This is a genomic window from Paenibacillus sp. NMA1017, from assembly GCF_058895805.1.
Map to the genome: position 1 here is coordinate 115,343 of NZ_JBZXYR010000004.1, position 230,686 is coordinate 346,028.

Genomic DNA, 230,686 nt, shown 5'->3' on the forward strand with positions numbered 1-230,686 from the left:
CGGTATGACAGCCGAAATGGCACTTGCTGATGTCAGGACTAAGGAAATGGACAGCAGCGCCGTTTTAAACAAAACTTTGTTTTTTATATTCATTAAGCTCTCACCTCTAGTCTATGTTATTTAGCCTCTAGTTGCATCTGTACTGGAACGTATACTGTCCAGAACCGACCGTAAATGTCATTTCATGATCTCCGCCCCTTTGGAAAATCGCCAGTTCCCCTGTAGAACCTAATTTCCCGGCCAGCTCCTGTGGCACATCAACAGGCGGATACTGAATCGACGGATATTGCATAGCAATGGTTTGCTGTAGTGCATCCGGCTCCATAACGCCCGGAAGTGTAATCTCAGCCGTCGTATTATGTGGCACGTGAACCGTCATCTTCATTTCTTTATTCACGATTTCCCATTGGACTTCAAGCGTGCCATATGGCGTCTCCAGCTTGCCGTGGGCCGAAGTAAGATTGGCAGGCGGTTTAGGAGCTAAACGAGATTTTTTATAGCCCGCTTCAAGCACATCAATTCCGGCAATATTTTGGTACATAAAGTCTCCTACTGAACCGTACGAATAGTGATTGAACGAGTTCATATCGATGCTCCAGAATGAGCCGTCCACTTTAATGCTATCCCAATGCTCCCACATGGTCGTTGCTCCCCGTTCAACCTGATATAGCCATGAAGGATAATCATTTTGAAATAAAATTTTATAAGCGACATCCGTATAGCCATGGTCGGATAAAACCAGGCATAGATAAGGAGTGCCCACAAAGCCGGTATCCAGATGCATATCATTTTTTTCTATGAGCCGTACGAGCTCCTGGATCACTTGCGTTTTATACTTTTCTGGCACCAATCCAAAGTGCAAAGCCACAACCTGTGCAGTCTGGGTATTGGAGGTCAATTTGCCCGCGTCATCGAAGTAGCGGTTCGCAAAAGCCTTTTTAATCCCCTCATGTAAGCCTTTATATGTGTTGTAATCGGTATAACGGTTCAGCAGTTTGGCCGTCTGCGCCAAAATATGAGTCGAATACGCAAAATAAGCAGTGGCCACCAGCGTTCCGTCCGTCGCCCCAAAATAGCTTCCTTCCTCGCTATCCAGCGCCAGCCAGTCTCCCAGCTGCAAACCGGTATCCCAAAGATATTCTTCGCTCCCTTGGGCGCGAATATAATCCACCCATGCTTTCATACTGTCATACTGCTGCACTAAGATTTGCTTATCCCCATAGCATTGATATAGGGTCCACGGACATATAACCGCCGCGTCTCCCCATGCTGCCGTCGTTTTGTCCATATTATCGGCAAAGGTTCCTTTGAGGACATCCGGCACTACAAAAGGCACTGCCCCATTTTCCAGCTGGTTGTAAGCCAAATCCCTAAGCCACTTTCGGAAGAAGGAAGCCGTATTCATATTGAAGCTGGCAGTTCTGGCAAAAATCTGTGCATCGCCGGTCCAGCCTAATCGCTCATCACGCTGCGGACAATCGGTTGGCACATCCAGGAAGTTCCCCTTTTGCCCCCACACAATATTGTGCTGAAGTTGATTCAGCTTTGGATCTGATGTCTCAAACACCCCGATCGTCTCCATGTCCGAATGCAGAACGACACCCGTAAAATCTTCAATTGTAACGCCATCTGGAAAGCCCTCAAGCTTCACATATTGAAAGCCTTGAAAAGTGAAATGTGGCCTAAATATCTCCGTCCCCTTCCCGCTGCAAATGTACGTAATCTGTTGCGCTGCATCACGAATATTATCTCTGTAAAAGTTCCCTTGCTGATCCAAGACTTCACCATGAACCAGATTTAGAACTGTACCTTCGGGGGCTTCCACTTTAAATTCCAGCCAGCCTACCATATTTTGACCCAAGTTAAGCACCAGCTCACCTTTAGGAGTTCGAATGAGTTCAACAGGCTTCAATCGGTTCATCACACGGACAGGCTCGTTCTCCTGAGCAATCAGATGACTTAACGGGAACGAAACGACCTGCATCATTTTCCGTTCGGTTAAGGAGCTATGTTCGGCTACCTGCTTCTCAAGTCGGGCATCATAAATTTCGCCGTTATAAATATCCGACATTAAAATGGCACAGCTCGTTTCCTCCCAAGAAGAATCAGAGCAAATGACTTCAGAATGGCCATCTTCATAACTAATCTTCATTTGAAATAACAATGCATTCGTGTTCCCGTAGGTGTCCTTGCGCTTTTTCCAGCCCAGATAACCGCTGTACCAGCCCTCTCCCACCGTTGCTGTGATGCGATTATGTTGTTCTCGAATCGTAGAAGTCACATCATATGCTTGCACCTGGATACGATCGTTATAATCCGTCCATCCCGGGGTAAAGTAGGCATCGCCCACCTTTTGTCCATTGAACTCCAGTTCATACAACCCCAGGCTTGTAGCATAAATGATTGCTTTTTTCACTTTTCCCTCAACCGAAAAATATTTGGAAGCGGCAAAAGGAGCTCTTGTCTGAAACTGTTCATGGATGCTCCGCTCCTTCACTGTGATCCATTGTGCCTTCCAGTCCTGCTCATGGAGCAACCCCATCTCCCAAAAGCCGGACTCACTCCATTCCGATTCTTCCGGTTCTGTGTCACCTGCTCCCTGAGTCCATACTTTTACCCGATAATAATATCTTTGTCCTGATTCCAGCGGGGGGCCTTCGTAGGGAACCAGAATGGATTGATCCGAATAGGTAAAATGATTCCAGATCAGCGGTTCAAAAGTGGGATGAACGGATACTTGCAATTGAAACCGTTTTTGAGAAACATACATTTTTTCAGATTCGATCTGCCAACTTAACCGCGGTTTTAGACAACCCAATCCAATCGGATTATTTAAATGTTCGCATCTAAGCGCTTTCACTTTTAGCATTCTTATACCCTCCCTGAGGTCTTCTTTTGTGTTTCTATATTCAAATTAAAACGTTTCCATTGATTGTGCGCAATGTTGTATCCATGCATGTTATATGCTTGATTTACAGGTGTTGAAATCCCACCCCTTATATTGAATCTTAAAATGGATCTATTAGAAAAATATGTGCGTTTGCAGAGCAGCTACACTTATTAAAAAAAGCCCGAATCCGTTTGAGATGGATTCAGGCTTAATTCTTGCTAGAAGGTCTATCTATTCTTTTTCAGCTGGATTATGCTTGTCCGGCTAGCGCTTGTTCCGGCGTGGAAGCTGGATACAAGTGACAGGCTACCTGCCGCCCCGGTGCAGCTTCGGCAAAGATGGGCTGTACTTTGCTGCAAATGTCCATGGCTGCCGGGCACCGATTATGAAACGCACAACCACTTGGCGGATTTTCTGGACTGGGCACATCCCCTTTGAGAACAATCCGATCACGTTCCGCTTCCGGATCAGCTACGGGCACCGCAGACATTAACGCCTTTGTATATGGATGCAGCGGCTCTCTGAACACTTCTTGGGTCGGTGCGAGTTCGACCAGCTTGCCCAGGTACATCACACCCACGCGGTCGCTGATAAATTTGACGACCGACAGATCATGAGAAATAAACATATACGTCAGGTCATATTGTTTTTGCAGGTCCTTCATCAGATTGAGCACTTGCGCCTGAATCGACACATCGAGGGCCGAGACTGGCTCGTCACACACGATAAATTTGGGATGAAGCGCCAGTGCCCGTGCGATCCCGATCCGCTGGCGCTGACCACCTGAAAACTCATGCGGATAACGATGTGCATGATAAGGAGACAATCCGACCACTTCGAGCAACTCATTCACCCGCTCTTTGAGCTGCGTTTTGCTTAGCTTTTCATGCGTGATGAGCGGTTCTTCCAGCACCTGCTGTACCGTCCATCTGGGATCAAGCGAAGCAAACGGGTCCTGAAACACCATCTGCATATCCGTTCTAAATTTGCGCAGCTGCTCTGTGTTTAGCTTACGTATATCCGTGCCGTTAAACAGAATCTCTCCATCCGTCGGTTCGATCAATCTGAGAATTGCCCGTCCGGTTGTGGATTTGCCGCAGCCGGATTCCCCTACGATTGCCAAGGTTTCACCCTGCTGCACAGTCAGGTTAATACCATCCACCGCTTTAACTGCCCCCACTTGTTTGGAAAAAAGTCCTTTTTTGATCTGATAGTGTTTTTTCAAATTACGTATTTCAAGCAGTGTGTTCATGATATCCCTCCTGCTGTAGCAAGCAGCGGCTTTTGTGTCCGGGTTCCACTTCTGTAAGCTCCGGAGCCTCTGCCCGGCAAATTTCCTTGGCAAACTGACAACGTGGTGCAAAGCGGCACCCTGTCGGCATATCAAGTGGGTTGGGAACCTGACCCGGAATGGAAGCTAGACGCTCCTGATCACTGTTCAACTGTGGCAGTGAGGCTAGCAAACTTTGTGTATACGGATGCTTGGGTTCTTTAAAAAGCGTTTTTACATCGGTTTCTTCTACCACTTGTCCGGCGTACATAATCACGACCCGATCGCACATTTCAGCAACGACACCAAGATCATGGGTAATCATCAGAATCGAAGTTCCTTCAGATTTCTGTAGCTCACGCATCAAATCAAGAATCTGTGCCTGAATGGTTACATCGAGTGCCGTTGTCGGCTCATCGGCGATCAGCAGCTTCGGATTGCACACCATCGCCATCGCAATCATCACCCGTTGCCGCATCCCGCCCGAGAGTTCATGCGGATAAGAAGCGGCTACTTTTTCTGGGCGTGGAATCCCCACTTTCGTCAGCATTTCCACAGCCATATCTTTTGCTTTATGTTTGCTTACACCGTGGTGGTATCGGGCAGACTCCGCAATTTGCTTGCCGATTTTGAACACAGGATTTAGCGAAGTCATCGGCTCCTGAAAAATCATAGCCATCTCGTTGCCACGAATCGAGCGCATTTTCCGCTCCGAAAAATCCAGCATGTTTTCACCGTTAAACCGTACTTCACCAGCGGCTACTTTCCCAAGTCCCTTGGGGAGGAGCTGCATAATGGAAAGGGAGGTAATGCTCTTGCCGCACCCGGATTCGCCAACGATTCCGAGTGTTTCGCCTTTGCCAACCGATAGATCGACGCCGTCCACAGCCCGGATGGTGCCAGCCGCAGTCTTGAACTCCGTCCGGAGGTTGGTTACTTCAAGCAGTTGTGCCATGCCCTCTTCCTCCTCCTTGTCCATCATTGAATCTTCATGTTCTTTTTATCTTAGGGAATAAGCTTATTCAGACTTCCCCATCGTTTGTAGATGCTTCATGGTACCGTACAATTTAGTAATATGTTGAAACTCCTTTTCCGAATGAAAAGAGCATTGCCCACGTCCGTAAGCTTTGGCTGTTTCTACAGCCAATTTGGCCGCCAGCGCAATATCGCTTTCGTGGCTGGCCCCCGTTGCACTGCCTGGGACAGGAGCAGCGGCCGTGATGGCAACACCAACCACTGGAGCGGAAGTGGCCACCGCTGGCTGCAAAATGCTGTTGATGTGATACAGGTCGTTACCATAAGGTGTGATGTCCTGCGTAGTTACAGCAAACGTGACACACGGTTCGCCAGTAACGGTCTGAACAATATCGACGAGGTCTTCACTAATGCGTAGCACGTAGCCTTCACGTACCGTCGGGGAAATGGCAATACCTTTATGGTTAATGACCCGATTCCCTTTGGTCGTATCAATGGACAGGATCGCTTCCATTTCGGGTGTCACTTCATATTTGTTCATCGTCAAAATATCTACGGGTGAATCCATAAATGGAACCGGATCATGGGGCTGAGTGGGTGCATCTGGACAAATATGTGTACAGATGATCACATCTCCGTCAAGCACATCTCCTTTGGACTGCATGCTCAAAAGTTTAGCTGCCGCCGAAATTGCCGCTGCTGCACCGTCACCATCGGATACAAATCCGATCATCTCTGGCCGTGCCCCTAGTCCACCAAGTCGCCCTACTACACCCAAGGTTGGAGAATCGCCCCCCTGAATGCGACCCGTTTTACCGGCAATGACAATTTTTATAAAATCCGTAGAACCCTTTTCTCCTTGCACGGTGGAGACCGTAATCTCCGCTTGACCCAGTTGTTCCAAATAAGCTTTGACTTCTGCCCCGCTGGCGAACGGGCTATCCAAAAGGTCATAGACTTCAAAAACTTGTTTCATCATACGGCAGATCCCCTTATGCTTCTTTTTGAGTTGTTTTCAGATATTTAAGCGCCGTTAAAGCGTATACTTTCGCAGATTGAATGATCTGCCATACCGGAGCTTTTTCATTAAAATTGTGAATGGTCGACAGTTCGGCAGGCCCGTATTGCAATACCGGGATGTTGTATTTGCGGAATGCACGTGCATCGCTGGTTGCCCATTGCAATACGCCATAGGCCTCTTTACCGCTGACCTCAGCGATAGATTCCACAAGCTCCTGTACAATCGGCTCGGTTGGCGGGGTCCAGTTGGCATTACCATAAAATCCAAATTGTTTGGGTTCCGTGTCAATGCCTACACTTGCAAGCAACTCTTTGGCTTTGGCCAGTACATCCCGGTGGTCTACGCCAAACGGAACACGGGAATCCACTTGCACTGTGCAACGGTCCGCAACCACATTGACTTTAGTGCCCCCCTGGATCGTACCAATGTTCACCGTTACATGATCAAACGCTTGTCCATAGCTTGGGTTCTCCCGTTCGCTTGCATAACGCTTGGAAATTTCAATGATCTCTTGGACTTCTTCCGGGATGTCCGGCTTGATGTCCCACAGTTGTTGCAGCGCTTCAATCCCTTTTGCCGCCTTCAAAATAGCACTTTCACCTGCAATCGGCTGCAAACTGCCATGACCCGGCGTGCCTTCAACGGTAAATTCAAACCAGCAGCTTCCTTTTTGCCCGATGGTCGGGTTTTGCGGGCCTGAAGGCTCTGCGATCACAGCAGCGGTTCCTTCAATCAGTTTTCTTTCCAGCACCCAAGGTACTCCAAGATGACCCCCGGTTTCCTCGTCTGGAACTACAAGCAACGACAACGCACCTTCGAGTGGTACGCCCAATTTGGAGAACAGCGCAACGGTAAATATTAATCCACCCAGTCCGGCTTTCATGTCAGAAGCGCCGCGGCCCAGGAGATAGCCATCACGAATTTCACCACAAAACGGATCAAAATCCCAACGAGTACGATCCCCTGCTGGCACAACGTCCGTATGTCCACAGAAAATCAGTTTTTTTCCGTTCGCCGTTTCAGCGCCATAATTAGAAATGAGATTCCACATATTCGGCCCGGATTCATGCACCGTTGTTTCTATACCTGCTTCTTTAAGATAGTCCATAATGAACTGACTAATTTCGCGTGAGTCACCTGGAGGATTTTCCGAAGGAAATTGAATCAACCGCGAGCATAGCTCAAGCAATTCGTCCTGCCGTTTATCTATTTCATCAAGAACTAACGTTTTCCAATCTGTCATTCCCATTCAGTCCCTTCACGTTTTACATTTAGCCAACTAAACCTTTTACATCCATCGGGATCAGCATCAACTTCAGGTGTAAAATGATAGCCTTCGGCTGTAAAAACCGAAGGCATAAGTAAGATCAAAACTTACTCTTTATTCAATGAATAGAATCGGATAACTTCGTCTGGGTAGTAAACATATCCAGTGACGTCTTTGCTCATGCCAACAACCCGATTGTATTCATACAGGTACGCCCAGGGCGAATCTTGATTTATAAGCTCTTGTGCTTTGCCATACAGCTCTTTACGTTTATTTTCATCTTGTTCTTTGCCTGCTTGTTCCCAAAGCTTATCCACTTCTGCATTAGCGTAATGCATATAATTCGAAGAACCGCCGCTGTACATTAGAAACCCGAGATGGTATCCAGGGTCGTTGACGAAGGAAGTCCATTTGGAAATGTATGCTGTCAGGTTGCCTTCTCGTTGCTGTTCAAGGAACTGTGCACGAGCAACATTAACAACATTCATCTTTACGCCAATCTTGGCAAGTTCAGCTTGAATCAATACAGCATCATCTGCCCAGTCCTGGAAACCGGAACCCAGTGTCAGGTCAAAATTAAACCCATTCGGATAACCCGCTTCTGTAAGCAGCTGTTTTGCTTTGTCCAGGTCGTGCTTATAGCTGTAACCCGCATCGGTGTAGCCAGGCGTGTTACTCGCTACAGAACTCTTCATCTGCTTTGCTTGACCGTACATGACATCGTCAATTAATTGGTCGTAAGGAATAGCATAAGCAATGGCTTGACGCACTTTTGGATCATTAAAAGGTTTGACTTTATTATTCATGGCGAAATACAGAATCCGGTTACTTGCATTGGATTGAACCTTCAGATCAGCGTTAGTTTCCAGCTTCGAAACATCCTTTGCAGGAATCTCAATCGCCATGTCCACATCGCCTTTATCCAGCAGAAGTACACGGTTGGAAGCTTCCTTGGTAAACTTCATCGTTACTTTGCTCAGATTTGGCGCTCCTTGCCAGTAGCTAGCATTAGCATTAAAGACAGCTTCTGTCGCAGGGTCCCATTTTTCAAGCTTGAACGGACCTGAACCTGCCGCATGTGTTTTCAAATAGTCGCCATCGCCATTTTCTTTGACAAGCACATCATCCACAATGGAGAAGTTGTACAATGACAGGATTTGCAGAAACATATGATTGGGTTGGGACAATGTAACGACAACGGTGTGCTCATCTGGCGCTGTAGCGGTTTTAATGGAGCTCATACCATACAGAAAGCTACCGGAATCGGAATTTTTAAGCCGCTCAAAGGAATACAACACAGAATTGGCGGTCAGCGGGTTGCCACTTTGGAATTTAACGTCTTTACGCAGATGGAGCGTATAAGTCATGTTATCAGCGGACACATCCCATTTTTCAGCCAGCATGGGCTTAATGGCTTCCGTATCTGCCACTTCACCGCTCTCAGTAGACTTTTTGCCATAGGTCACAAGCTGATCATAGAGCGCAAGCACAAGGGTATCTGATGTAAGATCACTTGCCTCAGCAGGGTCCATGGTTGACCCTCCCTCTGAGTAAGCAAGTGTAATCGTCTTTGGTGGGGATGAGGCATCTGCGCCTTTCTCTCCAGATGAAGCGGACGGGCTGTTAGCATTGCTCGCACAGCCTGCCGTCCATAGCAATGTAGACAAGACGACAATTAGAGAAAGACTTTTTTTCAACATGGCTTACGTTCTCCCCTTTAATGATCAATTTATTTTTATTTGCTAGAGCGCAGTCTAGGATCAAGAACATCCCGCAAACCGTCTCCAAGCAAATTGAAGCCCAAAATAGCTGTCGCAATTCCAAGACCCGGGAAGGTTACAATCCACCACTCACCGGAAATGATATACGCTCGCCCTTCTGAAATCATTGCGCCCCATTCAGCAATCGGGGGTTTCACACCGAGTCCCAGGAAGCTGAGACTGGCTGAGGTGAGGATGGCAAAGCCCATTCCAAGCGTTGCATTCACAAGCAGTGGGGCAAGTGCATTAGGCAAGATGTGGCGAAACAGGATCGTTCCGTTCGTCACACCAATCGCCCGGCTGGCCTCCACAAATTCCTTCTCCCGAAGAGAGATGGTTTGTCCGTGAATCAGCCTGGCGAATTCGGGTATGCCTACAATGCCCACGGCGATAAGTGCACTCATCAGTCCTGGTCCCATCGCTGCAGCAATAGCCATGGCGAGTACCAGCGACGGGAAAGCCAACAGAATATCCATGCAGCGCATAATAATGCTACCCATTCGACCGCCATAGAAACCTGCGATGGCTCCAAGCGGTACGCCGATGATAAATGAGATTGACACGGCGATCATCCCGGTCCATATGCTGATTCTGGCTCCGTAAATAACACGGCTGAGAATGTCACGTCCGTAATTATCGGTCCCAAACCAATGTTCTGCACTTGGTGGCAGCAGCTTGTTCGCCGGATCGGTTACATAAGGATCATGTGGAACGATCCATGATGAGAGGATGGCAATGAGCGTCCAGCCAACGATAAAAATGAATCCGATTAAAGCGAGTTTATTGCCAAACAGTAATCGCCAAAAGCTCTTGCGTTTCGGTATAGCGGCTGCATTGGGCTGAGGCACAGCCGCTTTTGCCACCAAATCACTTGCAGTGCTCATCCGAGTACCTCCCCCTACTTTTTGTGCTTCATTGTTATCACTCGTACCGGATACGTGGGTCAATCAATCCGTAAACCAAGTCAACTCCAAGATTGATAAAGCTGTAAATCAGCGCACTTACAAGGGTAAATGCTTGAATCGGCGCATAGTCAGCCGCCAAAATAGAGTCCGTCACATAGCTGCCCACTCCTGGCCAGGTAAAAATGGTTTCGGTAATAACCGCTCCACCAATCAGGTAACCGACCTGCAAACCAAGTACGGTAAGTGTTGGGATAAAGGCGTTAATGAGTGCGTGCTTATAAATGACAATTCCTTCGCGCAGACCTTTGGCTCTGGCTGTGCGAACAAAATCCTGACCGATTACTTCCAGCATGCTGGAACGCATCATCCGTGCCACAATCGCCATAGTGCCTGTACTGAGACAGACTGCTGGCAGAACCAAATGGGATAAACTGCTTTTTAAAGCTACAAAATCACCAGTCATCAGACTATCGAGTACATAAAGTCCCGTAACGTGCGTCGGCGGATTGATATCACCGCTAATTCGACCCATCGGCGCAGGAGCGATGCCCCATTTCGCATAAAAAATATAAATGAATAAAAGACCAATCCAGAAAATGGGCATACATGCACCGATCAAGGAAAACACACGTGAAATGTGATCAACAATCGATTCTTTACGGGTTGCCGCCAGGATGCCGATCGGAATTGCCACCAGGATTGCAATAATCAAACTCGCCAGCGCCAACTCAATGGTTGCTGGAAACCGGGTAGCAAAGTCGCTTGCCACGGACTGTCCGGTGTGATAAGCCTGACCCAGATCACCTTGGAACAATCCAACTACATAATGGAAAAATTGAATGTACTTCGGTTGATCCAATCCCATGCTGCTTCGAATATTTTCAATCGTCTCAGGTGTAGCCTGTTCCCCCGCAAGCATCACGGCAGGATCACCTGGAAGCACTCTTGAGATCATGAATGTTATGACGACAATACCAAGTAGTGCCGGAATCATTTGTATCAATCTACGTAGTGTGTATACGGCCACAGCCTGTCCCCCCTTATCCGTAATCCCTCGTCTCTTTGTCACCTTTCTTTTCATCACTTGTTATTTTGATTCATTGTACTAAGGAACAAGAACGGTTTCCACGTCCTGAATAACTAAAAATAATGACGAATTTTGTCGTCCGTGCACTAAAGTTACTTATCATGTTATTTAAATGTCGTGTTTTATTTGATTATAGAAATCAAAATCAGTATGATGCAAAACAGCGATTCCCTTTCAAAAGGAAATCGCTTGTTTTTTGTATATATGGATTGTAGTATTAAGCCGATCAGGAAAGGAGAATTACAATATTGGAAACGAACTACAAAAAGCTGCTGGATCAGATGATGGCACCCTATGATGAAATGCTGCAGAGTCTAATAGGTGATCACGCCGATTATTCAAAGGTTGACTATTTGGAGAAACACAGTGAGAAATATGGAAAAAGTGATGCCAATTATACCAATCGCTTGAAGGTGCTTTTGGCTATGTATAATCGTGAAGATCGAGATGCCCCGCATTACGAACCGATTGTGAGAAGGCTGCTCGTTAATGAGATTATAGACAGGGAGACGAACAGCTTTCAGGGGATTGGCGATGCTCTATATTACGCCGTTTTTTTACTGCAAAAGTATGAGCGTGAGCGGGACCAAATTTTGTTCCAGCAGGCCAAGGAGGCCAATTTCGATACATATGCCGGGTTTGACTCTGAGTTGATTTTGGAAACATATTTATTCAGCAAAGATACAGCTGATCTTGAAGATTGCATCAATATTGCGAGTGAGCTCGGGGAAGATATGTATCTATCATTATTTATCGATTTGTGGATCAAGGATCAGACCGATCTGAATATAGGGATAAAAATAAGTATGAAAAAATAGCTTGTTGGTAACAGACATTGTGGATTCAATAGGCCGTCCGAGCAATTCATTACGATCATAAAACAGCATATCCAATAACGTTTGATTTACCGATTGAATGAAGCCAGAATCCGAGATTGAGAAATATCCACAGGGAGCTTTATCTAATTGAATATCCATTTCATAACTGCCTTTCTTCTGATATTACACACTGGCTAAATACTCTTTAATCAGATCACTTGTTTCTCCAGGTTGACTTAAGTGAGGATAATGCCCCTTTGCCCTCATCTGTTGAAGCTTGCTATTTTTAAGATGAGTATGTAAATAATCCCCTACTTCAATCGGAGCAATGCTATCGTCCGAGCACTGGAGAATCAGTGTAGGAACCGAAGCATGCTGGAGATCGACACGGCAATCCGAAAAAAAAGTCACTTCCGCAAATTGTCGTGCAATATGAGGGTCTCTTGAGCAAAAGGTTTTCTCCAACTCTTCAGTTAATTCCTGTCGTTCAGGATTCTGCATAACAATGGGTGCCAGGTAACTAGCCCAGCCAATAAAGTTCATTTGCATCATATCAAGCAATTCATCGATGTCGCTCTTATCGAAGCCTCCATAATAATGGGGGAGGTCATTCACATAACGAGGAGAGGGACCGAGCATGACGATACGCTCAAAATATTGGGGATTGCGGATAGAAGCAAGCATTCCAATCATACTACTAACAGAATGTCCGACGAATATGACATTTCTTAATTCTAGCGCTTCCATAATATCTAGCACATCTTGGGCATACCCTTGCAAGTCGCTGTATTTTTCTGAATCATAGTACTTAATTTGAGAATCTCCAGAACCTACATAATCAAATAAGACGATTTGGTAGTTGTCGATAAAGCTAGGGACGATATAACGCCACATATCCTGATCGCATCCAAAGCCATGAGCAAATACGATCGTTTGGCTGCCTGAGCCCAGCACTTTTACATTATTACGTACAAGAATGTCAACAGTCATTATAAATCACCTCTCTGAGGTAGTATCTGTTCTACGGGCTTCTTTTCATTATTATATCGGAAAAGATTTGCTTATGGATAATGAATCTCATTCATAAATCCAACGTTCAATGATCCCCTTTACCTTGTGCACATGTTGTTGTAATAAGGAATGACCCAGTTCTCCTTATCCTGATTTTGTACTAAATTTAGAAATACACGCACCCAATAATCCTCTAGTTCTGTGTAACTCTGTTCATTCAACTCATTCAAATTCATACATGTAACCACCCATCTTATACACTGATTGTCTGACGGCTTGCAAGGATTGTTCAATACGTCCTGTTGCTTCCTTGGTGCCCGTAGACATTTTGCGGATTTCTGTAGCGACGACCCCAAAACCTGCTCCTGAGTCACCCACCCGAGCAGCTTAAATCGCAGCATTTAATCCAAGCAGGTAATATGTATCCACTTCCTCAAATTTTGATATCAGTCCTACCCTCTATTTCGACATTTTCATCCCATGTATTTAGTGAAGCAGCGCGTACCGATTAAAATTGGCACGCGCTGATGGTATGACTTTTATGAAACAGGCACTAAGATTTTTAATCCAACTGCTCTCCATTGGTTTCGATCACATTCTTATACCAATAGAAGCTCTTCTTTCTGAATCTGGCAAGTGTCCCCTTGCCTTCATTATCCTTATCGACGTATATAAACCCATAACGCTTTTTCATTTCACCGGTTCCTGCACTTACCAGATCAATACATCCCCAAGGCGTATACCCTATTAGATCCACTCCATCAGCAATCGCTTCTTTCATTTGCTCAATGTGTTGCTTCAGATAATCAATTCGATAATCATCGTGAATGGAACCGTCTTCTTCCACTGTATCTACGGCACCAAGGCCATTTTCAACAACCATTAACGGGATTTCATATCGGTTATAAATGTTATTGAGGGACCATCTCAATCCCTGTGGATCGATCTGCCAATCCCAGGCACTTGCTTTCAAATGAGGATTCTTTAAGCCCATAGATAAATTCCCTCCCACCTTCTCCTGGTTGGGATCGGCACTGACACAAGTAGAGGAATAATAGCTGAAAGTATAGAAATCTACGCAGCCTTCTTTTAAGATGTCCTCATCCTCTTCTTGCATTTTGATCTGAATATTATGATCTCTAAAATAGCGTTTGGCAAATCCCGGATAAGCTCCTCTTACTTGAACATCTGAGCATAGGAAATTACTTAAGTTATCCTTTTGTTGAGCTAGCAGAATATCATCAGGATGGCATGTAAGTGGGTAGGAACACATATAAGCAATCATACAACCGATTTTAAAGTCCTTGTTGATTTCATGACCCAGCTTTACAGCCTTTGCACTGGCAATAAATTGATGATGCAACGCCTGATACAGAACCTGCTCATCCTTCACTGTAGCATGGGCAAGCTCTCCATTCCCCTCCGGCATCATAGCTCCAGCCATGAATGCTCCAAATGACAAGGTTAAAATATTGATTTCATTAAAGGTTAACCAGTATTTCACGACATCTTTGTATCTGTTAAAAAGCACTTCACAATATCTCACATAAAAATCTACGACTCTGCGATCTGACCAACCATTATATTTTTGGGTCAAATGAAACGGTGCTTCATAATGTGAGATCGTAACCAAAGGCTCAATATTGTACTTTTTCAATTCTGCGAATACACGATCATAGAACTGCAAGCCTTGCTCATTCGGCTCTGCATCATCTCCGTTAGGAAATATTCTTGACCACGCAATGGACATTCTAAAGACCTTGAATCCCATCTCTGCAAATAAGCGGATATCTTCTTGATAGCGGTGGAAAAAGTCAATAGCCTCGTGACTCGGATAGTTCACTCCTTCTTCCAGTATAGGTGTAATTCTTCGAGAAGTCGTATGCGTTCCGGCCGTAATCACATCAGCAGTGCTTAAGCCTTTACCTTCCTCATTATATCCACCCTCAAATTGGTTAGCAGCCGTTGCACCTCCCCATAAAAATCCTTGTGGAAATTCCAATTCAGTTGTATTTTTCATTGTTTAATTCCTCCTCAACATTTAATTAGGATTATACTACGACGGTCAATAAATCCTCTTGATACTCAATCGCCTTCTTCTCTGTTTCAATGACATCCAGGTAATTCGAAGTATTGGCAACGATAACAGGTGTGGTCAAAACATAACCAGCCTCTTTTATAGCTTTTATATCAAACTCCATAAGCAGCTGGCCCTTTTTAACAGCATCCCCCTGTTTTACTTTAGGATAAAAATGTTTGCCTTTTAATTTGACCGTATCTTTGCCTACATGGATGAGGACCTCAACACCGTGATCACTTGTAATCCCGATCGCATGGCCTGACGAAAATAATGATGTTAATACACCATCTACAGGTGAAACGACCTTACCTTCAGAAGGTTCAATGGCAATCCCTTTACCCAGAGCACCTGTCGAAAAGGCTTCATCTGTTACTTCAGATAAAGACTTCACTTCACCTTTTAATGGACTCATCACCGTCTCTTGTTTTACTAAAATTTCTCCTTTGGCTGCTCCTGGTGTGCTGTCTTCCTTTTTAGCTTCTTTCACTTCATCATCTTTAAATCCGCCAAAGAACATAAGCAAGAAGCCTAATACAAAGCTTACCAATATACCAATAACAGCTCCATAAAATCCGCTGTCTATTCCCGCAGGACTGATATAGCTCGGGATAGCGAAAATCCCCAATCCGCCAATGATGTAACCTTTAGTTCCCATCATTCCTATAATACCGCCACCTACTGCAGAGGCTATACAGCTTAAAATAAATGGTTTCTTACGTGGTAATGTAATCCCGTAAATCGCTGGTTCTGTCACACCAAAAATCCCGGATATGACAGCTGGAATGGAAAGTGATCTCAGTTTTACATTTTTGGTTTTAAACAAAATCGCCAGTACGACACCTGTCTGAGCAAAGGAAGCTCCCAGCGTAGCCGCAAGAATCGGATCGAATTTAAGCACGGCTAAGTTGTTCATAGCGATAGGGACAAGTCCCCAGTGTAATCCAAAGATAACAAACACTTGCCAGAAAGCGCCCATGATTATGCCTTCAATAATTGGACTTAAGTTATACACAAAGAGGGTTGCTGCCCCAAGCAGTTGACCTGCCCAAGTCGAGAGAGGTCCAATCACAATCAATGCTAAGGGTACAATAACTAACAATGTGAAAAACGGAACCAAAAATGTTCTCACTACGCTAGGGATTACCTTTTTAAAGAAGTTCTCTATTTTTGAGCCTACATAGGTGGATATGATAATCGGAAGAACGGTTGACGCATAGCTCATCAGAATGACCGGAATACCTAAGAAGGTGATATATACCGGTGACTCAAATATAGTGCCGCCAAATAGAGTGTATAGTGGTTTGCCCGAGGCTGTTATCGTGCTAAATGTTGGGTACACAAGCGATGCACCTATAGCCATACCTATAAAAATGTTGGCATTGAACTTTTTAGCCGACGTATACCCCAGGAAAATAGGAAAGAAGTAAAACAAACAATCACCTAAAGCATTGAGAATTTGATACGTACCCGATGTAGTGGCCAGCCAGCCCAGAGCTACAAATAAGGCAGTGAAGCCCTTAATCATACCCGTGGCACTTAAGACACCCAGCGTAGGTGTAAATACACCTGAAATGGTATCAATGAATCTATTGAACAAACTCATTTTTTCACCTGAGGCTTCTTCTGAATCTCCTGTCTGAAAACCGCCTACAGCAGTAACATCAGCATACACCTCAGGAACATGATTACCTATAACAACCTGGTATTGCCCACCACTCTTTACCACAGTGACAATACCATCCATATTTTTCAAAACCTCTGTATTGGCTTTACTTTCATCTTTTAGTTTGAAGCGCAAGCGTGTAATACAATGAGTTAGACTATTCACATTTTCTTTGCCGCCGACATTTCTAATGATGTCTTTTGCTAATGTCTCATACTTCATTGTAATTTCCCCTTTATTTGTATTTATAAAAAAAGGCAAAACCAAAATAGATCAAATTCGATCTAGGTTGGTTTCGCCTGCATTACCAGTAACAATCCAAGAGTTATTCAATTTTGTCTTTGGGTCACACGCTGAATATGAATCGTTATATACAGCTTTTCCTCATCTGACAATACCATATTCAAGTATTTCTCGATCTTCAGCATGCAGCCATAGGCCTTTTTGTACTTCGCTTTCACTTGCCTCCACAAAAAATCGTCTTCCAGTTCTACTTTTTCTTTTTTATTTAATCGCTGAAAGAAGAATCTTAAATGTGTAATAAATCGCTCATAACTGATCGAGTGTTCATCTATGGTGGTATTATAAGAGTATTTAATAATATTCAAGATGTCGTGTATTTTTTGAGTTTGCTGAGCAACATCTGCTACCTTGTTGTAGGAGCTGTTTACTTGAGCATTGATTAAATGAAGAGCAATATTACCTGCTTCATCTTCTGACAATCGTTTGCCTGTTTCGTCTTCAATGAACTCCAGTGCCTTTAAGCCAATAGCAAATTCTTTGGGATAAAATTTTTTGATCTCCCAAATTAACGGATTTGCATTTTTAAACCCTTCATCAAACATTTTAAATGCATTGTTCATGTGATCCGTAAGCGAAACATATATATAATCGCTCAATTGTACTTCTAATATGCTTTTTCCATATTCAATGATGTCATAGCATAACGAAACATATTCTGATGCAACATCCTCTAACAATAACTTGAATTTCTCTGAAGCATCTTTATGTTTAAGCACAAAGACCTTTTCAATTAGATGCTCTTCTACTTGTTCGCCTGCACTCTTTTTGAATGCAATACCACGACCCATAACAACAAATTCATCTCTTTTTTGATCTTTGGCTATTATGGCGTTGTTATTAAATATCTTCGTTATGATCATCTACTGCCCCCCTTATCCCATCAAATTTAAAAAAGGATTTAGATGCTGGGCGAAATTTCAGATAGGTCACAAGACGGTAATAGCCGATCAAACCTTCATCGTAAATCAAATTCAAATGTATTGATTTACAATTCGTGTATTGAAAACGCATTCATAATAAGAGACAAAGCCTTACGTTTTCCCTGAATGATCTTGAGTGCTCCCAAACCGATCTGATATTCCGTTTTGAAAATGGATATAGTCGGTTAACCACGTCCTATGACATCATTTTTCGGATGTCGATTCGTTGGTCGACGTCATTATCTTTGTTGTTCAGCACTTGTAAGGCTTTATATCACTCACCTTTCTGCGTTATGGCTGGCCAGATATTCATATCATGCAGGATATCGTAAAGCTTGTATTCTGAAAAGAAAAGGCAAAACCCAACACATGGAAATCTAATTCCATGCCCCGGGTTTTGCCTTTTCAGTAACAATCCCAAGATCATAATAACATCGAATTTAAGTTTTGCCAACAAAAATGTTTGCGCTTTCTTTTTTGGAGCAACCACATCAAATACAGCACATTCCCATGGTATAAAATGTCAGCCTCCAATGTAGGACATGCTAATCTTTTTTTTGTTGTTGGCTGTCTGCTCCGTACGTTCATCGGAATACCGGTCTGTACGTTGTTCCCATACTGAAGTAATCACATCGAGTAATTCCTGGTCATTCGCTCCATTACGAAGCATCTGGCGTAAATCAAATCCGCCTGAAGCAAACAAACATGTATAAAACTTGCCATCGCACGATAAGCGGGCACGTGTACAAGACGAACAAAACGATTCAGAAACCGAAGTAATAAAACCAATCTGTGCGTCGCTGTCTTTATAACGATAACGCTTTGCTACTTCTCCAAAGTAATCCCGATCCATCGGCTCCAGCTCGTACGCATTCTTAAGTCGTTCAACGATTTCTTTTTTGGTTAGTACCTTTTTGAAGCTCCATCCGTTGTCATTACCTACATCCATAAACTCGATAAAACGAAGGGTTATTCCCTGCTCCTTAAAATAAGCGGCCATCGGCAAAATCTCCGAGTCATTAACGCCTTTTTGAACGACCATATTGACCTTGATTTCAAAGCCGATTTCTCTTGCATATTCGATCTGCTTCAAAATAACATCAGGCTTAATCCCCCGCCCATTCAACCGCCCAAACAGCTCGGGGTCCAGAGCGTCCAGACTGACATTAAGCCGTCGTAGCCCCGCGTCATAGAGAGGCTTAGCCTGCTGTCCTAGCAGCACACCGTTGGTGGTCAAACCGACATCTTCCACTCCGTCAATGGACAGGATTTGGGAGACCAGATCGGGTAGATTCCTGCGCATTAATGGTTCGCCGCCCGTGAGTCTGATCTTTTTTACACCTAGGGATACAAAGAGCTTCGTCAGCCGCTGAATCTCTTCAAACGACAGACATTCATTTTGGGGAAGAAAGGCGTAATCGTCACCGAAAATCTCTTTGGGCATGCAATAGGAACAGCGGAAATTACAGCGGTCCGTAACCGATATACGCAGGTCACGAATCGGCCGCTGCAACTTGTCTTTCAGTGGATGAAAATTCATACGCCCCCTCCTTTCTAGTTGTTTAGCATCGTTATCATTAGCCGCCGCTGACTGGGGGAATGAAGGCTGCAATATCTCCATCCTGTAATACATCCGTAGACAACGCATACTCCTCGTTTATCGCAATTCGCACAGACTTGATCAGCATATCTGGATATTGATCTGTTATCCAATTGGATAAATCGCCTACCGTTTGGCCCGCCAAATCTGCCAATTCTTCTGCTTTTCCCGTCACCTCACGGAGTCCCGCAAAGTAGTACAGCTTAATCATGACTGATCTCCCCCGGCTTTTTCTTTTGATCTCCGACCCACTGCGTTCCATCTTCCCAAATCTCTCGTTTCCAAATAGGAACTATTTCTTTGATTCGCTCGATCGCGTATTCATTCGCCTCATACGCATCCGAACGGTGAGGTGAAGAAACGGCAATGACAACGGCAATATCACCGATTTGAAGCTCGCCAATGCGGTGCGCGATCGCCACTCGCGTTCCTTCCCATTTCTGTTCGATTTCGCGGCCAATCTCTGTGAGTTTTTTTTGGGCCATGGGGACATAGGCCTCATAAGCAAGGTATAAGGTCCGTACGCCTTGAGTCCATTCTCGTACGTGCCCTGTAAAAACAGTCACCGCTCCTGCTTCCGGCCTTAGGACATAATCCGCATAAGCCTGCGGGATAATGGGCTCCGTCACGATTTCAAATACACTCATCTTTTCCACCTTCCAGCCACCGGACAAGCCACTCTCCGGTGACAGACTCTTTTAAATATTTCTGCTTATTGTATCTATATCTCATTTAACCGAACAGCTGATGATATAGTTTTTGACCGTTGGCAACACTCCGTACACCGTGTATGAGAAGCCTTCCGTTTTTGAATAAAATCATTCGGTGCTTAAAAGCATAAAATTCAACGAAATAAGGGGTTCTTTTTACACGATCTGCTATAAGCCTGCCCATTTTCTCTGCATCATCGAGCGTGATCGGACGTTGTGGGTCTGGAAGAACCTGTACCACGTTCCGTCCGCACAGAGCAGCATACGCCGAGCGACGTGATGCTGTCAGTGCAGGAAACGTAGGATGTTCTCCACAGGTTGGACAATCTTGGTTACGGATGCGGGAAATCCCTATGTCCATCTGCGTGTTCTCCCATAGATCAAATAGATGAACCTTGCGGCGCATCTTATCACGTCCGCCGCTCAGCCACTTCATGGCTTCTGCACATTGGAGGGCGGCTGTCACCTGAACTGCGGGTGAGATGATTCCAGCCGTATCGCAGGTCTGATTGATCGCAGGCAGCGATGGCAGAAGGCAGCGTAAACAAGCTGACTCGCCCGGCACGAATGGAAAAACAACGCCTGTGCTTCCAACACAGGCTCCGTAAATCCATGGAATTCCTGCCTTCAGTGCAGCATCGTTGATCAGCAGACGAGTTTCGAAATTGTCCGTAGCATCCATCAGTAATATACTCTTGCTGGCAAGTTCTTGAACAAGCCCGGCATCCAAATTATCGAGATATGTGTGCAAGCGTACGTCTTCTCGTATGGCTTTCAGCCTTTTTTCGGCTGCCATAACCTTGGGCTGCATTTCCGCGGCGTCCTGCTCCGTGAACAGCTGCTGACGTTGCAGATTCGACATCTCTACATAGTCCCTGTCAACAAGATGGAGCTCCCCAACGCCCGCTCTTACCAATGTTTCGGCGATGGCGGAACCCAGTGCCCCGCAACCGATAATGGTGACGACAGCAGCGGATAGATTACGCTGCCCTTCGCCACCAATGGGTCTAAATAAGATCTGTCTGGAATAACGATCATTCATTAGATTGTGTCCCTTGATAATACAGCCATATGACAAGGATCAGGCTAGCCAGCGCCACTTGGGAGAGTAGCATGAATCCAATGGAATAATGGCCAGTAACGGCATGAATCGTCGACAACAAGATCGGAGGGAAAAAGCCACCGAGACCGCCCATCATGGATACAATTCCGTTAACTATACCTGCTTGTTTATTAAAATAAAATGGAACTAGCTTGAAGATGACGCCGTTCCCCACTCCAGCACATACAGCGATCGCCAAGCAGCCTACTGTATACAGGGTAATCCCTGGTGAAAAAGCCAAAAGAATCGCAGCGACCGTATAAACAGAGAACGTGCCTACCAGCAGGAACAGGGGCTGAAACCGATCCGCCAGCCAGCCACCGATGGGGCGGAAGAAAGTGGCAATCGCTATGAAGCCTGCTGTACGCATCCCTGCATCCACTTTGGTCAGTTCAAAATTTGATACCAGGAAATTCGGCAAGTACACCGTGAACGCTACAAATGAGCCAAATGTAATAAAATAAAAGAGCGAGAAAAACCAAAGCTTCTCATTTTTGTAAACCCCTTTAATCTGCTCCATAATGGGCGTCTTTACTTTAGCTTCATGACGGTCCCCTAAGAAGAAATTCAAAACGATAAAAACAAGCAGCAGAATGAGATACAGCTTCACTGTAGGGGCCCAGCCCATTTGGGTAGCCACAATAGGGGCCGAGAAGGTAGTGACGGCTGTTCCCAAATTTCCTATACCATACATTCCATTTACAAACCCATGCTTTTCCTTTGGATAATACTTCGGTAGCGAAGTCACCCCAACCGAGAACACTGCTCCTCCAATTCCAAGGAACAAGCCACCAATAATTAAATCTGTCATCGTAGAAGCTTCACTGATATAGTAGACGGGAAACAAAAGCAAAATAAAGCTAACGAGAAAAACGATTCTTGCTCCGAAGATGTTGGCATAATAACCAAGCGGAATGCGCAGAACCGATCCCAGCACGACCGGAATCGCCGTGACCATGGCCAATTTTCCGGGTGGAATAGCAATATCCTCCGTAATGAACGGCATAAGCGAAGAAATGATAACCCATACCATGAATCCAAGAATCAAGTTCAATGTTTGTAGCGGCAACTGCATTTTTCTAATCATTTAACTCACCTTTTCAACGTTTTTTCTGTCGAATTATTATTTGAATTTTCTGTCCCCATTGTAGCCGCTAGCCGATCCATTCGAATATAGGGGACTCCCCTTTACCTGGCAGGGGACTCCCTGAAAATATAAAAAGCCGCTTCTGTAAGAAGCGACTTGGTCTTTTTAAGAGATAAGTGTATTTAATTTGTCACATAACTTGGTTAGATCATTCCGATTGATCTGTTGCTCTGCCATAGGAAAAAGTACAGTTTCTTCTTTTATAAAATGTACAGTCAGCACTTCAAAGGCCTCTCCCGCGTTCTGGGCTGCCTCCTGAATGTCATCAAGCGTGAGCAAACTCAAATCGCCCTCCGTCTGATGAAGAAAATGATCGATATAGCCCTCTATTTCACGGTGCTCCTCCTGTATACCGACGAGCGGCCCCTGCTCAAAACCAATGTAGGTTCCTAGCATAGAAAAGAAGTGTTCTTCTTCCTTTTCGGTATGTTTCTTGAGGGGTACCCTAAAGTCGATAATCTGCATTCTCAGTTTTTCCAGTTGCTTGCGGCCTTCTTCCAAATCTAGTATTCTGTGCTGCTCAAACCACAATACAATGGCATGCCATTCATCCATCAGATAGGTTAGATATCGATGCTCATTTTCAAGAATACGCATGGCAGGTTTGGAAAAGCGCAGTTTCTCATTTTCCAGCACGCGGATTTCCTCCATTCATCGGCTAAAAATCCAGCATTTTTTTCTTTAATGCATATTGGACCAGTTCAGGCCGGCTTCTTAAATTCAATTTTTCCATGATCTTCGCTTTGTTCGCTTCCACCGTCTTGACAGAGATGAACAGCTTTTCCGCAACTTCCTTGTTACCGTAACCTTTTGCGACCAGAGGCAGAATCTCCAGTTCCCGCTTGGACAGGATCTCATAAGGATCTTCTGATTGTGACGTCGTATCTTTTTTGATAAACTCACGAACGAGAGAAGTAGCCATTTTAGGATGGATATAAGTCCCACCCCCATGAATGGTTCGTATGGCAAGTAATAGCTCCTCATCTGGAGCATTTTTCAAAACATACCCTGAAGCACCATTCTTTAAAATATGAAAAAGATATTCTTCATCATCATGCATGGTCAGAATCAGAATTTTAGTATCAGGGTGGTCTTCTTTAATCTTGCCTGTGGCGATCAATCCACTCTCGCCTGGGGGCATGCTGAGGTCCATGATCAGAATATCTGGACGATATTTAGCTACCATTGTATACGCTTCAATGCCGTCTGCAGCCGTTCCAACAACCTCCATATCCGATTGGAAGTTCAAAATCATGGAAAATCCGCTCCGTACAATTGCATGGTCATCCGCTAACACAATTTTGATCACGTCTTTACTCCTCCTCATGTCCAATCGGAATTTTTAAAAATACTTTGGTTCCTTGACCCACATTCGAAAGGACGCCAAAACTTCCGCCTACCAGCTCTGCTCGCTCCTGCATGCCATATAAACCAAGTCCCGTTCCAATAGGGTTGCTCCCCTTTTCAAAGCCAACCCCATCGTCCTCTACAGTCAAACGAAGCGTATGATCGTGCTCAGACAAAGAAACTTTAACCATATCTACCTGGGCATACTTCAAGGCATTGAGAACAGCCTCCTGGCAGACACGGTAAATGACCGTTTCCTTTTCACTTCCATATCGCTTTTGGGGAAGATCCGACACAAATTCAACGACAAGACCAAAGCTTTGCTCGACCCTCTTGAAATGAGAACGAAAGGCCGCTTCAAGCCCAAAATCATCAAGTGTAGCGGGACGTAGTTCCACAGACAGGTTACGAATATCATCCAGCAACCGCGTCATGGATGCTTCGGTCTGCTTCATGTTTTTGATAAGCTGTTCATCATTCGTCATGTATTTTAACACCCGCAGCTCAACAACCGCGCTCATCAATTCCTGGGCGACGCTGTCGTGCAGTTCCCTGGAAAGCCGTTTACGCTCATTCTCCTGCGCTTCAATGACATGCTTCATCATTTTGTTTTGATACAATTTCTCCTGCGTCTGAAATTGCGGAGTCAAGTCCCTCAACATCAACACCCTTGTTCCATGTTCAGAATCAATGGTGTGAAAAGAAGCGGCATAGGGGATCATTCCGTTGCTCTTTGTTTCCAGATAAACCTGAAAAGAAGCGAAATCCTTGGATTCTGGCATATTGAAATAACAATCAAGGCAGGTACGGGGCTCCGTTTCGCTTGTATAGCCCCTGCATGTTCCACACAAAGCTTTTTCCTTCCCTTCATAGAGTTGAATGAGGACGTCATCGCTCACAATCTCCTCCGCTGCCGGGTTCATAGCTAGGGTGTTCCCTTGCCCATCAAAAAAGAAAATGGCTTCTGTACTGTTCTCAAACAACTTCACCATTAGCGCATTCAAAGAGCCAGTCCCTACAGATAATGTCAATTACATCACTTCCTTCCCGTTCAACTCTCCAAATCCCCTATGCGCCAAAGCTTCCAAATCACGCATCATGGCTGCGGTCATCAGCAGTTCTTCCCGAAATCCACCAAGCAGTACGCCCGCGACGCGAGCATCATTCCATAGGGGAACAGCCCCGAGACTCTTAAGTTTCTCGGATTGAACGATCGGGTAGTTAAACAGGTTGTCTGCCCCCACATATTGATGAACAGATGGAATGAAAACGGATTTCCCAGTTTTGAACACGACTCCTGCTATGCCCTTTCCGGATTGCAGTACAATTCGCTTAAAGCGATCATTTAAATTACCGGCTGCATTTTTCCATTTAATTACGTATTGATATTCGGCCGGTTCAACCAGAGCAAGCGCCATGAAATCATAACCGAAATGTTCGCGTATTCGCTCAAGCTCCCTTTGATAATCCATCCTATTATTCATCGCTCTCTCCTAATAGAATTAGGAAAGAAGGCAGAGCCCGCTTTCCTAATTCGATTTATGTCTTCTGTAAAGGATATAACTTCTGCGCACATAATTCAACGGAACACTCCACACATGTACAAGCCGGGTAAACGGCCAGAATGCAAAAATCGCAAAGGCCATAAGGATATGAAGCTTGAAAGATATTGGTACGTCTCTCATCAGTGTCGGGTCGACACGGAATATAAATAAACCGCGGAACCAGATTGAGATCGTCTCCCGATAATCGAATTCCGGCTGTACCGCATTCGTTACGAGAGTCGCAAACATCCCCATGCATACAATGGCCAAAAGCAATACGTTTACAATCAAATCAGACGCCGAACTTAAATGGCGCACATTGCGTATTGTAAAACGACGAGAGGTGAGAATCAACATACCGAGGAACGTCATCGCTCCAAATATACCACCAATATAAACTGCTCCAATATGATACAGATGATCATTTACACCCAGTGCATGCATCCAGGTTTTCGGTATGCCCAGACCAGACACATGACCCATAATAACCGGGATAATACCCAGGTGGAATAAGAGGCTTCCGATCATCAATTGTTTCTTTTCAATAAATTCACTTGATTTCGCTGTCCAATTAAACTGGTCGTTTCTGTAGCGAAAAATATGGCCTACAATAAAGACGACCACGCACATATAGGGGAAAATGACCCATAAAAACTGCTCTAGCATCATCATAGCGTAGCTGCCTCCTGTTCTACGCAAGCTTTAAGCGTTTCGCGCAGTCCCTTCACCAGATGAAAATACGGGCTTTCCATTTTTTCCAGCGCTTTAAGCAAATGATATGTGCCGTCTTCCAGGATCGCGATTGGCATGCGGAAGTTTTCTGTCGTCTTCGGATCTTGCGCCCATTCGGCGGCATACAGAAATTCACACATGAGCGGAAGGTAATCTGGCAGCTCTCCATCTGGCATTTCAAGACCGTACATCTCATATAGCACCTTTAACTTGACCAACATTTGTCCCCGTTCTTTTGCATCTTCGAATTTAAAGTAAGTCATATATAGTGCACAATTTTTTTGAAAATCAAAGGTTTCTGTATACATCTCCTGAATCTCTTCCATACTGAACTCTTGCATAAGGGACCAGTAGGTGTTCGCATACGTATATGCCGGATGGTTCGGATCAAACGATGCTTCCAGAAAAGCCGGATGAAAATCCAGCTTTTCCGGGTACATGAGTTGCTGAGCGAAAAACCCGAATGATGGCTTGCATTCATACAACTTCGCTACATTAATCACGCCAAATACCCCCGTAGAAGTTTTCTTCGTACATTTCTTTTCCAGTTTTTAAAGGCTCTTCCATCCCCATCGAACTTGCCATACTACAGCCATCACATCCAGAGCCTGAACCCATGTTGCCCATGGTATCGCCGTAACCCGCAGATCCTTGAGCCCGGTACGGATTCGAATATCCTTCTTTATGCGATGTCGGAATGACGAAACGATCCTCATACTTGGCAATCGCCAGAAGTCGATACATCTGCTCGGTCTGCCGCGGTGTCATGCCGATGCGCTCAAGACGGCTTTCATCGAAAGATTGTCCTGTGGACTGTGCACGCATATAGGAGCGCATCATAGCCATTCGTTGCAAGGATTCTTTCACAGTTTGTGTGTCGCCCGCCGTCAGCATATTGGCAAGGTACTGAATAGGGGTACGCATCTCTTCGATAGCCGGAAAGATCATATCGGGATTCTCAATCGAGTCTTTCCCTTCAAAGTAATTCATGATCGGACTGAGTGGTGGCACATACCAGACCATAGGTAATGTGCGATATTCCGGATGAAGCGGGAATGCCAGCTTGTGCTCAATGGCAAGCTTGTAGACCGGCGAGTTCTGCGCTGCTTCAATCCAATCCTCCGAGATACCGTCTTTTCTCGCTTGAGCAATCACTGCCGGATCACTTGGATCCATAAACAGGTCGCACTGCGCTTTATAAAGCTCTTTCTCATCCTGCGTAGAAGCGGCCTCAAGCACTCGATCCGCGTCATACAGCATAACGCCGAGGTAGCGAATTCGTCCTGTACATGTCTCGGAGCAGACCGTCGGCAGGCCAGCTTCCACACGTGGGAAACAGAAGGTACATTTTTCCGCTTTATTCGTCTGCCAGTTAAAGTACACTTTTTTGTAAGGACAGCCCGTCATGCAATACCGCCAGCCACGGCAGGCTTCCTGATCCACGAGCACGATTCCGTCCTCGTCCCGTTTGTACATGGCTCCCGAAGGACAGGACGCGACACAGCTTGGATTTAGGCAATGTTCGCAAAGCCGTGGGAGATAAACCATGAAGGACTTCTCAAAGTTAAATTTAATCTCTTCTTCGATTTTCTGAATATTTGGATCAAGCGGACCGGTTACATGCGCACCCGCCAGGTCATCTTCCCAGTTTGGACCCCACTCCAAATCCATTTTCTCACCGGTTACCGCAGAATGTGCGCGTGCCACAGGTGAATGCTTCTGCTCACCAGCATTGGTCAGCTGCTCGTAATTGTAAGTCCAAGGCTCATAATAATCTTTCATTTCCGGCATGTCTGGATTGTAAAAAATCTTACCCAGCGCTATCTTGGACAGCTTGTTGCCTGACTTCAGCTCCAGTTTCCCTTTGCGCAGCTGCCAGCCGCCTTTATATAGTTCCTGATCCTCCCAACGCTTCGGATAACCGATACCGGGTTTGGTTTCCACATTGTTGAACCACATATATTCCGCACCTTTGCGGTTCGTCCAGGTTGTTTTACATGTCACGCTGCACGTATGGCAGCCAATACATTTATCCAGGTTCATGACCATGGCAATTTGAGCTTTAATCTTCAAGCCAGTTAACCTCCTTCATTTTACGTACCGCAACGTACACATCACGCTGGTTGCCGATTGGACCATAATAGTTGAATCCATAACTAAGCTGAGCATATCCACCGACCATCTGTGTTGGTTTGAGATGAATTCTTGTTGGTGCGTTGTGACTACCGCCGCGTGTATCCGTGATTTCAGAGCCTGGCACTTGAATGTGCTTATCCTGAGCATGGTACATGAACATAGTCCCTCTTGGCATCCGATGGCTGACAACGGCCCGGGCGGTTACGACGCCATTACGGTTGTATACCTCTACCCAGTCATTGTCAGCAAGATCGTGCGCCTCTGCGTCTTCATTGTTGATCCACACGGTAGGACCTCCACGAAACAGCGTAAGCATGTGCTGGTTATCCTGGTAGGTGGAGTGAATATTCCATTTACCGTGCGGTGTCAGATAGCGAAGCACGAGTGAATCTTGTCCGCCTTTTATTTCCCGATCTCGAGGACCGAACACCATCGGTGGCAGCGTCGGTTTGTAGATCGGCAATGATTCTCCAAATTGTTGGAAAATCTCATGATCAATATAGAAATGCTGTCTTCCTGTCAGAGTACGAAACGGAACGAGACGTTCAATATTCGTTGTAAATGGTGAATAGCGGCGTCCCTTCTTGTTCGATCCAGTGAATACTGGTGTCGGTATAACTTCCCGAGGCTGTGCCGTGATACTTTGGAAAGTGATCCTTTCCGCTGCCCGATCGGCCGAGATGTCTTTAAGTTCAACACCGTGAAGCTCTTCTGCCTGCTCATAAGCCTTTTGCGACACCCGTCCATTAGTCGCGGATGAAAGATGAAGAATTGCATTGGCCACTTGGCGAGCTGTCTGGATTTTTGGCAGTCCGTCTTTAATGGACTCATCATAATAAACTCCGTTCAACTTTTTCATTTCCTCATATTCTTCTGCTACGGAGAAGCTGACGCCATGCGCACCTGCTTTCCCAGTAGTCAAATTCGGACCGAGTGAGATAAATTTATCGTGAATTTTAGTATAGTCACGTTCGATGATGCTGAAATTCGGCATGGTTTTACCCGGGGTTGCTTCAATCTCACCCTTCGTCCAATCCTTTACAAGACCCATCGGCTGTGAAATTTCACCCACACTGTCGTGTGCGAGCGGCGCGGTCACAAGGTCTTTATATATACCTGGCAGGTACTCTTTCGCCATATCAGAAAAGACTTCGGAAAGCTGGCGGTAAATATCCCAGTCTGCACGAGATTCCCACAGTGGATTAACGGCCGGATTAAACGGGTGTACGAAAGGATGCATATCGGTTGACGACAAATCCGTTTTCTCGTACCAGGTTGCCGCCGGAAGCACGATGTCCGCGTACAATGGGGTTGTCGTCATCCGGAAATCAAGTGCCACCATCAAATCAAGCTTTCCTTCTACATCTTCTCTCCAGACGATTTCCTCCGGTTTCTGCTCCTCGTTCGGCCGGGCAAGCAGGGCATCAGATGCTCCGAGTAAATGCTTCATGAAATACTCTTGTCCCTTCGCCGAACTGGAAATCAGATTGGATCTCCAAACAAAGAGTGAACGCGGGAAGTTCTCGGCCGCCCCAGGATCTTCTACAGCGAAGCGTGTCTTGCGTGATTTAATCTCTTCCACAGAATGATTAATGATTTCCTCGTTGGACTTCTTGCCTAATTGCGCAGCCTCTTCGGCGAACAGCAGACTATTTTTATTAAACTGTGGATAAGAAGGCAGCCAACCCAGACGCGCTGCGAGCACGTTGTAGTCTGCTGGATGTCTGTAACTGACATCCCCGCCAGTCGGTGACTTCAAGGTGTCTGTTCCACTTTCTTCGTAACGCCACTGCTCTGTTGCAAAGTAGAAAAACGATGTAGCATTTTGCTGTCGAGCCGCCCCTTGCCAGTCTTTTGCAAAAGCAATCGTTGACCAGCCTTCGATTGGGCGGAGCTTTTCTTGGCCAACATAATGCGCCCAGCCTCCACCGTTTACACCTTGCGAAGCAGTCAACACGACAAGATTCAAGATGGACCGATAGATCGTGTCACTGTTGAACCAGTGGTTGATACCCGCACCCATAATAATCATGGAGCGTCCTTTGGTATCGATAGCATTTTGAGCAAATTCCCGAGCAATCTGTACTACAACAGACGCCTTCACACCTGTGATCTTCTCCTGCCAGGCAGGGGTATAATGCGAAGCTTCGTCGTAATAATTCTTGGCGTTATGAGAGCTGTCATTGCGTGCGACACCGTACTGGCTCATCATCAAATCGTACACGGTTGCTACGTAACGTTCCGAGCCATCTGCTAGGCGTACTTTTTTGACCGGAATTACTCGTTTGAATGTTCCATTACCCGCGTTATCAAAATAAGGGAATACGATTTCTTCCCATTGCTCACCATGACCTTCCACAGTGAGTGCGGGCTCAACTTTTGTTCCGTCTTCCCGCTCCAGAATCAGGTTCCATTTCTTATCCTGCTCCCAGCGCTGTCCCATCGTACCGTTCGGAACCAGCATTTCCCCCGCCGCTTCGTCATATATGACCGGCTTCCAGTCCGCATGCTGCGAAACATCCCCAAGGTCACTCGCCCGGAGAAAACGTCCACCTTTCCAGGCTCCTTCGTGCGGATCAAGCAGAATCATAAACGGCATATCTGTATATTGTTTGGCATAGTTAATGAACATCGGTTCTTGGCGCTCTTTGTAAAACTCATCCAAAATAACATGTGTCATAGCCTGGGCTATAGCAGCATCTGTACCCGGATGTGGTGCAAGCCAGTTGTCAGCGAACTTCACATTCTCCGCCAAGTCGGGAGCCACTGATACAACTTTTGTTCCCTTATAACGTACTTCCGTCATAAAATGAGCGTCTGGTGTCCGGGTAAGCGGTACGTTCGATCCCCACATGATCAGGTAACCTGCATTGTACCAATCAGAAGATTCCGGTACATCCGTCTGCTCACCCCAAATTTGAGGAGATGAAGGTGGAAGGTCGGCATACCAGTCATAGAAACTCAACATCTGTCCACCAAGAAGCGAAATGAATCGGGCTCCTGAAGCGTAGCTTATCATTGACATCGCCGGTATTGGCGTAAAGCCCGCGATCCGGTCGGGACCATACTTACGAATGGTATAGATAAGTTGCGCCGAGATCAGACGCAGGACATCGTCCCAAGCGACACGGACATGACCGCCTTTTCCGCGAGCTGCTTTGTAGAGCTTAGCTTTCTCCGGATCTTCCACAATGCTTGCCCAGGCTTCCACGGGATTGGCATGTTCCTGGATGGCAGCCTGCCAAAGTCGTAATAGCTTGCCGCGCATATAAGGGTATTTCACGCGTAATGGACTATATTCATACCAGGAAAATGTAGCGCCACGCGGGCATCCGCGCGGTTCGAATTCTGGCATATCTACACCGCAGGAAGGATAATCGATCTGTTGATTTTCCCAAGTGATGATGCCGTTTTTGACAAAAACCTTCCAACTACAGGAACCGGTGCAGTTCACTCCGTGAGTCGTCCGAACCACTTTGTCGTGAGACCAACGCTGACGGTACACGTTTTCCCATTCTCTATTTTTTTCCTCAAGGATTGACCAATTTCCCGAATAGCTTTCGATCGGTTTAAAAAAGTTGAGGTTGTATTTCTTTTTCATCGATGACCAACACTCCTTTTTAGAATAAATCATCCCAACGCAAGTTCCATGGGAAGGTTCATTCGCTTACTCTCATTATGTAATTCATTCATCGCTGTTCCCATTAGGGAATGTCCTATAGCGCTACAGGAAATCCCTCGTTCTATGGAAAGATATAAAAAAGCCTCCCTCTGCTAAAGGGAAGCTTATATGAAGTGATTAATTGTTCTTTTGGCCTGTTAACAGGAGCATGATAAAAGAAATGAGTATGATAGAGCATGTCCAGGCCCAGGCCATAGGAAGATGACCAGCATCCACCGCAATATAAATGGCCGTCGGAATCGTTTGTGTTTTACCCGGAATATTTCCGGCAATCATCAGCGTAGCACCAAATTCGCCCAGGCCGCGGGCAAAGCCGAGTATAAAGGCAGCTTTAAAAGAAGGGAAAATTAAAGGGAAGGTGATATATCGAAAAACCTGCCATTCACTTGCACCCATCGAACGTCCCGCGTTTTCCAAGTCCCGGTCAACAGAAGACAATCCCATTCTCAGCGTCCGATAGACAAGAGGAAAAGCCACTACCACCGCTGCTACAACCCCAGCCCACCACGAAAATATAATAGGTTCGCCAAACCATTGCTCCACAAAACGTCCGAACCCGCTTTTTCGTCCAAGTAATATTAACAGCAAAAAACCAACAACCGTCGGCGGGAGCACCAAAGGCAGCATAAGCACGGTTTCAACCACCGTTTTCCCTTTAAATAATCCTAACCTCGACATGGACCATGCCACAAGCAAGCCTAATATGATTACTATAACGCTGGATAACAGTGCAACCTGCAACGATAATCGGATAGGAGGCCAATATTCATTCCAATCTATATCTTGCATGCTCACTTCGGTATGGTAAATCCATACTTAGCCATAATATTCAGAGATTCTTGCGATTGTAGGTATGCATAAAAGTCTTCGGCTTCTTGAATGTGCTTGGAGGCTTTGACAATCCCGATTGGATACTCAACAGGTGAATAGGTTGTAGGATCTACCTCAAAGGCGATTTTTGCCTTTTGTGAAGTCAACGCATCTGTTTTATATACAAATCCGACATCAGCATTCCCAGTTTCCACATATTGCAGCACTTGTCTAACGTCTTTTGCTTGAACCAGCTTGCTCTGTAACGTGTCCCAAAGCTTGACGTTCGTTAGTGCTTCCTGTGCATATTTGCCTGCAGGAACACTTTCAGGAATGCCAATTGCCACCTTCTTCACTTCTTGTTGCGTTAAATCCGTCACACCCGCAATGCTCATCGTTCCATCTGCAGGGATAACCGCAACCAATTCGTTCGTCAGCCATGTTTTTTGTTTATTGCTCTCTATTAACTGCTGATCTACAAGAGACTTCATGTTTTTCTTCGAAGCGGACAGAAACAAATCCGACGGCGCTCCTTGCTCAATTTGTTTTTCAAGCGCACCAGAGCCGCCGAAATTAAAATTCAGTTTGAGGCCTGGATGGTTTGATTCGTATAAATGCTGAATTTCTTTGAGCGCATCCGTTAAGCTGGCTGCTGCGGATATGGTAAGCTCAATAGTTTCGGCCTTTTTCGAAGCATCCTGACTGGAGGCCTCATTGTTCTGAGCCGGGCTACTATCATTTGAAGCTGATTGTTGCCCCGCACCGCACCCTGAAAGTAATAAAATGATGGAAATAACCAAAACGAAAACCGTGCTACTTTTAATTAATTTATGCATTTGGTTCGGCTCCTCATGTTAGTTCATCATCAATTAATAGGTTTCGCTACTAGCTGTGCCTGTCTCGTACGTTCAACTAGCGTACAATTCTCAAGAAGAATATGATTAAAAATATCTGCTTCCAGGTCTTCTAACCGCTTCAATACGAGTCGGTGCGTACCACAAGCTTCCTGCATCGGCTCAAAGCCGTTTGTGATCAAACGCATTTCCTTCAGGAATTCCACCACCGTTTGATGTTCGTCTTGCAACTTGGACAAAATTGGATTTAATTCATCTGCTTGTTCCACTGTTGATTCCTGTAAAAATGCTTCAATCATCGGAAACACAAGGTCCTCCTCATATTGAATATGTTCCGATATTTCCTGTTTAAGCAAGGTGAACAGTTCATTAACTCGCTTTAGATGCGGATAACGTTCGCCGTGAACCCGCGTTAGTTTGGTTACATACGGCGTTAACGCCGATAGTTCTTCCCGAAGCTTCGTATGATACTCATTTTGAATATAGGCGATTAGTTCTTTTGGTTCGAGTGAAGGAGGTTGCATTTGCTTATGCTGTGCCTGCTTTTTTTCCACTTCATGTATCTGCGTCAGCAGTTCACCAGCGTGGAGACCTTGATTGGCTGCTGCTTCACGGAGCGATATTTTCCCTCCACAGCAGAAATCAATCCTCAATTTGCGGAACAGATCTCCCGTTTTGGGTACTGCTTTCACAATGTCCGCCACCCATGTTTCTTCCGTTAACTGGCTCATCTTCTATTCCTCCGTCTTACTTCGATTTTATGCTCAACTTTCATTCTACGTCTCCCTTAAAGCTGAACCAATCAGGGGGTTCCCTCTTTCACTCGTGGAAAGAGCCTGATTATAAAAAATCAGAAAGCAACTGTTCAGCCGCTTCTTTCCCTTGAGCGATGCAATCTGGAATTCCAACGCCCCCATAGCCGGCACCACATAGAAAAACACCCGGTAAATCCTGTGCAAAGTCCTGTCTGATCTTCGCCATATGCTCTTTGTGTCCAATCGGATATTGAGGCATTGATCGATCACACCTACTGACTTCGGTGAATTCCGGTTCCGCTTCCAGGCCCATTAAATCTTTCAAATCTTTACGCGCGGCATCCACAAGTTGATCGTCTGTCATCTGGATCCACTCCTGTGCACCTGCATGTCCGATGTAGGTCCGTAAAAGCGTATATCCTTCAGGAGCAGTGTGGCTCCACTTCGTCGAAGACCAAGTGCATGCCGTAATCTTTTTGCCTTCTTTGCGGGGGACTAAAAATCCCGTTCCCTCAAAATCAAGATTAAGATCTGTGTTTTTATAAGCAAGAGCAATATTCGCTACGGAAACATAGTGAATCTTGTGTAACCAGCTAGCGCTTGCAACGCCGGAGAATAATGTAGCTGCTTCAAAAGCTGGAACAGCGCAGATTACCGCATCCGCATCTATTTTTTGTCCGTGTTCTAATATGACCTGATAACCGCTTTCTTTCCTTACTTCAACTACACCTTGCCCCATAACAAAACGTACGGTATCCAGTCTTTCCTTTAGCCGCTCCACGATTGAAGATAATCCTAGCCGATAAGAAAGAAACATACTTTTCTTAGCGATATCCGGCAGTTTGTCTTGTACTGCCGGCTTTCTTCCAGCCCCTTTAGACATACCCTTAATCAGACTTCCATGCTTTTGTTCCATTAGTTTAAATTGAGGGAAGGTTGACATGAGGCTCAGGGAATGTGTATCCCCAGCGTAAATTCCAGACAGCAGAGGTTCCGTAATCTGGTCCAGAACTTCTTTGCCGAGACGCCGTTTGATAAAATCACCTAGAGATTCGTCCGCATCACCTTTCTTTGCCGGAATGATTAAATCCAGGGCTGCCCGTGCTTTTCCCAGCGGAGAAATAAGTCCTGTCCGAATGAAGGGAGTGAGCTTTGTTGGAATGCCCAGAATGAAGCCCATCGGCATCGTATGAAGTTTGCCCTTATGCAAAATGCTAGCAGATTTGGCTTTCGGGTTTGTCGATACCAGTTCTGCTTCCAGCCCCAACTCCATAGTCAGATCCAATATTGCCGTCTTTCTGGCCAAGAAAGCATCCGGTCCTTTTTCGATCATAAAATCGTTTTGGCGAACGGTATGCAGCTTTCCTCCTAGACGTTCACTTTTCTCCACCAGTGTAATCTCCACTTCAAGTTGCCGATCCTCAGCCAGCTTTTTTACATAAAAGGCAGCACTTAAACCGCTTATTCCTCCGCCTAGAATAACGACTTTTTTAGAACTTTTCTTCATGAAAACACTTTTCCTCTCCAACCCCGGGTATATAAGCGCAATAAGGGTCACTCTCCAAATAGTCTCCTGTTACTGCAAAAGCCCTTGCTCTGGAGCCCCCACAGACGGCCTTGAATTCACAGACTCCACATTTACCTTTAAGTAGGGACTTATCTCTAAGATTCATCATGATCGGAGAGTTGCGATAAATATCTGCCAAGCTATCCTTTCGTACATTCCCGCACATAAGAGGCAGGAAACCGCTCGGGTATACTTCGCCGATATGACTAATAAAAACAAATCCATCTCCGTCATTTACGCCTTTAGGAGCACGTCCTAAAACATCTGCCCTCTTTTGTCCGTCTGCTACACTGCTCTCATCTGCGCTGTGCTTTTGCTGCAGTACAACCCTCCGGTAGTGAGGAGCTTCTGTAGCCTTCACACCGTACGGCATCTGTTGCTGTATTTGATACAACCATTTCATTACGGCTTCATGCTCATCAGGTGTAATCATATCTTTCTCCATGCCACGTCCAGTTGGAACAAGGAAAAATAAACTCCATAACACGGCCTGCATTTCCTTTACCCTTTCTGCAATTTGCTCCAGATCATGAAGATTGTACCGGGACACCGTAGTGTTCACTTGAATAGGGATATTCAGTTCCTTTAAATAACCAATTCCTCGCATGGTCGTATTGTAAGAACCCGCTGTACCCCGAAAATGATCGTGAATCTCGGCACATGAACCGTCCAGACTAAATGCCCACCGCGATAATCCAACTTGCTTTGCTTTTTCTACCGCTGTTCGTGTCACTTTAGGAGTGGCACTGGGGGTCATTGAAACCGACAGATTTTTCTCTTCAATTGCATATTGAGCCAGTTCAAACAGATCAGGACGCATTAAAGGATCTCCGCCTGTGAATACAAGCAACGGATGATTCATTTCAGCGATTTGATCTATTAGCTTTTTACCTTCTTCTAGTGTCAGTTGGCGAGGATCAGGTTTGTACTGAGCTTCCGCTCTACAGTGAAGGCACTTTAAAGCACAAGCTCGTGTAACCTCCCAGATGACTATAAACGGGTCAGTATGATAATCACGCGGCGTTTTCAAAGATATCATTGATGTCTCTCCTTTTAGAAATATAAAAACAACACAAAAACATAGAGCATCATTGAAAATCCAATCTCCGCCATGCCAACTTGTTTTGCCTTTAATCCGAGTTTAGGAAGCCAAATGGCTCTTATCAAAAAAATTAAAAAAGGAACAAACAGAAATAACTTTAACCAAGTAGCAAACAACAAAATCACCACATGATAGATAACGGAAGCATAATGGTAACGTATATTTTTTCTTTCACGAATGATCGTTTTGACATACAAAGCAGTTCCGATAAAGTAAAGCACCAAAAGCAAGAATAGCTCTGTTGCTACCCTCCAATCCTCTCCTCCCCCCATATAAATAACAGGATATATAAAAGAACAAAAGAGTAGAATTGCAACAATGTCATTGAGTAAAGCACGTTCATTTTTCGTTCTCGCAAAATAAATATTAGCCATAAAAAAGAGCAATAAAAGAACTCCATACCAGATCAAGGCAGGCTCAAACCATATCAGTGAAATTAATAAAGGAAGTAATATCACTCCGTATACAACGGCGGGTTTGCGGTATCTTTCACTGCTGCCTGTTTTGATCCATTGGAGGACAGGAAAACTGAATAAGTAGATAAAAAACCAGCACACAAATAGGGGTATATGAATGAGATCCCCTCGAGAAGCAGCTAAACCGAATAAAAATGGAAGAATGAGCATGGCCCAGGCTCCATGTTGATTGGGTATGTATCTGCTCATCCCCCTCAAACCCTTGATCCTTTTTTCACAATCTTTTTTATGTCTGTTATTTCGGTTAATCGATTCATCATCCATTCCCCCAAGATTGAGTTTTATCTTCTAACTTCATTCTAAGTATTATATGAAATCAAACCAATTAGGGAGTTCCCTTTTCCTTAGAGGGGAAAATCCTAACCGGAAAAATAACGCTATTTTCTTATGCTATACTGTACTAAAAAAGGGAACAAAGAAAGGATGAACTGTTATGGGAGGACCTTCTTTACGTCAACTACATGCTCATCATGCCATTCATCAAGGCGGGCTATCTGGCGCTCTAGATAAGACGAGAGAAGTAGAGGAATTACTCGAAGCAAAAGAATTCAAGGTGGCGCGCCAGGCTGCCGACCACTTGATCGAATATTGGGAAACCCGCATTCTCAGCCATGCTGATGCAGAAGAGGAAGGATTCTATCAGGAAAAGGTCGCGAACAAACCTGAACTGCAGGAGGCTGTCGTCAAACTAACACGGGATCATGATCTGCTGCGAATCATTGTAAAAGAGCTCAAAGCCGGGATCCGTGAAGAAGGGCTTACGCCTGAAGTTCTTCAGCAGTTCCACGCGCTTCTGGTTGTCAATGCCATTCATAGCCGGGAAGAAGAACGTTTGTTGTTTGAGGAACCGTCATGATCAAGATGTGACATAACGATTCACTTCCTCTATAAAAACGTACCAAAGAAATAGTCCAACGCCTCTTGTGAGTATCCGTCATCTCCTTGCCAAGCTGCTACGGAGTAAAAATCATGATTGCCGTGCTGTCGTTTACGAGGCGTGTCCTGCGGGACCAGCAGTCCGGCATATCCCCACACCTCCATGACCACATCACGCTCGTTTTTGCTGGATGGAAACACATCCTTCCAGCGCTTTTCCAATTGACGCGCACTGCTTTGAGCATCACAGTTCTGAACAACTTCGAGCATGTTATGGAGTATAGCTAGATCCTCATCGGAAACCTGAACATCCTCTTCTTGACTGAACAATTCAAGGTCCATCCAGCAATACAGAAGGTGGTTTAGACGAATACCGCCCCATTTGATTCGTTCAAAATTCAGCACATTCAAATCTTCATTGACATATTCCTTATCGGACATCATTTTATTAAAATTACAATCCCCACAGCTACTGTAATTGGACCGGACGACAGGCCGCTCCCCATAAGTGTGCAGAGGAAGCTTTGCGGTTAATGCCCAGCTCGATAAGGCGCTTCGTAAATGAACCTTTTTCGTGGAAAGACTGTGCAAAAACGCTGCTGCCACTCGCTCTTTTGTAGCCTTTTGCTGGTGCAGCTCATGTAACCTGTTTATAATCTCGTTATGTGTAATGGTGATCGGATCGAACATCAAGCCCTTACTTTTGGCATATTCAAAATCTTCACCCGAAAAAGATCCCCGCTCCTGCTTCCAGCCGCTAGAGGACCAGAATGTGTTCATCAGTATTTTTTTTGCCTTTTTATCCACAACACATCTCCCTTACTCATCCAACACCCTCACCTCCAACACAAAGCGAAGGGTTGTAGTGCATTTTATATAAGATTTCTATTCATCTTTATACTTAAAAGCAATGGCTGTATTTCCTGACCGGGGGTCAAAATAAGAAGAGATTTTCCCCCAATTCAGTTCATATTCCATATAGGGGTAGGGCTTTGTTTGACGATAGCTTGGCTTTACGGACAAATGTTGCTGTAACAAACGATCATGCTCCCTTTGCCGCTTTCTTTCCCCTTCCTCAGACCAATTATCCCACGAAGTTGGAAATTCATCGCCCTGAAGCGAAATCTCAACAACAATTAGGCTTGTATCCTTAAAGCATACAGACACAAAAAAATGCCGACGCAGCAAAGAAACCTGGTCAAAATGATACCAGATATACTCATTCCCTAGCTTTCTTATAGAATGAAAATATTTCGAATACCAATCGGCCTCTAACAATTGATCTTCCGTTAACGATGAGTAAATAGCACGCTCACCATCGACCTGAATGATTCCCGATTCCCAGTCACTCATTGCTCCCCACTCCTTCAGCTATTATGCCAATCTCCTACAGTTGCTCTCTGTCCTCATTTGTCTACATGATTGAAAATGGCCTGCCAGGCCCGATCTAGCACGCGCGTATGTAATTGTTTGGCATAAACATTTCTAACGATGGCAAGAACGATCGGTTCCAGACTGTTCTCTACTTAAGTTGATTAGTAAAAATCAAAGTACCCCCGCCAGACTCCTTCATTCTGATGCTTGGCAAAATAAAAACTGCCCCCATCGACAATATTCAATTTGGCTTTGGCATCTGAAGCAATCTGAAACACAAATTCATAGCCCTCGCCAAAGTCGATGCCCGGTTGAATAAAGCTGGGATAGCCACCGATTTTGTGAACCGCATATATTTCCTCTACGATGTCCTCAAAATAGTCGGGTTCCTCCTCGTCCATTTGGTTAAGGGCATCGCCGTATTCCTCAGGGATGTCATCGCCGTCCCAAACCGGATAATCATTCTCTTTAAGCTCAGGGAATAGCGGGAACGCCTTGATTTGCATAAATGCCGGACCAAAATCTTTTTCGACCAAATCCTCTACCGACGTATACTCTCGAATACACATATATCCCTCCATGTCCTCATGATCCAGTACATCGGGAGACAGGAAGACTGTCAACAGCTTGATGCTACGCATAGCTTCAGGGACAAAGGGCAAGGCAGGCAAATACAATTGCATGATCGGAGCCATAACATTCCCCTGTTCATCAATAGGTTGTTCCTCCGTTGGCAAAGCCACTGTAACTCTACCAATCCAGCTTTGTTCAAGGGAATCCGACGGTCTGCGACCCCCTGTATGAAAAATAGTAGCTTTACGTTTTAGAATCGTTCTTAGCTTCTCAATAGCGTTGCTGGACAACGAAATCACTCCTTTCTAATCTAGAATAGAAACAGAACAACATCCTCGCCTGCTTTAAATCCAAACTCTCTTAATCGATCTTCCATCTCTTGAATCTGGCGCAGATAATCTTCCGGCACAGCTGGCAGACCCTGTTCATTCACTAATGTCCCGCCGAGTCTGGTGCGTGCGTATTCCGCACTTTTCCACATCGCCTCAAACACAGTTTGCGGCTGCACGGTTCGCACCCCATCCATACTGAAAATCAAATCTGCAAAGCGATCCTCTGCGAGTGAACTCAACCAAAAAAAGCCAGGCTCGGTTCCCGTATGTACGCTAAATAGTTCATCATAACCTCCCGGCCCGTGATGGTGTGCATGGAAAATATCCATATCTCCCCACTCCATTCCGAGGCTCAGCATGACATCCCAGATATCCGCTCCACGGCAAAGATGCTAGATACATCCTCACTCCCATGTTCGGGTAAATTCATGAATTTCTCTCCTAACTAGCTGTTTTCACTTTACAGTTTCCTATAATTCTCAATATATATTAAACTATAAATCACCAAGCACAAAATAGTATACAAACGGTGCTGGGTGGTTGAACATAACTTTTTAGAATTTCAAAGCTTCGAAAGGGGAGAACTCATGATGCAAAAACTTTGGCAAAAAGGGAAGGCTCTGTCTCTGCCTATGATGGTATCCGCATCGTTAATATCTGGAGCACTGTCTGTAAGTACACCTGCGGCGAGTGCGGCTGCAACCAAGGAATTACTTCAGCTATCCGGTCAGACGACTTACTATGGAGAGGTTGAGAATGGGCAGCCCAACGGACGTGGTACGATCAAATGGAGCGAATATAAGCAGTATTCGGGTGATTTTGTGAATGGCAAGCGCTCAGGTACCGGAAAATATACAAATCAATACACCGATGCAGATGGACAAAATCATAAAGTCGTATACAACAGCACATGGAACAATGACACGATGAGCGGCAAGGGTGCGCAGACCGAAAAAGTGACGCAAATGGACGGAACCGTACGTTCGAACGAGATCCAAGTAGGTACTTTTCAGAACAATGGATTACAGAACGGCTACCAAGTGATCCACGCTGTAGCCGATCCAGACTACAGCTTCACTTATAAAAATGGAAAAGAAGTGTTAAATATCTTGCACAGTAATCAAGATCTGGTCCAAAGGTGGCAAAAAGGAGAGCTCTTCTCCGTAAATTATAAAAATGGCTCTGTCCAAAAGGAATACTCCATGTTCCCTGAAGAGACTGCTACCAAAGAACGTCAAAGACAAGCGTCCATCAAGTATTTCAAAGGAATTACCGCCAAAGTAACTCCCCATTTGCAGCAGTTTGAAAAGCTATCCAAGCAGATTCCGCTAAAATAAGCTAAAGCGACACGCAAAATATAATAGCCTCTATGCAAAAAGACCTATCTTTCTTATGGAAATCTCCATTTGAACAGAAAGGCTTTTTCATTTTCTTCATTGAAAAATATATAAGAACTTCGGATCATAACACCTCCTACTATTCTCCCTTATGCACCCTCATGAACTCATACAAATGACTTATTTTTCACTAAAATCCCCTCCTTTTTTTGCTAACCCCCACTGGATTCACTAAAATATAAGTAATTATTTTAATCATCCGAGGTGGACATCATGGCTAAAATTATGGTTCCTCCTGAGAAACTAGAAGCGGTTTCCAGGCAGTTCGCACAGGCACGTGAGCTGGGGGCACAAATTTGCGGACAGCTGTCACAGCATATTCAGATGTTGGAAAATAGCTGGGCAGGAACAACACAACAGCGTTTTTATCAGGATTTTCATAAAGCGCGTGGACAAATGGATGCTTTCACTCAAACTGTCGGTTCTGTCAGCACAGAGCTGCGTTCCATTGCAGTAAAATTCAAAGAAACAGACACCCAAGCAGACACGGGTATTACCAAAGGAGATCACAGTGGACAGATCAGCAACAGTGAAGGGTCAACTTCCGGGAAAAAAGGACCCGATCCAGCAGATATAGCCATTAACAGCATTTCAGAAGCCAATAAATGGCGCGGGCAATTGGGATTTGCCGGAACAGCTATCTATAGCGGTCTGGCTTCCACACTTGTACTCACCAAAACAGTAGAATTCAAGAAAAGTCTGAAGAATCCCACTCGAGCGGTTATACATAATGCGGCATGGGTGAAAGGCAAGGGTAACAATGCGTTTATGCGTAATTTGGGCAAAAGCCTAAACCGCCAATTCGCCAAACCCGGTATTGTGATGAAGGGTTTAAAGGGCTTTGATCGCTTAGCGGGAAAGCTTCAAATGGGTAAGCTCGGCCTCGGATTCAACAAAGCCAATAGCTTTCCTCAATGGACGCGGAACGTCATCGCCGGGGTGGAAAAAGGCCGATACGGCATAGCCACCCGCCAAATTCCCGGCATGATTGCCAAAAAGCTCTACCCTATTAATGCCACCATGAATATTGTGGGCGAGGGTATCAGTCTGGCTGGAAAATGGAAAAGCGGGAAACTTACCGGAACGGATGTGGCCGTATCTGCTTCTAACGTAGCGATTAAAACCGCCGCAACTTATGGCGGTGCTGTTGCTTTGGGAGCCGTAGGCGGCGCTATCGGTGGTCCGGTCGGTGCAGCTGTCGGGGCTTACGTCGGAGGTACGGTGGGAAGCTGGGCAGGTGGAAAAGTCGCCAAATTCGCCGAAAAGGGGATACGTTGGGCCAGCAAACTATTTAAATGACATACACACCTAACAGATGGAGAAGGAGCTTGACTATGGACAAACAAACGGTAATTTTAACGCTTGAGGAACTAGGCTTTGCCTTGACCGCACTGGGCGCAGAAGATATGGCTTCTGGTCTGCTCCAATCTTATTACGGGGAACTAACCGAAGATCGCTGGGAACTGCTTTTTCATGCCGCAACGCATAGCCTGATATCCAAGGGTTTGATGGAACAACGGGATGACGAGCAACAACAGCTCGAATTTGATGCGTTCATTGTTGAAATGCTAGCTCATCTGGTACAAAGTCGTCAGATGCTACGTGGCTACAAGGAGCAACAGGATAAGCAAAATACATTAACGATACACCATGGAAATGAACGTTTTCTGTATCATTTTTCCAGTCATAACGAACTCCATTTCTTTCGCTGGTCTTCCCCAGAAGACTGGCATCATGACATTGATCAATTGTTCGGCCTGCTTGCTTCGAACTTCAATGCGCACAGCCGATACGTCGATCTGACCGAAGAACAGTGGAATGTGTTAACCTCATCCAACTTCAGCATGCAGCAAATGACAACGTGGAAGCTTCATGAGTCAGCTCAACAAATGATACAAGACTGGCGAGAGGATTTTGATCGTAATCAGTGTAGTCTAGATAATTTGAGCCAGATGATATACGCGGATACGGATGAAGATGGACCCTCTGTTACAAATCTGCTATTTGTTCTTAAAGGAACGAATGATGTGTGGATTGTAAGAAATACAGAACTGGATATGCAAGCCACTCCATGTCTGCGAATTGAAAGTGTGACCGAAGCTGACTGGAGAGAACGAATAACTTATTTCATTCAGACGTTTGTTCGCGACGAGGCGGCATTCCGTGGATAAAATTGTATATCGAAGATCATTGGCATTTTGGAAAGCCATGGGCAGCTTGATGTTTGTGCTTATTTGTCTGTTTTTGCTGTTGCTCATTTTTATCGACGAAGATATCTCAGTTCTACAAATCTTCTTCTTTATTACGTCCGCCATTGTCGGGCTTCCTTTTTTCGGTAGCTATCTCGTGGTTTGTTTGAGCAGAACGCTTCGTAAGGATAGCTATCTGTTCATCTTTGACGAGGACAGCATTTCAGATGGTTTTCGAACTGTCCCGTGGGCTGCAATCACTAAAGTCGAATTCGAAGGGGCCTCCATCCGCAAATGGTTGCGCCCTCGCTTTCCAGCCTTTATTTTTCATCTGAATGACCACAGCACCTGGGAAGTCAGCACCGATTATGTGTTGAACGATGTTGAGCTGAACCAAGCCGGGAAACAACTTCGAACTCTCATTAACCAGCATGGCAAGCCGAAGAAAAAACGTTCCTGAATAGTGCCATTGAATATATCAAAGCTTGTCTCTATCGTATGCAGCTACAAGAGCCACAACCACTGCTGCCGAGTTGGCCGCGGCCAAGTCAAGATTGGAGTCAAAAGAATCCGCCGCTTCTACACCGGCAAGATCAGACAAAGAACGGACAGCCAAAAATGGAACACCAAACTGGTACGCAGTCTGAACGACCGCGGCCCCTTCCATATCCGTCACTTTCGCTTCAGGAAACTGACTACGGATAAAATGGGCGCGCTCAGCCTGGGAGATGAAAGAGTCCGCCGTCGTAATCAATCCGTTGACGATCTGCCCCTCAATCCTGGTCTCCGCCAGCGCTTCTATCGCAAAAGCAAGCAGCGCTGGATCGACAGGATAACTTGCCGGCATCTGTGGCACCTGCCCGTAGGTATAGCCGAACGCCGTTCCGTCTACATCGCTGTAAGTCAGCTCGGTCGCCACTACGACATCGCCAACATGTAGCACTGGATCAAGCCCACCCGCAGACCCGGTATTAATGACAAGCTCCGGGCTAAATCGCTCAATCAGCAGTGCTGTTGTCGCGGCTGCGTTCGCTTTGCCAATTCCTGATTGCAGCAGAATAACTTCCTTGCCCTCAAGCTGACCTGTATAAAAAATCCCGTTCGCAATCCGGGTCATCTTTATCCCTTCGATCTGCGCTTTCAAATCTGCTATTTCTTCCTCCATGGCTCCGATAATCGCTATACTCAAAGTTCTTTTCCCGCTCCCTCCATGAATTCCTTGTATTCCAGCTTATACTTGAAAAACACCCGTTGCTGCGATGCGCTGCACCGCTTCCAGCAGCCTTTCTTCACTGTTCACCAGACTGACTCGCACATGAGATGCTCCCGCACGACCAAAGCCTTCTCCAGGGGCCACCGCAACATGCGCCTCGTCCAATAAAAAGTCTGCAAAAGAAGCAGATGTATGCCCCTCTGGCACCTTGAACCAGGCAAAAAAAGACCCTTGGGGAGCAGCTACATCCCAGCCAATACCTCGTATAGCTGCAATGAGAACATCACGGCGCCGCTCATATAACGCCGCGAGTTCCCGTACCGGTTCCTGCGTGCCCAGCAACGCCACAGCCCCCGCATCCTGTACCGCTCCAAAAACAGTGCTGTAGGCATGCGTATGATAATGCTTGAGCGCACCAATGATGGACGAATTTCCCACTGCAAAGCCGAAGCGCCATCCAGCCATGTTATACGTTTTGGAAGCCGTATACGTCTCGACGCCATACTCCTTGCCGCCGGGGATTTGCAGTAAACTAATCGGCTTATGTCCGTCAAATCCAAGAGCACCGTAAGCAAAATCATTCATAACCGGAAACTGATACCGAGCGGCATAATCCAGCGTCTTTGTCAGAAAATCTGAAGTAGCTACTGCTCCAGTCGGATTGTTCGGATAATTAATCATGAGCAATTTGACCTGCTCTGCAATTTCTTCCGGTACGGTTGTATAATCAGGCAAGAAACCATGCTTTTCATCCAGTGGGATCGTATGAATATGGGCTCTTGCCAGCGCAGCAGCGGAATAATATTGGGGATATGCCGGATCGGTGGTCAATAACCAATCACCGGGATTCAGCAGCGCCTGTGGAATCCCCATTACGCCTATGGCTGAACCGTTGAATATGGCAACCTCCCGGTCAGGATCCAGCTCCACCTGATACTCCCGTTTATAGAACGCGGCGACAGCCTCCAGCGTGCTTTTTTTTCCATAAAAAGGCGGATAGCCCTGATTGATCGGTTGATCGGCCGCTTCCTTCAAAGCGCTGATAATATGCGTCGGTGTCGGCTGATCCGGGTTGCCGGCTGCCAGATTAATTACATCTATTCCTTTGCTTTTATACAGATTCACTTTGTCATCCATTGCACTAAAATAGTTGTCAGGCAGAGCCTTGACGAGATCAGAGGATGAAAAAATCACGTTCATATCCACCTTCTATTTATAAGATACAGGCTGACAACGTTAGCCCGCAGAAGATAATAGCCCATATTATTTGAAATAGCTTGGCAACTTGTAGCCTCCATAATCAGGATTCGATTGGATGTACTTTTGGAATTCATCTGAATGATATCCTTCAATAATGTCTTTGACGAAGGGCTTATCCTTGTTCTTGCTGTCCACAGCTACCACGTTCGTGAACGGATCTGTCATATTTTCAAGCTTTAATGCCGAGGTCAGCTTTATTCCATTCGATACAGCAAAGTTCCCTTGTATAGCCGCAAAATCAACATCCTCCAGTGCACGTGGCCCCTGTGCTGGGTCGGTAGCAACAAATTGCAGATGATGCGGATTAGAGGTGATATCGTTCACCGAGGTTTGCAATGGATCGATCTTATCCTTTAACGTAATCCAGCCTACTTCCTTCAAAATATTCAGCGCACGCAGCATATTGACTGGCTCGTTAGGCAGGTTGATTTGGGCTCCATCGCTGATTTCGTCAAGGCTGGTATGCTTGCTGGAGTACAATCCCATTGGAGGAGTCGGGACCTGTACAGCACCAATCAGATTAATATTCTCCCGCTTATTCATAGAATCCAGGTAGAGCGAATGTTGGAACACATTAGCATCAATATCCCCATTTGCCACGGCTACATTGGGCTGAACACCGTCTGTAAACTCTTTATATGTAATCTTATAGCCTTTCTTCTCCAAATATGGAGCCACACCATTCTTAAACTGATCGCTATATGGACCGGGATTAAAGCTGATATGCAGTGTTTTCTTTTCTTCACCCGCAGCGTTGCCCGACGTATTCTTGCTGCCGCAGCCTGAAATAAAAAGCACGACTGCTCCCAGCAGCAATATAAATGAAATCCATGGTTTCTTCATTTTGATGTCTCCCCCTGCCCCTTGATGTCATCTACTTTTGGTGAGTTAGAATGTTTACAGTCACCCAAAATACCAAGTAATTTGATGAGTTTTATTGATATTACAGTGATTTTTATTCACTGTCAACAACATTTAATTACGCATCTTCTCCATAACAAAAAAAGGGGCCACAGCAGGCGATCCCCTTGAAGACAAATCAGTTCACAAATTTGTCATATACTCCCGTTTTAAAAATACCCCATAGGGGTATTTTTAAATATGTAATTAAACCCCTAAAGGAGCTGTAAATATGAGAATGCAATGGGCTTTGCTCGCTGGTACAATCATGATTATTTTGAGTGGGTGCGGAAACAGTAACACGCCGAACCAGGAGCACACGACAAACAGCAGTCAACAGCACGACACATCGGATATGAACCATTCCACTTCCAGTGAGCTTCCTACTGGACTTAAAGAAGCTGAAAATCCAGCCTTCAAAGTTGGTAGCCAAGCGACTATTCAAGCTGACCATATGGCAGGCATGAATGGGGCTACTGCCACGATTGTGGGTGCTTATACGACTACTGCTTATACGGTCTCATATACTCCAACCACTGAAGGGGAAAAAGTGAATAATCATAAGTGGGTGATTCATGAAGAGATTAAGGATGCAGGCAGCGAGCTCTATGCACCGGGAACGGAGGTTATCCTTACAGCAGATCATATGAAGGGGATGGATGGGGCTAAGGCTACCATTGATTCCGTCGAGCCAACGACCGTATATATGGTAGACTATACGCCGACTACAGGAGGAGAGCCTGTCAAAAATCATAAATGGGTGACGGAGAGTGAGCTTTCAGCCCATTAGAACTCTTACACAGGCGCTTATGATAGCAAAAGGGAGCCTGCCATCGGCTCCCTTTATACGGCTTTATTTGGGTTTGGACAAACCTACTTTGCTAAATTCAGCTTGGCATCCTTGATATCATACAAAGTCCCTTTGTTGGTATCTACAAGCTTTTTCATTTGTTTGTTGGCTGGTCCATTTGTAGGCACGATTGCATTAAAAATAACACCATTTTTCTGTAATTGCTCGTTGATTTCATCTACTGAAAAACGGGCTTTACCCAGATCTGTATTCTTATCATGAACTGGTGCATCTGTAATGAATATGATTGTTTTGGAATTAGAATTTTTGGGGAATTTACTTATAGCTAACTGAATAGCCTCTAATCCCGATTCCTTCAAATCCCCGCCAGCGGAAGGGCGAAGCATATTCAAATTACCTTTTAACTTGTTTTTATCGGTCGTAAACTCCAAAAATTCTAAATCTTTATCTGCCTTCAGATTGATATCCCGAAATGCAACGACAGCAAATTGGGAACCTGCTGGAACGGAATCAACAAAGCCTTTCACCTTCTGTCTCACATAATCCAGCGTCCCTGTCATACTACTTGTAACATCTATGACGAACACAATATCCGTAGATTTGGAGAAGGTGGTGGATATCTTTTTCAGAATCGTTGGATTGGATTGTGATTCGGAAGCATCTTCATTTTCCTCCATTAATTGTTCACTTTGACTGGTTGTCAAAACCTGCGGTGGAGCAAGGAAAATCACAACGCTCTGAGCTGCAATATTCCACTTCACCTTCGCACCCAGCGCCTCACTTACAAAGCGAATAGGAACCATTACTTTGCCGTTAATGAGTCTCGGCGCCGCATTGAGACGCACTAATTTACCGTTGATATAGGCATCTCTGGAGCCTACAGTTAACTTGATCGTTGTATTTCCTCTGGTTGCAGTAACAGTCTTGGTAGCTCCATCCCATTTCACTTTCGCCCCAAGCGCCTCAAAAACGGCACGAAATGGTACCAGCATACTCCCGCTAATAGAGGTCGCAGGCTGCTCATATTGTTGCAGTTTCCCGTCTATAAACACCTCAACCTGCTGAGCCTTGTTATTATTTATGGGAACAAATTGGGGTACAGACGCTGCCGAATTTCCCGACTGGTCGATCATTTTGATATAAAAGTAGTATCCACCCGTGGATAAATTCAGGTTACTCAAAGGGTAGCTAAACGTTGTTTCCGGATCGAACTGAATCCGTTTAATTAATTGAGCATCTGCATTTTTGACCATAACGTATGAAGTGTACGTGGGTTGAATATTTTTTATTTTCAAACGAACCGAAAATGACGTACCTGAAGAGTTGATTGTAAATGTACCCGGAAAATTTTCTCCAGACGGGATAGACAAAGGGATTTCCGGTGACTCATCAACCGCTTGGCCCACTTTAGGCTCCACGACAGGCTGGGTTACTTGAGGTTCAATTACTCTCGTTTCATCCACAGGTTGAGCCACCTCGGGTTCACTGGGAGTGGGAATCTCTTTTATATTGGTCTCCACCTCAGGCTGCGTTACTTTCGGCTCCTCCGCAAGTGGAGTTACTGTAGATTCATCGACTGACTGCACAGTCCCTTTCATAGTTATAGCTATAGGAAGTTCTATATGATTTTCTGATCCTGGATAAGGTGCTGGTCGTGAATCCGCAATCATAATTGTAGAGTTGGCATAATCGATCGTAAAGTCGCCAGGAGGAATTTCAATATAGTTGCTATACAGACGAATTGGCGTATCAGGCTTAATCGTAAACGGGAGATCGAATTTAAACACTCTGTTTACTCCATTACCATCATCAAGGGTAAGCTTAAGCTTATCTCCATCTCTGAATACCGTCGAATTGGCAGCGTGAACACTTTCTGTACACAAAGTGAACAACCCTACAAATATCGTTAAAAACGAAAGTAGGAACATCATTCTTTTGAGCTTCATTCTTATTTCCCCTTTTGCATCTATTCTTATCGGTAAATCATAGCATAGGGTTAGATGAAGTTCATGCCATATGATTACAGTTATGGATATGCGAACTCACTTTTTCCATCATTAGCGCTCTGTTCATCTGTTCAATGTTCATATGTATCTCCTTGGTCCGCTTCTTCAACGTGGCATACGTAATATAGCCGCCTTCAGTGCTTTAGTCCCTTCTTCGCTTTTCAAATAATCTGACGGTGTTTCGTTGCCGAGTGCGGGGACTTTTCGATCCATCCAAGTCAGCAAATACTCCCCCATATCCGGCAGCAGCACAATCTGAATCTCCTTGGGAATTTTGCTCTTGGCCACTTTTGCTCTTACAGCCGGATCTACCTGATCATATCGCTCCTGATAGAGCAAAACCATGTTGGCCCAGCTCTCCGGCTTAAACTCTTTCAAATATATGTCTCTCATCTATGAACCCTCCTTAGGGCCTCAGACAACGCTTCTCATGCTGGAGCAACCATTCCTTTCTCCATAGCCCTCCTGCATAGCCCGTTAGTTTCTGATTGGAACCGATAATTCGGTGACATGGAATCACAATGCTCAGCTTATTTTTTCCATTAGCACTGCCTACGGCTCGGATCGCTTTTTCATTTCCAATAGCAAGAGCAATATCTTTATAAGCTGTCGTTTTACCGTACCCCACGGACACCAGCGCATTCCATACTTTTTGCTGAAAATCCGTACCTTCAAAGGCATAAGGAAACGTAAACTCAAAGCGCTCACCTTTAAAATACTCGTCAAGCTGGCTAGCGCATTCCGCTAATACTTGGATTGGAGCCTCTTCAATGACGCTCGTTAAGAGCTCATTCCGATTAGAGAACATAATAGAATAGACAGCCTCATTTGTGCCCTGTATCTCTATCTCTCCAATCGGCGATACATACTTCAATACGTATAGTTCGCTCATAAAAGGATACAACCTCCTTCCTTTTCTATTCCTTACTCAACTTCCTATACTCACTAGGAGAACAATGCTTCAAGCTGCGAAACGCCTTATAGAAATGGGAGGGGCTTTGGAAGCCCGTCTCATAGCAAATCTCAAGATTCGTAAGATTTGCACTTTTAAGAAGATAGGCGGCCTTATCCACTCTTATTTTTTCCAAATATGTACGCGGGGTTTCAGCGGTTTCCTGTTTAAATATCCGATCCAAGTAAAAGGAGCTTATTCCGATATGATCCGCAATATCCTGCAATACAAGTTTTTCCTTGTAATGATTGACCAAGAAGGTTACCACATTCTGCACAAGCCTGATATATGGCGAATGTTCTGTATGGGGCTGACATCTTTTGCAAGCACGAAAACCCGCCTTTTCCACTTTGTCCAAATCAAAGTAAAACTCCACATTTATTTTTTTCGGCTTTTTGGATCGACAGGAAGGTCGGCAGTATATTCGGGTTGTTTTCACAGCGGTAAAAAACAACCCGTCATATTTACGATCACATGCTATAATTCTCTCCCACATTTCTTCAAAAGAAAGACTAAGGTTGGCCATGATCGAATATTGTCCTTTCTATAGTTCATATTCATCCAGTTCAGGATTTTGCAAAATTCGATTCCATTCGCTCCAAAGTGCAAGATATAGACGAACTAAACCATTTCGATCTATATCTTGTTCATTGAAAGTCGCTTATAGGATTTTTGTAAATCCTCATATAAATGGGATGTATCTTGAAGCGCTATCAACTGTTCTGCATTCTTTTGCAAGGCAACTATTATCTTATCAGAAAACGCATTTCCAAAGCTAAACCGTTTAACTCCTAACTGCTGAAGCTGGTGGACATTCGTCAGACCCGGCAAGGATAAAACATTAAGCGGAGCATGTATATGAAACACAACTTCCCTGATCTCTTCATCACTCTTTAATCCTGGAACAAAAATTCCGCTCGCACCACTATCCACATACGCTTTGGCCCGCTCTATAGTCTCTGAAAGTGGGGCATCCATCTGTAAATATGTATCCGTTCTTGCGTTTATAAAAAACTCTTGAAACCCACGCGCATCCAATGCTGTTCTTATTTTGGACAACAGGTTACTGTGCAAGCCCACTTCTCGAAGTCCCTTTTGCGTTTTCAACGAATCCTCAATATTAATCCCTGCAACTCCCACATCGGCTACCTTTAAAACATGCTCAACAATCGTTGCCGTATCCTCTCCATATCCTGCTTCAATATCTGCTGACACTGGAATCTGAACTTGCTCAGCAATCGTCCGAATAATGCTTACATGCTGGTCAAAATCAATAAGCTCTCCATCTGAGAATCCAAGCGTATTGGCAATTCCCCAGCTCGTCGTACCTATCGCCTTAAAGCCTGCTTTCTCCAGAGCCACCGCAGAGAGCAAATCCCAGGCGTTCCCTAAAAATAAAAGTTTCTCTGATGTATGAAGTGCATGAAACTGCTGGATTTTGTTCATCAAAATAGCCTCCTGATATGTGATGTAACTCATTTTATCAAGAGGCTATCTTTGTTTCGTCCTCATTCTTGCACTTATGGTCTGTAATATTACTCTTTAGGTTGATAAAGCTATTTAAAAAAAGGATATACGATATAGCTTACAAGCAGGCCTAAAATAAAAGCGACTGAGACATTAAGCCAATTTGACCGAATCTCTGAACCTGAATCCAAAATACCTAATGCACAAACCAGAATAAATACAACGATCTTCCATTTTACATCAAGATAGGGATTCACTAAGCCTGCTATTAAAGCAACAATCCGCATTACCATAACTAACTTTCCTTTCTTTCAACGCTATATTTAAAAATTAAATCTAATTTTAATGAAATATGCCATACGTTTTAAATGTACTTTTTCACAATAAAAAAAATACAGAAGCTCCTTGAAAGGGGCCTCTGTCCAAGAGCACTGCCATCAGATCTTTACGAAGGGCGCGTCCACCAGCCACCATATCATCGGCTGAAAGCAGTTCAGGTCCTGTAACATCATAGTTCGTATTATCTTCACCCTTGCCGAGTAAAGTACAACAGCCATTTTGGCACAATCTTCACGGGAAATAAACGCGCATTTTCCTTCCTCATAATTGAAATCCATTCCCCCTTATCGGGCGTTGTACTATACCCTTGCGCGAATGTAAAACATTGACTTGTCCATTGTTTTGCTTTACTTTTAAAGTATTACTCATATTTTCCAGTTTAATTATACAAAGACTGCTCCAGAAGCCTCAAACTTGCAAGCTTCTGAAACAGTCTTGTAGAAGGTTCACTCATAAAAGATAGGGGACGTTAGATGATTCGATAGCCAGATGGAAGTCTACCGCTGCTGCGGATATTACGGATTTGCTGCAACGTCAAACGTTGATTGGTAGAGATAATAGATTCCACATCATTCCCGCGGATCAGATCATCCAGGTCGGCGATGCTGCGGTTGCCTCTAAACACACGGAAGTTACCTCTAAACCGCGTGCCAGTAAAGAGTACAAGTGTTGCATTGCTGCTGGTAGAAAAGAAACGCAGACTTTCGATGCCGTCGAGAATGTTATCGGTATTACGAATGCCCAGGTTTCCTCTGAATACTCTCCTGGAACCCCGAAAATTTTCTTCGTTGTAGACTGTAAGACGTGGATACGTTTGAGATACATATGCTTTGTTGTCCATGTTGTAATTCCTCCTTTCAACTTTATCTTATGCTTCACCATCCGATTGGCGCGGGCCTCGCCGTATCCATCTAAAAATGGTTATGTGATTGAATAGAGCAGAGGTAGACTTGAAAAAGGAACATATGTTCTGTATAATCTAGCTTAGCAATTTGGAAAATCCTGAACTAACGGAGATGCGGACATGGACGATAAATTTATTGAGGAATTACGTGAAATTGACAGAAACGACAAGCGAAGATCCGAATTTCTTATTAAGGGTATGAAAGAAACACTTCAGGAAAGAAAAGAAAAAAACTTTATCGAAAGATGGATTTGGCGACAAAAGAATAAGAAACGTATAGCGCGGAAGTTTAAATCCTAGTAGATATAACAACGGAATCTTCATAGCATTTTACTTCTCATAGCACTTTACAAGTGCTTAGGTCATAGCTCATTTTCAGGAGGCAGAGTCATGATTGAGCAACTAGCCCCAAACGACGATATATTAAATCAAAATCAATTTTTGGCTGATGAAGTTCGATACCATTTGATCCATCGAATTTGTGAGTCAGAAGGATCAACATGCCTCAAAACGTCTGATAAAAATATGATCTTTGCTCAATCACCCGGACATAAAGCTTGGCTATGGATCTCACAACAAATCACATATAATCATAAATTGACCTATATAGAAGAACTCTTACGTTATTTAAAAGGAACCACCCTATCAGGTGTATGTGGTGATGCCGAAACAGTCGAGAAGTTCGCAAATGCTTACGCACACCGTTATGCTGCTCAGGTACATACCCACATGGTCATGGAATCTTATTTCTGCCCTAAACATAAAAAGCCCTCGGACGTTGAGGGAATGATCCGACAATCCATCCCAGAGGATGTACAATTAGTTGCCCAGTTTCTAGCTGGTTTTTCAGAAGAGGCTTTAGGCAGTTCTGTTGATCCGGTTAGTCAAATATCCGTTGCGGAGAAGACCATCAGGACAGGAAATTTGTACCTTTGGATAGTAAATAACATGCCCGTGTCCATGGCTAATATTGCTCACCGCTCGCCGAGACATGCTCGCATTAATGCTGTGTATACCCCGCCTCATTTGCGAAAGAAAGGTTTTGCCAGCGCAATGGTATCCGTGCTATGTTGCATTTTAGAAAATGAGCATTTAGTGCCCATGCTATATGCAGATTTAAAAAATTCGGTTTCCAATCAAGTTTATAAAAATATCGGCTTTGAGGAAGGCGGCAAAATCACTGATATTGCGTTTGAATAACCTTCCTACTGCATGTGAGCATATTATTGCTCATTCAAATCAAAGAAGGCCCCGCAATGTTTCCTTCATCACTGGGCCTCCTCTTCACTTATCTATAAACTTTACTCCGTAACACCCAATTCCGTGTGGACTGGGGATCTTCGTGAAAGTAAATATACAGCTACAATGGCGATGGCGACACCGGCTGCTCCAAACCAAGTGATGGAAGCCAGCGAAACCTGGCCAACAACCACACCGCCGATCCCAGCTCCGGCCGCCATGGCAAGCTGCATCGTAGACTGATTGAGACTCAGCATCACACCGGAAGACTCAGGCACAAGAGTGACCAAGTTATATTGTTGAGTAGGTCCAGTTGTCCAGGCTGCGAACGACCAAAGGATCAATAAAGCAAATACTGCGATCAGGGAATGAGCAGCAAAAGGAAGTAAGAGTAAGGAAATACCGTGCAACACCATGCCCCCTAATAATGTAAAGGGTATACCCTTTTTATCCGCACTGTATCCACCAATTTTTGATCCGATTAGACTGGCAATTCCGAAGGCGAGCAATACTGAGCTTAGCATATCCTCTCCTACACCTGATACATTCAGCAAATACGGTGAGATGTAAGTATACGCGAGTGAATAACCTCCTAGCCAAAAGAAGGTAATACCTAATCCCAAAGCAACTTCAGGCTTTTTCAGAAGAGCAAACTGTTGGAGTAAGGGGACAGGTTGATCTCCTTTTAAGCGGGGAATTGTCATAGATATAACAATTAGGGCAATAATTCCTGTCAACGCGATGCCGAGAAATACGGTTTTCCAGCCATATGCAGAAGATATCATTCTTCCAAGCGGCACCCCGATAATCAGCGAAGCTGTAAAACCCATAGTGACTGTAGCAATAGAACTGGCCTGCTTGCCGGCTGGGGCAATTTTTGCTGCAATGCTCAGTGCTGTAACCACAACCATCCCCGCCCCGAGGGCCATAAGAATACGTGCGGCGATAAACAATCCAAAACCAGGCAGAACAAAGGAGAGGACATTAGCTACTGCAAATAATCCGAGCGAACTCAAGAGCAGCTTACGTCTGTCCCATTTAGCGGTTACTGCCATCAGAATCGGCGTGCCAATTGCATAAGCAAGAGAAAAGACTGTAATCAGCTGACCCGCTGCGGACACCGTAATCCCCATGGTTGTCGCAATCTGATCCAAAATGCCTGAGATAATGTATTCGGATGTGCCTACCAAAAAACTAACAATTGCCAAAATATACACTTTCCACGTGCTCTGCATTTTTAAATAACGCCTCTTTTCTCTTAATATTTTATATTTTATATTTTTACAAATATCGAAATTAAGACTAAAAAAATTTATGTTATCAGGAACGGGGCATATTTCTGTGCTGCTTCCACATCCAAGCTGTAATAAATAAACGTCCCCTCTTTACGGAACGTGAGCAGTCCAGACTCTGCCATTTGCTTCAGATGGTGCGATAGCGTTGAAATAGCTACACTGTTCAGCTTCTCGCCCAGCACAGAGCAGCATTGGTCACTTTCCTCTTTTAGCAGAAGTGCTATCTTGAGACGAGTCGGTTCTCCAAGTGCTTTATATATTTTTACAGCTTGCTGCATCTCTGTCGTTTCTTTCACCCTGCTCGGCTCCCTTCTGTTCCAGTCTTAATTTCGATGTTTGTCGAAATAAAGTTATCACAAACATTTGTAAAAGTAAACCCGTTTATTATAAAGATACAGCTTTTTTTACACTCTGAGGTGTGAATGATGGTCTTTCTCATCCGATAAATAAGCCCCCATCCATAAAGGATGGAGGAAAAAAATCTGAGTATAGAGGGAGAAACGTCGTGGATGCCATGGCGTTAATTCAGGCTTGCCGTGGGTCTGACAATAATTTCATTAACATCTACATCCGCTGGCTGCTCCATGGCATACAGAATGGAACGGGCTATGGCATCAGGCGAAATCGAAATACGACGATACTCTTTCATTCCTTGCCGGGCCTCTTCATCTGAAATACTGTCAGCAAGCTCAGATTCGGTTACTCCCGGCGATACCAACGTCACGCGAATATCTCCCCCCACCTCCAAGCGCAATCCTTCAGAGATCGCCCGAACCGCATACTTCGTAGCGCAATACACCGCTGCAGTCGGGGTTACACTATACGCGCCAATAGAGGCGATATTGATAAACTGACCAAATCCTTGCTTTTTCATAATCGGAAGCCCTGCCGCAATCCCATGCAGAACGCCTCGTATATTTACATCAATCATGCGATCCCATTCCTCTACCTTCAGGGCCTCTAATTTTGAAAGAGGCATCACTCCCGCATTGTTCAAAATGACATCCACGTGTCCAAATGTTTTTTCCGCATACTTAATGAATGCTTCCATCTGGTCCCTTTTAGTCACATCCAGTTGCTGATAATCAGCCGATCCACCTTTAGAACGAATCTCGGATGTCAGAGCCTCCAGTCGCTCTGTGCGTCTGGCCCCTAATATCACGTGAGCCCCATGGTGAGCAAGTAAACGGGCAGTAGCTTCACCGATCCCACTGCTTGCCCCCGTAATAGCTACAACTTTCCCTTTAATATCCAACATGCTTATTCCTCCTCTAGTTTAAAATGTCACTGAAAAAAGATAAAATAGATTACTTTTTTTCTTTTCTGTAAAAAACCATCCCTGCATGATACAAAACACCATCTTTGAATTCACCATCTGCCGTAAATCCGGTGTCGTCCACATACTCGATATATTCATCTTCTACGATATAGCTGCCTGTATAGGCACTTTGCCTCTGACCACGTGCTTCATCATAACGGCCATTAGGCAAGAGTTCCTGACGGATATTTCCGTCTTCAGTTACCCACATCCCTATATAGGGATGCTGCGAAGCGTGTACACTTTTTTCCGCTTTGTTGCTCCCCATGAATATTCCACTCCTTTGCATTTCTATTTTTTTCTTAATTGCTCATTAGGTGTTGTATCTGCATCTTATTATGAGAGGAATGTCCATCGGGCTGGTAGAAGAATCAGAGCAAATTATTGCCTAATCCTCCAAAGACCCTTAATATGTAATAAACTACCGAAAATGAAAACGGGCTACGTTGCAAAGAAGGGATGTGTCATGATGGAGGCAACCAAAATAGAGGGTTCTACCCTAGAAAAACAAGCCGAATTGGCAAGGCTTATAGAACGATTTTCAAATCAGGACGGAGTTCTCGCTACAGCCATACCTTCGCTTCACTTCGTCCGAAGTTCAAATACAACCGTTCCGATACATCAAGTCCATGAACCTGCCTTATGTATTGTGGCACAAGGCAGAAAAATCGTGACGCTCGCAGAGGAAAGTTACCATTACGGCACATCCGACTACCTTGTTGTGTCAGTGGATTTGCCGATCTCGGGGCAGGTCATCCAAGCGTCAGCAGAAGCTCCTTATTTGTACCTCCGTCTCAATTTTGATCCGCATCAGGTTTTGGACCTGATCAAGGAATCTGCTTTTCCCACAAGCCCCATGCCTGTTTCCAGACGAGGCTTGTATGTAAGCCAAACCAACTCTCTACTGCTGGATGCCGTGGTGAGGCTAGTGCATCTTTTGGAAAGCCCACAGGATGTTCCGGTGCTGGCTCCATTAGTGATTCGTGAGATACTGTATAGGATTTTACAAGGTAATCAGGGGGAATCCTTAAAACAACTGGTCATGACCGGCAGCCATTCAAACCGAATCGCAGAAGTCATAAAGCGGATTAAGCAGGATTATGATAAGCCGTTGCGTATTGAGGAATTGTCCAAACTAGCGAATATGAGTCCTTCGTCACTACATCGTCATTTTAAAGAGGTTACGGCTATGAGCCCCATGCAATATCAAAAACAATTACGTCTACAAGAGTCCCGCCGCCTGTTGTTATCCGAATCAGCGGATGCGGCAGATGTCGGTTTTCAGGTAGGTTACGAGAGCCCCTCACAATTCAGCCGCGAATACGCCCGCTTGTTCGGCCTGCCTCCAATTAGTGATATCAAACGCTTGCGCTCGGATCAGGATCACCCGACCATTTGAACCCGTTGTTAGATGAACATCTGAAATTACTAGTCCTACTAACGCTTATCCCAATTATAAATGCCAGGATGTAAAAACAGCACGAAACAGCCGCTCCTCCGGTAGAGACGCAGCTGTTTAATATATTCCTCTATGCATGTGGTCATCACTATTTGAGCATCAATACGGATTATCCAGCTTGACGAGCAAGGCTCGGATAACATCCTTCTCTGCCGTAGTAAGCTTTTGTCCTGTCTGCCATTGTTGAATCTCTTTCTTGACTTCCTTTGCTTCTCTATAGCTGAGAGCATATCCGATGCTTCCTATACCTTGTGTGCGGTTGGTTTTGTCCATGTTTGCCAATGCACGAGTCATCGCAGTTCTGTCTCTTGTAAACAAATCTCCCATAAGAGCAGCATAGCTTTCGCTTAAAGCTCCATCCAATCCTTCAGAAGCTCGGATCACATTTGGAAAACTTTCCGATGGAATAAAAGCGCGCTGCCTATACAAATATTCGATAATTTCCAGGCTTTGATGTTTATTGATTTCGTTCATCTTTCCCCATTGGATTCCTGCTAGATGGTCCGTCATATGACGTACTTTTGCTTCATCACTGAGGGAAGAATCCTTATAAAAGGACAGCACAAGCTCCTCTTTACTTTGCTGGGTATGCTGCGTATTGGCTGCAGCAGTTTGCTTGGACTCCCCATGGTTTGCTCCGGACGGCGCCGCAGTTTCAGCATCCTGTCCCACTGGATGAGGAGTACACCCTATGGTTACAGCCAGCATTAGTGCAGTACAAGCTGCCGAAACGAACCCATTCCCTTTTAACATGAATTCACTCTCCTATCTGAACAAACGATGGTCGTTATAATTGTCCAAAATCCACTCCTATCTTGCTACGCCTGCAACCGTTCATCCATCTAACAATAGGAAGATTCCATCTAGACTTCTACGCGTCACGCCCTACCGTGGGCTTACGGATCACAGAGACGCTCGATTCCCTCACGATCAGACGAGGCTCGAATTGCACACGCTCATACTCCCCAGGTGTCTGTTCCTGAATCCGCTTGAGCAGCAGCTCCGCAGCCAACCGTGCCACCTCTTCCCCCATGATGGAAACTGAGCTGATCTGAGGGGTCGTTACCATAGCCCACAGATTGTTATCAATACCGACTACAGCAACCTCATCCGGCACTTTTACGCCCAAATCCTTAAATCGATTGACTATCCCTATCGCCACCATATCGTTAACCGCATAAATAGCATCCGGCATATGTTTCAAGCTGTAAAAATAATCGGCAGCACGCAGCCCTGTCTCAAAGGAGAAATCATCTCCAAAATAAACGAGTGAAGGGTCCACATGCTGGAGAGACTGCTCATAAGCAAAGTATCTTTCCTCGATTTTGTCCTTCGCAGCGCCTGCATAGGCAATTCTTGTTCTCCCGATTTTAAGCAAATGCTCCATCACGAGTCTTCCCTCTTGCCGGGCCAGACTGACGATATCCGCTTTGACATCTTCGCCCAGCTTCTTGCCATAGTTAATAATGGACACGGGAACGCTAGCTTTGTTAATCAGATCTACCAACATTTTGGGATACGCCAGCGGCATAATGATGAGCCCGTCGACATGCAGCTTCTTGACCTCACGAACTGTTTCAAGCTCCATTCTGGCATTCCCGGCGGTATTGATTTGCACGACCCGGTAACCATGCTGCTTGGCGGCCTGCTCTACGGACCAAGCGATCTCTGGAATAATTGCGTTACGAATGTCCGGCACGGCTAGCGCAATTTGTCGTGTCTGACGAACTTTCAAGCTCTGAGCCGAGGTGTTAGGCGTAAACCCCATCTCTTCAATCACTTGCAAAATTAAGGCTTTCGTTCTCGGGCTGATGCCCTCACTATCATTAATAGCTCTGGAGACAGTCGCTATACCGACTCCTGCCCGTTTGGCTACATCCTCTATGGTTACTTTCTTTTGATCTGTCACGCCCAAAATCCTTTCAAGAACGGAATCGTTTTCTGACTCTCTAAAATAAAGTCTCAATGTTGATATTATACCACAGATTGAGTGTCTAAAAATTGAAGTCGTTTTCTTCTTGTCTTTGCTTCACCTGAAAAATTAACAAAATCTCTTTGTGTAAAGGTAACCAGCCAAATCTAGCACTGTAGTCACAAGTGATTATATTCACAAAAAAATCAAGTGCTTTTTGCATTAAATCGGTTTGACAATGTGTAAAATTTGTGACATATTATTTTTCGGAAACGTTTCCTAATTCATTCACTTTTATAGAGGCAATGATCATATATTCGTCAAGGAGATGACAGACATGCAAGCATTGAGATGGCATGGAGTAAAAGACTTACGATTGGAAAACATTGAGCAGCCCGCCGCTCTGGCAGGAAAAGTAAAAATCAAAGTAGAATGGTGTGGCATTTGCGGAAGTGATCTTCACGAATATGTTGCAGGACCGATCTTCATTCCCCAAGATGCTCAGCATCCATTGACTGGCGAAAAAGCGCCGATCGTAATGGGACATGAATTCTCTGGACAAGTCGTCGAAATCGGTGAAGGTGTAACCAAGATTCAGGTTGGCGACCGTGTCGTTGTAGAGCCGGTTTTTGCATGTGGAGAATGTGATGCATGTAAACAAGGCAAATATAATCTTTGCGATAAAATGGGCTTCCTCGGTCTGGCCGGCGGCGGCGGTGGATTTTCTGAATATGTCGCAGCTGACGAGCATATGGTTCACAAAATTCCAGAAAGCGTATCTTTCGAACAAGGCGCATTGGTAGAGCCTTCGGCCGTTGCTTTGTATGCTGTTCGTCAAAGCCAACTGAAAGTCGGCGACAAAGCCGTAGTATTTGGCGCTGGTCCTATCGGATTGCTGGTTATTGAAGCGTTGAAAGCTTCGGGCGCATCTGAGATTTATGCAGTAGAGCTTTCTGAGGAGCGTAAAGCTAAAGCTGAAGAGCTGGGTGCCATTGTGCTTGATCCTAAGACTTATGATGTGGTGCAAGAGCTGCACAAACGGACCAACGGTGGCGTGGATGTAGCCTTTGAAGTCACTGGAGTACCTCCTGTGCTGACTCAAGCTATTGAATCTACTAAAATCAGCGGACAAATCATGATCGTCAGCATTTTTGAAAAAGAAGCTCCAATTAAACCGAACAATATTGTCATGAAGGAACGCAATCTGACTGGTATTATCGGCTACCGCGATGTATTCCCGGCTGTTATCAGCCTGATGGAAAAAGGGTATTTCCCTGCCGACAAGCTGGTTACCAAACGCATTAAGCTCGAAGAAGTGATTGAGCAAGGTTTTGAAGGACTCCTGAAAGAGAAAAATCAGGTTAAAATCCTGGTATCTCCGCAAGCTTAATTTAGAAAATAAACCAGATGTCTGCTCTATGCAGGCATCTTTTATTATAAAACCGGATTGCACGGCAAGAGTCCATACAGAATTAAAAAACAAAACAGCGCTCTCCTACTGTGGCCTCTGCCGTTAAGTGAGAATAGCGCTGTTTTATTATAATCTAGTTTATTAAGTTACATTACTGAGCTACATTTTTCAGAACATCGTCAATCATTTGACTGTTTGCAATTGTACCTGTATACAACCAGCTGGAATCCTTACCGAAATCGTATACATGGCCTTCTTTAACAGCTGGAATTCCCGCCCATACAGGATCTTTTACAATATCTTCTTTACTTACGTTTTTGCTGTTCACGATAAAGACATAATCCGCATCTAGCTCGGCCAGTTTTTCCAAGGACAAGTTGCTCCAGTTCGCCTTAGCCGTTTTGGAAATCTCCTGTACGACTTGTGGAATCTTGAATCCCAAATCCTTATACAATACATCGCCGCTGGATAAATTCTGGTTTACGACATATACGTTTTTATCCGTTACCCATAATGCCGCCGCCGTTTTTTGTCCCACCGTCTGACTCAGCTTGGCTTTAGCCTCTGCTGCTTTTTTGTCGTAGTTGCTCAATACCTGCTTCGCTTCATTGCTCTTATTCAGCACCTCACCCACGGTCAGCAGCTCTTGACGCCAATCATTGTTCATATTACTGCCTACCACGTAGGTTGGAGCAATTTTGGAGTATTGATTATATTTGTCGCCCTCCACCATGCTCGCACTGTCCATAATGATCAAATCAGGCTTGAAGTTCAGCACCGCCTCGAACGGAAGATCTGAAGCGATGGTAGGAACATCCTTCAGTTCTTTTTGAAGGTAAGCTTGAACTGAATTTTTGCCTACCGACCATTGGGCTACGGGTTTAACACCTAGGGCAACCAGATGATCCTCCAGATAAGAAGCGAGCACACGCTGAGGCTGAGCCGGAATCTTCACCTCATGCCCAAGTGCATCCTTCAGCACCCTTTCCTGTGATGTTGGTTCCGCTGATGTATTATTAGTCCCTTGGGAAGCGCCGTCAGTTGCCGTAGGACTGGATGTGCCTGAGCACGCGCTGAGCAGCAAGGTAAAACTAAGTAATAAAATAAATGCCATGGAATGCTTTTCGTTTCTATTCATTTGTAAAATCCCTTCATCATGATTTTGATAATGATTATTATCCTCAATAACAGTATGCAGGGCACCATTTATCGAATCAATGGAACATTCGGACATGCTTAATGGATTATTCAGACGGGTATCTCTCACAAAAGCAGATGAATACAGGCTGTCCCAATAATGAACCGGGGATACGCCAGCATATTTTTTGAAGGCCCGGCTAAAGAAATAGACATCCGGGTACCCCACACTGACAGCGATATCCTGCAAAGTGGCATCCGTCTTCCGCAAGAGCTCCTTCGCCTTGTCCATTCGCAGTTGAATCAAGTACATAATCGGGCTACAATCCGTTTCTTTTTTAAATAACCGGGTCAGATGTCTCGGACTGCATTCCAATAATCCGGCCAAACGTTCCAGCGTTACGGACTCCGCGTAATGATCCTGCATAAATCGAATGGCCTGTGTCACGATATCCCGTGCAGAAGTCCGAGCCTTCGGTTCCTGCAATTGCCGCATACATTCATATGCAAAATCATAGAGCCGCCCCTGAGCCTGAATTTTGGATAGCGCCTCTTTATCCTGCCATGCGTACTCCAGTAGTTGCAGCTTTTGATACAGTATAGCCGGATAAAGCGGTACAAAACCATGAGCTATCGAAGGATGATTATACATCGTGTGTCCCGATAGAGAAGTCGCTTTATATAGTACAAGGATATATTCTATCCCGTATTGCGAGGGTTTCATATTCAGTTCAAAGCCTTTGCTGCCATGCAGTACGTACCCTGAATGTGGCGTATCCTTCCAATCACCATCCAAACGCACGCTACCCTGCAATACAAATACAAAAGCCTGCGCTGGAAGACGATACGGTTGAAGCAACTCTTCCGGCTCCAGTCGAATATGCCGGACATCCATGACACGAATCGACGAATGAAGCCATAGGGACAGCAGTTTGTTTAACTCATCAGTTTCATGCCCCTTGCTCATCCTAGTATGGGAACCTGCCTGCTTTTGCCGATCCTGCTTCACGTATCAAAGCCTCCGCTTCATATATATCATACTTTTTTTCCAAACCAACCTTATTATATATCATCTTTTACGGCGTCTACCATGAGACAAATATTCCTGCACGAAACAAGGTGAATATACCATTTCCATGGTACAATTTGTATAAATACAAGATTTAAAATACATAGGGGGTTTGACAGCATGAGTAGTCCCAACATTACATTGAGTACAGGAGCTAATGCACCATTCGGTAAGGAAGATACAGTGCGGATCACCATTACATGGGAGCATGCACCTGCCGAACTGGATGTTAGCTGTTTTATGGTAGGAGCAGACGGAAAGGTTTCCTCAGATGACTATTTCATTTTTTACAATCAACCCGCTGACCCGCACGGCCATGTACGGTTACAGCGTCCGAATGACAGAACCACTGAGTTTACTGTAGAGCTCCAGGAACTGGAACGAACCGGAGTGGAAAAATGCGTGTTTGCGGCCACGCTGGACGGCCCAGGTACTTTTGCCGATGTGGTCGGCTGTTCACTTACTGCTCAAGGCAAGCAATCCCATATCACCTACAGCATCACCGAAGCCACCAGTGAGACATCACTTGTGCTGGCAGAGGTGTATCGTCATACGTCTGGCTTCAAGCTTCGCGCAGTTGGACGTGGTTTCAATGGAGGGCTAAAGCCGCTCGCCGAGGCTCATGGTGTAACCGTGGAGGAAACGGAATCGCCAGCAGCACCGTCCGCTGATAAAGCCAGCGTGAAAGAGCCTTCTCCTGTGAATGGAAGAATTAATCTGCTTAAACAGAAGGTGCAAATTTCACTCCAAAAGAAGCAGATAGACCGTGAAAAAGCACGAGTAGCGATTGTATTAGACGCTTCTGCTTCCATGGCGAAACTGTACTCTAAGGGAACCGTGCAAAAAGCCTTCGAACGTGTTCTGGCTGTATCGGCCTGCATGGATGATGACGGTGAAATGGACGTATGGTTTTTTGCGAACAAGGCCAAACGCGCTCCAAGCGTCACGGAACGGGATTACGAGAATTACGTAAAACGAAATTTCCCAGAAATCGGATACGGAAATATAGGATTTGGTAACAATGAGCCTGAAGTGATAGAGGATATCATTTTAAAATATACAAAAGAGGTACCCAATGAAACAATCCCGACCTACATTATCTTTTTCAGTGACGGTGGCGTATATGAAACGAAAAAAATATCAAAGTTGCTGATCAAGTGCTCGAAAACTCCGATTTTCTGGCAATTTGTTGGTCTTGGTAATGCTGATTTCGGAGTCCTTCAAAAGTTGGATAATCTGCGCGGTCGCGTAGTGGATAATGCAGATTTCTTTGCCTTGGATGACATTGACTCCGTGACAGACGCAGAATTGTACGACCGTCTGCTAAATGAGTTTCCTGGTTGGCTCAAGCAAGTGCGGGCTAAAGGAATATTGCGGAGCTAATCCTTCATCGCAATGCGATACTCCTACATGATCACTTAAATATCCGCCGAGCAGAGCAATAAAGGCACAATGACCGCAGATAGAGCAATCGTCAGCGCCATCATTTTGCCTCTTAACTGCTCTTCTACACCAATTATGAGAATTGAATTAAAAGTGATGTGGGTGACAGCCGCTGCCCACATCACTAACATTGAAGCTGATGATACACGTTTTTCCTCAGTTTATCCTCTTTCCATTTCAGTCTCCCTACCAGATCCTATTTCTTTCATTTCCTAATTGGATATTTTCATGTAGTATAAGTCTAATTGAAGTAACCCTGTTTGGGCTATGCTGAAGCTATACACTATATGAAGGAGGATTTCATATTGAAATCAAATGAAGCAACTTTGCACAAAAAGCTGCTCCCACGGCACATTACCTTTATGGCTATGGGTGGAGTTATCGGAACGGGAATTTTTAAAGGAAGTACCGAGACGATTAGCTTGGCGGGACCTGGAGTTATTTTATCCTATGTCTTTGCCGGACTCTTGCTCTTAGTCGTTATGGGCGCAATTGCCGAGATGGCTACCGTCTACCCCAACATGAATATGAAGGATTTTATTCGCAAAGCTTTTGGAGAACGACTGTCCTTTATTATCGGCTGGTTGTATTGCTTCATGTGGCTGGCCGTCTGTATCATTGAGGTCATTGCCGCGGGAAGCTTCCTACAATATTGGTTGCCAGATGTGCCTCTATGGGTACTTAGTTTAGTGAGTGCGGCTTTCATTATTGTCGTCAACATGCTGAGTGTCGGCGGATTTGGGGAGCTGGAATTTTGGCTTGCGGGTATTAAGATTGCCATGATTATTATCTTCATCGCCTTGGGTGGCTGTATACTGTTCGGGATTATTCCCACTGAAACTCCACCTTATCTAAGCAACTACGCGCAGCACGGCGGATTTCTACCTAATGGCTGGTTGGCTATCTTTTCAGCGCTGCTGGTCGTTACCTTTTCATACGGAGGGTCCGAGCTGATTGGACTGACGTTGACGGAGACAGAAAATCCGGAAAAGGTACTGCCTAGAGTGGTTAAAAGCTTTATTCTTCGCGTTGTTTTGTTCTATACGTTGCCAATTCTCATCATTTGTGGCTTGATTCCCTGGAACCAACTAGATGCGAATACCAGCCCGTTTGTACAGGTATTGTCTTCTGTAGGGCTTCAAGGCTCGGCTCATGTTATGAACTTTATTCTGATCACTGCTGTACTGTCTGCCGCCAATTCGGGGATTTACGGAGCTACACGTATGCTGCATTCGCTGGCTATCAATGGAGAAGGTCCCAAATCACTCGCCCGCTTATCTTCAAACGGGGTTCCGGTAAATAGTCTCAAATTGTGCGCTGTAGTCCTGATTGTCGGTTCCATGGTTGCCTATGTCGCTCAGGACGGGCTGTTCCGTATTTTGATGGCTGTACCTGGCTTCGTCGTGTTGCTCGTCTGGAGCTGCATTTGTCTGTCCCAATTGAAATTGCGCAAATCTTATCCAGTGGAGCCTACTTTCAAGATATGGGGATTCCCTTATGTAACGGCGGTTACAGTGGGATGCCTATGGGTAATTGCGTTCCTATTCTTGCTTGATCCGCAAAATCGCATTAGCATTAGCGTGTGCGTGGCTTTCATGGCATTTCTGGTCATTTGGTCTTTAGTGAAGTTCCGGAGAAAGCAGGCGTAGGCAGCACATGATTCAATCTTACCTGTTTCCTGTTTCATATGCCTTTCTTGCGTTTCCTTTTGCTGCGTTATTGTTTACACTTCCTTTCCTGATCGTGCAATATCGAAGGCATGGCTATATTCACAAGGCTAGAGCATGGCTGCTTTACTTGATGCTTTTATACTTAATGAACGCCTTCTTTCTGGTCATTCTGCCGCTTCCGGCATCGCGTCATAATGCTGCATTAGCCGGGGGAGCATTGCAGTTGATGCCCTTGCAGTTCGTTCACGACATTATAAGAGAAACATCTGTCTCACCCGCCCATCCCTCCAGCTATGTTCATTTGCTAAAAGAGCGTGCTTTTCTGCAAGTCGTTTTTAACGTTGTGATGACTGTGCCTTTCGGTATGTTCTTACGTTATTATTTCCGTGCACGATGGGGATGGTGTCTGATTCTGTCCTTTATTCTCTCCCTCTTCTTTGAGGTGACGCAGCTGACAGGACTGTATGGATTTTTTGACCATGCGTATCGCGTGTTCGATGTGGACGATCTGATGGCTAATACATTGGGTGGTATGCTAGGCTTTCTATTAGGCGAATGGTTTTCACGCTTCCTGCCCCGCTTGGAACATCTGGACAAGCATGTGGACATGGCAACGAAGCGAGTGTCCTATACCCGACGGGGTGTAGCCTTTTTTGTGGATTCTATCATTTGGACCGGGCTACTCGGCATAATGGAGTCTCTGCATGTGCCTGCTGCTTTCTGGATTTCCAGTGGGGTGTATTTTATAGTGGTTCCTTACCTGACGAATGGACGAACTCCAGGAAAATGGCTGGTGCGTATTCATCTTGCAGGGACAGGACAACGGATTTTTCTATGGGAGCTCATAAAGCGTTATAGTCTGTTGTACTGGGTGTATTTTGGACTTAATTACGTACTGGGTGGACTCGTACTGTGGCCTCAAGTCTCTCCATGGGTAAGTGTTCTGATCAGCCTTTTATTGTTGGTGATGAACGGATGGTTCTTTTTTCATTTGGTCAAACGCCTATTCAAGAGAGCCCCGTTATTTTATGAGGAGCTTAGCCATACTTCGCACCAAATTATATGGCCCAAGCATTATCATCATCCTCAAAATGACACCGCTGACCCGGCAGAGACGCCGGGAGCGAATACCGTGAAATGGTAACCGAAAGACTGAGAACGTGATAAGCACCCGCGATCTACGTTGCATCTAAGCAAATAAAAAAACAGGCGAAGCAAAGGGATTTCCTTTGTCCGCCTGTTTTTTATTTTGCGTATAGATGTTAGTTCGTTCCCCTTATTTCCACTGTGCGATTTGATCAATAGGCAAACGTGTGGAAGGATGACCATCGTTGATTCCTTTACCCATGGAAATGAGCATAACAGGGACATAACGATCTTTTTCCAGACCAAAGGCTTCAGCAATTTGATCCTTTTCAAAACCGCCAATAGCGTTAGTATCATAGCCATGAGCGCGCGCTACCAGCATAAGCTGCATGGATACCAAACCCCCGTCAATCAGGACCGTTTCTTTGTTCACAACGGGATCAAGCGCTGCAAAATGAGCTGCCACTTTTTCCTGTTGCATTTCTTTAATGTCTTTTGGCATATAGCCCAGTTCTACAGCTTCTCCGAAAATTTGTTCGAAATTATCAAAGTTGTTCAAATCTCCAAACACAGCGATCACTGCCGAAGACGTTTCTACTTGACGTTGGTTGAAACGGGCCAATGGTGCCAGTGTAGCCTTACCTTCAGGGCTGTCAATGACGAGGAAACGCCAAGGTTGCAGGTTAATGGAAGATGGTGCGCGTGTAGCTTCTGTCAAAATCTCTGTCATTTCCTCGCGGCTGATCTTCACGGACGGATCGTATACTTTTACAGAACGGCGTCCCAGGGCGATTTCTTTAAAATCATTCGTTTTTACAGTACTGGATGTATTCGTATTATTCATTCCAATCTCTCCTTGTCCCTCTGTGGGTATAGTAATGTTAAAAAAATGTTGTCAGTCCATATCGGATATATGACTATTCATCACTTGCAGCATATCAGCTAGTTGGTGTCGCTGGGTCTCGTCAAAGCTCTGTAGCAGCTGAGCTACAAACTGCGAGCGCTCCTGCTTAAAGATGACAATGCGTGCACGCCCATAATCGGTCAGGCTTACCAAGGTAACCCTGTTGTCCTCTGGCTTGGTGCGTCGTGTGACCATTGCTGTCGCTTCCAGTTGTTTCAAATGACGCGTTACCGCTGCAGCATCAATGCCAACCTCTTTTTGCAGCAGAGTTTGACTAATCTCCTCCACTTGATACAACTTGCACAAGAGCTGCAATCTGGATGCGCTGACTCCTGCGCAACGCTCAAACTTGGAGCTAATCTGCTTGTTCAGCAACAACAGCATGTCAAAAATATACTCAGGCTCGGATGGTGTCTGGGTGATATCAATCTCTCCTCCCTTAAGCATATCGCTGGGCTTCACAGATCCGACCTTTGATCCATCAATTATTGATCTATCAAGTAATATACATCCTCTTTAGCAATAAATCAAGTCCCTGAGAAAAATAAAGTGCTCTTTGCAAATAAAAGCTGAGCGACTCGCACAAGAGCCGCTCAGCTTCAATATTGCTTTTATTAGCTAGGTTATTCAATCATTGTACAATAGGGATAAGGAGTTGTGCCGTTGAGTTAGATAATCCCGTGAGACAGCATAGCATCAGCCACACGCACAAATCCTGCGATATTGGCTCCGACAACCAGATTGCCCGGCACACCGTATTCCTCAGCCGCCTTCACGCTGTTAGCATAGATATTTTTCATAATATCATGCAGCTTGGCATCCACTTCCTCAAAGGTCCATGACAGACGCATGCTGTTCTGCGACATTTCGAGCGCCGATACCGCTACTCCGCCTGCATTGGCAGCCTTAGCTGGTCCAAACAGAACCCCATTGCCCAAAAACACTTCAATAGCCTGTAACGAGGATGGCATATTGGCACCTTCGCCTATAGCTTTTACGCCATTGCTTACCAGCAACTGGGCTGCTTGCTCGTCAATTTCATTCTGTGTGGCGCATGGCAGTGCGATGTCGCATGGAATCGACCAGATCCCCGAACAGCCTTCTGTATAGATTGCGCCTGGACACTCTTGAATATACTCGCTAATCCGCAGTCGATTCACTTCTTTCAGCTGCTTCACCAGCCTCAGATCGATACCGTCTGGATCATAGATGTAGCCATTCGAGTCACTACATGCCACGACTGTAGCACCGAGCTGCTGTGCTTTTTCAATCGCATAAATGGATACATTCCCCGATCCCGACACGACGACGCGTTTTCCTTCAAAGGACGATCCCTGAGCCTGCAACATCTCGTTTACAAAATACACACAACCGTAGCCGGTCGCTTCCGTACGTGTGAGACTGCCTCCGTAATGAATCCCTTTGCCCGTCAGGACGCCACCTTCATGTCCTCCGCGAATCCGCTTGTATTGTCCGAACATATAGCCGATCTCGCGGCCACCTACTCCAATATCCCCAGCCGGAACGTCGGCATCTGGACCAATATATTTATACAACTCCGTCATGAAGCTTTGTGTAAAACGCATCACTTCGTTATCTGATTTCCCTTTGGGATCAAAATCCGAGCCACCTTTACCACCACCGATGGGAAGACCCGTCAATGCATTTTTGAAAATTTGCTCAAAGCCCAAAAATTTGACGATACCCAGGTACACAGATGGATGGAAGCGAAGTCCACCTTTATAAGGCCCTATCGCACTGTTAAACTGTACGCGGAAGCCACGGTTGACCTGTACAACCCCCGCATCATCCACCCAGGGTACACGGAAGGTAATGACTCGCTCCGGCTCCACTAGCCGTTCCAGAAGCCCCTGCTGCATATACTTAGGATGCTTAGCCAATACCGGAATTAGCGAATCCAATATTTCCTTGACGGCCTGATGGAATTCATTCTCATGAGGATTGCGCGCGATAACCTTCTCAAAAACGGACTGCACATATTCGGCTGCTGCTTGTTGACTCTGCTCTGGACGGATCATGGTCATGATTTAATACACCCCTTTTATAATTAGCCCCTCTGTTAAATGACGGAACGACTTGATTCTGCACCTTCGAGAGTGGAACCTTATGTATTCATAAAATTTAGTTAACTATACATGATTTTTTATAATAATACAGCTAATTCGCCTATAAAAAATTTTTGTATCCTTCATTAAATAACTCTATGAACCTCTCATTGCCTGTTAGTTTCCTGAAGCTAAATCCCTTGGTTTACGGGCTTTTTCCCCGATTTTCAAGGCCCTAACACCTTACTCTATATGGCATTATAATGTGAACAAATTCAAACTAATACATACATCATATCTGGAAAATATGGATATAAAAAAGAAGGCTAGCGCACAGGGCGTAGCCTCTTTTCCCATTCTTTTACACATAAAAGACTTCAAGCTGACGCACAATTTCTGCTTCGTCATGCTCTACCACCTGCTGATGCTGCGATTTCGAGAACAATTGTTCAATTTGCGCCGGGAACTCCTGCTTGATGTCCACCAGACGAATGGCTTCATCAAATTTGGCCGGATGCGCTGTCGCAAAGGTCACACATACTTCGTCTACGCCATTATACGCCTCATAGGCGGCAATACCGCAAGCCGTATGCGGGTCGAGCAAATAATCGTATTCGGCCTTGTATTTCTTGATTAGCTCCAGACACTGCTCATTCGAAGCACCCAGCGCTTCAAAATCTTGCTGGACACGTTTCAAATCCTCTGCCCCGATCACAATCCGTCCCTCGGTCTTGAGGTTATTCATGTATTCAGATACCTTGGCTGCATCCTCTCCAAGGAAATAGTACAGGTATCTTTCAAAATTGCTTGCCACCTGAATGTCCATCGAAGGACTGTATGTGCTTTTGAAATCGCCCGGCTGGTATTCACCTTTCTTCACGAAGCGCTCCAAAATATTATTTTCATTGGTTGCAATGATCAGCTTATGGATCGGCAAGCCCATTTTCTTCGCAAGAAAGCCGGAAAAAATATTGCCAAAGTTGCCAGATGGCACACTGATATTGATCTTCTTCGTACCCGCAGACTCCTGCGCCCGGAAATAAGCATAGAAGTAGTATACGGTTTGCGCCAAAATGCGCACAAAGTTAATCGAGTTAATCGCCCGCAAATGATGTTTACCTTTGAAATCCAGATCGGCAAACAGGTCCTTAATGACCTTCTGACAATCGTCAAAGTTCCCTTTTACGGACAGATTCAGTACATTTTCATCGTCAACTGTCGTCATTTGCAGCTCTTGTACCTTGCTCACCTTTTGGTGTGGGTGCAAAATACAGATTTTAATGCCTTCCTTGCCACGCACGCCCTGAATCGCTGCCGCGCCGGTATCACCTGAGGTTGCACCCAAAATGTGAATGATCTCATTCTGCTTTTTGGACACGTAGGAATAAAACTCACCCATAAATTGCAAGGCCACATCCTTGAACGCGAACGTAGGCCCGTGGAACAGTTCCAAAATAGACAGGGAATCATTAATCTTCTTCACTGGCGTAACTTCCGGGTGACGGAAGCTCGCATAACTGCGCTCGACCAGCTGCTCCAAATCTTCACGAGGAATCTCATCATTGATATACAGCGCAAAAACTTCCAGCAGCAGCTCTCTGTAGCTCAATGTTGCCCATTGCTCCAAAGTAGCTGCCGACACGGTCGGAATCTGCTCCGGTACCATTAGACCTCCATCGTCAGCTAACCCCATGAGCACGGTATCAATAAATCCCTTGGCTTCTACTCGACCTCTAGTGCTTATATATCTCATATACATCCCCCAATAAAAATTCAATTCGAACCTTTTTTCGAATATATTATTGTCTATAATACCCTGTCGCGGTGCTGTAACCAAGCCTTTTTTTCATATTTCAAAGACTTTCTCCTACTTTACCATACCCTGATGCATCAGGCATCTGTCATCGCTAGGCAATCGGAACGTCAGAAACAGACCGTGAGTCTGAAAAAAGAAGGCTGCTCCAGTCCTTAGGAGCCTGAAATCGAGAGTGCAGCCAGCTTGAGCGAAGGAGATGTGCAGCTTCCCGTAAAACGTAAATCGTTGCCAACTTCCTCTACCTGCTGCAGCACATCAAAGAAGTTGCCCGATACGGTGATCTGATTGACCGCTCTGACCACTTGCCCTTGCTCAATCCAGTAGCCCAGACAAGCCAGCGAAAAATTACCAGACGCCGTATTCGTACCCGCATGCAGCCCTTGCAGCTCGACAATCATCAACCCGCGATCCGTCTTGCGAATCATGTCCTCCAACGTAGACGTGCCTGGTTCCACATACAGATTATGATACGATACACCAATTTTACCGTTATAACTGCCCTTGGAAGCATTAGAGGTACTCTGCACCCCAGCCTTGCGGGCCGTCTTGCGGTTATGAAAATACGTCCGTAGTTCCCCGTCCTTGATGATCTCGTTGCGATGCGTTGCGCTGCCTTCGGCATCAAACGTACTGCCTGCCGGAACGTTCTCCATCAGCGGATCATCGATCAGCGTGATATGTTCGCTTGCCACCTTTTGCCCCAGTTTCCCAGCCAATCGCGAAAAGCCTTTATCCACCGATTCGGCTGAAAATACCGACGTATACGCAGCCAGCAATTGCGCTGCTGCATCATGACGGAAAATGACAGGATAGTTATTCGATTGGATCGTGTGCGCCCCCAGCTTGGAAACAGCCTCTTTTACGGCTTTACGCGCCACATCCACAATATCAATTTCTTCCACACTCCGCAGGGAGTAATCATGCCAGCCCCCAGTTACGGTCTCGTCATGGTCTGCTGCAATCACATACACATAAGCGGTCGCCAGACTCTTACGACGATGGCAGTGAAGTCCCTTCGTGTTGACAATCAGGACTTCATTCTCACGAATGCTGACCGAGCAATGCCGAGCCATCACAATCCGTGGATCTCCGGCAAGCGCTGTGCGCTCCATTTCTAGTGCCGCTTCGATAAGAATCTCAGGAGCCGTGTCAGCCAACGCTGAGGCATAGGCAGGCTGCTCAGGGTAGCTCTCAGAGCCTGCAAACAGTTCATCCTGCTCCTCGCTCTCCAATATGTCCGCATTGCTGCGTGCCTCTTCCAATAAAAAGTCGATCACGTCCGGTTCCAGCTTCTCTGTAGAGGCATAGCCCATTTTCCCGTTAATGACACCACGGAAGGAAAGTCCGCCATTTTCAACGATGGTATATTGGTCAATTTCTCCCTTCAGTACCTTTACCGAGGTAGAACGTCCATTTACATAGTAGATTTCCATATCCGCATAGCCCATTTCCCGACCTTTCGCGAACAACGCTTCCTGAAATTGCTGAATATTCATCGCCTATTCCCCCTTCCGTCCACCGACGGTCATTTCGGACACACGAATCGTCGGTTGTCCGCAGTTCACCGGAAGACTTCCGCTGACCGAGCCGCACATGCCCTGACCATGATCCAGATTGTTGCCGACCCTATCAATATTTTGCAGGGTTTCAATCCCTTTGCCGATCAACGTTGCGCCTTTGACCGGCTCGGCAATTTTGCCGTTGCGAATCATGTACGCCTCTTCGACTGCAAAATTAAACTCGCTCGTCGAGGTATTCACCGAACCGCCGCCCAGCGATTTGGCATAGATCCCGTACTCCGTATTGGCAATGATTTCTTCACGGGTCGAATCCCCGTTCGCAATAAACGTATTGTTCATACGGGAGGCAGGCGCGAATTTATAGGACTGTCTTCGTCCTGACCCTGTCGCAGGTACACCCATCTGGCGCGAGCCCATGCGGTCGATTAGATATCCTTTTAAAATGCCGTTCTCAATCAGTACGTTGCGCTGTGTCGGCGCTCCTTCATCATCGATATTGAGCGAGCCCCATGCGTTCGGAATCGTTCCATCATCTATAGCTGTAACGAGTGGTGAAGCCACTTGCTGCCCGATCTTATTCGCAAACACGGAAGTTCCATGCGCCACCGCCGTAGATTCCAACCCATGTCCACACGCCTCGTGGAAAAGAACGCCGCCAAAGCCATTCTCAATTACGACCGGCAGTCTGCCGCTAGGTGCATATCCCGCTTTGACCATCGTGGTCGCAATCCGAGCGGCGTGTCTGGCATTTTCTTCGATATTCAGATTCTCCAAGAATTCAGTCCCTGCATACGCTCCCGGCCCACGGAACCCGGATTGTCTATGCTCCCCGTGAGTCGCAATCGCGCTTATTCTCATGCGGGTATACGTACGGGTATCCTCCACCAGCAGCCCGTTGCTATTGGCGATTAAGACGTTCTGGATCGAGTTGCTAATCCCAACAGAGGTTTGCGTGATAGAAGGATCATATTGGCTTGCCGCCTCATGCGCCCGTCTCATCATGTCAATCTTGGTGCGCTTCTGTGAAGCGTCAGGAATGATCGCAATCGGATGTTGGTTAGAGATGGCATGGGGATGGAGTGTAATGGTGTGTGTACCTGGTGCTCCACCACCACGAATGGCCTTGGCAGCCGATTTGGCCAGTCGAATCAGGCTCTGTTCGCTCATATCACTGGTGTAGGCATACACCGAAAAATGCTCCTTCATAATCCGAATGCCAATCCCAAAATCCCGGCCTGACAGCGCCGTATCCACGACTCCCCCGGTCATGCCCAGTTGTCCATTGGTGCGGTCCTCGACGAACACCTCTGCAAAGTCTCCGCCTGTCTCCAGCGCGGCTTGCAGCATATCCTGAATCTGTGTTGGATGTATCATCACGTTCCTCCTCTTTTTTGCCATGTTTCATTTGTACGTTTAAGCGATCAAGATCATATGCGGGTTCATATTTATTTCCCATAACTTTACTATACATGATGTTGGGAGTGGGTGTAACTATCTGGGTGGCAAGTGGTTTGGAAGGGAGTGAAGATTTATGCACGGGGATAGAGGGATTGAAATGAGAAAACCCGATCAGACCGAGAAGAGTCATGTCGGGTTATTTGGGCGTTTTGATTACTGGGTGGATTGAGCAAGTACATGCATATGAGGCCGCTACGTAGACGGATCATTCTTCCGATCGCTGTTGCCCCCAGATTTTTTTGATTATATTTTAACGGTAAAAATCCTGGTTCAAAGGCGAACGCTCCGCTTCTTCAGAACGATTCGTCCCCTCCGCTGCTATGCTTGGGTTTGCTTCATTTTGTTCGCCAAAATACTTTTTTTCAAACGAACTTTAAATAGTTCTCTTCGTAAATCCAGTTCCATAATATGAAGATGGTCTGCTGCTTCTTTGACTGTTTCCATGTGCAATACGCTCGCCTTTTGAGAAATAATAGCTAGAGCATCCCAAATGAGCTTTGTGCATGTTTTAAGTCTCTCTATGTGTTCGTCTTCTTGCTGTACCAAGCTCTCGTATTGCTCAGCAGTATTTTCAGATAGGTTTGTATGTTCCACGCTCTTTAGTATCTTGGGTTGAGTATCCAAGTTATCATCTCCTTTTTAATCAAAGTGTAGCAAAGGATGATGCTGGATGTGGTACGTGGATACGTAACATTGAAATGATCATGGGAAGTGACCTGGAATACTTCACTATGAAAGATATAAGGAAACAATTTTCGGAAATGAGAAAATAGTCGTTGTCAATCACGCTTGGTATCATCACCGTTTGATTTAATCACCGCTATACGAGAAGGTTAAAAACCTTTTTCTGCTTGAATTTGTTCAAGCAGATTTATTTAGTTGAGAAAAGAAAAATAAAAAAAGAGCTGCGAAAACAGCTTAACAGATACTTAATAATCACACGCATTATGTTACTTTTTCAAAACTAGTATCCATATTTCACTTTTGAAATTCGGTGAGGTTATTTTTTCGCAATTGGTCATGCGTGTAGCCTCCGATATTATACCTTCACTTTAATAGACAGCAATTGGACAAACTTCACTGAAGTATATTGCAGAATCAAGATAACAAAATTTCAAGAGATTTACAATATTTTTTCATTCGACAAGATGTCCCTTACTTCGATTGTTATAATAGGATATTATTTCAATGTTGTCCAAATAAATAACAAAACGAAGGTGGGAAAGAAAATGAATCACAGAAAAAAATTATTATTAGTTCTTCCATGCTTATTACTCTCTTTTTCCTTGTTTGCCTCTAGTGCTCTCGCTTATGTAAACTACAAAAATAACTCCGTATCTGCACAAGTTCAGCAGAAATCAAATTGGTGTTGGGCAGCAGTATCTAGCATGCTTGCTAATTATCTTGGAGCAAATGTAACTCAATCACAGATTGTCACTAAAATTTATGGATCTCCTGTTAATAATACAGGCACTGTTTATGATATGAAAAATGCGCTAGCTAATTGGAAAGTAGAATCTACACCAATACGTTCTAAAGTTTCTTTTGGGGAAATCATTAGTAACATTGACAAAAATATGAACTTAAATGCAGCAATCGCTTGGACTAGTGGTGGTGGGCACGCTCTGCTTATAAAAGGATACTACCAAGATACAAGTAGATCTATACAAAATGTGTACTATATTAATCCAGGTGATGGTTCTGCCACAGTTAGAGACTATAACGAGTTTGTAAGCAACAGTTCTTGGGATTGGCGTAATACTTTGAGTGATGTATATGTGAATTAATTTACAAATAGTATATTACTGAATTGTTAGCTTAGGCTTCGCCTTAGTCTGAGATGCGATCTTATTCAAAAGCATGTTAATAAAGTAGTTCAATTATATTCAGGGAGGCTCTATTCAATGAAAAAAAAGCTAATCTTATCGTTTTTATTGATGTTTAATATACTTTTATTTAGCTTCAATAATTTAATCATTGCTCAATCTGATGAATCAACTCCAGATGCTCAAATCAAAGCGAGCATAGAAAGTGATTTCAAACTAAAATATGTTGATTCTTTAAATGCTGTAAAATCAGATTATAAACTTAAAGCGGAAGAAAATTTTGAAAATGCACAATTAAGTTCAGGTACTGCCTTTTATAAGGTTACTGATGATGTATATAGTAGCGCTATAGATTTTGCAGGATATATTTTTACGTTAAAGACTAATGATCGAGAAGTTGCAACCATTTATGCAAGTTCTAATACTGGATCATGGAAGATATCCAGTATTAGTAATCGAGTTAATTCTGAAAATTCTTTATTAGCAGCGGAAGCCACTCTTTCAAAAAATGAAAAGGTAAAACTTATTGATGATGAAAGGTATGGACTCAATGCTTTACTTATTGAAGGAGGAGAAAAAGAGCGTGTAATAGATCTAAGTGGAAAAAACGTTAACAATATTGAATCTAGCTCAAATAAAACAATTTCAAAATCTTTATTTGACCAAAAGATAAAAGAAATGAAGGCGGAAAGATCTGGACCAGCCACCAAAGATGGAGCTGTTATAATGGGAACAGGTCAATTCGATTTTAATGAGCCTTCGAAGGCTTCGAGTAATGTTCCAATAATCTTATTTTCTCTCGGCATTATTTCATTATTCCCGATTTTCATAATCTTAAAAAAGAAAAGGAATTCTTAAAGATATTTTAGCTTTGCTTGTTCAGCTACCTTAGATGAGGTCGTCAGGGGACTTTCATCCTACTATTCCTCATTTTTCTGTCCAACTAACTGTAGCCAGTCCATTGATTCGTAAAGGAGAACATAAGAAGGATTGCAAAAGTCTTCCTGTAACAGGGAGGCTTTTTGTTTTATTGTTCAAAGGAAACTATATGACATATTTTCGACCATACTTCAGGTGCGATAGGAAGTTCGATTTTATGCTCTTTGGCCTTTTGGTTGATTTTTTGGCGCTGCTTTTCATAGTGTTTTTCTTCTTCCATATAAGCTTGGAGCTTCGTGTACATGTCCTTTTCTTCAGGTGTACGATGACACGGAAGGATCATCTCTACATTTTCCGTTACGGGTATTTCTTTGTCGGGGGAGAATACAGATGGTTAGCTGCTTCATATCTACAGGAAAGAGATACAAATCTGTTGTCGTTAAAGCATTGCGCGTCAAGTTTTTAGAAACGGTAGATTTAGTTGGTTCGGTTCCAAGGAAAACAAGTGACTTCAATGCTTCGGCGTATTTCTCTAGTACAAATATCTGGCGACCTTCTTTGTTCTGAGCGCCGGTAAGAACATTGTCCAAAAATACATAGGTATGCCGAGCAATCTTTTGACCGTTTGTATTTGAATAGATGGCGGGGAAGCCCTTTTCCAGCAAACATTTTGAGTTTGTCATTATTCTCCTCACTACGTCCACGTCCCGTTTTAAATGATTGGGAGGAGATTCTTCTTTTTTCTGATGGGCTTGCTGTTATTAGATTTTAGATTGGAAGTATCTTGATTGGTTATGTACTCTACTGTAGCATCGAATTGCTTATTCATTATTTTTTCGTGCAATGTAATACATGAAGGTTTCACTTGTTTGTTTAGCATCTGCTAAAGTATAGACCAATGAAAATTCGCCATTTCGTTCTGTTACATCGTCAAGTTGATATTGCCATATGTGGTACTGTCTTTTTTTGATCATACATTATCCTCCGATATTTTTAATATGAACACAGAACAAATGTTCTTTTCATAGTATAACGAATCTAAATTCCTATTGAAAGGACTAAATTGGAGGATATAATTTATATGCTTTTCAACTAATAGAACAGCGTTGAATTTCATAACGAAAAGACCCAGTATCTGCTACTGAGTCATACTCGCTATGATCTATGCTGACGCTTAATACCAACCACTCTACTAAAATGCTTTAGACAACATTGGTAAACTTTACATTCAGATCAAAATCAATCTGACCCTCAAGATCAAACACCTGACCATCTTCCATGAATGCCTGTGCCTTAAATAAAAGACCTTCTTCTATAAAATAAGCCTCAGGCACATTAATGCTACAGTCTTTATGCCTCGTTTCTAACTGAAAAGAAGGTTTAATTATTGTTTCAATTAGATCCTCAGCAGTATATTGTGCATTTTTACCTATTAAATCATCCGGTATTTCCTTACTCCAATGCCAAGGTATCAGTTTACGACCTTTCCTCCATCTTTCTACCTGATTAACATTTTCCAAACCGCTTACAACACTTTGACCTGCATGTTCGCTCACAATAACCTGTAAAGTTCCATTAGTCCTCTTGATTCCTGAAGATAAGGCTTGGAATACTTTATTAACTGCTTGCAGTTCTTCACGTTCCGAATCCACTTCTGTATCATCTGGGAAATGAGTTTGGCTTGGCTGATCAATTACTAAAAGACTTGGTACATAAGGTATACTCTGATTAAAAAAAAGTTCGTGCAGTGCAAGCAATGTAGCTACATGATAACCCAACCAATTTGCACCGCTACCGATTTCTCTCATCCAAGCAGTTCCACCATTTTCATCAATAACTCTTATTGTTAATCTATTTGTATCGAGCTGAATCAGATCTTCCCCAGTTTCAAGATCTAATATACTTCCATAATGGCCTGCAAACCTAGAGAACTTAAACAAGGCTGTTTCCTTACGCTGGGTGAAATTCTCAAAATCTACAAATTCCAGAAGCCGAGCTTCTTCATCTTTTAATAGACTAATTTCATTGACTAAGTTACCATCATCGACTAAAGATTCATGAAGATTAATAAACTCCGTTAGCCTTCCTATAAACATTGCACGTTGCTCTCTCGTTGTCTGCATCTGTTCAGTTTCTTCCTGTATATACTCACGTTCGGCTTTTACATGTCTGAGTTCTGTTTCTCTAGAGCTTGTTAATTTCTTTAGTTCCACTTCCTCAGCATCGAGCATAGGGGGAACCAGTTCTATTCCTTTCCACTGTGCCTCAACCTTACGGGTAGTTTCAATTAATTTCCTCATTTCGACCGTACTTGATCTATTATCATTTCCACAAAGGGGGCATTGATGTTCTGTATTTAATTTTTCCTCAAGCCATGATACTGATGAAAGTCGGTCACGCTTGCGTGAAATATTCAGTTCGGAGGTGGCTCTTGCTAAAGAAAGCTCTTTTAATTGAGTGAGTCTAATTCTTAATGAAGTAATTTCTGCATAAAGTGTGTTCTCCTTTTCACGTAATTGAGATAGCCTTTCGGTGTTAATGTATTCACTACCTTCATCCCATGATGAAGGATCTCTTTTCCAAATAGATACTATATCTTTAAGACGTTCAAACAAAATTTGAGTCTCGATGTTGTCAACTACTAAATTAGATGTAAAACCGTGTTGAGTTGCTGCAATATAGCGCCCTCTAACTTCCCCAGCAAAACTATCTATGTCAACTTTTAAGGAATCCAATTGGCGTTGTTTACGTTCAATTAATCTTTTAACTTCTTGGAGGCGATGTTGTTTTATTAATGTATCGGCATCGACTACTCCAAGTACTAAAGGGAAAATTTCTCTTATTTTTTTCGCATGTTCCTCTTTATCTGCTTCATAGAACATAGTCTCATTATTAGCAATAATACGCTGAGGTTGGAACATGAAAGCTGTCATATCAGAAATGGAAGCTCTTCCTTTGAAACCACTACCTGTTTCGTTAAAATCTGAATTTGATTGAGGTATTCTTGCAAGTCTTTGTAGTATCCCTTTTGCATTATCTCTGTTACCATTTTTTTGTGGTACATCAGGGAGTTCAATTGTTGTCCCCTCAACAATATGATAATCATCTGTTGAGATTTGTTCAACAGGGTCACGCCTTGCCAGCAACTTCTCTCCTTCAACAGTACTTATCAGTAATCCATACCAAGAGGAAGTACGTCGAATAGGTCCTATTTTTGGTATTGAACATCCGCCTGAACCAAGGCAATAATCAATAATTTCAATAATTGCAGATTTTCCACTTCTACTTGCGCCTGTTATATAGTTAATACTACCAGGCTTAAAGCAAAGAATCCGAGGTTCTTTTCTTATATCTTTAGGCCATATTATAAGCTTTAAAATCGATAAATACATTTAGGGCTCAACTCCTAGTATTGTTAAGTACTCGAAATCTGACATTCCTCCTGCCCATCCCCCTAATTTTTGTGCAGCCTTTAAAATGTTTTTTGTTTCAACAGGGATAGTACTTGGAATCTTAAAAGAAATATTGGAAAAAAAATAACCCTCCTCAAGAGAGATGAGGTTACAAGCAAGCGCTAGATTTAAAGATCGAAACGTTCTATCCTGCAACGCTTTGATTCTATTGTTTATATTAAAAACCGTCTCATTTTGTGCAACTGAGTTTTTTAAGTCTCGTTCAAGTATAGAACGCAATCCCGATGATTCCCTTTTCTTTAGAATTATTTTTCTGCTCGTATCATGGTATAGAAGGGGGAGAACCGTGACAAGATGCCACAAAGTTAATGACTGCAATTCCTCATGTGGTCTAGAAACAAATCCCTGTGTAAACCCCCATAATGCATTTGCACCAAGTGCTGGATTTTGCATTATCTCATACTCACGTAAAAGTGACCCACTCATATTACTCGGTTCCCTTCGATAATTTTTTAAATTGTGGGTGCCAACCAATTTGTGGTTCGTGTTCATCCGTAAAGTGAGCTAGAGCATGAAAATTGCCACAAGTAATTGGCTTGGGCATAATTTCATTGTCAATATAAGTATCTTCTGACAAAGTTGCATCCAAACATTCTTGTCCCTGAAGATCTTCGCTAAAAGGTTGCCTTAATGCACGTCTATGTGCTATTTTCCACCTATCAGTTAAATCTTTCTCATACAATGATAATGTCGCCTCTGAAACTAAGCTGTTATCAGTCCATTTCATCCGAGTATCTTGTGCATGAGAATAGTGAATTATAGCTTCTCTAATAGTTTCTTCATCAAGATTAATCCAATCAAGTTGCTGTACAAAACCATGGAACTGAAAATCATTGAATTCAATATCGCTCGTAAAAGGTTCAATAATCGCAGACAACCGTGCAACTGTTACTCTTCTTATCAATGCTTGGAGTTCACGATCAAAGTCCTTACGTAATATTCGAGGTGGAAGATCATTCTCTACTGCCTGACGTATCCTACGTTTAATCCAACCATTAATTTGGTCAAATAAACTGATCTTAATGCCATCATCATAAAAACGAAGGGCTGGAATATCCTTAATATCTCCTCCAAACCTAGGACTCACCTTATCAAATACTGAAACTTTAATTATCAATGAACGTAGTAATTCGGGTACCATCTTACCTATAGACTGTCCAAAAGGGGATAAATCTTTCCTTAAAGTTGGAAGGATTTCGTATATTTCATCGCACACTAATTTAGAAGAATCCTCATCAGTAGCTTTATGTATCCTCTGAGCTAGGCAGTCATCATGAACACTTCCATTAGTAACAAGGTGGAATTCAGTATAATCTAATACTGAAGGGTCACTGTTTAATAACTCAGCCCATATATGTAGTGTTTTCCACAGAGCAACACTCCTATCAGATAAGGGCGATCCAGAGTTTACAGTAGATTTATCTTGCTCTCTTATTTCTTTCCCAGAATCAAGATGCACGCTCACATCATCTATATCTTCAATTCCAATTTCTATTACATCTATCCCAGCTTGAAACAATCTGTATGTGGCGCGATCAAACTGATATACATACCCTAGTGCTTGACCAGCGGCTGAATGGTCTTTAGTCATAATAACCCTCTTTTAATTTAGAATTATAAGATTTATACACTATAATACGACAATAATATCCAATTACTTTTTTACATTATTTTCGAGATCTATTGATGAGCTAAAAAAGATGTCTTCTTGTAAGCATCCCTTTCTACAAACGACTATAAGCCCAATTGACCTTTTCTTATCTCAAGCTCGTGTTTACGCTCTGCTAATACCTCATCAACTCTTAAATTCCTTTACCACAAGCGAGAAGCCCTTTTGTTACTTCCACTTTCTGGTTGAATTTATATCATATAATTTAAATGAACGTTTTACTCTGGATAAAAGACAAAGGCAGTATGCTCGGCTGTTGGCGTGAGTCCTATACTGCTCAATCGGCTTTATGTTAAAAGAGGATCGGGAACTTATTGTGGTAAATATTGTTTCAAGTTATCGTAAGTCATATTCGCACCTCCAGATTAAGGAATGAGCATAGATACAACGGGAACCTCAAATTCTTCACATACAGAAACACATTGCTCTTGAAGTTGTGGAGTTATTCTGAACATTAATCTAATTGCATCTCGTAGATGCCAAGGATGGCTCTCATAAGAAAATGTATTATATAAAGCTTGGACAACATCTTTGTCAAATCCATATTTTTCAAAATACTAAATAATTGCATTCTTCTTATGATAATTAGCCCATTCAAACAACCTTATAAAGGGTTCGTATTTAGCAAATGCATAATGTTTGAATAGCTCTATGAAGTTATTATCTGTTAATATTTCCAATTATTCTTCTAATAGATCTCTTGGTTCAACTATGGCCTGGCATTCAATAAGTCTTACTATAGATTCTTCAACTTGATCTGACAGTATTAGCTTTAGCCGTAAAAGCGCAATCACTACTCAAACCTCGGTAAGTTCTCCTGGAGCAAACCAAATAGAACGTATAAACTCAGGGTAGTCTTTAAAAAAAAGAGATGGCTCCTTTATTCGGTTTGTTATATCAAATACCACCTTGTCCCATTTGTCCTCCTTATCAACTAAATCAATTAATTCTTTTAAATCAGACTTATTAATTTCGTTCGGCAAATCATTACTAAGAATTCTATATTTTAAAGTAGTTTGAAAAAATAAATAAGAGAACAAGAGGCTTGCTTTATACGCCGATCCTTTATAACAGAATTGCTTCTTGAAGTAATTGTTCTGCTTCTATATGTACTTTTTGTGTTGTTAACCAATCCTTAATTTTCAAACGCATTATAATTTCCTCCAATGACTTTTATATTGTTTTGGTTGAATATTCTTCACTTTAAATATCGTAGTAATCATTTCCACCTTCTCAATTTATCATCTAGTGAAAGCCCATTAATCAATTTAATGTTCAACCTATCCGCCGCCTCTTTAGCAGCCTTTGTAAAATTACTCGTCGTCACAATCCAAGCATCATAACAACCGTGTACCTGCTTACCAGCCTTGAGCCGGAGTACTATATCATTCCCGACATCACGCTTCCAGCGTTTGCACTGAACGGCGATTTTATAACCCTCTTTACCTTTGAGAATCAAATCGACTTCATGATCACCTGACCCGCCAATTCGCTGTACTGAGTAACCTTGATCTGTATAATAAAGCTCCATTAATCGTTCAAAATCTGTTCCTGATAGTGTATCTACATCAGCTTGGAGAATCTGTACATCGGTCAGTTTTTTACTCGTTGTTTTTGTTCTTGCCTTACGTACTCCATTGTTCGTGCTAGCAGCTCTACCCCTACCTGTTTTTTTCGTACCAGCTCTCTGTTTACCTTTCTTTTTCTGTCGCCGCTTTCGTGTCCACATCAATCCCAAGATTTCTCCAAGAATCACAGAGCCAAGTAAGATACCAAAAAGGTATCCCCAATGTAGACCAGGTATTTTAAAATAAATAGTAAGTCCGACTATAATAAATAGCCCTCTCAATACGTAAGCAACTTGTCTGCCTTCTGCATAATACGTTCTTGCCAACCGTTTTTCACCTCATCGAAAAATCTCAACCAATATCAAAGAAAGACTATATACCCAAGTCTAAGGGAATACTCTAATCCATTTTCCTACTAAATATTGCATAATTCTTCTTTATTTCTTACACTATAGCATATTCATGGGGATATATGGAACAAAAAAAGTTTCTTGCATGATTCCAAGGACCTAATTTTGAATACAACCTATATATTCCAATCTTTTAGTTAAGTAACCGAAAAACATAAAATTATATATAAAATTACCATAAACAAAGAATCAGAAATTGGTTGTTTTCGTTATTTCCTTTGGTTTTCTATATATCCAACACATTCAAAAGTAATAATAAATATTGGCAATCAGACGTAGTGTGCCCACAAACATATAGGAGAGGTTTGTAATATAGACATGAAAACCTAATTATCTCCAATAAGTAATATTTAGTATTTTTTATTTACAAACCGATAATGTATATAAAAAAATAAAGGAGATTTTTTATGAAAACCAGATTAGATTCCCACTTCTTGTTAAGAAAGATTATTTATAATACTTGTTTCGAAGAACTTTCACTAAGAAAGGTTTTAATGGATAAAAAATCAAAATTACTCAAAAATGTTGCCACTGTAGCGATAATATTTGCAGCTATTTTTGAAATTTTATTTTTTGTCATTTACTCAACAGATTTGAAATCTTATTCATTTTGGCTCTTATTAGGAGCTCTATCTACTTTGATCATACATATCATTTCAATGATTTTGTCTGTCAGAGCTTCACGTAACTACATTAAAACTGAGTATCCTTATTATATAAAACATATGGAGCACAAAATATTAAGCTATGAAATTTCAGTTCTCAAAGCAATAAGAATTAACAAACTCTCTAATCTAATTTATAAAAAAAAATTAAATAAAAACATATTAGATACTTATATAAGTTATTTCGATGAAAAAAGCGAATCTATCAAATCTAAAAACTGGTTACCGATATCTTTCTTTGCAGTTTTTAGTTTACCTATTTGGAATGCTTATATTAATAAGATTATCCCAAGTATTATTAATCAAAAAGATTGGGTTCTCACCATTATATTTCTGGTAGCCTTACTATTATTCGTAGTTCTGATTTTTGCATTAAGAACAATATTAACATCTATTCTTTTTAAAAAAGCCGAGAATTATCGTCAACTGAATGAGTTACTAAAAATAATTAAGGAATCTATAGATTAGATTAAATTGTATTTCCCATACACTACCCATAGTTGTGTAAAAAGGTAATCCTGAAAAAAGGAATCGCTGTGCATTGAAAAGATCTACTCTACTTCAGATCCAGCCAAAAAATGTAGCTCATCCAAAGTAAAAACGTATAGCATCGTAAACTGTATAAAATAAAATGGCTTCCTTCTAACAAATCGTCAACACAAAGCAACGTACTATGGGAGAAGAAACACTCATGCCCTAGAAAATGGTTAACAACTATGGGGAGACTCAACTAATGCTATTGAGTTGGAAAAAGAGGAAGGGTTCCCCTATGATGCAATACTTGTTTTAGGGAGAAAACATACATCATAGTACAATGACAGCCAACAACAAAGAGAGGGTTCCCCCCTCTTTACTATTTACACCGATACATCTCTAATAATCTTCTACACTAACAAAACAACACTGTCGATTACACATGCCTCATGTATGTAAATAAAATATGTCTTCGCACTCAACCCTAAAGTTCTTTTTTGAATGCAGGAACATATTCAAGTTGCTCTTAAACTCTCGTATATCAATGTTTCTCATCTCGATATATTACTACCACGCACTCCACATGTGTCGAGGCAATGTAAGGATATAGTTGGAATTAATTGCTCCATTCAAAAATAGTTTAATTGCCTTCTATTTTTACCTGCTCTCTTCTTAGCAAAGAATAATGATATTGATCACATATAGAACCATCACTAAACCAATAATGCTCTCGATAAGTCCCCTCCAGCTTAAAATGGAATTTTTCTAATAATTTTATGGATGCTTGATTACATGCCGCAACCGTTCCATAAATTTTATTCAACTCCAAATCCTTACGTTCAAAAATAGTGCTTATAAATAACTCAAGTAATACATTTGCATGTCCTTGTTTTCTATGTTTTAAAGGCAAGTAATATCCGATCTCGGCACTTTTATTTCGAGAATTATAGTCAAAAAGCTGTATCTTGCCTACCCGTTTATTATTGTTACTTTTATCAACTAAGATATATATTAATAGCCCATTCGCAAGTCTCTTCAGTACATTCACTTTATAATTGTTATATGGAGGTAGTTCGTTTATGGGTCGGCAAATATATTGCTCTTTTTCGGTTTCAGTAAGACTCCAATCATATAAGTCTGGTAAGTAATCTTCAATATTCCCACTATTTAAAGGTACAAGAACCCATATCATTCTATCACTCCATTATTAAAATTAGATCGATTTTGGTTTAAGTATCTGATTTGGCAACACGAAAAGCATCGTAATGGCAAACCATGTGGCGTATCACCTTATTTCCATATTAGCGCATGTTACACTTCCCTCCCGTATCACCTGCTTCCAAAAATAAACATAGTAAATCCCCCAATCAATGGGTCATTCTGTAAACTAAATCTCTCTTTTAACCGATAAATACATATGCTGGGTTGTTTATTAAATATCACCTCTCGTCCCTTTATAGCGTACAAACCTTGTAATACATATCTATTTTGACTCACTGTTGTACTCATCTGCGGCTTCAATTCAGAAGCAAATGCAAGATGACGTGCTTCACTTGGAAATACCCATCGCATCTAGAAAGGAGTTATGAACTCACTTGAGCGTATTATCAGATGGGATCGGATATGAAAGCCTACGCTTTTATGGTCCCTTTCAGCCACAACATATTGAACAACTTCAAATAACACGTATCATTAACGATCATGCCTATTTACATATCAGTGGATTGCTCTCCGAAGAACAAGGAGCGGCCTGCATCGGACAGGATATGGAGCAAGAGCCAATTGTGATTCGTCAGTTGGATGATCAGGGACACTCGCTGAGAAGATTGTTCCATGGGATTGTCACGTGTATGTCCGTACATTGTGTGCGAGGCGTGTATACATTTGAACTGGAGGCCGCTTCCCATTCATACCAGATGGATATTAAGCGTAAAAGACGCTCCTATCAAGATATTCACCGTACTTATGATGATCTGGTCACTGCGCTGGTTCGAAAATATCAGTACGGAGATGCCATTGATACAGTAAGCAACCATGCCAAACTGGAGACATTTGTTTTACAATATGAGGAGACCGATTGGGCGTTTTTAAAACGTCTTGCTTCTCGCTTTGGTTCCGTACTTGTGCCAGAGGTAACCGCAGCCTCGCCCAAGGTTTTCTTCGGGATGCCTGAAGGCAAGCAACATAAGGTGGAGCGGGATGTATTTTATCGAGTTCGGAAAACGTTTCATGAGTTGGATGCGGAAAAACCAGGCGAACGTGCTGGCTCGTATGTCACCTACATGATTGAAAGCCTGCAATTTTATGCACTAGGCGACCTCATCACGTTACCTATTGGACAAGGCAAAGAGCTGGTCGTGGTTCGAGCCGTGACAACCTTAGCAGATGGCCTACTGCGTACCCGTTACGATCTTCAAGCCGAACAAGATATCCGCTATGCCCGGTATGAAAACAATCAGGCCACCGGAATTTCGCTGACAGGAACAGTGCTCAAGGTACAGCAGGATTTTGTACAGCTTCAACTAGAGATTGATCCGAAGCAATATCCTGCCAAAGCTTGCTGGTTTCCGGTGTCGACCCGTTATGTCGCCGAAGAACATAGTGGCTGGTACGATATGCCTGAAATCGGGGAACAAGTGGAATTGTATCTGCCTACCCACCGCGAACAGGATGCCTATGTAACGGATTCGCTCCGACAACAACGCCACGCAAATGGAAGGCCGAATGTTAAGGTATGGCAACATATCCAAGGTAGCGGCGTAGAAATGTCTGAACATGAACTGACCCTATCCACTTCCGGTGAATTTTCCATTACACTGCATGAAAGTAGCGGCATTACCATCGACAGCCCGGGGAATGTGCAGATTCAGGGTGGTCATGTGAAGCTGGGTGCAGGCGAGGAACTATCACTCGAAGCTGGCACGGCGCTATACTTAAAAGGTGGAGCCAGCAGCATGGTGCTGGATGGTGAGACGGATACCAAAGCTCCGGTGATTTATCAGGAAGGTACGGTGAAAGCTCCTGTTTTCGTAGCCGACCTCCCTCCTGTACCTGAGCCACCATTGATGAGCATCAAAGCATTTGAAGCAGCTCAATCAGCAGCCAAGGATTCATCTAGCAGCCATGCCTCTACCCCTAAAGCAAAAGTCACCAGTCCAGCAAAGCTTCAACAGGCGAATGCCATGATGGGGACAGTATCCAAGCTATTAGGCTCCATTCCAGTGATGGGAAAAGTGGCTGGCGTTGTTGCAGGAGCGCTAAGTGGACCTGCAGGAGGTGTGATTCTGAGAGCAACCGCAGCGATCCCTGTTCGGAGCAAAGGAACCCCTACCGTTGGAGGCAGTAGCAAGGGGAGCGAAGTTCACCCAATAAAATACTTGGCTGGTTTGGCCATGCATGGGTTGATTAGTATACACGAGCATGAGAAAGCTAAACAAGCCTATTATAGCAAATGGATTCTTGGGAAAGTGTTTACGAGCGCACGTCATATAGCGCATTCCGGCGGCACATTGGAACTAGTACAGAACCTGCTTAAAGAATCGAATGCCATGGTTCATGCGTATCAGCAAGTTCCGGAAGAAGTAAGAAAACGCTGGAGAGCCAATTACGACAGCCGCATGGCACAGCAGCAGCCTAAACAACAAGTTGAGAAGCCTAAGACTTGGTGGGATCGTTACCTGGAATATACGGGTAGTAGTGCGATGATAAAAAGTCAAATAGCCATGGAGCAGGCACATGCATCTGAAAAAACAGCAAACAGCCTAGTTGAATTATACAAAGGCATAGAGCAGGCTAATAACGTAAGGTATCAAAATGCAGGAAACTCCATTGGTGAATTTTTAGATTATTGGTCATTTGGTATACCTAAAGGATTGTATCAAGCCTACATGGAGCGCGCACGTAATCAAGGTAACTCTGGTAGTGACGCTATCAATTTTGCTACATTTGGAATAACAGAGGCTATACGTGGAGCTGTGACACCTGAAGATCCTTTGTCACCAGACCATTTGTCCAATATCATTAGTGTAGCAGGGTTCCTTGAGGGAGTCGGTTCATTTCTCAAGCCGAAAACTATACTAAATTCACCAGTCAAAGAACCTGTTCATCCAGGTCCTAAAATCATAAATGAAAAAACAGAGTCACCCCACCCTTCAAATTCAAAACCTAATAAAGCTGAGAAGCCAGGCGAGGCTGCTCAGGGAACGGTAAACAGATTTCCAACCAGTCGAATCGATTCTGTAATGGATCAACATGTTATTGATGAGGTTGCGAAGGCCAGAGGTCGATTGTCCAACAAATACAAAGAAACAGGTAATTTCGCTTATGCAGAAGTGAAGGTCTCAGGAGTTGAGAAGCAAGACTTTTATGCCCATAGTAAAATTCATAGCTCTGCTAAAAAGATTCCTGGAACTGAAGAGTTCTCTTTCAAACCCGACAATCCAAAATTCAAGGCAACCGAAGCTCCAGATGCAGAAGGAAATATATATATGAGAGATGGGGATACAGAATATAAAATTTTAAATGATGTAGCAGATCAATTAGGTGATAATCACAATGCATCAGGAAATATCAAACTCTTCACTGAAAAAGATACATGTGGAAGCTGTAACGAAATCATCCAACAATTTGACAAAGAATATCCTAACGTTAGAATTGAGGTTATCCATAATGGTGGCGTGACTATTAACCCTAAATAATTGAATAAGGTGGTTAAAAAATGGCTTGGAGTTATGATGAGTTAATTGATAGTATCCTTGAGAATTACCAAGATTATAAAAATGAAGAAATGATGAGTAGTAAAGAAGCAATTGCAAGAACATTCTATGATTTTGAAGGATTGATGAATAGAAGTGAAACAGACAAAGCTTTAATTAATGTCGTTTACGGGGAAATATTATTAACTCTTCCAAGAGTTTTGTATACCGTTAAAAACAATTTAAGCAAAAGATTGTCTGAACTAGATTTTAATTTAATTGAGCAAGAACAAAAATTAACCTCTGAGCAATACAGTGACTTATTTAATCGTAAGAATTTTGTATTACACGAGTTGGAAAATAAGATATTAGACTATTATCCGAGAGTATGTTGGTATTACGATGAATTGACAAATGAAGTTAATGTTTTCTTTAAACAAGTTAACGAAGAAAATGTCTTGGCGGATGAAGTTATTTCTAGTGTATTTCAGCGATTTGAACGTGATTGTAAAAATACATTAAGTGAAAAAATAATTGTGTACACAACACTTGCTGAAAACATATTAGACCAAGGACTATCAAAGATCGATGGGCTACAGCTAATTAAACAAGAATTACAGCAGTTTAACATATCAGACATTTTTGAAGAACAATTGTTAGAAAAAGAAAGACTGGAATTAGAAAAGAGAATTAAAAACGTATTAAGACAATTTTCCTAATAATAGTAATCAATGTTTTATAACTCTACTGTTAAGCTACTACAAAATTACCCATAAACTAAACGAAATTTTCCAAAGCTTATTCCAACTTGAATCTATAAGTAGGGATGAGCTTTTTCCTATACCAAAGCAAAGATTCACCCTCTCTATCAGAGTTAACAAACACACTCAAACCACAGGAGGGGAAATCAAATTGGCCAGATTGGTTTAAGGAAGCACTACGCCAGCGAACAACAAGATTCATGTTCATCAATAGATGAATCTATTCACCAAAATGAATCTATTCAAACCTATTGATCGCATTATCCTAAAGATTGTTTAGGTTTACATTTTAAAAGCAAGTGGGTACTTCCACAATGCTGCCCCATGCGGAATTTTGGGCAGAGAGAATCCATCGGACACTTTTAAATTCAAAAGAATTAGTAATTTCTTACGGTAAAGCTTTGGAGAAACTAGAAAATTCAACTAAACAGACAATTAAAGAAATTTTAATGTTGATTAAGGATGACCATCCAGATTTATATTTAGATAAGGCTAATTCTCTATTAGAAAAATTAAGTTACAAAGAGGGATCGAGCTGATTTGCACAAACACAGTTAACCCTTTGTTAGATTTTAAAAGCATATTGTGGTGATCATGATCACGGTTTAGACTGTAAATTTAAGTTAAAATACAAACAATTTTAATTTTATTTCATCTAAAACCAAAGATACCGTGATGGATCACAAAGAAAAAACAAGGAAGTGTACAAAGATGAAAAGAACTGATTTACCTCTTGTCTATTCATGTTCTGGATGTTCCTCCGCAGCACAAACCGCTAATATGATCGCTATACAAATGGATCGAGAAAAAGTCGCTGAAATGTCCTGCATTGCTGGTGTTGGTGGTGATGTCAAACCACTTGTCAGAACAGCAAAATCGGGACGTGACATTATTGCAATTGACGGCTGTCCCTTGTCCTGTTGCAAGAGTTGCTTAGCAAGGCATGAAGTTCAACCCAAACACCATTTCCTGCTGTCTGACTTTGACGTACCCAAGATAATAGGAGAAGATCCTAACCCCGATCATTATAGGAATGCTTACACACAAATCTTAGAACAAATTGGACAATAATTCTTAATCAAAATTAAGGTGTGGTATCAAAAGATAGCTCACCTTTATTTTAACCCCTTCAAGGTGCTGGAACAGCATACAGTAAAAGTATAGCTGGCTCTTATTATGTAACAATATCGTAAATTAGTTTTTACTGGTGGCTCCTAACACTTCTTTAAGGGCCACCAGAATTTCTATTACATCATTTCAGCAAACTGTCACTTTTAATAATTTCACCAAAAAAATGATTGCATTTATTCTCCACTAAAGCTTTTAGCCCATTCAGCAACCCTACGACTACTTTCTTCTTCTGACAAATCTTCGATCCTGGTCATAATAGACCATCTTACTCCACAAGGATCCAGTATACTTCCGAATCGATCACCTGAAACAAAGTTTGTAACTGGTTCCCTTACTTTCGCTCCTCTTGTTACCGCATTTTCAATGACCTGATCCACATTCATGACGTAAATTCCGAAAGAATAACACGCATTATCTCCATCTGGCGGTAAGACCAATTGATATGTTGGATTCGCTGCTCCCAGCTGCAAAAAACCATTTCCAAAATCTAATTCAGCATGAACAATGATTTTATTGCCCTTCTCATCAGGAAATTCAGTAATATCCTTAACCCTTGCATTGAAAACCGTTGTATAGAACTCTATTGCTTCCGAAGGATTCTTCACTGTAATAAAAGGGGTAATAGATGTAAAGCCGTTGGGCACCCCCTTCTTTGTATATTTACCTGATACTCCCACATATTCTCTGCTTTCAGTCATTTTAACTCCTCCTTTAAATGATCTTAACAGTTCAATTTAATGCTCCATACCTTATTGGATTGAATTCATCAGCTCATAGAAATATTTGGGTTCATGAGTCTTATTTAGACTATACCAGGCTTCTAATGTTTTAGAAGAAAACACACCCAGAGCTTTCAAAACGTGTACGGAGAATTCCAACGGAGCCGTTCCAGATGCAGTGATCAGTTTTCCATCCGTTACAGCAGACTTCATTTTGTAATAATTTTCGCCCGTGTAGGTGGGACAGGTCATTTTGAGGTATTCCAGATCATTGCTTGTATGCCAACGTGAATTCAACAATCCTGCCTGGGCAAGTCCCATGGTAGCACCACAAATCGCAGCAACCCATATCCCTTCCTCTAAACACCTCTCAACGATTTTTAAAATCGGTTGGTGAATGGTTTCTGTCCATGTATTTCCACCGGGTAAAATCAATGCATCCGTGCTTTCAATTTTGCACTCATCCAGTTTGATGTCAGGCAGGATTTTCAATCCGCCCATGGTAGTGACAGGAGTCTTTTCCATTCCCACGGTAACTATTTTGGATGGGGCCAGCCCCTTTTTATAATATCTTCCCGAGTTCAGTTCGGCAGTTAAGTAACCGATCTCCCAGTCTGCCATGGTGTCAAATACATACAGATATACCGTACTATTCATTCACAGGTTCTCCTTATTTTATAATTTATCAAGTGATACCAGCCCTCGGTAATCCATGATTATCCTCATTATAAAAGAGCTTCACTGACATCTGCTGTCAGTGAAGCTATTAACGTTGATAATAATCCATTAACTCCGACGCAACAGCAACAAGCTTTTTCTTCAAACTCTGTGGTTCGATTACTTGAATGGACTTCCCGTAGGGTAGGAGTAAATAAGGGACATATGTATGAAGTGATTTTTCCTCAAGCAAAAAGATGGCTTGATTGGAGGTCCGCTCTTTCAGATGATGCCCCAAAAACCAATGCAGACATAAGTCATCCAATGCCTCTGACCTGCCTCCGATCATTAAAGAAATTAAACCGTCCTTGCCCACTAAATTAGGTAACAGATTTTGCATAAAAAATTCACGAGCTGAAAAAGCCTCAGGACGCTTAAATAGGATTGGAGTACGCTTGATTTGTAGAATCCGATCTGCCCGAAAGCTACGGATCTCATTCCTTAGGTGACAAAATGCAATAGTATACCATTTGCTGTTCCAGTAAACCATTCCATAGGGGTCTATCACCCTATTCTTGGATTGTTCTTCATGACTTGTGCGATAATCCATTTCTACAGAGAATTCGTTGGCTACAGCCTGCTCCAATTCTGCCAATATCGGCTGAAGAGAAGGATCTCCCATGCGATTTATCACTTCAAATCCGGCTAAATGACGGCTAAGTATACTTTCCTGCTCTTGATTCGAATACATCTTCAATTTTGACGTCGCATTGCTTAATGCCTCACTCAAAGGGTATCCAGCTTCTTTTGCAAAAACAGCAGCATGAAGGAGTGCCTTTTTTTCCTCCATATCAAATAGTAGAGGCGCTCTAATAAAATTATTCAGCAAGCTATACCCGCCATTATGACCAGAGTCGGATATTATCGGCACTCCACTGGCACACAGTGCATCAATATACCGATAAACTGTCCTTATATTTATTTCTAACTTTTCGGATATTTGTTTTGCAGTCATTTTTACACCCGAATTCAGCATCCATAGAATGGCCAGCATATTATCGTTTTTTGGCATAACATGAACCCTCATCTCTCATTAAAGTTCAATCTTTTATAAATATCTTTTTATACTCCCTCTTACCACCTATTATATGCTTTTTTCCACCTTATACTTCCCTCTCATATCTTCTAATTCCAGATTTACACATAGTAAATACCACAACGATTGGGTCATTCTGTAAACTAAATCTCTCTTTTAACCGATAAATACATATGCTGGGTTGTTTATTAAATATCACCTCTCGTCCCTTTATAGCGTACAAACCTTGTAATACATATCTATTTTGACTCACTGTTGCACCCATCTGCTGCTTCTATAATCAGAAGCAATTGCAAAATGACGTGCTTCAATTGGAAATATCCATCGCATCTAGAAAGGAGTCATGAACTCACTTGAGCGTATTATCAGATGGGATCGGATATGAAAGCCTACGCTTTTATGGTCCCTTTCAGCTACTACATATCGAACAACTTCAAATAACACGTGTCATTAACAATCATGCCTATTTACATATCAGTGGCATGCTCTCCGAAGAACAGGGAGCTGCATGCATCGGACAGGATATGGAGCAAGAGCCGATTGTGATTCGTCAGTTGGATGATCAGGGACAATCGCTGAGAAGGTTGTTCCATGGGATTGTTACACGTATGTCCGTACACTGCGTGCGAGGCGTGTATACGTTTGAACTAGAGGCCGCTTCCCATTCGTACCAGATGGATATTAAGCGTAAAAGGCGCTCCTATCAAGATATTCACCGTACTTATGATGATCTGGTCACTGCGCTGGTTCGAAAATATCAGTACGGAGATGCCATTGATACGGTAAGCAACCATGCCAAACTGGAGACATTTGTTTTACAATATGAGGAGACGGATTGGGCATTTTTAAAACGTCTCGCTTCTCGCTTTGGCTCCGTACTTGTGCCAGAGGTAACCGCAGCCTCACCTAAGGTTTTCTTCGGGATGCCAGAAGGCAAGCAGCATAAAGTGGAACGAGATGTATTTTATCGAGTACGTAAAACGTTCCATGAGCTGGATGCGGAAAAGCCAGGCGAACGTGCTGGCTCGTATGTCACCTATATGATCGAAAGCCTGCAATACTATGCGCTGGGCGACCTCATCACGTTACCCATTGGACAAGGTAAAGAACTGGTCGTGGTTCGGGCAGTAACCACACTAACGGATGGCTTACTGCGTACCCGTTACGATCTTCAAGTCGAACAGGATATCCGCTATGCCCGGTATGAAAACGATCAGGCCACCGGGATTTCACTGACAGGAACGGTGCTGAAGGTACAGGAGGATTTTGTACAGCTTCAACTGGACATCGACCCCAAGCAAGATCCTGCCAAAGCCTGCTGGTTTCCAGTAGCCACCCGTTATGTCGCCGAAGAACACATTGGCTGGTACGATATGCCTGAGATCGGGGAACGGGTGGAATTATATCTGCCTACCCACCGCGAACAAGATGCCTATGTAACAGATTCACTGCGACAACAACGCCACACCAATGGTCAGCCGAATGTGAAGGTATAGCAACATGTGCAAGGTATAGCAACATGTGCAAGGTAGCGGCGTAGAAATGTCTGAGCATGATCTGACCCTATCCACCTCCGGTGAATTTTCCATTACACTGCATGAAAGTAGCGGCATTACGATTGACAGTCCCGGGAATGTGCAGATTCAGGGTGGTCACGTGAAGCTCGATGCAGGCGAGAAACTTTCGCTCGAAGCTGGAACGGCGCTGTATCTAAAAGGCGGAGCCAGCAGCATGGTACTGGATGGTGAGACGGATACCAAGGCTCCGGTGATTTATCAGGAAGGTACGGTGAAGGCACCTGTTTTCGTAGCCGACCTCCCTCCTGTACCTGAGCCACCATTGATGAGCATCAAAGCATATGAGGCGGCGCAAGCTCCATCAGCAGCTAAGACATCAAGCAGCACTCCTACCGCCAAAGTGACAAGTCCAGCTGCACTTCAACAGGCCAACTCTTTGTTGGGTACGGTGTCCAAGCTATTAGGCTCCATTCCAGTGATGGGAAAAGTGGCTGGCGTTGTTGCGGGAGCTTTAGGTGGGCCTGCGACGGGTGTCATTCTGAAAGCAACCGCTATGATCCCCGTTCGGAGCAAAGGAACCCCTACCGTTGGAGGTAGTAGCAAGGGGAGCGAAGTTCACCCATTAAAATACTTGGCTGGTTTGGCCATGCAAGGGTTAATTAGTCTACACGAGCATGAGAAAGCTAAACAAGCCTATTATAACAAGTGGATTCTAGGGAAAGTGTATACGAGTGCACGTCATATTGTGAATTCCGGTGGCACATTGGAACTAGTTCAAAACCTACTGAAGGAATCGAATGCCATGGTTCATGCGTATCAGCAGGTTCCGGAAGATGTAAGAAAACGCTGGAGAGACGATTACGACAGCCGCATGGCACAGCAGCAGCCTAAACAACAAGTTGAGAAGCCTAAGTCTTGGTGGAATCGTTATCTAGATCATACGGGTAGCAGTGCGATGATAAAAAGTCAAATAGCCATGGAGCAGTCACATGCTTCTCAAAAAACAGCAAACAGCCTAGCTGAATTATACAAAGGCATAGAGCAGGCTAATAGCGTAAGGTCTCAAAATCAATTAAACTCCATTGGTGAATTTTTAGATTATTGGTCATTTGGTATACCTAAAGGATTGTATCAAGCCTATATGGAGCGCGCACGTAATCAAGGTAACTCTGGTAGTGACGCAATCAATTTTGGTACATTTGGAATAACAGAAGCTATACGCGGAGCTTTGACACCTGAAGATCCTTTGTCACCAGACCATTTGTCCAATATCATTAGTGTAGCAGGGATGGTTGAGGGAGCCGGTTCATTTTTTAAGCCGAAAACCATACTAAATTCACCAGTTAAAGAACCTGTTCATCCAGGTCCTAAAATCATAAATGAAAAAACAGAGCCACCCCAACTTCCAAACCCCAATAAAGGGAAAGAGATTGAGGGGACGGGTGATGTTGTTAAGGCAGGTAGTGGGACTACATTTGAAGGTAAAACAGGACGGAACTATAGTCGATTTGCGATTAATGACCCATCACCACCAAATGTTAAGAACGCAGAGGATTACTTTAAGATGACGAGAGGGGGTCTTATATTCGATAAAAATGGTAACCCGATAAGTAAACTTATCACAGACTATCATCCAGGTAAGATTGATGTATCAAAATATAAAGCTTTGTCTAAAGATGGAGTGTATACACATAACCATCCTAATAATGGTGTGTTTAGTTGGCAGGATTTGGAGACAGCAAGAGGTTTTGATATGGCAGAAATAAGAGCTACATTACCGAATGGAACAACACTTAGTATAGAACGGGGAGCAAATGGCTGGAATTGGGATAATATAGATACACAAATAACTCTGAATAAAGCAAAACAGAATGTACTTACTAAACCAGAGTACGCAGAATTATTAAGGCAAAGAGATCAACCGGCGCTAGATATGGCATGGATGAAAGAATTTGCTGAATTGATGGGAGGTAGTTTTAATGTATACAAATAATAGTGAGGAAAGAAAGTTCCTATATGCTAAACCCTATTTCGCTGGAGTGATAGTAGACACAGATTCAAATGAATTTGACTGGTTTGGGAACGACGAGAGGGGTCAATTAGAGAGAATCATAAAGGAGAGTAACTTTGCTGACCTTATATGTGAATTGGTTCATATTTTCAAAGAAGGGCTGCCAAACTACTACGAGCTTTCTTCACTTTTTAGTATGAATTATGAAATAGTACAAGGATATTTGATATCTCGTTATGGATTAGAACCTGCTCGAAAAGAGAAAGAAGAGTTTGAAAGACGGTTTGGTAAAGGTAAAGCAGGTATGGATAATGGAGACAAAATTATTTGTAGAGTCGAAAACGTTGAACGTAAAGATCAAGATATATCTAAAATAGAAATGGATATTGACATTGAGTGCTTAAAAATCAATGACCTTTATTTATTTGTCAACGAAATACCAGATCTGAATGAACTGAAAACCAACATAGAGGTAAAGTTTAATGATATTGACATTGCTGTTGGTAATAAACTAATCGTCAAAGATAAAACTTATAGGATTATTATTTTAGAAGATGAAAATAAGATGACTGATTAGTAATTGGGCATTTTCAGGAATAGTAAATTGTCGGCCCAGGGTCTGTCAATAACTTTGTATAAATTACGCCACAATGCGAGCTAACCGCCCGTATTGTGGTCTTTTTTAGTCTGTGGACTGGCCGCCGCGGCTTCTTAAAAGCTCCTTACCCAGTGCCTGACAATATAATTTTTCTGCGTTGGAAAATGTCGTTAATAGCTTAAAGGCAGTTGATGCGGCAGGCGCAGATTTAGATGATATTATTGAAATTATATAATTCCCTGGAAACCGAGCTACTCTAGAAGAAAAAATTCAAAGGAGAAACTAAAATGTATAAAGTTCATAGTGCGAAAGACATTAGAGGTGCTATAAAAAGTGGCCAATTGGATAGGTTAAGAGATTTACTTGAGAAAGAACCAGAAATGTTAACATGGATGACACCCTTTGGTACATGGTTACATGTAGCAGCAGCTTATGGGCATTTAGAAATAATAGAATATCTTATTAATGCAGGAATAGATACTAATGCACAGGGTGGAACTTTTTCTACAAATGCCCTAGAAAGAGCAGCTACAAAAGGGCATTTAGATATTGCTGAATATCTCATTACCCAGAATGTCGAGATTGATACTAGTGAGCCAGATAGAAATCCTCTGTTCGCTGCAATATATGGTGGTCATTTTGAGATTGTCAAATTGTTAGTCGAGAATAATATAGATATATCTATAAAATACTCTGGTGACAACATGAAAGATATGGATGCTTATGCGTTTGCCATTGAAAGAGGACAAACAAAAATTGCTGAATATTTAAAGCAGAAGATGGATGAAAAAAAATAGAAAAAGAATTATTTAATGGTATACACTATCGAGATATTACAATAAAATTGGTCACAATGATTTTATAAGAGTATAATAAGACCTTGCTATCCCCCTATCAGAGTTACCAACCACATCATAACCTCTGATGGATTCACGTAATTGGTCGGCATCATAAATATCAACATGTTTGCTCATCATTTATTTACTGAAAAAGCTTAAAAATATGGAGTTTATACTTCATTAAGTATTTCCTTCAATTCATAACCAAACTCACACAAAAATGCACCCCCTAGCATTCATCGGACAAACCAAGAGGTTTGATCCAATGTCTACACTAGGGCGTGCTCTTCTAATCAGGCAAATTTTCTTTACCCCTTAACCGACCCGGCTGCGATCCCTTCCACAATCCGGTCACTCATGATGAGGAACACGAGCAAAATGGGCAAAATGCTGATCATCAGCGTAGCTCCGATCGCTCCCCAGTCGGTCGTATATTGTCCGATAAAGTTCTGAACGCCGACGGTCAGTGTTTTGTTTTCGTCCGAACTAATAAACGTATTGACGAAAATAAACTCATTCCAGTTATAGATCATGTTAATAATGGATGTCGTTGCCATGACGGGGGTTGTCATGGGCAGTACGATCCGGAAAAACATCCGGTTGACGGAGCAGCCGTCCATAACAGCCGCTTCTTCCACTTCGCGGGGCAAGGCGTAATAGAATCCCAGCAAGATCATCATCGTTGTCGGCAGATTAAAAGCAACATACGACAGGATGATAGAGAGTGAAGTGTCTGTTAAATGCAGTTTGAGGAACATACTGAACAACGGAATCAAGGTGGAATGGACTGGAATCATCAGTCCGACCATAAATAGACCGAGGACCAGCTGGCTTCCTTTCCACCGCATACGCGTAATGGCAAACGTTACAAAGCTGGCGAGCAGCACCGTCAACGCCACGGATATGACCGTAATCCACACACTATTGAAAAAGTACCGCCCGATATTGCCGCTGGTCCACACATTCATATAGTTCTCCCAATGCGGCTGGGACGGAAGTGCAAACGGCGGAAGGTTAAACACTTCCTGATTATTTTTAAGTGAGAACAACATCAGCCACACCAGCGGTAAAAGCTGCGTCACCGCCAAGATGATTAAAATGATATACAAAGCGGCATAACCGACCCGAGTTAACATTTTGTCGCGGGTAGCGACTCCAAGCGGATAGTTGGCGGCTGCCTGGGTTTTCATATCCGTTCCTCCCTCTTCCTGTCCTTTGTTACCCTCATCTATTTACATGACTGTATTATGAATACTGGATGGTGTCACTAGTAGCCGTAACCTTGCGGATCAGCCACGTAGCGATCAGACAGATGAGCAGCAAGGCAAAGGCTGTAGCGCTACCGTATCCAAAATCAAAGCTGCGGAATGCCTGGTGGTACATGTACGAAGCCATCACTTCACTGGCTCCATTCGGCCCACCATCCGTCATGACGTAGATGAGGTCAAAATATTTGAGCGAGCCGACAATGGACAATATGATCGTAACGTTAATCACCTCGCGCAGCAGAGGCAATTTGATACGAGTCGCAATCTGCCAGGCACTGGCGCCGTCGATCCGGGCAGCCTCCATCAGCGTTTCGGGAATGTTTTTCAGCCCGGCATAATAGATCAGGATATAAAAGCCTGCATATTGCCAAATAATCGGGATGAACAAGGCAACCAGCACCAAGGACGGATTAGCTAACCATTCAGGCGGATTGTGGACTCCGACCGACACCAGTAAGGAATTGAGCACTCCGTTCGTTGGATGGTATATTTTGAGCCACAGCTGTGCGATCGCTACAGAAGACAGCAGCATGGGAATCAGATAAATTTTTCGCAGCAGATTCGCTCCCTTGATTTTCCCTGACAAAATCATCGCAATGACCAGATAACCAATCAGACTGATGCCTGAAAACAAGGCCAACAGCAGCGAATGCCAGGCACTTTGCCAGAACGCTTTGTCTGTGAACAAATGTTGATAATTGTCCAGCCCCACAAAAGTCATAGGGCCGATTCCATTCCACTGATTCAGGCCGTAATAGCCGGTCAGAACGATGGGCACATATATTACGGCGAATAACAGCAGCAGAGAAGGCAATACATATAGAGCAATGACAAGCTTATTGGACATGACCTTTTCCACGGTTGGACCTCCTTAGGTGGTCAATTTCAATTTCCTTTCTCGATGGCAGCCTTATGCTGCTCGGCAAATTGTTGCGGTGTCACCGCTTTACCAAACAACGCCTGAATCATATTCAAATGTACCTGCGCTGCATTTGGCTTCATCTGTACATCGGCGAACAAGGTAATGCTGCTGGCTTGATTCAGTCCGTTCAGCAAATCGACATACAGCTTGGGCAAATTTTCTTTGGAGGTGTCCACTTTCGTCGCCGGAATAACGCCTGCCTGTGTGACCGATTGCTCTCCCCATTTGACTACGAAGTATTCAACGAACGCTTTGGCCTCTTCTTTCACCTTGGAATTTTCCGAAACGAACAAGCCTACTCCCGGACCTCCTACCCAACTGTTCTCGTTGCCCTTGCCGCCTGCAACCATCGGGAATTTAAAGAAGCCAATTTGATCTTTAAATGCTTGCGGGATTGCGGGATTGGTCGTAAAATTCGGCAATTCCCAAGTAGCCATCAAATACATCGCTGCCTTGTCGTTCATAAACTCAGATTTTCCCTCATCATTGGACAAGCCGTTAAACCCTTTGTTAAAGGCATTCATATCCACAAGTGTCTGGACTTCGGAGGCCGCCTGAATTAAACCAGGGTCATCGAACGATCCTGAGCCATCAATCGCTTTTTTCAGCGTTTCGTTACCTGCTATACGATCCGCCAAATACATATACCAGAGCGAGCCGGTCCAGCGGTCTTTATTGCCCAATGCAATCGGTGCAACTCCATGATCCGTAAGTGTTTTCACAACCTGCTTAAATTCGTCAAATGTCGTAGGGACCTTCAAGTTGTATTTTTGGAATATGGCTTTGTTGTAATAAATAGGTGTAATATTCAATTCAATCGGAAGCGCATACGTTTTGCCATTCAGCGCATAGGCTTCGGTCGTTCCCGGTACGAATTTATCCTTCAGCTTGGAACCATTCAACAGGTCATCCATCGGCGTAAATAATCCACCTTTAACGTAAGGCTCCATAAAACCCGCTGCCCAGGTGATGCCGATATCCGGCAATTCATTGGAAGCTGACAGCACTTTGAGTTTGTTTTTGTATTGTTCATTTTCCAGCACTTCCTGTTGAATGACGACATTCGGATGATCCTTTTGGTATTGATCTATAATCTGAGTCACAAGCTTGCTCTGCTGTGCCGAACTTCCCTCTGGCCACAGGTGCATCATTTTGAGTGTAACCTTTCCCCCTTCTCCACTAGAACCGCCTTGACCATCCTTGCCAACACCGCAACCGGATAGCACCAGCATGAATGACAGCAGCAGGGTCAACCCAGCAAACCATTTTTGATGTGAGCGCTTACGTAAACCATACTCGTTGGACATCGTTAGACCTCCGTTTGTTGTAGTTATATTTTTTGTAACCGTTATCATTTGTAAGTTTAGCACTCCATTCCTGCTTTCAACAGGGTACGCTCATTGGGTATAATTCCACTTTTATTGGGTTTGATCTGCCTACTATCAGTCGATATTCTCCGGCCCTGTACGCATCTGCTGCCTGTAGCGGCTGGGACTTACCCCCTCGGTCGCTTTGAAAACTTTAATAAAATATTTATCTGTTCGGTAGCCTGATCGTTCGCCGATTTGGGCAATCGTCAACTGGGTATGCAGCAGTAGTTCCTTGGCCCGTTGAATCCGCAGCCGATGCAGATATTCGCTGAAGGACAAACCACTTTGCTCCTTGAATAAAACACTAAAATAGCTCGCATTCAGGTGTGAATGCGCGGCAGTCTGCGCCATCGTAATGGATTCGTGAAGATGCTCCGCCATATAGGTAAAGGCACGTCGTACCGGATCACTAAGGGTAGCCGCTTGGAGATCGAGCTCTAGCAGAACAGGGTCAGCCAGCTTATCCAGCTTCTCGTACCGCTGCCGCTCCTCTTCCAGCCGAAGCGCTTCATTGACCGCATTCAGCAGCTCCTGCTTATCAATCGGCTTGAGCAAATAATTGACGGCTCCCAGACGAAGAGCCTGCTGGACATAATCAAACTCCGCATAACCCGAGATGACAATGATCGCTGGTCGTCGTGAATCCCGTTCCAGAGAGCGGATTAAATCCAGCCCACTGAATTCCGGCAACCGGACATCCGTAATCAACAGATGAACCGTCTCCGCACGCAGTATATTTAATGCTTCCAAACCATTACCGAATGTCACAATCCGGTATTTCCCGGCGGCCCATTGCTCCAATGTCTGGTGTACCCCCTGACGTGTTCGCTGTTCATCGTCTACAATGACAATGGTTTTGGATGAAACACTCATTCCTACCGCCCTCCATATTCATCAGGAATTTCAAAAGTGACCACAGTTCCTTCCTGCTCAGCACTATGTATCAGCACACCGTCCGTTGGATAAGATGCGCTGTCATAATAGAGAGCAAGCCTGCGCTGCACATTCACTAGTCCCATACCGGTTCCCTTGCTCTGGCAGGCTGCTCCCCCCATCGACGCTGTACGCACAGCTGCAAGTTCTTCCATTGTCATTCCAGGTCCGTTATCTATGACCGCGATCTTGGTCCAACCCGATCTGGTCGAAGGAGTGACACTGATTTCAACGCGGCCGTTGCCGATGCGATTTTCCACACCATGCAAAATGGCATTCTCTAGAATAGGCTGGATCAGCAGTTTAGGAAGCGGAATTCTGGCTGCCTCTGAAGGCATATGAATTTGCCAGCTCAGACGTTCACCAAGACGCATCTCCATCAGTTCCAGATAACGACGGATTTGCGCCATTTCTTCCCCGAGGGTCACCCAAGAGTCATGGTGAGCCGGTTCGATAACATAACGAAACAGCCGCGACATGGACACCATCAGCCCGGCAAGCTCCTCCTCTCCCTTCTCCTGTAGCGACCAGTTGAAAGCATCCAGCGTATTAAAAAGAAAATGCGGATTGATCTGCGCCTGCAGAGCTTTAAGCTCGGTCTGGCTTTGTAAAACCTCCTTCTCGCAAATAACACGGATCAATTCATTGATATCGACAATCATCGTGTTGTACTCTGCGTTCAATTCTCGCAGCTCGACGGCTGCTGCCGGTTCTGGATTCAGGGCCAATGCCCCTTCCCGTGAACGGCGCATCGCCTGAATCAAGTGACCTATCGGTCTTGTAATCAACGTAGACAACATAAAGGACATGAACAGGAATAGCACGGCACCAAGAGACGCGGAAATGATAAGCGTAGTCCGTAAAACCGTAATTCCGTCTGTGACGACGCTAACCGGAATCAGGATCAGCAGCGACCAGCCCGTCCGCTCCGACTGCTGAACCGCCTTCACATATTCCCGCTCTCCAATATGAACCGTCTGTGTCTTGCTATGCAGTACACCTGACAAATCTGTCTGGTTCATTGGTTCACCCGACAGCAGCTGGCCTTGACGATCTACAAGCAGCATGGTTTCATCCGCTTCTTCATTGACTGCTGACGCACCATTCAGTCCAAAATAGCTTCGCTCCATACGGGTAATCAGGTACCCTCCACGTGAGAACCAACGATCCACCAGACTCACCTGCCGAATTGCCAGCAGTGACCGAGGGTCCTCGGGATCAATACCTATCCAGACCAGTCTTCCTTTCATCTGATTCGCTTCACGAATGTCTGCCTGTCCGATACGTTCCTCCAGACTGCCCTCTCTAATCGGAAACAACATCTTCCCTTCGGCGGTATAGAGCTCCAGCGATCCCACACTCGGCATATAAGCCTGATAGCTATGCATCACTTGCAGTAGGGATTGACGCTGTCCGAAATTCACCTTGCCCCCGTTGCGCTCCTCCAGCAAAATATGCTGAACAGACGGGTGATTCGCGACCTGCTCTGTCAAGCTGTCCATCTGGCCGATTAATGCATCCAGCCTACCGCTTGCTTGTACCGCGGTCTGACCAATATGTCGCTCGGCACTGTCTTTTAACAAGTGAGACACATTGAGATAAATGAACGCCCCCGCCACACTCATCATAATGAGCATTACCAGTATAAATCCGATAAAAATCTGATTACGTAATGTGTTTAATGGCTGAAACCTTGACCTTGAACGCATATGCCTTCTCCCCCTGAACCATCGCAGAAAAGTTGATAATGATAACGCTTTCTATTTTTCCATTCTAGCGCATCGTTCCACTTTGTTGGCATATTTTTAATTGAGATTAATTAAAACGTACATCACTCTCCAAAATCATTACGATTGATAACAACACGTAATAACGATATATTAAAAAAAAATGACCCCCGACAAATGCAGGAGCCATCTACTGACCAGTTAAACTCGAAGCTTCTTTCAAATCACCCAAACTAAGGTACCGTCCAGGCTTCGAAGCTTGTATATAAAATAGGTATCCTATTGGAGCGCAGCCAAAATGCGGTCGCACAGCTCCATCGTTTTCACGTTGTCTCGTCCACTTGAATCAGGCGTACGTCCTTCTTGGCAGCAGTTCATGAAATGTGCGATTTCACCGACAAAACCGCGCAAGTACAAATCACGGTATCCGCCCGACATCGCGGAAGCTGATGGTGTCAGAACCGTATCATTTTCCGCAAGGGATTTCCAAGGAAGCTCTGTATGACTCTCCGACTTGTGAATGATCAGTGTATTCACCTCATCCGCGTTCGCAAAACCGTGATCAAAGGTAACCGTAATACCTTCACTCTCGCGTGTCCATGCTGTCATACCTACGAAGTATAAGCTGCCCACTACACCATTTTCAAATTTCAGGGCAATCGTATGGGAAATACACTCACCGTTATCGTTCGCAAATCCGGTAACCTGCACCACTTCTCCAAACAAATAACGTACCAGATCGACCATATGAACTGCCGCCAGCTTCATGAAATCTTCGCCGGTTTTACAAAACAGGGTACTGTCCACGAGAAATTTCGCCTGAAATGAGCGTGCGGCTCCAAGCGAGCCGCCCTCAATTAATTCTTTTAATTTTATGTATACAGGTGCGTAGCGCTTCATGAAGCCGACCATCAGCACGACACCTGCTGCTTCTGCCGCATCTGCAATTTGGGCCGCTTCCTCGGCATTCCAGCCCAGCGGCTTGTCTACAAAAACATGTTTTCCGGCCTTAATGCAGTCCAGTACAAGCGAAGGATGATCTGCCGCTTGTGCAATCACGACAACTCCATCACAGTCTTCCTGCTCCAGCATAGCCTTGTAATTGTCATAAGGTGTGCCACTGCTTCCAAACCGCTGAAGTGCTGTCTTCGATCTGCTTAGATCTCTAGTCGCAATCGCCTGAATTTCAGCACCTGCCCCAATAACAGCAGGATATATATTTGTTGAAGCGTGAAAGCCAGCCCCGATAAAACACAGCTTCGCCTTGCTCATGTTAGTCCCTCCCATGTACACACTAAAATAATTCGATCCCATCGTACCATATTGCCGAAGTATATATACAGTGGCATAAAGATAAAGGACATGATTCTTAAGGAGAACAAGCCAAAGAAGCCTTAACAAAGATAATCCCTTATCCTTGCTAAGGCTCTGTCTGTATCACCAGCAACAATCCTTAAAAATACATTCAATTACAGGGTTCAGGTGTTATCTTGTGGATAACGAAGCCCATTTTTGCTCCAGCCACTGATCAAATTCAGCACCCTTGTCACCTTCGTAGATGTCATAAATATCGACTCTCATCTTGTGCAACTTCTCGCGAAAATCGTTATAGGTATGATCGGCTGGCAAGCTTTTTTTAATCCGCACCAGAATCTTCGTCAGACCCTTAACAAGCTCACCTTCTTTGCGCACAGGCGGCTGTACATTCTCGCCCCATTCCTGAAGTCTGCGGTAAGCGGCTTCCTGAACGGCATATACCGTATCATTATTCAAACGGTGTGTCAGCAAGTCAATCGTCTGCTGGTTCTTCCATGCACCCAGATCATTTACCGCAGCTAGGCGTGTTTTCCAATCGGAGGTTCGGTTTGCAGCTACTTTAAGCTGCTCATATACTTCTGCAAATTCCTGCTGAGTTTCGTTGTTTTCCAAAATTGTCTCATCCTTTTCTAAAAATCACTATATTACTGTTCATCACGATTGCCGTTTGTTAAATATAACATACTTGCAGGTCTTCTTCTAAAAAAAGATAAAAATGAAATGATCGGACGTTATAGGAAATCTGCACGTGCTGGTGTAAATGCATCTAGCAGAATACCGCCATCCTCCAGTGGGATACAGCCATGAAGAGTATCGGATGGAAAATGGATGCTGTCTCCTTCTTTGACAGTCTGCACTTCCTTGGTTTCGCCATTATCGATCATGAACTTAAAACTTCCCTTTATTACATAAGTGACTTGTTCATGGACATGCTTATGCAACAGGATCTCCCCTGTTTGGGCTTTAGCAAACATCACTTTGACATACATAAGCTGGTCGCTGTGGGCCAGCACTTTCCGGGTGGTATTACTGTCAACGATATCAATTTGAATATCTTGGTCGTTAAAAAGCATGGATAATTCCTCCTTTTTTTAGATGAGTTATTTTTTAAAAAATTCATAAATCGATTTAGTTTAAACCCAGCGGAAAATAAGCCAAAGCACTCCGGAAAGAGTAGTAAAGTCGGGATCGGCGAACGTTACCCCTTCGGCACCCAAAAAAGAAAAGAGCGGCAAGGTGAGAGCCGGCAGCAGACAGAGCAAGAATCCATTAAGACAACTGGAAATAACCGCTCCTCTAAAACCACCGCTGGAATTGCCGAATATCGCAGCTGCACCACCAGCGAGGAAGCAGGCCATGATCCCTGGTACAATAACAGGCAATCCGACAAACGGGAAAAGAAAGACGCAGGCAACGCCTGTGAAGAAGCTGACCAAGAAGCCTACCAACGCGGAATTGGGTGATTTGTCGAACAGTACCAGAACATCTACACCAGGGATTGCTCCAGGTGCGAACACTTGGGAGAAACCTTTGAAAGCGGGTACAATTTCAGTTGTGAACAGCTTAACACCTGCTTTTGCGATATACAAGCCGGCAGCAAAAATAGCTGACTGTTCGAGGATGAAGACGATATATTCTTTGCCATCCGATAATTTGCTGACATAATCAGAACCAGCAACCAATCCAGATACCAGTAAAAGCACAAGCATCGTCAAGGTCGTTGCAACATTGGGGTCGCGCAAAAAACTGATGCGGTCATTAATTTTTACATTTTCGGTGTCATTTTCACGGTTGCCAAAAACTTTCCCTAAATAGGTACCTAGAATGTAAGAGGTCATGGAAGCATGAGCAATCGTATATTCATCCGATTTAATAATGTTTTTGCTGGCATTTCGGAGTAGGTAAGGAAACACCGCCATATAGCTCCCAATTATCAAAGAACCGACGATGATCGTAGTCAGCGAACTGAGACCCAGACCTTTCATAACGGCTGTAGCGGCAAAGCTCATGAACAAAATCAAGTGAAGAGACAAATAAATGTACTTGAACTTGGTCAGGCGCGCAAGCACAATGTTAAGGATCATGGAAAAGAGCAGAATGAGCGCAGCATCCGCCCCGATCTGATCAATGGTCAGTGCCATAATGGCTTCATTGCTTGGTACGACACCTTTAAGGTTGAACGCATAAGAAAAAATTTGACTGAAGTTAGTGAGAACGCCACCTAAAATGCCGCCGCCGACCTTGATCATGGTGAAGCCCATAAAAGAAAGAGTAGTTCCTGTAATGATTTCTGATACTTTCTTCCTCTGGAATATAAGGCCGAGTAATGTCACAATCGCGATAATGATGGATGGCTCCCTGATAATGCTCATAAACATTTCCATAGTGATCTCCGACTTTCTTTTATTTATTTTTCATTCTTACTAAATCGATTTAGTAATACTCGAAAAAAATTTCCCTTCCGGGAATGTAAAAAGAAGCAGAATCATTTTTGTGAATTAAATCACAACTTACTCCATACATTATTCGTTTAAGCTCCATTCCTCCCCTCTCCTCAATCGCAATCATCACTAAAATCAGACCATACATAAATGAAAGGGTATTCATGACTCGAATCATAAGATCATTATAGCTCTTTATTTTCTTTTTACAATAGAATTCATAAAAACGTTTTCAAAAAGATGAAAAGGACTTATTCAATTATTCAGTTCAGCTTTTGGACAGATTCTCTGTGGTTAATGACCGGATTCATTCGGATGATTTCTGACAGCTCCTCATGATCCTGTTCTTTTTGATCAATTTTCTCCAGCAGTAGCCTGGCACTTCTTTTCCCCATTTCAAAACTCGGCTGGGAAACGGTTGTGATCGGCGGATTATAAAAAGACGCAAAGGATACATCATCTATGCCAATCAAGGAAAAGTCCTTAGGTATGGTCAGATGATTATTTTTGGCATAGATCAGCACCTGCTCCAAAATCATGTCATTCGTAGCAATAATTGCAGTGGGCGAATTCTCCATGTGGAATAGTTGTCCAATCAGATTAGGCATTTCATCCAACCTGCCGCTTTTGATATAGTTTTCATTCACTGGGATGTCATGTTTGCCCAGCGTATTTCGATAACCTGACAGCCGCTCACTTCGTGTGGTGATCGCTTTTTTGCCTAAGGGGAACGTGATAATCCCTATGTTGTTATGACCATGCTCAATGAGTGCTTCAACCGCAAGCTCGCTGGCCCTTTCATTATTCAGCAGCACCGTATCTACGCTCAGTTCATCGATTTTTCGGTCCACAAACACGAAGGGATAGCCATTCTTGACAAGGGAAACATATAATTTCTTGTTCTCTTCCGTCGGGAAAATGATAAGTCCATCCACTTGCCGAGCAATCATCGACTGGACATACTTTTTCTCTTTGAGCGAATCATCATCAGTATTGCAGACAATGACTTGGACATTTTCCAGTTGGCATTCATCTTCAATGGCACGCACGACTTCTGTTGTAAATCTCGATAAAATGGTTGAAGAAATAACCCCCACAATGAAGGTCTTCTTCTGCTTGAGACTACGTGCTACCTCATTGGGTATATAACTGAGATCCTCAATCGCTTGCTCGATCTTCTTCTTGGTGTTTTCACTCATATAGTTGTATCTCTTTTGCAGAAACTGCGAAACTGTACTCTTCGACACCCCGGCACGCTCTGCAACTTCCTTCATCGTTGTTACCATAATTACCCTCCTCTCTTTTTCTGCATGTCAGGCGTGTTATTTTTCAAATATATATATTCTGCAACCTGTATGTAAAGTGAATTCCACTTTATTATATACCTTCTATTACAGCAGGAAAATATAATAAATAAAGAGTTAGAGCGTGCCTCTACTCATATACAAGCGCGGCCAAAAATACGGGGTGGAAACTCCTTCAAGAATCTTTTACAAGAGGAACTTTCCTACTTAGCTTGATAATCCGTTGTTATAAATCCATTGATTTCGAACGAAATCTTAGAAATATACGAATTTTATGAACTTGTTTGATGGAAGATTTGAACATAAAATGAAAATGTAATCGGTTACAAATTCTTTTAAATAAAGGAGGAAGCAAGAATCATGAAGAAAAAAGGATTAAAAAAAACATTTTTCGTCATTGCCTCCCTCGTAATGGGCTTCACACTGTATGGCTATACTCCCGCTTCGGCAGATGCAACCAGTGTGAAAGGATATTATCACACCCAAGGAAACAAGATTGTAGACGAATCCGGGAAAGAGGCGGCATTTAACGGCCTGAACTGGTTCGGTCTGGAAACTCCTAATTACACCTTGCATGGACTGTGGAGCCGCTCAATGGACGACATGCTGGATCAGGTGAAGAAAGAAGGCTACAATCTGATTCGTCTGCCTTACAGCAATCAGTTGTTCGATTCCAGTTCCCGTCCAGACAGTATTGATTATCACAAAAACCCTGATCTGGTCGGATTAACTCCGATTCAAATTATGGACAAGCTGATCGAAAAAGCTGGACAACGTGGTATTCAGATTATCCTTGACCGTCACCGTCCAGGCTCAGGTGGGCAATCCGAGCTGTGGTATACATCCCAGTACCCTGAGTCTCGCTGGATTAGCGACTGGAAAATGTTGGCTGAACGTTATAAAAACAATCCAACCGTCATTGGTGCGGATTTGCACAACGAGCCACACGGTCAAGCAAGCTGGGGTACAGGCAATGCCTCCACAGACTGGCGTCTGGCGGCACAACGTGCAGGGAATGCGATTCTGTCCGTGAATCCGAATTGGCTGATTCTTGTAGAAGGTGTAGACCACAATGTACAAGGCAACAATAGCCAATACTGGTGGGGTGGCAACCTGACAGGTGTAGCTAACTATCCTGTCGTTCTGGACGTGCCGAACCGTGTCGTATATTCTCCGCATGATTACGGCCCTGGTGTGTCTTCGCAGCCATGGTTCAACGACCCGGCCTTCCCGTCCAACCTGCCAGCGATCTGGGATCAAACCTGGGGCTACATCAGCAAGCAAAACATAGCTCCGGTACTGGTCGGTGAATTCGGCGGTCGTAATGTTGATTTGTCTACTACTGAGGGGAAATGGCAAAATGCACTCGTAGACTATATTGGTGCCAACAACCTGTACTTTACGTACTGGTCCCTGAATCCGAATAGCGGCGACACAGGCGGTCTGCTGCTGGACGACTGGGCTACCTGGAATCGTCCGAAGCAGGACATGCTGAGCCGGATTATGAAGCCTGTTGTTTTCGTAGCGGAACAAGCGAAAGCAGCAGCCGAATAGGCATAGGGCTTCACTTCACTATTGTAAAAGCCGATTTTCCACCTTCAGACCAGATTGTGCTGGGTTATGAAGATGTGGAGAAACGGCTTTTTTTGTTCTTCCAGTTTTACACATTGTAAATTCCCCATTGAATGGGTCATTTTGTAAACTAAATCTCTCTTTTAACCGATAAATACATATGTTGGATTTGAATTCAGAAAGGAAGATTTCATGTGATTGTTTGGAAGGGTTTTGGTATTTTAAATATCGTTATTCCAGGGATTTTATTTGTTGTTGTCGGGAGTTTAGTATCCGCTCTAGGGCTTGACTCCATAGATTTCCGGCTGCCGATGGCTTTTGTGTTTATTGTGTCGGGAGTTATTATCTGGTATTTGGGAAAAGCGCTTAACGCCGACTCGGACAAAGTGCTAGTTGATATGGAAACAGGGCAACGCTATCGAATGGGAACCCAGCACAGTTTATTTTTTATCCCTATGCATTATTGGGGCCCTGCCGGTCTAGCAATCGGATTTATTTTAATCGTTGCATCAATATTTATATAATGTTGATTGCAAAACATGAGCTATTCCGAACACCACAATGCGAGCCAGTTGCTCCCATTGTGGTCTTTTTCCTTTTCGCAGGTCAATTATGATTGGATACCACAATGGTTTACTTGTAGGCCAATGGGTTTGGCGCAGGTGAAAATCTAGCTCATGCTTCGCCCCAGCTGCTCCACCTTGCTCAGCCAATCGTTGCGCTGCTGATCCGATAACTTATTCATGAGATCAATGTTCGTAGAACGTACTGGTTTGACACCACATAGATGCAGCGTGGAATCCTTCATCATGCGATGCCCAGGCTGTCCCTGGAAAAATCGGTAGTACCAATGCGGACCGTCCATCGTTGTAATGAGGCGGGCCGTTCTTCCTTTTAGAAGCTTGTCAGGCAGGGGTTTTCCTTTTTGATACTTAAACGCAAATCCCGGCATAAAGGTACGGTCAATGAATCCTTTCATTAATGCAGGCAAGCTGCCCCACCAGATCGGAAAGACAAAAACGAGATGTTCTGCCCATTTAATCGACTCCTGTGCTTGGATCAAATCAGGTTCCAGCGGCAATTTATTACGATATCCACCTAATAGATTTGGATTAAAGTCCAACGCGGATAGCTGCAACAAACGAACCTCTGCCCCTGCAGCCTTCGCTCCTTTTACATAGGATTGAGCCAACGCTTCTCCATAACTGCCAGCAACCGGATTTCCTTGAATCACCAATATTTTTTTAGACATATAAGCCACTTCCTACCTTCATATTATGATTTTAGTTAGAAAACACTAACTTTATATTTAAAAAGAAAAGGTCACTACTGACCTTTACTTAATAAAGCAGTTAAACGTTGTTTGACCTCTGCTGCAAATGGAACTAACTGCTGTGGAAGTTCACCTTCCAGGCTGGACACGGACAAGCGTGTAATGGCTCCAATGATGAGCACACCGGATAGCTGAGCATCCTGCTTCGGCAGTTCACCTTGTTGAATCCCCTGTTCGATGAATTCAGTCAACGCCTTCAGCGGCTGACGCACGTTCTGGCTCTGGCTTGCTTCAACATACAGCTCATGGTGCTGTGATAGTAGAAGCAAACCATACTGGTCCTCATCATGCATATTCAGCACTTCATCCACCAGTTGATGGAAACGACTAACGAAGTTCCCACTCTGCTTGCGATAGAAGTCAATTAATGTGGTGTAGCTATTACAATACTGCCCGAATACTTCCAAGGCCATCGCATCTTTACTCTTAAAATGCTTATAAATCGCGGCATCCGTCACACCAGCAGCCTCTCCAATTTCTTTGACTGAAATCCCGTCAATTCCTTTGGTTGCAAATAAGCACATCGCTGCCTGCAGAATATCTTTCTTTTTGCTGTCTATATGTGTTTTCTTGTTCATAAAATTATAGTAAGTGATAACTAACGAAAATGCAAGTCATATTTATGCATGCTCATTCTGTCTTCATACTTTCATTTGAAATATATTGAATTAAACCTAAATGCCATGTTTTTATAAGAGATTAATCATAAATACCTTAAATAATACGTACATCACCCCATTTTATTCATATAAAATAGATATGTAACCGAATAAAACGGGCGCTAGGACAGGTGGGACTAATTATGTTTGAGGTGCATGCAGTCACCCAGCAGGGAAAAGACTCAGTCAGTCTTAGATATGGAGCGACGAGCACATTTCCCCGCTGCAAAAAGTCGTACAAGCCATCTATGACCCAGGCTCCAAAGCGGTCTTCAGCTTTGGCATGTAGGGCGCAAAGGTTCGTTGCCCCAAGAAACAGCTGTATCTGCCTCTGGGTTGCCTCACCGTGAACGGACGACCCACGCACTGTCCATAGAAGAAATTCATAATCTTGTGCTGGCCTTCAAGGATGCCGCTATACGGGCTTTGCAAGCCGGTTACATCGCAAACAGTATCATCCACTGGATCGCACACTAAATTGGACAATTTCCACAATAATAGGTGTGCCGGAGGAAATTGCCTCCCCTTCGTTAAGGCGAATCGTCAGCGATTCAGGTGTCAGGCCATACAATGTGCTTTCTTGTATCATTCCATTAATGTATAGATTGGCATAACTGTTGCTTCCGACATTAAACCGCTGAAAGGGCTCCTGTACACCATCTACAGAAAATTGATCCGCCATAATCGTGATTGAAGATTCAATTGTAGCAGGTGCAAAATAAAAATACCGCTCGGCTATGGGTATAATTCCAATATTTGAAATGTCAGCTGCCGGACCGGTTGGGCCTGTTATACCTTGGGCTCCGGTAGGGCCCGCTATGCCCTGTGCTCCACTAGGGCCGGGTGCACCTGTTGCACCTGAACTACCTTGGACGCCAGCCGGACCTGGCGCTCCCTGTGTTCCTGCTGGACCTTGTATTCCTGGTATTCCTTGGACTCCCGGTGTTCCCGCAGTTCCCGGTATGCCTTGTGCTCCTGCTAAGCCTGGAATACCTTGCACTCCTGTTAACCCGGCTTCTCCTTGGTTCCCTGTCAAACCGGGAATGCCTTGTGCTCCAGCCGAACCCGGAACACCCCGCTTTCCCGTCTTGCCCATTCTCCGCCTCTGCTTGGTAGGAGTATTTCTACATCTCCGTTGCATGATTAGCTTCGGATGCTTTTTGGCATGGAACCCCGTTTTTGTTCTACCTTTGCATGAATAACTTGTTTTACACTTTTTACGTTTGTTGATCTTGCAATGTAAGGTCCTCTTTCCTTGCCTTCTTAGTGATGAATCGCGTCTCCTCATATCAGCCGTATACACCTCCTTCTCACATGCTTATTTATGTATTGTATGCATATCCCCCTTTAGGGTTTTAGGCATTTGTAACCTTCAGATTCCAAGTATTCGCTTCCATCTGTATTTGTAGCAAAATAGGCCTTCTCCATTCACCCTATTATTAAATAGAAAGGTTAATATGCCGTTTCCGAATAGGTTGAAAAATCATTTATTGATTAAGAGCCACCGAATGCAATGGCTCATTACCAGTAAAGAAAGGAGGTGAGAACGATGCCAATCGTAAAACCTGTGTTCACAGCAGTGGCTACTGCTCCAGTGTCAACAGGTGGTGCCATAACCACGACCATAACCCCAACCACCACTCGTTTTTTTGCAACGATTACAGCCGGGATGATCGGAGCAACAACAACAACTGTTCCTGCTGCAAGTTTTGTAGATGACGCCGATGCTCCCGTTGTTGCTTTGCCGACATTAGCGGCTACTGATTCTGCTAATTATTATATTAACGGAGTGATTCAGCAGAGCTCCTTATTCACCCTCACCACAGCAAGTTTGGTCATTGCCTCTATAGACATTACACCGGGTGTCCCAGTTGTTATAGAAATAGCAGATTTTAGCGGCACAACCTCCACCATATCAACTCAGCCCACCATCTCTGCCCCTACCGTAACGATTATCACTTAAGACGTTTCATCATTTTGATTCGAGATGGACTGAACGGTCATTCACGCTGTACATTACCCCATATAAGCTAGAAAAGACCGATTCAGATGTCGATATCTGAATCGGTCTTTTAAGCTCAAGATGAATATACAATCGTTTTCAAATGACCGGGTACTGTATGATTAAGGCAAAATAGCAAAGGAGCGCACCGGAAATCCGGGGGAATCTTGAATGCTCGGAACGATATTATATATGACCGCGCCCGTTGGAGGCAGCTTGTCCAAATTCGTCAGTACCTCAACTTGATACCGATCCTGCTCCAATATGTAATATTCCCCTACTAGCTTGCCGGCTTTGCGATAAGCTACAGAAGAATCGGTATCTAGCGTTTCATGTCCAATGGCAGCCACATTCCGTTCTTCTACCAAAAAGCGCAGCGCCTCCAGCGACCAGCCCGGGCAGTGTGCGTCTCCGGCGTCGTCCTTGTTCGAGAAGGCATCTGAATCAGGCCATCGTTTGCTCCAATCACTGCGAAAAGCGACAAAGGACTGATCAGCAATGCGTCCATGCTCTTTCTCAAAGTCCAAAATATCCGCAACCGTAAGTTCATAGTCAGAATTGGCTGCAACGGCTACTGAACGGTCAATGACAACTAGCGGCAAAACCAGCTCCTTCAACGAAAGCTCATGCAAGTAACGTTTGCCTTTCACAAAATGAACGGGTGCGTCAATATGAGTTCCATACTGACCCGGAAAGCAGTATTGTTTTACAAAAAAGCCATCGTCGTGGGTAAACAGGGTATCCACCTGAACATTATCGAATACTGGAAAATGGGGGATTTCAGGATAAAAAGCGTGGGACAAGTCTACCCACTCTTTTTGCTTCAACAACTTCAAAATATCTGCTAAATGCTCTGCCATGATACCCATTCCTCCTCAGCTTTATTACAAGCCATTTTACCTGAGGATTCTTCAAAAATCTATAAATCGATCTGCCGTTCTAATATATAGATTGAAATCGTTAACATTTTGAGAAAAACACAAAAACAATTCCATATATTCATATATACATTTCCTATTCCGTGTGGTTGTTAACGTTTTCATTATTACATATACGCATTGATTGGAAAAAGAAGGGCTCTATTGAATTATATAAAAAATTCGACAAAAATTTTAGTATGTAACTTTTATTATATTAACAAATACTGGAACACAAAGTATGATAGAAAATGTAGAAACCACAGGAGCACCCGGGACTCCCTTCGTTCGTCTACTCCATTAATCCAATATACGGAGGTATTTTATGAAAAAGAGATTTTCACTCGGAATTGCGGCAGCTCTGCTGTTCACTACCCTGTCCCCTCTTGGTGCACCTGCTCATGCAGCCAGCGATATTGGTAAAGAAACGCTTGGCAACAAAAACGGATGGGCAGCCTTTTCTACAGGCACAACAGGCGGAGCGGCGGCCTCTTCTTCCAATATCTTCACCGTAACGAATCGCAAGCAATTAGTCGATGCTTTGGGCAAAAACAGCAATAGTACGCCTAAAATCATTTATGTCAAAGGCACGATCAATGCCAACGTCGATGACAATAATAAACCGTTAGGGTTGAATGACTACAAGGATTCTAACTACAGTTTTGACGCCTACCTCAAAGCGTATGATCCATCCACCTGGGGTAAAAAGGCTCCGTCTGGCACTTTGGAAAAGGCACGTGAGGCTTCACAAAAAAATCAAGCCAGTCGTGTCATTATTGATATTCCGTCCAATACAACGATTATCGGACTGGGTAGCGACGCTGTCATTAACGGTGCAAACTTCCAACTAAAAAAAGGGACAGATAACGTTATTATCCGTAATATCGAATTCCAGGATGCCTACGATTATTTTCCTCAGTGGGACCCAACAGACGGCAGCACAGGCAATTGGAATTCGGAATATGACAGTATTACAGTTAACGGCGCCACACATGTATGGGTAGACCACAATACCTTCAATGATGGGTCTCACCCTGATAGCCAAAATGGCACCTTTTACGGTCAAGAATACCAGCATCATGATGGACTTCTCGATGTGATCAACCAAGGCGATCTGGTTACGGTTTCTTACAATCATTTTTACGATCATGATAAATCATCGATTATTGGCAACAGTGACAGCAAAACAGCAGATGAAGGGGCTTTACGTGTAACTCTGCATCACAACTATTATGAAAACACAGTACAACGCACACCACGCGTGCGGTATGGACAAGTCCATCTGTACAACAATTACTATACTGGTGATGTAAAACGCTCCGAATATCCTTCACTGTATATATGGGGCGCAGGTAAATCCTCCAAAATCTTCGCCGAAAACAATGTCATTGACGTTGCTGGTTTAACTGCAGCTAAAATCGTGACTGTCTTTGGAGGAACTGCCCTGTCAGATACGGGCACAATCCTGAATGGACAAGCTGTTAACGCAGGCTCCAGCGCGGGTCTTAGCTCCTCTGTAGGCTGGAAGCCATCGCTGAACGATAAAATTTCCCCATCCGCCAGTGTGAAGGCAGAAGTCACTTCCCAAGCCGGTTCCGGTAAGCTGTAAACACTGCCCGCTAACACCAATAACCACAGGCGCATACAACCTGCGATTTTACACCAAAAAGGCTGTTTCCTCCGTAGAATGATTCCACACGGAGAAAACAGCCCCTTTTTTATTTTTCATTGGTTTAGTTACAAATTACGTCTTACGTCGCGCATTAACTGCCGTATTGTTCTACCAAAACCGGCTTTTCAAATGCGTTATCCAGCTTGCGAAGTTTAGCCTTTACCGCTTCTGGTGGCTCAACCGCAGGCGCATCTGGATGCAGCAACCATGATTTCACAAAGTGCGTATCGGATAATTGAAAGAGCGGAGGCTCTTTCTCAAAGTCAATTTTCATAGCATAAGAACTGCGGGCTGCAAAAGCATCCCCTACAGGTGGGTGAAGCAGATCCGGAGGGGTTCCCGGAATAGCTGCCAGCTTCTGACCATGGCTGTCCAAACTTGGCATAGAAGCGAGAAGGCCCCATGTATATGGATGTTTCGGGTTGTAGAAAATTTCATTAACCGTACCTGTTTCCACGATTTGTCCTGCGTACATAACAGCAACGCGATCAGCCATCTTCGCCACAACACCGAGGTCATGAGTAATAAAGATGATGGAAGTATCGATCTTTTTCTGAAGATCCTTCATCAGTTCCAAAATTTGAGCTTGAATCGTTACGTCCAATGCAGTCGTCGGCTCATCGGCAATCAGAAGTTTCGGATTAGCAGCCAATGCCATCGCGATAACGACACGTTGACGCATACCGCCACTAAATTCATGCGGATATTGGTTAAAACGCTGTTCAGGATGTGGAATACCTACCAGATTCAGCAACTCAATACCCCGCTTGCGAGCAGCATCCTTGGATATTTTTTCATGCTTGAAAAGCACTTCCGTGATCTGCTTGCCCACTTTCATCGTCGGGTTAAGCGAAGTCATTGGGTCCTGAGAAATCAGGCCAATTTCCTTACCACGAATTTTTTGCATCTGCTTTTCCGTTTTATTAATCAGCTCTTGTCCGTCAAACATAATTTGACCCTTTTGATAAATGCCCGGAGGGGTCGGAATCAACTTCATAACAGCTTGTGAGGTTACGCTTTTGCCTGAGCCGGATTCGCCCACAATCGCCAGCGTCTCTCCTTTATTGACATGAAAGTTTACGCCACGAATGGCCTGCACTAGTCCCTGACGGGTCTTGAAAGATATCGTTAAGTCCTTCACTTCCAAAAGGCGGTTCATCTCATCACTCTTTCATTTATTATTCATCACTATTATTGACCACTATCTAAAAAAACGACGTCCATGAGCCAAGGTATATACGATTAATTTTACTCAGTTTAGTACCTACCAGTCAAGCTATATCTAAAATATCACCAAAAACCTATCATACTATGTTAGATAAATGGGATATTAGGCCGAAAAAACGATCATTTTTAACCATTTCTGTACTCATTTATAACATGTGCTGGATATAGCTGAAGCGTGCTCCACCCAATGGCGAACGTGTGCAGAGTAGTTCTCCATTCAACCGGGTAGCAATTTGACGACAAATAGCCAATCCAAGACCTGTGACACCATTTGAGCCAGCATAGAATCTTCCGAACACCTCGGCTGCCTCTTGTTCGGTCAGCCCTTCCCCATCATCATCCACATGCATAACCCATACAACCTCCGGTGTTGTCCCTGTCTCCAAATGAATGACAACCTCCGTAGAGGTGTGCCGAACTGCATTTTGCAACAAATTCAATATCATACGGAACAATTGCTCGGCCGGAACAGCCACATGCAGGCCCTCTCCCTCCACTCGAAGTGAGATAGAACGTTCAGCAGCCACCGGCATCAGTAGATGAACAGCATCCTCCGCCATGCTTCTAAGATCAACCAGAGAGACAGGCCATTCTTCATTCAGCGCCTCCAGCCTCGATAGCTGCAGCAGCTTTTCCACCATGTCAATTAACCGCTGGGACTGCACTTTGATGATACTCAGCCCCTCGTCCTGGGATACCACTTGATCCTGAATGGCATATACGTAGCCTTGAATCGACATTAACGGTGTCCTTAGCTCGTGAGATACATTTTGTAGAAATTCAATTTGACCGTGATGGTGCTGCTGAATACGGGCGGACATGGAATGAAAGGTGCTGATCAGCTCGCCAATCTCACTTTTATCCGCCTGCGGAAAATCACTATCCTGCGGCTGATTAGGCTCATAGTTGCCTACCGCCTCCTTCAATCGTTTGAGCGGACGCACCAGACGCGAGACAACCATTAGACCTATGACGAGAATCACCAAAAAACCCGCGATGATAGACAATAATGTGGTTCTCATTAACGGTACATATAATGCTCTCAAGGAAGATAAGGGTGAGTATACAAAAATACGAAAAGGTTGTCCGGGCAATTCTTCATTCGTAAACAGTACCTTTTTACCTTGAAGCACAGCCACCCCTTCATGTGTGGCGGTTAGATCCTGGGCAGATGGATGAACCGATGCAAAAAAACCTTGGCGGATCAAAAGCAAACGCTCGATCTTTTTGCCTTCCATTCCAGAGACGCTTGAGTCGATGATACGGTTATCCGTGCTTAAAATAAAGTAATCGGCAGATAAAAGCACGCCCTTGATAACATAGTTAAATTCAGCATTATCCAGTCGATCAAAGCCTCCGTCGCTCATAATATGGACGGCTTTGCGTGCCTGCTCATGAAGCTTGGATTTGGCCTGATTCACCAAAATGTCGTCGATAAGCCTGATGAATAAGACCACCGTAATACAGACGGTAATAAGCATGGCGATGGACAGGGAAAGCAGTATTTTAGCTCTCATCGTACGCATGGTTATAACTCCTGAACCGTTGCTTTATATCCGAAACCCCATACGGTGTTAATGACGAGCGTAGAATGATATTCAGCTAACTTTTTGCGAATCCGTTTGACCAGATCATCCACGACTCTCACATCACCTATAAAATCATAGCTCCACACCTGCTGAATCAGATGTTCCCTGCCAAAAGGTCTCTCCAGATGATTCGCAAGAAACAGCAGCAGGTCGAATTCACGTGAGGTCAAATTCAGCTCTTGTCCGTCCACTGTGACTTTACGAAAGTCAGCAAAAATACACAGATTGCCCGCATGGCATATATCTGCGCTTTCTGCCGCTTGTCTATCGTCCGATGCAGACATTCCGGCCTTGCTTAGTCTCAGCATCGCTTTGACCCTTCCTACCAACTCCCTTGGATTAAAGGGCTTGGTCAAAAAATCGCTGCACCCCAGCTCCAGCCCGTGAATACGGTCGTTTTCTTCTCCACGGGCAGAGATCATAATGATCGGCATTTCCGTAAACTCACGAAGCTGAGTCAGTAGTGAAAGCCCATCAATGCCAGGCATCATAATATCAAGAACGAGACAATCCGGACGGTTCGTACGGATATGCTCTACCAGTGTTTTACCACTGGAAAAGGAAGTGACCTCGTAGGATTCTTTTTTCAAATATTCAGATATTAATTGCAGAATGAACACATCGTCATCCACTACTACTATTTTTGTCATGGTCTTAACCCCTTGCCGTTGTTCTGGATGGTTCCATCCTCTCTTTAAGCTTAACAGAAGCCTAGCAGAATAGACAAAAGACGGGTATACCGTTCCCGGTCCCGTCTTTCTTATCATGAATCGCTGCTGTATATGCCAGGCGAGCTGAGTGCTAACTACGCATCAATCTTATTTCTTGGTTGTTACTGTTTTCGGAGCTGTTTTGACTGTTTTTGGAGCTGTTTTTGCTGGGACTGCTTTTTTAACTGGAGCTTTGTGGGTCACTTTTTTAGCTACGACATGATGTGCACGAGTTTTATGAGTTGTTGCTTTGTGTTTAACAACATGATGTTTTTTTACATGATGTTTAACTGTACGGTGTTTCACTTTCACTGCTTTTGCTTTGTGGCTTGCCACTTTTTTCGCAACGGCTTTTTTGGCAGGAGCTTTCTTCGCTTTGGTTGTTACTTTATGAGCTGTTGCAGTTTTTTTTACTGGTGCTTTCACCACAGGTGTTTTCGTCACAGGTGCTTTTAACGGTGTTTTGGTTGCCGGAGTCGTAACCGCAGGAGCTTTGATCGCTGGTGCAGTGCTGGTTGGAGTCGTTGTTGCTGTAGCGGCGAATGCGCTGCTTGCCCCTCCCAGTACGCTTACTACGGTTAATACGGCTGCTGCATTTTTAGTCCATTTTTTCATGATTGAATCACCTCTCCTTTAAAGTATCTTTAGCTTATCAGGAGAATTCGGGATAATTGTGGAGCAAATGTGTGAAAAGTATATGAAAAAGCGTACAGCCCTGTATTTAGAAAATACATGAGTCTGCACGCTATGAGTTTTACAATAACCATCTTCACTAGCCAATGGCGATCCAGGAAATAATACCGTAGTTATGCGCGGTTTCGTTCCACTTGGTTACGACGATCACTGCTCCATTCGGCGTCTGGGATTTCAGCGTCGCATGAAAGAGAGGATGGTTCGTCATCGCTACCAACGTGTAGTCCGGGTTTACAAAAGGCTCCCCGAATACAATGGTTACTTCCGTCTCTCCTTCGCTGCCTTTCAAAAGAAACGGCGCTCTGCCGAACTGCTGCAATGCGGGCTGATTCGCACAAGTACGAACCGGAGTGATACTCAAATGCTCCGGCTTCACTGCGTTCAGCTCCAGCTCACGTGAGCCTACAGAGCCTTCCACCAGATGATGACCTTCAATGCTCCGCTCTGCCACATGATGGCTTTGTACCGCAGCCGCTTGAAGATGCTCCGGTCCCACAGCTTCCGGGCTCAGCACCTCACTATCGACGGCCTGAGCTTGCAGATGGCTGCGAGATATACTGTTTGCCTGAAGTCTGTCGCCACTGACACCCTCCTCTGGCAAAAGTCCCGAGAGATGGATATCTGTGGACAGCTGAGCCAGTGTCACCGAGCCCGGCTTTAGGTGATGCGAATCAATAACTTCCTTTCCAATGTGGTGGCTTGCAATAGCCTCATCAGCCACATGGCGGGACTGTACCGTTCCATCTGCCAGCTTGCTGGACGTCACCGCTCCTTCCTGTATAGCATCCTCAGCCACCGCCTGCCAGCCTACATGCTGTGGCTGAATAGCCCCTGCTTGCAGATGCTCCGACTGGACTGAATCCAGCGCGATATGCCTGGACTGCACCACGCCCTCTGCCAGTGCTGACCCTTGAACCGCCCCATCGGCCAAATGCTGAGCGTGTACGACATGCTCCGTCAAATGCACGGAGTTTACGCTGGCTTCTGCCAGATTCGAAGCACGCACCGCCCGAAGCGCAAGCTTCTCAGCGTTCACGCTGCCTGCCTGGAGCGCGTGAACCGATACACTCCCCGGCGCAATATGACGGGTCATCACTGCCGAAGCCTGCAAATGGGCAGAGCTGACAGATTCAGGAGCCAGATGGCTCGACTGGACGGCCTCTTCTGCCAAATGTTTGGCTTGCACCGCTTCGTCCGTAATATGCCACGGCTGGACCGAATGAGGAGATATTTTGGCAGCAGTCACGCCATCATCCGCCAGTTTATCGGACGTAACGGACTCATTCTGCAAAGCATCGGTCGATATTGCTTGTGAAGCGATATGCACACCCTGAATGGTTCCAAGGTGCAGGTGGTGCGGCTGAATCGACTCCGGTGCGATATGCACGGACTTCACTGCCCCCTCTGCCAGCGCTCTGTCCTGTACTGCGCCCGTTGCCAAGTGCCGGGGGTGTACGGCATGCTCAGACAACTCTGAAGGGCCGACGCTTCCTTCCGCGAGATTCGTCGCTTGCACCGAGCGTGCCGCAAGCTTTTCCGAGGTGACGCTTTCTGCTTGAAGCGCACGACCTGACACACTGTCCACGGCCAGATGTCTCGCAAACACCGAGGAAACCTGTAAATGATCAGAGGTGACGGATTCAGGAGCCAGATGGCTCGACTGGATGGACTCTTCTGCCAAATGATTGGCTTGCACCGCTTCGTCTGTAATGTGCCATGGCTGGACTGAGTGGGCAGACAGCTTGGCGGCAGTCACGCCCTCATCTGCCAATTTGTCGGACGTAACGGATTCATTCTGCAAAGCATCGGTCGATATCGCCTGTGAGGCGATATGCACACCCTGAATGGTTCCCATTTGCAGATGATGCGACTGGATGGACTCCGGTGCGATATGCACGGACTTTACTACCCCTTCTGCCAGCGCTCTGTCCTGTACTGCGCCAGGCGCCAAATGCCGGGGGTGTACGGCATGCTCAGACAACTGTGAAGGGCCGACGCTTCCTTCCGCGAGATTCGTCGCTTGCACCGAGCGTGCCGCCAGCTTTTCTGAGGTGACGCTTTCTGCTTGAAGCGCACGACCTGACACACTGTCTTGGGCCAGATGGCTCGCAAACACCGAAGAAGCCTGTAAATGGGCAGAGGTGACGGATTCCGGGGCCAAATGGTTCGACTGGATGGACTCTTCTGCCAAATGATTGGCTTGCACCGCTTCGTCTGTAATGTGCCACGGCTGGACCGAGTGGGCAGACAGCTTGGCGGCAGTCACGCCATCATCCGCCAATTTGTCGGACGTAACGGATTCATCCTGTAAAGCATCGGTCGATATGGACTGTGAGGCGATATGCACACCCTGAATGGTTCCCGTTTGCAGATGGTGCGGCTGAATGGACTCCGGTGCGATATGCACGGACTTTACTACCCCTTCTGCTAGCGCTCTGTCCTGTACTGCGCCGGGTGCCAAATGCCGGGGATGTATCGCCTGCGCAGACAGATGTGAAGGGCCGACGCTGCCTTCCGCAAGATTTAACGCTCGCACCGAGTGTACCGCCAGCTTTTCCGAGGTGATGCTTTCTGCTTGAAGGGCACTACTGGATACGCTATCCGGGGCCAGATGGCTCGCAAGCACCGCTGAATCCTGCAAATGGGCAGAGGTGACGGATTCCGGGGCCAGATGATTGGACTGAACGGCTTCTTCTGCCAAATGTTTGGCTTGCACCGCTTCGTCTGTAATGTGCCACGGCTGGACCGAGTGGGCAGACAGCTTGGCGGCAGTCACGCCCTCATCCGCCAGTTTGTCAGACGTAACGGACTCACCCTGTAAAGCATCGGTCGATATCGCCTGTGAGGCGATATGCACATCCTGAATGGTTCCCGTTTGCAGATGATGCGACTGAATGGACTCCGGTGCGATATGCACAGACTTTACTGCCCCTTCTGCCAGCGCCCTGTCCTGTACTGCACCCGTTGCCAAGTGCCGGGTGTGTACCGCTTGCGTGGACAGATGTGGAGGGCCGACACTGCCTTCCGCGAGATTCGTCGCTTGCACCGAGTGTGCCGCCAGCTTTTCCGAGGTGATGCTTTCTGCTTGAAGGGCACTACTGGATACGCTATCCGGGGCCAGATGGCTCGCAAGCACCGCTGAATCCTGCAAATGGGCAGAGGTGACGGATTCCGGGGCCAGATGATTGGACTGAACGGCTTCTTCTGCCAAATGTTTGGCTTGCACCGCTTCGTCTGTAATGTGCCACGGCTGGACCGAGTGGGCAGACAGCTTGGCGGCAGTCACGCCCTCATCCGCCAGTTTATCGGACGTAACGGATTCATCCAGCAAAGCATCGGTCGATATGGACTGTGACGCGATGTGCTCTCCCTGAATGGTTCCAATTTGCAGATGATGTGGCTGAATGGATTCCGGTGCGATGTGCACGGACTTCACTGCCCCCTCTGCCAGTGCTCTATCCTGTACTGCTCCAGCTGCCAGATGCCGGGTGTGCACCGACTGCGCAGAAAGATGTGAAGGGCCGATACTGCCTTCCGCGAGGTTCATTCCTTGTACCGAGCGGGCTGCCAGCTTTTCCGAGGTGACACTTTCCGCTTGAAGCGCGCGACCGGATACACTATCCGGGGCCAAATGTCTCGTGAGCACCGAGGAAGCCTGTAGATGCACCGAGGTGACCGCTCCTGCAGCCAGATGTGCCGAATCCACGGCCGCCACAGCCAAATGGTTGCTTTGTACAGCTTCGTCCATAATATGTCCGGACTGCACGGCATGGGCAGACAGTTTGGTGGGAGTTACGCTTCCCTCCGACAGTTTGGCAGAGGTGACCGATTCATCCTGTAAGGCCGGAGTCGCTATAGCCTGCAAGGCGATATGCTCTCCCTGAATGACCCCGCTTTGCAAGTGCTCCGATTGGATGGATTCAGGCGCAAGATGTGCAGACTTCACAGCGTTCTGGGCTAATTCCGTCTCCTGTACTGCTCCTGCTGCCAAATGCCGAGTGTGTACGGCTTGCGCAGCCAAATGTCCGGGACCCACGCTGTTTTCCGCCAGATTGGGAGCCTGCACAGCACGGGCCGCTAGCTTCTCAGAGGTGACACTTTCCGACTGAAGCGCATGACCGGATACACTGTCGGGGGCGAGGTGTTTGGTTTGGACCGATGCAGATTGCAAATGATTAGAGGTGACGGATTCCGGAGCGAGATGATTCGCCTCCACCGCTTCAACAGCCAGATGGTTACTCTGCACCGCTTTATCCGTAATATGCCACGGCTGAACAGAACGAGCAGACAGCTTAGAGGAAGTGACACTGCCCTCAGCTAACTTAGGAGCCGTAATCGCCAAATCATTGATTTTATCCGTGGCCACACTTTCCGGCGATAATTTAAGCGAAGTAACGGCATGATCCTGCAAATGATGGGAGTACACCGCTCCGCTGGACAAATGCGCGGTTTGAACAGCGCCTTCACCTAGTATGTCCGCGGTAACGGACTGTTCTTGCAAAGCCGAGGTTCCAACACTGTCTTCCCCAAGATGTTTGCTCAGCACAGAACTCTGGGCCAGATGGGCCGAATCAACGGATTGAGCCTGCAATGCCTTTCCACCCACACTGTTGTCGGCAAGGTGGTTTTCACGAATTCCCCCCGTTGCAATGTGTGCGTGTGTAATGGCTTGAGGGGCAATCTTATTTCCGGTTACCGCTCCTGTAGCAATTTTAGGTTCTGTCACTGCTTCGTCAGCGATTTTGTCAGACTTAATCGCGCTCGAAGCAATGTGATTTTCCTTGACAGCCTGATTCGCCACATGGTGATCCAGAACTGCTCCCTTCCCTAATTTCTCGCTCGTCACAGCCCCGGAATGCAAATGTTGCTCCGTAACCGCCTCCGATGCAATATGATCTTTTCGAATGATTTCGGACTGGAGGTGTACGGAAGAGACTGCCTCCGGAGAAATTTGGGGACCTTGTATGGCTGCTGTAGCAATATGTCTGGTAAGTACCGCCTCGTCGGCAATTTTGTGTGGTAAAATGCTCTGATCCGATATCTTGGATGAAGTGACGGATTGATCGACAATTTGCAATGAGCCTACAGACTGATCTGCCAGTTTATTGGACTGAATGCTCCGATCCGCCAGGTGGCGGGCTGTCACTTGGCCCGTTCCAAGCTGCTCTTCCCCGATGGAGCCAGGACTCAGATGCTTTCTTTCAATCGCTCCAGCCTGAATGTGCGCACTGGTCACTGCCTCAGACTCCAGATGACGCCCGCTGACAACGCCTTCCTCCAATTGTTCCTTGCCCACAATTCCATTGGATAGCTGCTTGCGATTAATCGAACCTGGGGCCAGATGCCTTGCATGAACGGCATGCTCGGTCAGGTGTGCACTCTCAATGCTGCCAGCTTGGATTTTAGCCGCATCCACAGCCCCATCCCGCAGTTTGGAAGTGGTCACCGATTGATCGCCCAGCTTGGAGCTGTCGACAGCTTCATTAGCCAAATTGTTCGATTGAATCGTACCGCTGCGAATTTTATCCGAGGTGACCGACTGATCCTGAAGCATATCTGAAGACACGATCCATTGCTTGAAGTGACGGCTCTCAATGGAGCCATTCGCAATATGATCACCGCTGATAATCTTATCAGCCAGCTTCTCAGGAGTGATGCTGCCATCTCGAAGTTTTTCACCGCCGATGGAGCGATCCTGCAATTTACTGCCTGCCACCGATGCGTCCGACAGATGTTCCACCGTAATGGAGTCTGCGGCAATCTTCGAAGAAGTCACAGCACCGTCAGCTATCTTAATCGTTTGAACGGCATAATCCGCCAGAGATTCCGTGTGGATGCTCTCTTGTTTCAGTTTGCTGGAATCTATGGAAGCGGGAGCGATCTTCTCACCCGTCACAGCGAAATCGCTCAAATCGTCTGTATAGATGAAAGCATTGTTTACATGTGGGGCCTTCTTATTGCTCAAAATTTCCTCAACATCAATTGGATCAGGTTCTGGCTCTGGCTCCAGCTCTGGTTCTGGTTCTAGCTCTTGGGGTTCCTCGATCGACACTTGAGTCTCCTCTGCATCCGCACCTTCAACCTCTGTCTCATGCGAAGCCTCGACTTCAGGTTCGACAACAGTCTGTAGCTCCGGCTCCTCTTTGGTTGGGGGAGGCGGAGAAGCAACTTGATGAAGTCTTGCTTCTGTCTCCCTCTCCGCAGGCTGTGGCTTCACGCGCTGTATCATACTTAATTCATTCATATCCGGGTCAATTACACTATAGAGCGGCTTTTTGTTTCTTATGGTTTTGCGGCTCTTATTCTTCAAGCAGCTCTCTCCCTTCTCGTATTTATCGTTACAGCATCATATGCAGGCCCTTAGGCACTTGCCACCCCGTGCAAGGATACACTTTTGGGTAAAAAGGATACTTACTGAAATCCACGTTTGAAAAAAAATAGTTAAAAGTTAAAATAGTAAGTGTGAAGATCGCTACAAGAAGAGAGGAATTACAATAACATGATTATCAAACCAAGAACACGTGGCTTTATCTGCACCACTGCTCATCCGGTGGGCTGTGCCCAACATGTTCAGGAGCAAATTGACTATGTACAGGCCCGTCCTGCTATCCAGGGCCCCCGTAATGTACTTGTGATCGGGGCATCTGCCGGATATGGGTTGGCTTCTCGCATTACTGCCGCCTTCGGTGCGCGTGCCAATACAATTGGTGTATATCGCCCTAGTAATGCTACGGCCACACGTACAGCATCGGCAGGCTGGTACAATTCTGCTGCATTTGAAAAAGCTGCTCAGGAAGCTGGGCTTAAATCCTTAAGCGTGACAGGAGATGCCTTCTCGGATGAGGTCAAAGCCAAAACGGTGGAAGCCATTCGCGAAGAACTGGGACAAGTCGATCTGGTGGTTTACAGTGTCGCTTCAGGTCGCCGTACAAATCCCCGCACAGGCGAAACGTTTAATTCCGTGCTTAAACCTATTGGTAAGCCTTACACAAACAAGACCGTCAACTTCCACACCGGGGAAGTCAGCAGCGTGACGCTCGAACCCGCAACAGAAGAAGAGGTACAAGGAACTGTAGAGGTTATGGGCGGTGAGGACTGGAAATTGTGGATTGACGCCTTGCGTGCTGGCGGCGTACTCGCCGATACTGCAACTACCTTCTCTTTTTCGTACATCGGTTCAGATATTACACAAGCCATCTACAGAGAGGGCAGTATTGGAAGTGCAAAGGATCATCTGGAGGAAACAGCATGTCAGCTGAACGATCAGCTGAAAGTTACAGGCGGACGCGCCTTCGTCGCAGTCACCAAAGGACTCGTTACCCAATCTAGCTCCGCTATCCCTGTCGTTCCTCTGTATATTTCTGCTTTATATAAGGTAATGAAGGAAAAAGGGCTGCATGAAGGGTGCGTAGAACAGAGCTACCGCCTGTTTGCTGAGCGTCTGTACGCACCAGAGACTCCTGTAGATGAAGAAGGACGTATTCGCATTGATGATTGGGAACTGCGCGAAGACGTGCAGGATGAGGTTGAGAAGATATGGGAGGCGCTGACGACCAACAATATCTACGAATTGTCAGATCTTGAAGGATATCGTCACGAATTTTTCCAACTGTTCGGCTTTGAGTTCGAGGGTGTAGACTATGATGCTGACATTGATCCCATCGTAAATATTCCTAACGTGCGCTAAGTCTTTAATACTGTCATTTTGTCAGAAAAACAAAAAAAGCTGTTCTCCAGCAGATAAACATTTCGTTCTGCATGGAGGACAGCTTTTGTTTTTAATTAAAAGGGACCGTTGTGTCCGCTTTGAGCTGCAAAATGAAGCAAACATTGCAATTATAAAATTCATTTGATATTGTACAGGTAGGCATAGCAAAGCCCCTCTTCCTAAAGAGGGTAAGCACAGTTGGACAAGTCCTACCTTGACTGACCGTGATACTATTTGCTCAGCCCATCACATCCATATAAGGAGGTGTATAACATGGCAAAAGACGTTCTGTGTGAAGTCAATTCATGTACGTACTGGGCCCAAGAGAATAAATGCAGCGCTAGCTCTATTTACATCGTAAGCAACAGACCTGAAGACACTCACAAATCCGAAGAAACAGACTGCAAAACCTTCGAAGCCAAGTAAATCTTTGATTTCAAGCCTAGCTTTATAATGAAGGAGCCCATGCCCGGGTTCCTTCTTTCTTATGATATTCTAACAAGAATGATAATTATTATCAAGTCCTTTTTCGGTACAGAAAAGCGCTATTCGCTTGTATACAATCATTTCACTGCTACTTTATAAATCCACGCCGAAAAGGACACTTCTGTTCTCTCTAAAGACAAAAAAAGAAGCGTCGCTCTGAACGATTCGCTTCTTGTGCTTGACCTTTTGTAATTGTTCCTGCTTGGTCGGCTTCATTCGCATGTGCTGTGAAATCTCGCCATAATGGTCATTCGTTTTGCGGCTCTGTGCCGCACAATAGATTCCAGCGCGTTTTGCTTTGCTCAGCGCTTTTTGTGTTTGAGTACGTGCCATACGGCTTCACTCTCCTTCATTGGACTCCTTTTATCATAGCATCCAATAGTCAAATCGTGAATGGTTTGTCTGGCTCAAGCATTCTTCAATTCATTAAATGTCTGAAAAAATATCCGGATCGCCACTGGAGGCCGCTACAATAAAAACAATAACTATAAAAATGATAATCAGTGTATAAATCAGTGTACCGATAATACTACATACCAGTCCAGCAATAGCCATACCTCTGCCCTGCTCGCCATGACGGTTAATTTCCTTCAGGGAAAGACTGGACAAAATAATACCCACAATTCCGATGATCAACCCAAGATAGGGAATAACAACAGATAAAATCCCGAGCACCATCGACGCAACAGCTTTACTATTTGTAGGTGGAACTACTGGGGGCTGGTTAAATGGGGCGTTATAATCGTTCGTCTCCTGATAAGGATCGGAAGATCGAGGCTCCTTGTACAAATCACTCATCTGTTAAATTCAACTCCAATACGAAAAATAGCAATTATATAAGTTCTAGGGTACCACAATCTTACAAATCAGGACAGTACTTATTTAAATTAGCACGTTAAAAAGAAGAAACATAGCGATATTAGCACTTTTTGAGGTAACCGGGCATACAGTATTTTACCTGTTACAGATCAATTGCGCTCCATGAGAGCATCCTGCCAAGGAGGTCGGAGCTATGCTATATCGTGCAACATCCCGCAGAAAGGGCTCGCCTCACAAACGTTTAAATGCAAACACACTTAGGATCATTTCCACTGCCATGCTGCCATTTTACAAAGCTATTGCAACTCGCCGTGCGTTTGCAGTTCAATGGTCACGAGCTGTCGTTCAGGGCAATTTGGATCGGATGAAATCTCTTCTCTGCTCAGTAGCGCCATTTGCCGCCAAACAAGGCTTAGGCACGAATGGCATCGGCTACTTTATTTCCTTTTTAGCTCAGCCACCGATGCTCTATTATACGAATGGAACAACGATTCCACCGGGAACTGTGCAGTTTACGTTTGAGCCAAGAGTTCATCGCGCCATCGCAAAAGTCGTTTTTCCGCTGTATCGCGAATTGGCACGCAATCCATGTTTTGCTTCTGCCTTAGCCAAAGCGATCAACAGACAAGACCAGCGTGCAGTTCATGTCATGATTCGTAGTTTGATTACATCCTCTGCGCTGAAATCTGTACAAATTGAGGATGATGGCTTTGCATTGCTTTTTAAGTATCCCTTTAGTAAGTACCCATATCGCAATCTGCTCTTTCGGGAGTTCACTTAAAAAGGTTGCTACTAGCGTGCTTGCTTGAGTTCTCCAATGAGCTCTTTTCCCAGTTGTATAGCCATATCTGTCAGCACTCGGATTTCGTCCTTGGTTGCATGATCCAAATGTGTCCCGCAGCAAATGGCAAAATTGCCCGCAAACTCTTTTCGCAAGCGAACTGCAATTTCTTCGGTAATATAAAACTCCTTGTGATTTTGCAATTGCACAGTTTGAATCGGCTCCAGTCTGGCCCCTGCTGTAATCGTTCCCAAATGGGGCTGATCACCGCCTGAAATGAGTACAATGATATCTTCCCCCATAAAATAGGCATCCAGTACAAGACGGATACGTCCGCTTTCTTTTTGCAAATGAATCATATAATCCTCTCCTGCTAAAAAATATTATTGTGAAACGATTCACTTTATGACCATTATTCATTGTATCGCTTCCTGAACGGCTCGACAATTAAAAATGGCCCACAGCAGCCTCTATAAACCGTGGCTTGCTGTGGGCCTTCATTGTTATTCTAAAAGAAGCATTTCCTTTCCTACTGGCTGTTAACGGATCGTGATCGTATGCACAGTCTTACCACTTGCGCCGTCATTATCCGTCACCGTTAGCTCTACGGTATACGTTCCAGCTGTGGTGAATTTATGTTTCACCTTGGAACCGACCGCCGTATCACCATCGCCAAAATTCCAGCTGTAACTGACGATTTCACCATCTATATCACGGGAAGCTTTGGCGTTAAATTGTACATTTTTGTTCTTCTTAGCTGATTCATTAGCCTGAATAATGGCTACTGGCTTTTCATTGGATGTAGGTGGATTCGGATCAGGGTTCTGTCCTCCACCATTGGTTACATACAATTTTCCCGGCGCCTCCGTCTCCACTTCATTTCCCGCTGCATCCCTTACCCGGATCACGATGACTCCGCCTTCCAGGTTCAGAGAAGATGAAGTGAAATAAGTACCTTCATAGTGGCCTGACGAAGTTTCATTTAATGGAATATCGTTGCGGCCCAAAGTGGACAGGTTGAAAGGCAGCTCCACATGGAAGGACGCCTCCAAACCGGATGCACTGTCAAAGGATACTCGTACCGGCTGCCCTGGAGTAATACGCACATCCTCAGCAGGGCTAATGTTTTCAAGCTTCGGTAGAGCTGTATCGACATACACCGAGCGCGTAACGGTTGTTTCGTTTTCGGCAAGATCCTTGGCCGTCACCGTAATTTGATTTTCACCTTCGTCGATAAGCAATCGCTTGTTAAAGCTGCCGTCACTTCCAAATTCAGCGGGCTCACCATTAATCGTCAATTCGGTGAGGAACTCGTCATACACGGTACCGACTACACTGACTACACCCGCGTTTGTACGCGCCCCTTCATCAGGTGAAGTCAGGATCAGACCCGGTTTAGTCTGATCGAGCGTCACAACTACCGGCTCAGAACGGTCCGTTACTTTGCCGTATACCGCTGCTTGAACACTCAGCGGATTAGCACCTGGCTGAAGATCGACCGACAGACTGAACTGACGATCCTTCACCTTCGTTGTGCCAGCCAGCTCCTTGCCGTTAAAGAGCTGAATATCGGCTCCTTCTGCCGGGGAAGTTCCTGTTATGGTAATCGTCTCTTCCTGCGTATACGTAGCCTTCGTAGGAGTCGTAATCGTTGGGGCATTCACCGGATATCTGACGATAGCCCGGATCATGTAGTTCCCTTCCTCCTCAGGTGATTGGCTCCATGTGCCGCTTACACCTTGCCAGCTGCGAAGTGCATTCGGGCCACTCTCATCTGTAGCAAGACCCGGCGACTGTGTGCCTACAGCAGACTGTGTATATACGATGTAGAAGTCGCCTTGAACCGTCACCGGCTCCGGAAGCTGCACCGTCGTCCATTGTGTCTCATCCCTTACGGCAGTCCCGTCGAATGGACCAGCCAATAATCGTCCAGGTGCTCCTGCCGCACCGGAGGCGTCATAGACAGAATATTGGAATGCCGTTCCTCCTGGATTCGGGAAGGCAGAGTTCCAGAACAAAAGCGATGCTCCTGTCACTTGAGCCACTTCCGACTCAGGCGTCATTCTGACTGCCCATGAATTGCCTGCCGCGTTAAAGGCTCTGGCATTTTCTCCTGTCCCGTCATCGTAGGCAATGCCTCCCTGGAACCCAATGAAAGGTTTCAACGTGACATTCGCTTCCACACTACCGTTCGCAGGAGCAGTAACGGATACACTGTCACTATAATAATTCTCAGCTGAAATGGACAATGTGTATGTTCCTTCCAGCACGTCCAGCGTAAATTCTCCAGCTTCATTCGTCTCTACCGGAGCAATACGTGCATCCTCCAGCACCAACACTTTCGCTTTTTGGATCGGTTCACCGGATTGCTTGTCGGTAATGACCCCGTGAATCGTACCGTGAGGTACGGCCTGAAGACTAAAGTTTGCTCTGATGACTTTGTTATTCTCAATCGTGACTGCTTTCGTTTGAGGCACATAACCATAGGCTTCAGCCTTCAGCGTATAGTCGCCGGCTACATGGGTGAAGCTGTATTTTCCCGTGGTCGGATCCGTTTTCACCGAACGTCCGGTTTCCAATACCGTAACCGTAGCGCTGGCTGGAAGACTGTCGAGCCCGACACGTCCACTATCTACCGTTGTTTCTGTCGGCTTCACTTTCTCCTGGAATTCGCTCTTTTCAGTGCTTGTAATTTTGTACAGCGGGAACTGTTCTTCCGCTTTTTCCAGCTTGATATTCGACTCAGGTACAATGTCTTTGGTCACTGTCGCAGCTGGAATGCCCAACACACGGAAATCGTCAATGTACCAGCCGTTCTTGTTGACACTGTTATCTGATTTCAAACGGAAGCGAATTTGAATCTCATTTCCAGTGTAGCTATCTAAACTGTAATAAACCGGGGTCCATTTCTTTCCACTGGTATTATGAGAGAACTTGCCCAGCTCGCTCCACGTGTCGCCATTATTTTTGGACACTTCAACATAACCGTAATCATAGCCAGCCTCAATTTCAAACCAGTGATTGAAGGTCAGTGTTGCGTTGTGTATACCATTCAAATTAATTTTTGGAGAAACCAGCGAAAAATCAGCTCCGTTCTCATAATTGCTATCAAGATCGGTTGCCCACACATTCGGTTTGGACACCGCACTCTCTGGTCCTACTTCCTTAGGAATGCCGCGTTCCCACTCATCCTTGGTACCGGAATGAGTCCAGCCATTATCCGAGCTGCCGTCAAAATGATCGCTATACAGCGTATCCGGCACGTCTACTCTCAGAGAAGCCTCATTCGACTTGATTCCTTCATTGCCACTATAATCCTCAGCCGCCACTGCATAATGATAAGTCGCTCCACCGACCGTGATGGTATCTGTGAGTGTCAGTGCTGAGGTTGTACCGATAGAAGTATAATTTTTGCCTGATTGGGTAGAACGATACACCTTATACTGCTTCACATCTTCATCGGAGGAAGCATTCCAGGCCAGCGTGACGTTGCCTACAGTATCTGCTTCAGCAGTCAAATTGCTCGGCGCAGCAGGTGCAACGGTGTCTGGCTCCTGAATCGACAGATCGTCAATATACCAGCCATCTTTCACAACCGTATTGTCACTAGTAAAGTTGAACAGGAGGTATACCTTTTGACCTGCGAATGCCCGCAAATCAAGATATTGTGTTTTCCAGCCGTTGCTGGTGCCAGTAAACGATAATACCTGCTCAAACGCATTCTGATTGTTTGTGGTTGCCACGTACACTTTGCCGAAATCAGAATTATTTTCAAGATCGTACCAATGCTTGAAGCTGACCAGTGCCCCTTTTGAGCTCTCGGTCAGATCAATCGGAGGGGCCATAAAATAACTGTTGGAGTTGGCCTGATATTGGCCTTCGAGATTGGTCGCGATGACCTTTGTACCCGAATGTGCGCTTTTAGGGCCGCTTGTTGGAGCTCCCCATTTCCAAACACTACCCTGTCCACCGATATTAATACCGGCAATGTCTTTTTCAAAATCTTGTGTGTAGCCTGGTTTTACGCCTTTGGAGATTTTCACCTTATATACTTCAGTTTCAAATCCGTTATTACCGTAATCATTTACACGAATGTAGTATTCCAGACCAGCGCTGTCCACCAAAAAAGTCGGGATGGATGCTTGATATGTACCATCTTTGCTGTCGCCCGAGGTCCGTTCCAACGGAATATATACATAGTTTGACGTACCCGCTGTTTTAGCAAATGCCTCAACGGCTGTCACGCCGACATCATCCGTTACATGAGCAGTAAGAGGTATATCAATACCCTCGAATGCCGCAGCGGGCGGTGTATGCTCGAGAACAGGTGCTTCCAGATCGTCGCCACCCGTTACAACTTTACCAGACACGGAGCCCAGACCTTGCATGACCGAACCGACTGCATCCAGCGCATTAATGACACCATGTCCGTAGCCATTGTTTGGCGAAGTAGGATATGTGCTGTCCGTGCGCGGTGTAGCTGTGTTCATCAAAATTTCCTCAAGCTGATCTACGGTAAGCGAATGATTCGCTTGCAGCAACAGCGCTGCAAGGGCCGCAACATGAGGTCCCGCCATAGAAGTACCGTTATATCCGCCTTTATAGCCGCCGCCAGCGACAGATGACCGGATATTAACACCCGGCGCGGAAACTTCTGGCTTCACCTCACCATAGGGTGATGGTCCTAACAATGAGAAGCTGGCCAGATTATCATTGCTATCCGTGGCTCCAGTTGCGAAGGATTCCGGATAGTTTGCCGGATTGGCTACTGAGGCAGGTCCGCCCGGATTGGAAAGAGAGGTGTTACCTGCAGAGAATTCGGGGAAGATTTGAGCATCCCGCCATGCCTGAACCACAGGCCGGAACCATTCATCAAGACCCGGTCCGCCTCCCCACGAGTTGTTCACTACGTCTGGAGCAAGCTCGGGATGAAGATTCCCTTGGGCATCTTTTGGCGCAAGCAGCCATTGGCCGCCATCCAGTATAATCGCATCTGTCGTTTCCGGATTAAAAATCCGAACCGCAATCCACTTTGCACCAGGGGCAACGCCCACTCGGTTCGTTCCATTTTCCTCAGAGCCGACCATCGTACCCATCGTATGTGTACCATGGGAATCGTCTTCCTGATCGACCGGAAGCGTTGCATGACTATGCGGATCATACCAGCTCAGCTCGGGATTCACGACATTGCCTGCCGCGTCCAGACCACGCCATTTACGATGCAGAGCCGGATGTGTATAATCTACACCTGTATCCAGATTCGCGACCACGATTCCGGTTCCGTCGATTCCTTTTTCCCACACTTGTGGTGCGTTAATATGGGATATGTTCCATTCCACCGTAGATGGGTCTACAGCGTTTTTACCTGCATTGCCAGGCTTAGCCGATGTTTTGCCATCGTCCTTCTCCAGTTCTACAGCTTTCTCTACCGTTGCAGACTTCGCCGTTGCTGCTGTCGCTGTTTCAGCCGTTTTGGCATTTGCTCCCTCTGCTTGCTTGTCAACCGTCACCTTTTGCAGATAACGCGTTTCATTCGGCAAGACTTTATCAACCTCAGGTAGCTGCGAAATATGATCCAGCACCTCCTTGGTGCTTGTTACAGCCAATGCATTGACAATAAAAAAGCTTTTATATTCCTTCACTCCGCCGCTCTCTGATTGCTTATCCAAATAATTTTCAAGCCCATATTGGGTTCTTGAAGCCGTTTCACGCAGAGAGCTGATCACATGGCTGCGTGCAGCCATTTTGGCAGCGGAAGGTGTTATTTTCTCAAGTGAGGCCTTTTGGAGTGCATTTTTGGAAACCTTGTTGGTGTCTACCTGTTCTTTTAACTTGACCAGATAGGTAACATAGTTATTCTCCTCAAACTGTTTGGTCAGTTTCGGGGACACCTTCGCGGTCGTGACCTTGTGCGAGGCAGATTTCAGCTCCAGCTTGGAGCCATCCGGTGTGTTATTCGCCAAAGCGGGTTGAACAAAGGAAAAGGCCATAAGCAAAGATAGTCCGATAGATAGTGGTTTCTTGAATCGTTTAGGTTTAATCAATTACTTCTCCACTCCTTTTACTAGGTTTAATGTTTCTGGAATAACCTGTACAGAGTAAGACCTCATACCTTACACATCAATCACACGGGTTGCGCAACACGATGTGGTTGGCGACCACCTCCTTCATAGAATATAGAGGCACAAAAATATTTGGCTGTTCATAGGTGGCAGTACTTCATAGGTGAGTTTACAATCCCAATAGTAAGCGATGAAATTCAGTAGAAACCAAGGAGAAAAAGCAGGAGAACTTCGAAGAAAGACATGTTATATCATTACAGTTTATATTAAAAATTGATATATAATCATATATTATGGAATAGTATAAAGTTATCAAAATAGATATACAAGTCATTTTTTTGCATTTTTCTTGAAATTCTATGACTTTTATATTCTTTTATGTACGAAAACCCCTTTTTTGTGGCTACGTAAATAGTGCATTACACGGTTAACAGGTGTATGCAATCTCGGTACGAGCCACTCAAAGGGATTTTCAGGGGTCTTTCTTAATCCTGTCTGATTATTTTTACTTAAGTACTGAATTGACTGCAGCAAGCGCGTCGATCAGACCATATCCGTAACCATTGTTCGGTGAAGTCCGATACTGGCTGTCTGTCAGCGGCGTCGCGGTTTTTGAAATAACATCCTCCAGTTGATCCACGGTCAAAGATGGTTTGGCCTGAAGCAGTAATGCCGCTAATCCAGCAGTATGCGGACCTGCCATGGAGGTACCGTTCCATCCCCCCTCATAAACTCCGCCCGGTACAGAGGAACGGATGTTTACACCAGGAGCCGAAATTTCAGGCTTCACTTCGCCATAAGGAGAAGGACCGCGCAGCGAGAAGCTGGCCAGCTTGTTGTTAACGTCGGTGGCTCCTGTCGCATAAGCTTCCGGCAGATTTGCCGGATTGGCTACCGACCCAGGTCCGCCCGGATTGGACAATGTTGTGTTGCCAGCGGAGAACTCAGGGAAAATCTGAGCCGCTCGCCACGCCTTGGTGACTGGACGATACCATTCATCCAGGCCAGGCCCGCCGCCCCAAGAGTTATTCACCACATCCGGTGCAAGCTCAGGATGCTTTTTGCCATTTTTATCTACAGGAGCAAGAATCCACTGTCCACCGTCCAGCAAGATGGAGTCTGTGGTATCTGGATTGAATACTCGAACGGCAATCCATTTGGCACCTGGAGCAACACCGATTTGATTCGTACCGTTGCTATCCGAGCCAACGCTTGTACCCATCGTATGTGTACCATGTCCATTTGAATCAGTTGGCAGCGATGCTCCATCAACCGCATCATACCAGCTCAGTTCTGGATTAACGACCTGACCGGAAGCGTTCAGACCACGCCATTTTCTTTTCAGCGCCGGGTGAGTATATTCAACGCCTGTATCCAGATTGGCGACGACAATACCTTTGCCGTCAATGCCTTTGGCCCAAACCTGTGGTGCTTTGATTTTAGAAATATTCCATTCGACACGGCTTGGCGTTACCGCATCCTTATACACGGATTCTTCCACCGATTTTTGTGCCTTCTCTTCCGTTACAGCCGTGTCTACAGCGGCTTGATCTGCAACCGCTTGGTCAGCTGTCGATTCCTCAACTATAGGCTGGGCATCCCTATCTATTTCTACCTTTTGCAGTTCCCGCTTTTCATCCGGTAAAATTTTGTCGATCTCAGGAAGTGTGGCGAGATTATCCATGACCTCTTTGGTACTGGTTACCGCAAATGCGTTCACGATAAAGTAACTCTTGTACTTTTTGACGTTTCCGTTATTGACTTCCTTCTTTAAGTATTCTTCCACGGATTGTTGTGTTTTTTCTGCTGTATCCATGAGAGAGTTCACAACCGTTGTACGTACAGAAAGCTTAGCGGCAGCAGGTGAAATTTGCTCCGCAGAGGCCTTTTGGAAAGCATGCTTGGCAACCGACTCCGTATCCACCTGATCTTTCAATTTAACCAGATACGTAACATACTCACTGGCACTGAATTGTTGGTTCAGCTTGGCAGAAACTTTGGCGGAAATGGTCGATGCTCCTGCTGAGGAGGTTGTGCTGGAATCTCCATACACCGGAGAAATCAGGGAAAAAGCAAGAAGAGCGGTAAAACTGACCGACAGCGTCTTTTTGATATTTTTTGACTTAATCAATACTTTCCATCTCCCTTTACTTGGTTTTTTAATTCTCAAGGACAACCTTCCCGGCAGCTACGTCAAAAGCTCACAAAATAGCCTCTGGTACTCACCTCCTTTAAAAAAAATAGATTCCGCTGGGGTGAAATCCATAGGTCATCATGCTGAGGTGAACAACCCTTGGTGCAGACCGCAAAGAACGAGCATCAGGTAGGAACAGTTGGACAAATTTGAAAATGGTAAGTGAAAAAATGAAGAAAGGTAGGGTAAGAAACTAGAAGTGATCGAGGAGGTAGATATGCAAGTATTAAAATACAATTTAGAACAAAAGAATGAAACATATGGTATCTTTTGAATCTAGTATAGTGTCATAAAATCAGATATTCAAGCGTTTTTTGAATTTTATTCCTTTTTTTCTTGAAGAAGAGAAAAATCTCTTCCATTTTCGAAACAAATGCAAGTCTTCAATGTGCACTTGGTTTCGGAGATTAGAAGAGATTTTTCGGCATTCAGCAACAACTTTAAAAGAGTGTTATCTGCCGCTATTTACAGGTATGGGAACCGATACGGCTCCATCTGGAAAGGAAGATTTGCTTTGCTGAGGTCTGCGACATAGACTCTTACATTCCCGAAAAGCCATTTGCCTGCATCCACTGCACTGATCCTGATTCACCAGCGCAAGGGCAGCCGTAAGGGCCTCTCCTGTATGTTCAAAAAAATGCTTTTGTCCAATCATGTCGTAGCATCCGGTTTTCTGTAGTAATGCCAGCGGTTGAGGCTGAAGTCCGGAAACAAGCACCGTCCCGCCAGACTTCCGGTATCTCTGGATTAATGCGGTAAAGTTACCTTCTCCCGTCATATCCATAAAAGGGACCTTTCCCATACGCAACAACAAAATCCCTTGTAGGTGGTCAGTCTGACCTCCCACACCCGAGTTTTCCAATACCGAAGCTGCACCGAAAAATAGAGGACCTTCCACATTGTAAATAGCCACCTGTGGACAATCATGCTGATCTGTGACCATATGCGCGCCTACTTTTTCATGTTTTACAGAAGGATCAGGAAGTACCTTATCTACTGAAAGTGTACTGCTCATACGTTTAACAAACAATACAACCGCTAGAATCAGACCTACCTCCACAGCCGTTGTCAGAGTTGTAAAAACCGTCAGCAAAAAGGTAACAACCAGCACGATAGAATCCGCTGTTCGTGTTTTGAGAATGTGCGCAAAATGCTTGCGCTCACTCATATTCCAGGCTACTACCATCAACACCGGAGCCATACTGGCCAACGGAATATTAGATGCATAAGGTGCAAAAAGCACCAGAATCAGAAGCACCACGAACCCATGGACGATGCCTGACATAGGAGAAACAGCACCGTTACGGATATTTGTGGCGGTACGGGCAATTGCACCCGTCGCAGGAATACCACCGAACAGCGGTGTCAGCAAGTTAGCAATCCCTTGTCCAACCAGTTCACGATTACTGTTGTGCCGAGCACCTGTCATCCCATCAGCTACCACCGCTGAAAGCAGAGATTCAATAGCTCCCAACATTGCAATAACAAGTGCTGGTGGTAAGAGCTTCACGATCAAATCCCACGTCATTGCAGGAATATGAAGCTCAGGCAAAGATGCTGGAATTGCGCCATACGCAGAGCCAATCGTAGCCACCTGCCCTGGAAAAAGAAAGGCTGCTACCAGCGTTGACAAGAGTAGACCGACCAGTGAACCAGGTACCTTGGGCCATTTTTTAGGCACCAAAATAAGCGCGGCAAGACAGATACAAGCCGTCAGAATACTATACACATTCAGTGAAGGAAGTCGATGGACGAGTTCTGCCATGGAAGGCAGGAAAGTTTCATGCCGCTCTACCCCGCGCAAGCCGAGGAAGTTAGCAATCTGACCACTGAATATCGTTACGGCAATTCCAGCCGTAAAGCCAATCGTTACTGGCTTGGGAATAAACTTGATCAGTGCTCCCAGCCTTAGTACACCCATTAAAATGAGCATAATGCCCGCCATAAAACCGGCTATGAGTAAGTTCTCATAACCGTATTGCATGACAATAGCCAGCAAAATCGGAATAAACGCACCTGTAGGTCCTCCAATCTGGAATTTGGACCCTCCCAGCAGTGAAACCAAAATTCCCGCCACAATGGTCGTATACAGCCCATATTCCGGCTTTACTCCTGATGCAATGGCAAACGCCATACCGAGCGGAATTGCCACAATCGCTACAATACTTCCGGAAATTAGATCCTTTCGCAAAGCATCTGCGTTATAGCCTTCGAACCTTCCTATCCACTTCATTCCTGTAACCCTTCTTTTCTGTAATAGCATTACTTCTCGTTACGTATACCTTCCAGCAACGAGATAGCTTCGACCAAATGATTGTCAAAAATCCGCCGCGCCACCGCAAGCAGCTCCGTCAAAAGCGGATCACGTAGTGAATACACAACCGATGTACCTTCCTTGAAGCTGTTCACCAAATTTTTGGCCCGTAAAACAGCCAATTGCTGCGATACGGCAGAACCTTCGGAACCAAGCGCAGTCTGCAGCTCGTTCACATTCCGTGCCCCTTCACTCAGCACCTCCAAAATGCGGATGCGCAGAGGGTGAGCCAATGCTTTGAAAAAGTCGGCCTTAAATTTCTGGAGATCTCCTTCCATGCCTGCTCCGTCCCCCTCACAGAATTGTCCTATAAACGACCAACAATATCTGAATATTTGAATATTTAGTACAATAACAGCTTCGGGCCAATTGAACTATGATGTTACTCACACTTCACCATGAGTAAAATCACATTTTTCCACACTTCTATCTTTCAGGGGTTGACAGCTTCCACAGGTTTCCATTAACATAGCAATTAACTTTAAGAAAAGGGGGCCGACAGACATGACCAAGCTTTACATGATAACGACAGACAGGCAGCATGATACAACCACATATTTGAGTATTCGTCTCATCGGCCCCGTTCGGGCGACATGATGGGTGATATCACGCTGTCTAACGGCGTGATTAGCCAGGCTTTTTTATTTTTTTATGCTATTGGAAGAACAGGTTATTTTACGTATTTATGATGTATTGGTCATAAAATGTAATGACACTTTCGGTGCAGGAAGCCGTAGACGACAAGTCTGCGGCTTTTTTTGTTTTTTAAATCTTTTTATGCAAGTATTTATGAATTTACTTAAAGAAGGGAATTACCCATTTATATGAATATACAACATACAACCGACTCGTCCTTGCATGAAGGGCCATACAGCCATCTGATGAAGCTTCCGGCAGGTGATCTAACCGTATATGCTTCTCAGCAACTTTTCTCCTCACTGGATTACAAGGTGTTCGAGATGGCTAATAACAATTTACAAATTCCAGGTATCCGCTATATGGGATACACACCAGATGTACATGTAGGCGTCGGAACCTGCATCGGTACGACTGCTGTATGGGGAATGGAGGACGGCTATGTATCTCCCTCCATCGTCGGCAGTGATATTGGCTGCGGCATGCGTGTACACCTGACCAATCTGCACAAGGATGCTTTGAAGGAAACCAAGCTGCGCCGTAAGCTGGTCAAAACCATCGACAAATACTTACCCATGGAAGCCCACCAGCGCGGGCATTATTCGGATATCCGACTGGAACATATTGTACGCAAAGGTCTACACGGCTTACCCAACAAATATATTCCGGACAGCTACACTCCTAAGAAATCCACCTCACTCACCCATGTAGAGCACAGTAAGTTCTCCTTTGACGAGGAGGTGCTGAATCTTGTCGAAGACCGTACATGGCATCGGGCTCACCGACAGCTCGGCACACTGGGTGGAGGCAATCATTTCGTCGAAATTCAGGCGATTGAAATCGCGGAGGAAAACCGTGAAATAGCTGAAGCTTGGGGGATGTTCGACGGTCAGGTGGCTGTGATGATTCATTCTGGATCGCGGGCTTGGGGTGGAGCAGTCAGCCAAGCCAGTTCATCTGCCATTGCCAAGACGATGAGCCGTCTCGGACTCGGTACTTCTGACCCGAGACTGGTATTCGCACCGCTGGACCATCCCGAGGCTGCACATTATGTCGATATGATGTATTCGGCGCTGAATTATGCCGTAGTGAACCGACATCTCATCGCATACTCCGTGCGTGAAGCCTTCCGCGATGTCTTTGGTACAAAGTGCGAGTTGCGTACTTTGTACGATCTGATGCACAATTATGCTTGGGAGGAATCCCATCTGGATCACGGCAGCGTGTTTGTGCATCGTAAAGGTGCTACGCGTGCTCTTCCAGCAGGACACCCCGACAATCCGCGGCCTTATCAGGCGACAGGGCATCCGGCCCTGATCCCCGGCTCTATGGGGACAGCCTCTTATATTATGGTAGGCTTACCGGGCGGTCAGGATAACTTCCACTCCATTTGCCATGGAGCAGGCCGTATTCGTTCGCGTTCTGCGACCAAACGACTCGTCAGTGTGGACGATTTTGCAGGGGCCCTGGGTGTAGGGACAGACGACGAAATTGTGGTTAATCAGGCATCACTGGAAAGCATTATCGACGAATCTCCGCAAGCCTACAAAAATGTAGATGATATTATCGAAAGTGTCACCGGGGCAGGACTCGCAGCAGTTGTGGCTAAATGCAAGCCGCTAGCCGCCCTGAAAGGAGCCAAATAATTTGAGTATAGACATCCCAGCTATTTACGAATTTGATGAGCGTACAGATGGACGCATTACCGGTTATGCCGCTTATGCCCGTCTGATTGACGGTATCAGTGAAGCACTCAATAACCGCTACGGCGTAAAATACGTGCTGTATGCCAGTGATGATCCCAATATTGAGTATTGGGATCTGCTGGAGGAGGACATTCGTTCAGGCAGTCCCGATCTGGAGCATGTGGCACGGGTCTTCGATCGTTTGGAGGAACGCACCATCCAGTATGACGATGACGGGCCGACTCCTGAATACGGCGTGCATCTGTCGATGCGTAATAATGTATTCGCCTATCCCAAGTGGGGCATCGCGCTAGCGCGAGTTCCCTTTTTCCGTGATAATGGCGTATACAATGAAGATTACGTATTTGCGATAGGCGACCAGGAACTGCAAGGATTCCTCGCGGGAGTACGCGGTCGTGAACGTAAGCAGAATATGAAGCGTGTCACCGTTTTTACGGACACAAGCCGTGGACTTTCTCGGCAGGCAGAGCCGATAACCCGCGCAATTACGCGGGATGACGTGATTTTGAAAGCGGAAATCAAACGGGATATTTTCCGATCACTCGATCAGTTTTTTGAAGCGGATCGTACCTTCTACCAGACGTATAACATTCCTTATAAGCGTGGTATTCTGCTATACGGCCATCCGGGCAACGGTAAAACTACACTTGTAAAATCAATTGCCAGCAGTGTGCCGGGTCCGGCAGCTTACTGGCAAATTACAGAATATACAACTAGTGAATCGGTCAAAGAGGTGTTCGAGGCGGCTACTCGCCTGGCTCCGATGGTGCTGGTTATTGAGGACATTGATTCCATGCCTCAGGAGGTTCGTTCCTTTTTCCTGAATACCCTCGACGGCGCTACATCCAAGGAGGGCATCTTCCTGATCGGAACGACCAATTATCCCGAAAAAATTGACCCGGGTCTGATGAACCGGGCAGGACGTTTCGACCGGGCCTATGAAATCAGTTTGCCTGACGAAGCGCTGCGACTGGCGTATCTCAAGCTGCGCAACTTCCTTGTTTTTGCAGGGGAAACAGGTACACAAAAGGCGGCAGCCATGACTGACGGTTTTTCCTTGGCTCAGCTCGGAGAACTGTATGTCAGCACTGCTCTGGAGTGGCACGAGCAGGGAAAAGCCGATATTGAGCTGATTATTAAAGGTATGCGAGGCGAACTCGATAAGAGTCGCAAACAGGACTGGTTAAAAAATGTAGCCGAAGGACGAGTTGGATTCTTTTAAGTTATCCACTCATTGCCTTATCAAGAAATTTATGTTACGTTGAGAAACAATAAAGTATCGAAAGGGTGACCTTAAGCCAATGATCTACTAATCCTATTCCACAAAGAAAAAAATCGTAATCTTACGAATTTTCTGGATAGGATTAGTGTAGGCTTTGGGCATTAACGGTAAGAGCATTGCTTCTATGACGGGAGCAGTGTATCTTCTTGTTCGTATGTCTACCTCCTATCCAGAAACCAATGGATAAGGAGGTTTTTTGCATGAAAAGAATACTTGGAATTCTAATGATTAATATCTTCATCGTTATGGTGGGCGTTGGTTTAATTACCCCTATTCTGCCGGAATTGATCATTGAATTTGGTGCCAGTGGGCGAGCAATCGGTTTATTGGTAGCAGCCTATGGCATAACGCAATTCCTGCTCTCTCCCCTGACCGGACAGCTGTCTGATCGATATGGGAGAAAAGTTTTTATCGTCGTAGGTGTTATTGTTTTTGCTGTAGCTAAATTTATCTTTGCTATCGGAGATGAGCTATGGATGCTGTATACCTCAAGACTTCTGGAAGGAATGGCAGCAGCCCTGATTGTTCCACCGATGATGGCATATGTAGCGGATATTACAACAACCGAAGAACGCGCCAAAGGGAACAGCCTGCTCGCCGCAGCCATGTCATTCGGATTTGTTATTGGACCTGGACTGGGGGGGCTTCTTGCAGGATATGGAACGAGAGTGCCGCTGTATACAGCAACAGGTGCTGCTATAGCTGCTGTTATTTTTTCAGTGTTTTGTTTGCCAGAAAGTTTATCGAAAGAGCAAATGAAAGCAGCGCGGGCAAGAATGATTCAGAAGGAATCCATTTACAAACAATACGCGAGATCGTTGAAGTCAAAATATACAATGCTCTTTGTACTTATCCTGGTGATGACCTTTGGACTCGCTAATTTTGAATCTGTTCTTGGTTTATATGTAACGAATCGTTTCCAATTTTCACCGCAAAATATTGCTGTCATTCTGACCGCAGGTGCTGTGATTGGAGTCGGCATGCAAGCATTAGTTGTTGCTAAAATAATCAATAAGTTTGGTGAACAAAGGGTGATCAAAGGATCGCTTCTTTTCACCTCGGTTGCGTATATTTTATTTCTCTTCGCCAAAGATTTTTGGAGTATCTTCCTTGTCACTTCCCTTATTTTCTTTGCCACAGCTATGCTTCGTCCAGCCCTTAATACACAATTATCGAAGATGGCCGGGAATGAGCAAGGATATGTAGCTGGTATGAATAATGCCTATATGAGTGTTGGGAATATTTTAGGCCCTACTCTAGCGGGATTTTTATTGGATGCAAATCTGTTCGCTCCGTTCATAGCAGGCTGCTGTATTCTATTGATTACTTTTTTGCTTACATTAAAATTGAAATAAAAGAGGACAACTGATGAGCAAAAGGCAGCTACGGGTGCGAGGCTTTATTTTTTCAATGCCCGGCTGTAGCTGCCTTTTTATTCAGTCTAAACGCTTATTTTAACAAATATTTCAATTCCCTTTATTCCGCTTCCCCGCTTAGACGATTCAAAAACTGAATAGCCCGTGAACTGGTAGGCTGCTTCAGAACCTCATGCGGCGTACCCTGCTCAACGATTACACCCTGATCCATCAAAATCACATGGTCTGCAACCTCGGCTGCAAATTTCATTTCATGGGTGACAATGACCATGGTCATTCCTTCGGCAGCCAGTTGCTTCATGACCTTAAGCACCTCACCTACCAACTCGGGATCAAGCGCGGAGGTCGGCTCGTCGAACAAGAGTACCTCAGGTTCGACCGCCATTGCCCGGGCAATACCGACCCGTTGCTGCTGTCCTCCTGATAACTGATGCGGATAGGATTCCGCTTTATCAGCCAGTCCCACCTTGTTAAGCAACTCCAATGCACGTTTGCGCGCTTCGTCCTTGCTCTTTTTCTGAACCGTGACTTGTCCCTCCATCACATTTTGTACGGCTGTCATATGCGGGAAGAGGTTATAGGATTGAAACACCATTCCTGTCCGCTTGCGCAGCGCCAAAATGTTTTCTTGCCGGAGCTTCGTTCCTTTCGCAAAATTCAGTGCAATATCCCCTACTTGGATTTCTCCCTGGTCAGGAACCTCCAGCAAATTCAAACAGCGTAAAAGCGTTGTTTTACCAGAACCGGAAGGACCGATGATAACAAGCACTTTTCCTTTACCCAACGTTACGTCAACACCCTTAAGTACTTCCAGCGAGCCGAACGATTTGTGTATATTCCGAATTTGGATCACCGGTACAATCTCCTTTATCTGACGGAAAAACGGCCTAGTCGCTTCTCCAGGTAATTTTGCAGCACAGTCAAAATAGTGCTAAACAGCAGGTAAATAACTCCCGCCTCGGTATATACCAATAGTGGTTCGTATGTGGTAGCTACAATCTGGTTAGCCGTTCTGAACATTTCCACATAAGTGATAGTCGCAGCCAGTGAGGTATCCTTCACCAAGCTGATGAATGAATTGGCCAACGGAGGTACGGACACACGGGATGCTTGCGGAAGCACGATACGCCGCAATACTTGCCAGCGCGTCATCCCCAGGGAGTATCCCGCCTCCCATTGGCCTTCCTGAATAGATATGATAGCCGCACGCATAATTTCAGAGCTATAAGCCCCTACGCTGAGGGTAAAGCCGATCACTGAAGCAATAAACGGGTCCAGTGTAATACCCACAGAAGGTAAACCATAAAAAATAATATACAATTGCACCAGCAAAGGAGTTCCTCGAATCACCCAAACATAGAAGCCGAAAATCAGCTTGAGTATTCTCCATTTGGACAGCCGGGCCAACGCTGTAATCAGCGCCAGCGCGAGTCCCAGAGCAAAGGAGATAAGCGTGAGCGGAATCGTAAAAGAAACCCCTGCTTTTAGCAGAGGCAATAATGAATCCATAATGATTTGTATTTGGCGATCATCCATTGTATAGACATCCTTTGAAAAGATAGGTTTGAGAAGATTCGGTTCAACTTGGCGAACGTTTGGTCTTCATTTATTATTTGGATACGTCGGCTCCAAAATATTTCTCGGAGATTTTCAGGTACGTACCGTCAGCCTTCATATCTGCCAGCGCTTTGTTTACTTCCTTGATCAAATCTTCGCTGCCTTTATTGAATACAGCTGCGCTGTGTGAAGCATCTGAAGATTCGTCCACCTTTTTGATGGGTGCGTCAGGCTTTTGCTTTTTCAGATCAAGATAGGATAATCCATCATTGACGGTCGCATCCACCCGTTTGGAAGTGAGGAGGTCAATGGCTTGGTTGAATCCCTCTGTTGCCACAATTTCCGCACCGTTGCTTTTCGCGATTTGAGTCAGGTTACTGGTCAAGGACTGCCCTGCCTTTTTCCCTTTTAGATCAGCAAATTTATGGATGTCTGTATTGTCTTCGCTTACGATCAGAACTGCCTTGGAGACAATGTACGGATCGGAAAAATCATATTTTTGCTTGCGATCATCTGTAATGGATACTTCATTGAACACCGTGTCAAACCGCTTGGAGTTCAACCCTGCGAATATACCGTCCCATTGCGTCTCGATAAACTCCGGTTGTACCCCCAGGCGTTTGCTCACTTCAGTCGCAATATCGACATCGAAGCCTGTCAGTTTACCATCCGCATCATGGTAGGTAAACGGAGCATAGGTGCCTTCCGTGCCAATTCTTAGCTTGCCGCTTGCTTTTACAGATTCAAGAGTAGCTGTAGCAGTAGTATCAGTAGCAGTAGTATCTGCTTTTCCATTATTAGATCCGTTATCTCCGGTAGATGCATTATTGGTACTGGCGCCTTTATCGTTGTTACCGCAGGCCGAAACCAGCAATGCCATCACGATGAGTACAATCGGCAAAAAACTAAATTTTTTCATGGTATCCACACTCTTTCCCTTTTTCTTGATAACCTAGCACGCGGCTGGTCATTGAATAGTACATCATTCATTTTCACGCGTCAATGCTTTTATCCAATAATCCCTATGTAAAAGGTAAGTTATATATTTTTGTGGCCAAAAGTTATTCTAGGTTGACTCTTTCATTGGCAGGCTATTCATTACAACTCCCCTCACAGAAACTTTTTCTGTACCCTTACGTTAGAGATTTCGTATAATTAGGTTTTAATATGCAATTTAGAAATATGTACCGGAGTGTGATTATGGATACCCAAAATTCAACCTTATCCTCTACATCACCTGAAGGAAGTCACTCGGCCTGGGCTACCTTCACTTCACCTTTAAAACAATCCAAAGCGTTCACCTTGTTGTGGCTTGGACATTGGATCGCAATGTTGGGGAGCTCAGTCACCACAGTCATTTTGCCACTGGTTATCTATTCCCTAACAGGCTCGACTACTATCATGGGACTGGCGATGACTGTTTATATGCTGCCAAACGTACTTATTCTGCCTTTCGCAGGCATGATCGTGGACAGAATTGACCGAATCCGTCTCCTTCTGTTTACGAATATCGCCCGGTTTGGGCTGATGTTCCTTGCGGCTGTATTGATGTTTACGGGCGGGATGAAATTGCCGCTTCTATTCGTTGGCCTTGCGTTGTACGGATTGATGGACGGTATCTTTAATCCCGCTTATTCTGCCTTACGTGCACAGGTGTTCACACCGGACATACGCAATGCAGCCAACGCGCTTAGTCAGATCAGTATACAAGCCGTCCGTCTACTTGGCCCTCCGTTAGGAGGCTTCATTGTATCCTTTTCCTCACCAGGTATCGGCTTTGGGCTGGATTCTATCGCTTATCTGATATCTTTTGCCTGTTTTTGGATGCTGAGTGCTCATTTGGCCTCCATCATCGGCAAAGGTCAGGTAGATCCAGAACAGCAAGATCAGGGTGGACAGCATTTTCTCAAGGATTTTATCGCAGGCTTTACCATTCTCAAAAGCCATCCTTGGCTATGGATTACGATCCTTGCCTTTTCCTTCATTAATATTTGTTATTCAGGCATTATCGCTGTACTCATTCCGTGGCTGTTCAAGGTTCATCATGGCTACAATCCAGTCGTATACGGCATTGCGATGGCAAGTAGCGGTATTGGCGCCATGCTGGGGGCCTTTGTGTATGGATCACGCAAGCATTGGAAGCATCGCGGTCTGCTCGCTTACTTAGGAGCTTTTGTCAGCGGTCTTGCTTTACTACTGTTGTCTGTAGTCACTTGGATGCCAGGACTGATTATGAGCATGATGCTCGAAGGATTTGGCATTATGATATTTGCAATTATCTGGGAGACAAGCCTTCAGGAATTAGTCCCAGCCGAGTCTTTTGGACGTGTAGCTAGTCTGGATCTAATGTTTTCCTTTGCCCTGCTTCCTGTCGGCTATCTGGCAGTAGGTGCTGTGGCGGATAAGCTGGGTGGTATGTTCACCATTGGCATGTTTGCAACCATCGGCATGTGTATCGTGCTGGGCGTTCTAAGTGTTCCTCATATCAGGCGTTTTCAATAGGACAAATTTGTCACTTTTCCTCAAAAAAAGCTGCTCCCACAGGTTCAATTTCGAACCTTGCGGAAGCAGCTTTTTTTCCATTTTAGCCTTGTGCCCCAAAGGGCCAGTCTATTCAATGATTCGTAAAGTTAGCCTCTGCTCCGTCCAACGGAACGGAAGATCAAGCTTACAATCACGACCAGCACAATCGCACCGATTAATGCAGGAACGATGTAGAACGATCCGATTTCAGGACCCCAGTCTCCCAGAATCAAGCTACCCAACCATGCACCGATAAAACCAGCGATAATGTTACCTATCACGCCACCCGGAACATCACGACCTGCGATAATTCCTGCCAGCCAACCAATAATACCACCAACAATCAATGCCCATAACCAACTCATTTTACGTCACCTCGTTTAAGTTTTTATCGTTGTGTTCTATTATTAACCACTCGAACTCTTTTTGAACACACAGAATTCAACTGGTTAATATTACCACAGAATGGAACACTGATTTAGGGGCTTGATACCATCCTACGTGCCTCCCCGGCTATTTATGCTCTTTGTGTGATAAGTGTGTCTCCAATGCGTTTATCCTTGTATTCCTGCTTTTTTTGTGCCATCCTCACATTATGGCTTCATTAATGTAACTTCATGCATAAGTTACAAAAATAACAGATTATTAAGGAGTGACCCCAACTGGAGTGTCGAGTAGGATGCGCTGCGTGCTGTATTGCCATTACGATTTCTTCCCCTATTCCCGGCATGCCAGATGGAAAACCTGCTGGTGTTCCTTGCCCTCAGCTAACGCCCGATTACCATTGCCGGTTGTTTGGCAAACCTGAACGCCCCGTTGTATGCAGTGGATTCCATGCTGATGAGGATACGTGCGGAAGCACTAATGAAAGAGCATTTGAGCTGCTGAGAGAGCTGGAGGAGTCAACTTTACCGGGTAAAGCTTAAGGAGAAGTTCATTCTATATGAAGGAGAATTTTGATTATGAATGTTATTGAAAAAAGAATTGCCGAATTGAAGCAGTATCAGCCCGATCTTACCGCCCCGAAGGATATAGATTTATTCTGGGCCAAGACACTGGAAGAAGTCCACACCAAACCTGTACATGCGTTCAAAACTCTCGTAGAAACACCATATCCTCATATTCTTGCTTACCGGGTTACTTTTGAGGGTGTCGATGATACGCCTCTGCATGCTTGGTATGTACGCCCCCGATTTGTCGGAGATCAAAAACTGCCTTGTATCGTTCTGTTTCATGGCTATACAGGCGGAAAAGGCTATCCTGAAGATTATTCCTCCTGGCTCATGCTTGGTTTTGCAGTATTGGCGGTAGATGTCCGTGGTCAGGGGGGAGAAACGGGAGACCGTCTGGGTGATCCTCATGGTACGGTTAAAGGCTGGGTAACGAAAGGAATATTGGATAAGGATACCTGCTACTACAAAACGATTACAACCGATGCCCTTAGAGCCCTAGATTGGGTAGCGGAGCAGCCGGATGTCGATTCGGCTAAAATCGCAATCAGTGGCGCCAGTCAGGGCGGCGGACTTTCATTAATGGTGGCTGCACTCAGCGATAAAGCTGCCATTACGGTAGCGGATATTCCCAATATGTGTCATATGGATTTTGGTATGATGAATTCTACCAGTTCACTGACGGAAGCAGCTGAATTTGCTAACCGATTTCCGGAGCATTTGGAGCAGGTACTACATACATTAAGTTATTTTGACGTGATGAATCTTGCTCATCGTATTCGTATCCCGATCATGGTATCGGTAGGGTTCAAGGATACGGTGTGTATGCCAGAGACGATTTTCGCCGCTTATAACCGTATTGAATCACCGAAAACGATTGAAATTTATCCGTTTACCGGACACTGGGTTGAAGGCTTTCAAAGACGCAAGGCAGCTGAATTTTTAGTGCAGCATTTTTCATAATTCCTCCGGTGCACAAAAAAAGAACACCACGCATCAACCTGCGTAATGTTCTTTTCTACTGCATCGGGGCCAGTCCCGCTTACGCCAGACAAACTCCTCGACACTTCACATGAAGCAAATCTTCTAAGATTACGATGTAGCTCGCTGTTCTGCTGCCGAATCCCCTGTCCATTTTCGCACCCAAACAAAATCCATAATCATCAGACCAAACGGGATAAAGGAGGCAAACATAATAAAAAGAGGCCGCCGTATAGACCAATGCAGTGCTGTTTTTCCATAGATTAAAGCAACGAGGAGCAACAAAAAGCTCACCCGGTATATGTTACCAATCACCATAACCGCCTGGGTCATGCCCGCAGCTTGCAGCGGCTGGTGGGTGAATAGTATTGCCAAATAAGCTATAGCTTGAATCCAGAGCATGAGTCGGACACGCCCCAAAGGTGTTCTTAACACAATTTCAATCCCCTCTCCATAAGCAAGGATGTTCTCTCATCCTCTACACATCCTTTATTATAACGAAAAGGTCCCCAAACTCCAACCTATCCATTTATGAGTTTTGACCTAATGAGTTGTGTCTGATACAGTTGTGTAAGAGGTGATTATAAATGCTTAAACTGGGTATACTGGACCAGTCTCATATTCCTGAAGGCGGTACTGCTCAGGATGCATTATCCAATACAACAGATTTAGCGCGCGAAGCTGACCAACTGGGGTACAGCCGTTATTGGGTATCCGAACATCATGCGTCCAAAACACTAGCGCACTCCAGCCCTGAGGTGCTGATTGCGCATTTGGCTGCTCACACATCACGCATTCGTGTAGGTTCAGGCGGTATTATGTTGCCACACTACAGCGCGTATAAAGTCGCCGAAAACTTCCGCTTACTGGAGGCACTCCATCCAGGACGCATTGACCTGGGAATAGGACGTGCTCCCGGTGGTTTACCGCTTGCTACTCGTGCCCTGCAGGAAGGCAAGTACTCATCTGTCGAACAATATCCACAGCAGATTCTCGATTTAATCGACTACTTCCATGATTCAGTGCCTGACAATCATCGGTTTGCCGGTCTTCATGCCTCCCCGATGATATCGACCGTCCCTGAATTATGGTTGCTGGGCTCCAGCGGGGAGAGCGCCAGATTGGCCGCGATGATGGGTGCCTCCTATGCCTTTGCCCAATTTTTCGGGACTCCAGGTGGTGTAGAAGCTACCGCACGTTACCACGAGCAATTCCAGCCCTCGATCCTGGGTGATAAGCCCCATTCCATGGCGGCAGTTACGGTGGCCTGCGCGGAAACTGAAGAGGAAGCTGAGCAGCTGGCGTCCAGTGCTAGTTTGTATTTCCTTTTGCTCATGCAAGGTAAAGAAATGAGTTCTCTTCCGTCGGTGAAAACAGCAATGTCCTATCCGTACACGGAGTTAGATCGTGAGCGGCTGCGTCAGTCTGCAGCCTGGCGCGTTGTTGGTACCCCTGAACAGTGTAAGGAACAGCTGCTAAGACTGGCTGAGCAGTATCGTACCGATGAGTTGCTGGTCGTTTCATCCATTCATGACTTTGATAAACGTGTTCAGTCCTACCGTCTGCTGGCCAAAGCTTTTGATCTGGTATAAACGTAGTTGAACAGAGGAAGAGCTTCTGAAACATTAAAACCCCCGCGTGCCTATGATGGCAACAGCGGGGGTTTGTTGTAGAGAAGGGTCCATTCGAACCAACCCCTCTGCACTATGGAAGTAATTCAAGCACTGCAAAAGTCGAACATCATATGGTACTTTAGTAGTATATACACCGAAACTAAAGTGTCAGTCGTTACCTCCTAAAGTTCCAGTCCACATATACCAAAGGCGCATATTTTATACTCCAAAGCTTGGAAAGATCGCACCCTAAAGTCCCATATCTTTACTCGTTCCGATAAAGTTAGTACCGGTTGGATTCTAAGGTTCCTAAGGTTCTATACCCCAAACCAGCTTACCCTGCTGATATACAGTGCCATGGTCCCAGTCTGCAAATGCTTTTTGGGTAGCACCATAGGAGTAATCGTTGGTCTCATCAAAATTGCTCCAATTTGCAGCATGAATACGGGGTTGAATTTCTCCGCTTTCCCCACCGGGCTGAATCGTTCCCGCTCCATCTGTGAAAGAAATCTCCACATATTTATCAGCCTTGGCCTTTGGATTTGGCAATGTTACAAAAGTTGCTTTTACCTTTTCATTGCCAATCCTGGCCCAGTCTACAAAAAACTGCTGAGCTTGTTTGCTTTCATCTGTGTAATAGTAGCGAATTTTTAGATCACTCAGCTTCACAGCTGTTTTTCCTGTGTTTTTGATATTAAATTCAGGACGGATTGCGTTATCCTTGGCGTTCGTGTCACCGGTGCGATACTGAAGCACAATCCCTTGATCGTTACTACCCGGTGTACTTCCTCCGTTGCCGTTATCGCCGCCGTTGTTGCCACCACCGTTATTACCGCCAGTGTTGCCATCTCCGCCGTTATCCCCACCGTTGTTTCCGCCTCCACCATTGTTGCTGGAGCCTTCCAGAATCGCCTGTTTTACGAATTTGCCAGAAGCGGACAATTGTGAATCAGGCCATCCGCCCTTACGGTCAGCACCAGGCAACAGCGCAGCAGAGGTCTCATTTTTATCTGCCAGCGACCAGTTAGCCCAGCTGATTCCACGGCTGGCCAGAAAATCGGTCCATACTTTGGATTCATTCAGGAACGGTCCACCGTTACCCGAAGCATCGCTTGTACCCCACTCGGTAGCAAATATGCCCACGCCTTTGTTCAGCGCATAATCGACCCGATCGCGCAAGTACTGTCCATGCGTACCCGCATAGAAATGTACGGTATACATTGTATTCTTGTCTGGAAGTGGATGGTCTGCTGCATCATGTACATCCTGACTCCATGTGCCTGTTCCTACAATAATAATATTGTCCGGGTCCTTAGCGCGAATAACCTGAGATACCTCAGACGCATAAGGTCGGATTTGATTGTTCCAGTTCACATTCCCATTCGGCTCATTGGCAAGCTCATAGATTACGTTAGGCAAATGGCCGTACTGAGTTGAAAATTCATTAAAGAAAGCTTTGGCTTCATTTTTATGAATGTTCGGATCGCCATCTGAAAGAATGTGCCAGTCGATAATGACGTACAAGCCCAGTTTCTGTGCTGCCTCAATCGCTTCCTTCACTTTATTCTTCAAAGAAGGATTGGCGATATAACCATCTTCTTCAGTGTACAGCGCAACCCGAAATACGGAAATGCCCCAATCGTCCCGTAACCATTTCATAGAGTCCTGATTTACCAGATCCCCAAACCATTGGACGCCGTGAGAGCTAATACCTTTGAGTTGTACAGGTTTACCGTTTTTATCCACCAGTTTACCATTCTTTACTGAAAGTTGTCCGTAACGTTCCACAGGGGTCGTCCCAGCAGCCTCTGCTGTTTGCGTATTCCAGTTGAATCCGTTCGTTAACGTTAATAGTAATACTGCTGTTAGCATTACCGCTACTCTTTTTGCGATCCTTGGCAGGATCCATTGCCCATTCATCATTTACACATTCCTTCCTTTTTATAAAGTAGATAAGACTTATCAGTACGTTGTTCTCCGCTCTTTCGTCCCCCCTTTATACAACAAGAGGATCAGGTCCAAACATAGATGTCACTTACCTGTATATGGATGATACTACTATTATAGTTAGTTTCATGTTACATTTCGACTTTATGATAGAAAATGAACAGGAAGTCACGGTTTTGGGATGTGTTTTGCTTAGTTGACTACTATAGAGTACTAAAGGGACAAAAGACTCATTTACCCATTGCAAAATTTGGCGGGTTTTGGTTCGAACTTCAGTTGTTTAATAAAAAAAGACTGCTTCCCGATGCTTTAGCTCGGTATAGCAGTCTTATAGATGATCTTATATGTGATCGAATAATGTTACAAATATCGTCTTAACGTAGGATCTCCCTATTACCCCTGAGCAGTTGCTTGAGGTTCTTTGGTCGTCTGATCTTCCTTCATATCGCCGCCATCCGTCGCTTGATCTGTCAGTACAGTCTCAGATGAGTTACCTATTACCTTGTCTATAAGTTGCAACCAAGGTTCTTCACTACCTCCACAGCTCTCAATATCACCGAGCAGGGACTCTAGCGTGGTTCCTTCTTCTGGCAAATCAATAACTAAACTGTCTTCGTCAACTTGGATAGTGCAGCAGGTTTTCATTGTAAATCCCTCGCTTAATTCTTATTTGAGCATGCAGTAAGCTAGCTCAGATGGGATGAACTCCCATGGATTCCGGGATAAGCCCTTTGAATCCGTTTGAAATTATAAACCTAATACCCATCAATTGCAATGAACAAATCTTGAATTTAATAATTAGCGAGTGTTACAGGCAGGAATAGCTATCTAAACGAAGTGTTCGCGGCCAGTAATTTTGGATTTATAGAGAATCAGTTCAAACATTCAGCAAGCTCCGTAAAAATCACTCCAAGCGCATAGGCTCCCGCGTCAGGATAACCAAGGCTTCTCTCTCCTACCGTTCCAGCACGGCCCATGCGCGCCACGATGTCTTCCGTCTTTTTGGCCCCTAATACAGCGGCTTGACCACCTCTTACAAAGGCTGTCTTCACGTCAAAATCTAATTTTGCGCTCTCCAACCAGCTATCCGCACATGGCACTAATGCGTCAATAAGCGTCTTATCGCCAACAACGGCTCCTCTGCCGAAGGAACGTTCGCCTGTCGATTGTATGCCTTGCACCCCAGCCTGCATCATATCTGCAAATTCGGAAACGGTGAGTTCGCTTCGTTCGCCCGCAGATCGTGCCGCTGCGCGAAATGCTGAGCCCCAGATCGGACCCGAAGCGCCACCACAGTATTCCATGATGACGAGCGAGCATGAATGAAGAAAGGCTCCCATCGTCAAAGAGTCTTGATTCAGGATGTCTCGCCATTCCCGTTTCAGCTGACGAAATCCCTTTGCAACGCTCATGCCAAAGTCGCCGTCACCTGCATGAGAGTCAAGATCGCAGAAAGGTACCTCATTCTTGATGATAACCTCACTCATCTTATCGACTAGGTAGATAAGATTGTTCAACGTAATCTTGTTGTTCTCAATAACCGCAAAGGCAGGGTCCGTTTCTACTTCAAAGGATACTTGCCGCTTTTCGTCTGCTACAGTTGAAATATCCGTGAATACGACATGATCAACAGGTCCAGCCACCTTGAACGCAGGCGCGTTGCTTTCATGGGAAAGAAGCGTTTTCAGTTCGTTGTCCAGCTTCATGATGGAAACCGAGATACCTGCCATATCGATACTCGTCATATAATTGTTGACAAAAGTGCGATCGATCGTGATCCCCTTCGCTGCTAGTTCGCGAGTGACCGAATGGTTGAAGAGGTACAGTTCTTGCAGAGGCGTACCACCGAAACCATTGATCAACAGAGCGATTTCTCCGCTGAATCCAGTTTCGATCTGCATGTCTCGAAGGAGATCGGTTACCATTCTGCCTGCCAGCGTATCCGCATCCGTCAGCTTCTCGCGGCTGGTCCCAGGCTCGCCGTGAATGCCGACACCGTACTCGATTTCATCATCCTCGAGCTCTAATGTTGGCGTGCCCTTCGCCGGCACGGTACACGAAGTCAATGCGAATCCGATACTGCGTACATTTGCAGCGGCTTTCTCCGCCACTGCTTTAACTTCCGCCAGACTCCGGCCCTCTTCCGCCGCTGCGCCCGCGATTTTATGGACGAGTATCGTTCCCGCCACCCCGCGCCGTCCGACTGTATATAGGCTGTCTTCTACAGCGATGTCATCTTCAACCTTTACATAGTCCACTTCCAGACCGTCTTCAGTGGCCAGATGGGCGCCGTTTCTAAAGTTCATAATATCGCCGCTGTAATTTTTAATAATCAGCAGCGCACCTTTTCTCCCGGTTGTCGCTCGGATGGCCTGATATACTTGAATTTGTGAGGGAGAGGCGAAGACATCACCGCAGACCGCGGCATCGAGCATCCCTTTGCCAACGAAGCCAGCGTGGGCGGGTTCATGCCCGCTGCCACCGCCGCTGATGAGTGTTACTTTCTCCGCGTTCAATTCCTTTTTCTTGAGCACTTTGTATTTCGGCAGAAATTCCAACTCGGGATGCGCGAGCGCAATACCACTGCACATCTCAAGGACCAAATTTTCCGCACGGTTGATGACCTTTTTCATGCTATTCTACCTCCGCTTTGTACTGGCTCCCGATACGGTTGGCCGCAGCGATTGCCGCAGCAACCTGCTCCACTGTGACCGGAAACGGCATGGAATGAATCGATTCCTCCAGAATGCAGGCCTTTGCTGCTACTTCCATGAGTTCTTCCTGGCTGATATGATCGACGCCGATATCAGCCAAGCAGACCGGTAAACCGACGGCTAAACAGAAATCGAGTACCTGATCTAATTCTTCCGTCGGTGCGTTTTCGAGCACCAGCTGTGCGATCGTGCCGAATGCAACTTTCTCTCCATGATAATAATGATGCGTGCCTTCCAAAATCGTGAGTCCGTCATGAATCGCATGGGCCGCCGCAAGTCCACCGCTTTCGAAGCCGAGGCCTGAGAGTAAAATATTAGTTTCAATGATATTTTCGAGTGCTTGCGTAACCTGGTTTTCATCACATGCCGCTTTTGCTTTGGCACCGTCTTTCAACAGCATTTCATAGCATAGCGTTGCAAGTGCAATCGCCGCATTTGTACCTACTGCTGGCGCACACTGTCCTTCGCGTACTCCGTTAGGCAGTCCGGCATTGACCCTGGAGTAAGAACGGGAGGTCGCACGGGCTTCAAAGTAAGTCGACAGTGCATCACCCATACCTGATACAAGGAATCGGGTTGGTGCATTAGCGATTACGGTGGTGTCGACTAATACGACACTCGGACTTTGCTTAAAATAGGCGTAATCGTCGAAAGCGCCTTCCGGGGTGTAAAGAACGGCCGAGTGACTTGTCGGTGCATCCGTCGCAGCAATGGTCGGACAAATGATAAGCGCTTCCCCTTGAGCCACGCATTTCGCCGCGTCGATCGCTTTCCCGCCGCCGAGACCTATGATACAATCGCATCCATTTGCAGTAGCAATTTCCTGAAGTCTAGACACTTCCTGTCTGGAACACTCACCCATAAAACCGCTTTCAATAAAGGTCACGTTATATTTACCCAAAGTGGAATCAAGTTTATCTTTTACCCGCGCCACATCGGCAGGATGCGCAATCAGTAAAGCGGATTTGCCGAAGGTGCTCACATAGTAACCCAAATTCAACAATTCGTTTTCACCTTGTACATATTTGCTTGGGCTGATAAAAGCTTTTCTCATCTATAATTCCTCCTTATGATTGTGTTGGCTTCGTTCTGATTAAAACTATAACTGAACCATGTAAACTTTACATTGGAGGAATCAAGGAATATATTATAATTTATAATCGTATTTTTTTGCACTGAAGATCACAAATTGTACTTTTTTGTTATTGCTTACAGGATAATTTACCATTAAGGGATGAGATCTTGATACGTGAACATTTGAGCATCCAGAAAATCTTTGATTTGAAAAAGTGGGAGCAATTGCAGGATTCATTAGCATCCGTTACCCAATTAGCCATTCTCACCGTCGATTATAAAGGGAATCCCGTAACTAGCCACAGCCAATGCCAATCGTTCTGCAAGAAGGTTCGTCAGGATGAGAATCTCCTTCCCTACTGCCAAAAATGTGACTCTCGCGGTGGACTTGAAGCGGTGCGTTCCAACAAACCTTATATTTATCTCTGTCATTATGACATCATCGACATCGCGGTACCGATCATTATCGACGATAAGTATATCGGCGCCGTCATGGCAGGTCAGGTCCGCTTAGCCGATCCTTCGAGCGCCTTACAGCTGGAGCAAATCCTCACATCAAAAAATGAAAAACTGTACAGTTCTAAATGGGAGGAACTTAAGAATGACTACGCCGATCTGCCCTCCATGACCTATCAGGAAATTCAGACGATCTCCAACATGTTATCCTTATTGTGTAATTATATTGTTGAAGAAGCGATGAACAAAAATCTCCTCGCAGAAATGTTCGAGAAAGCGTCGGGCACACAGTCCACTCCGCAGTTGTCCGAGATCCTTCCTGGCTACTCGCTGGAGCATATCGAAAACCTTAAGAAAGAAATGAATAATTTCTTAGCAGATGCCTATCTGAATTCCTCAGGAGATGTGGATATTCCGTGCGGAAATCCCGTACTAAAACCCGCCTTCGAATATATCTTTGAGCACAAGGGTGAAACTTTTTCTCTTAAAGCCATGGCTGACTTGTGCCACATTAGCCCAAGCTATTTTAGTCGGCTGTTTGCCAAGGAAACGGGTGAGAACTTTTCCAGCTATCTTTCCCGCTTGAAGATGAGATGGGCGAAGCAGTTGCTCGAAGCTACAGATATTCCTGTATCTCAGATCAGTAGCGAGCTCGGCTTTAATGAGCCGGGCTATTTCATTAAAATATTCAAAAAGTATGAAGGCACAACGCCCGCGGTGTACCGAAAGTATTACAAGGGATAAAAAACGAAAAACAGATGATTCATGGGTCTAACGTCTCCATGATCATCTGTTCATAATTTTCTGCTCAAGTTACGTATCCAGGTGTGCTTCTAGGCTGCCTGAGATTGTGTTTTGCGCTCAATCACCATCCCCTTTTTATTAGCAATTTTATGGAGTGTTTCTTTATCGTTACTGTAGTGTTTCTGACTGATCCTGAGCGTTCGTTTCATTGTGCATGGATTCCGATTTTTTCTTGCGAAATAATTTGGCGAAAAACTTGCCGATCACACCAAACATACCTGCACAAGCAGCACCAATAAGTATGATAACCTTAATTCCCGCGCCCTTAAAAAAAGCAATGAGTAATGCCAATAAGCCTACTTTTTTAGCTACTGCCAAGCCTGCTCCTCCCAAAATCAATCCGGTTAGGCCGTATTCGGAAATTTTGTCCGTTGAAGCATTAAAATCCTCGTATCGCTCACCTGATCTGACTGTCAGCTTGGGTAATATATTCTCATTCAAAAACTTCTTATCAGCGTCCAAATGCGCAGGATCGGACACTAATATTGCAGAGATATAACCCTGACGAGTGAGCAAACGAACATTATAATTGATCAGCTTTTCCTTGTTCCCATCCTCCGCCAGCATAGACCAGGTTAGATTATGGGTCGTTTTATTATAAAAAGGCTCCACATCCCAACCCGTAACATACAGGCGATCACTTTCCGCTTTTTCCTTGTTACTCTCTTCCGTACCCTCTTTATAACTATCTAGAATGGCATCCGCATCGATGTCTTCTTTTTCATCATCCTTGATGTGTCCAAGTTCATCGTATTCAAAAACAACTTCCCAATTTTGATTTTCATCTTTCGGAAATATACTCCCAATTTCCTTGCTAGTTGGCTTCTCGTGATTCATCTCACTCACTTTTGCAGTGTTAGCCGCATCCAAGAAAAGAAGAGATGAGTCCAGTTCAACCGTAGCCATTTTTCCCAAGTCTATCTTTCGGCCGCCCTCAATCCATTTTAATTGTTCATTGGATGAGGCCCACGCGTTACCCCCACTGAGTAACACCAGACTAAGCGCCAACAGCGCTCCAAAAATCGTTTGGCCCCATTTCATTTTGTTACTACATCTGTTATCTAGTCTCTTGTTCAAAACTCATTACCCCTTTATAAATTCCAATATCTCCCGTGTCCCCAATCATATTAGCCACTGCTTTATATTTTGTAAATTCGCAGTAGAAAAGGGAGCTTCTGTGACTTAATACTCATTTTTATACATATATATGCAAATATTCTAATCTTATCGAACTGAATTAATAAAATGTGAATGAGCGATAAGAAAAACTCAAAAATGTTAAGCACAATTGCGCAATAGCACTACTTCTCCGTTCCAATTTCCTACTTATGAATTCCTAAAAAGGGCTTATTCCTTGATACGACAACTTCAGTGACTTTTAGCTTAATTTCGAACACATCCGTTAGCATAAAAAATGTCGAATTTCATCAGATTAAGGAATGCATAATTCATATAACAAGCGAATTTAGCCTTAGTGACTTTTTCCTGTTTTTAAACATATGTCAACTTTTTTATTTAAAAGAATGTATAGGCTTTCATAGGGTCGATTGATTAAGAAATAAGCTAATTATTGAAAAGCTCCCATACAAGTTTACTGCTTGTTTTTGGGGCTAGGAGTTATTCACCAGTATTTGATAGTGTCACCATACTACTTATTCAGCTTGCCAAAGCCCGCTCCGAGACTGGGACAGATCACCTTGTCTGACTTTAGCGATATCACTAGTTCCTTCACTGTACTCGCTGGTGGCAACAATCATTGCAGCGACACCAGTTAATAGCCGTGTTGTGAATGTTATCGGAGCCGCCGTTGAAATTGCTCCACCTGCCCCCGCCACACCCCAAGAGAGCAGCCAGAGTAAAAAATAGATCCCCTAAAGCGGATTTTTGGACTTTAGAGAGTCCTGTTTCCATATCAGGAAATTACTATATTTTGGAATAAATCTGAGAAGCTATACGGTTACCATGCCGTATCCGTACTTCTCCAGTAGCTCCTGAGCCTGAAGATTACAGACACTCGTCCGACCAGATCAGTTGTATTCTATAGTCCGGTCTCCTGCATCGTCTGAGCCGTCGCTCGGCCTTGCGTATCATATTCGTAAGCTAGGATTTTTACAGCCTGACCTACGATTTCCTGCATTTTTGTTACTAAATACTACGCTTATATTTCTACTATTATTAACCTAATATTATTTGCTGTTCACCAAACCGTCTTCACACATAATCGTATCGTGTATGCTCGTTTGCCGACATATTCAGCAGAAAGAAATTCCACTCAATTACATGATATGATAGGATAAATCGCTATTTGTAAAGAAGAAAAACACCCTTTTTTAGTGAAAAGACAGTGTAGAACAATCATCACTATATAAAAAGGTGTTTTGCTATTTTAATTTTTTTATTTAGAATCAATTAACTTAATTGGTTTAAATTCAATTATAAAACATTGAATAAATTGCTTCACTAAACTACTTCCCAGTTAAATGATGGCGCTAATATATCAAAAAAAACATCATGGCCTAAAATTAACCAATGTCTTACACTTAAAGAATCAATACCTAATCTACTTTTCAAATTTGAGTTTATTACTTCATAAAAGCTAGGATCCGGACAAATATTTGTTTCATTCCACAGATCATCATCTAAATTTGCTATTTGACTTAAATCAAATTTCTCTGAATCTAACAGTCCATATTCTTGCTGTGATACAGTTTTGCTAAAAAAGTGGACCTGAGCAAAATTAATCTCTATAATTGCATTTCCAACCCTATTCCAAATCTCATCTGGTATTTTCTCTTCGTTACCATACTGTCTACATAAATGTTTAATTTCACGCTCCCTTATTTTAGCGTTATAATTAATTAAAAATTTTGTTTTAACTTCTGTTTCCTCTCCTATAAATTCTATAAAATCGTGAGACGGGCTTATTTGCCAAGGTACTTCTACTGCATGAAGTATTGATTTTTCCATTAATTTGCTCCTTTCAATTACTACTCCGGAAGTGTGACTATGTCTATTATTTCGAGATTTTTAGGGCCAGGAGTTATCGGAATACTTCTACCCGGCATCTCAAATTTTTGACCGCGTTGTCTTATTGGAGCCTCTGTCAAACGATTTAATATGGCTTTATCCGGTATTATTTCTTTTGTTTTAGTTGGTTTTATACCAGCCATACTCAATACAGTGAGGGTTCTATTGCTCTCAGCAACCTTTTTCCCCGTTTTTGGATCAATAAAGTATTTGACTTCAAATTGGTCCGAATGCAATACTCCTGTTCTTAAATCTTCAGCAACATCCGCAAGCTTTCTGCCCACAATATATTCTGGGGCCCCACTATTCATATTGAAAGTGTCAGATACACGCTTTTGTCCGAAAAGTATTTCATTTGAAGAGTCCTTACCTTCATAAACATTCCCTTTTTCACCACAGTCCTTCATGTACCCGCTCGGGTCCACGTAGTGGATCGGGTTGTTCCCCACATACGCATAGAGATTCAATCCATCTCCGCGATACGTATCTTCCTGCGTAAAGCGGGCAATGGCCGGATTGTAGAAACGCGCTCGCAGATAATACTGCTGCGTTACAGTGTCCCACGCCTCTCCCGCATAGCGGAAGCGGTTCTCGATCTGCTCTGCCATCGACAGTGTATTCCCGAACGCATCGTATGCGTAGCTGTTCTGTACCCTGCCCTTACGGTCGGTCAGATGCAGGACATCCCCGTGTGTGTTATTTACATAATAAGACGGATTCCCTACATCGTCCACCCGGGCCAACCACTCATGTCCGCGCACAAATGAGGCCTGGACTCGGGCTTCCTCATCCAGCTCGTTCACCATATACCAGCCGTCATACACAAATCGACGATGCGTGCCATTCTCTTCTACGCCATTACGAAGTCCTTCCGGATCATATAGATGACGGATATAGCTGCCATCCGACTTCTCTGCCTTCACCGTTCGGTTAAAGGCATCGTAGGCATATGAGATACTTTCCTGTCCGCTTCGCTCTCGCAGCAGGTTCCCTTGCGCATCATATTCGTAACGCGTCTGCTGCCCTCGCGATCCCGCTTCTTGATTCGAACCTTCACCCAGCGCCTCTTCCAAAACCGACAGCAGACGGTTCCGTGAATCGTACGTATAGCCCGCTTTGTGGTCGTTCCACATCCGACTTAACCGATTCCCCACCGCATCATAGGATAAACGTTCCGTCCCCCATCCCGGGTATTCGGCTTCCACCAGTTGCCCTATGGCGTCGTAGCGATACTTCGTTCGTTTTCCGTTTTCGTCCCGGGCGATCTGGTGACCGTTGTTATCATATTCATAACGGTGCTGTAGAAGCGGACTTCCGTCCGGCGATTGCGCTTGCAGCTTCGAGACATTTCCATCCGTACCATAGTCATATGCCATCTCAATGCCGTTACCATATAGAATGGAAGCCACACGGTTGCCGTGTACGTATCCATACTTCGCCAGCAGTTCTTGATCCTGTCGGATTTCGGAGACACGCCCAACCAAATCATACCGATATTCGGTTGTTCTGCCTCCGGCATCGGTCTGAGCCGTCATTTGACCTTCCGCATCATATTCATAAGCCAGTATTTTACGGCCTGACCCACGATCTTCTGCCGCGTTGTTATTCATCAGGCTGGCAAACGCTGCGCTCATATTTCCACTGCTGCTGCTCATATATTTGCCCGTCAGCAAACCATCTTCATTGTACGTATAATCATATCGCGTATGCTCGTTTGCCGCTGTTTGCAGCAGGCCGTCTTCCCGGTACATATAGGATTCTTCCATGCCACTCGACATCTCACGCCGCTTGATCAACTGGTCATTGAAGTTATACGCATACTCTATGACCTTGCCGTTACGGTCCGTTTGGCGGGCCAAGCGGCCTTCGGTGTCATACTGATACAGCATCTTCTGCTGGCCCGGATCTTGTATAGCAGACAGCTTGCCCAAGCTGTTGTAGTCATACTGCGTCGTTTGACCGTTTCCGTCCGTCGAGCTGACGATATTCCCCGCATAGTCGTAGCGGTAATGCTCCGTGCTACCGTCTGCTTTGCGGAGGGCCGTGATCTTGCCCCAGCCGTCTACGGTATGGTGGGTCAGATGGCCTTCACCATCTCGAATGCCAGTAATGTTACCTGCCGCATCGTATATATATTCTTGCTTTACGATGCCTTGTCCTGCCATCGCTGGTGCCAGCACTTGCTTCACTCGGCCACCAAGGGTGTACGTGTATTCTACTCCAACGCCGCCCTCCATTTTGCTGACCAGTTCACCAAACTCATTATATCGGCTACGTTCCATGATCTGACCATACGGATCAGCCACTTCAATTAACCGGTTCAGGCGGTCATAGGTGAAGGTTATCCCCGGTCCATCATCAGTAGCCGGATCATACTGATTCGGCGTGACTTGTTTCACAATATTCCCCATCTTGTCATAGAACAGACGGGTCGTACCCCCGCGTTTTCCGATCATGCGGATACGCCGGTTCATCGGATCATACGTATAGGTTACCTTGCTGCCATTCGTATCCGTCTCTTCGATCACGTTACCCGTGCGGTCGTATTTCAAATAGACGCTGCTGGTCCGGGCGTCTTTACCCTCCCGGCGGCTGATCTGAACCATTCGATCCACTGCATCATAGCTGATCTGGGTTTGATACCCTTCCGGGGTCACGATCTCGACCACATTGCCGTTACGGTCATATCCGTAAGATGTAACGGCATTCACCAAGCCCGGTACACGATCAGTCAGATCATTAGCATTTAATACTTCTACACGCCGTTGCAACCATCCGATTTTGTTATATTCGTAGCGGATGAACCGATCCTTTTGCTCGTTCAGTTTCTGTCTTTCCGACGTTTTCTGGTTCAGACCATCGTACGTATAGCGAATTTCCGCTCCAGTATCATCCGCAATGACGATCACCCGGTTATTCCGGTCATAGCTGTAACGAACACTTTGATAGTTCTCCGCATAACACGTTTCGCTGACATACTCCTGAGTCCGCTTCTCTTCCAGCAGGTTTCCGGCTGGGTCATAGCGGTACAAGGTCAGGCGATACTGAATGGTACCCGCGCTGACAGCTTCTACTACGTTTTCTTCCCCGGCTTCTTCCACAGGCTCACGCTTTTCAATTAACCAACCTGCCGTATTGTATACATAAAGCGTGCCGAAACGTTTACTGTCGTTTGTTCCACTAACATAACCCTTGGCATCTATTGCTTTTATTATACGTCCTGCATGATCATACACGAATCGGCGACTGACATGACCTTCTGCATCGGTGATCTGAACCAAACGATTCATGACATCATATGCATACTCGGTGCCAGGTCCATCATCCATAATCGGATCATAATATTCTGGTAAGATCATTTTGATCATATTTCCGTTCGCATCGTATTTCATGCGAGCGATGCCACCATCTGGATACCTTACCTTGATCCTGCGTCCCCGATGATCATACTCATACTCCGTGCCGGGTCCATCATCTTCAACATGGTTATAGTAATTCGGTTCAATCTCTTTTAAAATGTTACCGTTAATGTCATACCGAGTACGGGATACGTTCTGAACCAGATCCGTCATCCGAACCAGACGATCCATCGCATCGTAACGATATTCGATGCCTTTGCCATTGTCTATACGGGCGACATAATCGTTAGGGAGCACTTTTTTGACCAAATTGCCCATCTTATCATAGAACATTAATGTAGTGTTGCCTTCAGAATCTACGATGCGTGTACGCTTATTCAAATGATTGTATTCAAACTCTACCGTGCCGTAAGCCGTGGTAATGCTCATCATTCGCGCAGCATCATCAAATGTATATAGGTATTTATTACCTTCCGCATCTTGCACCTGAGTCGGTGCATCCGTATGATCTGTTCCGTACGAATAAACCGTGGTGTGACCGAGTGCATCCATGCTGCTCAATATCCGTCCTTGCGGATCATACATATAAGAAATGATCGCATGCGTTCCATCCGCAATACTGGTCTTCTCTTCGATTAGCCTTCCCACGGCATCATACGTGAACCATTTCTCTGTTACTCCGTTAACAGCAATCTGAGTCAGATTTTGATCCTGGTCGTATTGACGCTCAGTACGAGTTCCGTCTGGACGGATTTCTTCCGCAAGATTACCAAAGATATTATATGCCCATTTTGTGGTGTGACCCATAGTATCCGTATGACTTGATTTATTTTGATACACATCGTACGTAAAAGACTCACGAGTTCCATCACTGTAGATCGTATCCGTCACCAGATCATCAGCATTGTATTCAAAATTCTCGACGACTCCTGTGGCATGATACGTAAAAGTACTTCTCCGTTTCGCATCATCGTATTCAATATCCGTAACCTGATCGTCCGCGTCCCACTGCCTAATGACCCGACCATGATGGTCATATTGATTTCGGACATACCTATGTCCATTCTGGTCCGTGATCGCCTCAATTCTTCCCTCAGCATCATAAGCATATGACGTCACACCCGCATTCGGATACGTTACACGAGTCAGAAAATCCTCTTCATATTCGTACTTCACTGTTCTGCCTATATTATCAGTGATGCTATAAAGTTTGCCACCTGAATAGGTGAAGGTGATCTCCTTACCACCCGGGGTCGTTAACTTGCACAATCCTTCCACATCGTATTCCAGCAACGTTTCATTGTTAGAGCGGTCCTTGATTTTCAGTAGTCTTCCATACTGATCATAGATATAAGTTCGACGCTCTTTATCGGTTAAGCGATACTCTTTGGTAACAGAATCCTCCGAGAGGTTATAATCCTGTTTTCCTCCGATCTCATTAATCCACTGACCGTCTTGCTCAATAAAATGTTCATAATGTCCATCCGTGCATATGACCAGGATATGATCTTCCACCCGTCGAATGGAGCTCTCATAGGTAAAGGTAAAGCCACGCCCTGTGCTGCCTGTCATGGAGTTGGTGGAAGTATAACTTCGGACCATCTCAATCTGACCAATATCCTGAACCACCATATCTGTAGCCGTAAAATAAAATCTACCTTTCACTACATCAATCGGATCTCCGCGTGTAACAAGATTCCCTATACTGGATATTAGAGACTTTTGTAAGTTTTCTATCGTTAGCGACTCTTTGACATTCCCATGCTTTCGGTAATCATCCGCCATAGAACCTGTCATATCGCCTACCACAGAGGATAGATAAGAGCTAATCTTGTTATTACCTGCAAAAGAAAATGCTCCTCCTACAACGCTTCGAGTCAAGTTAGATTTAAGATCTGTTTGTCCGGTATTCATCACGTCTTGAACCGTTCCGGCTGCAACTCCACTTGCTACTAGACGTGAATATATATTTAGAGCACCTGTACCGCATTTTACTCCTGTCATAAATTTTCCGGCGACAGTTGCACTGATAAATCCATTACTAAAGCTGTTCATATAGTGTCCAATGAGCGTCTCGCCTGGATGGGCATTAGGATCAAATATAGCCGTAATGCCTGTATTAATTCCTCCACCTATGGAAGGAACAATGAGAGCACTTGCACCTCCAGTGAGAAACGCTACTCCGGCCACCGAAACCGTTACGGCCCCATATTTAACCACATCATATAACTCTTGATTTCCTCCCAGAACGGTATCTCGCATGAAGTTATACGATTGAGAGAGATCACCTACTCTCGCTTTGGCGATATCCTGCTGTCCCTCACTAGACTCACTGGCAGCGACTACCATCGTTGTAGCTCCTGCAGCGAGTGTGACACTGGCAGCAGCCACAACTAAAGGAGCGGCTGCACCCGCTGTTAAAACAGTTACCGCAACACCCACAGCCACTGCTCCAATAATCATGGCTATTTTTCCAAAGCCTACTTTTTGCTTGCCTGCCTCCAACTTATTCACGAGGGCTTGACGTTTAGCTGCCGCATTATTATTTACCTGTTCCATCACCTGCTTATCCTGAGCAATTAGAGCACTATCATCGTATTGTACTGCTGGTGCTTTACCTGGTTCTCCCTCATAATATATCGTGGCGGCTTGAGCGTTTGTCGTGTCTTCAATCCAGATCACCTGTTCAGGATTTACTCCTTCAACCGGGCTACGGGAGATTGCAACGAGTTCGCCAGCTGTCAATTGAATTTGTTTTGGAGCTGGCAATTCACCAACAAGATTAATTTTAAAATCCGTGGCAGCCTTAACACACATATCCGTATCGGAGAGGATTTCTACCTTTCCGTCACCTGTAAGCTGGAACTTAATGCTTTCCTGACTATTAGCCGCAAATACAATATCCTGCCCAGTTAGCTTCATTTCTTTATCTGAGTCATTGGTTAATGACTTGATAACAGGATCGGAAGATTTCTGACTATATTTGCTTTGTTCAGCCCCTCTTCGAACGGAGCTTACCGCAATAGCTCCTGTTTCCAAAGCTGTTGGGAAATGAAGCTTGACTGGAGAGCCTGACTTAGGCATCATGTAGGCACTTTGATTGTCCATACCTGTGGAATAGGGGAACCAGCAAGTACCTGCATCGTCATTTGTGGCGTCAATATCCAAATGCAGTTTGATTTGATTACGGGATATCTGTGTGATCCGCCCCTCCAAAGAAAGCCCTTGTATAGCAGTATTCATTATTTTATTGGTTTTGATCGTACTTCGCGAAGTTAAGGTATATGTATATAGCAGTTCCCCTTTGACAACAGATGCTGCTACTTCACATACAACATACGGTTTATGTTGAAAATCAACTTGTGCTCCCAGCCTTAATGCCACTCTGCTCTCCACACTAAACAAAGTATGATTAGCCTCGTATCCCATTTGAGTTGTTGATCCAAACCGACTTTGCATCGTATAAGAGTCATTTTCCAACTTACCAGTTTCCTGCCCCTCTGGTATGCCCAGTAAAAGAGACGGAGTTTCTTCGGACATAACAGAGATCACAACAGTATTTAAATGAGAGGCCATACGCTTGATGAATTGCCAATCCGTCTCTTCATATTGTAGTAGTAACTGCCCTGTCTCAATATTCCCTATTGTTTCATCTGAACAATGTGCTCCAGGGTAATCTTCCAATAGGTTATCTACAATTTGCCCGTACGTTTTTTGCTTGTTTTGAAACGATCGCTTCTTCCACTCCAAATCCATCTGGTACGTGAATGATACAGCTTCAATCTCTAAAAAATGAACTCCCTGCACATACTTTACGGCTGCTCGCTTGATCATCCCTTTAAATAGTGGATTTTCCTTTTCGGCATTTATCGGGTGAGCTTTAAAAAGTGAAACCTTATCATCAACATTCATTTTCTGTAGGCTTTCACTTTGAGTATCAGGAATAATCGCTTTAAAACGAAGAACTGCATGTTCATTCATTTTATGCAGTAAATTTATTTCTTCAATCCTCTGAATGTCATAAGGAAAATCCAGTATTAACCCCGCATAAAAGGTTTCCATAACGACTTACCTCCTCTCTTCATTGGCTTTCTTATTTGCGCTGTCCATTATCAATAATGGAAATATTCCCACCAAACAAGCAGGAGTTACAGCAACCGCTTAACATCGCATCCGCCGGACCCACTTTGACATCCTCTTTTCCAAAATCCCAAGGCCTTACTACTTTAGGAGTACACATAGCCACACATTCTGGTGGAGGAAGCTGCTCGAGAGGAATATCTTCTTCTTTCATAAATAATGATTTAAACCAGCCAACATCCTGTTTAGGGGCCTTGACGGCTTCTTCCACCTTTTTCATTTCAGCTTGTACTGCCGGGTTACTGAGACTCTTGCACACTCCAAAGGGACGAACATTTTGCTCAGGAAAAAAGTCATGAATATTCAGTTGAGGCTGTTCATGTATGTATTCCCCATGACTCGCAGGCACGATGATTCTCGCTGGTCTTGATCCCTGGTCACAAAATGCAAAGGCACCGTGCACTACAAAACTCTGGTCTCCACTCATAGCGACTACCTCCCATTGTAAGTTTCTACCTTTTCTATTTTCATGCCAAACAAATCCCTCCTTAGTATGCTTTCGGTTATGTCCAGGTTGATCACAAGCATCATCTCATCAATACCTTTAATGCGAAAAGCAGCATGTCTACGTGTCTTCTCCGAATCAATAACAATATGTTGTATTCTTCCTGCCTTATCAAAAACAGTTTGATCTGATAAACAGTCCAATCTGTCAACAAGCATCAACCAGTAGGTGCTCTGGGTTTCCATTTTTATATTTGTTAATACAGCACACTTAAAAATCACATGTTCGTCATGCATAGAGATCACTTTTTTTAGCGTGTCGGATACGAGTAGTACTGGACGTTCAATGAAATCCGGACAAACACGGTTTTCATCACCATTTACGAATACAACCGTCAGGTCTTTAATCGAGTCTGCTTGATCCGTTGTTACCTCCAACGTAGAGTTGGCGGCTATTAGTCCTTCGAATGTGATCAGATGATCCTCAAGACTTTTATCCTGTGAAATGATAAAGTACTCCATATTTCCCTCCTTGACACACCCATTCATTGTCTAGTAATAGTGCGAACATCAGTCATTAGAAAATACTTGTATGCCGTCAAGCTGCTGATCATTTAACTTTAACAATTGAATATCTTTCAGATAGAACGATGCACCTTCCAGATTGGCCTGGGAAAAATCCGTCTGTTTTAACAAAGCCCCTCTAAAATTAGCACCCCTCAAGTCCGCTCCCTTGAAACTCGCATCTTCTAAATTGGCTTCAGCAAAGTTCGTTTCCATAAACGGGGGAATATGAAATTCCTTTTCTGTGGGCACAACAAAACTTCCCTGAACCTCTTCTAGTTGAGCTTTACATAAATTGGCCCCTCTAAAATCCGCACCATGGATTAAGCTGTAATCCAAGCTGGTCTCTTGTAGATTAGCACTACGGAAATCTGCACCGATGAGAGGACACCCTACCAAATAACTCCCTACCAATGAAGTTTTAGAAAAATGGCTGTAGCATAAGTTAACTAACTTGAAATACATGTGACTGAGGTCTACATTCTTAAAACTTTCGTGTGCATATTGATCATTTTCATTAGGGTCCAGCCTGCTTCTAACTTCAGCACTTTGCTGTTCTTTTGAGTCAAATTTATACACAAGCTCATTAAAATCCTTATACTCACCCACACGAATATACACCTCGCTGTCCTTGCCTAACGCTAAAAACTCATCTGTCTCTACTGCATCTTTCATGACATGTCTTATCAAGTTAGCCATGTAGTTTACATAAAACGATGCTTCTTTTCTTTTTATTTGAGATATATCTGCAGAATAAACTTTATTGACATACTTTTTACTATCTTGTGTAAGCTGACGTTCAAAGATATCCAGAAATTTAAATACCCAGTTTGCATCAAATTCCTTCGCGCATTCTACCGAGTCCATATAGCCTTGATGATCATAAAAATATATCCGACAGCGTGCATCATGATTAATCACGCGATGTCTGAAAAAAGTAAAATGTATATGTTGAATCTTTCCTTTATCACATTTCTTCTGCAGGTTCAGAGCTTGTATACAACTATCCTTAAAAACAGAAAGAATTTGCCTCGCAAGTTCATCACGATTATTTATCAAGTATTCATGTAAGGCTGTAATCTGCTCTATACGATATTTCAGGACACTATTTTCTCTTAAATGCAATAAAGCTTCCTGACGTTTCATCGTTTATATTGACCTCCCTTGCTAGTTCAGTCTGACAAGAAAATTAGTTCGTGAATACTTCGGTACCTGCAAGCTTAGTATTTCCCGACTGATCCAGAGTGATCTTTCCACCCTTATCACTTCCAATTACAATTTCATCTGTCGCGGTCATCATCAATGTCTTTTCAGCTCTAATTTTTACGTTTTCTTTAGAGTGCAGTGATACTTCTTTTTGCCCGATGATTGTAACTGCACCACTAGCCTCCAGCTTCACAAGCGCCTGTCCCCCGTTAGCTGAAATCTCCACATGATCTGGCGTGAGCTTAACTTCCATCCCTGCTGGATTTCGGAAATATCGTACATTTGGATCAGACATTCGATCGCCTGAAGAATCGCTACTTGCCCCCGATGTACTTCCTCCCACACCGGAAGTGCTTCCGCGCTGGGCAGAATCCTCCGAGTACGAATTGACTGAACTGAGGGCAAAAGCCGCATCTTCCCATTGGCTCGGTAAATTCACTCGTACGCTGTCTCCCTTTTCCGGCATACAATACCAACCACTTCCGTCCTCTGAGGCATACACTGTTGAATATGGAAACCAGTAGGCAGTTCCTTCATCCTGATGATTATCAATTTCTAAGTGCACTTTTACTGTATCCCGTTTGATCGCCAGTACCCTTCCCCCTATGGAAGCACCACGTATCCGTTCGTTATAAGGTTTGGCACGATTAATGCCTAAGCGACTTGCCACCGTATAGCGGTGAACGAGCAGTCCCTTTTCCATCGTTGATATACTTTTCTGGATAAAATATGGCCTATCTTGAAAACGAATAGCATCGCCCAGGTTAAATATTTTATATGTTTCAATCTCGTAATACACAAAATCCGTCTCATGAATGTCTGTCTGATAGTTTTTGGAATGCACCAAATATTCTGACAAATTCTTTTTGACGGTATAATTAAAGTTTTCCAGGCGTTCAGTTGCTTCATCATCAGGAATGCCAAAGAATGTTTTTATGCTTTTAAATTTGCCCACTGGCATTAGCACCGTGTTCACACGGGCAGCCATCCGTTTTAAAAAGGTCCAGTCTGTTTCGTGATATTGAAGAACAAAATTTCCAATACTCTCATCACGGTCAGCGGAATATTTAACATCATAATCGTCATATCCCCTACCAACTTCTTTAACCAGACGTGAATAGGTAACTGATGCATTCTGATAGGATCTGGTTTTAATTTGCATATCCAATAAATAAGAGTAGGTATAGGCCTCCACTTTAAGGTAATACACATCAAGCACTTTCTGAATTTCCATTATGCTAATTAATCCGCAAAACAGCTCTTTCCGTCCACCGCCATCCAAAACCTGGTATACTTCCACTGGTGCCTGAGCTTGAATGGAGTGAACATAGTTATCCTTTTGTTCTTCGGTGATCGTACCGGTAAAGGAAAGCTTGCCGTGTTCATTCACTTGATGAATAATTTTCAACTCTTTTAACTTCACCTGCTCAAAAGGACTTATTTTGACGTTGTCATAAGCAAGAATAGACGTACTCATTTGCTGTCCACCTCCAGTGATGAAATCATACCTTCGGTAATCCACTTCCATAAGTTTCGTTGCCGATCACTACCGTTCACATTAATAATGAGCTGATGGTTGCCTTTTTCTACAAAGCATAAATAATTGAACACGACTCCATTAGCCACGTTATTGGTGAACAGACAATAATGAGGCTCAAATAGGCCATGATTAACCGTATCATCCTCGATCCAACTGATCGGCATCTCCATTGCATGAAATTGTTGAAGCATAGAATCCTTCATATGCTTCATAGAAAATTTTTCTTTTACCTCTATCCAATTAAAAATAACGTTAATTTCATGTTCTTCATTGCTAAAAACCATATGCTCATCAGTTTCAAGAGTGCAGACAAAGAAATCTGTTGGAAAGTTTATACTTAAACCTGTCTGCATTACTTTCAACCTTGCAAATTCCAATTGAAGGGCAGCATTGTCTAAGCTCCCTCTCTTTACTTCTTTAATGATATCTTCAGCCTTCCACTTCTCCTCTTCCTTGTGCTCTATATCATTCATTGCAGAATCAATAGAAGGTTCATTCAGAATCTGTAGGTTCCGTTGCTCTTTTTCCAGCTTAGCAATTTCTTCATCCAAATATTTCATAATGCACACTCCTCTACCTGATTTTCTAATCCACAATCATCCGTCCGGCTCCGCCGCCCTGCCAACGTCCTGCTGTTCGTTTTCCACGTCCGGCGCCTTCTAGAATAAGAACTAGCTGTCTATGCAACTGAGCATGAGAATAATCTCTGTATTCCGCACCATTCCGGTTTGCGATGTAATGCTGAATGGACTCCCTATCTACAGCTTCTGAGTTCAGGCATATGAGGGCAAACATACAATCCATCGGATCGGATGTGCCACTTTTAAGTAGCTCGGATGCAAAGTAGCGCATCGTTTCCGGGCGCAATGTACTCTGCTTCAAACTCGCAAAAGGAGCATAAATATCGCTCCATGTATTGAATTCAGTAGCAATGTCAGCAAAATCCTGATAATCCGAGCGTAGCACGGCTCCATCTTTGAGCTTGAATCGGCCCAACTCCATCTCATCCAGACCGATCTCTGCCTCATCCTCCAGCACGATATCTGCATGATGGGCGGTGAAATCCGGGCGATCTGTTTGCTCCAAAAAGAGCAGCTTCAACACCGACAGTTGCCCCGTGGCCGCATACGGCACTTCCTGCTCCTGCTCCAGCAGATATAGCCTGCCCTTGTGCTTCACGATGCCTCTACCAATGGTCAGCGTGGTCTCACCGACAGTTACGTTCATTCCGGTAATAATGCCATCTGAAAAATCCTGATACTGGATATCCAGAAAACTGCGAGGGTAGTCTCGCAGGTTCTCAAGCATTTCGGTTTTAAGAATACGGCCTTTTTCAAACTTCGGAACGATATGCGTTAACATGGTGCTCCCCTCCTTTCTCTATTCTTCTTTATTTAGGGGAACAGATAGCCGATTCACACCGGGTGCAGGAGGTGGGACAGGAACTGTATCATCGATAGGTTGAGCTTTACTTACTCCAAGTAATCCAGTAAATAGGCGAAAATTCTTTTCTAAAAATCTGCGTATATCCATCGTGCTCCCCCTGATTGAAAACTACGGTTCATAATAATCTTAGAATCTATTTATCTACCTTTACATCCCGGTTCCGCGTTCAGCCTGCTTACGAAGGATATAATTCAGCTCACGTTTGTCCACAACATAGGTACGGGCAATTAGATCGTGGAGAGCCTGTTTTTTAGCCGTAAAGGCTGCCATGATAAAACCGATCCACAAAATGATACTCGATAAAATTTTACTCCAGTAGCGGGCACTCGCACGTCCAAAGCTCAGCTTTTGGTTAAATTCATCTACTACAACGATACCAAGAGCCAGCTTGCCCACCGTAGCTCTGCATTTGGACGATTCCATGATCGCAAAATACAGCCATGAAGCCCCCAAATTCATCAGAGTTTGCCCCAATAATTGCATGGTGAAAATAGCAGTCGGCCCGTCTGTCAGCATAGAGGTTTCTGCCGGAGATGGCGCCCAGTTCCCAAAAAGCTGAATTACACCCCAGATCAATCCAATAATCATAAATACAAATCCTAAAATAAGGCTATCAATGATATAAGCCAAAGTTCGTTTCCAAAAACCTGCATACAGCACGTTATCCCCTCCAAGCGTTGTGTACTTTTCTGATTTCTGCATTTTGCGAAACTCTTAATTTACTATTTCGTGCCGTCAAAGAAATCCAGCTCGGAGAGATCATTTTCGAAGGCAAAAAAGCGTTTGGGTCCCAGATGTAGCAATTCATCTCGACGGGTAATCGGGACTACATAAAAGCCCCAGCGGCTATCCCCGACAAAAACAAAATATTTCGTTTCCCCATTACGGATGGAGTCCGTATCATCCTGCGGGATATCCCGCCCGTACAGTACGGCAATTTCCTCATACGGCATGGGTTCAAAAGCTTCTGGCCGACTACGGTACACATGACGCTGACGCAGCTTGCCGCCGTCGGCCGTCAGGAAGAACTCCACTTCAGCCGCATGAGACGGCCGAGAAATAGAACCGCGCACCCGGTTGCTCTCCAAACTCGCAATCAGCTCCTTTTCGCGCCCCGTATGCGTCCATGCGCTGACCGTGTACGGTATAGCCGGAATATGATTGGTAATGACAGGCTCAATCGTGCCCATTTTTTTAGCGTTCAGGTAACGGATAGCCCCGCGCAGACAGGCCATTTTCAACTCAGGTACCCGGCTGAGGTCCTCTGCCTTTTGACGGAACTCAATACTGCGCCCCGGTACAAATTCCTTGAGTGCTTCGCGAAATACGTCAATCCGGCAGGACTGCCCGGTTAGCTTGATAATCGAATAATCCTGCAAGCGCCCCTCCTGATAAAAATCATCCAGAAACTTGCGCACAATATTGTAGATGTCTGCCTTAAGAAGCTGCTGTATCTCCCGAATGTTAAACACCACATCAGGCAAACCATATTCATCACGGAACCGTCCGTTCTCGATGACTGAAACCAGCCAACGGTCCATCACTGCAATGTTCAGGTCGCTTTCAGCAGATAATACCTGCTCGGATTCAAAGCGGCTACGCAAGATTCCCGTACGTAGAAAAAACTCCTTTTTCATATTTTCTGCCGCGCTCCACAACAGATGAAAATTACTCAGTACCCGCTGATATTCATCCCGTGTAGCATGCTCATACTGTTTGAACGCGGTAGGCAAGATGGCCTCTGCCTCTCGGTAGCGTTCCTCCAGTCCCGCATATACAGCATCTACACCAAACTCATCCACATGACGGTACAAATCTCCCGAAGGAATGCCGATCAGGGCATCAATATCGGTGTCAGGCAAACGAGTCTCGGCAGCATAATAACCTGCAAATACAATTTTCATAAACTGCATAATCCGATACGTCAGATTGTTTCCACCAAAATTGGTATCCCCATTTTCATACGTTGTGTGAATATCCAGCTTGTAAGCAATACGTCCGTCCTCAATTCGGAATCGGCAGGAAGACAAATCTGTCGTGCCTCCACCACAATCAATGACAAGTGCCTGATACTCCTCACCGTCCGCAAAAGTCCCTCGTTCCATCTGGTCTGCCAGCGTGTTGTACAGCACAGCCAGCCCTTCGTCCAGCGCATCCTCCGCTTCAATCCGGTAATCAGGTAAAATATCGCTAAACATCTCTATAAACTGGGATTGCAACTTGACGGGAGCAGAAAAGTGCAGGTTGCGGAACCGACACTTAAATTGCTGCTCGGCTGTAGCAATCACATAACGGATAAAAGCAGCTAAAATATCGCTGCGGGAAGCAGTTGCTGTATTCCCCTCGGAATCCATTAATTCCTCAATTCGCTTATAATCGTTGACCCACCGCTTGATCCCCCGCAATACTGTTGCACGGCTGCCTGCCACGTCAGATCCACGTAGTGCATCCTCCCCAAATCCATAAAGGATATGTTCCGGATTGGAGCAGTCTGCGACGCGAATAGCAGTCGGCAATACTTCGATCCAGTCACCCTCTGCCCCTTCAGGGCCGGGGAATGACACATAATTGATGGCGTTCAGCCTTACTGTGCTGCTCATACCTGTATCAGGAGCCGTAACGTAGGAACTATCCAAATAAGCACCTGCTGTGGTGTTCGAGGTGCCAAAATCAATCGCAAGCACCGCATCTGTTGTTTCCGTGCCCCGAATGATCAGCTCTGCCACAGGAACCCGGTGACCTTGAAGCTTCAGCGGCAGCATGGGCTTATCTCCATAGTAGAGGTTATAAAAATATTCTGATTCCTGTCTTCGCAGAAACAGCAGACTATAACTATGATTGGACGTCTCTCGCAGCTCAGCATCACGATGACGAGAAAGATAATATACGCCTGTTCGTGCCTCATCCTTCACCAAATTCAAAACACCGCACAGTTCTCCTGTTGCATTCACCAGCAGCACATTAGATGAGCTCAGCCAAGGCAAATCGGATTCAATCCGGTAGCTGTCCATGCGACCTGTGCGTACACCCTGATACAGCGTGATTTTGGCGGGAACCCGGATACCGCTGCTCTCCTGCCGACGGTCGTTCCAGTTTCGCTGTAGTGCCGATTCCATGCGTTCAAAGCCGCCAGGATTCGGCCTTGTGATGAGTAAATGCTCTTCCGCGCTCCGAAATCGCAAAATCACGTGAATCAACTCTTCACGTGCCAGACGATTGGCAAAGCCCTCGACCAGTCGTTCCTTATCGCATATTCCGCGTAACTGAAAGGTCGTCATTTGCTCCAATTCCGCCCGCGTGTATTTCGCCGTGAAGCGTATGCTTTTTCGATCGGTGAGCGGGTCTAGCAACCTGTATGTATAGGGTCCGTTCATCGTTCACATGTCCTTTCTTAGCCATTTAGCCTTAATAGAGGGCGATAGCGTCTATTTTCATCGTAGGATCTTCCTCTAAAATGCCGAAATGACTTGTCCAATACAATTCCGTCGTAAAACGTGCCGGAAGAAACAAATCCAGAATCAAATCCACTTTAATCCGTGACAATGGCGTTTCCTCTTGGCCGATATAGATGAGTAATTCGTCTTTTTCCTCACAATTGGTGTAAATGATTGAGCGATGAAAGACGCGTCGCATCGTTTCTTTTAGCAGATGTACGGCTTCTCCCGTCTCATACAGGCGCAGCAATCCTTCAGCAATCGCGTCCTGATCCTCACGGTTTAATTGTCCAAAGCCTTCCTTTACCTTCGGGCCAAAAATGCCCTCTGCAATATCACGCCGAACAAACTGGATATGGTACTCCCGCCGATTCATCCCTTGATACAAGTCCATTTCCGCCAGAAAATGCATCATAATATCAAATAGCGATTCTCTCAGCTCCAGATACTCTTCAGCATCCGGTGGAAACAGATCCCGAAAAATAGAATAAAAGCGGTAGTACGGATTGATTTCCACTACCTGCTCCAAATGGGAAGTATTCAACTCTGCCAGACTAAGCTCCATATACGGAGAGTAGCTGACAGCGGGTACGAAGCGGAATTTATCTACATCCAGCCCCTGTTCCCTCGCGCGCATGAGCAAATCCCAGACGTAATTCACACCCATTCTCCTTCACACTTGTACTCTGGAAAATACATCTGCACTTCTGATACCAGAAAGCTCATTAAATCGGATAAAATATAAGCAGGCGCGGTGGGCAAAACATCGTCAGAACTACGTCTGAACCCCAAACGCATGATCTGCTTGCCTTCCTCTGTCCGCACGTTATCGCTGACAAACGGATTTAACGGATACGTCTGGGTTTTGGTTACAAGGTTGCTTACATCATTTCTCCCTGCACCTCCCCAAATGTCCACACGTTCCAGCTCCAGCCCCTGCGCTGCTTCAAACGAGTTTACGATGCGCATGATTTCCACCTTGGCACGGACAATCACGGCCTGTTTTCCTGCATAGCGGCCCAAAAAACTGTCCTGTCGCCGATTGGACAATAACGGATAAGTCTGACGACTAAGTCTCGTTGTAACAGGCTTCGTAACCTTCAACACATTCCATTCGCCAGACTTATCACGTGGTGTGACAATCGTCAGTTCCTCTTCTGTACGTTTGATATACCGGATATCGCCTTCAGTCCCGTCAATCAAGTAACCATGCTCAGGACCTGTTTTTCGCAAAGGCAGCACATGCTCATAATTCACGCGATCCATAGCGGGTATAGGAAAGCCGCTGTTCTTTAGAGATAGCCTTTCAATGTTCCAAAGCGGAAAAACGTCACCCTTCTTAAAAACGTCGAATTCCTCCAATGAAATTGTAATTTCATGAATTTCTTCATGGGCGGCCGGCTCGCCGTCTCCACCAATCAATACACAGTCCACAAACTTATAAGCGTACGGGTGATTAATTGTTTTCCACGGCATGCCATTTTGCATAAACGTGTGATATAACTGCTCAATTTCTAAAATATAAGAACGGTTATGCTCCAGACGAAAACGAATCGGATAATTGCCGGTTTCCGTGACCAACATTCCTGAGAAAATTCGCTTGCTGCGCACCAGCGCTGAGATTCGTTCGGTCTCCATCTCAAGGAAAAGCGTAAACAACGGCATCGCTCCGCCTTCACGTACCACCTCTGCCACACGGCTGATGTCCATCTGCTTTTCCTCCGTATCAGACGGTAACACAGGATATAAAAATTCATGAATCGGGTCATAATCCTCACGCGATGTCAATGACACGTACACATCAATCTTTTCTTCCGTATTCTCAATTTCCTCAAATACCCGCCGTTCTAGCTGGCGGGTCATTTCTTCCTGATATTCGACGAGGTTCATAAATACCCCCGCCATCATATTTTTCAGTAAACGTCTCTGCTCTAAATCGTCCATCTTGCTCAAACGGTCCTGTACCAGCTCTTTCACGACGTCTCACTCCTTTCCGGCTCCAGCTTCTTTGAACATGAAAAACTTAACTTCCGTTCGCAGCAGCCCGATCTTGGTTCTCTGAATCAGACGCCCCTGCTGCTTTAGAAGCGGAATCAGCAGTTCCTTGCTCTTTGTCGGTACCCACCTTGGCCGAAGGGGCAGTTCCATCGCCTGTACCCATGCTCTTTGCAGCCGAAGAGGCTTCCTTCTTCGCGGGTGTAGTTCCCACTGAAGCCGTTGGCGCAGCCTTCGTTTGCGATTCTGCAGCAGGGGTTGCAGCAGCGGAAGATGAAGCTTCACTCGCTGCGTCTCCTGCGTTCGTGTCGTTCAACGCTCCGTCAGACAATCCCAATCCAGCAGGAAGCTGACCGTTTTTCTGCTGCTCCGCGCTCTGTTTTTCCTCCGCCTTGGCTATGCTCCGCTCCAATGCCAGAACACTTTCGAGCTTATCGATCTCCTGATAAATTTCCTGTGCACCGCTATAGGCATCAATGGCTCCTTCATAATCGAGATCCTTCATCATCCGATCCCCTTTAGCCTGAAGTTTGCCAGCTTGAATCTCCTTGAGCTGCTGCTGAATAGCTGTCAATTTATCGTTGGCCTCTGTAATCTTCTTCTCCAGCTCTTTTTGCGCGGACGTATAGCCGGATTCCATCGCAGCCTTATTTGCTTTCTTGTACAGCTTAAGCGCATTCGTGTAATCGCCGCCCTGAAATTTTAAATCTCCGTCTTTCATCCAGCTCGCCGTCTCGGCATAGCTGTCCAATTGGTCGATTTTATGCTCAATATCCTTCACATTAAACGGCGGGTACAGGCCAGCGCTTTTCCGCGCTTTAGCGTAGCTGGCTTCAGCTTTGGTGAAGTCTGCCTTTTCCACATAGCCGTCTCCATCAACCATCAATTGAGATAGTTTCTGCTCGGCTGTATACAGTCGCTTGTGAATCTTATCGTTAATTTTCACTGCCGCATTTTTCGCTTCGCTGTAGGACTTGAGCGCCTTCGCATAATCCCCTGTCCTTGCATAATCGTCTGCGGCTTGGGCTGATTCGATCATCGTTTCCAATGCAGCTGCCTTATTCGCAGCCATACGAGCCAGCGTAATCCATGCTCCCCCGCCCACAACAATAAAGACAAGCAACGCAAGCAAAATCCGTTTGATCAGCTTGCGGCGGTTTTTAGGCTTTTCCTGAAAAACTTTATTTACATAAATGGCCGCAGCCGTGTAATTATTCACCGTCCGGTGCTGTTTGCTTAGCAGAACCTCTTCCAATGTGTCCGTCAGCATGACCGGGTCCTTCGCTTCCTCCAGCGCCCCCAGCATTTCCGCCAGCTCGACGTCCTCCCACATCCCTGACGTAGCGAGCAGGATTACATCTCCATCTGCAAGCTGCGTCTTTTTGGCGTAATGGGCATGAACCCCATTCGGATTTCCCAAGTATTCCAGCAGATTACCTCGTTCCTCATGTGTGCTGGTCGCTTCGTCTGGAATGCGTCCATCATCTGCCAATGACTGAGCCAGGCTATGATCCTTACTGCGAAAATTAAGCCTTCCATTGCGAAAATGATATAGCCGCACATTACCGCACGAAACATACACCATTTTGTTATAGTTGGTCACTACCATCAGCAGACTGGCTTTGAGCCGAACACGACGGCTTTCAAATTGCAGCCATTCCTGCGCTTCACGCAGATCTCTCATCAAGCGCCGTTTGGACATGGAAGGCTTCTCCATGAAATTTTTCAGCACCGTTTTGACAACCATTTCTGCGCTGCGCAGCTCCTGATCCGAATCCAGACCGTCTGCGAGGACATAACAGGCCATGTCGTCCGTCTCCATGAATGCAAAATAGTCCCGGTTGTCTATGTAAGAGCCCGCTTCCGACACAAAGGCGGTACTAAAATCGCTGTTGTCCTTGCGCATCGCTACCCCCGTCTTTCTTGTTTCATCCTATCGCCAAAATAAGCACTGTTGCATTATCCTGACTTTTAAAGCCTTTATCATTAATGGCGTCGATCATGGCATCCGCTGTTTCCTGCGGTGTTCCACCCTTGCGCATAATCTCTTCCAATTCAATCTCCGTCAGCGCCTCCTGAATGCCATCGCTGCACAGCAGCACATGATCGCCCGAATACAGACGAATCGGTGCACTACCCAGTTCCATGCTCTCAAAGCCCTCATAGCCCAAGTAGTTGACCAGTTGATTGCGCACTGGACTCGTTTTGGCTTCCTCCGAGGTCATTTGTCCAGCAAGCACTCGTTCCTCCAGCAGTGTTTCTGCTGTATGCTTGGAATTGACTGTTTGGAAATGACCATTACGGTAAATCGTAATCAGGCTGTCGCCCACCGCTCCGTAATACAGCTGATAGCCGCACACAATGACCGCAGCCAGCGTCGTTCCTCCGCCCTGTCCATTCAAATTTTGCAAAATGCCGCGATTGCTTTGAGTTGCCGCCTCTGCAAAATATCCGTTCAAATTCGTTGCATCTTCCAGCTTGGCAAATGACTTCGTAAAAGTCGTCACAGCCAAGGTACTGGACATACGTCCATTAGCCAGTCCACTAATACCGTCTGCGACAACAGCCAGCGTACCAACAGGTGTCGTCATACTGGAGAAATAATCATCCTGCTCGCTCCGGCTCCCGATCGTTTGACCATTTCCGATTTCAATTCCACTTACGGTACGGCTGCCGGAACTTCGCGTCAGTCGTATACGGATCATGAGAAGAACAGCGAATAGTACCGCAGCTCCACTTACAACAAAATAAGGCTGCATATCGTTACCTCCCTGCACCATTGCCCAATTCCATCCTAGTTTTCGTTATCCCACTCAAAATGGGCGCCACACAGCGGGATAAAGATAAATTTGCTGTGTCCCAGCTGAATCACGTCATAGGCAGCCAGCTCTGCTGGTGAATATACCGCCTCGTTATTGTGGTACGCCAAACCTGATGAATCGCCTGGCAGCAAGTAAAAGTTACGTTTCTTCGGATCATACACAATGACCGCATGGTTTCTGCGAGAAATCGTGTTGTCCCCGATAATGCGGACATGCATTTCCTCTGCGCGCCCGATAAAGTTCTTCTCCGCCATAATGCGATAGTCCTGACCCACCTGTGCTCCTTCGATGCATACCAGCCATCCAGTTACCGGATGAATTCCCACCGTCTCACCCAAATACGGCATTGTTTTGTCGTTATCTCCCGCGACGTTTGTTTTCGCTGCTGGCTCCGCGCTCTTGGGTGCAGCTATATTTACTACCGTGTTGCAATAAGGACACGTATTTCCGTGCTTTCGTGTACTGAACATGTGTCCGTTCGGGCATCTTGTCAAACTCATAGTCGGTTCCTTCCCCCATTGTCATGATTGTCTTTTCAGCGATCTGAGGATTTTGCAGCATCCTCATTTATTTAACGAGCAGTCTCGTATTGGCAATATATAATAAGTCACCTGAGTAAATCCGGTATGGCTCACCGCTTTCCAACTTCTTGGTTACACTTTCGTTGGCAGACCGCAAGCCTGTACCATTACCGGAATCCACATCCTCCACAAACCAGTCGCTGTTCACCCGGTTGAGTACCGCATGTTCCACACTTACCAGGGAGGCATAATCTGTACCTGCCAAATCAATATCCGCCTCCGAACGTGACGTCGTTTTACCGATCAAGAGCGACGTTTCGCCTTCGATATACCATTCTTTAATGGACTCGCCCTCTTCATCAATCAACACCAGCTTGGCAATCCGATGACGTTGTGCCTTTGACTTGGCCACAGGTACAACGGACACCAGATTGCGCAGTATGTATACAAGCACGCTGATTCCAATACCTATCGCGACCACGGTTTTCAAACCGCTGTAGCCTGTACGATTAAACACATAAAAGGCGATCGCCAGCATCAGCCCGAACATGGCAACATCTATGATGAAAACCCATCTGTTCTGCGCCGTTTTCACTGCTTGCTTCCCCCATTTCTATCCTGAAATCATCACTTTTTACGAATACCGAAAAATTGGTTAAACATCGCTGAGGTATCAGTTGGATCACCGGGTTTTTTCGTTTTTTTCCCTGGTGAGCCCTCCTTCGTTTTCGGATGAAAACCAAAAAATTGCTCAAAATCAGTTCCTATATCAGCCGGATTGAATCCTTTGGCTGCCGTACGCGCACCGCCGGAGGACGCAGCCCCTCTCCCTCTCTCTTGCTGTTCCCCGCCAGCTCCCTCAGTTTTTCGGATGAGCTCGGCATCGTATGCCTGCCGCAATGCTTCGTCACGCAAGGTATTGTAAGCCTCGTGAATCAGCTTGAACTTGCGCGTTGCTTCCTCGCTTCCCTGGTTGGTATCAGGATGATACTTTTTGGCCAGTTTACGGTAAGCCTGCTTAATCTCTGCCTCCGAAGCATCCCGGCTGACACCGAGCAGCTCATAGTAGTTGGTCATTGTGTGATGTTCCCCTCTCCGAAAAAAATAAATATTAAGAGACCCGTAGGCCTCTTAATATTTATCCACCCTGCACTTGTGTGCCGGGTGAGTGTGTGTTTAAGCTGCACTTAACGTGAAGACGTTAAGCTTAAACCGGATATCCGCCGTCGATTGTAGCCAGCTCGGTTTTGTCTTTCTTTTGTTTGATGTAGAGTGTAAATGCACCTACACCTTCTGTGTCGCCGAAGTGCTCGTTGTAGTCTACAACGAAAGCATTCGGGAAGTGGATTTTACGCACAACTTGATCAGCTGCGATAACTTCCAGTGTTACTTTACGGTAGCTGTCTGCTTTTTCAGCAGGAACCAGAGACCACAAAGCCAGTTTCAGCGTGTCATCCGCGCTGTCACCGTCTACTGCTGTGATGATTTTGCCGCTGATGCGCAGCGTGGAGCCTACGTCAGTGGAGCGTGCATTGGAATCGTCCGGTGTATCGGTGTCATAAATAACCGTTTGGATGTTATCCAAGCCCAGCTCGATTGTTTCTTGTCCTTCTACTTTCAATCTGAATCCCATGTGTGTTGCCTCCTTGAAATTAGGTAATATAATGGCGGGAGATGCAGAGCTTCTCCGCGATTTATGTATAAAGGCGGTTCTGGATAGAAACGCCTCTAACATCTTTCGTAGTGCTCGGATCATGATTTGACCGAGCTGGTTCCCTTAGTGATCATGACTTCCAGGTTCTTCACATTACCGTTGAAGACCAGATCGATATGGCACATATTGCTTTTCTCATCAATAATGAAGCTCATATCGTCTCCGTCCTGAATGATCGAGTTAACAGATCCTCTGCTGCTCAGCCACTTGCTCTTCTGACTGCTCGGATTGTTACTGAAGAAGCGGACGATATTTTCGTGTTTGAAGTCCCCTGTCTGGTAGCGCAAAATACGTTCAATGTACGTGCTGACCAGCGTCTTGTAGATGGAGTCAAAGCCGTCCTCGGACATCGCCATGCTTCTCGCCTTGTAGACGGTAATCCGGCGGATATCCTTATCCTGGATCTGAGCATTCTCCGACGAGAATACAAAGCCGAAGTTTTTACGGTTGATGGCATCCTTGATCGTATTGGTGAATCCGGTGATTTCCTTGGCCATCGTCGTTACCGTGCGCAGGCTGTTGTCTCCTGCTTCGATGTCGAAGCGTACGCCAGGGAAGTTCTTATTGACCGTTTTGAACGTCTCACGCAGGTATTCAGGACACTGATAGGAAGCGACCAAGCCAGCAGCAACGTAGGCTGCACCTACATATACGCCCTCGATCCACAGCTTGAGAATATCCTCTTTCTCCTTAGAGAGCTGTACACCGTCTTCGGTCTGTAGCATTTTGCTGTCGATAATGACACCCGATTTGTCCTTCGGAATAATCGTAAAGTTCGGTACACAAGGAATGGCAAATTCGCTATATTCTCTGCGAACGAGACTGGCGCATTTATCGACATATTTATCGATGCCTGCTGTCGCCATACTGTTGAAAGTCGTTTCTTCACCGGATTCAAAATTAAAGAACATTTGAATTTTGTAATCCTTCACGACTTGCAGTAGCATCGAGAGCGATTCCATAGAATTTCCGCCCTGCTTAACGACCTTCTCGTTCCCCTTGAAGCGTTCACGTGAAACCTTTACCTTACCGGCAGCTTCCAGCTCGACGGATGGAACGATACCGAACCAGATCGTGTCGCTGAATTCATTCTTAGCATTCACGGTGTTCAGGTACGTTTCCAGACGAGGGATATTGCTGCTTTTCACCAGCATGTCCAGCTTGTTGTTCGCTACCAGCATTGTCGGCAGCATGCCTTTGCTCTTCGTTGCATATTGATCGAAGAACATTTTGACACCAAGGATTTTCTCCACAAGCGGCTTAACCGCTTTTACGAAATCGTCCTTGGCATTTTTATAGAACTCCAGATACGTGTTGTAGTTCTGAACTTCAACCGCTGTATCCACCTTGGTCTGAACAGCTGGCAGTGGCACAAACGTGCGAACTACCAAATCCTTCACATAGTCAGAAGGCGTATCTGTGATGGAGTTATAATCTTCTTCGAATACTTGGGAGAGATCACCAGTGCTGTTCTCATCCAATAGCATCAGCTCAGTGCTGTCGCTCTTCGGCGCTTCAATAATTTTCAGTTCGCCGCTTTCCCCAATGGAGAGCATACCCACCTGGATCAGTTCGCCGGAGTTTTCCTCTTGGGCGCCACCGAGCAGAAGGCGGGTTTTGATGTCCTCAATTGCCAGTGGGAGCATAGCCATGACGTTGTTATAGTTCTGACTCGCTTCCTCGAACATTCCATTCAGCTTGTCACCCATGTCGAGTTTCTTCGGATCGCCATCATCCAGCTTGTCGTATTCACCGTACATATAGTGAATTTCTTTGCGGACTTGGCGAATATCATCCATGACCTTTTTCGGTGAAATCATATCCAGCAGATTTTCAAATTTGAAATCTACATTGGTGATTCCTTGACTGCGCTTGGTATCGATGAGCGTAAACAACATTTTCAGAAAGTCATTACTTTGATTTACACGAATTTCAGAAATGCTATCCTCATCAATTCCTTCTGGCTTTTTAAGAGTGTAGACGACTTTTTGATTGGCTGCGTTAAAAAACGAATACACAGTCGGCGAGAACTTATCCAAAAATTCGTCAAAGCTGCGCACCAGAAGGTGCTGATTAATCTCCTTGATCTTCTCATCGCTCAAGCTGTCAATACCCTTCACATCACCTACAATGGTGATCAGGTCCAGCTTTTCCGGGTTAATCTCTTCAAAAAGCATTGTCCGGTTGGTTTGATAAATGATTTCCATCGCTGTCGGCAAATGAATAAAGTATGAGTTATAGGTCCATTGCTCCATATACGGACATGGGATGTCCAATTTGAAACGGACGAAACTCATTTTTAGTTCTTTTGCCTCCTCCCCCCTACTTAACATTTAAATTCGTCAAAGGATTGAGCTTATACCACATTTACGGTACAGGCATGTAACCTCGAAAATCGGTCCGAAGCGTTATTCGGCTTTTAACGGCAAAGCATACACATGAGATGTTTTTCAAATTCAAAAGTCAGATAACACAGAAATTTTAAATTTATGATTTCGTATTCCTAACTTCAATCCCAATTTTTGCCGTTGATACGAGAGCTATCATACAAAGCACCCTTCAGTTTTGTCAATTTCTGTAGTCTCAGATTGAAACAGGGTATTTTGACTCATTTTATGCGTGAATACGTAATTTTCATGATATGTTAGACCTGTTTCTTCAGGGAAATATTCACAAATGGAACTCAATTACCGATAGAAGTCCATTGGATATTTCTGATAAGCGTAAAAGAATCAAATTCATGGCTAATGTGAGGGTTATCAGCTGTTTTGATCCTTTATCCCTTATATCCCAAGGATTAGGAGAGCTGATCCCCCCACGTTGGCCTCGGCGATGGAGGAGCTTATGTTCAGAATAAGGAAACTAGGGATTATCATTTTCATGACTTTTGTACTATTTTTACAAATGGGCTTAAATGGGGGCATTTGCACTGTAAATCAGGCTAATGCAGCATCTTTAGGTGCTGTCCCGATCGAGGGTTATGATGCCGTTTTTGTATTGGATACCAGTTATTCCATGAGGGATACAGATCCTGAGGGCATTGCCGCCGAAGTCATCAATATGTTTATGGATTTGAGTGATGCAGACCGCACACGCGTAGGATTCGTTGCCTACAATCACCATGTGGTCGCCTCGAAACCACTGACTTCGATTGCCGTGGCAGCACAGAAATCCCAGATCCAGCAGGAAATCAGAACACTTAACCGTTCCGGTTATACGGATTTGGGACTTGGGTTGCGCAAAGGCTCGGAGCTGTTAGCGGCAGGAGCATCCCAAGGGCGTCAGCCTTTTATGATTCTATTGTCAGATGGAGAAACTGATTTTGGTGCCTCCTCTGGTTCTCGATCCAAAGGGGACTCCAATAACGATGTGTCCTCTGTCATCAAATCTGCACAGACCAAGGGATATCCGGTGTACACGATTGGTCTGAACCATGATGGCACAGTGAATCGACAAGAACTCGAACGGATCGCTTCTCAAACGGGTGGAGCTTCTTTTATTACGAGTAGTGCCGAAGATCTGCCGGAAATTTTGAACCGTATTTTCGCCAGTCAAATTCGCTCCAAGCTCGTTCCAATTGCTGCAATTACGACCACTGGAGAGATGCAAGAATTAACTGTAACTCTACCGGACTCTAGTATGGAGGAAGCCAATCTGGTGCTTTTGTCGGAGCATCCCCTTCTGGAAACACAGCTATATTCCAATTCAGAAAATGTCCGCAGGTACAAGTCGAGCCGATATGCGATTTTAAAAATCGAGCATCCACAGGCAGGTAAAGTGAAGTTGAAACTACGGGGCATACGCGGGGATTTGGTGAAAATCAATTTACTTGGCAGCTATCGACTGGAAGCCGAAGCTACCATGGGAGGAAAGCAAGCAACGGCAACTCATGGCGACAAGCCTGTGCAGTTGCTGAAAGGTCAAGCCACACCGTTTCAAGCTCAGCTCCTGTTACCGGACGGTCAAAAGCTTACGGATGAAGCCGTATATACGTCTCTCCAAGCCCATATTATAGTTACTCCAAAGGGGGGCACAGCCAAAAAGGTGCCTATGACCTATAAGTCAGGGGCCTTCCATACCGAATATGCGTTCCCTCAAACCGGGGATTATACATGGCAGCTATCTCTGGATAGTCCGCAATGGTACCGTAAGGGAACTGTACATAAAGTTCACGCGGCCAATGCAGCGCCACAGGTCTTAAAAGACCTGACAATTCAGCTGGTAAAAGAAGACGGTGATTCCCGTCGAGGTTTATCGGATTTTATTGTTGACCCGAATCATGACAAGCTGAACTATAAGCTGGATTCAGAAGCTTCTGGGGATACGGTCAGTGCTGAGATTAACGGTAATGATCTGCTGCTATCCGAGCTCCACACAGGTGACACGAAGCTAAAGATTACCGCTACCGATCCGGAAGGCGCATCCAGTAGCGCTACACTAACCGTTTCCGTACAATCCCGGTATACAGCCATTAAATGGACGGTAGCCATCAGTATCGTGGTAGCCGCTCTTCTGTATTGGTTCTTGCGGCCGAAGCCGCAGTTTGCCGGAAGAATCGAAGGATATTTTCTCGCTACAGCAAGTGGACACGAGATTCCGGTAAAATCTTGGCCGCTCACCTCCTTTCCGGGTCGTAAGGTCAGCTTGCAGGAATTGTTCCGTACGCTTGACGTTCACGAACCGTTGCCAGAAGCGGAACGGATCGTATTTTCCGCAGGTAAAAAAGGGAGCCTGATCGTGAAACATGATACACGCTGTGCCTTACAGCATGGAAAGATCAGATTAGCCCGCAACAAAAAAGCGGTCATGGAGTACAGTGACAAACTGTACATTACGTTCGAGGATGGTGTCACTGAAATCGAGCTTCGATACAAAGCGATTAAACCAAATACTTCAGTGTACACCGACCATATCCAAGCTCCGACAGGATAATGTCCGTCACAACGTAAAAAAAAGAGAAGCACCCTCTCTTACGATTAACGAACCGTAAGAGTAGGGCGCTTCCCTTTTTTTATCCAATATTCCGCACGTAGTGCGGCTTTAAACCATCGAAGTGAGCGGCAACGCTTATTAGCCTGTACCTCCAGACCACGCCGAATGACATACGGCAGCAGAGAAAGTCCGGCATTTTCAATCTGGATCCGCTCGGAATGATCTGCAAACAATCGACCTGGCACATCTGGCGGAGGTGCTCCTTTTCGGCAATAATACAGCGTGGCGGCCAAACTATAGATATCAGACACAGGCCCCTGCTGCGAACGATTAGAGTAAAATTCCAGTGGAGAATAGCCCGCCGTGGTGAAGATCGGATGCTCTTTGCCTTCAAAATGCACAGCCGAACCAAAATCAATCAGCTTGATGTTGCCATTTTCCCCAATCATAATGTTGCCCGGCTTAATATCCCGATGAATAATTCCTTTGTCGTGAATGTACTCCATGGCATCAATTAAAGGTAGCACCGTATGGTACAAAAAAGTGGGATCATACGTTGGCACAGCTTCTTCTTTCATCATTCGATCCAGTGTCTTGCCTGCACAGTATTCCATGACCAAATAAGCAGTTCCATTTTCCTCAAAGTGATCTATATAACCGACAATTCCCGGATGACTTAACTCCTTCAACATTTGCCCTTCACGCAAAAAATAATGCATAAACTCCACATATTTGGATTGCATAGAAGCACCACAAGTGACCGTTTTTCGATCCATCCCCCGCAAAGCCAGTGCATTCGGAAAAAATTCCTTCACAATGACCTTTTCTCGGTTATCCAACAGTCTTGCCGTATACACGATGGCCAGCTCACTGCGGGACAAGGCGCTTCGAATTTGATATGTATTTCGCAGCTTCGTATTACGGGCAAGCAGATTCCCGCTTGTATCCACGATCATGACTCGTCCTCCTGTCAGGTTCTTAGCTTATGTCTTTTGTATATATCGGCTTATTACACATCTTTTTATTATACCGTAAAATAGATTATTGGAAAAACAAATAACCTGCCATAATCTCCCTCAGAGAAATGATGACAGGTCTTTTGGCATTCATCTGGTTCTTTTTTCTCAAATCGTTTAGCCCAGTTTCGTTCCGGGCTTCATGCTGCGTACACTGTTGGTATTTTTCTTCCGTTCACTTCGTAGTTTGCCTTTACCTTGTTCTGGAGTGCGAATGGTGAGCGCAATCAGGAACGATACGACACATAGCACAGCAATTGTGGTAAAGGTCGGGATGAATCCGCCGAGCAAGGCTGCGATAAATGACCCCGCCAGCGCACCGAGGCCAAAGCCTTGATACACAATACCATAGTTTTTGCTTTGATTTTTCAGACCAAAGAAATCAGCTACGATGGCAGGAAAGACTGTAATGTTGCCGCCGAAGCAAAAAGCAATTCCTGCTACACAGGCAAAGAACAAACCATAATTCAGCGGTACCAGACTCAGCACTGTAACTGCGACCGCCGTTGTTAATAGAGCACCCGCTACTACTTTCAGACGACCTACTTTATCCGATAGCGCACCCAGTATGATCCGACCCGCCGTGTTGAAAATGGCGACCATAGCGACCGCATTAGCGGCTGTTGCTACATCTAGACCCGCCATCCGTACGCCGATATCTTTGACTACTCCAATCAGGTAAAGACCACTCATACAAGCAGTAAAGAACATAACGAACAGCAGGTATGCCTGCTTGGTGCGCAGCATTTCTTTAACGGTGTAATCTCGCTGTACAACCCCATTTTGTACCGAAGGCTTGTTCACGACTACAGCTTCTCTTACCAGGAAAGAACCACCCACAATCATAATCAGCACGATTATTCCCCAATATAAAAACGCTTGCGATACGCCAACGGACTGAATCAACGAACCATTAATATACTTGAATATAAGACTGCCTGTTCCATATGCCCCAACTGAAATACCGGAAATAAGTCCTTTTTTCTCAGGAAACCATTTAATTAGATTCGACAGTGATGTAATATATGCCGTTCCATCCGCAAAACCTACGACAATACCCGCCAAAATGTAAAGCAGGGACAGCGATGTTACCTGCGAACTGAGCATGAGACCTGCTCCTAACACGACACCTGCACACAAAATCAGACGACGTAGTCCCCATTTATCCTGTAGTTTGCCTGCGAATAATGTAGCAAACGCCAGTGCAAAACTGGTAATTGAAAATGTAATGGCAACCGAGCTGAGGTTCCAGCCAAAGCGGTCCACCAACGGTTGATTAAATAAACTCCATGTGTAAATGGTTCCTAATCCCATCTGGACAATTATTGTTCCAAGTACGACAAGCCAACGATTTCCGCTGTTTGTTTTCATTTCAATCTCCTCTTTTCATTCCGGCTCTACAGCGTCAATTTGTGATCTTCATAACCGGGAATCCAGTACGCTTTGCGCCTGTGGAGGAGCAAGTCTGTAAGGATTCTCTCTACATCGATTATTATAACCCTGCATGTCAGCCAGAAATCGTTTGAGGAATGAAATGCACTTATAGCGGAATGAAATGCCTTTAAAGGCGCATAATTTGCCGAAATTCCTTGGCCTTACTACGGCTTACCGGAATTTCAGCTTCTAGTCCACGCAAACGCAGGAGATACGTATGATTGAACCAAGGTACAATTTCACGGATCTGCGACAGATTCACCGTGTATGATCGATGACAGCGGAAAAAGTCCTGCTGCGGCAGCCGGGCATGAAATTCCGAAATGCTCATCGGCATCGTATATTCTTCGTGCCTTGTAAAGACACGGGTCACCTTTTCCTGCGCACACGCATAGTAAATATCGTTCGCATCCGTTACGATGATTTTGTCGTTTTTCAGCAGATTAATACGACCTGGCGCAGCAACGGTGCTGGCTTCAGTAGCTCGGGGTTGCGCCGTCTGGACAGGCTCCTGTATTGGAACGTTCTGCTGCTCATAAGCATTTTCCAGCTTACGCAGCATAGATGCGATCCGTTTTTCATCATATGGTTTGAGGATATAGTCGAACGCCTCCAGTTCAAAAGCCTGCGCCGCATGTTCTTTATAGGCGGTTGTAAAAATAATATAGGGCTTTTTGGCAAATTTGCTAATGTTCTGTGCCAGCAGCATCCCGTCCAATGAAGGAATGTTAATGTCCAGAAAGATCGCGTCCGTCTCCTGATCTTGCAGAAACCGAAACACATCTAGCCCATCCTCGAAACTATCGGTCACCTCAATGTTGCTATGAGTCTGAATAAGATACTCCAGCTCTTCACGCGCCGGAAGTTCGTCTTCTACAATTATGGCTTTCATGACTTCTCCTTTGGTATGTCAAAATAAACTTCGGTGCCTGGCTCATGCTTCAGAATAATAACTCCTTCGCCGTACATAAGCTTGAGACGTCTGTGCACATTGTACAAACCGATCTGTTTAGCCGGAACCCGATCATGATACAGGTTATTCACGACATCATCCCGTATACCTACCCCGGTATCTGCCACAGAAATACGCACCTTTTCTCCACGATCCTTTACAGAAATGGTTACTGTACCTGATCCTTTTTTCTTGAGAATTCCATGATTAATCGCATTCTCAACCAGGGGCTGGATAATAAGACTTGGAATACGCACAGATACCTCATCCATTACATACTCTACCTGAAGCCGGTTGCCGAAGCGTGCTTTTTCAATCTCCACGTAATCAGACACCTGCTGAAGCTCTTTATGAATTTCGATCAAATCATCATTCAGCTCCAAATTATAACGCAGATAGCCCGATAAATTAATGATCAGCTCTCGTGCCTTATCCGGCTTGGTGCGTGTCGTAGAGGCAATGGCGTTCAGCGCGTTAAACAGAAAATGGGGATTAATTTTCGTTTGGAGCGCCTTTAGCTCGGCTTTATTCGCCGCTTCCTTAATTTGCTCCACACGCGACACTTCCATTAACGTGGAAATGATTTGAGACAAACCAATCGCCATTGTCTGCAACGGATACGTGATTTTATAAGCTTTGCGATAGTAAATCTTCAAGGTGCCAGTTACCTCTCCCCGCTCCTCTAACGGGATAATGAGCAGAGACTGAATTTGGGGTGTTTTATCGTCTGCAATATGGTTGCGGATCGTGATTTTACCGCTGCGGATCGTCGATTTAGTCACATCGCTAATGATTTCATCTCCGATGTGATAACGCTCTTCGCCAAAACCGACATAGGCCAGCACATCTCTGGTATCCGTAATCGCCACAGCGTCTGCTTTGATATCTTCTTTTATGATCGAACAAATCGTATGCAAGGATTCCGCATTAATGGAGCGAAAATAAGGCAACGTCTTATTGGCAATATCCAATGCCAGCTTGGCCTGTCTGGCCGCGATATTCTCCTTTTCCCCCTCCACACTCTGGATCAACAGAACGATTAAACCGATACTGACTTCTCCAATAATCATCGGTAGACCAATCTTGGAAACGATGTCCACTCCAAGGCTATGGGGTTGTGCCATCACCATAATGAGCAGCATCGTCAACGCTTCGCAGACCATACCTGCGGCGATACCGACCAGCCATCTCTTGGAACGATTGACCCGGCGGCCGATGTATCCTGACACCACACCTGCCAGAATACTCGTAATCAGACACGGAATCGAGGTCACTCCCCCGATATCAATTAGATAACGATGGATACCTGATACAATACCTGTAACGATCCCAACCCAGGGTCCAAACAAAATACCGCCTGCCATAATTGCAATAATTCGAACGTTAACAAGCGAACCTTCGACTTCAATACCGGTGTAGGTGCCGAACAGCGCAAACATGCAAAAAATCAAGGTTAGTATGGCCAGCTCTGCTGGAGAATGGCTGTTCTTTTGCAAGGTTTCCTTAAACCGTGGGATACGTGTAATAAAAAATAAACAAATCAGTAACAACGCTGCGCGCTCAAATAGCTGCATCAGCATTTCCAACAAGGCGTTCACCTGCGTTCCTCCCAAATAAAAACGGATATGCCTACATAGGTCGTGTACATTATTCACATATTTCAATACTCACCCTGCCATTACGGGCACGGATACTAGCCTGCCCGCCAATCGGATATGTAAACTGCGGCGTGGTATGACCAAAATCGGCATCCGCAATCACTGGAATAGAGACCAATTCCCTTTTCGAGCTAATGATTTGCCGCAGCAATTCTTCTGTCATATGCGACGCCTGCTGAAATCGTCCTATGATGATCCCCTTAACCTGATCAAATCCAGGCTGGTGCAACAGTGATTGCAAATCCCGATCAAACGTAGCGGGAGAGCTTTCGTAATCATCCTCAACAAATAGAATGCTTCCTTCCAGACTCGGCATATACGGAGTCCCCTGCAACAAATTCAGGGTACACAAGTTTCCGCCCACAATCGTACCCGCTGCTTCCCCTTCATGAATTGCATATGGACCCGCATTGCGGTGAAAGCTTCTTTGATCCTGATCTAGATACCAGGTATCGTCACTCCACTCCGACGAAGACTGGATTTGAATGCTGCCCGCTTCCAACATCAACCTTTGAAAATACGCCGTCGTATAATCATTTCCCCGCAACATGGCAAACGTCAAAAAATGAGGTCCTGCATACGTGATAAGCCCCGTTTTGGCATAAATCGCATGGCTTAACGCTGTTATATCCGAATAACCACATAATCGTTTAGGATGAGCTCCAATCAGTTCATAGTCAAGATGGGTAAGGAGCTGATTGGCATTATAGCCCCCAATTGAAGTCAGGATGCCCTTTACCTTTGGATCGACAAAAGCTTCGTGCAAGTCTGCGACTCTGGACTCTATCGAGGAAGATGTAAAATCATCATTTTCCAGCACATGTTGCGAAAAGCTCACTTTAAACCCAAGCTCCTCTAGTCTTTGCTGGGCAATCAAGCGATTTTCCTCAGAAACGATAGACAGGCTTCTGGACGGCGAAAGAATGCGTATCTCATCTCCAGCTTTTAATTTGGGTGCTTGCTTTCCTTTGATCATGGTCATCCCCCCTTAGTTACAACGCATTTAAACTGCCACAAATTATACCATCAACTTCCATCTAATTATAGCTTCTAGAAATCGACTCTTCTTCATTTCCCTTCTTCTAATGCAGTAAAAAACCGGAGAATACCGCTTGATAGCGATAATCCCCGGATCTCTAGTCCGATAATGAAGCATTTCGGTTATTTGCTTTTGCTGATTTCGGTAGGAATGTTGTCTTCCTTCTGATCATGTACCAGTTCTTTTAATTGGATAATCAACGCCTCCAGCTCACTAAACCCGGTCACCATATTGGAGGTTATATTTCGTTGCTCCTCTACTCCAGCCAAAATTTGTTCTGACGCTGCGCTCGCTTGTTCCGTTACACTCGAAAATTCCGTCATTTCTTGAACAACCTGAGATGAGTATTGCTGCATGCTATTCGTACTATTTTCTACATCCACGGCCTGCTGCAGCACTTTATTGGCATTTTGCAGGATATCCCCCAGTACAATTTCGGTCGAATGTGCCGATTCCATACTTTGCTGTAGCCTTTGCTGTCCCATATCAAATTGGCTTACGACAGAATCCATCTGAGTTCTCAGTTGAGTCAAGATAGCTTCCATCGCCACCGAGGTGTTTCCTACCATTTCAGCCAAATTACGAACTTCGCCAGCTACGATGGCAAATCCTTTTCCATGCTCTCCCGCTCTGGCGGCCTCAATGGATGCATTCAAGGACAGCAAATTAGTTTGTTTCGAGATTTGAGTAATATCTTTAAGCATCGCAGACATGTTATCACTTTGTACTTGAAACTCGTCCAGTTCTTCTTTGGTACGACTCATGACCTGACCCAAATCCTTAATTTGAGACGTTAATGCAAGCAGTTGACTGCTCCCTCTGTCCCCGGCATTTTTCGTATCTTCGGAAAGTTGCTTCAGTTCCCGGGAATGATCAGCTACCTCTCGCACATGCTGGTCAGATTGGGCCAAGTTATCCGTAACCTCGGTGATATTTGAAGCTTGCATTTCTACCCCTTTGGCAACCTCCTGAAACCCGATAGCGACTTCATTCGTCACGCTACCCGTAGCATCTACTTGATTCCTGAATCGTTCTGTAAAGCTATGCAATCCAGCCACTGCTTGTCTAACTTGCTCAAACAGAAATTCAATTCGTTGCCTTGTAGCATCGATATCTTTATTTTGCTCTTCACTTTTCTTAAACTGCTTTTGATTTAACACCGATACCACTAACAGTAGCAAACCAATGAGTAAAACAATAATAAACTCATGCACATAGCGCAAAGAACCGGTAGCTGGGGGAACTGCGGGCGTACCGATTGTTATTTGCACAAAAATATTACAGAGATTTAAGGTCATAGCTACCAGGAAATATCGGTAAGACGGATAAAGCAAAAATAAAGAGCAAATTAATATGGTGGTCACTACCTCGACGCTAGATAAGTTCAAAAATATACACATTAATACGCTAAAAAACGTAGTAATCCACGGAATAAGGCGAATTCCTTTCTTTTTCATATTCAGGATCGTTAAAACTGCCGCGACTACAAATCCTACACCATTAGATACCCACATCGAGGGATTAGATAATGCCGGGACGATGCCGCTCAAAGCCATAATCCAAAAAATAATGATCACCAATTTGTTTCTTTGCCACAACAATTCATTCGTTCTGTCCATGATTGTGTACGCGCTCCTTAGATATATATTAGGTATTTATAAAATAAAAATGTAAAAGCCATACTATATATATCGTCATATCAGAACACGTAGTGAATGATGGTCGTACTTTAAAGGGAAAGAGTATGTAATTGTAAATAAAGGAATGCAAAGAATCGCCCCCCTGACAGGGAGCGATTTTGAATTCATTTTTGATGATATTCGCAATTGGAAAGGTTCATGTACCAACTGATAATATTAGGATTCCTTGTTTTCGGAAGCCTTTTCTGCGCCTTCGGTTGCCGCTGCATCACCTTCCACAGCAGCATTTTCTACTTCAACTGCCCGCGGAACGATAATAGAAGCAAGCATTTCTTCTTCAGGGACGTGCAGTGTTACTCCTTTAGGGAGTTTCAAGTCGCTAGCGCTCAGCTTATCGCCAACATCCAGCGCGGATACATCCACCTCAATGGTAGATGGCAAATCAGCCGGAAGACCTTCGACTTCGACTTCTGTTTCTTGAACTTGCAGAATACCGCCTGTTTTTGTACCTACAGGTGTACCCTGATAATCAATAGAAACACGCACGCGAAGCGGTTTGTTTTTGGAAATTTTCAGAAAATCGGCATGCAACCATTGGTTGTCACGCTGTTGATAATCTTTAATAATAACTGGGATGGTTTCTCCACCCTCTACAGTGAGGTTGAACACCTCTGAACGTCCGGTTCTGACTACTTTATTAAATTCCTTGGCATCGACATGTACAGGGGTTCCTTCAAGCTCAGAGCCGTAAACCACAGCTGGAATCCGTCCTTTTAACCTCAATCCACGGATGGCCGAACCCTTCTTCTCTGTTCTCGGCTGGGCGGTCAGTTGAATACTTCCTCCATTAGAACTCATGATATACAACCTCCTTCAGGTTACCTTACAAATGATTTACCTCCAAGAATCTTGCCTGTTTACCAGTCGTACTACAGGATATAAGCCAGCAAGCTGGCAAAACTAAACAAGTCCATAATTCTATTTTACCCCTTTTTTCTGAAACTGACACACGTTTGCATAAAAAAATAGCATTTCTCGAAATGATCGAAAAATGCTACTTTCGTGTGTATATAGCGACCAAGCATACAAGTCTACCCGGCCCGATTATCATTTACCAGTAACAGATATTCTTCTCTGCCACTATGAATCAATACCTGCATCACAGACTGGTTCGGGTCTATATCAATATATCGATCTGCATCAACATCCTTGGCATCCCAGTGATTAAGCCGGACAATGTAGCCGATTCGCTGTATATCAGGAGCCACCTGAATACGCGCTACTGCACGACCATCATCCAAATCACGGAATTCGACATGTCCGTCGCGGTGCCCCGTTCCCCATACCCATACGTTCCAGCCAGTGTATTGCCGATCTGCACGCTCGTAGATCAGTTCAATCGTACGAAATGGAGCGACTTCACTATCGTTTCCAAGCTGCACACCTGTCAACGTCATAGCTGTACCTGCAATTTCTTGATCTGTTCCCTCATCCGAGTCTTCTAATTCGTTCTCCGCCTGACGATTAGCCTGATCTTGTTCAGTCACAAAAGAGACTCGTGCAGGTTCTTCCTGATCATATAACACCATCATCGACCAGCGCGATACGGTCACACGATGTCCTACTACTTCATAGCGTATCTCATTACCAGCCCCATGTGCGTCCACAACCACATGCCAACGATCCGATTCGGCAGGCAATACTATCGTCTGCTCCATATCCGAGCCGTTATAAATCACCACAATATGATTCCAAGCATCGCCGTTAGCATGGTGCCTCAAAGCAAAAGCCACCACATGCCCACTGCTTTGCAGCACCTCCATATGCTGCTCCACCAGCTCACGATGATCCATTCGGAATGCCGGGTGGCTGCGTCGCAAAGCAATTAAGCCTTGGTAGTAATCAAACACTGGGCGGAACCTCGCCTTGTTATCCCAATGGATGGCATTCACCACATCTGAGCTTCGGTAGCTATTATGGTCTCCATATTTGGAGCGCAGCAGTTCATCCCCTGCATGAATAAAAGGAATACCTTGAGATGTGAGTACCATGCCGTTAGCCAATAGGGACTTTCGTACGGTTTCGTCCTCTAGCAGGTTATTTTCATCCAGTTCCCAATACGGGTCTGCTTCGGCAACAGCTTGTTCAGGTGTCCTCCCATCCTGTGGCTTTCCCTGCTCCCATTGTGGAAAACGACAGTGCTCCCGCAAATGTCTTACCGTCAAAATTTTATCCCACAGATTGAGATTATCGTGGGCAGTTACATAATTGACGGTCTCCGATGGCTGAGCTGTGAAATCATGAATAGCCCCAAAAGCACCTTTGAGTACCTGTTCCTCCTGATGTTCCGCCCCCGTGGCAAACCCGCTCCCAGTACCGTCGCTATCCCCCTTAATAGCAGAACGGTAGTTGTCGTTAAAAACAGCAAAACCTTTGTCGCGTTGCGTTCCTTTTAGCGTAAGCAAGGGTTGCGGAGATTCTCCTCCCGTCCAAGGCTCACCATAGATAAGCAGATCCGAACGCACTTCAGAGCGAAGTTCTTGCGTAAGCTGCACCACGGTTGGGGTATCAATCAGACCCATCAGATCAAATCGAAAGCCGTCTATATGATATTCCTCTGCCCAATAGCGTAATGAATCCTTGATATACTTGCGCACCATCGGACGTTCGGTTGCCACCTCATTACCTACACCTGAGCCATTGGTAAGCTGCCCATGTTCATCCGTGCGGTAATAATATCCAGGTACAACAGGCTCAAATGGGCCCTGTTCCACTGAATAAGTATGGTTGTACACAACGTCCATAATGACACCGATGCCAGCAGTATGCAAAGACTGTACCAGCAGTTTCAGCTCTCGTATACGTATCTCCGGATCAGCCGGATTGGAAGAATAAGACCCCTCCGGCACATTATAATGTTGCGGATCATAGCCCCAGTTATATTCAGTTTCTAACTCCGCAAAGTCATTCACCGTATGAAAATCAGCCACTGGAAGCAAATGAACATGTGTAATGCCCAGCTCCAGCAGATGATCCAGCCCGATGCTGTTCCCCTCAGTATCCTTCAATCCCGTATACGTGAAGGCCTCAAACCGTCCCTGAGCAGCAGATAAATCTTTTTTCCCTGTATTAAAATGGGGATTCATCGAGAAATCACGCACATGAAGCTCATAGAGAATGGCATCCGTCGGCCGCTTAAGTGTAGGCCCCGCATCCAATTCCCATCCGTCCGGGTTGGTTTGAGCCAAATCAATGATCGCTGTACGCTGCCCGTTGGCTGATACCCCTGTGGCATATGGATCGGCAGCATAATGAATGGTATTGTCTGGCCACTCCAGCCTGTACATGTAATAATATTTGTTCCAGTCACCTTCCAGCTCTATAGACCATACACCTTGATCATCACGGCTCATGAGAAATTCCTGACCCCCGCCGTGCTCCTGAACGTTCCCTTCCTGATCGTACATCCCCGCATCGTTATACAATGCTATATGGACTTGCTGCGCAGTCGGTGCCCATACCTTGAACTTGCTGCCCGCAGGCGTATAAGTAAGACCCAAATCATAGCCTTCATATATGGGATATGTTGTGTGCTCAAGCTCCTTGAGCTGATTGAAATCTGACATTCCTGTTCACCACCCATTTCTGTACATCGGCTTACAGCCTCTGTTCATCCATCATTTATGATGTTTATGACTTGTCAATATACCTCAGGATTTTATAAAATCTTCACCTAATAGGCTATCAAAATAAGACAAGCTTGAAAAGCTGGATGATTTAAATAAGGATGACGCTTCCATTTCAACGCACACTCCAGTTTATGACAAAACTATGAACAGGCTACAGCTTTTGCCCTCTGAGTATAACAATAATTTCCTAGCTTTCATCACTTATCGCTAAATAAGTACGTTAAAAAACACGTTAGAAAAGTCAGGACAATCTACGGTTATCCATTTCAAAAATATCGTCTGCAATCCGCATGGTAGAACTTCGGTGCGAAACAAGCACAATCGTTTTATCTTGCTGCTGTTCCTTTAAGGATTTTAAAATAATCGCTTCGTTCAGGCTGTCCAAATTGCTGGTTGGTTCGTCGAGCAGTGAGAGAGGCGCATCATGGACAAAGGCTCTGGCCAGCCCCAAGCGTTGACGTTCTCCACCAGACAGCCTGTCCCCCAATTCTCCAACTCGGCTGTCATACCCTTGAGGCAAGGTCATAATAAAATCGTGCACGGATGCCTTACGCGCTGCTTCCACAACCTGCTCATGTGTAGCATCAGGCTTTCCGATTTTGATATTAGCTGCAATTGAATCATCAAACAGGAACGTATGCTGGTCGACATAGCTCTGTAAGCCTCTCAAATGTCGGGTCCCAATTTCCTTCAAATCGTGTCCGGATAGCAAAATTGCACCTTGCTGCGGGTCCCTAAATCGCATCAGCAACTTCAGCAGCGTAGACTTGCCTGATCCGCTTTTACCCTGAATGCCTAAAATCCGCTTATGCGGTATCGTGAGACTTACATCATTCAGCACGGTTTGACCATCGTATGCAAAAGTCACCTTGTCTACTCGTGCCCCAGTAAAGGCAACGCTCATCCCTTCAATATTTTCCTCTACCTCCGGGGTTTCCTCCAGTAGACTCAACACGCGTTCCCCACTCGCCAGCGTTTGAAGCAAATTGTTGGACAAATTGCTCAGTGCAACGACCGGACCAAATGAACTAAACAGCGCAATGACAGAAATTAGCATACCTGTAAAGTCAACCTGACCATTAGACATACCGTACAATCCAGCAAGCAGCATCAAGAATGAGAATCCAACTACAGCCGCATCTGTGATCGCTCTTGTGATACCTTCGTGATGCTTTAAGTCCTTCTGCTTGGCATCCAATTGATCCGTACGACGGTTAATCTCATTCAAACGTTGTTCTCCTTGCCCATATTGCACAATTTCCTTCATCCCCCGTAAGCTGTCCAAAAAATAACTGCTCAGCTTGCCAAAGCTGCTTCGGTATTCCATCCCCTGACGTTTGCCCATACGTGACGTGAGTAAGGGAATAAATAAACCGACAGTTAGGTAAGCAAGCGCAGCAAGCCAGCCTAATAGAGGCTCATAAGAACCAATAAAAAATACCATGAGCAGCGAAGTGATGATGCCGATCATAACAGGCGCTATCGTATGCGCATAAAATACTTCCAGTAGCTCAATATCACTTGTAATGAGTGAGATCAGATTCCCCTTGTCCTTACCTTCCAATTTGGCTGGAGCGAGTCTTCGCAGAGCTTGAAGGACCTTATCACGCAGTACAGCCAGTAGCTTGAAAGCGAGATAATGACCACTCATTTGCTCGCCATAACGGAATACGCCGCGCAGTACGGCACAAACCACGATCGCCGTCAGCAAAAACGACATGGTGTAGCCTGTCGTGATGCCCATTGCTGTAAGCAGAGCTAGGGCTCCAAACACTATAATGCCAATAGCACAAACAAAACCAAGCACTCCTGTAACAATCGTTATGAGCAGCACAGGTAAAAGAGGTCCCGCCAATACTAATAATTGGCCCATGATCCGTAATCCGTGTCTACGCATGTACAGCCCCTCCTTTTACAAACTGCTCTACCCGGTGTTGACTGAGATACATCTCTGCATAATGTCCCTGCTGGCTCAACAGCTCATGATGCGTTCCGGATTCTGCCACCAAACCGTTTTGCAGCACATAGATACAGTCAGATTGAACTACATTTTCCAGTCTGTGAGAGATAAGAATCACTGTTTTTTGACCTGCCAGCGCATGTATAACCTCCATAATGCCTTCCTCACTTTCACTGTCAATGTTAGAGGTGGCTTCGTCAAAAATGTACACACGACTATCATGCAGCAATGCTCTGGCTAGTGCTAGCCGTTGGCGCTGTCCTCCTGACAGATTCGCTCCCTGCTCTTCCAATTCTGCTTCCAGTCCTCCTTCTGAGAGGATAAAATCATACAGCTTCACTTGTCGCAAAGCTTCCAGCATTTGTTGCTCATCCGCGAGCTCATTGCCCATTTTTAAATTTGATTCCACTGTACCTTTAAAAATATAGCTGTTAAAACCGATCCAGGTCATGTGACGCATGCGGCTTTCTTCCGAAATATCGGTAAGCTCGGTTCCTCCAATCATCAGGCTTCCTCGATACCCCTCGTGATGCCCAACGACCAATCCGGCTACCGTACTTTTACCAGAGCCTGATTCCCCAACAATGGATACCAAGCTGCCCTGGGGAATATCCATGGATATATTTCGTAAGGTATCTCTTTCGTCGTAGGCGAAACTCACCTGTTCCAGTCGAATATCTGTGGTTTCTATGCTTTTTTGTCCTTGTATAAGATCCTCTGTACTCAACATCTGGAATATTTTGTCACTTGCTGCCATTCCGTTCATGGCGATATGAAAATAAGAACCCAACAAACGTAGAGGAATGAAAAATTCTGCCGACAGCAAAACAATGATGATTGCTCCCGCCAAGCCAATATGGCCTGAAGAATATTCGCTTACCGCGACTAGTACACCCGCAGCGGCACCACCAAATGCGATAAGATCCATAATAGCCACGGAGTTAAGCTGCATAGTCAGCACTTTCATCGTCATTTTGCGAAAATCCTCAGCTGCTGTGTTCATTTCCTGATGTTTATCCTGGTCTGTTCCGTACATTTTGAGCGTAGTCAGACCTTGTACATTCTCTAAAAAGCTGTGGCCCAGGTTGACATAACTGCCCCAATATTTCCGAAACAGCTTTTTAGCCATCCTCATAATGACAATGATCGACACTGGAATTAAGGGAACGCAGATCAATAGTATAATGGCTGCTTTGAAGCTGACAAAAGAGAGGGTGATGAACAACGTTACGGGGGCAAGCAGACTGTAAAATAGCTGAGGCATGTATCTACCGAAATAGGTTTCAAGCTGCTCGACCCCTTCTACAGCAACCTGAATAACCCCCGAGGTGGAGGTATGATCTGTATATGCGGGTCCCATCTTCAGCAACTTGCCGTAAATTTGCGAGCGCAGCGTTTTTTTAGCATTTACCGAAGCCCGATAGGATAACATACTGGCTGCATAATTGCTCAGGCAGCGAACTGCAATAGCAGCAATAACAATGACCGTCATAGATAGAATCAGCTTACGAGTCACTTGTCCTTCCCATGCCTGCTGCATAACAAAGGCCATAGACAACACAGCGGCTATACTCCCCAAAAGACCGATCCACTGCACTAGCACACCCAACACGATATATTTCCGAGAATGTTCCACTAGGCTGAGCAGACGGCTGTCGACCATTTTAGATCTTTTTTTTGGAGTAGGTGCAGGTGAAGATGATGGCGTTATTTCTGCTGCAGCGTTTCTCACTGTTCCGATTCGGAATATAAAGTAATAATATTTAAAAAGGATGACCAAGACGATGAGCGCTTTGCCCCACACATTAGGGGTGAAAATAAAACCTGTAATCAGCATCGCTGAGGCTAAGCCCAATGTCGTGATTTTCGTAGACAGCTTCAACGACCTAGTTTGAACAAAACTCTCTAGATGCTTTTGGTACAGAGAGGTATTCGAAAACCATTGGTGAATCCTTTCGGACCCCCGCATAAAGAAAAAGGTCGCTAGCAGCAGAAACGGTGTAGTCGGTAGCAACGGAAGCACTACACCAATAACTCCAAGCGCCAAAAATAAAAACCCTAAGGTAATATAGATCGGTTTCACTATAATCCTCCCTAATAGTTATAATAGTAATGATTTCATTTTATAGATAATGATAATCATTATCAATATAAACAATTTAAGCAGGTTGTTATGTGATGTAAATCACGCATATAAAAATCCTCTTGAATCACATCTCTACAGAACACGTTAGTGTTGATGTGGATGCTTTGTCTTCAAGAGGATTATCGAAAGTTGATGTTAATTATACGTTGTTTTATGAATTTATAATATCATATTGCTCCAATATCTGCCGATGTAACGGATGATCTGCGGTTATGGAAGTATAACGCGTCAGCGCCACACCCAGTCCTTCGCTACGAATCACCTGCTGAAGCTCGACTGCCTCGGGGTCTTCCGTAATATCAAATTTGCAGGCAGCAGCCATTCCTAACGCCAGATGATCCGTCGGGATGCCATACTCCTGCGCTTGCAGCGCGGGACGTACAAGACGATCATTGGGAGACAGCTTGCGCAACGGCGAACGTCCGACCCGAGTAACATCGTCTATTAGATTAGGGTTGCGGAAGCGATCCAAAATTTTAGAGATGTACTTCCTATGCTCCCCTTGATCCAAACCGAAGCGCTTCACAAGCACCGCTCCCGTTTCCTCCAGCGACCCTTGTATCGAATCCACCACCTTGCTATCCTTCATGGCCTCCTGAATGGTAGCATAACCTGCAGTATAACCAAGATAGGCTGCCACGCAATGCCCCGTATTCACCGTGAACAGCTTTCGTTCAATATAAGGCTCTAGATCCTGCACGTACAGGATACCTTCGATTTCTTCATGCTCAGGTGCCATTTGCGAACGATCCACAACCCACTCGTAAAATGGTTCTACCTGCACATGTAGCGGGTCCTCGTGGTGCTGGATCGGCACAATCCGGTCTACAGCAGCATTTGGAAAATACACCGCAGCCTCAGCCTTGGCACGGGTCGCCTCATCCAATAGCGCAAAAACATGCTCTTTCAGTTGTGCGCTGCCTCCGATTGCATTTTCACAGGCAATCACATGCAGCGGCCTTGCTCCTCGCTCTACCCGCCGCTTGATTCCCTCCGCAATGCCTGCTGCAATGTGCTTGAGGATGCTGACACCTACTGCGGTCGTTACGAGTTCAGCGTGGTCTACTGCATCGGCTACAGCCGCTGCATCCTTGCCGTCAATTGCCGTCACATTCGTGACCAGCTCCGTATCCTTTGTATCATTGGCTAACTCTACGGTGTATTGTTTACGACGACGTAACTCGGATACAAGGGTGTCGTTAACATCTGAAAAGACAACCTCATAGCCTGCACGCGACAGAATCAATCCGATAAAGCCGCGACCGATATTTCCTGCTCCAAAGTGGACGGCTCTCATAGCTCCAGCTCACTTTCGAACAGATCTATAATTTCCTGTGGGGTCACCGCGTTGCGAAGTATATCCATATTTTCTTCCTCCGCACACACCACAGCGATACTCGTCAAAATCTCCATATGATCGCCACCTTGTGCTGCAATGCCGATCACCATGTATGCTTTTTCTTCCCCAAAATCTATGCCTTGCGGGAACTGAACGATGGAGATGCCTGTGGATTGAATAAGCATCTTGGATTCCTTGGTGCCATGTGGAATAGCCAGCCCGTTCCCGATATAGGTGGACACGATCTCCTCGCGTTCCAGCATCTTGTCAATGTACTCACTTGAAATATGCCCTGCATCCAGCAGGATTTGTCCAGCCATACGAATCGCCTCATATTTGTCTTTGGCGGTTGCGTTCATTTTTACTTTGTCTATCGTCATAATACTCACGGTAGGTTCCTCCCTGTCCCTAATTTACTGTGGAAAAATTCAGCCAGCTCACTCGATATATAATTGACAATATGATCCCTGCTACCGTGTTCCAGTAGCGTAACCATGTCTTCCTGCAAGAGTAATGCACTAATCTCGCTCAATACCTCCAAGCTTTCTCTCGGCAGCTCACGAGGTCCCAACATGAGCAGCACGCATTCTACCTGTTCGCCTGTATCCGCCAACAGCGGCTCTGCCAGCTTATACAAGGTAAGCGAAGGCTTGCGAATATAGTGGCTGCGCGTATGAACTAAAGCAATGGAGGTATCAGAAATCACCTGACTACCTTGGCGCTCTCTTTCCATGAGCTGTGCAGCAACCGCAGAAGGCTCTGTAACATTCCCCCGCCCCGCCTCCAACATGCATATCGCCTCTACGGTCGCCGCCATATCCATCCCCTGATTTTCCAGCGAATACACTTGAAATTGCTGTACAATGTGTACAATTTCCTCGAGACTTTTCCGTAGACCGGTAAGCCACTCCATGTCCTGGCCGGGCAGAACAGCCTGTTCCTGCTGATGATCATTGAGATCATGGAGTGTAATATGCTGGATGAAATGACGCAGACGGTCACTCTCCTCTTCTGTCAGCAGCGGGCTGATCTTAAGATACCGATCTGGTTCAAGCGGTAGCTCTACTGTCGAAATGATCAGATCATAATCCTCCTTGGGAATCCGCGCCGCCTCGTACCATGAAGCCCTATCCACAATTTTGATCTGTGGCAGCTCTTTGGCGAGCCTTGTTGCCAGAAGTCTGGATGATCCAATGCCGCTCGTGCAGACTACAATGGCCCGCACCTCCCGCCGTAATTGTCGCAGCCGCTCCAGCGAAGCGCCGAAATGCATGACGAGAAATCCGATCTCTTCATCAGGCACTTTCATTTCTGTCATGCTCGCCGCTGCCTTTTTCACTGATTCGAATAAGCTGCTGTAATCCTTGCGGATTTGCTGAAGGAGAGGGTTACGAATTGGCCTGCCTTCCTTCAAACGTTTGAATACCGGAGCCATATGAGCAATCAGTCCTTCACGCAGAACACGGTCCTCTTCCAATGGTGTGCCTGTCTCTTCCTCCACACGGCGAATCAACTCATGAACCGACTCCAACAGTACAAGATCATCCAACGGTAGTAGTCGGGTAGAGTGATCCTCGGCATCACGAAACAGCAGCCTGAGATAAGATCGTTCCGGCTCCGGAAATTCAATATCCAGCGCCTCTGACAACTCCGTGCATATGCGTTCCACCATAGCTGTGCGAAGCATGATATTTTCATCCGAATCTGTTTTTAAATACGAGAGAAGAGAATCCATAACATACCCGAGTCGTAGGCGTGCCAGCGAAACACAAATTTGAATCAGCAGCTCCATATACTTGCTTTCGACCATGTTTTCCAGCCATTTTTCATGGGGTTGCCAGAGGGCCTTTTCCACGATCAGCAGGTTATCTCTGCCAATCATCTCCAGCAACTTGTCGGCAACACGGGTTACAGGACGAAGTTCTTCGCGGGCTGAAAACAGATCGGATTCATCCAAATATTCGAGAGCCAGCTCGGAAATCGCCCGTCTTTTGTCTGTCTCCCGCCCTGTAATCTCGACCCCGTACCCCCGTCTGCGCACAAGCATGAGTCCACGTTCGCCAATCCAGCCTTGCAATTCGTCCAGATCATGACTGACCGTAGTTACCGTGACTTTCAGATCTGAAGCCAGCGCCAGCAGCTTGATCGGCTCCCGTGTATCCAGCAGCATGCAGAGAACCACGATCTTTCTCTCCTCAGCCGAATATTCGTCTGACTTCGTATGCAACAATTGCTTTCGCAGGCATGCAAGCTGAGCTGGGTCAGCATCTATACCAATACCGATCCCTGACTTTTTCTCCAGCTTCACCTCATGAGCTGCCAGCCAATGCTCGACTGCGCCCAGTTCCCGATGAACCGTCCTTGTGCTGACATTGATCTTCGTGGCAATTTCCCCGGCCGTAACCTCTTTGGACTGCTCCAGAAGATATTCCACGATGTCACGTTGTCGTTTCGTAATATTCATAAGCGCATACCGTTCCTTCCCAAGCTCATCCCTCCAGCAGGAGACGTACACTGCATACAGTCTGCCTGACTACGACGGGGATTAAGAATCGGATTGCAGACGTTCAACCAGCGCTTCGTATTCAGGGCTCTTCAGAAAATTGTCAATGGAAATGTGCTCAGCATTCGGAGCTACTGTTTTAGCCCGGTCTGTCAACGTTTTTTGCGTAATGACAATATCCGCATCCTGTGGAATTTCACTGATTGCCGTATTCGTAACTGTCACGCCTACACCCGCCTGCTTCATTTTTTTGCGTAAAATTGAGGCTCCCATAGCACTTGAACCCATACCTGCATCACAGGAAAAGACAATCTTGTTCACTTCGGATTTATCCTTGAGTGTTCGATCTGCGACAATCTCGGCAGCACGATCAGACTCGTGGTTATCTTCCATTACAGTGGCGTTAGCACTTGCACTCTTGCTTTGATTTTTCATATCTTGCAGGCGGGATGCAGCTTCCTCCAGCCCCTCTTCTTGTTGCTTACCAGTCTTGAGTAACACTGCGGCTACAGCAAAGGATACGACCGCAGCAGCGATTACCCCGCTCAGCATTGGCAAATATCCGCCTTTTGGCGTCATTAGAAAATAGGCGATGATGCTGCCCGGTGAAGGAGCAGCAACCAGTCCGGCACCTGTCAACATGAAACAGAAGGTCCCCACAACGCCCCCAGCTATAGCTGCAAGAATCAGAATCGGCTTCATCAAAATATAAGGGAAATAAATTTCATGAATCCCGCCGAAAAAATGAATAATGACCGCTCCAGGAGCCGACGACTTCGCAGAACCTTTACCGAACAGACAGTAGGCCAGCAAAATACCGAGCCCCGGCCCAGGATTCGATTCAAGCATGAACAGTACGGATTTCCCTGTTCTTGCAGCTTCCTCCAACGCAATCGGACTTAATACTCCGTGATTCAGCGCGTTGTTTAGAAACAATACTTTTCCGGGCTCAATAATGAGGTTGACAAGCGGCAATAGCCCTGCGTTCACGAGGAACTGTACCCCTGCCGACAACACTTGACTGATCATTTGTACAACCGGGCCGATCGCCACATGGGCAAGCAGTGCTAGAATGGCACCGATAATCCCGGCCGAAAAATTATTGACCAGCATTTCAAAGCCTGATCTGACTTTGCCTTCAATGGCCTTGTCGAACTTCTTCAATATCCACGCAGCCAGCGGACCAGCTACCATCGCGCCTAGGAACATCGGGATATCGGCCCCCACTATGACACCCATCGTCATAATGGCACCGATCACACCGCCACGCTGTCCGTGAATCATCGTGCCCCCTGTATAACCGATCAGCAGCGGCAACAAATAATTTTTCATCGGGTCAACCAATTGTGCAAAACCCTCGTTCGGGAACCATCCGGTCGGAATAAAGAGTGCCGTAATCAACCCCCACGCAATAAAGGCTCCCATATTGGGCATAACCATACCGCTAAGAAAACGGCCAAAACGCTGTACGGCGACACGAGTGCCTCCTTTTGAACTTGACTTTGCGTCCAATGTACTCATATTCAAATCCTCCTTGTAGGTAAGCATCACTACCTTTTCTTAAAATTCATACTAAATGACAGCGCTGTCTTCATCAACGAAATGAAAACGTACTTTCGTCATGAATGTTGATGACAACATTTAAATTTAAATTATCCGGGAAGGTATTATACCTGCATAATTCTTCTTAATATGACCTATAGCTATAGAAATTAGTCGAAAAACCGTGCTGGATTATGTATGATTCTTATATGGGGACAACCCTCTACATCAGAATAAAACACGTAATTACGTTTTCAAAAAAAGACAAAAAAATAGCCGCTACGTCAAATCATAGCGACCATTTTATACAAAAATCGAGCAAACTAACGATGCTCTTTTTCAATTAAAAATCAATATAACATCCGAATAACACGCTGTTATTTCATGCTGCATTGCTCCATTTATTACTCCGAAATCAACTGCTCATACTGATCCGCAGACAGTAGCTTGCCCAATGCTTCCTCCACATCTTTATCCATCTCTACTTCGATCATCCAACCTTTTTCATAGGGAGATTCATTCACTAGCTCAGGCGTACTTTTCAGCGCTTCATTCACTTTTAATATGGTTCCCGTCACCGGAGCAAAAAGGTCGGATACCGTCTTCACCGATTCAATCGTACCGATCTCCGCTCCCTGCTCAATCGTTACTCCCGCCTCAGGTAATTCTACAAAAACAATATCACCCAGTTGATGCTGTGCAAAGTCTGTAATACCAATCCGCACCGTTCCATTCTCTGTCCGCTGAACCCACTCATGTTCGTCTGTATACCAAAGTTGCTGCTTTACTTCACCCATCCTGTTCCCCTCACTTCCATATGAATAAAATCGCTTTTGCTCACCTGTATTAGACAGATTAAGATTATGACAACAAGAACACTCATGTCAATAATACTAACAAAAATACTTCATATCACCTCATATAGCGTACTATATAAAAATATAATGGCTTATAACAAACGCTTACATATCCTTATTTATATATTAAATGTTTTTTCTATTGTTTTTGATGACATTTTTATTGACATTTTGAATGAATTTGCGTATTAATGGTTTATAGCAAATGCTTTGGGAAACACCCCGACAACTGCAAACGCGGATGAACGCGGAGGGAGAGACTGCCAAAAAGATTCGCATAGCTGTTGCCGCTTGTGAGACAGTTGTGCACGCGAATCGGATCAAGTTATTATCTGCAAAGCCAGGTAATATACCGTTGATCCCGAAGGTAGCGCCGAAGGAGTAAACCTGCATTGCAGGTGAATCTCTCAGGCAAAAGGACCTCTGCCGGACGCATCTCTGGAGAGCATTCGCTATTGGAGCGGATCACCCAAGGGGAAACCCGGTACATACCGGGGTAACTTTCTGGTATCAAGGACAGAGCTGAAAAAAGAGTGTAGACTGCCGTCTATACGTCTTTTTCGGCCTGTCTTTTTTGTTTAGCCGATCACACCGGATAGGAGTGGAAAAATGACTAATTTGCGAAGAACACCGCTATATTTGTCCTACGGGACGCAGTCTGGGGTTCGTTGTATTGACTTTGGCGGCTGGGAGCTCCCCGTTCAGTTTAGCGGCATTCAAAAGGAGCATGAGGCCGTCCGGCAACGTGCGGGTTTATTCGATGTATCGCATATGGGTGAGTTTTTGGTTGAAGGCAAAGAGGCCGAGGCTTTTCTACAAAGGGTGACCACGAATGATGTCAGCCAGTTGGAACCAGGTCAGGCACAATATTCACTCCTTTGTTACCCCGATGGAGGTGTAGTAGACGACCTGCTTGTTTACTGCAAAGGACCGGAGCGCTACATGCTCGTTGTGAACGCCTCTAACATTGATAAGGATTGGGATTGGTTACTTCGTCATGTACCTGCATCCGTTCACATGGAGAATGTGTCTGATGCGATAGCATTGCTGGCGTTGCAGGGACCGGAAGCAGCACGTATTGCCGCAGCCGTGGCAGATACGGATATTACGAATCTGGCATCTTTCCGCTTCCATGAGGACGTGCCATTGTTCGGAGCAAAAGCTCTCGTCTCACGAACCGGATATACGGGCGAAGACGGTTTTGAATTTTATGTACCTGCTGCGGAAGCACCAGCCGTATGGGAGGGTTTGCTTCGTTCCGGTGAGTCGTATGGGCTGGTTCCCGCTGGACTTGGTGCCCGGGATACACTACGCTTTGAGGCTCGGTTGCCGCTGTACGGACAGGAGTTATCTGCCACGATTTCACCACTCGAAGCCGGTCTGGGTTTCTTCGTCAAGCTGAATAAAGGAGATTTTATCGGTAGAGAAGCACTTCAGCGTCAAAAAGAACAAGGGATTCCTCGTAAATTGATCGGGCTGGAAATGATGGACCGCGGTATCCCACGCGCCCATTATCCGGTATTCGCAGAAGGTCAACACATCGGTGAGGTCACAACGGGGACTCAGTCGCCCACCTTGAAGCGTAATTTGGGCCTCGCCTTGGTGGACAGTCGTTTTAGCACCCTCTCCACACCGTTGGAGGTTGAGATTCGTGGCAAACGCCTACGTGCCGAGGTGGTGGCAGCACCCTTTTATAAACGCCCACGCTGATTTTAAACTCTCTTCATTTCCATAAAGCATACATGTCATATATGAACTTCCGGGTTTCTCCATCTCACGCTTTTTATTAGCTCATTTACGATTAAATTTTGCTTTTCGAAAGGAGCCAGAACCTATGAAGCAGCATCGTTATCTCCCTATGACTGAACAGGATCAAACCGAAATGCTGCGTGTGGTCGGTGTATCATCCATTGATGAATTATTCAGTGACATTCCAGAGGCCATTCGATATCAAGGGGAACTCCCTCTTTCTTCTCGACTCGATGAGAAAGCCTTAACCCGCCACTTGGCCGAGCTGGCCGGACACAATGCCAATACAGACACACATGCCAGCTTCCTTGGCGCAGGAATTTATGATCATCATATTCCGTCCGTCATCCAGCACATCACTTCACGCTCGGAATTTTACACAGCCTACACCCCCTATCAACCGGAAGTAAGCCAAGGCGAGCTACAAGCGATTTTCGAATTTCAGTCGTATATTTGCGAATTGACGGGCATGGCTGTAGCTAATGCCAGCATGTACGACGGAGCGACTGCACTAGCGGAAGCGGGCTCACTGTCCGCCGCAGCTACCCGCCGTAAACAGCTTATCGTATCGAGGTCCGTCCATCCAGAGGCACGCCAGGTATTGGCAGCCTATGCACGCGGATTGGATTTGGACATCGTAGAGATTGGCTGTTCGGACGGCGTAACGGATGCTGATGCGTTAGCGGCGGCCGTATCGGAACAGACCGCGGCTGTTTTGGTCCAAAGCCCCAACTTTTTCGGAGCCGTGGAAAATTTAAAGCCGATGGCTGACCTCATCCATGCGCACAAAGGTCTTTTGGTCGTCAGTGCCAACCCACTGGCACTTGGCTTGCTGGAGACACCCGGCAAACAGGGCGCGGATATTGTGGTAGGGGACGCGCAGCCACTTGGCATTTCCTCTTCTCTCGGCGGTCCGACTTGTGGATACTTTGCCGTTTCTCAGGCACATATGCGCCGTATCCCCGGCCGTATTGTGGGTCAGACCACAGACCGCAACGGTAAACGCGGCTTCGTGCTGACCTTGCAAGCGCGGGAACAGCATATCCGCCGCGAAAAGGCCACCTCTAACATTTGTTCCAATCAAGCGTTGCTAGCTTTATCTGCATCTGTATACTTGTCTGTCATGGGTAGACAGGGGATTCAGGAAGTAGCCGAGCTAAATTTGCATAAAAGCCGTTATGCTTTAGAACAATTGCTGAGCTTGAAGGGCGTAACTGCCTCGTTTAACGCACCGACCTTTAATGAATTTGCCATTAGACTGCCTAAGGGTACGGATATGAGCAAACTCCAGGCCGAGCTGCTAGGTGCTGGATTTATCGCTGGCTACGATTTGGGCCGGGACTATGAGGAACTTGCTGGTCACATGTTGATTGCCGTGACGGAGCAAAGAACCAAAGAAGAGATCGACCAATTTGTACACACCTTGGGGGGATTGCTATGACACACACCGGACAGGATCAGAAACAAGGGCTGTTGAAGGAACACGATCAAGCGCTCATTTTTGAATTGAGCCGTCCGGGTCGCATCGCCTATTCCCTTCCCGAGTGCGACGTTCCCCGTCGCCCGGTGGCAGAGCTTTTGCCAGATTATGCGCTGCGCAGCGAACCTGCGGCATTACCCGAGGTATACGAAGTAGACGTTATTCGGCATTATACCGCCTTGTCCCGGCGCAATTTTGGCGTGGACAACGGATTTTATCCGCTCGGCTCCTGTACGATGAAATACAATCCGAAGGTGAATGAAGATATCGCCCGATATACAGGCTTCGCCAAAATCCATCCATACCAGCCCGAGGATAGCATCCAGGGTGCCATGGAGCTACTACATACGCTCCAAAATGATTTGGCTGCGTTAACGGGCATGGATGCCGTCACGCTTCAGCCCGCTGCGGGCGCCCATGGCGAATGGACCGGGCTGATGATGATTCGCTCATACCACGAAGCACGTGGTGAGCGACGTACCAAGGTGCTCGTGCCGGATTCGTCGCACGGAACGAACCCCGCCAGCGCAACCGTCGCGGGCTTCGAAACAGTCACCCTTCCTTCCACCCCTGAGGGGCTGGTGGATCTGGATGCGCTGCGTCAAGCCGTAGGCAGCGACACCGCTGCGCTCATGCTGACCAACCCGAACACGCTTGGGCTGTTCGAGAAGCAAATCACTGACATTGCTGCCATCGTGCATGACGCGGGGGGGCTACTCTACTATGACGGAGCGAACTCCAACGCCATCATGGGGATTACCCGTCCCGGAGATATGGGCTTCGACGTAGTGCATCTCAATTTGCACAAAACGATGAGTACCCCGCACGGTGGTGGTGGCCCCGGCGCTGGGCCTGTCGGCGTAAAGCAACGGCTCATCCCTTATTTGCCCAAGCCGCTTGTCGCACGGGATCCGCAGGGTAAGTACCGCTGGGACCGGGAACAGGGAGATTCGATTGGACGGGTTAAAGCCTTTTACGGCAACTTCGGTATTCTCGTCCGTGCCTATGCCTATATCCGTAGCTACGGTCCTGATGGCTTAAAGCGTGTATCGGAATGCGCTGTGCTCAATGCCAATTACATGATGCATCGGCTCGCTCCACATTTTGACCTCCCCTACCCTGGACATTGCAAACACGAATTCGTAATGTCAGGGCGAGGCTTGAAAAAATTTGGAGTGCGCACGCTTGATGTAGCCAAACGGCTGCTTGATTTCGGCTACCATCCGCCTACAATTTACTTCCCGCTGAATGTAGAGGAGTGCATCATGATCGAGCCCACGGAAACGGAAAGTAAGGAAACACTTGATGCTTTTGTCGACACTATGATTCATATTGCTCGGGAAGCAGAAGAAAACCCTGAGCTGGTGCTCAATGCACCATATACTACTCCAGTCACAAGATTGGACGAAACTACCGCAGCCCGCAAACCTGTACTGAATTGCTCATGCAGTTAAAAACAAATTCTACTTAAAGCATGCAAAAAAGCCGGTATCTAAATAGATACCGGCTGCTGTATGTACACAGCAATTTTTTGTTGGAAAAAGATATAACCTTTGAAATGTAATACCCTTCCTTAGCCTTCGATGCTTTGAACCAATTCAACAACCTGTTCTGCTGTTTGCATGTCCAGAGCTTTTGTAGCCAGTTTTTCCATGTCCGCACGGGACAACTTGGAAATTTGACTACGTGCTGGCAGAATGGAAGTTGCGCTCATACTGAACTCATCAAGTCCCAGACCCAGCAGCAACGGAATTGCTGTTGTATCTCCTGCCATTTCGCCACACATACCAACCCAACGTCCTTCACGGTGAGCAGCATCAATAACCATTTTCACCAGACGCAGAATGGATGGATTGTATGGTTGATACAGGTAAGAAACACGCTCGTTCATGCGATCCGCTGCCATTGTGTATTGAATCAGATCGTTTGTACCGATACTGAAGAAATCCACTTCTTTTGCGAATTGGTCAGCCAATACCGCTGTAGAAGGAATTTCTACCATGATGCCCAGCTGAATTTCTTCAGATACGGATACACCCTCGGCTACCAACTTTTCCTTTTCTTCCAACAAAACAGCTTTGGCTTCACGGAATTCGTTCAGCGTAGCAATCATTGGGAACATGATGCGCAGGTTACCATGCACACTCGCACGCAACAAAGCACGCAATTGAGTGCGGAAAATATCCTGGCGATCCAGACACAGACGAATAGCACGGAATCCGAGGAACGGATTCATTTCTTTCGGCAGATCCAGATAAGGAAGTTCTTTGTCACCACCGATATCCAAAGTACGGACTACGACCGGTTTACCTTCCATTCTTTCCAGAACGGTTTTGTACGCCGTATACTGTACTTCTTCGGATGGAAGCTTATCGCGTCCCATGTACAAGAACTCCGTACGGTACAAGCCAACGCCTTCACCACCGTTGTCCAGAACACCAGCTACATCATTAGGTGTACCAATATTGGCTGCCAGTTCGACATGGACACCATCGACAGAAACCGTAGCTTCGCCGCGCAGCTTGCGCCACTCTTCGCGTTGCTTGTCGTATGCCACCTGTTTAGCACGGTATTCCGCAACAATCTCTTCGGTAGGGTTCACGAATACGTGACCATCCAAACCATCAACGATAATCAAATCGCCGCTTTTAGCTTGAGACAATATATTTTTCGTTCCCACAACTGCAGGAATTTCAAGTGAGCGAGCCATAATAGCCGAATGCGAAGTACGTCCGCCGATATTCGTTGCAAAACCTTTAACAAATTCACGGTTCAGCTGAGCTGTGTCGGAAGGTGTCAAATCTTCTGCAAGCACAATCGTTTCTTCGGCAATTTCTGCAGGACTAACAAAATGAACACCAAGCAGGTGATTCAGGATCCGCTTGGTTACATCACGCATGTCCGATGCGCGTTCTTGCAAATAGGCACTTTTCATGTTTTCAAACATGGAAATGAACTGTGTAGCTACTTCATTCAAAGCATAGTCAGCATTAAGCTGTTCGTCTCTGATTTTAGCTTTAACCGGATCGATCAATTCAGGATCATTCAAGATGAGCAGGTGAGATGCAAAAATTTCTGCTTTTTTCTCTCCCAGCTCCTGAAGCGTTTTCTCCTTAATCGATTCCAATTCGGTTTGAGATTGTACCAAAGCCGCATCCAATCTTGCGATTTCAGCTTCAACATCACCAACCGCGCGTCTCTCTACAGCGTAATTCGGATGCTCCAAGATAAACGCCCGGGCAATGGCTATGCCTGCCGAAGCGGCAATCCCGGAAATTTTAAGCATGAATTTCGCCCAGCCCTTCGTTAACGATTACATTTTCAAGAGCTTTCAATGCTTCGGCAGCTTCAGCGCCTTCACAGATAATGTTGATAGTATCACCTTGTTCCAGACCCAGAGACAATACACCCAGAATGGATTTCAAAGTTACTTTTTTACCGTTAGCTTCGGCGAAAGATTCAGCACCGCTGAATTTGTTAGCTGTATTTACCAGCGCAGTTGCAGGACGTGCATGGATACCGTCTTCATCCGTAATTCTAAAAGTTGTTTGCATAATTTGTTCCTCCCACTTTCCTAAAGATAATATTTGTTTACACGCAGCATACCGGATCATTGATTAGACGGCCTAAGCCGCCTAATCAACTAATCCGAAACACATAGAGTTTATTTTATCGTAATTATACCATCTTCGCCAGCCTTCAATACTCCAGTTTTGTTTAAAGTTACCGAAGAACCTTCTGGAAGGTTAGTAAAAATGACAGGTGAGATGATGGATTTAGCGTTTGCCTTCACGTATTCCAGGTCTACTTTCATAATAGGCTGGCCAGCTGACACAAGATCGCCTTCGTTCACCAAAACGTCAAATCCTTGACCTTTAAGCTTCACTGTATTCACCCCGATATGAACAAGCACTTCTTTACCGCCATCGGATTGAATACCAATCGCATGCTTGCTTGGGAATACATTGAATACTTTACCATAAACAGGGGACACAATCGTTCCATCATTTGGCACGACCGCAAAACCGTCACCTGTCATACGTTCTGCAAATACCGGATCGGGAACCGTCGAGATATCAACCAATTCTCCGTTAACAGGCATTACAATATCTTCTACAATAATGGTTTGTTGTTCTTCTCCAGCTTCCTTCTCCTCTTGTGGAGCAGGTTGCGCCGGAGTTGGTGCAGGTGTACGTCCAGCCATGATATCAGCCATTTGAGATTTAATGGTATCGGAACGTGTACCGAAAATTGCCTGTACGTTGTTACCGACTTCAAGGACACCCGATGCGCCAAGTTGTTTCAGACGAGCTTTGTCAACGTTCGATTTTTCATTAACTTCGATCCGAAGACGTGTAATACAAGCATCCAGGTGCTTGATATTCGTGGAACCGCCGAAAGCTGCCAAAATGTTATGCGGAAGCTCGTCACTACTGCCGACTGCTGCACCATCCACATTTTCTGTAGCTTCTTCACGTCCTGGTGTTTTCAAGTTGAACTTCCGTATGATGAATCGGAATCCGAAGTAGTAAATAACCGCCAAAATCAGACCGACGATAATTACATACCACCAAGGCGTACGGGTTGGAATAATCCCGAAAATCAGGAAGTCAATAAAGCCGCCTGAGAAGGTCATACCGATTTTGACATGTAAAATTTGCATGGTCATAAATGACAGACCTGCGAATATACAGTGTACTGCAAACAGCAGTGGAGCTACGAATAGGAAGGAAAATTCCAGTGGCTCCGTAATACCTGTCAAGAACGAAGTCAATGCTGCTGAACCCATGATACCTGCTACATATTTTTTGTGTTCTGGTCTTGCTTCATGGTACATCGCAAGCGCTGCTGCTGGCAAACCGAACATCATGAATGGGAATTTACCCACTTGGAACGTACTTGCTGTCAACGCCACTCCGTCGCGAAGCTGACTGAAGAAGATCTGCTGGTCACCGTGAACGGTTTGACCTGCTTTGTTAACATATTCACCAAACTCAAACCAGAACGGTGAATACCAGATGTGATGCAAACCAAATGGAATCAGCGCGCGTTCGATAACCCCGAACAGGAATGCCGACAAAGTCGGGTTGGAATACACCATAAAGTGAGATACTGCGTTAAGTCCTTGTTGAACTGGAGGCCAGATCAGAACCAGCGCAAGTCCAACAATCAGTGACGATACCGCCGTTGCAATTGGAACGAAACGCTTACCCGCGAAAAAGCCTAGATACGAAGGAAGCTCAATTTTGAAAAAGCGATTGTACATGGCCGCGGCCAGTATACCGATGATTATCCCGCCGAACACCCCGGTTTGAAGTGTAGGAATCCCCAACACGTTCGCATAACCCGGAATTTTTTGAGCAATCAGACCAGGTGTTACACCCACGGCTGTACCCAGTGTAATATTCATTACGAGGTAACCAATGATCGCAGCCAAACCTGCTACACCTTCACCGCCTGCCAGACCGACGGCTACGCCGACTGCGAACAACAGTGCCAGATTATCAAAAACGATTTGTCCAGCATTCATCATGATCGTCGCTACCGATTGAACCCAGCCCGCATTTAATGCCGGAATGTACTGGAGAAAATCAGGATTGACCAGCATGTTACCGATACCCAATAAAAGCCCCGCAGCTGGCAAAATCGCTACAGGAAGCATTAATGCTTTACCGACACGCTGTAAAACGCCGAAAAGCTTTTTAAACATACCTTCCACATCCTTCTCTGAAATTTAGAACAGAGGCAAAACAACAAAAAAGGCATGAGCCGATTTAAGTATGTTTGAAAACAACCTTGGGATATAGCTTGCCCCAGTAGGCTGTAAACAATCATAACTTAAAACAACTCATGCCTGATCGAATCAGTAACACGTTAAATGTTCAGTTGTTGTCTTCCTCATTGCAAAATTGATTATAGCACCCCACTAAATGCGAGGCAATACTTTTTTATTCCGGTTTTATCACTTTTTGTTGCTCCCCCTGCTCTTTGCGTTGGGACAACCGCTGCAGATGCATTGTCAAATAACTAACCTCAGCCGGATAAACAGGTTTACGGAGTCTTTTCTCCATAATTTTCGTGAGCTTCCAGGCCAGCATATACATTTCCGGATACTCCTCATTCAAAAGCTTGTCCAATCGATAAATCTCCTGCACAATTTCTCCCCGGCGCACACGTTCAATCGCAAACCTCAGATGAGTCAGCAGACGAGAATAATCAAGAGATTGGAGAGGAATACGATAATCCAGTGTCGTCTCGACAACCTGAACCATATCAGCAATCAGACGAGAATCCTTCCTAACCTCGGAGATATGCTGGTTTGTCATGGCGCTATAAATATGCAGGGCCACGAATCCGATTTCATCTTCTCCCAGATCTACATTCATCTTATCCCTGATTAAAGCAACAGCCTGCTCAGCCATCTTGTATTCCTGAGGATATATTTCCCTAGTCTCATACAAAAACGGATTATGAATCGTAATTCCCTGTTTATGACGGTTGATGGAAAAAGCGATATGGTCAGTTAAAGCAATCAGAATGTGCTCATTTAGAGGCTTCTTTGCTTGAAGCTGAACAAGATGAAGCACCTCACCGATGACCTCAATGAGCTTTTCATCCAGCTCAGGAAGCAACCGTTTGTATTGCTCCTGTTCTTCATGGCTTTTTAATATAAATAATTTTTCAACTGAATCCAACGGCATAAGATCGCCGGGTCTGCGATTGAAACCGATTCCTTTTCCAATCACGACAACCTCATCATGCTCGGGATGCATCCCTATAATCACATTGTTATTCAGCGCTTTGGCCACTTTTAGGCTGCTCACATCCGCACCTCTTTTATCAGAACCTTGATCCTAAGAATTATAGCATGAAGCTCAGAGGAATCCACGTTAAAGTACCAAATATTCGGCTAAAGGTCAATAAAAAGAAAACGCTTTTCATCACATTGCCGGGAAATGCTGTGATGAAAAGCGGTCTTTTGGTTAGGGATAGATGGTCCCCAAAGACTTATCGTTATTCTTTATCTGTTAGTGTTGCCTCCACCGAGGCTGGAAGAGACTGCTTATTCGCTTCACCGGAGGACGGCACGGAATGAAGGCCTTTTTTCCCCGTGGTCAGCCCCTTGATTAACTGCTCCACATCAATACCGGATACACTCTTCAGCATCTCGGGTGCCGTAGCCATCAGTTCGGTGACATAATTGCTGACACGCGCTGCCCCTTCTCCTTTTCCTGTATCAACAACGGTGAGTTTATCAATGGACGCAATCGGTTCGGCAATACGTCCAGCCAAATCAGGCAGCATTTTTACGATAATATCGAGCACGGCAGCCTCTCCAAACTTCTGGAACGCCTCCGCCAGTTTTTCCTTGGCCTCGGCTTCTGCAAGTCCACGCAAACGGATGACATCTGCGTCTGCCGTACCTTTGGCGCGTTCGGCATCCGCTTCTGCTTGCCCGTTGAGACGTTTTTGTTCAGCTGACGCTTTAGCCTGTGTCTCAATCGAGTATTGCAGCGATTCAGCCTCACGCATTTTACGCGATTTATCTGCTTCCGCCGCTTGTTCGACCGCATACCGATCGGCTTCTGCCTTCTTTTTCACTTCCGCATCATATTGCTTTTCACGTACCTGTATTTCCTTGGATTGAAGATCAATTTCCCGTTCCTTGCGCACTAGCTCGACCTTCATCTGCTCCTCGACAGCAGTCTGCTTAGCACGGGCCTCCTGAATGTGATAAGCCTGATCGGCTTCTGCCTTCGCTGTATCCTGTTCTTTCTTAAACGAAGCCACTTTCAGTTCCTTCTCCTTGGCTGCCTCGGCAATGTTGGTATCCCGTAGCAATTCGGCCTTCTGGCCTTCCTGTTCCGCACGCGCCTTCTGAATCCGGGCATCCCGCACAGCCTCAGCTTCTGCAATTTCAGCATCCCGTTTCACAGCGGCAATTCTCGGCTTACCAAGCGCATCCAGATATCCGTGCTTATCACGCACATCTTTGATGGTGAATGAAACGATTTGCAAGCCCATCTTTTTCAGATCACGAGCAGCCACACCCTGTACTTCCTGCGCAAACCGATCCCGATTACGATAAACCTCTTCCACTGTCATCGAACCGAGGATTGCGCGTAAATGCCCCTCCAACACTTCCTGAGCCTCTCCCCTAAGAGCTTCCAGTGGCTTCCCGATGAACTGCTCGGCTGCTGTAGCCACATCCTCAATAGAACTGCCGACCTTGATGATCGCCACACCATCCGCAATCACGGGAACTCCTTGCTCCGTATACACTTCCGGTGTGGTTACGTCCAGTTTATGGGACAACAGAGAGATGAATTCGGACTGCTGGAAAATAGGCCAAATGAAGGCACCCCCGCCGCGTACAATTTTAATTTTACGTCCAGAGTCATCCTCGGAAATATTTTTATTTCCCAGAAAAGAACCCGTCACGATCATCCCTTCATCCGGCCCTACCGTTTTGTAGCGGGCCCAAAAAGCGATCCCTAATATAACGATAACGATGACAACAATTCCTGGGACCAACACAATATCTTGCAAATTTGACACTCCCGATCACGCTCCCTTCAAGTTAAGCGAATGCGCCGTCTATGTGTCCAGGTACGCTACGCGGACGACGCCCTCTGCGACCTCAACCACGACGATACGGGTTCCTGCAGCAAGCGGTTTGTGATCGAAGCTCGATGCTGTATGTATGGTGTTGCCTGCACCCAAGCGGATCATAACCTCCCCGTAACCAACCTCAGGTACAGGAATAGTGACCTCACCAATTCGGCCAGTCAGCTCACGCATGGAGAAGCCGCTGGATACCTCCGAATTCGCCATGGGTTTGATAAACGCAAAGAACACGAGTATTCCGATGACAAACGCAATCCCTAAAGCAAGCACGACGACCCATCCCATGCATAGCCCGGTATACTTTGTCAGCAGTACTCCAGCTCCGCCAAAAGCGGTCATGGCTCCAAGTAAAAC

General features: G+C 45.2%; 191 protein-coding genes, 3 pseudogenes and 1 riboswitch (2 of these 195 cut by a window edge). Of the genes and pseudogenes, 44 read left to right on the forward strand and 150 right to left on the reverse strand.

The window, feature by feature from the left end; translation table 11 throughout:
* From AC5ELV_RS12700 to AC5ELV_RS12740, 9 genes are all read right to left on the reverse strand, one after another.
* Window positions 1–93, reverse strand: the start of a protein-coding gene (locus tag AC5ELV_RS12700; protein ID WP_493430498.1) for an MFS transporter. It extends 1,104 nt beyond the left edge of the window; only the first 93 of its 1,197 coding nucleotides appear in the window; the start codon lies at window positions 91–93; its stop codon lies off the left edge, out of view.
* A gap of 34 nt (window positions 94–127) precedes the next feature.
* Entirely contained in the window at window positions 128–2,869 is a 2,742-nt protein-coding gene (locus AC5ELV_RS12705; RefSeq protein ID WP_493430499.1) for a family 78 glycoside hydrolase catalytic domain, read from the reverse strand.
* Window positions 2,870–3,140: 271 nt separating this feature from the next.
* Entirely contained in the window at window positions 3,141–4,142 is a 1,002-nt protein-coding gene (locus tag AC5ELV_RS12710) for an ABC transporter ATP-binding protein (RefSeq protein ID WP_493430500.1), read from the reverse strand.
* Window positions 4,126–5,115 (reverse strand): ABC transporter ATP-binding protein, encoded by a 990-nt coding sequence (locus AC5ELV_RS12715; protein ID WP_493430501.1) that lies wholly within the window; start codon window positions 5,113–5,115, stop codon window positions 4,126–4,128. Before AC5ELV_RS12715 ends, AC5ELV_RS12710 begins: the two co-directional genes overlap by 17 nt.
* 63 nt (window positions 5,116–5,178) lie before the next feature.
* Window positions 5,179–6,114, reverse strand: a complete 936-nt coding sequence (locus AC5ELV_RS12720; RefSeq protein WP_250270670.1) for a DUF1177 domain-containing protein — start codon at window positions 6,112–6,114, stop codon at window positions 5,179–5,181.
* Window positions 6,115–6,127: 13 nt separating this feature from the next.
* On the reverse strand, window positions 6,128–7,399 hold the full coding sequence (locus AC5ELV_RS12725) for a M20 family metallopeptidase (protein WP_493430502.1): 1,272 nt from the start codon (window positions 7,397–7,399) through the stop codon (window positions 6,128–6,130).
* 131 nt (window positions 7,400–7,530) lie between these two features.
* The gene (locus tag AC5ELV_RS12730; protein ID WP_493430503.1) at window positions 7,531–9,123 is read right to left on the reverse strand and encodes an ABC transporter substrate-binding protein; all 1,593 of its coding nucleotides are present in this window, start codon (window positions 9,121–9,123) and stop codon (window positions 7,531–7,533) included.
* A gap of 35 nt (window positions 9,124–9,158) precedes the next feature.
* Window positions 9,159–10,067, reverse strand: coding sequence for an ABC transporter permease (locus AC5ELV_RS12735; RefSeq protein ID WP_493430504.1), 909 nt, complete (start codon window positions 10,065–10,067; stop codon window positions 9,159–9,161).
* A 37-nt stretch (window positions 10,068–10,104) separates the two neighbouring features.
* Entirely contained in the window at window positions 10,105–11,115 is a 1,011-nt protein-coding gene (locus AC5ELV_RS12740) for an ABC transporter permease (protein WP_189338192.1), read from the reverse strand.
* Between the two features lie 308 nt (window positions 11,116–11,423).
* On the opposite strand from AC5ELV_RS12740, the gene AC5ELV_RS12745 reads away from it, so the two are divergent.
* On the forward strand, window positions 11,424–11,993 hold the full coding sequence (locus tag AC5ELV_RS12745) for a hypothetical protein (protein ID WP_493430505.1): 570 nt from the start codon (window positions 11,424–11,426) through the stop codon (window positions 11,991–11,993).
* On the opposite strand, the pseudogene AC5ELV_RS12750 reads toward AC5ELV_RS12745, so the two are convergent.
* The 26 genes and pseudogenes from AC5ELV_RS12750 to AC5ELV_RS12875 form a co-directional block, all read right to left on the reverse strand.
* Window positions 11,955–12,152, reverse strand: a pseudogene (locus AC5ELV_RS12750) (PAS domain-containing protein); the annotation flags it as partial. The gene AC5ELV_RS12745 and the pseudogene AC5ELV_RS12750 overlap by 39 nt on opposite strands.
* A gap of 24 nt (window positions 12,153–12,176) precedes the next feature.
* Complete coding sequence (locus AC5ELV_RS12755; RefSeq protein ID WP_493430506.1) at window positions 12,177–12,983, reverse strand: alpha/beta fold hydrolase; 807 nt, start codon at window positions 12,981–12,983, stop codon at window positions 12,177–12,179.
* A 119-nt stretch (window positions 12,984–13,102) separates the two neighbouring features.
* On the reverse strand, window positions 13,103–13,240 hold the full coding sequence (locus tag AC5ELV_RS12760) for a hypothetical protein (RefSeq protein ID WP_493430507.1): 138 nt from the start codon (window positions 13,238–13,240) through the stop codon (window positions 13,103–13,105).
* Window positions 13,241–13,253: 13 nt separating this feature from the next.
* Window positions 13,254–13,418: pseudogene (locus AC5ELV_RS12765) on the reverse strand (methyl-accepting chemotaxis protein); the annotation flags it as partial.
* Between the two features lie 148 nt (window positions 13,419–13,566).
* Entirely contained in the window at window positions 13,567–15,024 is a 1,458-nt protein-coding gene (locus tag AC5ELV_RS12770) for a glycoside hydrolase family 1 protein (protein ID WP_493430508.1), read from the reverse strand.
* A gap of 31 nt (window positions 15,025–15,055) precedes the next feature.
* Window positions 15,056–16,969: a beta-glucoside-specific PTS transporter subunit IIABC gene (locus AC5ELV_RS12775; protein WP_493430509.1), complete on the reverse strand. Its 1,914-nt coding sequence runs from the start codon at window positions 16,967–16,969 to the stop codon at window positions 15,056–15,058.
* A gap of 107 nt (window positions 16,970–17,076) precedes the next feature.
* Window positions 17,077–17,910: a BglG family transcription antiterminator LicT gene (licT, locus tag AC5ELV_RS12780; RefSeq protein ID WP_493430510.1), complete on the reverse strand. Its 834-nt coding sequence runs from the start codon at window positions 17,908–17,910 to the stop codon at window positions 17,077–17,079.
* Between the two features lie 583 nt (window positions 17,911–18,493).
* Window positions 18,494–19,510: a GTP 3',8-cyclase MoaA gene (gene moaA / locus AC5ELV_RS12785; protein WP_493430511.1), complete on the reverse strand. Its 1,017-nt coding sequence runs from the start codon at window positions 19,508–19,510 to the stop codon at window positions 18,494–18,496.
* Between the two features lie 37 nt (window positions 19,511–19,547).
* Window positions 19,548–19,781 (reverse strand): MoaD/ThiS family protein, encoded by a 234-nt coding sequence (locus AC5ELV_RS12790; RefSeq protein WP_493430512.1) that lies wholly within the window; start codon window positions 19,779–19,781, stop codon window positions 19,548–19,550.
* Window positions 19,774–20,217 (reverse strand): molybdenum cofactor biosynthesis protein MoaE, encoded by a 444-nt coding sequence (locus AC5ELV_RS12795; RefSeq protein WP_149093834.1) that lies wholly within the window; start codon window positions 20,215–20,217, stop codon window positions 19,774–19,776. Before AC5ELV_RS12795 ends, AC5ELV_RS12790 begins: the two co-directional genes overlap by 8 nt.
* Before the next feature lie 85 nt (window positions 20,218–20,302).
* On the reverse strand, window positions 20,303–21,322 hold the full coding sequence (locus AC5ELV_RS12800) for a ThiF family adenylyltransferase (protein WP_493430513.1): 1,020 nt from the start codon (window positions 21,320–21,322) through the stop codon (window positions 20,303–20,305).
* The gene (locus AC5ELV_RS12805; RefSeq protein WP_493430514.1) at window positions 21,315–22,469 is read right to left on the reverse strand and encodes a nitrate/nitrite transporter; all 1,155 of its coding nucleotides are present in this window, start codon (window positions 22,467–22,469) and stop codon (window positions 21,315–21,317) included. Before AC5ELV_RS12805 ends, AC5ELV_RS12800 begins: the two co-directional genes overlap by 8 nt.
* A 165-nt stretch (window positions 22,470–22,634) precedes the next feature.
* Window positions 22,635–23,165 carry a hemerythrin domain-containing protein gene (locus AC5ELV_RS12810; protein WP_493430515.1) on the reverse strand — a complete coding sequence of 177 codons (531 nt, stop codon included), beginning with the start codon at window positions 23,163–23,165 and terminating at the stop codon, window positions 22,635–22,637.
* 22 nt (window positions 23,166–23,187) lie between these two features.
* Window positions 23,188–23,835: a response regulator transcription factor gene (locus AC5ELV_RS12815; RefSeq protein ID WP_023989699.1), complete on the reverse strand. Its 648-nt coding sequence runs from the start codon at window positions 23,833–23,835 to the stop codon at window positions 23,188–23,190.
* Window positions 23,836–23,842: 7 nt separating this feature from the next.
* On the reverse strand, window positions 23,843–24,907 hold the full coding sequence (locus AC5ELV_RS12820; protein WP_039274412.1) for a PAS domain-containing sensor histidine kinase: 1,065 nt from the start codon (window positions 24,905–24,907) through the stop codon (window positions 23,843–23,845).
* Window positions 24,908–25,360, reverse strand: a complete 453-nt coding sequence (locus tag AC5ELV_RS12825; protein WP_029515512.1) for a GAF domain-containing protein — start codon at window positions 25,358–25,360, stop codon at window positions 24,908–24,910.
* A gap of 45 nt (window positions 25,361–25,405) precedes the next feature.
* Entirely contained in the window at window positions 25,406–26,089 is a 684-nt protein-coding gene (gene narI / locus AC5ELV_RS12830; protein ID WP_493430703.1) for a respiratory nitrate reductase subunit gamma, read from the reverse strand.
* Window positions 26,089–26,655 (reverse strand): nitrate reductase molybdenum cofactor assembly chaperone, encoded by a 567-nt coding sequence (gene narJ, locus AC5ELV_RS12835; RefSeq protein WP_493430516.1) that lies wholly within the window; start codon window positions 26,653–26,655, stop codon window positions 26,089–26,091. Before narJ ends, narI begins: the two co-directional genes overlap by 1 nt.
* Window positions 26,648–28,225 (reverse strand): nitrate reductase subunit beta, encoded by a 1,578-nt coding sequence (narH, locus tag AC5ELV_RS12840; protein WP_028542275.1) that lies wholly within the window; start codon window positions 28,223–28,225, stop codon window positions 26,648–26,650. The genes narJ and narH overlap by 8 nt, the downstream gene beginning before the upstream one ends.
* Window positions 28,215–31,889 (reverse strand): nitrate reductase subunit alpha, encoded by a 3,675-nt coding sequence (locus AC5ELV_RS12845; protein WP_493430517.1) that lies wholly within the window; start codon window positions 31,887–31,889, stop codon window positions 28,215–28,217. Before AC5ELV_RS12845 ends, narH begins: the two co-directional genes overlap by 11 nt.
* 198 nt (window positions 31,890–32,087) lie before the next feature.
* Window positions 32,088–32,765 carry a molybdate ABC transporter permease subunit gene (gene modB / locus AC5ELV_RS12850; protein ID WP_493430518.1) on the reverse strand — a complete coding sequence of 226 codons (678 nt, stop codon included), beginning with the start codon at window positions 32,763–32,765 and terminating at the stop codon, window positions 32,088–32,090.
* Window positions 32,762–33,616 (reverse strand): molybdate ABC transporter substrate-binding protein, encoded by an 855-nt coding sequence (gene modA / locus AC5ELV_RS12855; RefSeq protein WP_493430519.1) that lies wholly within the window; start codon window positions 33,614–33,616, stop codon window positions 32,762–32,764. Before modA ends, modB begins: the two co-directional genes overlap by 4 nt.
* A gap of 29 nt (window positions 33,617–33,645) precedes the next feature.
* Window positions 33,646–34,365 (reverse strand): iron-sulfur cluster repair di-iron protein, encoded by a 720-nt coding sequence (gene ric / locus AC5ELV_RS12860; RefSeq protein ID WP_493430520.1) that lies wholly within the window; start codon window positions 34,363–34,365, stop codon window positions 33,646–33,648.
* Window positions 34,366–34,474: 109 nt separating this feature from the next.
* On the reverse strand, window positions 34,475–35,896 hold the full coding sequence (gene hemG / locus AC5ELV_RS12865; RefSeq protein ID WP_493430521.1) for a protoporphyrinogen oxidase: 1,422 nt from the start codon (window positions 35,894–35,896) through the stop codon (window positions 34,475–34,477).
* Complete coding sequence (locus AC5ELV_RS12870; protein WP_493430522.1) at window positions 35,880–36,995, reverse strand: TIGR04053 family radical SAM/SPASM domain-containing protein; 1,116 nt, start codon at window positions 36,993–36,995, stop codon at window positions 35,880–35,882. The genes hemG and AC5ELV_RS12870 overlap by 17 nt, the downstream gene beginning before the upstream one ends.
* A 14-nt stretch (window positions 36,996–37,009) precedes the next feature.
* Window positions 37,010–37,798 carry a YwiC-like family protein gene (locus tag AC5ELV_RS12875; RefSeq protein WP_307347464.1) on the reverse strand — a complete coding sequence of 263 codons (789 nt, stop codon included), beginning with the start codon at window positions 37,796–37,798 and terminating at the stop codon, window positions 37,010–37,012.
* A 169-nt stretch (window positions 37,799–37,967) separates the two neighbouring features.
* Here AC5ELV_RS12875 and AC5ELV_RS12880 point away from each other — a divergent pair, with 169 nt between their 5' ends.
* Window positions 37,968–38,390 (forward strand): hypothetical protein, encoded by a 423-nt coding sequence (locus tag AC5ELV_RS12880; RefSeq protein ID WP_493430523.1) that lies wholly within the window; start codon window positions 37,968–37,970, stop codon window positions 38,388–38,390.
* A gap of 29 nt (window positions 38,391–38,419) precedes the next feature.
* Here the strand turns inward: AC5ELV_RS12880 and AC5ELV_RS12885 are convergent, their stop codons facing one another.
* From AC5ELV_RS12885 to AC5ELV_RS12900, 4 genes are all read right to left on the reverse strand, one after another.
* Complete coding sequence (locus AC5ELV_RS12885) at window positions 38,420–39,217, reverse strand: hypothetical protein (protein ID WP_493430524.1); 798 nt, start codon at window positions 39,215–39,217, stop codon at window positions 38,420–38,422.
* 78 nt (window positions 39,218–39,295) lie between these two features.
* Window positions 39,296–39,763 (reverse strand): hypothetical protein, encoded by a 468-nt coding sequence (locus AC5ELV_RS12890; protein ID WP_493430525.1) that lies wholly within the window; start codon window positions 39,761–39,763, stop codon window positions 39,296–39,298.
* A gap of 182 nt (window positions 39,764–39,945) precedes the next feature.
* A complete protein-coding gene (locus tag AC5ELV_RS12895; protein WP_493430526.1) occupies window positions 39,946–40,647 on the reverse strand; it encodes a DUF1963 domain-containing protein in 702 nt (233 codons plus the stop codon).
* Window positions 40,648–40,667: 20 nt separating this feature from the next.
* Window positions 40,668–41,060, reverse strand: a complete 393-nt coding sequence (locus tag AC5ELV_RS12900; RefSeq protein ID WP_493430704.1) for a cell division protein ZipA C-terminal FtsZ-binding domain-containing protein — start codon at window positions 41,058–41,060, stop codon at window positions 40,668–40,670.
* A gap of 219 nt (window positions 41,061–41,279) precedes the next feature.
* Between AC5ELV_RS12900 and AC5ELV_RS12905 the strand changes: the two genes are divergently transcribed.
* The 4 genes from AC5ELV_RS12905 to AC5ELV_RS12920 all read left to right on the forward strand — a co-directional run bounded on the left by AC5ELV_RS12905 (window position 41,280) and on the right by AC5ELV_RS12920 (window position 44,735).
* Window positions 41,280–42,026 (forward strand): MORN repeat-containing protein, encoded by a 747-nt coding sequence (locus AC5ELV_RS12905; protein ID WP_493430705.1) that lies wholly within the window; start codon window positions 41,280–41,282, stop codon window positions 42,024–42,026.
* 273 nt (window positions 42,027–42,299) lie between these two features.
* Window positions 42,300–43,385: a WXG100 family type VII secretion target gene (locus AC5ELV_RS12910; protein WP_493430527.1), complete on the forward strand. Its 1,086-nt coding sequence runs from the start codon at window positions 42,300–42,302 to the stop codon at window positions 43,383–43,385.
* 35 nt (window positions 43,386–43,420) lie between these two features.
* Window positions 43,421–44,257: a YfjC family protein gene (locus AC5ELV_RS12915; protein WP_493430528.1), complete on the forward strand. Its 837-nt coding sequence runs from the start codon at window positions 43,421–43,423 to the stop codon at window positions 44,255–44,257.
* Window positions 44,250–44,735, forward strand: a complete 486-nt coding sequence (locus AC5ELV_RS12920) for a DUF5381 family protein (protein ID WP_493430529.1) — start codon at window positions 44,250–44,252, stop codon at window positions 44,733–44,735. The genes AC5ELV_RS12915 and AC5ELV_RS12920 overlap by 8 nt, the downstream gene beginning before the upstream one ends.
* A gap of 18 nt (window positions 44,736–44,753) precedes the next feature.
* On the opposite strand, the gene AC5ELV_RS12925 is transcribed toward AC5ELV_RS12920, so the two are convergent.
* The 3 genes from AC5ELV_RS12925 to AC5ELV_RS12935 form a co-directional block, all read right to left on the reverse strand.
* Complete coding sequence (locus AC5ELV_RS12925) at window positions 44,754–45,464, reverse strand: 5'-methylthioadenosine/adenosylhomocysteine nucleosidase (protein ID WP_493430530.1); 711 nt, start codon at window positions 45,462–45,464, stop codon at window positions 44,754–44,756.
* A 42-nt stretch (window positions 45,465–45,506) separates the two neighbouring features.
* Window positions 45,507–46,682, reverse strand: coding sequence for an aminotransferase class I/II-fold pyridoxal phosphate-dependent enzyme (locus AC5ELV_RS12930; protein WP_493430706.1), 1,176 nt, complete (start codon window positions 46,680–46,682; stop codon window positions 45,507–45,509).
* A gap of 69 nt (window positions 46,683–46,751) precedes the next feature.
* Window positions 46,752–47,591 carry a MetQ/NlpA family ABC transporter substrate-binding protein gene (locus AC5ELV_RS12935; RefSeq protein ID WP_493430531.1) on the reverse strand — a complete coding sequence of 280 codons (840 nt, stop codon included), beginning with the start codon at window positions 47,589–47,591 and terminating at the stop codon, window positions 46,752–46,754.
* Between the two features lie 289 nt (window positions 47,592–47,880).
* Here AC5ELV_RS12935 and AC5ELV_RS12940 point away from each other — a divergent pair, with 289 nt between their 5' ends.
* Window positions 47,881–48,438, forward strand: a complete 558-nt coding sequence (locus tag AC5ELV_RS12940) for a YdhK family protein (protein WP_493430532.1) — start codon at window positions 47,881–47,883, stop codon at window positions 48,436–48,438.
* An 83-nt stretch (window positions 48,439–48,521) separates the two neighbouring features.
* On the opposite strand, the gene AC5ELV_RS12945 is transcribed toward AC5ELV_RS12940, so the two are convergent.
* The 6 genes from AC5ELV_RS12945 to AC5ELV_RS12970 all read right to left on the reverse strand — a co-directional run bounded on the left by AC5ELV_RS12945 (window position 48,522) and on the right by AC5ELV_RS12970 (window position 54,064).
* Window positions 48,522–50,405: a stalk domain-containing protein gene (locus AC5ELV_RS12945; RefSeq protein WP_493430533.1), complete on the reverse strand. Its 1,884-nt coding sequence runs from the start codon at window positions 50,403–50,405 to the stop codon at window positions 48,522–48,524.
* Between the two features lie 165 nt (window positions 50,406–50,570).
* Complete coding sequence (locus AC5ELV_RS12950) at window positions 50,571–50,858, reverse strand: antitoxin Xre/MbcA/ParS toxin-binding domain-containing protein (protein ID WP_493430534.1); 288 nt, start codon at window positions 50,856–50,858, stop codon at window positions 50,571–50,573.
* A gap of 13 nt (window positions 50,859–50,871) precedes the next feature.
* On the reverse strand, window positions 50,872–51,357 hold the full coding sequence (locus AC5ELV_RS12955) for a methylated-DNA--[protein]-cysteine S-methyltransferase (RefSeq protein WP_493430535.1): 486 nt from the start codon (window positions 51,355–51,357) through the stop codon (window positions 50,872–50,874).
* A 25-nt stretch (window positions 51,358–51,382) separates the two neighbouring features.
* A complete protein-coding gene (locus AC5ELV_RS12960) occupies window positions 51,383–51,943 on the reverse strand; it encodes a bifunctional transcriptional activator/DNA repair enzyme AdaA (protein ID WP_493430536.1) in 561 nt (186 codons plus the stop codon).
* A gap of 110 nt (window positions 51,944–52,053) precedes the next feature.
* Window positions 52,054–52,863, reverse strand: a complete 810-nt coding sequence (locus tag AC5ELV_RS12965) for an isocitrate lyase/PEP mutase family protein (protein ID WP_493430537.1) — start codon at window positions 52,861–52,863, stop codon at window positions 52,054–52,056.
* Window positions 52,864–53,692: 829 nt separating this feature from the next.
* Window positions 53,693–54,064: a hypothetical protein gene (locus AC5ELV_RS12970; RefSeq protein ID WP_029515541.1), complete on the reverse strand. Its 372-nt coding sequence runs from the start codon at window positions 54,062–54,064 to the stop codon at window positions 53,693–53,695.
* 183 nt (window positions 54,065–54,247) lie between these two features.
* Here AC5ELV_RS12970 and AC5ELV_RS12975 point away from each other — a divergent pair, with 183 nt between their 5' ends.
* Window positions 54,248–54,427 carry a hypothetical protein gene (locus AC5ELV_RS12975; protein WP_250239829.1) on the forward strand — a complete coding sequence of 60 codons (180 nt, stop codon included), beginning with the start codon at window positions 54,248–54,250 and terminating at the stop codon, window positions 54,425–54,427.
* Window positions 54,428–54,517: 90 nt separating this feature from the next.
* The gene (locus AC5ELV_RS12980) at window positions 54,518–55,327 is read left to right on the forward strand and encodes a GNAT family N-acetyltransferase (protein WP_493430538.1); all 810 of its coding nucleotides are present in this window, start codon (window positions 54,518–54,520) and stop codon (window positions 55,325–55,327) included.
* Window positions 55,328–55,428: 101 nt separating this feature from the next.
* Here the strand turns inward: AC5ELV_RS12980 and AC5ELV_RS12985 are convergent, their stop codons facing one another.
* The 4 genes from AC5ELV_RS12985 to AC5ELV_RS13000 all read right to left on the reverse strand — a co-directional run bounded on the left by AC5ELV_RS12985 (window position 55,429) and on the right by AC5ELV_RS13000 (window position 58,247).
* A complete protein-coding gene (locus AC5ELV_RS12985; RefSeq protein WP_493430539.1) occupies window positions 55,429–56,601 on the reverse strand; it encodes an MFS transporter in 1,173 nt (390 codons plus the stop codon).
* Window positions 56,602–56,678: 77 nt separating this feature from the next.
* Window positions 56,679–56,957: an ArsR/SmtB family transcription factor gene (locus tag AC5ELV_RS12990; RefSeq protein WP_493430540.1), complete on the reverse strand. Its 279-nt coding sequence runs from the start codon at window positions 56,955–56,957 to the stop codon at window positions 56,679–56,681.
* A 224-nt stretch (window positions 56,958–57,181) separates the two neighbouring features.
* A complete protein-coding gene (locus AC5ELV_RS12995) occupies window positions 57,182–57,919 on the reverse strand; it encodes an SDR family oxidoreductase (protein WP_493430541.1) in 738 nt (245 codons plus the stop codon).
* A gap of 49 nt (window positions 57,920–57,968) precedes the next feature.
* Window positions 57,969–58,247, reverse strand: a complete 279-nt coding sequence (locus AC5ELV_RS13000; protein WP_493430542.1) for an Atu4866 domain-containing protein — start codon at window positions 58,245–58,247, stop codon at window positions 57,969–57,971.
* A 201-nt stretch (window positions 58,248–58,448) separates the two neighbouring features.
* Here AC5ELV_RS13000 and AC5ELV_RS13005 point away from each other — a divergent pair, with 201 nt between their 5' ends.
* Entirely contained in the window at window positions 58,449–59,378 is a 930-nt protein-coding gene (locus AC5ELV_RS13005; RefSeq protein ID WP_493430707.1) for an AraC family transcriptional regulator, read from the forward strand.
* A 159-nt stretch (window positions 59,379–59,537) separates the two neighbouring features.
* Here the strand turns inward: AC5ELV_RS13005 and AC5ELV_RS13010 are convergent, their stop codons facing one another.
* Together AC5ELV_RS13010 and AC5ELV_RS13015 are read right to left on the reverse strand one after the other, a co-directional pair.
* Window positions 59,538–60,191, reverse strand: coding sequence for a hypothetical protein (locus AC5ELV_RS13010; RefSeq protein WP_493430543.1), 654 nt, complete (start codon window positions 60,189–60,191; stop codon window positions 59,538–59,540).
* Window positions 60,192–60,309: 118 nt separating this feature from the next.
* Window positions 60,310–61,347, reverse strand: coding sequence for a LacI family DNA-binding transcriptional regulator (locus tag AC5ELV_RS13015; RefSeq protein WP_307347512.1), 1,038 nt, complete (start codon window positions 61,345–61,347; stop codon window positions 60,310–60,312).
* A gap of 340 nt (window positions 61,348–61,687) precedes the next feature.
* Here AC5ELV_RS13015 and AC5ELV_RS13020 point away from each other — a divergent pair, with 340 nt between their 5' ends.
* Window positions 61,688–62,740: a 2,3-butanediol dehydrogenase gene (locus AC5ELV_RS13020; RefSeq protein WP_493430544.1), complete on the forward strand. Its 1,053-nt coding sequence runs from the start codon at window positions 61,688–61,690 to the stop codon at window positions 62,738–62,740.
* Between the two features lie 172 nt (window positions 62,741–62,912).
* Here the strand turns inward: AC5ELV_RS13020 and AC5ELV_RS13025 are convergent, their stop codons facing one another.
* Window positions 62,913–64,907, reverse strand: a complete 1,995-nt coding sequence (locus tag AC5ELV_RS13025; protein WP_493430545.1) for an ABC transporter substrate-binding protein — start codon at window positions 64,905–64,907, stop codon at window positions 62,913–62,915.
* A 180-nt stretch (window positions 64,908–65,087) separates the two neighbouring features.
* On the opposite strand from AC5ELV_RS13025, the gene AC5ELV_RS13030 reads away from it, so the two are divergent.
* Window positions 65,088–66,350: a VWA domain-containing protein gene (locus AC5ELV_RS13030; protein ID WP_493430546.1), complete on the forward strand. Its 1,263-nt coding sequence runs from the start codon at window positions 65,088–65,090 to the stop codon at window positions 66,348–66,350.
* A gap of 35 nt (window positions 66,351–66,385) precedes the next feature.
* On the opposite strand, the gene AC5ELV_RS13035 is transcribed toward AC5ELV_RS13030, so the two are convergent.
* Complete coding sequence (locus AC5ELV_RS13035; RefSeq protein ID WP_493430547.1) at window positions 66,386–66,541, reverse strand: hypothetical protein; 156 nt, start codon at window positions 66,539–66,541, stop codon at window positions 66,386–66,388.
* Between the two features lie 174 nt (window positions 66,542–66,715).
* On the opposite strand from AC5ELV_RS13035, the gene AC5ELV_RS13040 reads away from it, so the two are divergent.
* Window positions 66,716–68,059: an amino acid permease gene (locus tag AC5ELV_RS13040; RefSeq protein WP_028542243.1), complete on the forward strand. Its 1,344-nt coding sequence runs from the start codon at window positions 66,716–66,718 to the stop codon at window positions 68,057–68,059.
* Window positions 68,060–68,066: 7 nt separating this feature from the next.
* A complete protein-coding gene (locus AC5ELV_RS13045) occupies window positions 68,067–69,224 on the forward strand; it encodes a VanZ family protein (RefSeq protein ID WP_493430548.1) in 1,158 nt (385 codons plus the stop codon).
* Between the two features lie 132 nt (window positions 69,225–69,356).
* Here the strand turns inward: AC5ELV_RS13045 and AC5ELV_RS13050 are convergent, their stop codons facing one another.
* From AC5ELV_RS13050 to AC5ELV_RS13080, 7 genes are all read right to left on the reverse strand, one after another.
* Entirely contained in the window at window positions 69,357–70,010 is a 654-nt protein-coding gene (locus AC5ELV_RS13050) for a nitroreductase family protein (RefSeq protein ID WP_023989745.1), read from the reverse strand.
* Between the two features lie 51 nt (window positions 70,011–70,061).
* Complete coding sequence (locus AC5ELV_RS13055) at window positions 70,062–70,454, reverse strand: MarR family winged helix-turn-helix transcriptional regulator (protein ID WP_025718154.1); 393 nt, start codon at window positions 70,452–70,454, stop codon at window positions 70,062–70,064.
* 284 nt (window positions 70,455–70,738) lie between these two features.
* Complete coding sequence (gene gdhA / locus AC5ELV_RS13060; RefSeq protein WP_493430549.1) at window positions 70,739–72,115, reverse strand: NADP-specific glutamate dehydrogenase; 1,377 nt, start codon at window positions 72,113–72,115, stop codon at window positions 70,739–70,741.
* A gap of 382 nt (window positions 72,116–72,497) precedes the next feature.
* Entirely contained in the window at window positions 72,498–73,889 is a 1,392-nt protein-coding gene (thrC, locus tag AC5ELV_RS13065; protein ID WP_493430550.1) for a threonine synthase, read from the reverse strand.
* A gap of 215 nt (window positions 73,890–74,104) precedes the next feature.
* Window positions 74,105–75,448 carry a TldD/PmbA family protein gene (locus tag AC5ELV_RS13070; RefSeq protein ID WP_493430551.1) on the reverse strand — a complete coding sequence of 448 codons (1,344 nt, stop codon included), beginning with the start codon at window positions 75,446–75,448 and terminating at the stop codon, window positions 74,105–74,107.
* A 3-nt stretch (window positions 75,449–75,451) separates the two neighbouring features.
* On the reverse strand, window positions 75,452–76,846 hold the full coding sequence (locus AC5ELV_RS13075; protein WP_493430552.1) for a TldD/PmbA family protein: 1,395 nt from the start codon (window positions 76,844–76,846) through the stop codon (window positions 75,452–75,454).
* Between the two features lie 402 nt (window positions 76,847–77,248).
* A complete protein-coding gene (locus AC5ELV_RS13080; protein ID WP_493430553.1) occupies window positions 77,249–77,554 on the reverse strand; it encodes a hypothetical protein in 306 nt (101 codons plus the stop codon).
* A gap of 605 nt (window positions 77,555–78,159) precedes the next feature.
* Here AC5ELV_RS13080 and AC5ELV_RS13085 point away from each other — a divergent pair.
* Window positions 78,160–78,717: a papain-like cysteine protease family protein gene (locus tag AC5ELV_RS13085; protein WP_025718165.1), complete on the forward strand. Its 558-nt coding sequence runs from the start codon at window positions 78,160–78,162 to the stop codon at window positions 78,715–78,717.
* A gap of 117 nt (window positions 78,718–78,834) precedes the next feature.
* Window positions 78,835–79,614: a hypothetical protein gene (locus tag AC5ELV_RS13090; protein WP_493430554.1), complete on the forward strand. Its 780-nt coding sequence runs from the start codon at window positions 78,835–78,837 to the stop codon at window positions 79,612–79,614.
* Window positions 79,615–79,949: 335 nt separating this feature from the next.
* On the opposite strand, the gene AC5ELV_RS13095 is transcribed toward AC5ELV_RS13090, so the two are convergent.
* From AC5ELV_RS13095 to AC5ELV_RS13120, 6 genes are all read right to left on the reverse strand, one after another.
* Complete coding sequence (locus tag AC5ELV_RS13095; RefSeq protein ID WP_493430555.1) at window positions 79,950–80,318, reverse strand: hypothetical protein; 369 nt, start codon at window positions 80,316–80,318, stop codon at window positions 79,950–79,952.
* 138 nt (window positions 80,319–80,456) lie between these two features.
* Window positions 80,457–80,609: a hypothetical protein gene (locus AC5ELV_RS13100; protein ID WP_493430556.1), complete on the reverse strand. Its 153-nt coding sequence runs from the start codon at window positions 80,607–80,609 to the stop codon at window positions 80,457–80,459.
* Window positions 80,610–80,837: 228 nt separating this feature from the next.
* Entirely contained in the window at window positions 80,838–83,027 is a 2,190-nt protein-coding gene (locus tag AC5ELV_RS13105) for a DUF3732 domain-containing protein (RefSeq protein ID WP_493430557.1), read from the reverse strand.
* Window positions 83,028–83,534 carry a three component ABC system middle component gene (locus AC5ELV_RS13110; protein ID WP_025718175.1) on the reverse strand — a complete coding sequence of 169 codons (507 nt, stop codon included), beginning with the start codon at window positions 83,532–83,534 and terminating at the stop codon, window positions 83,028–83,030.
* Between the two features lies 1 nt (window position 83,535).
* Window positions 83,536–84,699, reverse strand: coding sequence for an ABC-three component system protein (locus tag AC5ELV_RS13115; protein WP_493430558.1), 1,164 nt, complete (start codon window positions 84,697–84,699; stop codon window positions 83,536–83,538).
* Between the two features lie 1,297 nt (window positions 84,700–85,996).
* On the reverse strand, window positions 85,997–86,671 hold the full coding sequence (locus tag AC5ELV_RS13120; protein ID WP_025718181.1) for a restriction endonuclease: 675 nt from the start codon (window positions 86,669–86,671) through the stop codon (window positions 85,997–85,999).
* A gap of 491 nt (window positions 86,672–87,162) precedes the next feature.
* On the opposite strand from AC5ELV_RS13120, the gene AC5ELV_RS13125 reads away from it, so the two are divergent.
* A complete protein-coding gene (locus AC5ELV_RS13125; protein WP_025718183.1) occupies window positions 87,163–87,888 on the forward strand; it encodes a hypothetical protein in 726 nt (241 codons plus the stop codon).
* Window positions 87,889–88,534: 646 nt separating this feature from the next.
* Here the strand turns inward: AC5ELV_RS13125 and AC5ELV_RS13130 are convergent.
* Window positions 88,535–89,086 carry a GNAT family N-acetyltransferase gene (locus AC5ELV_RS13130; RefSeq protein WP_493430559.1) on the reverse strand — a complete coding sequence of 184 codons (552 nt, stop codon included), beginning with the start codon at window positions 89,084–89,086 and terminating at the stop codon, window positions 88,535–88,537.
* Window positions 89,087–89,489: 403 nt separating this feature from the next.
* Here AC5ELV_RS13130 and AC5ELV_RS13135 point away from each other — a divergent pair, with 403 nt between their 5' ends.
* The 4 genes from AC5ELV_RS13135 (at window position 89,490) to AC5ELV_RS13150 (ending at window position 94,420) form a co-directional block, all read left to right on the forward strand.
* Window positions 89,490–92,591 carry a deaminase domain-containing protein gene (locus AC5ELV_RS13135; protein ID WP_493430560.1) on the forward strand — a complete coding sequence of 1,034 codons (3,102 nt, stop codon included), beginning with the start codon at window positions 89,490–89,492 and terminating at the stop codon, window positions 92,589–92,591.
* Between the two features lie 20 nt (window positions 92,592–92,611).
* The gene (locus AC5ELV_RS13140) at window positions 92,612–93,307 is read left to right on the forward strand and encodes an Imm3 family immunity protein (protein ID WP_493430561.1); all 696 of its coding nucleotides are present in this window, start codon (window positions 92,612–92,614) and stop codon (window positions 93,305–93,307) included.
* Window positions 93,308–93,663: 356 nt separating this feature from the next.
* The gene (locus tag AC5ELV_RS13145) at window positions 93,664–93,888 is read left to right on the forward strand and encodes a hypothetical protein (protein WP_493430562.1); all 225 of its coding nucleotides are present in this window, start codon (window positions 93,664–93,666) and stop codon (window positions 93,886–93,888) included.
* A 172-nt stretch (window positions 93,889–94,060) separates the two neighbouring features.
* A complete protein-coding gene (locus AC5ELV_RS13150) occupies window positions 94,061–94,420 on the forward strand; it encodes a putative zinc-binding protein (protein ID WP_013311396.1) in 360 nt (119 codons plus the stop codon).
* A gap of 233 nt (window positions 94,421–94,653) precedes the next feature.
* Here AC5ELV_RS13150 and AC5ELV_RS13155 read toward each other — a convergent pair whose 3' ends face one another.
* The 3 genes from AC5ELV_RS13155 to AC5ELV_RS13165 form a co-directional block, all read right to left on the reverse strand.
* Window positions 94,654–95,178 carry a VOC family protein gene (locus AC5ELV_RS13155; protein ID WP_493430563.1) on the reverse strand — a complete coding sequence of 175 codons (525 nt, stop codon included), beginning with the start codon at window positions 95,176–95,178 and terminating at the stop codon, window positions 94,654–94,656.
* A 51-nt stretch (window positions 95,179–95,229) separates the two neighbouring features.
* On the reverse strand, window positions 95,230–95,856 hold the full coding sequence (locus AC5ELV_RS13160) for a type 1 glutamine amidotransferase family protein (RefSeq protein WP_493430564.1): 627 nt from the start codon (window positions 95,854–95,856) through the stop codon (window positions 95,230–95,232).
* A 109-nt stretch (window positions 95,857–95,965) separates the two neighbouring features.
* Window positions 95,966–96,928 (reverse strand): helix-turn-helix transcriptional regulator, encoded by a 963-nt coding sequence (locus AC5ELV_RS13165; protein ID WP_493430565.1) that lies wholly within the window; start codon window positions 96,926–96,928, stop codon window positions 95,966–95,968.
* A gap of 377 nt (window positions 96,929–97,305) precedes the next feature.
* Between AC5ELV_RS13165 and AC5ELV_RS13170 the strand changes: the two are divergent.
* From AC5ELV_RS13170 to AC5ELV_RS13180, 3 genes and pseudogenes are all read left to right on the forward strand, one after another.
* Window positions 97,306–100,462, forward strand: a pseudogene (locus AC5ELV_RS13170) (contractile injection system protein, VgrG/Pvc8 family).
* Window positions 100,449–101,057: a hypothetical protein gene (locus AC5ELV_RS13175; protein ID WP_493430566.1), complete on the forward strand. Its 609-nt coding sequence runs from the start codon at window positions 100,449–100,451 to the stop codon at window positions 101,055–101,057. The pseudogene AC5ELV_RS13170 and the gene AC5ELV_RS13175 overlap by 14 nt, the downstream one beginning before the upstream one ends.
* A gap of 308 nt (window positions 101,058–101,365) precedes the next feature.
* Window positions 101,366–101,875, forward strand: coding sequence for an ankyrin repeat domain-containing protein (locus tag AC5ELV_RS13180; protein ID WP_493430567.1), 510 nt, complete (start codon window positions 101,366–101,368; stop codon window positions 101,873–101,875).
* A 350-nt stretch (window positions 101,876–102,225) separates the two neighbouring features.
* On the opposite strand, the gene AC5ELV_RS13185 is transcribed toward AC5ELV_RS13180, so the two are convergent.
* The 10 genes from AC5ELV_RS13185 to AC5ELV_RS13230 form a co-directional block, all read right to left on the reverse strand.
* Complete coding sequence (locus AC5ELV_RS13185; RefSeq protein ID WP_493430568.1) at window positions 102,226–103,107, reverse strand: carbohydrate ABC transporter permease; 882 nt, start codon at window positions 103,105–103,107, stop codon at window positions 102,226–102,228.
* A gap of 55 nt (window positions 103,108–103,162) precedes the next feature.
* A complete protein-coding gene (locus AC5ELV_RS13190) occupies window positions 103,163–104,044 on the reverse strand; it encodes a carbohydrate ABC transporter permease (protein ID WP_149093773.1) in 882 nt (293 codons plus the stop codon).
* Between the two features lie 26 nt (window positions 104,045–104,070).
* Entirely contained in the window at window positions 104,071–105,414 is a 1,344-nt protein-coding gene (locus AC5ELV_RS13195; protein ID WP_493430569.1) for an extracellular solute-binding protein, read from the reverse strand.
* A 135-nt stretch (window positions 105,415–105,549) separates the two neighbouring features.
* The gene (locus tag AC5ELV_RS13200; RefSeq protein ID WP_493430570.1) at window positions 105,550–106,350 is read right to left on the reverse strand and encodes a response regulator; all 801 of its coding nucleotides are present in this window, start codon (window positions 106,348–106,350) and stop codon (window positions 105,550–105,552) included.
* 2 nt (window positions 106,351–106,352) lie between these two features.
* The gene (locus AC5ELV_RS13205; RefSeq protein WP_493430571.1) at window positions 106,353–108,119 is read right to left on the reverse strand and encodes a cache domain-containing sensor histidine kinase; all 1,767 of its coding nucleotides are present in this window, start codon (window positions 108,117–108,119) and stop codon (window positions 106,353–106,355) included.
* Window positions 108,120–108,416: 297 nt separating this feature from the next.
* Window positions 108,417–109,409: a Gfo/Idh/MocA family protein gene (locus AC5ELV_RS13210; protein WP_493430572.1), complete on the reverse strand. Its 993-nt coding sequence runs from the start codon at window positions 109,407–109,409 to the stop codon at window positions 108,417–108,419.
* A gap of 213 nt (window positions 109,410–109,622) precedes the next feature.
* Window positions 109,623–110,066: a HEAT repeat domain-containing protein gene (locus AC5ELV_RS13215; RefSeq protein WP_013311410.1), complete on the reverse strand. Its 444-nt coding sequence runs from the start codon at window positions 110,064–110,066 to the stop codon at window positions 109,623–109,625.
* Window positions 110,067–110,185: 119 nt separating this feature from the next.
* A complete protein-coding gene (locus AC5ELV_RS13220) occupies window positions 110,186–110,527 on the reverse strand; it encodes a cupin domain-containing protein (RefSeq protein WP_493430573.1) in 342 nt (113 codons plus the stop codon).
* A 60-nt stretch (window positions 110,528–110,587) separates the two neighbouring features.
* Window positions 110,588–111,838, reverse strand: a complete 1,251-nt coding sequence (gene ulaA / locus AC5ELV_RS13225) for a PTS ascorbate transporter subunit IIC (RefSeq protein WP_493430574.1) — start codon at window positions 111,836–111,838, stop codon at window positions 110,588–110,590.
* Window positions 111,839–112,158: 320 nt separating this feature from the next.
* Window positions 112,159–113,181: a substrate-binding domain-containing protein gene (locus AC5ELV_RS13230; RefSeq protein WP_493430575.1), complete on the reverse strand. Its 1,023-nt coding sequence runs from the start codon at window positions 113,179–113,181 to the stop codon at window positions 112,159–112,161.
* A gap of 378 nt (window positions 113,182–113,559) precedes the next feature.
* Here AC5ELV_RS13230 and AC5ELV_RS13235 point away from each other — a divergent pair, with 378 nt between their 5' ends.
* Together AC5ELV_RS13235 and AC5ELV_RS13240 are read left to right on the forward strand one after the other, a co-directional pair.
* The gene (locus AC5ELV_RS13235) at window positions 113,560–114,753 is read left to right on the forward strand and encodes a glycoside hydrolase family 5 protein (RefSeq protein ID WP_493430576.1); all 1,194 of its coding nucleotides are present in this window, start codon (window positions 113,560–113,562) and stop codon (window positions 114,751–114,753) included.
* Between the two features lie 212 nt (window positions 114,754–114,965).
* Complete coding sequence (locus AC5ELV_RS13240; protein WP_493430577.1) at window positions 114,966–115,295, forward strand: hypothetical protein; 330 nt, start codon at window positions 114,966–114,968, stop codon at window positions 115,293–115,295.
* 146 nt (window positions 115,296–115,441) lie between these two features.
* On the opposite strand, the gene AC5ELV_RS13245 is transcribed toward AC5ELV_RS13240, so the two are convergent.
* Both AC5ELV_RS13245 and AC5ELV_RS13250 read right to left on the reverse strand, forming a co-directional pair.
* Complete coding sequence (locus tag AC5ELV_RS13245; protein ID WP_307347604.1) at window positions 115,442–116,023, reverse strand: NAD(P)H-dependent oxidoreductase; 582 nt, start codon at window positions 116,021–116,023, stop codon at window positions 115,442–115,444.
* A gap of 74 nt (window positions 116,024–116,097) precedes the next feature.
* Entirely contained in the window at window positions 116,098–116,682 is a 585-nt protein-coding gene (locus AC5ELV_RS13250) for a TetR/AcrR family transcriptional regulator (RefSeq protein ID WP_493430578.1), read from the reverse strand.
* Window positions 116,683–117,066: 384 nt separating this feature from the next.
* Here AC5ELV_RS13250 and AC5ELV_RS13255 point away from each other — a divergent pair, with 384 nt between their 5' ends.
* Window positions 117,067–117,240, forward strand: coding sequence for a hypothetical protein (locus AC5ELV_RS13255; protein ID WP_493430579.1), 174 nt, complete (start codon window positions 117,067–117,069; stop codon window positions 117,238–117,240).
* On the opposite strand, the gene AC5ELV_RS13260 is transcribed toward AC5ELV_RS13255, so the two are convergent.
* The gene (locus AC5ELV_RS13260) at window positions 117,218–117,859 is read right to left on the reverse strand and encodes a DUF4183 domain-containing protein (RefSeq protein WP_493430580.1); all 642 of its coding nucleotides are present in this window, start codon (window positions 117,857–117,859) and stop codon (window positions 117,218–117,220) included. The genes AC5ELV_RS13255 and AC5ELV_RS13260 overlap by 23 nt on opposite strands.
* A 453-nt stretch (window positions 117,860–118,312) precedes the next feature.
* Between AC5ELV_RS13260 and AC5ELV_RS13265 the strand changes: the two genes are divergently transcribed.
* Window positions 118,313–118,726 carry a DUF4183 domain-containing protein gene (locus AC5ELV_RS13265; protein WP_493430581.1) on the forward strand — a complete coding sequence of 138 codons (414 nt, stop codon included), beginning with the start codon at window positions 118,313–118,315 and terminating at the stop codon, window positions 118,724–118,726.
* A gap of 161 nt (window positions 118,727–118,887) precedes the next feature.
* Here the strand turns inward: AC5ELV_RS13265 and AC5ELV_RS13270 are convergent, their stop codons facing one another.
* The gene (locus AC5ELV_RS13270) at window positions 118,888–119,625 is read right to left on the reverse strand and encodes a cyclase family protein (protein WP_493430582.1); all 738 of its coding nucleotides are present in this window, start codon (window positions 119,623–119,625) and stop codon (window positions 118,888–118,890) included.
* A 382-nt stretch (window positions 119,626–120,007) separates the two neighbouring features.
* Between AC5ELV_RS13270 and AC5ELV_RS13275 the strand changes: the two genes are divergently transcribed.
* Window positions 120,008–121,291 carry a pectate lyase family protein gene (locus tag AC5ELV_RS13275; RefSeq protein ID WP_493430583.1) on the forward strand — a complete coding sequence of 428 codons (1,284 nt, stop codon included), beginning with the start codon at window positions 120,008–120,010 and terminating at the stop codon, window positions 121,289–121,291.
* A gap of 154 nt (window positions 121,292–121,445) precedes the next feature.
* Here the strand turns inward: AC5ELV_RS13275 and AC5ELV_RS13280 are convergent, their stop codons facing one another.
* From AC5ELV_RS13280 to AC5ELV_RS13300, 5 genes are all read right to left on the reverse strand, one after another.
* Window positions 121,446–122,513: an ABC transporter ATP-binding protein gene (locus AC5ELV_RS13280; RefSeq protein WP_013311421.1), complete on the reverse strand. Its 1,068-nt coding sequence runs from the start codon at window positions 122,511–122,513 to the stop codon at window positions 121,446–121,448.
* 214 nt (window positions 122,514–122,727) lie between these two features.
* Window positions 122,728–124,107, reverse strand: coding sequence for a sensor histidine kinase (locus AC5ELV_RS13285; protein WP_493430584.1), 1,380 nt, complete (start codon window positions 124,105–124,107; stop codon window positions 122,728–122,730).
* 2 nt (window positions 124,108–124,109) lie between these two features.
* The gene (locus AC5ELV_RS13290) at window positions 124,110–124,820 is read right to left on the reverse strand and encodes a response regulator transcription factor (RefSeq protein WP_023989808.1); all 711 of its coding nucleotides are present in this window, start codon (window positions 124,818–124,820) and stop codon (window positions 124,110–124,112) included.
* Window positions 124,821–124,988: 168 nt separating this feature from the next.
* Complete coding sequence (locus AC5ELV_RS13295) at window positions 124,989–125,495, reverse strand: hypothetical protein (protein ID WP_493430585.1); 507 nt, start codon at window positions 125,493–125,495, stop codon at window positions 124,989–124,991.
* 157 nt (window positions 125,496–125,652) lie between these two features.
* Window positions 125,653–131,883: a WIAG-tail domain gene (locus tag AC5ELV_RS13300; protein WP_493430586.1), complete on the reverse strand. Its 6,231-nt coding sequence runs from the start codon at window positions 131,881–131,883 to the stop codon at window positions 125,653–125,655.
* Between the two features lie 189 nt (window positions 131,884–132,072).
* On the opposite strand from AC5ELV_RS13300, the gene fabV reads away from it, so the two are divergent.
* Window positions 132,073–133,260, forward strand: coding sequence for an enoyl-ACP reductase FabV (gene fabV, locus AC5ELV_RS13305; RefSeq protein WP_493430587.1), 1,188 nt, complete (start codon window positions 132,073–132,075; stop codon window positions 133,258–133,260).
* 294 nt (window positions 133,261–133,554) lie between these two features.
* Window positions 133,555–133,707 carry a DUF1540 domain-containing protein gene (locus AC5ELV_RS13310; RefSeq protein ID WP_013311427.1) on the forward strand — a complete coding sequence of 51 codons (153 nt, stop codon included), beginning with the start codon at window positions 133,555–133,557 and terminating at the stop codon, window positions 133,705–133,707.
* A 153-nt stretch (window positions 133,708–133,860) separates the two neighbouring features.
* Here the strand turns inward: AC5ELV_RS13310 and brfA are convergent, their stop codons facing one another.
* Both brfA and AC5ELV_RS13320 read right to left on the reverse strand, forming a co-directional pair.
* Entirely contained in the window at window positions 133,861–134,100 is a 240-nt protein-coding gene (brfA, locus tag AC5ELV_RS13315) for a ribosome rescue factor BrfA (RefSeq protein WP_493430588.1), read from the reverse strand.
* A gap of 93 nt (window positions 134,101–134,193) precedes the next feature.
* Entirely contained in the window at window positions 134,194–134,565 is a 372-nt protein-coding gene (locus AC5ELV_RS13320) for a DUF4190 domain-containing protein (protein WP_493430589.1), read from the reverse strand.
* Window positions 134,566–134,779: 214 nt separating this feature from the next.
* Here AC5ELV_RS13320 and AC5ELV_RS13325 point away from each other — a divergent pair, with 214 nt between their 5' ends.
* Entirely contained in the window at window positions 134,780–135,367 is a 588-nt protein-coding gene (locus AC5ELV_RS13325) for a hypothetical protein (RefSeq protein WP_493430590.1), read from the forward strand.
* A gap of 11 nt (window positions 135,368–135,378) precedes the next feature.
* Here the strand turns inward: AC5ELV_RS13325 and lpdD are convergent, their stop codons facing one another.
* The 5 genes from lpdD to AC5ELV_RS13350 all read right to left on the reverse strand — a co-directional run bounded on the left by lpdD (window position 135,379) and on the right by AC5ELV_RS13350 (window position 146,215).
* Window positions 135,379–135,726 carry a prenylated flavin chaperone LpdD gene (lpdD, locus tag AC5ELV_RS13330; protein ID WP_250239965.1) on the reverse strand — a complete coding sequence of 116 codons (348 nt, stop codon included), beginning with the start codon at window positions 135,724–135,726 and terminating at the stop codon, window positions 135,379–135,381.
* Window positions 135,727–135,906: 180 nt separating this feature from the next.
* Window positions 135,907–141,411 (reverse strand): S8 family serine peptidase, encoded by a 5,505-nt coding sequence (locus AC5ELV_RS13335; protein WP_493430591.1) that lies wholly within the window; start codon window positions 141,409–141,411, stop codon window positions 135,907–135,909.
* 523 nt (window positions 141,412–141,934) lie between these two features.
* The gene (locus tag AC5ELV_RS13340) at window positions 141,935–143,560 is read right to left on the reverse strand and encodes a S8 family serine peptidase (RefSeq protein ID WP_493430592.1); all 1,626 of its coding nucleotides are present in this window, start codon (window positions 143,558–143,560) and stop codon (window positions 141,935–141,937) included.
* Between the two features lie 514 nt (window positions 143,561–144,074).
* Complete coding sequence (locus AC5ELV_RS13345; RefSeq protein ID WP_493430593.1) at window positions 144,075–145,856, reverse strand: SulP family inorganic anion transporter; 1,782 nt, start codon at window positions 145,854–145,856, stop codon at window positions 144,075–144,077.
* Between the two features lie 29 nt (window positions 145,857–145,885).
* Entirely contained in the window at window positions 145,886–146,215 is a 330-nt protein-coding gene (locus tag AC5ELV_RS13350) for an ArsR/SmtB family transcription factor (RefSeq protein WP_493430594.1), read from the reverse strand.
* 546 nt (window positions 146,216–146,761) lie between these two features.
* On the opposite strand from AC5ELV_RS13350, the gene AC5ELV_RS13355 reads away from it, so the two are divergent.
* From AC5ELV_RS13355 to AC5ELV_RS13365, 3 genes are all read left to right on the forward strand, one after another.
* Window positions 146,762–148,219, forward strand: a complete 1,458-nt coding sequence (locus AC5ELV_RS13355) for an RtcB family protein (RefSeq protein WP_493430595.1) — start codon at window positions 146,762–146,764, stop codon at window positions 148,217–148,219.
* A 1-nt stretch (window position 148,220) separates the two neighbouring features.
* Window positions 148,221–149,501 (forward strand): AAA family ATPase, encoded by a 1,281-nt coding sequence (locus AC5ELV_RS13360; RefSeq protein WP_493430596.1) that lies wholly within the window; start codon window positions 148,221–148,223, stop codon window positions 149,499–149,501.
* Between the two features lie 260 nt (window positions 149,502–149,761).
* Window positions 149,762–150,916, forward strand: a complete 1,155-nt coding sequence (locus AC5ELV_RS13365; protein WP_493430597.1) for an MFS transporter — start codon at window positions 149,762–149,764, stop codon at window positions 150,914–150,916.
* A 121-nt stretch (window positions 150,917–151,037) separates the two neighbouring features.
* Here the strand turns inward: AC5ELV_RS13365 and AC5ELV_RS13370 are convergent, their stop codons facing one another.
* The 3 genes from AC5ELV_RS13370 to AC5ELV_RS13380 form a co-directional block, all read right to left on the reverse strand.
* Window positions 151,038–151,790: an amino acid ABC transporter ATP-binding protein gene (locus AC5ELV_RS13370; protein ID WP_493430598.1), complete on the reverse strand. Its 753-nt coding sequence runs from the start codon at window positions 151,788–151,790 to the stop codon at window positions 151,038–151,040.
* Between the two features lie 14 nt (window positions 151,791–151,804).
* Window positions 151,805–152,473 carry an amino acid ABC transporter permease gene (locus tag AC5ELV_RS13375; protein ID WP_493430599.1) on the reverse strand — a complete coding sequence of 223 codons (669 nt, stop codon included), beginning with the start codon at window positions 152,471–152,473 and terminating at the stop codon, window positions 151,805–151,807.
* 73 nt (window positions 152,474–152,546) lie between these two features.
* On the reverse strand, window positions 152,547–153,413 hold the full coding sequence (locus tag AC5ELV_RS13380; RefSeq protein WP_493430600.1) for an amino acid ABC transporter substrate-binding protein: 867 nt from the start codon (window positions 153,411–153,413) through the stop codon (window positions 152,547–152,549).
* A 281-nt stretch (window positions 153,414–153,694) separates the two neighbouring features.
* Here AC5ELV_RS13380 and AC5ELV_RS13385 point away from each other — a divergent pair, with 281 nt between their 5' ends.
* Complete coding sequence (locus AC5ELV_RS13385; RefSeq protein ID WP_493430601.1) at window positions 153,695–154,996, forward strand: MFS transporter; 1,302 nt, start codon at window positions 153,695–153,697, stop codon at window positions 154,994–154,996.
* Window positions 154,997–155,124: 128 nt separating this feature from the next.
* Here the strand turns inward: AC5ELV_RS13385 and AC5ELV_RS13390 are convergent, their stop codons facing one another.
* A complete protein-coding gene (locus AC5ELV_RS13390; RefSeq protein ID WP_025686368.1) occupies window positions 155,125–155,382 on the reverse strand; it encodes a GlsB/YeaQ/YmgE family stress response membrane protein in 258 nt (85 codons plus the stop codon).
* 297 nt (window positions 155,383–155,679) lie between these two features.
* Between AC5ELV_RS13390 and AC5ELV_RS13395 the strand changes: the two genes are divergently transcribed.
* A complete protein-coding gene (locus tag AC5ELV_RS13395; protein ID WP_493430708.1) occupies window positions 155,680–155,943 on the forward strand; it encodes a YkgJ family cysteine cluster protein in 264 nt (87 codons plus the stop codon).
* 36 nt (window positions 155,944–155,979) lie between these two features.
* Window positions 155,980–156,930: an acetylxylan esterase gene (locus tag AC5ELV_RS13400; RefSeq protein WP_493430602.1), complete on the forward strand. Its 951-nt coding sequence runs from the start codon at window positions 155,980–155,982 to the stop codon at window positions 156,928–156,930.
* A gap of 129 nt (window positions 156,931–157,059) precedes the next feature.
* Here the strand turns inward: AC5ELV_RS13400 and AC5ELV_RS13405 are convergent, their stop codons facing one another.
* Window positions 157,060–157,383 (reverse strand): DUF3817 domain-containing protein, encoded by a 324-nt coding sequence (locus tag AC5ELV_RS13405; RefSeq protein WP_452567340.1) that lies wholly within the window; start codon window positions 157,381–157,383, stop codon window positions 157,060–157,062.
* 152 nt (window positions 157,384–157,535) lie between these two features.
* On the opposite strand from AC5ELV_RS13405, the gene AC5ELV_RS13410 reads away from it, so the two are divergent.
* Window positions 157,536–158,540 carry an LLM class flavin-dependent oxidoreductase gene (locus tag AC5ELV_RS13410; protein ID WP_493430603.1) on the forward strand — a complete coding sequence of 335 codons (1,005 nt, stop codon included), beginning with the start codon at window positions 157,536–157,538 and terminating at the stop codon, window positions 158,538–158,540.
* Between the two features lie 330 nt (window positions 158,541–158,870).
* On the opposite strand, the gene AC5ELV_RS13415 is transcribed toward AC5ELV_RS13410, so the two are convergent.
* From AC5ELV_RS13415 to AC5ELV_RS13430, 4 genes are all read right to left on the reverse strand, one after another.
* Window positions 158,871–160,484, reverse strand: coding sequence for a cellulase family glycosylhydrolase (locus AC5ELV_RS13415; RefSeq protein ID WP_493430604.1), 1,614 nt, complete (start codon window positions 160,482–160,484; stop codon window positions 158,871–158,873).
* A gap of 417 nt (window positions 160,485–160,901) precedes the next feature.
* Window positions 160,902–161,153 (reverse strand): hypothetical protein, encoded by a 252-nt coding sequence (locus tag AC5ELV_RS13420; protein ID WP_025723818.1) that lies wholly within the window; start codon window positions 161,151–161,153, stop codon window positions 160,902–160,904.
* A 227-nt stretch (window positions 161,154–161,380) separates the two neighbouring features.
* Window positions 161,381–163,141, reverse strand: coding sequence for a dihydroxyacetone kinase subunit DhaK (dhaK, locus tag AC5ELV_RS13425; protein ID WP_493430605.1), 1,761 nt, complete (start codon window positions 163,139–163,141; stop codon window positions 161,381–161,383).
* Window position 163,142: 1 nt separating this feature from the next.
* Complete coding sequence (locus AC5ELV_RS13430; protein ID WP_493430606.1) at window positions 163,143–164,276, reverse strand: glycerol dehydrogenase; 1,134 nt, start codon at window positions 164,274–164,276, stop codon at window positions 163,143–163,145.
* A 188-nt stretch (window positions 164,277–164,464) separates the two neighbouring features.
* Here AC5ELV_RS13430 and AC5ELV_RS13435 point away from each other — a divergent pair, with 188 nt between their 5' ends.
* Complete coding sequence (locus AC5ELV_RS13435; RefSeq protein WP_493430607.1) at window positions 164,465–165,496, forward strand: PocR ligand-binding domain-containing protein; 1,032 nt, start codon at window positions 164,465–164,467, stop codon at window positions 165,494–165,496.
* A 168-nt stretch (window positions 165,497–165,664) separates the two neighbouring features.
* On the opposite strand, the gene AC5ELV_RS13440 is transcribed toward AC5ELV_RS13435, so the two are convergent.
* The 21 genes from AC5ELV_RS13440 to AC5ELV_RS13540 all read right to left on the reverse strand — a co-directional run bounded on the left by AC5ELV_RS13440 (window position 165,665) and on the right by AC5ELV_RS13540 (window position 193,975).
* On the reverse strand, window positions 165,665–166,597 hold the full coding sequence (locus AC5ELV_RS13440; RefSeq protein WP_493430709.1) for a DUF2167 domain-containing protein: 933 nt from the start codon (window positions 166,595–166,597) through the stop codon (window positions 165,665–165,667).
* Window positions 166,598–168,016: 1,419 nt separating this feature from the next.
* Window positions 168,017–168,523, reverse strand: coding sequence for a hypothetical protein (locus tag AC5ELV_RS13445; RefSeq protein ID WP_493430608.1), 507 nt, complete (start codon window positions 168,521–168,523; stop codon window positions 168,017–168,019).
* 20 nt (window positions 168,524–168,543) lie between these two features.
* Window positions 168,544–176,004, reverse strand: coding sequence for an RHS repeat domain-containing protein (locus AC5ELV_RS13450; RefSeq protein ID WP_493430609.1), 7,461 nt, complete (start codon window positions 176,002–176,004; stop codon window positions 168,544–168,546).
* A 31-nt stretch (window positions 176,005–176,035) separates the two neighbouring features.
* Complete coding sequence (locus AC5ELV_RS13455; protein ID WP_342426851.1) at window positions 176,036–176,509, reverse strand: DUF4280 domain-containing protein; 474 nt, start codon at window positions 176,507–176,509, stop codon at window positions 176,036–176,038.
* 5 nt (window positions 176,510–176,514) lie between these two features.
* A complete protein-coding gene (locus tag AC5ELV_RS13460; protein ID WP_342426852.1) occupies window positions 176,515–177,048 on the reverse strand; it encodes a hypothetical protein in 534 nt (177 codons plus the stop codon).
* Window positions 177,049–177,096: 48 nt separating this feature from the next.
* Window positions 177,097–178,236 (reverse strand): pentapeptide repeat-containing protein, encoded by a 1,140-nt coding sequence (locus tag AC5ELV_RS13465; RefSeq protein ID WP_493430610.1) that lies wholly within the window; start codon window positions 178,234–178,236, stop codon window positions 177,097–177,099.
* Window positions 178,237–178,279: 43 nt separating this feature from the next.
* A complete protein-coding gene (locus AC5ELV_RS13470) occupies window positions 178,280–179,773 on the reverse strand; it encodes a phage baseplate assembly protein V (protein WP_493430611.1) in 1,494 nt (497 codons plus the stop codon).
* On the reverse strand, window positions 179,770–180,396 hold the full coding sequence (locus tag AC5ELV_RS13475) for a hypothetical protein (protein ID WP_342426855.1): 627 nt from the start codon (window positions 180,394–180,396) through the stop codon (window positions 179,770–179,772). Before AC5ELV_RS13475 ends, AC5ELV_RS13470 begins: the two co-directional genes overlap by 4 nt.
* 25 nt (window positions 180,397–180,421) lie before the next feature.
* Window positions 180,422–181,198 (reverse strand): DNA and RNA helicase, encoded by a 777-nt coding sequence (locus AC5ELV_RS13480; RefSeq protein WP_493430612.1) that lies wholly within the window; start codon window positions 181,196–181,198, stop codon window positions 180,422–180,424.
* Window positions 181,199–181,216: 18 nt separating this feature from the next.
* Window positions 181,217–181,369, reverse strand: a complete 153-nt coding sequence (locus tag AC5ELV_RS13485) for a hypothetical protein (RefSeq protein ID WP_493430613.1) — start codon at window positions 181,367–181,369, stop codon at window positions 181,217–181,219.
* Window positions 181,370–181,429: 60 nt separating this feature from the next.
* On the reverse strand, window positions 181,430–181,942 hold the full coding sequence (locus tag AC5ELV_RS13490; RefSeq protein ID WP_493430710.1) for an RDD family protein: 513 nt from the start codon (window positions 181,940–181,942) through the stop codon (window positions 181,430–181,432).
* Between the two features lie 62 nt (window positions 181,943–182,004).
* Entirely contained in the window at window positions 182,005–184,656 is a 2,652-nt protein-coding gene (locus tag AC5ELV_RS13495; RefSeq protein WP_493430614.1) for an Hsp70 family protein, read from the reverse strand.
* Window positions 184,657–184,687: 31 nt separating this feature from the next.
* Window positions 184,688–185,377 (reverse strand): iron-dependent peroxidase, encoded by a 690-nt coding sequence (locus tag AC5ELV_RS13500; RefSeq protein WP_103049362.1) that lies wholly within the window; start codon window positions 185,375–185,377, stop codon window positions 184,688–184,690.
* A complete protein-coding gene (locus AC5ELV_RS13505) occupies window positions 185,374–186,693 on the reverse strand; it encodes a normocyte-binding protein (protein WP_493430615.1) in 1,320 nt (439 codons plus the stop codon). The genes AC5ELV_RS13500 and AC5ELV_RS13505 overlap by 4 nt, the downstream gene beginning before the upstream one ends.
* Window positions 186,694–186,739: 46 nt before the next feature.
* Window positions 186,740–188,617: a PP2C family protein-serine/threonine phosphatase gene (locus AC5ELV_RS13510; RefSeq protein ID WP_493430616.1), complete on the reverse strand. Its 1,878-nt coding sequence runs from the start codon at window positions 188,615–188,617 to the stop codon at window positions 186,740–186,742.
* Window positions 188,618–188,639: 22 nt separating this feature from the next.
* Complete coding sequence (locus AC5ELV_RS13515) at window positions 188,640–189,470, reverse strand: PP2C family protein-serine/threonine phosphatase (RefSeq protein ID WP_493430617.1); 831 nt, start codon at window positions 189,468–189,470, stop codon at window positions 188,640–188,642.
* Between the two features lie 35 nt (window positions 189,471–189,505).
* Window positions 189,506–190,033, reverse strand: coding sequence for an FHA domain-containing protein (locus AC5ELV_RS13520; protein WP_028542470.1), 528 nt, complete (start codon window positions 190,031–190,033; stop codon window positions 189,506–189,508).
* 67 nt (window positions 190,034–190,100) lie between these two features.
* Window positions 190,101–190,649, reverse strand: coding sequence for an FHA domain-containing protein (locus tag AC5ELV_RS13525; RefSeq protein ID WP_493430618.1), 549 nt, complete (start codon window positions 190,647–190,649; stop codon window positions 190,101–190,103).
* A gap of 32 nt (window positions 190,650–190,681) precedes the next feature.
* Window positions 190,682–191,131, reverse strand: a complete 450-nt coding sequence (locus tag AC5ELV_RS13530; protein ID WP_322173606.1) for a J domain-containing protein — start codon at window positions 191,129–191,131, stop codon at window positions 190,682–190,684.
* 130 nt (window positions 191,132–191,261) lie between these two features.
* Entirely contained in the window at window positions 191,262–191,687 is a 426-nt protein-coding gene (locus tag AC5ELV_RS13535) for a hypothetical protein (RefSeq protein WP_013311475.1), read from the reverse strand.
* A 119-nt stretch (window positions 191,688–191,806) separates the two neighbouring features.
* The gene (locus AC5ELV_RS13540) at window positions 191,807–193,975 is read right to left on the reverse strand and encodes a hypothetical protein (RefSeq protein ID WP_023989860.1); all 2,169 of its coding nucleotides are present in this window, start codon (window positions 193,973–193,975) and stop codon (window positions 191,807–191,809) included.
* Between the two features lie 637 nt (window positions 193,976–194,612).
* Between AC5ELV_RS13540 and AC5ELV_RS13545 the strand changes: the two genes are divergently transcribed.
* On the forward strand, window positions 194,613–196,700 hold the full coding sequence (locus tag AC5ELV_RS13545) for a vWA domain-containing protein (protein WP_493430619.1): 2,088 nt from the start codon (window positions 194,613–194,615) through the stop codon (window positions 196,698–196,700).
* 44 nt (window positions 196,701–196,744) lie between these two features.
* On the opposite strand, the gene AC5ELV_RS13550 is transcribed toward AC5ELV_RS13545, so the two are convergent.
* From AC5ELV_RS13550 to gcvH, 15 genes are all read right to left on the reverse strand, one after another.
* Entirely contained in the window at window positions 196,745–197,656 is a 912-nt protein-coding gene (locus tag AC5ELV_RS13550; RefSeq protein WP_493430620.1) for a serine/threonine protein kinase, read from the reverse strand.
* Between the two features lie 177 nt (window positions 197,657–197,833).
* Window positions 197,834–199,087: an L-lactate MFS transporter gene (locus AC5ELV_RS13555; protein ID WP_104496067.1), complete on the reverse strand. Its 1,254-nt coding sequence runs from the start codon at window positions 199,085–199,087 to the stop codon at window positions 197,834–197,836.
* A gap of 190 nt (window positions 199,088–199,277) precedes the next feature.
* Window positions 199,278–200,042, reverse strand: a complete 765-nt coding sequence (locus tag AC5ELV_RS13560; protein ID WP_493430621.1) for a LytR/AlgR family response regulator transcription factor — start codon at window positions 200,040–200,042, stop codon at window positions 199,278–199,280.
* A complete protein-coding gene (locus AC5ELV_RS13565) occupies window positions 200,039–201,700 on the reverse strand; it encodes a LytS/YhcK type 5TM receptor domain-containing protein (RefSeq protein WP_493430622.1) in 1,662 nt (553 codons plus the stop codon). The genes AC5ELV_RS13560 and AC5ELV_RS13565 overlap by 4 nt, the downstream gene beginning before the upstream one ends.
* Before the next feature lie 49 nt (window positions 201,701–201,749).
* Entirely contained in the window at window positions 201,750–202,736 is a 987-nt protein-coding gene (locus AC5ELV_RS13570; RefSeq protein WP_493430623.1) for a S66 family peptidase, read from the reverse strand.
* A gap of 185 nt (window positions 202,737–202,921) precedes the next feature.
* Window positions 202,922–204,418: a methyl-accepting chemotaxis protein gene (locus AC5ELV_RS13575; protein ID WP_493430624.1), complete on the reverse strand. Its 1,497-nt coding sequence runs from the start codon at window positions 204,416–204,418 to the stop codon at window positions 202,922–202,924.
* Between the two features lie 237 nt (window positions 204,419–204,655).
* Window positions 204,656–205,297, reverse strand: coding sequence for a 50S ribosomal protein L25 (locus AC5ELV_RS13580; protein WP_493430625.1), 642 nt, complete (start codon window positions 205,295–205,297; stop codon window positions 204,656–204,658).
* Between the two features lie 233 nt (window positions 205,298–205,530).
* The gene (gene pulA, locus AC5ELV_RS13585; RefSeq protein ID WP_493430626.1) at window positions 205,531–208,065 is read right to left on the reverse strand and encodes a type I pullulanase; all 2,535 of its coding nucleotides are present in this window, start codon (window positions 208,063–208,065) and stop codon (window positions 205,531–205,533) included.
* 304 nt (window positions 208,066–208,369) lie between these two features.
* Complete coding sequence (locus AC5ELV_RS13590) at window positions 208,370–210,025, reverse strand: amino acid ABC transporter ATP-binding/permease protein (protein ID WP_493430627.1); 1,656 nt, start codon at window positions 210,023–210,025, stop codon at window positions 208,370–208,372.
* A complete protein-coding gene (locus AC5ELV_RS13595; protein ID WP_493430628.1) occupies window positions 210,018–212,171 on the reverse strand; it encodes a DUF454 family protein in 2,154 nt (717 codons plus the stop codon). The genes AC5ELV_RS13590 and AC5ELV_RS13595 overlap by 8 nt, the downstream gene beginning before the upstream one ends.
* A gap of 214 nt (window positions 212,172–212,385) precedes the next feature.
* The gene (locus tag AC5ELV_RS13600; protein WP_493430629.1) at window positions 212,386–213,531 is read right to left on the reverse strand and encodes a mannitol-1-phosphate 5-dehydrogenase; all 1,146 of its coding nucleotides are present in this window, start codon (window positions 213,529–213,531) and stop codon (window positions 212,386–212,388) included.
* Window positions 213,528–213,962 carry a PTS mannitol transporter subunit IIA gene (locus AC5ELV_RS13605; protein WP_493430630.1) on the reverse strand — a complete coding sequence of 145 codons (435 nt, stop codon included), beginning with the start codon at window positions 213,960–213,962 and terminating at the stop codon, window positions 213,528–213,530. The genes AC5ELV_RS13600 and AC5ELV_RS13605 overlap by 4 nt, the downstream gene beginning before the upstream one ends.
* Window positions 213,959–216,037, reverse strand: coding sequence for a BglG family transcription antiterminator (locus AC5ELV_RS13610; protein ID WP_493430631.1), 2,079 nt, complete (start codon window positions 216,035–216,037; stop codon window positions 213,959–213,961). The genes AC5ELV_RS13605 and AC5ELV_RS13610 overlap by 4 nt, the downstream gene beginning before the upstream one ends.
* 81 nt (window positions 216,038–216,118) lie before the next feature.
* Window positions 216,119–217,597 (reverse strand): PTS mannitol transporter subunit IIBC, encoded by a 1,479-nt coding sequence (locus AC5ELV_RS13615; RefSeq protein ID WP_493430632.1) that lies wholly within the window; start codon window positions 217,595–217,597, stop codon window positions 216,119–216,121.
* Between the two features lie 425 nt (window positions 217,598–218,022).
* Window positions 218,023–218,415 carry a glycine cleavage system protein GcvH gene (gcvH, locus tag AC5ELV_RS13620; protein ID WP_493430633.1) on the reverse strand — a complete coding sequence of 131 codons (393 nt, stop codon included), beginning with the start codon at window positions 218,413–218,415 and terminating at the stop codon, window positions 218,023–218,025.
* 394 nt (window positions 218,416–218,809) lie between these two features.
* Window positions 218,810–218,908, forward strand: a riboswitch (glycine riboswitch).
* Window positions 218,909–219,084: 176 nt separating this feature from the next.
* Between gcvH and gcvT the strand changes: the two genes are divergently transcribed.
* The 3 genes from gcvT (at window position 219,085) to gcvPB (ending at window position 223,158) form a co-directional block, all read left to right on the forward strand.
* The gene (gcvT, locus tag AC5ELV_RS13625; protein ID WP_493430634.1) at window positions 219,085–220,185 is read left to right on the forward strand and encodes a glycine cleavage system aminomethyltransferase GcvT; all 1,101 of its coding nucleotides are present in this window, start codon (window positions 219,085–219,087) and stop codon (window positions 220,183–220,185) included.
* Between the two features lie 124 nt (window positions 220,186–220,309).
* A complete protein-coding gene (gene gcvPA, locus AC5ELV_RS13630; RefSeq protein WP_493430635.1) occupies window positions 220,310–221,665 on the forward strand; it encodes an aminomethyl-transferring glycine dehydrogenase subunit GcvPA in 1,356 nt (451 codons plus the stop codon).
* On the forward strand, window positions 221,662–223,158 hold the full coding sequence (gene gcvPB / locus AC5ELV_RS13635; RefSeq protein WP_493430636.1) for an aminomethyl-transferring glycine dehydrogenase subunit GcvPB: 1,497 nt from the start codon (window positions 221,662–221,664) through the stop codon (window positions 223,156–223,158). The genes gcvPA and gcvPB overlap by 4 nt, the downstream gene beginning before the upstream one ends.
* 119 nt (window positions 223,159–223,277) lie before the next feature.
* Here gcvPB and ptsP read toward each other — a convergent pair whose 3' ends face one another.
* The 6 genes from ptsP to AC5ELV_RS13665 form a co-directional block, all read right to left on the reverse strand.
* Window positions 223,278–224,990 carry a phosphoenolpyruvate--protein phosphotransferase gene (gene ptsP, locus AC5ELV_RS13640; protein ID WP_103049341.1) on the reverse strand — a complete coding sequence of 571 codons (1,713 nt, stop codon included), beginning with the start codon at window positions 224,988–224,990 and terminating at the stop codon, window positions 223,278–223,280.
* Window positions 224,983–225,258, reverse strand: a complete 276-nt coding sequence (locus AC5ELV_RS13645; RefSeq protein WP_007431597.1) for an HPr family phosphocarrier protein — start codon at window positions 225,256–225,258, stop codon at window positions 224,983–224,985. The genes ptsP and AC5ELV_RS13645 overlap by 8 nt, the downstream gene beginning before the upstream one ends.
* Window positions 225,259–225,368: 110 nt before the next feature.
* Complete coding sequence (gene ptsG, locus AC5ELV_RS13650) at window positions 225,369–227,414, reverse strand: glucose-specific PTS transporter subunit IIBC (RefSeq protein ID WP_493430637.1); 2,046 nt, start codon at window positions 227,412–227,414, stop codon at window positions 225,369–225,371.
* Window positions 227,415–227,652: 238 nt separating this feature from the next.
* Window positions 227,653–228,528 (reverse strand): glucose PTS transporter transcription antiterminator GlcT, encoded by an 876-nt coding sequence (glcT, locus tag AC5ELV_RS13655; RefSeq protein ID WP_493430638.1) that lies wholly within the window; start codon window positions 228,526–228,528, stop codon window positions 227,653–227,655.
* A gap of 190 nt (window positions 228,529–228,718) precedes the next feature.
* Window positions 228,719–230,254 carry a flotillin lipid rafts scaffold protein FloT gene (floT, locus tag AC5ELV_RS13660; protein WP_493430711.1) on the reverse strand — a complete coding sequence of 512 codons (1,536 nt, stop codon included), beginning with the start codon at window positions 230,252–230,254 and terminating at the stop codon, window positions 228,719–228,721.
* A gap of 48 nt (window positions 230,255–230,302) precedes the next feature.
* Window positions 230,303–230,686, reverse strand: partial view of an NfeD family membrane protein gene (locus AC5ELV_RS13665; RefSeq protein WP_493430639.1) — the 3' portion only. 135 nt of this gene lie beyond the right edge of the window; only the last 384 of its 519 coding nucleotides appear in the window; its start codon lies off the right edge, out of view — the gene reads right to left on this strand; the stop codon is at window positions 230,303–230,305.

What these genes read in the sequence shown, in the direction of transcription:
- AC5ELV_RS13105 (WP_493430557.1), bottom strand. Translation starts at nt 83,027, where the DNA reads ATGTATTTATCGATTTTAAAGCTTATAATATGGCCTAAAGATATAAGA.
- AC5ELV_RS12705 (WP_493430499.1), bottom strand. Translation starts at nt 2,869, where the DNA reads ATGCTAAAAGTGAAAGCGCTTAGATGCGAACATTTAAATAATCCGATT.
- AC5ELV_RS12735 (WP_493430504.1), bottom strand. Translation starts at nt 10,067, where the DNA reads ATGAGCACTGCAAGTGATTTGGTGGCAAAAGCGGCTGTGCCTCAGCCC.
- AC5ELV_RS13275 (WP_493430583.1), top strand. Translation starts at nt 120,008, where the DNA reads ATGAAAAAGAGATTTTCACTCGGAATTGCGGCAGCTCTGCTGTTCACT.
- AC5ELV_RS13570 (WP_493430623.1), bottom strand. Translation starts at nt 202,736, where the DNA reads ATGATCAAAGGAAAGCAAGCACCCAAATTAAAAGCTGGAGATGAGATA.
- moaA (WP_493430511.1), bottom strand. Translation starts at nt 19,510, where the DNA reads ATGAATTTTCATCCACTGAAAGACAAGTTGCAGCGGCCGATTCGTGAC.
- AC5ELV_RS13550 (WP_493430620.1), bottom strand. Translation starts at nt 197,656, where the DNA reads ATGATCGTGGATACAAGCGGGAATCTGCTTGCCCGTAATACGAAGCTG.
- AC5ELV_RS13345 (WP_493430593.1), bottom strand. Translation starts at nt 145,856, where the DNA reads ATGAAGTGGATAGGAAGGTTCGAAGGCTATAACGCAGATGCTTTGCGA.
- AC5ELV_RS13140 (WP_493430561.1), top strand. Translation starts at nt 92,612, where the DNA reads ATGGCTTGGAGTTATGATGAGTTAATTGATAGTATCCTTGAGAATTAC.
- AC5ELV_RS13095 (WP_493430555.1), bottom strand. Translation starts at nt 80,318, where the DNA reads ATGACAAACTCAAAATGTTTGCTGGAAAAGGGCTTCCCCGCCATCTAT.
- AC5ELV_RS13520 (WP_028542470.1), bottom strand. Translation starts at nt 190,033, where the DNA reads ATGAGTTTGACAAGATGCCCGAACGGACACATGTTCAGTACACGAAAG.
- AC5ELV_RS13610 (WP_493430631.1), bottom strand. Translation starts at nt 216,037, where the DNA reads ATGAATATTACGAAACGACAACGTGACATCGTGGAATATCTTCTGGAG.
- AC5ELV_RS13205 (WP_493430571.1), bottom strand. Translation starts at nt 108,119, where the DNA reads ATGCGTTCAAGGTCAAGGTTTCAGCCATTAAACACATTACGTAATCAG.
- AC5ELV_RS12960 (WP_493430536.1), bottom strand. Translation starts at nt 51,943, where the DNA reads ATGGCCAACCTTAGTCTTTCTTTTGAAGAAATGTGGGAGAGAATTATA.
- AC5ELV_RS13035 (WP_493430547.1), bottom strand. Translation starts at nt 66,541, where the DNA reads ATGTTAGTGATGTGGGCAGCGGCTGTCACCCACATCACTTTTAATTCA.
- AC5ELV_RS12710 (WP_493430500.1), bottom strand. Translation starts at nt 4,142, where the DNA reads ATGAACACACTGCTTGAAATACGTAATTTGAAAAAACACTATCAGATC.
- gcvH (WP_493430633.1), bottom strand. Translation starts at nt 218,415, where the DNA reads ATGGGTGAAGTAAAGCAGCAACTTTGGTATACAGACGAACATGAGTGG.
- AC5ELV_RS12755 (WP_493430506.1), bottom strand. Translation starts at nt 12,983, where the DNA reads ATGACTGTTGACATTCTTGTACGTAATAATGTAAAAGTGCTGGGCTCA.
- AC5ELV_RS12910 (WP_493430527.1), top strand. Translation starts at nt 42,300, where the DNA reads ATGGCTAAAATTATGGTTCCTCCTGAGAAACTAGAAGCGGTTTCCAGG.
- gcvT (WP_493430634.1), top strand. Translation starts at nt 219,085, where the DNA reads ATGACTAATTTGCGAAGAACACCGCTATATTTGTCCTACGGGACGCAG.
- AC5ELV_RS13615 (WP_493430632.1), bottom strand. Translation starts at nt 217,597, where the DNA reads ATGAGTACATTGGACGCAAAGTCAAGTTCAAAAGGAGGCACTCGTGTC.
- AC5ELV_RS13485 (WP_493430613.1), bottom strand. Translation starts at nt 181,369, where the DNA reads ATGGATATACGCAGATTTTTAGAAAAGAATTTTCGCCTATTTACTGGA.
- AC5ELV_RS12915 (WP_493430528.1), top strand. Translation starts at nt 43,421, where the DNA reads ATGGACAAACAAACGGTAATTTTAACGCTTGAGGAACTAGGCTTTGCC.
- AC5ELV_RS13410 (WP_493430603.1), top strand. Translation starts at nt 157,536, where the DNA reads ATGCTTAAACTGGGTATACTGGACCAGTCTCATATTCCTGAAGGCGGT.
- AC5ELV_RS12975 (WP_250239829.1), top strand. Translation starts at nt 54,248, where the DNA reads ATGGACGATAAATTTATTGAGGAATTACGTGAAATTGACAGAAACGAC.
- fabV (WP_493430587.1), top strand. Translation starts at nt 132,073, where the DNA reads ATGATTATCAAACCAAGAACACGTGGCTTTATCTGCACCACTGCTCAT.
- AC5ELV_RS12980 (WP_493430538.1), top strand. Translation starts at nt 54,518, where the DNA reads ATGATTGAGCAACTAGCCCCAAACGACGATATATTAAATCAAAATCAA.
- ric (WP_493430520.1), bottom strand. Translation starts at nt 34,365, where the DNA reads ATGAGCCAGTTAACGGAAGAAACATGGGTGGCGGACATTGTGAAAGCA.
- AC5ELV_RS13110 (WP_025718175.1), bottom strand. Translation starts at nt 83,534, where the DNA reads ATGAGTGGGTCACTTTTACGTGAGTATGAGATAATGCAAAATCCAGCA.
- AC5ELV_RS12790 (WP_493430512.1), bottom strand. Translation starts at nt 19,781, where the DNA reads ATGATTAAGCTGTACTACTTTGCGGGACTCCGTGAGGTGACGGGAAAA.
- AC5ELV_RS13445 (WP_493430608.1), bottom strand. Translation starts at nt 168,523, where the DNA reads ATGGAAAAATCAATACTTCATGCAGTAGAAGTACCTTGGCAAATAAGC.
- AC5ELV_RS13350 (WP_493430594.1), bottom strand. Translation starts at nt 146,215, where the DNA reads ATGGAAGGAGATCTCCAGAAATTTAAGGCCGACTTTTTCAAAGCATTG.
- AC5ELV_RS12905 (WP_493430705.1), top strand. Translation starts at nt 41,280, where the DNA reads ATGCAAAAACTTTGGCAAAAAGGGAAGGCTCTGTCTCTGCCTATGATG.
- AC5ELV_RS13555 (WP_104496067.1), bottom strand. Translation starts at nt 199,087, where the DNA reads ATGAAAACAAACAGCGGAAATCGTTGGCTTGTCGTACTTGGAACAATA.
- AC5ELV_RS13515 (WP_493430617.1), bottom strand. Translation starts at nt 189,470, where the DNA reads ATGCAGCCTTATTTTGTTGTAAGTGGAGCTGCGGTACTATTCGCTGTT.
- AC5ELV_RS13145 (WP_493430562.1), top strand. Translation starts at nt 93,664, where the DNA reads ATGCTGCCCCATGCGGAATTTTGGGCAGAGAGAATCCATCGGACACTT.
- AC5ELV_RS13200 (WP_493430570.1), bottom strand. Translation starts at nt 106,350, where the DNA reads ATGAGTGTTTCATCCAAAACCATTGTCATTGTAGACGATGAACAGCGA.
- AC5ELV_RS13385 (WP_493430601.1), top strand. Translation starts at nt 153,695, where the DNA reads ATGGATACCCAAAATTCAACCTTATCCTCTACATCACCTGAAGGAAGT.
- AC5ELV_RS12825 (WP_029515512.1), bottom strand. Translation starts at nt 25,360, where the DNA reads ATGAATAATAGGATGGATTATCAAAGGGAGCTTGAGCGAATACGCGAA.
- AC5ELV_RS13235 (WP_493430576.1), top strand. Translation starts at nt 113,560, where the DNA reads ATGAAGAAAAAAGGATTAAAAAAAACATTTTTCGTCATTGCCTCCCTC.
- AC5ELV_RS13375 (WP_493430599.1), bottom strand. Translation starts at nt 152,473, where the DNA reads ATGGATGATCGCCAAATACAAATCATTATGGATTCATTATTGCCTCTG.
- AC5ELV_RS12760 (WP_493430507.1), bottom strand. Translation starts at nt 13,240, where the DNA reads ATGAATTTGAATGAGTTGAATGAACAGAGTTACACAGAACTAGAGGAT.
- AC5ELV_RS13325 (WP_493430590.1), top strand. Translation starts at nt 134,780, where the DNA reads ATGCTATATCGTGCAACATCCCGCAGAAAGGGCTCGCCTCACAAACGT.
- AC5ELV_RS12770 (WP_493430508.1), bottom strand. Translation starts at nt 15,024, where the DNA reads ATGAAAAATACAACTGAATTGGAATTTCCACAAGGATTTTTATGGGGA.
- AC5ELV_RS13250 (WP_493430578.1), bottom strand. Translation starts at nt 116,682, where the DNA reads ATGAACAAGAAAACACATATAGACAGCAAAAAGAAAGATATTCTGCAG.
- AC5ELV_RS13285 (WP_493430584.1), bottom strand. Translation starts at nt 124,107, where the DNA reads ATGCGTACGATGAGAGCTAAAATACTGCTTTCCCTGTCCATCGCCATG.
- AC5ELV_RS13030 (WP_493430546.1), top strand. Translation starts at nt 65,088, where the DNA reads ATGAGTAGTCCCAACATTACATTGAGTACAGGAGCTAATGCACCATTC.
- AC5ELV_RS13100 (WP_493430556.1), bottom strand. Translation starts at nt 80,609, where the DNA reads ATGATCAAAAAAAGACAGTACCACATATGGCAATATCAACTTGACGAT.
- AC5ELV_RS13535 (WP_013311475.1), bottom strand. Translation starts at nt 191,687, where the DNA reads ATGGGATTCAGATTGAAAGTAGAAGGACAAGAAACAATCGAGCTGGGC.
- AC5ELV_RS13355 (WP_493430595.1), top strand. Translation starts at nt 146,762, where the DNA reads ATGAATATACAACATACAACCGACTCGTCCTTGCATGAAGGGCCATAC.
- AC5ELV_RS12870 (WP_493430522.1), bottom strand. Translation starts at nt 36,995, where the DNA reads ATGATATCTTTGAAAACGCCGCGTGATTATCATACTGACCCGTTTATA.
- AC5ELV_RS13440 (WP_493430709.1), bottom strand. Translation starts at nt 166,597, where the DNA reads ATGAAATGGGGCCAAACGATTTTTGGAGCGCTGTTGGCGCTTAGTCTG.
- AC5ELV_RS13560 (WP_493430621.1), bottom strand. Translation starts at nt 200,042, where the DNA reads ATGAAAGCCATAATTGTAGAAGACGAACTTCCGGCGCGTGAAGAGCTG.
- AC5ELV_RS13420 (WP_025723818.1), bottom strand. Translation starts at nt 161,153, where the DNA reads ATGAAAACCTGCTGCACTATCCAAGTTGACGAAGACAGTTTAGTTATT.
- AC5ELV_RS13270 (WP_493430582.1), bottom strand. Translation starts at nt 119,625, where the DNA reads ATGGCAGAGCATTTAGCAGATATTTTGAAGTTGTTGAAGCAAAAAGAG.
- brfA (WP_493430588.1), bottom strand. Translation starts at nt 134,100, where the DNA reads ATGGCACGTACTCAAACACAAAAAGCGCTGAGCAAAGCAAAACGCGCT.
- AC5ELV_RS13510 (WP_493430616.1), bottom strand. Translation starts at nt 188,617, where the DNA reads ATGCGCAAGGACAACAGCGATTTTAGTACCGCCTTTGTGTCGGAAGCG.
- AC5ELV_RS13020 (WP_493430544.1), top strand. Translation starts at nt 61,688, where the DNA reads ATGCAAGCATTGAGATGGCATGGAGTAAAAGACTTACGATTGGAAAAC.
- AC5ELV_RS13115 (WP_493430558.1), bottom strand. Translation starts at nt 84,699, where the DNA reads ATGACTAAAGACCATTCAGCCGCTGGTCAAGCACTAGGGTATGTATAT.
- gcvPA (WP_493430635.1), top strand. Translation starts at nt 220,310, where the DNA reads ATGAAGCAGCATCGTTATCTCCCTATGACTGAACAGGATCAAACCGAA.
- AC5ELV_RS13185 (WP_493430568.1), bottom strand. Translation starts at nt 103,107, where the DNA reads ATGAAAACCCAGGCAGCCGCCAACTATCCGCTTGGAGTCGCTACCCGC.
- AC5ELV_RS13165 (WP_493430565.1), bottom strand. Translation starts at nt 96,928, where the DNA reads ATGCCAAAAAACGATAATATGCTGGCCATTCTATGGATGCTGAATTCG.
- AC5ELV_RS13295 (WP_493430585.1), bottom strand. Translation starts at nt 125,495, where the DNA reads ATGAAAAAATGGACTAAAAATGCAGCAGCCGTATTAACCGTAGTAAGC.
- licT (WP_493430510.1), bottom strand. Translation starts at nt 17,910, where the DNA reads ATGATCATAACGAAGATATTTAATAACAACGCCATAATAGCCAAAGAT.
- AC5ELV_RS12985 (WP_493430539.1), bottom strand. Translation starts at nt 56,601, where the DNA reads ATGCAGAGCACGTGGAAAGTGTATATTTTGGCAATTGTTAGTTTTTTG.
- AC5ELV_RS13075 (WP_493430552.1), bottom strand. Translation starts at nt 76,846, where the DNA reads ATGATACATCCAACACAGATTCAGGATATGCTGCAAGCCGCGCTGGAG.
- AC5ELV_RS13265 (WP_493430581.1), top strand. Translation starts at nt 118,313, where the DNA reads ATGCCAATCGTAAAACCTGTGTTCACAGCAGTGGCTACTGCTCCAGTG.
- AC5ELV_RS13450 (WP_493430609.1), bottom strand. Translation starts at nt 176,004, where the DNA reads ATGGAAACCTTTTATGCGGGGTTAATACTGGATTTTCCTTATGACATT.
- AC5ELV_RS12845 (WP_493430517.1), bottom strand. Translation starts at nt 31,889, where the DNA reads ATGAAAAAGAAATACAACCTCAACTTTTTTAAACCGATCGAAAGCTAT.
- AC5ELV_RS13050 (WP_023989745.1), bottom strand. Translation starts at nt 70,010, where the DNA reads ATGAATAATACGAATACATCCAGTACTGTAAAAACGAATGATTTTAAA.
- AC5ELV_RS13010 (WP_493430543.1), bottom strand. Translation starts at nt 60,191, where the DNA reads ATGTTAAAAGGGAATGGGTTCGTTTCGGCAGCTTGTACTGCACTAATG.
- AC5ELV_RS12880 (WP_493430523.1), top strand. Translation starts at nt 37,968, where the DNA reads ATGGGAGGACCTTCTTTACGTCAACTACATGCTCATCATGCCATTCAT.
- AC5ELV_RS13545 (WP_493430619.1), top strand. Translation starts at nt 194,613, where the DNA reads ATGTTCAGAATAAGGAAACTAGGGATTATCATTTTCATGACTTTTGTA.
- dhaK (WP_493430605.1), bottom strand. Translation starts at nt 163,141, where the DNA reads ATGAAAAAGGTCATCAACCGTGCGGAAAATTTGGTCCTTGAGATGTGC.
- AC5ELV_RS13540 (WP_023989860.1), bottom strand. Translation starts at nt 193,975, where the DNA reads ATGGAAATCATTTATCAAACCAACCGGACAATGCTTTTTGAAGAGATT.
- AC5ELV_RS13210 (WP_493430572.1), bottom strand. Translation starts at nt 109,409, where the DNA reads ATGAGCAAGGCGAAGCTGTGTTTTATCGGGGCTGGCTTTCACGCTTCA.
- AC5ELV_RS13260 (WP_493430580.1), bottom strand. Translation starts at nt 117,859, where the DNA reads ATGGGCAAGACGGGAAAGCGGGGTGTTCCGGGTTCGGCTGGAGCACAA.
- AC5ELV_RS13310 (WP_013311427.1), top strand. Translation starts at nt 133,555, where the DNA reads ATGGCAAAAGACGTTCTGTGTGAAGTCAATTCATGTACGTACTGGGCC.
- AC5ELV_RS13400 (WP_493430602.1), top strand. Translation starts at nt 155,980, where the DNA reads ATGAATGTTATTGAAAAAAGAATTGCCGAATTGAAGCAGTATCAGCCC.
- AC5ELV_RS12890 (WP_493430525.1), bottom strand. Translation starts at nt 39,763, where the DNA reads ATGAGTGACTGGGAATCGGGAATCATTCAGGTCGATGGTGAGCGTGCT.
- AC5ELV_RS13230 (WP_493430575.1), bottom strand. Translation starts at nt 113,181, where the DNA reads ATGGTAACAACGATGAAGGAAGTTGCAGAGCGTGCCGGGGTGTCGAAG.
- AC5ELV_RS13460 (WP_342426852.1), bottom strand. Translation starts at nt 177,048, where the DNA reads ATGGAGTACTTTATCATTTCACAGGATAAAAGTCTTGAGGATCATCTG.
- AC5ELV_RS13280 (WP_013311421.1), bottom strand. Translation starts at nt 122,513, where the DNA reads ATGAACCGCCTTTTGGAAGTGAAGGACTTAACGATATCTTTCAAGACC.
- AC5ELV_RS13575 (WP_493430624.1), bottom strand. Translation starts at nt 204,418, where the DNA reads ATGGACAGAACGAATGAATTGTTGTGGCAAAGAAACAAATTGGTGATC.
- AC5ELV_RS13475 (WP_342426855.1), bottom strand. Translation starts at nt 180,396, where the DNA reads ATGAAATATTTGGATGAAGAAATTGCTAAGCTGGAAAAAGAGCAACGG.
- gcvPB (WP_493430636.1), top strand. Translation starts at nt 221,662, where the DNA reads ATGACACACACCGGACAGGATCAGAAACAAGGGCTGTTGAAGGAACAC.
- AC5ELV_RS13070 (WP_493430551.1), bottom strand. Translation starts at nt 75,448, where the DNA reads ATGAATATTCAGCAATTTCAGGAAGCGTTGTTCGCGAAAGGTCGGGAA.
- AC5ELV_RS13090 (WP_493430554.1), top strand. Translation starts at nt 78,835, where the DNA reads ATGAAAAAAAAGCTAATCTTATCGTTTTTATTGATGTTTAATATACTT.
- AC5ELV_RS13415 (WP_493430604.1), bottom strand. Translation starts at nt 160,484, where the DNA reads ATGATGAATGGGCAATGGATCCTGCCAAGGATCGCAAAAAGAGTAGCG.
- AC5ELV_RS13290 (WP_023989808.1), bottom strand. Translation starts at nt 124,820, where the DNA reads ATGACAAAAATAGTAGTAGTGGATGACGATGTGTTCATTCTGCAATTA.
- AC5ELV_RS13150 (WP_013311396.1), top strand. Translation starts at nt 94,061, where the DNA reads ATGAAAAGAACTGATTTACCTCTTGTCTATTCATGTTCTGGATGTTCC.
- AC5ELV_RS13195 (WP_493430569.1), bottom strand. Translation starts at nt 105,414, where the DNA reads ATGTCCAACGAGTATGGTTTACGTAAGCGCTCACATCAAAAATGGTTT.
- AC5ELV_RS13180 (WP_493430567.1), top strand. Translation starts at nt 101,366, where the DNA reads ATGTATAAAGTTCATAGTGCGAAAGACATTAGAGGTGCTATAAAAAGT.
- AC5ELV_RS13175 (WP_493430566.1), top strand. Translation starts at nt 100,449, where the DNA reads ATGTATACAAATAATAGTGAGGAAAGAAAGTTCCTATATGCTAAACCC.
- AC5ELV_RS12970 (WP_029515541.1), bottom strand. Translation starts at nt 54,064, where the DNA reads ATGGACAACAAAGCATATGTATCTCAAACGTATCCACGTCTTACAGTC.
- narI (WP_493430703.1), bottom strand. Translation starts at nt 26,089, where the DNA reads ATGATGCTAGAGCAGTTTTTATGGGTCATTTTCCCCTATATGTGCGTG.
- pulA (WP_493430626.1), bottom strand. Translation starts at nt 208,065, where the DNA reads ATGTCAGATTTCAATCAGCTCAAGGAGCTTGAGCACACAACATATCCC.
- lpdD (WP_250239965.1), bottom strand. Translation starts at nt 135,726, where the DNA reads ATGATTCATTTGCAAAAAGAAAGCGGACGTATCCGTCTTGTACTGGAT.
- AC5ELV_RS12950 (WP_493430534.1), bottom strand. Translation starts at nt 50,858, where the DNA reads ATGAGAGACATATATTTGAAAGAGTTTAAGCCGGAGAGCTGGGCCAAC.
- AC5ELV_RS12935 (WP_493430531.1), bottom strand. Translation starts at nt 47,591, where the DNA reads ATGAAGAAACCATGGATTTCATTTATATTGCTGCTGGGAGCAGTCGTG.
- AC5ELV_RS13085 (WP_025718165.1), top strand. Translation starts at nt 78,160, where the DNA reads ATGAATCACAGAAAAAAATTATTATTAGTTCTTCCATGCTTATTACTC.
- AC5ELV_RS13380 (WP_493430600.1), bottom strand. Translation starts at nt 153,413, where the DNA reads ATGAAAAAATTTAGTTTTTTGCCGATTGTACTCATCGTGATGGCATTG.
- AC5ELV_RS12720 (WP_250270670.1), bottom strand. Translation starts at nt 6,114, where the DNA reads ATGATGAAACAAGTTTTTGAAGTCTATGACCTTTTGGATAGCCCGTTC.
- AC5ELV_RS12965 (WP_493430537.1), bottom strand. Translation starts at nt 52,863, where the DNA reads ATGAACAAAATCCAGCAGTTTCATGCACTTCATACATCAGAGAAACTT.
- AC5ELV_RS13530 (WP_322173606.1), bottom strand. Translation starts at nt 191,131, where the DNA reads ATGACCAACTACTATGAGCTGCTCGGTGTCAGCCGGGATGCTTCGGAG.
- AC5ELV_RS12795 (WP_149093834.1), bottom strand. Translation starts at nt 20,217, where the DNA reads ATGAGTGTATTTGAAATCGTGACGGAGCCCATTATCCCGCAGGCTTAT.
- AC5ELV_RS13495 (WP_493430614.1), bottom strand. Translation starts at nt 184,656, where the DNA reads ATGAACGGACCCTATACATACAGGTTGCTAGACCCGCTCACCGATCGA.
- AC5ELV_RS13220 (WP_493430573.1), bottom strand. Translation starts at nt 110,527, where the DNA reads ATGCTTTTTAACGACCAAGATATTCAAATTGATATCGTTGACAGTAAT.
- AC5ELV_RS12730 (WP_493430503.1), bottom strand. Translation starts at nt 9,123, where the DNA reads ATGTTGAAAAAAAGTCTTTCTCTAATTGTCGTCTTGTCTACATTGCTA.
- AC5ELV_RS13580 (WP_493430625.1), bottom strand. Translation starts at nt 205,297, where the DNA reads ATGAGTTCTAATGGAGGAAGTATTCAACTGACCGCCCAGCCGAGAACA.
- AC5ELV_RS13470 (WP_493430611.1), bottom strand. Translation starts at nt 179,773, where the DNA reads ATGAGTACGTCTATTCTTGCTTATGACAACGTCAAAATAAGTCCTTTT.
- AC5ELV_RS13005 (WP_493430707.1), top strand. Translation starts at nt 58,449, where the DNA reads ATGGAGGCAACCAAAATAGAGGGTTCTACCCTAGAAAAACAAGCCGAA.
- AC5ELV_RS12725 (WP_493430502.1), bottom strand. Translation starts at nt 7,399, where the DNA reads ATGACAGATTGGAAAACGTTAGTTCTTGATGAAATAGATAAACGGCAG.
- AC5ELV_RS13465 (WP_493430610.1), bottom strand. Translation starts at nt 178,236, where the DNA reads ATGAAACGTCAGGAAGCTTTATTGCATTTAAGAGAAAATAGTGTCCTG.
- AC5ELV_RS12875 (WP_307347464.1), bottom strand. Translation starts at nt 37,798, where the DNA reads ATGGATGATGAATCGATTAACCGAAATAACAGACATAAAAAAGATTGT.
- AC5ELV_RS13480 (WP_493430612.1), bottom strand. Translation starts at nt 181,198, where the DNA reads ATGTTAACGCATATCGTTCCGAAGTTTGAAAAAGGCCGTATTCTTAAA.
- modA (WP_493430519.1), bottom strand. Translation starts at nt 33,616, where the DNA reads ATGCATAAATTAATTAAAAGTAGCACGGTTTTCGTTTTGGTTATTTCC.
- AC5ELV_RS12955 (WP_493430535.1), bottom strand. Translation starts at nt 51,357, where the DNA reads ATGAGCGAACTATACGTATTGAAGTATGTATCGCCGATTGGAGAGATA.
- ptsG (WP_493430637.1), bottom strand. Translation starts at nt 227,414, where the DNA reads ATGTTTAAAAAGCTTTTCGGCGTTTTACAGCGTGTCGGTAAAGCATTA.
- AC5ELV_RS13455 (WP_342426851.1), bottom strand. Translation starts at nt 176,509, where the DNA reads ATGAGTGGAGACCAGAGTTTTGTAGTGCACGGTGCCTTTGCATTTTGT.
- AC5ELV_RS12775 (WP_493430509.1), bottom strand. Translation starts at nt 16,969, where the DNA reads ATGAAGTATGAGACATTAGCAAAAGACATCATTAGAAATGTCGGCGGC.
- AC5ELV_RS13320 (WP_493430589.1), bottom strand. Translation starts at nt 134,565, where the DNA reads ATGAGTGATTTGTACAAGGAGCCTCGATCTTCCGATCCTTATCAGGAG.
- AC5ELV_RS13645 (WP_007431597.1), bottom strand. Translation starts at nt 225,258, where the DNA reads ATGCAAACAACTTTTAGAATTACGGATGAAGACGGTATCCATGCACGT.
- AC5ELV_RS12945 (WP_493430533.1), bottom strand. Translation starts at nt 50,405, where the DNA reads ATGAAGCTCAAAAGAATGATGTTCCTACTTTCGTTTTTAACGATATTT.
- AC5ELV_RS12800 (WP_493430513.1), bottom strand. Translation starts at nt 21,322, where the DNA reads ATGAATGATCGTTATTCCAGACAGATCTTATTTAGACCCATTGGTGGC.
- AC5ELV_RS13045 (WP_493430548.1), top strand. Translation starts at nt 68,067, where the DNA reads ATGATTCAATCTTACCTGTTTCCTGTTTCATATGCCTTTCTTGCGTTT.
- AC5ELV_RS13430 (WP_493430606.1), bottom strand. Translation starts at nt 164,276, where the DNA reads ATGAGAAAAGCTTTTATCAGCCCAAGCAAATATGTACAAGGTGAAAAC.
- thrC (WP_493430550.1), bottom strand. Translation starts at nt 73,889, where the DNA reads ATGAGATATATAAGCACTAGAGGTCGAGTAGAAGCCAAGGGATTTATT.
- AC5ELV_RS13155 (WP_493430563.1), bottom strand. Translation starts at nt 95,178, where the DNA reads ATGACTGAAAGCAGAGAATATGTGGGAGTATCAGGTAAATATACAAAG.
- AC5ELV_RS13000 (WP_493430542.1), bottom strand. Translation starts at nt 58,247, where the DNA reads ATGGGGAGCAACAAAGCGGAAAAAAGTGTACACGCTTCGCAGCATCCC.
- AC5ELV_RS13160 (WP_493430564.1), bottom strand. Translation starts at nt 95,856, where the DNA reads ATGAATAGTACGGTATATCTGTATGTATTTGACACCATGGCAGACTGG.
- hemG (WP_493430521.1), bottom strand. Translation starts at nt 35,896, where the DNA reads ATGAAGAAAAGTTCTAAAAAAGTCGTTATTCTAGGCGGAGGAATAAGC.
- AC5ELV_RS12940 (WP_493430532.1), top strand. Translation starts at nt 47,881, where the DNA reads ATGAGAATGCAATGGGCTTTGCTCGCTGGTACAATCATGATTATTTTG.
- AC5ELV_RS13245 (WP_307347604.1), bottom strand. Translation starts at nt 116,023, where the DNA reads ATGTCTAAAAAAATATTGGTGATTCAAGGAAATCCGGTTGCTGGCAGT.
- AC5ELV_RS13590 (WP_493430627.1), bottom strand. Translation starts at nt 210,025, where the DNA reads ATGCGTAGACACGGATTACGGATCATGGGCCAATTATTAGTATTGGCG.
- AC5ELV_RS12715 (WP_493430501.1), bottom strand. Translation starts at nt 5,115, where the DNA reads ATGGCACAACTGCTTGAAGTAACCAACCTCCGGACGGAGTTCAAGACT.
- ulaA (WP_493430574.1), bottom strand. Translation starts at nt 111,838, where the DNA reads ATGGAAATGTTTATGAGCATTATCAGGGAGCCATCCATCATTATCGCG.
- AC5ELV_RS13130 (WP_493430559.1), bottom strand. Translation starts at nt 89,086, where the DNA reads ATGATATGGGTTCTTGTACCTTTAAATAGTGGGAATATTGAAGATTAC.
- AC5ELV_RS13365 (WP_493430597.1), top strand. Translation starts at nt 149,762, where the DNA reads ATGAAAAGAATACTTGGAATTCTAATGATTAATATCTTCATCGTTATG.
- AC5ELV_RS13600 (WP_493430629.1), bottom strand. Translation starts at nt 213,531, where the DNA reads ATGAGAGCCGTCCACTTTGGAGCAGGAAATATCGGTCGCGGCTTTATC.
- AC5ELV_RS12805 (WP_493430514.1), bottom strand. Translation starts at nt 22,469, where the DNA reads ATGATTAGAAAAATGCAGTTGCCGCTACAAACATTGAACTTGATTCTT.
- AC5ELV_RS12995 (WP_493430541.1), bottom strand. Translation starts at nt 57,919, where the DNA reads ATGTTGGATATTAAAGGGAAAGTTGTAGCTATTACGGGGGCAAGCAGT.
- AC5ELV_RS13390 (WP_025686368.1), bottom strand. Translation starts at nt 155,382, where the DNA reads ATGAGTTGGTTATGGGCATTGATTGTTGGTGGTATTATTGGTTGGCTG.
- AC5ELV_RS13125 (WP_025718183.1), top strand. Translation starts at nt 87,163, where the DNA reads ATGAAAACCAGATTAGATTCCCACTTCTTGTTAAGAAAGATTATTTAT.
- ptsP (WP_103049341.1), bottom strand. Translation starts at nt 224,990, where the DNA reads ATGCTTAAAATTTCCGGGATTGCCGCTTCGGCAGGCATAGCCATTGCC.
- AC5ELV_RS13055 (WP_025718154.1), bottom strand. Translation starts at nt 70,454, where the DNA reads ATGCTGTTGTTGCTGAACAAGCAGATTAGCTCCAAGTTTGAGCGTTGC.
- gdhA (WP_493430549.1), bottom strand. Translation starts at nt 72,115, where the DNA reads ATGACCATGATCCGTCCAGAGCAGAGTCAACAAGCAGCAGCCGAATAT.